Origin of the sequence: Neorhizobium sp. T25_13 (genome assembly GCF_002968675.1) — a bacterium.
In the GTDB taxonomy this organism is placed as follows: Bacteria; Pseudomonadota; Alphaproteobacteria; order Rhizobiales; family Rhizobiaceae; genus Neorhizobium; species Neorhizobium tomejilense.
In genome coordinates, this window is record NZ_PVBI01000008.1 from 57502 (window position 1) to 288187 (window position 230686).

200 protein-coding genes and 2 pseudogenes (2 of these 202 running past the window's edge) are annotated in these 230686 nt (G+C 62.3%); 84 read left to right on the forward strand and 118 right to left on the reverse strand.

From position 1 onward, the window contains the following. A protein-coding gene (locus C5J22_RS19430; RefSeq protein ID WP_105400062.1) for a response regulator crosses the window boundary here: on the reverse strand, positions 1 to 524 show its 5' portion. Its footprint begins 271 nt before the window's first position; only the first 524 of its 795 coding nucleotides appear in the window; the start codon lies at positions 522 to 524; its stop codon lies beyond the left edge, outside the window. Positions 525 to 695: 171 nt separating this feature from the next. Between C5J22_RS19430 and C5J22_RS19435 the strand changes: the two genes are divergently transcribed. Next, positions 696 to 878 carry a NepR family anti-sigma factor gene (locus C5J22_RS19435; RefSeq protein ID WP_105400872.1) on the forward strand — a complete coding sequence of 61 codons (183 nt, stop codon included), beginning with the start codon at positions 696 to 698 and terminating at the stop codon, positions 876 to 878. Beyond that, positions 875 to 1441, forward strand: coding sequence for an RNA polymerase sigma factor (locus tag C5J22_RS19440; protein WP_037077490.1), 567 nt, complete (start codon positions 875 to 877; stop codon positions 1439 to 1441). Before C5J22_RS19435 ends, C5J22_RS19440 begins: the two co-directional genes overlap by 4 nt. A gap of 25 nt (positions 1442 to 1466) precedes the next feature. Here the strand turns inward: C5J22_RS19440 and C5J22_RS19445 are convergent, their stop codons facing one another. The 22 genes from C5J22_RS19445 to C5J22_RS19545 all read right to left on the reverse strand — a co-directional run bounded on the left by C5J22_RS19445 (position 1467) and on the right by C5J22_RS19545 (position 23912). After that, on the reverse strand, positions 1467 to 1778 hold the full coding sequence (locus C5J22_RS19445; protein WP_172746711.1) for a hypothetical protein: 312 nt from the start codon (positions 1776 to 1778) through the stop codon (positions 1467 to 1469). A 256-nt stretch (positions 1779 to 2034) separates the two neighbouring features. After that, positions 2035 to 2466 carry a hypothetical protein gene (locus C5J22_RS19450; RefSeq protein ID WP_105439560.1) on the reverse strand — a complete coding sequence of 144 codons (432 nt, stop codon included), beginning with the start codon at positions 2464 to 2466 and terminating at the stop codon, positions 2035 to 2037. Between the two features lie 23 nt (positions 2467 to 2489). Then, positions 2490 to 2837, reverse strand: a complete 348-nt coding sequence (locus tag C5J22_RS19455) for a YqjD family protein (protein WP_105439561.1) — start codon at positions 2835 to 2837, stop codon at positions 2490 to 2492. Between the two features lie 222 nt (positions 2838 to 3059). Then, positions 3060 to 4454 (reverse strand): amidase, encoded by a 1395-nt coding sequence (locus C5J22_RS19460; RefSeq protein WP_105439562.1) that lies wholly within the window; start codon positions 4452 to 4454, stop codon positions 3060 to 3062. A 23-nt stretch (positions 4455 to 4477) separates the two neighbouring features. Continuing rightward, positions 4478 to 5296, reverse strand: a complete 819-nt coding sequence (locus C5J22_RS19465; protein ID WP_105439563.1) for an ABC transporter permease — start codon at positions 5294 to 5296, stop codon at positions 4478 to 4480. Continuing rightward, positions 5293 to 6243 carry an ABC transporter permease gene (locus tag C5J22_RS19470; protein ID WP_105439564.1) on the reverse strand — a complete coding sequence of 317 codons (951 nt, stop codon included), beginning with the start codon at positions 6241 to 6243 and terminating at the stop codon, positions 5293 to 5295. The genes C5J22_RS19465 and C5J22_RS19470 overlap by 4 nt, the downstream gene beginning before the upstream one ends. Before the next feature lie 232 nt (positions 6244 to 6475). Beyond that, positions 6476 to 8005, reverse strand: a complete 1530-nt coding sequence (locus C5J22_RS19475; RefSeq protein WP_105439565.1) for an ABC transporter substrate-binding protein — start codon at positions 8003 to 8005, stop codon at positions 6476 to 6478. Between the two features lie 145 nt (positions 8006 to 8150). After that, positions 8151 to 9080 (reverse strand): LysR family transcriptional regulator, encoded by a 930-nt coding sequence (locus tag C5J22_RS19480; RefSeq protein ID WP_105439566.1) that lies wholly within the window; start codon positions 9078 to 9080, stop codon positions 8151 to 8153. A gap of 81 nt (positions 9081 to 9161) precedes the next feature. Continuing rightward, on the reverse strand, positions 9162 to 9911 hold the full coding sequence (locus tag C5J22_RS19485; protein WP_105439567.1) for an ABC transporter ATP-binding protein: 750 nt from the start codon (positions 9909 to 9911) through the stop codon (positions 9162 to 9164). Then, positions 9908 to 10753 carry an ABC transporter ATP-binding protein gene (locus C5J22_RS19490; protein ID WP_105439568.1) on the reverse strand — a complete coding sequence of 282 codons (846 nt, stop codon included), beginning with the start codon at positions 10751 to 10753 and terminating at the stop codon, positions 9908 to 9910. The genes C5J22_RS19485 and C5J22_RS19490 overlap by 4 nt, the downstream gene beginning before the upstream one ends. Next, complete coding sequence (locus tag C5J22_RS19495; RefSeq protein ID WP_105439569.1) at positions 10750 to 11694, reverse strand: ABC transporter permease; 945 nt, start codon at positions 11692 to 11694, stop codon at positions 10750 to 10752. The genes C5J22_RS19490 and C5J22_RS19495 overlap by 4 nt, the downstream gene beginning before the upstream one ends. Beyond that, positions 11691 to 12695 (reverse strand): ABC transporter permease, encoded by a 1005-nt coding sequence (locus tag C5J22_RS19500; protein WP_371412645.1) that lies wholly within the window; start codon positions 12693 to 12695, stop codon positions 11691 to 11693. The genes C5J22_RS19495 and C5J22_RS19500 overlap by 4 nt, the downstream gene beginning before the upstream one ends. A gap of 80 nt (positions 12696 to 12775) precedes the next feature. Further along, positions 12776 to 14419: an ABC transporter substrate-binding protein gene (locus C5J22_RS19505; RefSeq protein ID WP_105439570.1), complete on the reverse strand. Its 1644-nt coding sequence runs from the start codon at positions 14417 to 14419 to the stop codon at positions 12776 to 12778. 46 nt (positions 14420 to 14465) lie between these two features. Beyond that, positions 14466 to 15515, reverse strand: coding sequence for a dipeptidase (locus C5J22_RS19510; RefSeq protein ID WP_105439761.1), 1050 nt, complete (start codon positions 15513 to 15515; stop codon positions 14466 to 14468). Positions 15516 to 15607: 92 nt separating this feature from the next. Further along, complete coding sequence (locus tag C5J22_RS31300; RefSeq protein ID WP_172746712.1) at positions 15608 to 16285, reverse strand: phosphoribosyltransferase; 678 nt, start codon at positions 16283 to 16285, stop codon at positions 15608 to 15610. A gap of 9 nt (positions 16286 to 16294) precedes the next feature. After that, positions 16295 to 18082 (reverse strand): adenine deaminase, encoded by a 1788-nt coding sequence (locus C5J22_RS19515; RefSeq protein ID WP_245440472.1) that lies wholly within the window; start codon positions 18080 to 18082, stop codon positions 16295 to 16297. Next, on the reverse strand, positions 18079 to 19020 hold the full coding sequence (locus C5J22_RS19520) for a nucleoside hydrolase (protein WP_105439571.1): 942 nt from the start codon (positions 19018 to 19020) through the stop codon (positions 18079 to 18081). The genes C5J22_RS19515 and C5J22_RS19520 overlap by 4 nt, the downstream gene beginning before the upstream one ends. 11 nt (positions 19021 to 19031) lie before the next feature. Next, positions 19032 to 20069 (reverse strand): ABC transporter ATP-binding protein, encoded by a 1038-nt coding sequence (locus C5J22_RS19525; RefSeq protein ID WP_105439572.1) that lies wholly within the window; start codon positions 20067 to 20069, stop codon positions 19032 to 19034. Further along, positions 20062 to 20844 (reverse strand): ABC transporter permease, encoded by a 783-nt coding sequence (locus C5J22_RS19530; RefSeq protein ID WP_105439573.1) that lies wholly within the window; start codon positions 20842 to 20844, stop codon positions 20062 to 20064. The genes C5J22_RS19525 and C5J22_RS19530 overlap by 8 nt, the downstream gene beginning before the upstream one ends. Beyond that, on the reverse strand, positions 20841 to 21683 hold the full coding sequence (locus C5J22_RS19535; RefSeq protein ID WP_105400045.1) for an ABC transporter permease: 843 nt from the start codon (positions 21681 to 21683) through the stop codon (positions 20841 to 20843). Before C5J22_RS19535 ends, C5J22_RS19530 begins: the two co-directional genes overlap by 4 nt. A gap of 100 nt (positions 21684 to 21783) precedes the next feature. After that, positions 21784 to 22818 carry a PotD/PotF family extracellular solute-binding protein gene (locus tag C5J22_RS19540; RefSeq protein WP_105439574.1) on the reverse strand — a complete coding sequence of 345 codons (1035 nt, stop codon included), beginning with the start codon at positions 22816 to 22818 and terminating at the stop codon, positions 21784 to 21786. Then, on the reverse strand, positions 22815 to 23912 hold the full coding sequence (locus tag C5J22_RS19545; protein ID WP_245440473.1) for a LacI family DNA-binding transcriptional regulator: 1098 nt from the start codon (positions 23910 to 23912) through the stop codon (positions 22815 to 22817). The genes C5J22_RS19540 and C5J22_RS19545 overlap by 4 nt, the downstream gene beginning before the upstream one ends. 152 nt (positions 23913 to 24064) lie before the next feature. On the opposite strand from C5J22_RS19545, the gene C5J22_RS19550 reads away from it, so the two are divergent. Next, a complete protein-coding gene (locus tag C5J22_RS19550) occupies positions 24065 to 25492 on the forward strand; it encodes an amidase (RefSeq protein ID WP_105439576.1) in 1428 nt (475 codons plus the stop codon). Between the two features lie 199 nt (positions 25493 to 25691). Here C5J22_RS19550 and C5J22_RS19555 read toward each other — a convergent pair whose 3' ends face one another. Continuing rightward, entirely contained in the window at positions 25692 to 26630 is a 939-nt protein-coding gene (locus C5J22_RS19555) for a LysR family transcriptional regulator (protein ID WP_105439577.1), read from the reverse strand. A gap of 114 nt (positions 26631 to 26744) precedes the next feature. Here C5J22_RS19555 and C5J22_RS19560 point away from each other — a divergent pair, with 114 nt between their 5' ends. Next, a complete protein-coding gene (locus tag C5J22_RS19560) occupies positions 26745 to 27920 on the forward strand; it encodes an acyl-CoA dehydrogenase (protein WP_105439578.1) in 1176 nt (391 codons plus the stop codon). A 93-nt stretch (positions 27921 to 28013) separates the two neighbouring features. Here C5J22_RS19560 and C5J22_RS19565 read toward each other — a convergent pair whose 3' ends face one another. Then, positions 28014 to 28508, reverse strand: coding sequence for an SRPBCC family protein (locus C5J22_RS19565; RefSeq protein ID WP_105439579.1), 495 nt, complete (start codon positions 28506 to 28508; stop codon positions 28014 to 28016). A 12-nt stretch (positions 28509 to 28520) separates the two neighbouring features. Next, positions 28521 to 28994 carry a VOC family protein gene (locus tag C5J22_RS19570; protein WP_105439580.1) on the reverse strand — a complete coding sequence of 158 codons (474 nt, stop codon included), beginning with the start codon at positions 28992 to 28994 and terminating at the stop codon, positions 28521 to 28523. A gap of 219 nt (positions 28995 to 29213) precedes the next feature. Here C5J22_RS19570 and C5J22_RS19575 point away from each other — a divergent pair, with 219 nt between their 5' ends. From C5J22_RS19575 to C5J22_RS19585, 3 genes are all read left to right on the forward strand, one after another. Then, complete coding sequence (locus C5J22_RS19575) at positions 29214 to 29795, forward strand: cupin domain-containing protein (protein WP_105439581.1); 582 nt, start codon at positions 29214 to 29216, stop codon at positions 29793 to 29795. A 114-nt stretch (positions 29796 to 29909) separates the two neighbouring features. Then, positions 29910 to 31346 (forward strand): NAD-dependent succinate-semialdehyde dehydrogenase, encoded by a 1437-nt coding sequence (locus tag C5J22_RS19580; protein WP_105439582.1) that lies wholly within the window; start codon positions 29910 to 29912, stop codon positions 31344 to 31346. Between the two features lie 132 nt (positions 31347 to 31478). After that, positions 31479 to 32579, forward strand: coding sequence for a DNA alkylation repair protein (locus C5J22_RS19585; RefSeq protein ID WP_105439583.1), 1101 nt, complete (start codon positions 31479 to 31481; stop codon positions 32577 to 32579). Between the two features lie 263 nt (positions 32580 to 32842). On the opposite strand, the gene C5J22_RS19590 is transcribed toward C5J22_RS19585, so the two are convergent. The 13 genes from C5J22_RS19590 to C5J22_RS19650 all read right to left on the reverse strand — a co-directional run bounded on the left by C5J22_RS19590 (position 32843) and on the right by C5J22_RS19650 (position 45416). Continuing rightward, entirely contained in the window at positions 32843 to 33862 is a 1020-nt protein-coding gene (locus tag C5J22_RS19590) for a sulfate/molybdate ABC transporter ATP-binding protein (RefSeq protein WP_105439584.1), read from the reverse strand. After that, complete coding sequence (cysW, locus tag C5J22_RS19595; protein ID WP_105439585.1) at positions 33859 to 34746, reverse strand: sulfate ABC transporter permease subunit CysW; 888 nt, start codon at positions 34744 to 34746, stop codon at positions 33859 to 33861. The genes C5J22_RS19590 and cysW overlap by 4 nt, the downstream gene beginning before the upstream one ends. Before the next feature lie 2 nt (positions 34747 to 34748). Next, positions 34749 to 35570 carry a sulfate ABC transporter permease subunit CysT gene (gene cysT, locus C5J22_RS19600; protein WP_105439586.1) on the reverse strand — a complete coding sequence of 274 codons (822 nt, stop codon included), beginning with the start codon at positions 35568 to 35570 and terminating at the stop codon, positions 34749 to 34751. An 80-nt stretch (positions 35571 to 35650) separates the two neighbouring features. Then, the gene (gene cysP / locus C5J22_RS19605; protein ID WP_105439587.1) at positions 35651 to 36649 is read right to left on the reverse strand and encodes a thiosulfate ABC transporter substrate-binding protein CysP; all 999 of its coding nucleotides are present in this window, start codon (positions 36647 to 36649) and stop codon (positions 35651 to 35653) included. 211 nt (positions 36650 to 36860) lie between these two features. Further along, on the reverse strand, positions 36861 to 37064 hold the full coding sequence (locus C5J22_RS19610) for a DUF1059 domain-containing protein (protein WP_105439588.1): 204 nt from the start codon (positions 37062 to 37064) through the stop codon (positions 36861 to 36863). A gap of 98 nt (positions 37065 to 37162) precedes the next feature. Beyond that, complete coding sequence (mmsB, locus tag C5J22_RS19615) at positions 37163 to 38056, reverse strand: 3-hydroxyisobutyrate dehydrogenase (protein ID WP_105439589.1); 894 nt, start codon at positions 38054 to 38056, stop codon at positions 37163 to 37165. A gap of 26 nt (positions 38057 to 38082) precedes the next feature. Beyond that, positions 38083 to 39162: an enoyl-CoA hydratase/isomerase family protein gene (locus C5J22_RS19620; protein ID WP_105439590.1), complete on the reverse strand. Its 1080-nt coding sequence runs from the start codon at positions 39160 to 39162 to the stop codon at positions 38083 to 38085. 13 nt (positions 39163 to 39175) lie between these two features. Then, positions 39176 to 40771 carry a GMC family oxidoreductase gene (locus C5J22_RS19625; RefSeq protein WP_105439591.1) on the reverse strand — a complete coding sequence of 532 codons (1596 nt, stop codon included), beginning with the start codon at positions 40769 to 40771 and terminating at the stop codon, positions 39176 to 39178. Positions 40772 to 40841: 70 nt separating this feature from the next. Continuing rightward, a complete protein-coding gene (locus C5J22_RS19630; protein ID WP_046666493.1) occupies positions 40842 to 41840 on the reverse strand; it encodes a branched-chain amino acid ABC transporter permease in 999 nt (332 codons plus the stop codon). A gap of 1 nt (position 41841) precedes the next feature. Continuing rightward, positions 41842 to 42729 (reverse strand): branched-chain amino acid ABC transporter permease, encoded by an 888-nt coding sequence (locus tag C5J22_RS19635; RefSeq protein ID WP_046666492.1) that lies wholly within the window; start codon positions 42727 to 42729, stop codon positions 41842 to 41844. 4 nt (positions 42730 to 42733) lie between these two features. Then, on the reverse strand, positions 42734 to 43435 hold the full coding sequence (locus tag C5J22_RS19640; RefSeq protein WP_105439592.1) for an ABC transporter ATP-binding protein: 702 nt from the start codon (positions 43433 to 43435) through the stop codon (positions 42734 to 42736). Then, positions 43435 to 44217: an ABC transporter ATP-binding protein gene (locus C5J22_RS19645; protein ID WP_105419802.1), complete on the reverse strand. Its 783-nt coding sequence runs from the start codon at positions 44215 to 44217 to the stop codon at positions 43435 to 43437. The genes C5J22_RS19640 and C5J22_RS19645 overlap by 1 nt, the downstream gene beginning before the upstream one ends. Continuing rightward, positions 44217 to 45416, reverse strand: coding sequence for an ABC transporter substrate-binding protein (locus tag C5J22_RS19650; protein WP_371412652.1), 1200 nt, complete (start codon positions 45414 to 45416; stop codon positions 44217 to 44219). Before C5J22_RS19650 ends, C5J22_RS19645 begins: the two co-directional genes overlap by 1 nt. 196 nt (positions 45417 to 45612) lie before the next feature. On the opposite strand from C5J22_RS19650, the gene C5J22_RS19655 reads away from it, so the two are divergent. Next, on the forward strand, positions 45613 to 46599 hold the full coding sequence (locus tag C5J22_RS19655; RefSeq protein ID WP_105400023.1) for a LysR family transcriptional regulator: 987 nt from the start codon (positions 45613 to 45615) through the stop codon (positions 46597 to 46599). On the opposite strand, the gene C5J22_RS19660 is transcribed toward C5J22_RS19655, so the two are convergent. The 3 genes from C5J22_RS19660 to C5J22_RS19670 all read right to left on the reverse strand — a co-directional run bounded on the left by C5J22_RS19660 (position 46548) and on the right by C5J22_RS19670 (position 51560). Beyond that, positions 46548 to 49703: an efflux RND transporter permease subunit gene (locus tag C5J22_RS19660; protein WP_105439594.1), complete on the reverse strand. Its 3156-nt coding sequence runs from the start codon at positions 49701 to 49703 to the stop codon at positions 46548 to 46550. The two genes, C5J22_RS19655 and C5J22_RS19660, sit on opposite strands and share 52 nt — an antisense overlap. Positions 49704 to 49729: 26 nt before the next feature. Then, positions 49730 to 50887: an efflux RND transporter periplasmic adaptor subunit gene (locus C5J22_RS19665; RefSeq protein WP_105439595.1), complete on the reverse strand. Its 1158-nt coding sequence runs from the start codon at positions 50885 to 50887 to the stop codon at positions 49730 to 49732. A 70-nt stretch (positions 50888 to 50957) separates the two neighbouring features. Then, positions 50958 to 51560 (reverse strand): TetR family transcriptional regulator, encoded by a 603-nt coding sequence (locus C5J22_RS19670; protein ID WP_105439596.1) that lies wholly within the window; start codon positions 51558 to 51560, stop codon positions 50958 to 50960. A 274-nt stretch (positions 51561 to 51834) separates the two neighbouring features. Here C5J22_RS19670 and C5J22_RS19675 point away from each other — a divergent pair, with 274 nt between their 5' ends. Both C5J22_RS19675 and C5J22_RS19680 read left to right on the forward strand, forming a co-directional pair. After that, entirely contained in the window at positions 51835 to 53778 is a 1944-nt protein-coding gene (locus C5J22_RS19675; protein ID WP_105439597.1) for a PAS domain-containing sensor histidine kinase, read from the forward strand. A 52-nt stretch (positions 53779 to 53830) separates the two neighbouring features. Beyond that, positions 53831 to 54106, forward strand: coding sequence for a BON domain-containing protein (locus C5J22_RS19680; protein WP_105439598.1), 276 nt, complete (start codon positions 53831 to 53833; stop codon positions 54104 to 54106). Between the two features lie 70 nt (positions 54107 to 54176). On the opposite strand, the gene C5J22_RS19685 is transcribed toward C5J22_RS19680, so the two are convergent. Next, positions 54177 to 56519 carry a glucose/quinate/shikimate family membrane-bound PQQ-dependent dehydrogenase gene (locus C5J22_RS19685; protein ID WP_105439599.1) on the reverse strand — a complete coding sequence of 781 codons (2343 nt, stop codon included), beginning with the start codon at positions 56517 to 56519 and terminating at the stop codon, positions 54177 to 54179. 173 nt (positions 56520 to 56692) lie between these two features. Here C5J22_RS19685 and C5J22_RS19690 point away from each other — a divergent pair, with 173 nt between their 5' ends. Next, positions 56693 to 57328, forward strand: coding sequence for a UdgX family uracil-DNA binding protein (locus C5J22_RS19690; RefSeq protein WP_105439600.1), 636 nt, complete (start codon positions 56693 to 56695; stop codon positions 57326 to 57328). Positions 57329 to 57330: 2 nt separating this feature from the next. Continuing rightward, entirely contained in the window at positions 57331 to 58056 is a 726-nt protein-coding gene (locus C5J22_RS19695; protein ID WP_105439601.1) for a glutathione S-transferase, read from the forward strand. Positions 58057 to 58167: 111 nt separating this feature from the next. On the opposite strand, the gene C5J22_RS19700 is transcribed toward C5J22_RS19695, so the two are convergent. Next, complete coding sequence (locus C5J22_RS19700; RefSeq protein ID WP_245440483.1) at positions 58168 to 58659, reverse strand: sigma-70 family RNA polymerase sigma factor; 492 nt, start codon at positions 58657 to 58659, stop codon at positions 58168 to 58170. 203 nt (positions 58660 to 58862) lie between these two features. Here C5J22_RS19700 and C5J22_RS19705 point away from each other — a divergent pair, with 203 nt between their 5' ends. Both C5J22_RS19705 and ligD read left to right on the forward strand, forming a co-directional pair. Further along, complete coding sequence (locus tag C5J22_RS19705) at positions 58863 to 59714, forward strand: Ku protein (RefSeq protein ID WP_105439602.1); 852 nt, start codon at positions 58863 to 58865, stop codon at positions 59712 to 59714. Positions 59715 to 59716: 2 nt separating this feature from the next. Then, positions 59717 to 62245 (forward strand): DNA ligase D, encoded by a 2529-nt coding sequence (gene ligD, locus C5J22_RS19710; protein WP_105439603.1) that lies wholly within the window; start codon positions 59717 to 59719, stop codon positions 62243 to 62245. Between the two features lie 15 nt (positions 62246 to 62260). Here ligD and C5J22_RS19715 read toward each other — a convergent pair whose 3' ends face one another. Then, positions 62261 to 63067, reverse strand: a complete 807-nt coding sequence (locus tag C5J22_RS19715; protein ID WP_105439604.1) for a Ku protein — start codon at positions 63065 to 63067, stop codon at positions 62261 to 62263. A 107-nt stretch (positions 63068 to 63174) separates the two neighbouring features. On the opposite strand from C5J22_RS19715, the gene C5J22_RS19720 reads away from it, so the two are divergent. After that, positions 63175 to 63375: a hypothetical protein gene (locus C5J22_RS19720; RefSeq protein WP_105439605.1), complete on the forward strand. Its 201-nt coding sequence runs from the start codon at positions 63175 to 63177 to the stop codon at positions 63373 to 63375. Between the two features lie 191 nt (positions 63376 to 63566). Beyond that, complete coding sequence (locus C5J22_RS31305) at positions 63567 to 63746, forward strand: hypothetical protein (RefSeq protein ID WP_172746709.1); 180 nt, start codon at positions 63567 to 63569, stop codon at positions 63744 to 63746. A gap of 34 nt (positions 63747 to 63780) precedes the next feature. On the opposite strand, the gene C5J22_RS19725 is transcribed toward C5J22_RS31305, so the two are convergent. Further along, positions 63781 to 64110: a hypothetical protein gene (locus C5J22_RS19725; protein WP_046666476.1), complete on the reverse strand. Its 330-nt coding sequence runs from the start codon at positions 64108 to 64110 to the stop codon at positions 63781 to 63783. A 144-nt stretch (positions 64111 to 64254) separates the two neighbouring features. Between C5J22_RS19725 and C5J22_RS19730 the strand changes: the two genes are divergently transcribed. Both C5J22_RS19730 and C5J22_RS19735 read left to right on the forward strand, forming a co-directional pair. Continuing rightward, positions 64255 to 64647 carry a BON domain-containing protein gene (locus C5J22_RS19730; protein ID WP_105439606.1) on the forward strand — a complete coding sequence of 131 codons (393 nt, stop codon included), beginning with the start codon at positions 64255 to 64257 and terminating at the stop codon, positions 64645 to 64647. Positions 64648 to 64732: 85 nt separating this feature from the next. After that, the gene (locus C5J22_RS19735; protein ID WP_105434709.1) at positions 64733 to 65230 is read left to right on the forward strand and encodes a ferritin-like domain-containing protein; all 498 of its coding nucleotides are present in this window, start codon (positions 64733 to 64735) and stop codon (positions 65228 to 65230) included. 108 nt (positions 65231 to 65338) lie between these two features. Here C5J22_RS19735 and C5J22_RS19740 read toward each other — a convergent pair whose 3' ends face one another. Beyond that, a complete protein-coding gene (locus C5J22_RS19740) occupies positions 65339 to 65587 on the reverse strand; it encodes a hypothetical protein (RefSeq protein ID WP_105419827.1) in 249 nt (82 codons plus the stop codon). Between the two features lie 176 nt (positions 65588 to 65763). Here C5J22_RS19740 and C5J22_RS19745 point away from each other — a divergent pair, with 176 nt between their 5' ends. Continuing rightward, a complete protein-coding gene (locus tag C5J22_RS19745) occupies positions 65764 to 66114 on the forward strand; it encodes a DUF2934 domain-containing protein (RefSeq protein ID WP_105439607.1) in 351 nt (116 codons plus the stop codon). A gap of 299 nt (positions 66115 to 66413) precedes the next feature. Beyond that, positions 66414 to 67898, forward strand: a complete 1485-nt coding sequence (glgA, locus tag C5J22_RS19750; RefSeq protein ID WP_172746714.1) for a glycogen synthase GlgA — start codon at positions 66414 to 66416, stop codon at positions 67896 to 67898. An 81-nt stretch (positions 67899 to 67979) separates the two neighbouring features. On the opposite strand, the gene glgX is transcribed toward glgA, so the two are convergent. From glgX to C5J22_RS19765, 3 genes are all read right to left on the reverse strand, one after another. Continuing rightward, positions 67980 to 70058: a glycogen debranching protein GlgX gene (glgX, locus tag C5J22_RS19755; protein ID WP_105439608.1), complete on the reverse strand. Its 2079-nt coding sequence runs from the start codon at positions 70056 to 70058 to the stop codon at positions 67980 to 67982. Between the two features lie 72 nt (positions 70059 to 70130). Further along, positions 70131 to 70373, reverse strand: a complete 243-nt coding sequence (locus C5J22_RS19760) for a hypothetical protein (protein ID WP_105425506.1) — start codon at positions 70371 to 70373, stop codon at positions 70131 to 70133. Further along, a complete protein-coding gene (locus C5J22_RS19765) occupies positions 70370 to 70657 on the reverse strand; it encodes a hypothetical protein (RefSeq protein WP_105439609.1) in 288 nt (95 codons plus the stop codon). The genes C5J22_RS19760 and C5J22_RS19765 overlap by 4 nt, the downstream gene beginning before the upstream one ends. A 114-nt stretch (positions 70658 to 70771) precedes the next feature. Here C5J22_RS19765 and C5J22_RS19770 point away from each other — a divergent pair, with 114 nt between their 5' ends. Further along, complete coding sequence (locus tag C5J22_RS19770) at positions 70772 to 71038, forward strand: hypothetical protein (protein WP_105400003.1); 267 nt, start codon at positions 70772 to 70774, stop codon at positions 71036 to 71038. 71 nt (positions 71039 to 71109) lie between these two features. Next, positions 71110 to 71232, forward strand: coding sequence for a hypothetical protein (locus C5J22_RS31935; protein WP_007751416.1), 123 nt, complete (start codon positions 71110 to 71112; stop codon positions 71230 to 71232). 34 nt (positions 71233 to 71266) lie between these two features. On the opposite strand, the gene C5J22_RS19775 is transcribed toward C5J22_RS31935, so the two are convergent. Beyond that, positions 71267 to 72331 (reverse strand): c-type cytochrome, encoded by a 1065-nt coding sequence (locus C5J22_RS19775; RefSeq protein WP_105439610.1) that lies wholly within the window; start codon positions 72329 to 72331, stop codon positions 71267 to 71269. Positions 72332 to 72671: 340 nt separating this feature from the next. On the opposite strand from C5J22_RS19775, the gene C5J22_RS19780 reads away from it, so the two are divergent. Continuing rightward, positions 72672 to 72869, forward strand: a complete 198-nt coding sequence (locus tag C5J22_RS19780; protein ID WP_105439611.1) for a hypothetical protein — start codon at positions 72672 to 72674, stop codon at positions 72867 to 72869. A gap of 51 nt (positions 72870 to 72920) precedes the next feature. After that, positions 72921 to 73481 (forward strand): type 1 glutamine amidotransferase domain-containing protein, encoded by a 561-nt coding sequence (locus tag C5J22_RS19785; protein WP_105439612.1) that lies wholly within the window; start codon positions 72921 to 72923, stop codon positions 73479 to 73481. A gap of 59 nt (positions 73482 to 73540) precedes the next feature. Here C5J22_RS19785 and C5J22_RS19790 read toward each other — a convergent pair whose 3' ends face one another. From C5J22_RS19790 to C5J22_RS19830, 8 genes are all read right to left on the reverse strand, one after another. Next, the gene (locus tag C5J22_RS19790; protein WP_172746729.1) at positions 73541 to 74557 is read right to left on the reverse strand and encodes a DNA topoisomerase IB; all 1017 of its coding nucleotides are present in this window, start codon (positions 74555 to 74557) and stop codon (positions 73541 to 73543) included. 82 nt (positions 74558 to 74639) lie between these two features. Next, a complete protein-coding gene (locus tag C5J22_RS19795) occupies positions 74640 to 76340 on the reverse strand; it encodes a sensor histidine kinase (protein ID WP_105439613.1) in 1701 nt (566 codons plus the stop codon). Between the two features lie 171 nt (positions 76341 to 76511). Then, a complete protein-coding gene (locus C5J22_RS19800) occupies positions 76512 to 76733 on the reverse strand; it encodes a hypothetical protein (RefSeq protein WP_105439614.1) in 222 nt (73 codons plus the stop codon). A gap of 63 nt (positions 76734 to 76796) precedes the next feature. Then, on the reverse strand, positions 76797 to 77597 hold the full coding sequence (locus C5J22_RS19805; RefSeq protein WP_245440474.1) for a BON domain-containing protein: 801 nt from the start codon (positions 77595 to 77597) through the stop codon (positions 76797 to 76799). A gap of 115 nt (positions 77598 to 77712) precedes the next feature. Beyond that, entirely contained in the window at positions 77713 to 78819 is a 1107-nt protein-coding gene (locus C5J22_RS19810; RefSeq protein WP_105419847.1) for an ABC transporter ATP-binding protein, read from the reverse strand. Between the two features lie 6 nt (positions 78820 to 78825). After that, positions 78826 to 79707 (reverse strand): carbohydrate ABC transporter permease, encoded by an 882-nt coding sequence (locus tag C5J22_RS19815; RefSeq protein WP_105439616.1) that lies wholly within the window; start codon positions 79705 to 79707, stop codon positions 78826 to 78828. Continuing rightward, positions 79704 to 80633 carry a carbohydrate ABC transporter permease gene (locus C5J22_RS19820; protein ID WP_371412647.1) on the reverse strand — a complete coding sequence of 310 codons (930 nt, stop codon included), beginning with the start codon at positions 80631 to 80633 and terminating at the stop codon, positions 79704 to 79706. Before C5J22_RS19820 ends, C5J22_RS19815 begins: the two co-directional genes overlap by 4 nt. Before the next feature lie 264 nt (positions 80634 to 80897). Continuing rightward, positions 80898 to 82148 carry an ABC transporter substrate-binding protein gene (locus C5J22_RS19830; protein ID WP_174479299.1) on the reverse strand — a complete coding sequence of 417 codons (1251 nt, stop codon included), beginning with the start codon at positions 82146 to 82148 and terminating at the stop codon, positions 80898 to 80900. Between the two features lie 266 nt (positions 82149 to 82414). Here C5J22_RS19830 and C5J22_RS19835 point away from each other — a divergent pair, with 266 nt between their 5' ends. Continuing rightward, positions 82415 to 83467, forward strand: a complete 1053-nt coding sequence (locus C5J22_RS19835; protein ID WP_105439617.1) for a LacI family transcriptional regulator — start codon at positions 82415 to 82417, stop codon at positions 83465 to 83467. 26 nt (positions 83468 to 83493) lie between these two features. Here C5J22_RS19835 and C5J22_RS19840 read toward each other — a convergent pair whose 3' ends face one another. From C5J22_RS19840 to C5J22_RS19860, 5 genes are all read right to left on the reverse strand, one after another. Continuing rightward, positions 83494 to 84999, reverse strand: a complete 1506-nt coding sequence (locus C5J22_RS19840; protein WP_046666458.1) for a tripartite tricarboxylate transporter permease — start codon at positions 84997 to 84999, stop codon at positions 83494 to 83496. 10 nt (positions 85000 to 85009) lie between these two features. Further along, entirely contained in the window at positions 85010 to 85471 is a 462-nt protein-coding gene (locus C5J22_RS19845) for a tripartite tricarboxylate transporter TctB family protein (protein ID WP_105439618.1), read from the reverse strand. A gap of 117 nt (positions 85472 to 85588) precedes the next feature. Then, positions 85589 to 86572: a tripartite tricarboxylate transporter substrate-binding protein gene (locus C5J22_RS19850; protein WP_105439619.1), complete on the reverse strand. Its 984-nt coding sequence runs from the start codon at positions 86570 to 86572 to the stop codon at positions 85589 to 85591. 209 nt (positions 86573 to 86781) lie between these two features. Beyond that, positions 86782 to 88152, reverse strand: coding sequence for a sigma-54 dependent transcriptional regulator (locus C5J22_RS19855; protein WP_105439620.1), 1371 nt, complete (start codon positions 88150 to 88152; stop codon positions 86782 to 86784). Next, the gene (locus C5J22_RS19860; RefSeq protein WP_245440475.1) at positions 88149 to 89975 is read right to left on the reverse strand and encodes a sensor histidine kinase; all 1827 of its coding nucleotides are present in this window, start codon (positions 89973 to 89975) and stop codon (positions 88149 to 88151) included. Before C5J22_RS19860 ends, C5J22_RS19855 begins: the two co-directional genes overlap by 4 nt. Positions 89976 to 90212: 237 nt before the next feature. Between C5J22_RS19860 and C5J22_RS19865 the strand changes: the two genes are divergently transcribed. The 4 genes from C5J22_RS19865 (at position 90213) to C5J22_RS19880 (ending at position 95876) form a co-directional block, all read left to right on the forward strand. Next, a complete protein-coding gene (locus C5J22_RS19865; protein ID WP_105439622.1) occupies positions 90213 to 90689 on the forward strand; it encodes a DUF4126 family protein in 477 nt (158 codons plus the stop codon). Next, a complete protein-coding gene (locus C5J22_RS19870; RefSeq protein WP_105439623.1) occupies positions 90686 to 92059 on the forward strand; it encodes an FAD-containing oxidoreductase in 1374 nt (457 codons plus the stop codon). The genes C5J22_RS19865 and C5J22_RS19870 overlap by 4 nt, the downstream gene beginning before the upstream one ends. Before the next feature lie 107 nt (positions 92060 to 92166). Then, a complete protein-coding gene (gene asnB / locus C5J22_RS19875; RefSeq protein ID WP_105439624.1) occupies positions 92167 to 94125 on the forward strand; it encodes an asparagine synthase (glutamine-hydrolyzing) in 1959 nt (652 codons plus the stop codon). 338 nt (positions 94126 to 94463) lie between these two features. Next, positions 94464 to 95876 (forward strand): GumC family protein, encoded by a 1413-nt coding sequence (locus C5J22_RS19880; protein WP_105439625.1) that lies wholly within the window; start codon positions 94464 to 94466, stop codon positions 95874 to 95876. Positions 95877 to 95881: 5 nt separating this feature from the next. Here C5J22_RS19880 and C5J22_RS19885 read toward each other — a convergent pair whose 3' ends face one another. Beyond that, positions 95882 to 96979 (reverse strand): glycoside hydrolase family 5 protein, encoded by a 1098-nt coding sequence (locus C5J22_RS19885; protein ID WP_105439626.1) that lies wholly within the window; start codon positions 96977 to 96979, stop codon positions 95882 to 95884. A 270-nt stretch (positions 96980 to 97249) separates the two neighbouring features. Here C5J22_RS19885 and C5J22_RS19890 point away from each other — a divergent pair, with 270 nt between their 5' ends. Together C5J22_RS19890 and C5J22_RS19895 are read left to right on the forward strand one after the other, a co-directional pair. Beyond that, complete coding sequence (locus C5J22_RS19890; RefSeq protein ID WP_105439627.1) at positions 97250 to 98557, forward strand: O-antigen ligase; 1308 nt, start codon at positions 97250 to 97252, stop codon at positions 98555 to 98557. 1 nt (position 98558) lies between these two features. Next, complete coding sequence (locus C5J22_RS19895) at positions 98559 to 99356, forward strand: WecB/TagA/CpsF family glycosyltransferase (RefSeq protein ID WP_205837205.1); 798 nt, start codon at positions 98559 to 98561, stop codon at positions 99354 to 99356. Here C5J22_RS19895 and C5J22_RS19900 read toward each other — a convergent pair. Together C5J22_RS19900 and C5J22_RS19905 are read right to left on the reverse strand one after the other, a co-directional pair. Next, positions 99353 to 100126: a polysaccharide deacetylase family protein gene (locus C5J22_RS19900; protein WP_046634313.1), complete on the reverse strand. Its 774-nt coding sequence runs from the start codon at positions 100124 to 100126 to the stop codon at positions 99353 to 99355. The two genes, C5J22_RS19895 and C5J22_RS19900, sit on opposite strands and share 4 nt — an antisense overlap. Positions 100127 to 100175: 49 nt before the next feature. After that, positions 100176 to 101363 (reverse strand): glycosyltransferase, encoded by a 1188-nt coding sequence (locus C5J22_RS19905; RefSeq protein WP_172746715.1) that lies wholly within the window; start codon positions 101361 to 101363, stop codon positions 100176 to 100178. A 131-nt stretch (positions 101364 to 101494) separates the two neighbouring features. Between C5J22_RS19905 and C5J22_RS19910 the strand changes: the two genes are divergently transcribed. Beyond that, the gene (locus tag C5J22_RS19910) at positions 101495 to 102919 is read left to right on the forward strand and encodes a lipopolysaccharide biosynthesis protein (RefSeq protein ID WP_105439630.1); all 1425 of its coding nucleotides are present in this window, start codon (positions 101495 to 101497) and stop codon (positions 102917 to 102919) included. Here the strand turns inward: C5J22_RS19910 and C5J22_RS19915 are convergent. Further along, positions 102916 to 103932: a glycosyltransferase family 4 protein gene (locus C5J22_RS19915; RefSeq protein ID WP_172746716.1), complete on the reverse strand. Its 1017-nt coding sequence runs from the start codon at positions 103930 to 103932 to the stop codon at positions 102916 to 102918. The genes C5J22_RS19910 and C5J22_RS19915 overlap by 4 nt on opposite strands. A gap of 242 nt (positions 103933 to 104174) precedes the next feature. Between C5J22_RS19915 and C5J22_RS19920 the strand changes: the two genes are divergently transcribed. After that, positions 104175 to 104390: a hypothetical protein gene (locus C5J22_RS19920; protein WP_105439632.1), complete on the forward strand. Its 216-nt coding sequence runs from the start codon at positions 104175 to 104177 to the stop codon at positions 104388 to 104390. Between the two features lie 188 nt (positions 104391 to 104578). Continuing rightward, complete coding sequence (locus C5J22_RS19925; RefSeq protein WP_105439633.1) at positions 104579 to 104794, forward strand: hypothetical protein; 216 nt, start codon at positions 104579 to 104581, stop codon at positions 104792 to 104794. Positions 104795 to 104849: 55 nt separating this feature from the next. Here C5J22_RS19925 and C5J22_RS19930 read toward each other — a convergent pair whose 3' ends face one another. Beyond that, complete coding sequence (locus C5J22_RS19930) at positions 104850 to 105362, reverse strand: ferritin-like domain-containing protein (RefSeq protein WP_105439634.1); 513 nt, start codon at positions 105360 to 105362, stop codon at positions 104850 to 104852. A 435-nt stretch (positions 105363 to 105797) separates the two neighbouring features. Here C5J22_RS19930 and C5J22_RS19935 point away from each other — a divergent pair, with 435 nt between their 5' ends. From C5J22_RS19935 to C5J22_RS19945, 3 genes are all read left to right on the forward strand, one after another. Continuing rightward, entirely contained in the window at positions 105798 to 105980 is a 183-nt protein-coding gene (locus C5J22_RS19935) for a hypothetical protein (RefSeq protein ID WP_371412648.1), read from the forward strand. 35 nt (positions 105981 to 106015) lie between these two features. Further along, the gene (locus tag C5J22_RS19940; protein WP_105439635.1) at positions 106016 to 106219 is read left to right on the forward strand and encodes a hypothetical protein; all 204 of its coding nucleotides are present in this window, start codon (positions 106016 to 106018) and stop codon (positions 106217 to 106219) included. A 115-nt stretch (positions 106220 to 106334) separates the two neighbouring features. Next, a complete protein-coding gene (locus tag C5J22_RS19945) occupies positions 106335 to 107840 on the forward strand; it encodes a phospholipase D-like domain-containing protein (RefSeq protein WP_105439636.1) in 1506 nt (501 codons plus the stop codon). Here C5J22_RS19945 and C5J22_RS19950 read toward each other — a convergent pair. Further along, a complete protein-coding gene (locus C5J22_RS19950) occupies positions 107820 to 108761 on the reverse strand; it encodes a lysylphosphatidylglycerol synthase domain-containing protein (RefSeq protein WP_105439637.1) in 942 nt (313 codons plus the stop codon). The genes C5J22_RS19945 and C5J22_RS19950 overlap by 21 nt on opposite strands. A gap of 65 nt (positions 108762 to 108826) precedes the next feature. Here C5J22_RS19950 and C5J22_RS19955 point away from each other — a divergent pair, with 65 nt between their 5' ends. Continuing rightward, positions 108827 to 109606 (forward strand): endonuclease/exonuclease/phosphatase family protein, encoded by a 780-nt coding sequence (locus C5J22_RS19955; RefSeq protein ID WP_105439638.1) that lies wholly within the window; start codon positions 108827 to 108829, stop codon positions 109604 to 109606. A gap of 3 nt (positions 109607 to 109609) precedes the next feature. On the opposite strand, the gene C5J22_RS19960 is transcribed toward C5J22_RS19955, so the two are convergent. From C5J22_RS19960 to C5J22_RS19975, 4 genes are all read right to left on the reverse strand, one after another. Continuing rightward, complete coding sequence (locus C5J22_RS19960; RefSeq protein WP_105403038.1) at positions 109610 to 110293, reverse strand: phosphoribosyltransferase; 684 nt, start codon at positions 110291 to 110293, stop codon at positions 109610 to 109612. A 134-nt stretch (positions 110294 to 110427) separates the two neighbouring features. Further along, positions 110428 to 110670 (reverse strand): hypothetical protein, encoded by a 243-nt coding sequence (locus C5J22_RS19965; protein ID WP_105403039.1) that lies wholly within the window; start codon positions 110668 to 110670, stop codon positions 110428 to 110430. 20 nt (positions 110671 to 110690) lie between these two features. Further along, entirely contained in the window at positions 110691 to 110897 is a 207-nt protein-coding gene (locus C5J22_RS19970) for a hypothetical protein (RefSeq protein WP_105403040.1), read from the reverse strand. A 42-nt stretch (positions 110898 to 110939) separates the two neighbouring features. Next, positions 110940 to 111209, reverse strand: coding sequence for a hypothetical protein (locus C5J22_RS19975; RefSeq protein WP_046634288.1), 270 nt, complete (start codon positions 111207 to 111209; stop codon positions 110940 to 110942). Between the two features lie 334 nt (positions 111210 to 111543). Here C5J22_RS19975 and C5J22_RS19980 point away from each other — a divergent pair, with 334 nt between their 5' ends. Next, positions 111544 to 112962, forward strand: coding sequence for a cytochrome ubiquinol oxidase subunit I (locus C5J22_RS19980; protein WP_105439639.1), 1419 nt, complete (start codon positions 111544 to 111546; stop codon positions 112960 to 112962). Next, positions 112952 to 113956: a cytochrome d ubiquinol oxidase subunit II gene (gene cydB / locus C5J22_RS19985; RefSeq protein WP_105439640.1), complete on the forward strand. Its 1005-nt coding sequence runs from the start codon at positions 112952 to 112954 to the stop codon at positions 113954 to 113956. The genes C5J22_RS19980 and cydB overlap by 11 nt, the downstream gene beginning before the upstream one ends. A gap of 109 nt (positions 113957 to 114065) precedes the next feature. Here the strand turns inward: cydB and C5J22_RS19990 are convergent, their stop codons facing one another. Further along, entirely contained in the window at positions 114066 to 114629 is a 564-nt protein-coding gene (locus C5J22_RS19990) for an XRE family transcriptional regulator (protein ID WP_105439641.1), read from the reverse strand. Between the two features lie 94 nt (positions 114630 to 114723). Between C5J22_RS19990 and C5J22_RS19995 the strand changes: the two genes are divergently transcribed. Next, positions 114724 to 116085: an LLM class flavin-dependent oxidoreductase gene (locus C5J22_RS19995; protein ID WP_105439642.1), complete on the forward strand. Its 1362-nt coding sequence runs from the start codon at positions 114724 to 114726 to the stop codon at positions 116083 to 116085. A gap of 4 nt (positions 116086 to 116089) precedes the next feature. Then, positions 116090 to 117325 (forward strand): nitrate/nitrite transporter, encoded by a 1236-nt coding sequence (locus C5J22_RS20000; protein ID WP_105439643.1) that lies wholly within the window; start codon positions 116090 to 116092, stop codon positions 117323 to 117325. On the opposite strand, the gene C5J22_RS20005 is transcribed toward C5J22_RS20000, so the two are convergent. Continuing rightward, positions 117326 to 118840, reverse strand: coding sequence for a globin-coupled sensor protein (locus tag C5J22_RS20005; protein WP_105439644.1), 1515 nt, complete (start codon positions 118838 to 118840; stop codon positions 117326 to 117328). It abuts the gene before it with no gap. Between the two features lie 257 nt (positions 118841 to 119097). On the opposite strand from C5J22_RS20005, the gene C5J22_RS20010 reads away from it, so the two are divergent. From C5J22_RS20010 to C5J22_RS20020, 3 genes are all read left to right on the forward strand, one after another. After that, positions 119098 to 119739, forward strand: coding sequence for a TetR family transcriptional regulator C-terminal domain-containing protein (locus C5J22_RS20010; protein ID WP_038545783.1), 642 nt, complete (start codon positions 119098 to 119100; stop codon positions 119737 to 119739). Between the two features lie 15 nt (positions 119740 to 119754). Further along, positions 119755 to 120963 carry a pyridoxal phosphate-dependent aminotransferase gene (locus C5J22_RS20015; RefSeq protein WP_105439645.1) on the forward strand — a complete coding sequence of 403 codons (1209 nt, stop codon included), beginning with the start codon at positions 119755 to 119757 and terminating at the stop codon, positions 120961 to 120963. Positions 120964 to 121048: 85 nt separating this feature from the next. Next, positions 121049 to 121282 carry a tautomerase family protein gene (locus tag C5J22_RS20020; protein WP_038590168.1) on the forward strand — a complete coding sequence of 78 codons (234 nt, stop codon included), beginning with the start codon at positions 121049 to 121051 and terminating at the stop codon, positions 121280 to 121282. On the opposite strand, the gene C5J22_RS20025 is transcribed toward C5J22_RS20020, so the two are convergent. After that, positions 121264 to 122544, reverse strand: a complete 1281-nt coding sequence (locus tag C5J22_RS20025) for a DUF763 domain-containing protein (protein WP_105439646.1) — start codon at positions 122542 to 122544, stop codon at positions 121264 to 121266. The genes C5J22_RS20020 and C5J22_RS20025 overlap by 19 nt on opposite strands. Positions 122545 to 122571: 27 nt before the next feature. Beyond that, entirely contained in the window at positions 122572 to 123744 is a 1173-nt protein-coding gene (locus tag C5J22_RS20030; protein WP_105439647.1) for an aminotransferase, read from the reverse strand. Positions 123745 to 123831: 87 nt separating this feature from the next. Here C5J22_RS20030 and C5J22_RS20035 point away from each other — a divergent pair, with 87 nt between their 5' ends. Beyond that, positions 123832 to 124494, forward strand: coding sequence for a sulfite oxidase-like oxidoreductase (locus C5J22_RS20035; protein ID WP_105403052.1), 663 nt, complete (start codon positions 123832 to 123834; stop codon positions 124492 to 124494). A gap of 1 nt (position 124495) precedes the next feature. Here C5J22_RS20035 and C5J22_RS20040 read toward each other — a convergent pair whose 3' ends face one another. Further along, entirely contained in the window at positions 124496 to 125095 is a 600-nt protein-coding gene (locus tag C5J22_RS20040) for an NADPH-dependent F420 reductase (RefSeq protein WP_105439648.1), read from the reverse strand. Between the two features lie 109 nt (positions 125096 to 125204). Between C5J22_RS20040 and C5J22_RS20045 the strand changes: the two genes are divergently transcribed. Further along, a complete protein-coding gene (locus C5J22_RS20045; RefSeq protein ID WP_105439649.1) occupies positions 125205 to 126158 on the forward strand; it encodes a LysR family transcriptional regulator in 954 nt (317 codons plus the stop codon). 34 nt (positions 126159 to 126192) lie between these two features. Here C5J22_RS20045 and C5J22_RS20050 read toward each other — a convergent pair whose 3' ends face one another. The 3 genes from C5J22_RS20050 to C5J22_RS20060 are packed head-to-tail and all read right to left on the reverse strand — an operon-like array spanning position 126193 to position 129934. Next, on the reverse strand, positions 126193 to 128481 hold the full coding sequence (locus C5J22_RS20050; protein ID WP_105439650.1) for a xanthine dehydrogenase family protein molybdopterin-binding subunit: 2289 nt from the start codon (positions 128479 to 128481) through the stop codon (positions 126193 to 126195). Continuing rightward, positions 128478 to 129461 (reverse strand): xanthine dehydrogenase family protein subunit M, encoded by a 984-nt coding sequence (locus C5J22_RS20055; RefSeq protein WP_105439651.1) that lies wholly within the window; start codon positions 129459 to 129461, stop codon positions 128478 to 128480. The genes C5J22_RS20050 and C5J22_RS20055 overlap by 4 nt, the downstream gene beginning before the upstream one ends. Next, positions 129461 to 129934 carry a (2Fe-2S)-binding protein gene (locus tag C5J22_RS20060; RefSeq protein WP_046634260.1) on the reverse strand — a complete coding sequence of 158 codons (474 nt, stop codon included), beginning with the start codon at positions 129932 to 129934 and terminating at the stop codon, positions 129461 to 129463. The genes C5J22_RS20055 and C5J22_RS20060 overlap by 1 nt, the downstream gene beginning before the upstream one ends. Positions 129935 to 130171: 237 nt before the next feature. Between C5J22_RS20060 and C5J22_RS20065 the strand changes: the two genes are divergently transcribed. Next, a complete protein-coding gene (locus tag C5J22_RS20065) occupies positions 130172 to 130765 on the forward strand; it encodes a TetR/AcrR family transcriptional regulator (protein WP_105428418.1) in 594 nt (197 codons plus the stop codon). Between the two features lie 384 nt (positions 130766 to 131149). Then, a complete protein-coding gene (locus C5J22_RS20070; protein WP_105439765.1) occupies positions 131150 to 133108 on the forward strand; it encodes a methyl-accepting chemotaxis protein in 1959 nt (652 codons plus the stop codon). 21 nt (positions 133109 to 133129) lie between these two features. On the opposite strand, the gene C5J22_RS20075 is transcribed toward C5J22_RS20070, so the two are convergent. The 3 genes from C5J22_RS20075 to C5J22_RS20085 all read right to left on the reverse strand — a co-directional run bounded on the left by C5J22_RS20075 (position 133130) and on the right by C5J22_RS20085 (position 135021). Then, a complete protein-coding gene (locus C5J22_RS20075) occupies positions 133130 to 133957 on the reverse strand; it encodes a helix-turn-helix domain-containing protein (protein WP_105439652.1) in 828 nt (275 codons plus the stop codon). Continuing rightward, positions 133954 to 134319 (reverse strand): nuclear transport factor 2 family protein, encoded by a 366-nt coding sequence (locus tag C5J22_RS20080; RefSeq protein WP_105439653.1) that lies wholly within the window; start codon positions 134317 to 134319, stop codon positions 133954 to 133956. The genes C5J22_RS20075 and C5J22_RS20080 overlap by 4 nt, the downstream gene beginning before the upstream one ends. Positions 134320 to 134409: 90 nt before the next feature. Then, positions 134410 to 135021 (reverse strand): LysE family translocator, encoded by a 612-nt coding sequence (locus C5J22_RS20085; RefSeq protein ID WP_105439654.1) that lies wholly within the window; start codon positions 135019 to 135021, stop codon positions 134410 to 134412. Positions 135022 to 135156: 135 nt separating this feature from the next. Between C5J22_RS20085 and C5J22_RS20090 the strand changes: the two genes are divergently transcribed. After that, positions 135157 to 136302 (forward strand): DSD1 family PLP-dependent enzyme, encoded by a 1146-nt coding sequence (locus tag C5J22_RS20090; protein WP_105439655.1) that lies wholly within the window; start codon positions 135157 to 135159, stop codon positions 136300 to 136302. 6 nt (positions 136303 to 136308) lie between these two features. On the opposite strand, the gene C5J22_RS20095 is transcribed toward C5J22_RS20090, so the two are convergent. From C5J22_RS20095 to C5J22_RS20115, 5 genes are all read right to left on the reverse strand, one after another. After that, entirely contained in the window at positions 136309 to 137091 is a 783-nt protein-coding gene (locus tag C5J22_RS20095; protein WP_038545831.1) for an ABC transporter permease, read from the reverse strand. Between the two features lie 4 nt (positions 137092 to 137095). Continuing rightward, positions 137096 to 137953, reverse strand: coding sequence for an ABC transporter permease (locus C5J22_RS20100; RefSeq protein ID WP_038545833.1), 858 nt, complete (start codon positions 137951 to 137953; stop codon positions 137096 to 137098). After that, positions 137950 to 138993 (reverse strand): ABC transporter ATP-binding protein, encoded by a 1044-nt coding sequence (locus C5J22_RS20105; protein ID WP_105439656.1) that lies wholly within the window; start codon positions 138991 to 138993, stop codon positions 137950 to 137952. Before C5J22_RS20105 ends, C5J22_RS20100 begins: the two co-directional genes overlap by 4 nt. A gap of 90 nt (positions 138994 to 139083) precedes the next feature. After that, positions 139084 to 140121: an ABC transporter substrate-binding protein gene (locus tag C5J22_RS20110; RefSeq protein WP_105439657.1), complete on the reverse strand. Its 1038-nt coding sequence runs from the start codon at positions 140119 to 140121 to the stop codon at positions 139084 to 139086. A gap of 81 nt (positions 140122 to 140202) precedes the next feature. After that, on the reverse strand, positions 140203 to 141177 hold the full coding sequence (locus C5J22_RS20115; protein ID WP_105439658.1) for an isopenicillin N synthase family oxygenase: 975 nt from the start codon (positions 141175 to 141177) through the stop codon (positions 140203 to 140205). Positions 141178 to 141292: 115 nt separating this feature from the next. On the opposite strand from C5J22_RS20115, the gene C5J22_RS20120 reads away from it, so the two are divergent. The 4 genes from C5J22_RS20120 to C5J22_RS20135 are packed head-to-tail and all read left to right on the forward strand — an operon-like array spanning position 141293 to position 146334. After that, positions 141293 to 142402, forward strand: coding sequence for a carbohydrate kinase (locus tag C5J22_RS20120; RefSeq protein WP_105439659.1), 1110 nt, complete (start codon positions 141293 to 141295; stop codon positions 142400 to 142402). Positions 142403 to 142440: 38 nt separating this feature from the next. After that, positions 142441 to 143370, forward strand: coding sequence for a pseudouridine-5'-phosphate glycosidase (locus C5J22_RS20125; RefSeq protein ID WP_105439660.1), 930 nt, complete (start codon positions 142441 to 142443; stop codon positions 143368 to 143370). A gap of 23 nt (positions 143371 to 143393) precedes the next feature. Further along, positions 143394 to 144218 carry an enoyl-CoA hydratase/isomerase family protein gene (locus C5J22_RS20130; protein WP_105439661.1) on the forward strand — a complete coding sequence of 275 codons (825 nt, stop codon included), beginning with the start codon at positions 143394 to 143396 and terminating at the stop codon, positions 144216 to 144218. Positions 144219 to 144228: 10 nt separating this feature from the next. Next, a complete protein-coding gene (locus tag C5J22_RS20135; protein WP_105439662.1) occupies positions 144229 to 146334 on the forward strand; it encodes an acetate--CoA ligase family protein in 2106 nt (701 codons plus the stop codon). A 166-nt stretch (positions 146335 to 146500) separates the two neighbouring features. Here the strand turns inward: C5J22_RS20135 and C5J22_RS20145 are convergent, their stop codons facing one another. From C5J22_RS20145 to C5J22_RS20155, 3 genes are read right to left on the reverse strand one after another with little or no spacing between them, the layout of a single operon-like run. Beyond that, positions 146501 to 147478, reverse strand: coding sequence for a nucleoside hydrolase (locus tag C5J22_RS20145; RefSeq protein ID WP_105439664.1), 978 nt, complete (start codon positions 147476 to 147478; stop codon positions 146501 to 146503). 27 nt (positions 147479 to 147505) lie between these two features. Continuing rightward, on the reverse strand, positions 147506 to 150982 hold the full coding sequence (locus C5J22_RS20150; RefSeq protein WP_105439665.1) for an indolepyruvate ferredoxin oxidoreductase family protein: 3477 nt from the start codon (positions 150980 to 150982) through the stop codon (positions 147506 to 147508). Then, complete coding sequence (locus tag C5J22_RS20155) at positions 150983 to 152395, reverse strand: FAD-binding oxidoreductase (RefSeq protein WP_105439666.1); 1413 nt, start codon at positions 152393 to 152395, stop codon at positions 150983 to 150985. Between the two features lie 203 nt (positions 152396 to 152598). Between C5J22_RS20155 and C5J22_RS20160 the strand changes: the two genes are divergently transcribed. The 4 genes from C5J22_RS20160 to C5J22_RS20175 all read left to right on the forward strand — a co-directional run bounded on the left by C5J22_RS20160 (position 152599) and on the right by C5J22_RS20175 (position 157516). After that, positions 152599 to 153357 (forward strand): FadR/GntR family transcriptional regulator, encoded by a 759-nt coding sequence (locus C5J22_RS20160; RefSeq protein WP_105439667.1) that lies wholly within the window; start codon positions 152599 to 152601, stop codon positions 153355 to 153357. A 33-nt stretch (positions 153358 to 153390) separates the two neighbouring features. Beyond that, entirely contained in the window at positions 153391 to 154386 is a 996-nt protein-coding gene (locus C5J22_RS20165; RefSeq protein ID WP_105439668.1) for an MDR family oxidoreductase, read from the forward strand. Positions 154387 to 154477: 91 nt separating this feature from the next. Next, positions 154478 to 156790 (forward strand): xanthine dehydrogenase family protein molybdopterin-binding subunit, encoded by a 2313-nt coding sequence (locus C5J22_RS20170; protein WP_172746717.1) that lies wholly within the window; start codon positions 154478 to 154480, stop codon positions 156788 to 156790. A 105-nt stretch (positions 156791 to 156895) separates the two neighbouring features. Continuing rightward, a complete protein-coding gene (locus C5J22_RS20175; RefSeq protein ID WP_105439670.1) occupies positions 156896 to 157516 on the forward strand; it encodes a nucleoside triphosphate hydrolase in 621 nt (206 codons plus the stop codon). Between the two features lie 22 nt (positions 157517 to 157538). On the opposite strand, the gene C5J22_RS20180 is transcribed toward C5J22_RS20175, so the two are convergent. From C5J22_RS20180 to C5J22_RS20195, 4 genes are all read right to left on the reverse strand, one after another. Further along, on the reverse strand, positions 157539 to 158609 hold the full coding sequence (locus C5J22_RS20180) for an ABC transporter ATP-binding protein (RefSeq protein ID WP_105439671.1): 1071 nt from the start codon (positions 158607 to 158609) through the stop codon (positions 157539 to 157541). 22 nt (positions 158610 to 158631) lie between these two features. Continuing rightward, complete coding sequence (locus C5J22_RS20185) at positions 158632 to 159516, reverse strand: carbohydrate ABC transporter permease (RefSeq protein ID WP_046666402.1); 885 nt, start codon at positions 159514 to 159516, stop codon at positions 158632 to 158634. Then, positions 159509 to 160435, reverse strand: coding sequence for a carbohydrate ABC transporter permease (locus C5J22_RS20190; RefSeq protein ID WP_172724052.1), 927 nt, complete (start codon positions 160433 to 160435; stop codon positions 159509 to 159511). The genes C5J22_RS20185 and C5J22_RS20190 overlap by 8 nt, the downstream gene beginning before the upstream one ends. 120 nt (positions 160436 to 160555) lie before the next feature. Then, positions 160556 to 161830, reverse strand: coding sequence for an ABC transporter substrate-binding protein (locus C5J22_RS20195; RefSeq protein ID WP_245440476.1), 1275 nt, complete (start codon positions 161828 to 161830; stop codon positions 160556 to 160558). Between the two features lie 253 nt (positions 161831 to 162083). Here C5J22_RS20195 and C5J22_RS20200 point away from each other — a divergent pair, with 253 nt between their 5' ends. The 3 genes from C5J22_RS20200 to C5J22_RS20210 are packed head-to-tail and all read left to right on the forward strand — an operon-like array spanning position 162084 to position 165081. Continuing rightward, a complete protein-coding gene (locus tag C5J22_RS20200) occupies positions 162084 to 163283 on the forward strand; it encodes an ROK family transcriptional regulator (RefSeq protein WP_105439673.1) in 1200 nt (399 codons plus the stop codon). A 34-nt stretch (positions 163284 to 163317) separates the two neighbouring features. Continuing rightward, positions 163318 to 164421, forward strand: coding sequence for a Gfo/Idh/MocA family protein (locus C5J22_RS20205; RefSeq protein WP_105439674.1), 1104 nt, complete (start codon positions 163318 to 163320; stop codon positions 164419 to 164421). A gap of 18 nt (positions 164422 to 164439) precedes the next feature. Beyond that, a complete protein-coding gene (locus tag C5J22_RS20210; RefSeq protein WP_105439675.1) occupies positions 164440 to 165081 on the forward strand; it encodes a ThuA domain-containing protein in 642 nt (213 codons plus the stop codon). A 309-nt stretch (positions 165082 to 165390) separates the two neighbouring features. Here the strand turns inward: C5J22_RS20210 and C5J22_RS20215 are convergent, their stop codons facing one another. Next, positions 165391 to 167382 (reverse strand): alpha-glucosidase, encoded by a 1992-nt coding sequence (locus tag C5J22_RS20215; RefSeq protein WP_105439676.1) that lies wholly within the window; start codon positions 167380 to 167382, stop codon positions 165391 to 165393. Positions 167383 to 167403: 21 nt separating this feature from the next. Beyond that, positions 167404 to 168108 carry a GntR family transcriptional regulator gene (locus tag C5J22_RS20220; protein WP_105439677.1) on the reverse strand — a complete coding sequence of 235 codons (705 nt, stop codon included), beginning with the start codon at positions 168106 to 168108 and terminating at the stop codon, positions 167404 to 167406. Positions 168109 to 168212: 104 nt separating this feature from the next. On the opposite strand from C5J22_RS20220, the gene C5J22_RS20225 reads away from it, so the two are divergent. The 5 genes from C5J22_RS20225 (at position 168213) to C5J22_RS31310 (ending at position 172256) form a co-directional block, all read left to right on the forward strand. Beyond that, complete coding sequence (locus C5J22_RS20225) at positions 168213 to 169370, forward strand: LLM class flavin-dependent oxidoreductase (RefSeq protein WP_105439678.1); 1158 nt, start codon at positions 168213 to 168215, stop codon at positions 169368 to 169370. Further along, complete coding sequence (locus tag C5J22_RS20230; protein ID WP_105439679.1) at positions 169370 to 170278, forward strand: aldo/keto reductase family oxidoreductase; 909 nt, start codon at positions 169370 to 169372, stop codon at positions 170276 to 170278. Before C5J22_RS20225 ends, C5J22_RS20230 begins: the two co-directional genes overlap by 1 nt. Continuing rightward, positions 170278 to 170811: a flavin reductase family protein gene (locus C5J22_RS20235; protein ID WP_371412653.1), complete on the forward strand. Its 534-nt coding sequence runs from the start codon at positions 170278 to 170280 to the stop codon at positions 170809 to 170811. The genes C5J22_RS20230 and C5J22_RS20235 overlap by 1 nt, the downstream gene beginning before the upstream one ends. A 93-nt stretch (positions 170812 to 170904) precedes the next feature. Further along, a complete protein-coding gene (locus C5J22_RS20240) occupies positions 170905 to 172074 on the forward strand; it encodes a pyridoxal phosphate-dependent aminotransferase (RefSeq protein WP_105439681.1) in 1170 nt (389 codons plus the stop codon). A 29-nt stretch (positions 172075 to 172103) separates the two neighbouring features. Beyond that, on the forward strand, positions 172104 to 172256 hold the full coding sequence (locus C5J22_RS31310; protein ID WP_172746718.1) for a hypothetical protein: 153 nt from the start codon (positions 172104 to 172106) through the stop codon (positions 172254 to 172256). A gap of 171 nt (positions 172257 to 172427) precedes the next feature. Here the strand turns inward: C5J22_RS31310 and C5J22_RS20245 are convergent, their stop codons facing one another. Next, positions 172428 to 174857 (reverse strand): DNA translocase FtsK, encoded by a 2430-nt coding sequence (locus C5J22_RS20245; RefSeq protein ID WP_105439682.1) that lies wholly within the window; start codon positions 174855 to 174857, stop codon positions 172428 to 172430. Between the two features lie 153 nt (positions 174858 to 175010). Between C5J22_RS20245 and C5J22_RS20250 the strand changes: the two genes are divergently transcribed. The 11 genes and pseudogenes from C5J22_RS20250 to cysG all read left to right on the forward strand — a co-directional run bounded on the left by C5J22_RS20250 (position 175011) and on the right by cysG (position 188332). Beyond that, positions 175011 to 175598, forward strand: coding sequence for an ANTAR domain-containing response regulator (locus C5J22_RS20250; protein ID WP_105439683.1), 588 nt, complete (start codon positions 175011 to 175013; stop codon positions 175596 to 175598). 37 nt (positions 175599 to 175635) lie between these two features. Next, positions 175636 to 176913 carry a CmpA/NrtA family ABC transporter substrate-binding protein gene (locus tag C5J22_RS20255; RefSeq protein WP_205837207.1) on the forward strand — a complete coding sequence of 426 codons (1278 nt, stop codon included), beginning with the start codon at positions 175636 to 175638 and terminating at the stop codon, positions 176911 to 176913. 345 nt (positions 176914 to 177258) lie between these two features. Further along, positions 177259 to 178557, forward strand: a complete 1299-nt coding sequence (locus tag C5J22_RS20260; protein ID WP_105439684.1) for a CmpA/NrtA family ABC transporter substrate-binding protein — start codon at positions 177259 to 177261, stop codon at positions 178555 to 178557. A gap of 62 nt (positions 178558 to 178619) precedes the next feature. Further along, positions 178620 to 179513 (forward strand): nitrate ABC transporter permease, encoded by an 894-nt coding sequence (ntrB, locus tag C5J22_RS20265; RefSeq protein WP_105439685.1) that lies wholly within the window; start codon positions 178620 to 178622, stop codon positions 179511 to 179513. Positions 179514 to 179523: 10 nt separating this feature from the next. Then, positions 179524 to 180321: an ABC transporter ATP-binding protein gene (locus tag C5J22_RS20270; protein ID WP_046666387.1), complete on the forward strand. Its 798-nt coding sequence runs from the start codon at positions 179524 to 179526 to the stop codon at positions 180319 to 180321. Between the two features lie 5 nt (positions 180322 to 180326). Next, positions 180327 to 182777: a nitrite reductase large subunit NirB gene (gene nirB / locus C5J22_RS20275; RefSeq protein WP_105439686.1), complete on the forward strand. Its 2451-nt coding sequence runs from the start codon at positions 180327 to 180329 to the stop codon at positions 182775 to 182777. A 4-nt stretch (positions 182778 to 182781) separates the two neighbouring features. Beyond that, on the forward strand, positions 182782 to 183117 hold the full coding sequence (gene nirD, locus C5J22_RS20280) for a nitrite reductase small subunit NirD (protein ID WP_105403091.1): 336 nt from the start codon (positions 182782 to 182784) through the stop codon (positions 183115 to 183117). A 47-nt stretch (positions 183118 to 183164) separates the two neighbouring features. Next, positions 183165 to 184016: a formate/nitrite transporter family protein gene (locus tag C5J22_RS20285; RefSeq protein ID WP_105439687.1), complete on the forward strand. Its 852-nt coding sequence runs from the start codon at positions 183165 to 183167 to the stop codon at positions 184014 to 184016. Positions 184017 to 184047: 31 nt separating this feature from the next. Then, a pseudogene (locus tag C5J22_RS32080) lies at positions 184048 to 185664 on the forward strand (molybdopterin-dependent oxidoreductase); the annotation flags it as partial. Between the two features lie 123 nt (positions 185665 to 185787). Beyond that, a pseudogene (locus C5J22_RS32085) lies at positions 185788 to 186879 on the forward strand (molybdopterin dinucleotide binding domain-containing protein); the annotation flags it as partial. Continuing rightward, complete coding sequence (gene cysG, locus C5J22_RS20305; protein ID WP_105439688.1) at positions 186851 to 188332, forward strand: siroheme synthase CysG; 1482 nt, start codon at positions 186851 to 186853, stop codon at positions 188330 to 188332. The pseudogene C5J22_RS32085 and the gene cysG, both read left to right, overlap by 29 nt. A gap of 56 nt (positions 188333 to 188388) precedes the next feature. Here cysG and C5J22_RS20310 read toward each other — a convergent pair whose 3' ends face one another. The 8 genes from C5J22_RS20310 to C5J22_RS20340 all read right to left on the reverse strand — a co-directional run bounded on the left by C5J22_RS20310 (position 188389) and on the right by C5J22_RS20340 (position 197844). Then, complete coding sequence (locus C5J22_RS20310) at positions 188389 to 190725, reverse strand: polysaccharide biosynthesis tyrosine autokinase (RefSeq protein WP_105439689.1); 2337 nt, start codon at positions 190723 to 190725, stop codon at positions 188389 to 188391. Between the two features lie 74 nt (positions 190726 to 190799). Next, positions 190800 to 191705 carry a UTP--glucose-1-phosphate uridylyltransferase gene (locus C5J22_RS20315; protein WP_105403095.1) on the reverse strand — a complete coding sequence of 302 codons (906 nt, stop codon included), beginning with the start codon at positions 191703 to 191705 and terminating at the stop codon, positions 190800 to 190802. Next, the gene (locus C5J22_RS20320) at positions 191696 to 192721 is read right to left on the reverse strand and encodes a glycosyltransferase family 2 protein (protein WP_105439690.1); all 1026 of its coding nucleotides are present in this window, start codon (positions 192719 to 192721) and stop codon (positions 191696 to 191698) included. Before C5J22_RS20320 ends, C5J22_RS20315 begins: the two co-directional genes overlap by 10 nt. Next, the gene (locus C5J22_RS20325) at positions 192718 to 193647 is read right to left on the reverse strand and encodes a glycosyltransferase family 2 protein (protein ID WP_105439691.1); all 930 of its coding nucleotides are present in this window, start codon (positions 193645 to 193647) and stop codon (positions 192718 to 192720) included. The genes C5J22_RS20320 and C5J22_RS20325 overlap by 4 nt, the downstream gene beginning before the upstream one ends. After that, positions 193647 to 194657, reverse strand: a complete 1011-nt coding sequence (locus C5J22_RS31315) for a glycosyltransferase family 2 protein (protein ID WP_172746719.1) — start codon at positions 194655 to 194657, stop codon at positions 193647 to 193649. Before C5J22_RS31315 ends, C5J22_RS20325 begins: the two co-directional genes overlap by 1 nt. Before the next feature lie 8 nt (positions 194658 to 194665). Then, a complete protein-coding gene (locus C5J22_RS31320; RefSeq protein ID WP_245440486.1) occupies positions 194666 to 195826 on the reverse strand; it encodes a glycosyltransferase in 1161 nt (386 codons plus the stop codon). Positions 195827 to 195894: 68 nt separating this feature from the next. Continuing rightward, on the reverse strand, positions 195895 to 196692 hold the full coding sequence (locus C5J22_RS20335; protein WP_105419971.1) for a glycoside hydrolase family 16 protein: 798 nt from the start codon (positions 196690 to 196692) through the stop codon (positions 195895 to 195897). 3 nt (positions 196693 to 196695) lie between these two features. Then, a complete protein-coding gene (locus C5J22_RS20340; protein ID WP_172746721.1) occupies positions 196696 to 197844 on the reverse strand; it encodes an acyltransferase in 1149 nt (382 codons plus the stop codon). A gap of 839 nt (positions 197845 to 198683) precedes the next feature. Here C5J22_RS20340 and C5J22_RS20345 point away from each other — a divergent pair. Together C5J22_RS20345 and C5J22_RS20350 are read left to right on the forward strand one after the other, a co-directional pair. Next, complete coding sequence (locus C5J22_RS20345; protein WP_105439692.1) at positions 198684 to 199652, forward strand: glycosyltransferase family 2 protein; 969 nt, start codon at positions 198684 to 198686, stop codon at positions 199650 to 199652. Positions 199653 to 199696: 44 nt separating this feature from the next. Continuing rightward, on the forward strand, positions 199697 to 200638 hold the full coding sequence (locus C5J22_RS20350; protein ID WP_105439693.1) for a polysaccharide pyruvyl transferase family protein: 942 nt from the start codon (positions 199697 to 199699) through the stop codon (positions 200636 to 200638). Here the strand turns inward: C5J22_RS20350 and C5J22_RS20355 are convergent. Beyond that, the gene (locus tag C5J22_RS20355) at positions 200629 to 201633 is read right to left on the reverse strand and encodes a glycosyltransferase family 2 protein (RefSeq protein ID WP_105439694.1); all 1005 of its coding nucleotides are present in this window, start codon (positions 201631 to 201633) and stop codon (positions 200629 to 200631) included. The genes C5J22_RS20350 and C5J22_RS20355 overlap by 10 nt on opposite strands. An 87-nt stretch (positions 201634 to 201720) precedes the next feature. After that, positions 201721 to 202017 carry an exopolysaccharide production repressor protein gene (locus C5J22_RS31985; RefSeq protein ID WP_105439695.1) on the reverse strand — a complete coding sequence of 99 codons (297 nt, stop codon included), beginning with the start codon at positions 202015 to 202017 and terminating at the stop codon, positions 201721 to 201723. Between the two features lie 729 nt (positions 202018 to 202746). On the opposite strand from C5J22_RS31985, the gene C5J22_RS20365 reads away from it, so the two are divergent. From C5J22_RS20365 to C5J22_RS20375, 3 genes are all read left to right on the forward strand, one after another. Next, positions 202747 to 203427 (forward strand): sugar transferase, encoded by a 681-nt coding sequence (locus tag C5J22_RS20365; protein ID WP_046634162.1) that lies wholly within the window; start codon positions 202747 to 202749, stop codon positions 203425 to 203427. Between the two features lie 102 nt (positions 203428 to 203529). Then, positions 203530 to 204786 carry a polysaccharide biosynthesis/export family protein gene (locus C5J22_RS20370; RefSeq protein WP_105439696.1) on the forward strand — a complete coding sequence of 419 codons (1257 nt, stop codon included), beginning with the start codon at positions 203530 to 203532 and terminating at the stop codon, positions 204784 to 204786. Between the two features lie 7 nt (positions 204787 to 204793). Beyond that, positions 204794 to 206053: an O-antigen ligase gene (locus tag C5J22_RS20375; RefSeq protein ID WP_105439697.1), complete on the forward strand. Its 1260-nt coding sequence runs from the start codon at positions 204794 to 204796 to the stop codon at positions 206051 to 206053. Here C5J22_RS20375 and C5J22_RS20380 read toward each other — a convergent pair. The 3 genes from C5J22_RS20380 to C5J22_RS20390 all read right to left on the reverse strand — a co-directional run bounded on the left by C5J22_RS20380 (position 206043) and on the right by C5J22_RS20390 (position 210222). Then, on the reverse strand, positions 206043 to 207653 hold the full coding sequence (locus C5J22_RS20380; protein ID WP_105439769.1) for a GMC family oxidoreductase: 1611 nt from the start codon (positions 207651 to 207653) through the stop codon (positions 206043 to 206045). The genes C5J22_RS20375 and C5J22_RS20380 overlap by 11 nt on opposite strands. 163 nt (positions 207654 to 207816) lie before the next feature. Beyond that, positions 207817 to 208878: an aldo/keto reductase gene (locus C5J22_RS20385; protein ID WP_105439770.1), complete on the reverse strand. Its 1062-nt coding sequence runs from the start codon at positions 208876 to 208878 to the stop codon at positions 207817 to 207819. Between the two features lie 189 nt (positions 208879 to 209067). Then, positions 209068 to 210222, reverse strand: a complete 1155-nt coding sequence (locus C5J22_RS20390) for an ABC transporter substrate-binding protein (protein WP_105439698.1) — start codon at positions 210220 to 210222, stop codon at positions 209068 to 209070. A gap of 442 nt (positions 210223 to 210664) precedes the next feature. On the opposite strand from C5J22_RS20390, the gene C5J22_RS20395 reads away from it, so the two are divergent. Further along, positions 210665 to 211462, forward strand: a complete 798-nt coding sequence (locus tag C5J22_RS20395; protein ID WP_105439771.1) for a transglutaminase-like cysteine peptidase — start codon at positions 210665 to 210667, stop codon at positions 211460 to 211462. Between the two features lie 41 nt (positions 211463 to 211503). On the opposite strand, the gene C5J22_RS20400 is transcribed toward C5J22_RS20395, so the two are convergent. The 5 genes from C5J22_RS20400 to C5J22_RS20420 form a co-directional block, all read right to left on the reverse strand. Next, a complete protein-coding gene (locus tag C5J22_RS20400) occupies positions 211504 to 212133 on the reverse strand; it encodes a ribbon-helix-helix domain-containing protein (RefSeq protein WP_233954151.1) in 630 nt (209 codons plus the stop codon). Between the two features lie 30 nt (positions 212134 to 212163). After that, entirely contained in the window at positions 212164 to 213414 is a 1251-nt protein-coding gene (locus C5J22_RS20405) for an HlyD family type I secretion periplasmic adaptor subunit (protein WP_105439772.1), read from the reverse strand. Between the two features lie 38 nt (positions 213415 to 213452). Continuing rightward, on the reverse strand, positions 213453 to 215609 hold the full coding sequence (locus tag C5J22_RS20410; protein WP_105439699.1) for a type I secretion system permease/ATPase: 2157 nt from the start codon (positions 215607 to 215609) through the stop codon (positions 213453 to 213455). A gap of 18 nt (positions 215610 to 215627) precedes the next feature. Next, positions 215628 to 217067 (reverse strand): TolC family outer membrane protein, encoded by a 1440-nt coding sequence (locus C5J22_RS20415; protein ID WP_205837208.1) that lies wholly within the window; start codon positions 217065 to 217067, stop codon positions 215628 to 215630. A 432-nt stretch (positions 217068 to 217499) separates the two neighbouring features. Beyond that, positions 217500 to 229037: a DUF5801 repeats-in-toxin domain-containing protein gene (locus C5J22_RS20420; protein ID WP_105439700.1), complete on the reverse strand. Its 11538-nt coding sequence runs from the start codon at positions 229035 to 229037 to the stop codon at positions 217500 to 217502. 735 nt (positions 229038 to 229772) lie between these two features. Between C5J22_RS20420 and C5J22_RS20430 the strand changes: the two genes are divergently transcribed. Further along, positions 229773 to 230686: the 5' portion of a hypothetical protein gene (locus C5J22_RS20430; protein ID WP_105439702.1), read on the forward strand. 199 nt of this gene lie beyond the right edge of the window; only the first 914 of its 1113 coding nucleotides appear in the window; the start codon lies at positions 229773 to 229775; its stop codon lies beyond the right edge, outside the window.

A 230686-nucleotide genomic window follows, 5' to 3' on the forward strand; every position in this document is an offset into this window, starting at 1 on the left:
TCCTTGTGGGTGCGCGCGATGCCCGTGACGCGGTGGCCGAGATCCTGCACCATCTGCTCGATATCGAGCGCGATCAGCGGCTCGTCCTCGATGATCATGATGTCGGTTGCCACCTGCCGCGAGATTTCGCGGGTCGCGTCTTCGAGCAGGCGGTTCACCTCGGCAGTGCTGACTTCGAGGACTTCGGCGGCTTCCTCGATGCTGAAACCTTCGACCGAGACCAGCAGAAAGGCATGCCGCGACTGAGAGGGAAGCATCGAGAGATTGGCTGCCGCGCGCTGCTCCCAGGCGAACGGCGATTCGATGGGGCGAATCTCAATGTTCGTGGAACCAAAAATTGTAACAAAGAGTTTATAGAGCGAGACACGGTCCTTGGACGTTTCGGGGAATATCGAAACGTCTGCGATCAACGCTTCCAGGACCGCGGCAACATAGGCGTCTCCTGAGGTCTGTGATCCGGTGACGGCGCGAGCATACCGACGCAGATATGGAAGGTGAGACGCAACGCGTGTGGTGAGTGACATACAAAATCTCCCTCGGTGCCCAGTGGGCAATTGACCTGTTATGAACGTGGGCCTGGAAAAAAAGTTCCGCAAGAGTGGAACTTTTTTTGCCGCCAGGAATTCTTCTGCCCGACGATATCGCAACAGGCTGCCCGCGTGATGAGTGACGACGACAATAGAAAAAAAGAAGAGATGACAGCAATCCAGCCCCATGAAGTCCGACCCGGAGCGGTGCCGCCGAATGCATCCATATCCCGCAAGTTACGGGACTTCTACGACGCAGTACAGGAAGAAGGTATTCCGGATCGTTTCCTCGATCTTCTCGAACGCCTGGAACAGGCAGAGAAGAACGCTAAGCCGGTGAACGCAAAATGAGTAAGGAAGACGAGATCGACGATCGCGGCTTCAAGCGCGACCTTCTCGCGTCGCTGCCCAATCTGCGTGCATTCGCCGTATCCCTGACGGGCCGTCACGACAAGGCCGACGACCTTGTGCAGGATACGATCATGAAAGCCTGGGCCAACCAGACCAGCTTCACTGCCGGCACCAACATGCGGGCCTGGCTGTTCACCATCCTGCGCAACGAATTCTACAGCCAGATGCGAAAGCGCGGACGCGAGGTGCAGGATAGCGATGGCCTGTTCAGCGAGCGGTTTTCTGTCCATCCGGAACAGTACGGCAGGCTCGACCTGCAGGATTTCCGCAAGGCCCTCGACAAGCTGCCCGACGATCAGCGCGAAGCGATCATCCTCGTGGGCGCTGCCGGTTTTGCCTATGAGGAAGCGGCTGCCATCTGCGGCTGCGCCGTCGGCACGATCAAGAGCCGCGTCAGCCGCGCCCGCACCCGCCTCCAGGAGCTGCTGGGCGTCTCCGGCGAGGGCGATTACGGCCCGGACGCAGGCGACGCGGCGATCACCTCCCGCGCCTTCGGCAGCTAATCTTCCAGACTTGCGAAGACGCCGCTCACATCCGGGCGGCGTTTTTGACGGCGTCGACGAGGTGGTGGTCGTCGAACGGTTTTGCGACGACGGTTATTCCGTCCCAGCCCTTCAGGCCATCCATATCCTCGACGCTGAGCGTGGTAAAAACCAGTCCGGCCCCGCAGGCTCTCAACCGAAGCGCCGCATCCTCACTCTCCCCACGGATCAGGGCAAAATCTATCACGACGACGTCGAACAGGCCTTGCTCCAGATCCATTGCATAAGTGCGCGGCGTGGCGACCTTAACCTCGCAGGCAAGCACCTCGGTGAGAACGGTTTCCACTTCCATGGCCACCAGGAACTCCCGATCGACAACGAGGATTCGCAACAATTAAGTCCGCCCGAGATTCGACAACGAAAATCGGCTAGACCACCGAAAGAACGCCCGGTCATTTACAAAAGACACAGGGCGGTCGCAAACCGCCTGCCATTGCCCACAAAGCCCCCTCTTTCGTCGAGAGCAGGCCCAGCACAGCGCGGAATATGGCCGCCCGCGCGAGGCAGGCGGCCATTGATCGGGTCGGGGATAGGTCGGGCGGCCGAAAAATCCGCTACTCGGCCGGCTCGGAATCTTGGCGGCTCGAAGCGCCCATGGTTTTGGTGGCGAGGAAGCCGAGACCGGCGACCGCCGCGACGAGCAGAAGAGGGCGGGATTTGACGAGCAACGGCAATGCCGTCAGAGCCGCCGTCATCATCAGCGCCTTGGAACTGTTGGAGGCTGCCGCTTCCCGTTTGCGGCGCTGTTCGGCACCGTTGGCGATCACGGCCCACAGATAGACGGCGAGTGCCAGCACAAGCGCGCCGCCGGCGACTGCCAGCAACGCCATCGACGCCCCCCATATGCCGGCGAGATAGACGGCGAGCGCCGCCACCAGCAGCCCGTAGGCGGTCAGCAGGAAAAGCAGCACCAGCGCGTAGAGGGCCGCGTTTCTTTTGAGCCTGCGCGTAAACGCCGCGACATCCATCGCGGCGAGCGAAGCCAACAGGGGACCAAGTCCTGCCATCATCAGCGGCGCGTCAGCAGCGCGAACAGGAAACCGACGCCGGCGGCGATGGCGACGGCCTGGATAGGGTTGGAGCGGATCTGACGCTCCAGGTCCCTTTCCATCGACAGTGCCTGATCGCGCGCAGCTTCCACCATCTGCATCGAGGCATCGGCGGCGTCGCCAGCGACGCGACGAGCCTTGCCCTTGTATTCGCTGGCCTTCTCGGTGCCGACCGCGGCAACGCTGCGTGTAAGCGCTGCGATATCGTCACGGAGTTGCTGGATCTGGGCTTCGACATCCTTGCTGGCTGACGAATTCTGGCCGGTGCCGTTGCGGGCGAAGTCGGTCGTGGGGTTGGCTGCGGGCATATCGGATCTCCTGTTTTGCGGACCTTAGAGGATGCGCGCCGCGGAAGGCTTTGCGCAGAATCAAACGGCGTCGGAAACGTGGAACGGGATCGGTCCCCCCAAGCGAGCGGCGCACGCCACTCACTTCACGGTTCTTGTCGCCGCCGTTGAACGCTGCAAAGGCGCGATTGTTCCCCGGCGCGGTTGCACCGAAGCGGAAATCTCCCGGAAGGTTTGGAAAACTTAAGGGGCCGGCGGCTCGGGCCAGGCGGAAACGCCCCCGGTCCATTGTTCGAAGGCCCTGGAGAGTTTCAGCACGAGCAGGTCGTCATAGCGCGGACCAACGATCTGCAGGCCGATCGGCATGCCGGATTTCGAAAAACCGCAGTTGATCGACGAGGCCGGTTGTTCCGACATGTTCCACGGTACGGTGAAGCCGATATGTTCGAAGGGCAAAGCCGGATCGTTGGTCGGCGAGGCCCACTCGGCCGGATAGGAAACAATCGGATTGGTCGGCGAAATCACTGCATCGACGGTCGTGAACAGCTTTCCGCAGGCTTTGCGCATCTCGATCGTCTGGTTGAAGCCGCGCACCGCCTCGACGCCGGAAATGTAAGTGCCGCCCTCCGCCCACTGGTAGATATAGGGGAGGATCAGCGCCCGACGCTCTTCCGGCATTTTCTCGATATCGCCCCAGAACCGCGAGCGCCAGAAACTGTCTAGCCCGTCGAGCATGATGCGGTTCATGACCGGTTCGACGGGGATGATGACCGCCCCCGCCTCCTCGAAGCGTTTGGCGGCGGCCACGACCGCATCGCGGACCTCGTCCTCCACGGCAAGGCCGATGCCGGCGTCGAGCATCAGGCCGATCTTCAAACCCTTGACGTCGATGTCGAAATCCAGCCAGTCGAAATCGTTGGGCGGCAGTGAGGTGCCGTCGCGCCAGTCGGGACGCGACAGCGTCGCCATGGAGAAGGCGGCATCTTCGACGGTGCGGGTCATCGGCCCCGCGCAACGGCCGACATAATAAGGATCGACCGGGATACGGCCCTGGCTCGGCTTGAAGCCGAACAGCCCTGTCCAGCCGGCCGGCAGGCGCACCGAGCCGCCGATATCCGTGCCGATATGCAGAGGGCCAAAACCAGCGGCACCTGCAGCCGACGCGCCGGCGCTCGATCCGCCCGGGTTCTGGGTGAGATCCCAAGGATTGCGGCTGAGCTGATGGAAGCTCGACAGGCCGGAGGAGAGCATGCCGTAGTCCGGGCAGGTGGTCTTGGCAAAGATCACCGCGCCGTCCTCCCTCATGCGCGCGGCGATGGGCGCGTCTTCCGTGGCCGGCACCAGTTCGACCGCGGCGGTCCCGAGCGGCACCGGCTGCCCCTTGGTGGCGATCAGTTCCTTCAGCGTCACCGGAATGCCGTCGAGGGGCCCAAGCCTCGCACCCTTCATCCAGCGATCGGTGGAGGCTGCGGCCTGCGCCCTGGCGCTGTCCGGATCGTAGAGATAGAGGGCCTGCACATGCGGCTCGAAGGCGGCGACACGATCCTCGACCGCCAGCCAGTATTCCGATGGCGAGAGCTTCCTCGCCGAATAGAGATCGAGCAGTTCGCGTATCGTCAGTTTCAAGAGGTCATTCATCGCAATATCTTCGTTTTTCGAAATCAGGAATTGTCTCGGGGATCGAGGAGGTCGCGCAGGCCGTCACCGAGCATGTTGAGGCCGAGCACGGCAAGCGCGATGGCAAGCCCCGGCATCAGCGCCAGCCACGGCGCCTGGCCGAGGAACGTCTGCGCGTCGGCCAGCATCCGCCCCCAGGTGGGCGTTGGCGGCGGCATGCCGAGACCGAGGAAGGAGAGGCCGGCTTCCGTCAGGATCGCAAGGCCGAGCTGGATCGTCACCTGCACGATGATCTGGTTGGAGATGTTCGGCAGCACGTGCACGAGCGTGATCTTGGCTTTCGGGCGGCCCATGCTGACGGCGGCGGTAACATAATCCCGCGTCCATATCTGCAGGGCAGCGCCGAGCGCGAGCCGCGCAAAGACCGGCACCATGAACACGCCGATGGCGATGATCGCCGTGAACCGGCCCGAGCCGATGAAGGCGCCGAGCATCATCGCCGAGAGGATTGGCGGAACCGCGAAGACGATGTCGCAGCCACGCATGACGACGAGTTCCAGCCAGCCCCGCCGCATCGCGACGACGACGCCGATGGCCGTGCCGACGCTCGCGCCGAGAAGCACCGCGAGAATGGAGGTCGACAGCGAATTCCAGGCTCCGACCATCAACATCGAGGCTACGTCGCGGCCGAACTGGTCAGTGCCGAGGAGGCCGAAATCGAGTGGTGCCTTGAGCTTGTGGACGATGTTCATTTTCGTCGGCGGGAACGGCGTCCAGACGAGCGACAGCAGCGCCACGGCAAACAGCGCCAGCGTGATGACGAGCCCGATGAGGAAGACAGGGCGGCGAAGCAGTTTCCTCATTGCGCACCGGCCCTAAGGCGCGGATCGACGACCAGGTAGGCGAGATCGACCAGGAAATTCATCAGGATCACCAGGGCCGAGAAGAACAGCACGACATCCTGCATGACGATGATGTCGCGCTGGGAGAGCGCCTGATAGGCAAGCCGCCCGAGGCCCGGCAGGTTGAAGACGTTCTCGACCAGCACCGCGCCGGCAATCAGGAAGGTGAATTGCAGGCCGAGCATGGTGAACACCGGCACCAGCGCGTTCGGGACGGCGTGCCGCCAGATGGCGATGCCCTCGCTCAGGCCCTTGGCGCGGGCGGTGCGCACGAAATCCTCGTTCATCACCTCCAGAACCGCGGCCCGCGCCACGCGCGTCAGCACGCCGGCCTGCGGCAGGGCGAGCGCCACGGCCGGCAGGAGGAGCGCCTTGAGGCCGGCAAGAAACCCTGCGTCCCAGCCGGGAAACCCGCCCGCCGGCATCCAGCCAAGCATGGTGGAGAACAGGATGATCAGCAGCAGTCCGACCCAGAAGGCCGGCACCGCGATGCTGATATAGGAGAACAATCCGGCGACGAAATCAAAAGGCCCGTTGTGCTTGCGCGCCGCCTGAACGCCGAGCGGGATGGCGATCGTCACCGAGAGCACGATGGCGATCAGCGCCAGCGGCAGGGTGACCGCAAGCCGTTCGCCGATCAGCCCCGCGACCGGCACGCCATAGGTATAGGACTGCCCGAGATCGCCCCGGAAGACGCCGGCTAGCCAGGCGAGGTAACGGACGGGGAGCGGCTGGTCGAGACCCAGCTGTTTCTGCAGCGCCGCGAGCGTTTCCGGGCTTGCCGAGGTACCGAGCATGATCGCCGCCGGATCGCCGGGCAGCAGGTCCATGACGGTGAAGATCAGCAACGAGACGATGAGCAGCGTGATGGCAAGGCTCAAGATTCGGCGGATGACGATGGAGATCATGGGTTCATCACCTCCCTCTTCTCCCCCACGGGGAGAAGTGCCGAGCGGACGCGAGGCGATGAGGGGGCCGGCGGAGCCGGGCCAATCGATCCAGCGGATCGATTGCAGCAACTACGGTGGAAGGCGAAGTGTTGGCTGCGCCCCCCTCATCCGACCCTTCGGGCCACCTTCTCCCCGCTGGGGAGAAGAGGGAGCTCGCGGTTACCACTCTATTCCAGCTCATAAGCCTGCTTCACTCTACCCAATGAACATCCGTCAGGACGTTCGAAGGGATCGGTTCGTTTTCCCACAGGCCCTTCACCTTGCCGTCCCATACACCGAGCTTCGGCATGACGAACAGGAAGAGCGCCGGCACGTCGTTGGCGAGGATGGTCTGAGCCTCCCCGTAGAGCTTTTCCTGTCCGGCGGCATCGGAGGTCATCTCGACCTTTTTCAGCACGTCGTTGAAGGCCGGGTTCTTGTAGTTGAAGTAGTAGGGATCGCGGGAATAGATATCGATGTCCATCGGCTCCGCATGGGCGACGATGGTCATGTCGTAATCGGCGGCCTTCAGCACGTCAGCCACCCATTTCGCCGGGAATTCGGTGGTCTCGATGTTCATCGTCACGCCGATTTCCGCAAACATCGCCTGCAGCACCTGCGACGTGCGCTGCGCATAGGCCATCTGCGGCGCCTTGATGGTGAAAGTGAAGCCGTTCGGGAAGCCGGCTTCGGCAAGCAGCGCCTTCGCCTTGGCGACATCATAGGGATAGACGCCGGTCAGGTCCTTGTAGCCGCGGTCGTTCGGCGTGTAGTGGCTGCCGATCGGCGTGCCGAAACCGGACCAGGCGCCTTCGACGACGGTGGCGCGGTCGACCGCCATCATCAGCGCCTGACGTACCTTCTTGTCGCTAAACGGCTTGCGGGTGTTGTTCATGCCGGCGACGACCTTGAGCTCGGTATTGCCAATGACGGTCGTCAGCCGCTTGTCGCCCTCGAAGGACTTGATCAGTTCGGGCGCCCCGAATTCCGGGAAGGCATCGACGTCGCCGGCCTTCAGCGCCGCGGCCTGGGCCTGCGGATCGCTGATGAAACGGAAGGCCGCGGTATCGAGCTTCAGGGAGACGGCCTTGTTCCAGTAGTCGGCATTCCTGGCGAGATCGACCTTGGAGCCCTTCGACCAACTGACGAACTTGAACGGGCCCGTACCGATCGGCGTCGTCTTGTTGTCGGCGGCCGATTTCGGTTCGACGATGGTCGAGGACGGCCAGCCGAGCCAGTAAAGCAGGCTGCCGGCCGGCTGCTTGAGTTTTAGAACGAGCGTCGAAGCATCCGGTGTTTCGACCGTGTCGATCGAGGCGAAATAACGCTTCTGCGGGTTGACCGAGTCTGCGCCGCGGGCGCGGTCGATCGAGAATTTGGCAACCGCGCTGTCGAAGGCGACGCCGTTGTGGAACTTGACGCCCTGGCGGAGCTTGAACGTGTAGGTCAGGCCATCCGGCGAGATTTGCCAGCTTTCGGCAAGCTGCGGCTTGATCTTGCCGTCCTTGTCGATGGTGGTCAGGCCTTCAAAGATGTTCTGCCAGGTCACCTGGCCGATCGCGACCGGTGCGGCGACCGTCGGATCGAGCCCGGCCGGCTCGATCGCCATGCCGACGGTGATCGCGGTCTTTGCTGCCGCCTCCGCGCCGGTTTGCCCTAAAAGCAGGCCCGCGCTGATCGCAAGGCCAAAAGCTGCACTCTTCAATATGGTCGCAGAGCCCAAAAGCGTCATCCTGCCCATCCGTCATCCCCTTTTTTTGGAACGAGACCCGCCTGATCGGCACCTGCGGGATCGTCGATTGCCAAAAGTGTGTCATTTCGCAAGTGCACACACAATGCAGAATTTTGTGTTCCCTGTGTAGCCGAAAACGCTACACGGAACGTAATTAGGCGCTTGCCCTTTTAGGCGCCGATTTGCGCGCATCCGCGCCGCGCATGAAGCGCTCGATGAAATCGACGAGCTTGCCCGCCGCGAAGGATAACTGGCGATCCGGTGCGACGCACAGATCGATCGGCGTGCGCACCGCCTTGCCGGCGGTGATCGGCACCGCCGCAAGCTGGCCGGCATCGATTTCCCGCTGCACCGCGAGCGCCGGCAGCAGCGTAACCGCCGCGCGGCGCAACACCAGTTCCTTCAGCATCTCCAGGGAACCGGTGACGAAAACCGGATCGAGCTCCAGCCCGTCCTTGGCGAATAGTTCCTCGAAGGCCTGTCGCGCGCCGAAATTCTTGTCGGGAAGAGCGAGCGGCATACGGACGAGATCGCGCAGTGTCAGTTCCCTGGCACCGGCGGACGGATGGTCGGCGGCCATGATGACGTCATAGGTGATCTCGGAGCGCAGCCGCACCTTCACCCCGGAAATCTTTGGTGCGAACAGCGTCACGACCAGATCGGCCTCGGCGCCGGCGAGCGCCTCGACCGCCTCGCGCGCACTGGTGATCGCCACCTCGAACCGGAGTTTCGGATAACGCAGGCTGAATTCAGCAAGCACCGGGGCGATCAGGTTGGCGACCGTCGCGCCGTTCGCATAGATCACCACCTTGCCGCGCTGCAGGCCCTGGAGGTCGTCGATCAGCTGGTGGACATGTTCGAGTTCGCGCAGCGTCCGCCCTGCCCGCGCCGCCAGCAGTTCGCCGGCGGCAGTCAGCTTGATGCCGCGATTGCTGCGCTCGACGAGCGGCGTGCCGAAATAGTGTTCCAGGTTCTCGATCTGGCGCGAGACGGCGGTGGCAGCGACGTTGAGATTCTCGGCCGCCGCCCGCATCGAATTGGTGCGGACCAGTTCGTCGAAATACATAAGCGCCCGAAGCTGCATGCGATCCTGCCGGCTGAAACATGTCGCCCGAAAACGCGGACCGGTTTCGGGATAGTGACATAGATAAAATCGAGACGCCCGTCAGCCGCGGCGAAAACCCTCGCTGGCGACGAGCAGCTGGCGGGTATAATCGGCGGAAAACTCGCGGTTTTCCAGCGCTTTCCGCGGCACCGTCTCGACCACCTTGCCGTTTTTCATCACGGCCAGCCTCTCGCACATGTGGCTGATGACGCCGAGATCGTGGCTGACCATCACGAATGTGAGGTTGCGGTCGCGGCGCGCCTGTTCGAGCAGATTGAGGATTTCCGCCTGGATCGAGGCATCCAGCGCCGAGGTCGGCTCGTCGAGCAGCAGGATCTTCGGCTCCAGGATCAGCGCCCGGGCAATCGCGATACGCTGCCGCTGGCCGCCCGAAAGCTGGTGCGAGTAGCGGAACCGGAAGCCCGACCCGAGGCCCACCTCTTCCAGCGCGCGGTTGATGCGCGTCTCGATATCGGTGAAACCGTGGATGACGAGCGGTTCCAGCAGCAAGCGGTCGACCGTCTGGCGCGGATGCAGCGAGCCATAGGGGTCCTGGAACACCATCTGGACGGTGCGGTAGAACTCCTTGTCGCGCCTGCGGCCGGAATAGGGACGGCCGTTGACGCTGAGCGTGCCCTGGTCGAAGGAGGCAAGGCCCGAGACGGCGCGCAGGAGTGTGGATTTGCCGGAACCCGATTCGCCGACGATACCGAAGGATTCGCCCGTGCCGATATCGAAATTCACATGATCGAGTGCTGCAAACTCGTCGTATGTGACAACCATATCGCGGATGGAGAGAGCCGATGTCATAACGCCCACTCCGGCTTGCGGTCGAGCACGGGCAGCGGATGCCGGTCGGAACCAATGGTCGGCAGGCAGTTCAAGAGCCCGCGCGTATAGGGATGCTGCGCCTCGGCGAGATTGGCAGCCGGCAGTTCCTCGACGATCCGGCCCGCATACATGACGATGACGCGGTCGCAGAAGGAAGAGACGAGCCTGAGATCGTGGGAGATGAAGATCAGCCCCATGCCCCGGTCGGCAACAAGCTTGTCGAGGATATCCAGCACTTCGAGCTGCACTGTGACGTCGAGCGCCGATGTCGGCTCGTCGGCGATCAGCAGTTCCGGGCCGCAGATCAGCATCATGGCAATCATCGCCCGCTGCCCCATGCCGCCAGAAACCTCGTGCGGATAGAGCGAGAAGACCCGTTCCGGATCGTTGATCTGCACCGCCTCCAGCATCGCGAGCGCCCGCGCCTTGGCCGCCGAGGTCGAGATTTTCTCGTGCGTCTTCAGCGTCTCGACGATCTGCCGGCCGATCGTCATCACCGGGTTCAGCGAATATTTTGGGTCCTGCAGGATCATCGCCACCTTCTTGCCGCGCAGGTCGCGCCGCTCGCGGGCCGGCATGACCAGGAGATCCCGGTCGCCGAAAGCCAGCTTTCGCGCGCTGATCCTGGCGTGGCCGGGGGTCAGGCCCATGATCGCGCGACCGGTCTGCGACTTGCCGGAGCCGGATTCACCAACGATGCCGAGCCGTTCGCGGCCGAGCGCGAAAGAGACGCCCCGCACCGCCTGCACGTCGCCGGTGCGGGTCGGGAAGGTGACGCGCAGATCCTCCACCGTCAGAAGCGGCTTGACCGGCACCGTCATTGGCCTGCCTCCTTCGGATCGAGCGCATCGCGCAGGCCGTCGCCGAGCAGGTTGAAGCCGAGGCTGACGATCAGGATCGCAAAACCCGGCATGGCGGCGACCCACCATTGATCGAGGATGAAGCGGCGGCCCGAGGCGATCATCGCGCCCCATTCGGGAAGCGGCGGCTGGGCGCCGAGCCCGAGGAAACCGAGGCCGGCCGCGGTGAGGATGATGCCTGCCATGTCGAGTGTGACGCGCACGATCAGCGACGAGAGACAGAGCGGCATGACATGGCGCAGCACGATGCGGAAGGGCGAAGCGCCCATCAGCTTCACTGCCGAGATGAATTCCGAATTGCGGAAGGTCATCGTCTCGGCCCGTGCGATACGGGCATAGGGCGGCCAGGAGGTGACGGCGATGGCGAGGATCGCGTTCTCGATGCCGGGCCCGAGGGCTGCGACCAGCGCCAGCGCCAGCACGAGTTTCGGGAAGGCGAGGAAAATGTCGGTGATCCGCATCAGCACCGCATCGATCCAGCCGCCGGCATAACCGGAGACCGTGCCGACGATCAGCCCTATCGGGGCTGCGATGATCGCCACCAGCACCACCACCAGCAGCGTCAGCCGCGAACCGTAGAGCAGCCGCGAGAGGATATCGCGGCCCTGGTCGTCGGTGCCGAGCAGGTAGCCTGGCGAGCCAAGCGGCAAGAGGCGGGAATTGCGCAGGTCGCCCTGCACCGGGTTATGCGGCGCCAACACGTCGGCGAACGCAGCCACCACCAGCAGCAGCACGATGATGGCGAGGCCCAGGAGCGCAAGCCGGTTCTCGGCGAACCGGCGCCAGATCACATAGGCGCGACCAAGTTGGGCCTGGCGGCGCGAGGCGGGCCGGTCGGACAGCAGCCATTCGCGGCTATAGGGCTTTGGGGTCTCGTCCAGGGCTATTGAGGGCCGGCTCATCGGTTTCGTGTCCTGGGATCAAGCGTCCGATACAGAAGATCGGAGAAGAGATTGATGCTGACGAAAACGACGCCGATGGCGATCGTTCCGCCGAGCACGGCATTCATATCGGCGTTCTGCAGCGAATTGGTGATATAGAGGCCGAGCCCGGGCCAGGAGAAGATGGTTTCCGTCAGCACCGAACCCTCGAGCAGACCCGCATAGGACAGCGCGATGACCGTCACCAGCGGCACCGCCGCATTGCGCAACGCGTGGAACCAGATGATCCGCGTCTCCGACAGCCCTTTGGCCCGCCCGGCGACCACATATTCCTGCGCCAGTTCGTTCAGCATGAAGGAACGAGTCATGCGGCTGATATAGGCGAGCGAGAAATAACCGAGCAGCGATCCCGGCAGGATGATGTGACGGAACAGGTCCCAGGCCACGTCCCACTGGCCCTGCCAGATGGCGTCCAGAAGATAAAAGCCGGTAATCGGCGTGAACGTGTATTCGTAGACGATGTCGATGCGGCCAGGATAGGCAACCCAGTTGAGGCGCGCATAAAAGAGCACGAGCGACAGAAGGCCCAGCCAGAAGATCGGCACGGAATAACCGATCAGGCCGATCACCCGAACGATCTGGTCGGCGATGCTGCCCCGCTTGACCGCCGCCAGCACCCCGAGCGGCACGCCGATGACCGCCCCGATGAGCGTGCCAATCGTGGCAAGCTCGATCGTCGCCGGGAACACCCGGGCAATATCCGCCATGACAGGATTGGTCGTCAGCACCGAGGTACCGAAATCACCCGTCACGGCCTGTTTGAGATAGATCCAGAACTGCTGGTAGAGCGGCAGGTTGAGGCCCAGCTCTTCGCGCACCCTCTCGACGACATGCGCCGGCGCCCGGTCGCCCACGATAGCGAGCGCCGGATCGATCGGCACGACGCGGCCGATAAAGAAGGTGACGGCAAGCAGGCCGAGGAATGTGGTGGCCGCGGTCACGATGAACCGCAGCACTGCCATTGTGGAAGAGGATGCACGGCGCCGTCTGCGCCGTGTCGCTACTGTGGTATCGATCAAGGTCAAGGAAGCGGCCTTTCAGGCTATTCCTTCGACACCGTATAGACGAAGTTCGTATCGAAGCTCGGGCCAAGCTTGAAGTTCTTGAGCTTGGGCGAATAGCCGGCCACTTCCGTCTGCTGGAAGATGAGGACGAACGGGCTCTGCGCCAGAACCTTCCGCTGCAGGTCTTCGTAGATGGCGGCGCGCTTGCCGGCATCCTTTTCGAGCAGCGCACCCTTGGCGGCGTCCGAGAGTTCCTTCGGAACCTCCCAGGCATTGCGCCAGGCAAGTGTCTTGGTCTTGCCCCCGTCCGAATTGTCGGGGTTAATCGTGAAGGTCTCTGCGTTCGAGTTCGGATCGAAATAATCCGAGCCCCACTGGCCGATATAGATGTCATGCGTGCGGGCGCGGAACTTGGTCAGCGTCTGCTTACCGTCGCCAGGGATGATCTCGAGCTTGATCCCGGCTTGCGCCAGCGTCTGCTGCACGCTTTCGGCAATGCCGGTCACCGGCTGCGTATTGCGCACATCCATGCTCACTGTGAAGCCGTCCTTGAAGCCTGCCTTTGCCAGCAACTCCTTGGCCTTGGCCACGTCCAGCTTGTAGGGATTTTCGTTGAGCGCGCCGAGCTGGCCCTTGGGAAGGAAGGTCTGGTGGACCTCGCCGATGCCCTTGATCAGCGTCGCACCGATTGCCTCGTAGTCGACGAGATATTTGAAGGCTTCAACCACTTCCGGCTTGGCGAGGTTCTTGTTCTTCTGGTTGAGGCTGAAGTAATAGACGGTGCCCTTGGGTGCCGACGTGAGCCGGATGCCGTTCTTCTTCTGAACCGCATCGAGATCGCCCGGCTCCAGGTTGCGGGCAACGTCGATATCGCCGTTTTCAAGCGCCAGGCGCTGGCCCGAGCTTTCCTTCATGTGACGGTAGATAACCCGCTTCAGCTTCGGCTTTTCGCCGTAGTAGTTGGGGTTGGCTTCCATGATGACGGCTTCGTTTGCGCGCCAGGCCATCGTCTTGTAGGGGCCGGAGCCGGCATAGCCGGTCTTCATCCATTCATTGCCGAAATCCGTATCGTATTTGTAGTCGGCGTTCGGCGTTACCTTCTTGGCATGTTCCGTCACGACCTTCTTGTCGACGACGGAAGCCACCGTGGCGGTCAGCACGTTCAGCACGAAGCTCGGGGCATAAGGCTTGTCCACCGTGAATACGAAGGTCGTATCGTCGGTGGCCTTCGCCTTTTCTGTGACATTGTCGCCCGTCAGGCCGAACTGCGTGAGCAGGAAGGCTGGCGACTTGTCGAGCTTGACCGCGCGCTCGAAGGAATAGGCAACATCGGCGGCAGTGATCGGGTTTCCGGATGCGAATTTCAGGCCCGATTTCAGCTTGAACGTGTAGGTGAGGCCGTCGCCGGAGGTAGTCCAGCTGTCGGCCAGGTCGCCGATCACCTTGGATGTATCGGCCGGGTCCAGCATGACGAGCTTGCTGTAGCAATTGGCGGTGATCTCGGCTGTCGACAGCTCGAACGCTTCGCCCGGGTCGATCGTGATGATGTCGTCGATCGCAAAGCCTTCGACGAGCGTATCGGCCGGCGTCGCGGCAAATGCCTGCGGTGCCGCCGACAGCAGCAGCCCGAGTGCGGCGCTGGTGGATAGCACTCGAAGGCTCTTGTTGAGCGAATGGATCATGGTCTGCGTACCCCTGTTTTTGTTCGTTGGACCTTTGGAAAGAAGCCTATTCGTGCCAGGCCTTCCCCAAAACTCTGAGCCAGTTTTCCCGGCATAGCTTTTTCAGCTCTGCGTCAGCGTAGCCCGCTCCCTTGAGCGCCGCAACCAGATTTTGATTGCCCGCAGCATCATGTATTTCTTCGGGAATCGAGGCGCCGTCGAAGTCCGATCCGAGCGCCACGTGATCGATCCCCATGCGTTGCACCATGTAGTCGACATGGCGCACCATGTCCGAAAGCGGCGTGGCGACATTGTCGCGCCCGTCGGGGCGCAGCATGGTCACCGCATAGTTGAGACCGACGAGACCGCCGCTTTCCTTGACCGCATCGAGCTGTTTGTCGGTGAGGTTGCGGGCAACCGGCGTCAGCGCATGCGCGTTCGAATGGCTGGCGATCAGCGGCTGGTTGGAAGTCCTGGCGACATCCCAGAACCCCTTCTCGGTGATGTGGGCGAGATCGATCAGGATGCCGAGCGTGTTGCAGGCCTTGACCAGTTCGAAGCCATGGTCTGTGAGGCCCGGTCCGGTGTCGGGCGACATCGGATAGGCGAAGGGCACGCCGTGGCCGAAGATGTTGTGGCGGCTCCAGACCGGCCCCAGCGAACGCAGGCCGGCGGCGTGGAAGACTTCGAGATTGTCGAGATCCGGATCGATCGCCTCGCAGCCTTCCATATGCATGACGGCGGCAAAAATGCCGTCGTCCATCGCCTTGCGGATGTCGGCGGTCGAACGGCAGAGCTGCCACGCGCCGGCGCGGTCGAGGCGGAGCGCAATCGACGCCATTTCGAGCGCGGTCGTCAGCGACGGCAGATGATCGAGCGGGACGGAGAGCGGCGTGACGTAATGGCCGTTCTGATCGGGTTCCTTCAGTACCAGTTCGCCGGACGGGATATAGATGGCGCAGAGACCGCCGGCGAGACCGCCGGCTTTGGCGCGCGGCCCGTCGATATGGCCGCCTGGCGTACCCTTGGCAAATTCCACAACCGGATCGCCGCCCGCCTTCATGTTCCGCCAGAGCCGCAGGAGCACGTCGTTATGGCCGTCGAACACCAGTTCCATGAAGTTCATTCCCAATTGTCTTGTGAAAGTTCCAAGGTGAGCAATGCGGCGATCCTAGCCCGCCGCTCCTCTTTCGCAAGCCGGAAAACGCGTCAGGCCGTCCAGCTCGCCTCGCCCGCCTTCTTCAGCATCGGGGTCCTGAAAACGCCTGTCACACGCGGCCGCCATTCGGGGCCGAACGCATCGAGCTTGTCGTGCCAGCGCTCCGATTGCAGCATGGCCGCCCCGATGACCACCGGCTCGATGCCGAGCGAGGCCATCAGCGTGAGGCCTGAAACGATCGAGGTGCCGCTGGAAATCACGTCATCGATAAGCGCCACGCGCCTGCCCTTTATCAGCGGCAGCATCCGTGGATCGGCATAGAGGCGCTTCTGCTGTTCGGGTGTGGTGATCGAGGAGAGCGGCACCGACAGGTTTTCGTCGTACCAGAATTTTCGCGAGGTCCCGAGCGGCACATAACGCAGGTGGCCGAGCGCGCGGGCGACGGCAGCGGCAAGCGTCAGGCCCAAAGTCGGCAGGCCGACGATGACTTCCGGGCGAAAGGCCGCGATCTTCGGCGCAAGGTCAGCGGCAAGCGCGTCCTGCACATCGAAGCTCGCCTGGTTGATGATCAGGGAGGCGAGCGCATGCTCCCCGTCCGCAAGCGGCCGGATCGGCAGCCTGATCTGGCTGCCGTCATCGAGCGTGGCCGGGAAGAAGCCGGAAAACGGCCCTGCCCGATCGAACGAACCTGCCGGATGGACGTCCTGCCAGAAATCATGCGGCTGCATTCGCTTTTCCTATTCGAGAATTTCGAGGATCGGCGATTCCAATAGCGTGCCGGTGGCGACGTCGGCAATGCCGCGATCGGTCTGGTGCGGGCCGGGATTGCAGGCAAGCGTCGCGCCGAAACAGGCCTTGAACACGAGATAGGGCGGCTGCCAATCGACGAGACCGTCCATGGCGGCGCGGATTTTCCGGAAACCTTCGGCCACTTCCGCCATTGGCGCCTCCGAGACGAGGCCGGAAAGCGGCAGCGGCAACAGGGCTTCGACCTTGCCGCCGGTTGCCACAGCCATGCCGCCGCCGGCCTCGATCACCGCATTTGCGGCGGCCGCCATATCGGCCGGGTCGGACCCGAAGACGGTGAGGTTGTGGCTGTCATGGGCAAGCGTGGTGGCGAATGCGCCCTTCCACGTGCCCCAGCCGGTCAAGAACCCAAGACGGGTGCGGCTGTCGGCCCGGCCGTGGCGGTGGGTCACGGCGATCAATGTCGTGCCCTCCGGGGGTACCACGTAACCATCGACGACATCCGCATCCGTCTGCCCCCAGTTCGTGAAGCGCGGACGATCGATCGTCGCGAGCCTGACTTTGCGGCCCTTTGCGGGCAGTTTGAAATCGTCCGCCTGAAGCGGCTTGAGCTTGACTGAATCCTGCAGAACGCAGGGATCGGTCGCATGGAGTTCGACCGCCATGACGCCGTCACGCGCGATCAGTGTGCCGCTGGCAAAGACATGGCGGGCGCGGAAATCCGTGAGATCCTCGAAGAGGACGATATCGCCTCGCCGACCGGCGGCGATCAGGCCCAGATCGGCGCGGCCGATGCGGACGGAAGCATTGAGCGTGGCCGCCTGCAGAGCCCATTCCGGTTTCATGCCATAACGCACCAGCCGGCGCACCACGTCATCCAGGCCGCCGCCCTCTACGAGGTCGTCCGGAAAGACGTCGTCGGTGCAGAGCGTCACCGTCTGCGGCAGGCGGCCAAGCGCGTTGAGCGCCTCGACGAATTCCGGCAGCAGATGATCGTGGGATCCGCGCATCTCGATCGTCAGGCCCGCACGCAGCTTGGCCATCAGGTCGGCGCCGGAGACGAGCTCGTGGTCGGAAGTAATGCCCGACGCCATGAAGGCGGCAAGATCGGGCCCGGCCAGACCGCGGGCATGGCCGCAGACCAGCTTTTCGGACACCAGCGCCGCCTGCACGATGCCGCTCATGCGCGGATCGCGGTCGATGACACCGCGCATGTTCATGACCTCGGCAAGCCCACCGATCTTCGGCCAGAACAGCATTTCCTCGATCGTCGCCGCGTCGAAATCGGCGCCGGCCATTTCGAGCCCGGGCGCCGACGGCACGCAGGACGGCGCCAGAACGACGGCACGCAGCGGCAGCGGCTTCACCGCTTCGAGCGCCCATGCCACACCTTCGGTCCCGTGGACATTGCCGAATTCATGCGGGTCCCAGACGACGGTCGTCACCCCGCGCGGCAGCACGGCGCCTGCATAGGTGGCCGGCGTCACCATCGAACTTTCGATATGCATATGCGTGTCGATGAGGCCGGGCGAGATGAACGTGCCCGTCGCGTTGATGATCTCCGCGGCATCCGAGCGGGAGCCGGTCTCATGGACGCTGGCGATTACCGGCCCGACGAGGCCGATATCGGCCGGACGCAGCTCGCCCGTCACCATGTCGACCAGCGTGCCGCCGGATATCAGGATGTCGAACGGCGCATCGCCACGTGCCGCGGTGACGGCGCGGTCACGCAAGCCCGGTTCGGTGAATTCCTGTACGCTCGAGATGATACTCTTCACCAGCTTGCCTCTGCCCGCAGTGTTTCAAGAATGATGGCTCTCGCCTTTTCGACGTCGATATCGACGCCATAGGCCGCGTTGAATTCGCCCCGGCCGGTTCGCGTTTCGACCACGGTGCGGCCGCGCGTCAGCGTGCCTGACAGTTCGACATCGATGCGCGCCTCGCGCCAGGTGACATGTTCCGGAAAGGCTAAGGCGACGGCGGCGACCGCATCGTAGAGCGCCATGGCCGGACGGCCGCGGCTGGTGGCGATCGCCACGAAACCGGCGAGAAGATCGGCAACCAGTTCCGCATTGCGCCCGCCGGCAGCCCGGATCGGCGCGACGTCTTCCGGTGCGCAGAGCACCTTGCGGCAGAGATCGAGATCGACCATCCGCAACGGGATCTTGTGAGCGAGGACGATCGCCAGCGCTTCCGGATCGGCGAAGGCGTTGAACTCCGCGGATGCGGTATGATTGCCGGTGGTGACCCCGCCGCCCATCCAGGTGAGACCGGTGATCCTGGCTGCAAGATCCGGCCGGGCGAGCGCCACCGCCGCGATATTGGTGAGCGGTCCAAGCGCCATGATGCGGCGTTCGCCCCCCTCTTCACCATCACCTTTGCCCTTTTCGAGCCAGGAACAGAGCGCCTCGAAGGCATCGTCATGAAACGCATCCGGCGCTTCGGGCAGAGCCCGGCCGGCGGTCGGGATGCCGGTCTGGCCCAGGATACCGGTCGCGGTCTCCATTTTTGCGAGCACCGGTGCCGCGCGTCCCGCATGGACCGGGAAGGGCCAGACGAAAGCGGAGGCCGCGCCGGCTGCATTGCGGCGGACATGCTCGATAGGCGCGTTGCCGAAGACCAGCGAAACGCCGTCGACGCCGAGCCCCGCATGCGCTGCGACCATGATCGCAGCGATGTCGTCGAAACCCATGTCCGTGTCGATCCAGATACCCATGTCGGCGGATCCTACACGAATCGCGAGAGCGGCGCGGCCTTTTCGGCCGGCAGGTCGAAGGCAAGAGCATCGCCCAGCGCATGCGCCGGCTGGCTTGCCTCCACCTCGGCCTTGATCGGACCGAAGGAGCTATCGAGCAGGTATTCCCGTGCATCGCCGGCAAAGGATGTACCGCGCACGGTGCCCTGGAAAGGACCTGTCCCCAGGGTCACCATACGCGGCCGCCAGGCAAGGCCCGCCGCTGAAGGGGCCTCGCTGGAAACATCGCCTGAAAGGTCGATGAGACCGGCACTGGTCTTCATCTTTCCGTTTTCGAGCGGGAAAATGTTTTCGAACCCGACGAAGTCCGCGACGAAGGACGATGTCGGGCGATTGTAGATGTCTTCGGGCGAACCGATCTGCTCTATCTTACCGCTCTTCATGACCACAATGCGGTCGGCGAGCGCCAAAGCTTCGGCCTGGTCGTGGGTAACGAAAATCATCGTCACGCCGGTCTCCTTCTGGACGCGCTGCAGCTCGGTGCGCATTTCCAGACGCAGGCGCGCGTCGAGGTTCGACAGCGGCTCGTCGAGCAGCAGCACCTTCGGCTCCATCACCATCGAACGAGCGAGCGCCACGCGCTGCTGCTGGCCGCCGGAAAGCTCGGCCGGCTTGCGGTTGGCGAAGGCCGACAGGCCGACGGACTTCAGGCCGGACTGGACCTTGGCATCGAGCTCGGTGCCGCGCATGCCCTTGAGCTTCAGCCCGAAGGCGACGTTCTCGTAGACCGAGAGATGCGGGAAGAGCGCGTAGGACTGGAACATCAGGCCGACGGCGCGTTTGTTGGCCGGCACCCGGGTGATGTCGACGCCGTCAAGGCGCACGTGGCCGCTCTTCACCGCCAGCAGGCCGGCAATCGCCCGCATCGTCGTGGTCTTGCCGCAGCCGGAGGGGCCGAGCAGCGCGATCAACTCGCCCTTGCGGATATCGAGATCGAGGTTGGCGACGGCAACGGAATCGCCATAGGCGAGCGTCAGCTTTTCGAGCGAGAGATAGGACGCATCAGACATAGCGGGAGAACCCCAGGAAACGTTCGGCAATAAAGACGATGCCGATGGAGAGGAAGGCGAGCAGCGACGAAAGCGCTGCGACGGAAGGATCGAAGACGATTTCCATATAGGCGATCATGTCGACCGGCAGGGTGCGCACGCCAGGACCCGAGAGGAACAGCGACACCGGCACCTGATTGAAGCTGGTGACGAAGCCGAGGATGAAGGCCGACATGATGCCGCCGCGGATGTTCGGCATCACCACCCGGAAGAAGGCGCCGAGCCGCGAAGAGCCGAGCAGCACCGCCGCTTCCTCGATGTCGGAGCGCAGGTTGTCGAGGCTGGCGGAGACGACCCGCACCGCATAGGGCAGGACCAGCGCCGTGTGGGCGAGGAACAGCGCCAGCGTGATCCCGACCTGGAACGGCACGACGATATAACGCAGCAGCGCCAGGCCGACGATGATGCCCGGCACGATGATCGGAGCCGAGACGACGGTGCGGACGACCTCCGCTCCCGGCAGCTTGTAGCGCGACAGCGCATAGGAGGCCGGGATGCCGAGGACGAGTGCTGTCGCCGTGCCGCCGATCGCCAGAAACAGCGACATGCCGAACGAGGCGCGGAAACTCTCGACCGTGAAGACCTTGGCGATCCAGCGCAGCGAAAATCCCTGCGGCGGGAAGGCAAGCGTTTCGCCGGCCGAGAAGGAGGCCGCGACGATGATCAGAAACGGCCCGATCAGGAAGGCGATCACCAGGAGGAGCGTGATCGGAATGAAGAGGCTGCGCAGCGTCATGCCTGGCTCCTCTGCTTGTTGCGTGCGGTCGCGACCCGCTTGAGAAGGATGTTGGCGGCAAAGCTCATGACGATCAGGATGAAGGCGATGACGCTCGCAGCGACGAAATTGTTGGAGACGGCAACCTGCTGGTAGAGCAGCGTTTCGAGCATCAGCACCTTTGAGCCGCCAAGGATCGCGGGAGTGATATAGGCGGTCAGCGATCCGGTGAAGACCAGCGTGCCGCCGACGACCAGGCCTTCCTTGGTGAGCGGCAACACGACCTTCCAGAACACCTGGAACCAGTTGGCGCCGAGTACGCGGGCCGCCGGAATGGCATCTTTCGGCATGTTTTCGAGCGCCGAGATCAGCGAGATGATCATCAGCGGCAGGAAGAGTTGTAAGAGGCCGATGAAAATCGCCGTCTCCGAGAACAGGATGCGCAGCGGTGCCTCGGTGATGCCGAGCGCCTGGAAAGCCTGGTTGACGATGCCGGTACGGCCGAGGATGACGATCCAGGCATAGGTGCGGGCGACCGGCGAGATCATCAGCGGCAGCACGACGAGGCCGGTCACCTTGCCCTTGGCGCCGGGTTCCAGGCTGACGATCGCGAACGCCGCCGCATAACCGATCACCGCCGAGGCGATGGTAACGAGGGCGCCGAGCCTGAGCGTGCGCAGGAAGACCGTCTGGTTCAGCGAGTTGGAGAAGAAGTCCGTATAGGCGGAAATCGTCCAGCCGCCGGTCGGCACGCGAAATCCATCCGATAGCAGGATCACGACAGGCACTAGAAACACCGCCGCCGCGAAGATCGCAGCCGGCAGCGCAAGTGCCAGCGCTTCAGCCCTGTTCTGGAACATGGTGGTTCGATCCTGTTCAATGAGTCGGGATGCGGGCAGGCATTCGCGCGCTGCCCGCATCCCTCAGCCTTGGGAGGCTATTCCGTGATTGCGTTGGCCTTTACTGGCCGACCTTCTCGTTCCAGGTCTTGATCCAGCCGGCACGGTTGTCGAGTGCGACAGCGGACGGGATCAGCTTCAGGCTCTTTGCCGTTTCCTCGCCATAGGTGAGGTTGTTGGCAATCACTTCGGGAAGCTTGACGTCCTTGTTGGACGGGCTGTCGATCAGCTTTTCGGCGAGCTTGGTCTGGACTTCGGTCGAGAGCCAGAAATCCATGAACTGCAGCGCGAGGTCGCGGTTCTTGGAACCCTTGGTGACCGTCATGACGTTCATGCCGCCCGTCTGGCCTTCCTTCGGCGTGGCCCAGGCGATCGGGAAACCGAGCTTGGTGAAGGGCGCCCAGGTGAAGCGGCCGATCGGCGCTGCCCAGATTTCTTCCTGCTGCATCAGCTGCACCAACTGCGACGACTTCTCATAGAAGGTGACGATCTCGCCCTTCTTGGCGCCGACCGCTTCGATCGGGGCCTTCAGGTCCGGGGTGTCCTTGGCTAGCGCCAGGCCCAGCATGTAGAGCGCCGGCGGGCCCTGGTTGGTGGTGACGTTCGGCCAAGCGACGTGGCTTGCATATTCCGGCTTCAGCAGATCGGCCCAGCTGTCGATCTTCATCTTGTCCGAACGGTAGGCGATCGAGGTGGCATAGAACGTGTAACCGACGCTCATGCCGTCGCCATTCGGATCCTTGGCAACGTCATAGAGCTTGCTGAAATTCGAGAGCTTGGAGGTATCGATCTTGTCGGTCAGGCCGGCGCGCGCGGCGGCGAGCGCATCCGCCATCGAGATGACGGCCATGTCGACGACCGGGTTGGCCTTGTTGGCTTCCATCTTGGCGAGGCGCTCGACACTGTTGCCGGTCTCGACGACCAGCTTGCACCCGCAGATCTTCTGGAAGGGATCGTAGACGATCTGCTTGTATTCGTCCTGAGCCAGCGCATAGACGGAAATCGTCAGCGTCTTTTCCTGGGCCAGGGCCGGGCTTTGCGCGGCACCGATGGCGAGCATCAGGGCGGTGCCCGACGCAAGAATGACCTTGTTCATGATGTGATTTCTCCTGCTGTCGGCTTGTTGGGGGTTTGGGCATGCAAATTCGAAATGCCACCGGCCTGCGGGGCGGCGGTCGACTGGCGCACGATGAGCTGCATCGGGACGCGGTCAGTCTCGGAGGTAACGTTGCCGGTCGAAACCTCCTCGGCTCCGTTCTCTGCTTCTCCCTCGGGCTCGATCGCACGGATCAGCGCGGCAATCGCCAGATCGGCGATGGTGGCCATGTCCATGCGTACCGTGGTGAGCGCCGGCGTGACCACCGCCGACCAGATGAGGTCGTCGAAACCGGTGACGCTGACCGTTTCCGGCACGCCGATGCCGGCGCGCTGCAGCTCCGTCAGCGCCCGAAGCGCCGAAAGATCGGAGACAGCCGCAAAGGCCGTAAAACCCGCCCTGGCCTTGTCCGCCAGACCGAGCGGGCAGCCGTCGCCCGAAACCGCCTCGACCTTCTCGATCCACATCGTATCGCATTCGACCTGCGCGCCGAGGCCCGCCTTTAGCCCGCCGATACGGTCGTTCTGCACGTTCGAGGAGGCGCTGGTGCCGATCAGCAGCACCTTGCGATGACCAAGTTCCGCAAGATGGCGGCCCATCTGGCTGCCGCCGTCCCAATGGTCGGCCGAAACGGTATTGCCGGGCGTCGAGGGCGTATCGATGACGGCAACGGGACAGCCGACATCGGCGATCCGCGTGCCGCGCCGGGGAACGATGACCATGCCGTCGACGCCGCGTTCCAGAAGCCGGCCGATCGCCTCGGTCTGCGCCGCGATATCGCCGCGGGAGTCGGCGATGAGCACGCCGTAGCCGGCATTCGAGGCTGCGTTCTCGATCGCCTGGGCAATCTGCGGGAAGAGCGGGTTGGCGATATCCGGGAGGACAAGCCCGAGCACGCCGGTGCGGCCGGTGCGCAGCGCCCGGGCGGTCAGGCTCGGCACATAACCGAGCTCGCTTGCCTTGGCCCGAACCTTCTCGATAAGCTCCGGCGACACCCGTCCCTTGCCGGAAAGCGCATTCGACACGGTCGCCGCCGACACGCCGAGGGCGGCAGCGATGGCGCTCATGTTCGGTCCGGGACGGGGTGAAGCCATATCATGCTCTGATTAAACGTTTAAGCACGAATACTTTGATCAACGGCCTTTGTCGAGTCGTTTGTAAATGCCAGTCCGGATATCCCCACATGCGGCCTTGACTTCCCCGCCCCGACCTGTGGAAATCCTCAGGGATTCATGAGGAAACAGTGATGCAGGACGACGAGATAACCGGCCTTTCCGCCACGGAACTTTCGGAAGCGATCCATGACGGCCGGGCCTCCTGCGCCGAAGTGATGACGGCCTATCTCGCGCGGATCGAGAGGCTCAATCCCGCAATCAATGCGATCGTCAGCCTGCGCAGCCGGGACGAGCTTCTGGCGGAAGCTACTGAATGTGACGTCGAGCTTGCTTCAGGCAAATCGCGCGGCTGGATGCATGGCATGCCGATTGCCATCAAGGATCTCTGCGAAGTGAAGGGCATCCGCTGCACCTACGGCTCGCCGATCTTTGCCGATTTCGTGCCTGAGAAGGACGAGGTGATGGTCGAGCGCATTCGCGCGGCCGGCGCGATCATCATCGGCAAGACCAACACGCCGGAACAGGGGCTCGGCTCGCAAAGCTACAATCCTGTGCACGGTGTCACCAGGAACCCCTACGACGTGACCAAGACGGTCGGCGGATCGAGCGGCGGCGCGGCAGCGGCCCTTTCGGCACATCTCCTGCCGGTCGCGGATGGCGGCGACATGATGGGCTCGCTGCGCAACCCCGCAGCCTTCAACAATGTCGTCGGTTTCCGCCCGAGTTTCGGTCGCGTCCCCTCCTCCCTGAAGCTCGAGAACTTCATGGGCCAGCTCTCCGTCCTTGGACCGATGGGCCGCACGGTGCGCGATGTCGCCGCCCTGCTTTCGACCCAGGCCGGTTACGATCCGCGCGATCCGCTATCCCTGCCGACCGAGGACCTGACGCCGCAGGACGGCCGCGACTTTTCAGGCGCCCGCATCGCCTGGCTCGGCGATCTCGGCGGTTACCTGCCGTTCGAACCCGGCGTGCTGGAACTCTGTCGGGCGACACTTCCGGTTTTCGAACGGATCGGCTGCACGGTGGACGAGTTCGTTCCGGGCTTCGACATGGACGACCTCTGGCGCTCCTGGACGACGCTGCGCAGCTGGCTGACCGCGAGCGGCATGCGCGACAACTACGACGATCCAGAAAAGCGAGCCAAGATGAAGCCCGAGATCATCTGGGAAATCGAGCGCGGTCTCGACATGACGGCGCGCGAGGTGCATTTCGCCTCGAAACGCCGCAGCGCCTGGTATCAATACCTGCTGACCGTGTTCGACCGGTACGACTACCTGATCCTGCCGTCCGCCCAGGTCTTCCCCTTCGATGCGGAGACCCATTGGCCGAAAGAGATCGGCGGCCGGACGATGGACACCTATCACCGCTGGATGGAAGTGGTGGTCCCGGCCTCGATGGCCGGCCTGCCGGTCGCCGCCATGCCCGCCGGCTTTGGCGCAAACGGCCTGCCCGCCGGCATCCAGATCATCGGCCGGCCGCGCGCCGACAAGGCGGTGCTGGAGATTGCGCTGGCTTATGAGGCTGCGACCGATTGGTTGGACATGCGGCCGAGGCTGTAGGCGAGCCGGTGCGGCCGGGTTATCTCTCCCTTTGCGAGAGAGAAAGCGATTTCAACACCTTAGCTTTAGCTAAGTGTTAGAAATCGCAAGTGAGGGGCCTTAGCCGATCCCCTCACCAACAAAATCTATGACTTAGCTGACGCTAAGATCATGATTTTGTAACCTCTCCCGCAAGGGGAGAGGTAAACCTGCGGCAAGGCTACCACCCGACGACGTCCACGTCTTCCCGATACCGCCCGACCTCCTCGATCAGCCACGCCCGAAATGCGACGACCGGCCGAAAATCCACCTTGCTGAGCGGCGCCACCGCATAATAGGCGCTGGGGCTAGTCACCTGATGCGGGTACGCTTCCACAAGCTGGCCGCTCGCCAGCTCCGAGTCGATCAGGAAAAGCGGCATCAGCGCAACGCCGAGGCCCGCGATACAGGCCTGGGCGACGTTGCCGAACTGTTCGAAGCGCATGCCCTGTGACGGCGTTCCGCTGATGCCGAGGCTTTCGAACCAGTGGTTCCAGGCGCCCGGCCGCGAGGCCATGTGCAGCAACGGCAGGCGCATCAGGTCCTCGGCCTTTTTAATCGGGTGCGAAGCGAGGAATGCCGGCGATGAGACCGGCGCCACCATTTCCTCCATCAGGAAGGTGCATTCCGCGCCCGGCCAGTCCGGCCCCTTTTCACCCCTGGGCCCTATGTGGATCGCCATGTCGATGCCGTCGCGATCGAAATCGAAGACCCCGATGCGGGTGGCGAAATTGAGCGTGATCTCCGGATGCCTTGCGACGAATTGCGGGATGCGCGGCATCAGCCAACGGGTACCGAAAGTCGGCAGGATCGCGAGGTTGAGCTGATCGCTATGCCGTTTGGTCATGACCTGCAATGAAGCGGAACGGATCTGCGACAGTGCGTTCGCCACGACCTTGGCGTATTCCGCCCCCGCCGACGTGAGGCTGACGCCGCGGCTGGTACGGTCGAAAAGCTGGATCCCCAACTGCTCCTCCAGACCGGAAACCTGCCGGCTGATCGCCCCTTGCGTCAACGACAGCTCTTCCGCCGCGCCTGAGAAGCTGCCGAGCCGGGCAACGGAATCGAAGGCCGCGAGCGCGGAGGTGGAGGGGAGCAATTTTCGCGAGAGGCTGACCATTGCCTATTACTATAGATCATGGCTTGATGAGTAAACGGTGCTTGCTCTCGGGCGCCGTGCTGGCGATAATTCTTTAAACTTCAATTTGCCAGATTTCAAACCGGAGGCAGACCCTTGGCTTTTTCCTGGAACGATCCCTTTCTTCTCGAAGAGCAGCTGAGCGACGAGGAGCGGATGATCCGTGACGCGGCTGCCGCCTTCGCCAAGGCCGAACTCCTGCCGCGCGTCCAGGAAGCTTATCTGGATGAAACCACCGACAAGGGCCTGTTCAAGCTGATGGGCCAGACAGGCCTGCTCGGTGTGACCCTGCCGGAAGAATATGGCGCAGCCAATGCCTCCTACGTCGCCTACGGCCTCGTCGCCCGCGAGATCGAGCGTATCGACAGCGGTTACCGCTCGATGATGAGCGTGCAGTCCTCGCTGGTCATCTACCCGATCTTCGCCTACGGCTCCGACGAGCAGAAAAAGAAGTACCTGCCGGGCCTCGTCTCCGGCGAACTGATCGGCTGTTTCGGCCTGACCGAACCGGATGCCGGCTCAGATCCGGGCGGCATGAAGACCCGCGCCGAAAAGATCGAAGGCGGTTACCGCCTGCGCGGTTCGAAGATGTGGATTTCCAACGCACCGATCGCCGACGTCTTCGTCGTCTGGGCAAAATCGGAAGCCCACAACAACGAGATCCGCGGCTTCGTGCTCGAAAAGGGCATGAAAGGTCTCTCGGCGCCGAAGATCGGCGGCAAGCTCTCGCTGCGTGCCTCGATCACCGGCGAGATCGTCATGGACAGCGTCGAAGTCGGCGAGGATGCGATCCTGCCGAACGTTTCGGGCCTCAAGGGTCCTTTCGGCTGCCTCAACCGCGCCCGCTACGGCATTTCCTGGGGCGTTATGGGTGCGGCCGAAGACTGCTGGTTCCGCGCCCGCCAGTACGGTCTCGACAGAAAACAGTTCGGCAAGCCGCTTGCCGGCATGCAACTCTACCAGAAGAAGCTCGCCGACATGCAGACCGAAATCACCCTCGGCCTACAGGCTTCGCTCCGCGTCGGCCAGCTGATGGACCAGCACAAGATGGCCCCTGAAATGATCTCCATCGTCAAGCGCAACAATTGCGGCAAGGCGCTCGATATCGCCCGCCAAGCCCGCGACATGCACGGCGGCAACGGCATCCAGATCGAGTATCACGTCATGCGCCATTCACAGAACCTCGAAACGGTCAACACCTACGAAGGCACGCACGACGTCCACGCGCTGATCCTGGGCCGCGCCCAGACGGGTATCCAGGCGTTTTTCTGAGTGGAAGCTTTACCGCTTCGACAATCAGCCCGGCCGCTTCCAGCGCGCCGGGCTTTTATATCTCGGCGTTTCAGCCAAATGGCGGTCGCGGGTTCACACGCGCGCGCCCAGGGTGATCAGAAGTTCATCCAACTGCCCGAACTGTTCGGGCATCGCACCTTCCATGCCGGCGCAGGATTCGTCGGCCGCTTCCTTGGAAGGATAAAGTTCATGCAGGACCAGCAGCGTCCTGCCGCCTTCCTCCTCCTCGAAGGTGACCGTGGTGACGGAGCCGTTTTCGCTTTCGTCATTGGTCCAGACGAGGCGCGAGGGCGGCGATACTTCGAGATATCTTCCGAAAAAGGTCATGGAGTTTGCGGCGTCATGTCCGAACGTGACGCTATAGCCCCTTCCGACACGGGCATCCATCTCGCAGGCGAGAAGCGGGACCCCGCTGGATTTGGGCGCCCACCACAGCTTGAACAATTCGGGCTTGGTCCATGCATCGAACACGAGGCGAACCGGGGCGTCGAAGCTGCGCGTCACGACGAGTTCCCGTTCGGACCGCCGTTTGACCGCCGTGCGGCCATTGCTCACGTCTTTGTCCATTGGTTGTCTCCCCTAGCCCCGCCGGGCAGCTTCGATTGCCGCGACGTCGATCTTCTTCATGGTCATCATCGCCTCGAAGGCACGTTTCGCCTCGCCGCCGCCGACAGCCAGGGCTTCAATGAGGACACGCGGCGTGATCTGCCAGGAGATACCCCATTTATCCTTGCACCAGCTGCATTCGCTTTCTTGACCGCCGTTACCGACGATGGCGTTCCAGTAGCGATCGGTCTCTTCCTGGTCCTCGGTCGAGATCTGGAAGGAAAACGCTTCGTTGTGCTTGAAGGTCGGGCCGCCGTTCAGGCCGATGCATGCCACTCCGGCAACGGTGAATTCCACCACCAGCACATCCCCCTGCTTGCCGTCCGGGTAATCGCCCGGCGCGCGCATTACGGCGCCGACCGCGCTGTCCGGAAAAGTCTCAGCATAGAAGTGGGCGGCCTCCTCGGCGTCCTTGTCGAACCATAGGCAGATCGTGTTCTTCGCCATTGCATTTCTCCCTTTTCAATCCTGGTTGCGCGGTCGTCGATGACGACCATATCTTAAAGACGCACGGGCTTTCGCTAATCCGACATCCCGCCGAAAAAATTTGCATCCACTCACCAACCGCGCCGTTTTTCGTCATTGGAGAAATTCCCGCCTTCGGTGTATCAGTGAAACGCTGCCATGATCGGCGGCGAGGAAATGAAACAAAGGTCGTTTTGAAGAATGCACGCCATGGAGAATTCGGCGGAAGGAGCCGGTGGCGGCTTCAATGTCGGCGAGCGTCTTTGTCTGGTGCGCAAGCAGCACGGCCTGTCGCAGCGGGCGCTGGCGGTCAAGGCGGGCGTCACCCATTCCCTGGTCTCGCTGATCGAGAAGAACAAGGTGAGCCCTTCGGTCGCCTCGCTGAAGAAGATCCTCGAAGCAATCAACTATCCGCTGACCGACTTTTTCGCGCTGACGCTGCCGCCGGTCGACCAGGTGTTCTACCGCGCCGATGAACTGACGCCGCTTTCGACCGGCGCGTTGACGCTGCTGCAGGTCGGCGACGCCAAATCCCACAGCGTCCAGATTTTCCACGAGTTCTACGAGCCCGGCGCCGATACCGGCGAGACAATGCTGCAGCATGAGGCGGAAGAAGGCGGGGTGGTCGTCGCCGGCGAACTGGAACTGACCGTCGGCAGCCAGACGCGTATCCTCAAAAAGGGCGACGCCTTCCTCTTCGACAGCCGTCAGCCGCACCGATATCGTAACGTCGGAACCGAGCGCTGCGAGGTGGTAAGTGCCTGCACGCCACCCTATCTTTAGGAAGAGCAACGTTGATTGTTGCTGTCAATTATTTTAGGTCAGAACCCGATATTCCCGCACCCTCTCCCAACGCCTTAAAACGGCGTATCCAGCCTTGAAATGAAAGTGGACACCATGCACAGCTATCCCGACGTCAAGCTTTTCATCAACGGCGAATGGCGCGATGCCATCGGCGGCGAAACCATCGATGTTTCCGATCCCGCGACGGAAGAAGTGATCGGGAAAATAGCCCATGCCCGCAAGGCGGACCTGGACCTGGCGCTGGAAGCCGCCGAAAAGGGTTTCAAGATCTGGCGCGACACCTCGCCCTTCGACCGCTCGAAGCTGATGCGCAAGGCTGCCGACCTGCTGCGCCAGCGCGTCGACCAGATCGCCTATTACATGACCCGCGAACAGGGCAAGCCGCTCGCCCAGTCGAAGATGGAAGTCATGGGCGCCGCCGACACGATCGACTGGTTCGCCGAAGAAGCCCGCCGCACCTATGGCCAGATCATCCCGGCCCGCATGAGTGGCGTCTCGCAGATGGCGATCAAGCTGCCAGTCGGCCCGGTCGCCGCCTTCACGCCCTGGAATTTCCCGCTCAACCAGGTGGTCCGCAAGCTCTCCGCAGCTCTTGCGACCGGTTGCTCGATCATCGTCAAGGCGCCTGAAGAAACGCCCGCTTCGCCGGCCGAACTGATCCGCGCCTTCATCGATGCCGGCGTGCCCGCAGGCGTCGTCAACCTCGTCTACGGCATTCCGGCCGAGATTTCCGAATACCTGATCCCGCATCCGGTCATCCGCAAGATTTCGTTCACCGGCTCCACCCTGATCGGCAAACATCTGGCCGCCCTTGCCGGCAAGCACATGAAGCGCGCCACCATGGAACTCGGCGGCCATGCGCCGGTGATGATCTTCGACGACGCCGACCTCGAAAAGGCGATCGAAGTCACTGCCATGTCGAAATTCCGCAACGCCGGCCAGGTCTGCGTCGCCCCGACCCGCTTCCTCGTGCAGGACGGTATCGCCGACAAGTTCACCGCCGGTTTCGTCAAGGCGGCACAGGCGATCAAGGTCGGCAACGGCCTGGAAGACGGCGTGACCATGGGACCGCTCGCCAACGAGCGCCGCATCCCGGCCATGGAGGCTTTGATTCAGGACGCCATCACCCATGGCGGCGAGTTGAAGACCGGCGGCCACCGCATCGGCAACAAGGGCCACTTCTTCGAGCCGACGGTGCTCTCCGAAGTGCCGACCTCGGCCAAGATCATGAACGACGAGCCCTTCGGCCCCATCGCGATCATCAACCGCTTCTCGCATTACGACGATGCGATCGCGGAAGCCAACCGCCTGCCCTTCGGCCTCGCCTCCTACGCCTTCACCGGCTCGGTGAAGACCGCCCATGCGCTCAGCCGCCAGGTGGAAGCCGGCATGCTGACCATCAACCACAACGGCCTTGCCCTGCCGGAAGTGCCGTTCGGCGGCATCAAGGACTCTGGCTACGGCACGGAAGGCGGCTCGGAAGCCACCGAAGCCTATCTCGAAACCCGCTTCGTCAGCCAGATGAGCTGATTTGACGGTTTTTTCGAACCGATTTCTCGACGCCGGTCGGTGCCCTTGCACCGGCCGGCGTTTTTCTTTTGCCCTTGCCCGCGTCCTTCGAGTCAAATACCAAAACAAACAGTGAACATCGGATGAAGCGCCATGGCCGAGACTGAAGCAGCACCGCTCCTGAAGGAAATCTTCAACCGCGATCGGCTCCGGCATTTTGCGGCGGAGACCAAGGCCATTCATCCCGGCTTCGATGGCGAACGCTTTCTGACGCTCACTTCCGCCGGTCTCGACGATCTGAGCATCATGCAGCGCCTGCGTCAGATCGCCATCGCCTACCACGCGGTCCTGCCGGGCGGGTTCGAAAAGAATATCGACATCCTGCTGGCACTGGCACCGCGCATCAACCACGGCTTCGCCTCCATCGTGCTGCCGGAATATGTGGCGCTCCACGGCCATGACCATTTCGATCTGTCGATGGATGCACTCGCCTTCTTCACCCGCTTCGGCTCGTCGGAATTCGCCGTCCGGCATTTCCTCCTGAAGGACCTCGCCCGGACACTGAAAGTGATGGAGCGCTGGTCGCGGGACGACAACGAGCACGTGCGCCGACTTTCGAGCGAAGGCTGCCGCCCGCGCCTGCCCTGGTCGTTCCAGCTGAAGGAACTGATTGCCGACCCCTCGCCTGTCGCGCCGATCCTCGAAAACCTAAAGAGCGACCCGAGCCTTTACGTGCGCAAATCCGTTGCCAACCATCTGAACGACATTACCAAGGACCACCCGGCCTGGGTGCTCGACAGGATCGCCGACTGGCCAAAGGACGACCCGCGCACCGTTTGGATCATCAAGCAGGCGCTGCGCACGCTGATCAAGAAGGGTGACGCGGAAGCGCTGCACCATCTCGGCGCCGGCGAGAAGGCGGAAGTAAAGGTCGACAGTTTTGCGGTGACGCCGTCGTCGCTGAAACTCGGTGGTGCGGTGAAGATATCGGCCGGGATGGTGTCGACCGCGTCGGCGCCGCAGAAGCTGGTCGTCGATTATGCCGTCCACTACGTGAAGAAGGCCGGCGGCACCTCAAAGAAGGTCTTCAAGTGGAAGGAGATCACGTTGGGTGCCGGCGAGAGCTGCGAACTCACGATCAACCGCGCCATCCGCGACTTTACCACCCGGGTGCACTATGCCGGCCGGCATCCGGTCGAGTTGATGGTCAACGGCGAGGTGTTGGCTGAGGATGCGTTCGAGCTTCTGGCTTGAGCTTTTTCGGCCAGGTTGGCGGGTGCGGCCCCCTCACCCCGCCTCCGCTTCGCTCGGCGTACCTCTCCCCGAGGGGAGAGGATAAGCGGGTGGCGTCGGCGCCTTTTCCCTCTTCCGTAGAGAGGGAGCAGGAGACAGTGCCGCATAACCTCTTCTCCCCAGCGGGAAGAAGGTGGCCCGAAGGGTCGGATGAGGGGGTGGCACTGGCGCAGTGCCTATAGTGTCAGGATCTCTTCTTGGCGAAGTCACCCAACGAGAACCGCCTAGACCGCAAACACCTTCGCCCGCCGCAGCGTCACAAAACCGCCCTCGCCCGCCTTGACTGCTCGTTCCGGCTCGACGTCGAATTCCAGCTGTTCGCCGGTCTCGGTGGTCGCCAGCACCCGCCGCCCATCCGGGCGGTCGAGCACGCGGGTGATGCTGGCCGGAATGCCCGGTCCTTGCGCGGACCAGTCGAGATCGGCGGGGCGGGCGTAGAGTTCCGCCTTGCCGTCCGCAATGCCGGAAACGTCGATCGCAGCACCGCTTGCGTAGGCCTTGCCGTCGCGCACTTCGGCGGCGAGCACGTTGGCGTCGCCGAGGAACTTCATCACGAAGGCGGACTGCGGATTGCGGCAGACCTCTTCCGCCGTGCCCTGCTGGATGATGTGGCCGTCTTTCAGGATGACGACGCGATCGGCGAGATCCAGCGCCTCCTCCTGGTCGTGAGTGACGAAGATCGTGGTGATGCCGAGCTCGCGGTGGATCTCGCGCAGCCAGCGGCGCAGGTCATGGCGCACATTGGCATCGAGTGCGCCGAACGGCTCGTCGAGCAGCAGCACCTTGGGATCGACCGACAGCGCCCGGGCCAGCGCCACGCGCTGCCGCTGCCCGCCGGAAATCTGCGCCGGGAACCGGTCGCCGAGACCTTCCAGGCGCACCAATCTCAGCAGCTCTACGACGCGCGCATCGATCGCCGCCTTCTCGCGCTTCACCTTCGAGACCTTCATGCCGAAGGCGATGTTTTCCGCCACCGTCATATGCGGAAACAGCGCGTACTGCTGGAAGACGAAACCAACCCCACGGTCGCGCACCGGAATGTCGGTGGCGTCCTGATCGCCGAAATAGATGTGGCCGCCATCGGCATATTCGAGGCCGGCGACCATGCGCAGGATGGTCGTCTTCCCGGAACCGGAGGGGCCGAGCAGCGCGACGAGTTCGCCGCTTTCGATCGTGAGCGAGACATCCCGCACGGCGCGAAAGGTCTCGAAGGTTTTGACGACGTTTTCGAGGCGGATTTTCATTGGGTTTTCTCCGCGGAATTGGCGACCAGAGCCGGGCGACGGACGCGGCCGGCTCCTTGGCGCTCCAGCGCCACCTTGGCGATGATGGTGAAGACGGCGATGAGCGCCAGGATGGAGGCCGCGGCAAAGGCGCCGGCCGCCTGGTAGTCGTGATAGAGCAGCTCGATATGCAGCGGCAGCGTATTGGTCTGCCCGCGGATATTGCCCGAGACGACGGAGACCGCGCCGAACTCGCCCATGACGCGGGCGTTGCAGAGTACGACGCCGTAAAGCAGCGCCCATTTGATGTTCGGCAACGTCACCGAGAAGAAGGTCCGCCAGCCGGACGCGCCGAGAGAGGTGGCTGCTTCCTCAAGATCGCGGCCCTGCGCCTGCATCAGCGGGATCAACTCGCGGGCGACGAAGGGGGCGGTGACGAACATCGAGGCGAGGATGATGCCCGGGATCGCAAACAGGATCTTGATCCCGTATTCGTCCAGCGTCGGACCGAAGACGCCCTGCAGGCCGTAGACGAAGAGATAAGCGACGCCCGCGACGATCGGCGAGACCGAAAACGGGATCTCGATGACGACCAGCAGGAAACGCCGGCCCCAGAAGTCGAACTTGGTGATCGACCAGGCGGCCGCGATACCGAAAGCGGTGTTGACCGGCACGGCGACGATTGCTGCAAACACCGTCAGCCCGATCGCATGCAGCGTATCCGGATGAATGATCGTGTCGCGATAGACAGCCCACCCCTTCGAAAAAGCCTCGACGCCGATGACCACCAGCGGCGCGACGATCAGCAGGGCGACGATCACCAGAACGATGCCGATCAGCATCCGGCGGAAGAGCGGCTGGTCGCCAACGCGCGGCGGCTTTCTGCCTGTACGGGTCGCACCCATGGTCATCCCCTCACCGTGTAGCGAAGCGCCCGCGACTGCATCCAGTTGGTGAGCGCGAGCATGACGAAGGCCGCAATCAGCAGCACCGAGGCGATGGCGGCTGCGGCCTGGTAATCGTATTCCTCCAGCCGGATGAAGACGAGAAGTGCGGTGATCTCCGTCGACATCGGCTGGTTGCCGGCGATGAAGATGATCGCACCAAACTCACCGAGCGAGCGGGCAAAGGACAGCGACACGCCGGCAAGCAGCGCCGGGGTCAGAAGCGGCAGGATGACTTTGCGGAAAATCTGCCAGTCCGAGCCGCCAAGCGACTGCGCCGCCTCTTCCAGCGCCGGATCGAGATCTTCCAGCACCGGCTGCACGGTGCGCACGATGAACGGCAGCGAGGTGAAGCACATCGCGATCATGATGCCGAGCGGCGTATAGGCGACCTTGATGCCGAGGTCGGCAAGGATGGAACCGAACCAGCCGTTGGTGGTGAAAAGCGCCGTCAGGGCAATGCCGGCCACCGCCGTCGGCAGCGCGAAGGGCAGATCGACCATGGCATCGACGATCCGCCAGCCCGGGAACCGATAGCGCGTCAGCACCCAGGCGAGCGCCAGGCCGAAGAACATGTTGAAGACGGTGGCGCCGAGCGCCGAAAGCACGGTGACGCGGTAGCTCGCGAGCGCGCGCGACGAGGAGACGATCCGCCAATAGTCCTCGGGGCCGAGGCTCGCGGCCTTGAAGACCAGAGCTGCCAGAGGCAGGACCACGATCAGCCCGACATAGAACAGCGTCACCCCCAGCGACAGGCGTAACCCGGGCAGGACATTGCGTCTCAAGCGGTCGTTTCCTCTTTGCACGGCAAAGCCCGGCGAACTTTCGTTCGCCGGGCGAGGCTTGGTTGAAGTTCAATCTGCGCTTAGCGGCTGCCGTACAGCTTGTCGAGAGTGCCGCCGGAGGCGAAGTGGTCCTTCTGGATCTTGTCCCAGCCGCCGAAGACGTCATCGACCTTGACGAGGCGGATTGCCGGGAACTGGTCCTTGACCTCGGCGGCGACCTTTTCGTTCTGGACGCGATGGCCGAACTGGGCAGCGATCCGCTGGCCTTCCTCCGAGTAGAGGAAGTCCAGATAGGCCTTGGAAAGCGCTTCCGTGCCGTGCTTCTTGGCGACCTTGTCGACCACCGCAACCGGGAACTCGGCGAGCAGGCTCACCGACGGGATGACGCTCTGCACCTTGTCGGCGCCGTACTGCTTGACGATGCCGCGGGTCTCCGCCTCGAAGGTGATCAGCACGTCGCCGGTTTCGCGCTCGACGAAGGTGGTGGTGGAGGCGCGGCCGCCGGTATCGAAGACCGGCACGTTGTCGAAGATCTTGGTGATATAGGCATCGATCTTCTCTTCGTCGCCCTTATAGGCTTCCTTGGCCCAGGCGTAGGCGGCGAGATAGGTGTAGCGGGCGTTGCCCGAGGTTTTCGGGTTCGGGAAAACGGCGTGCACGTCAGCGCGAGCCAGATCGGCCCAATCCTTGATGTTCTTCGGATTGCCGGCGCGCACCAGGAACGACGGGAAGGAATAGAAGGGCGAGGCATTGTTCGGGAATGCCTTGGTCCAGTCCTTGGCAACGAAGCCTTGTTTGGCGAGGAAATCGATGTCCGTCGACTGGTTGAAGGTCACGACGTCGGCTTCAAGGCCTTCGGCGATCGAACGGGCCTGCTTCGAGGTGCCGGCATGCGACTGGTCGATGGCGACGCCCGGATGGCTCTTGATGAAGGCCTCGTTCTCGGCGACGAACAGCTCCCGCGAAACGTCGTACGAGGCGTTGAGCAGCTTCGTCGGAGACTGGGCCAGCGCGGGGGTGATAAAAAGCGCGGCCAAGGGAGCAATAAGCGCGGTGCCGAGGATCAGGAGGCGGTTCATGCAAGTCTCCGGGTGTTGGATTGTGCCGGTGAAACTACCGATACGCCCAGCAAACGGCGAGGAACCGCGGACTTTCCTTTGTTACAGGGTTAGAAATTTTGTCCATTATTCGCCATAAACGGCGGAGCTTTTCGCGCGCCATCCAGACCGGCGCTGCTTCGTTGGAAGAGGCAGCACCGGGGAGTGTCGGCTAAGCCCTGTCGCGGCATCGTCAGGCGAGGACGTGCGGGACATCCATCTCGTGGATAGCCTTCCTGATCTCCGTGCGGAATTCCGGAGTATCGTGGTGACCATGCACGGAAATGGCATGCTGCACGGCTGCATTGACGAGTTCATCCGCGTTGTCCGCCGAGATCGCAACGGTGCATTTCATCTCGCTCGGAAATTCGCGGCAATCGATGTATTGGCGTCCCATGTCTGCCTCCATCACAAGCCCTGAACCGATTGCTCAGAGGACGGGAATTTACTCCCTTTGCGCAGAGGAAACAAACGCCGCCGGCCTGATCAATCGGCCTAGCTCGTCCGGCCCGCCTTCTCCCGCAGCATCTGGATGATGGCGGAGAAATCGTCCGCGCCGTGCCCCGTCCTTTCAAACTCGGCATAAAGCTCGGCCGCGTGGGCACCGAGCGGCGTGGCGGCACCAGACTGTCTTGCGGCCTCCTGCGACAGCGTCAGGTCCTTCAGCATCAGCGCCGCGGCAAAGCCCGGCCGGTAGTCGTTATTCGCCGGCGAGATGGGCACCGGACCCGGCACCGGACAATAGGTGGTGAGAGACCAGCACTGGCCTGATGAGGTGGAGGCGACGTCGAACAGCGCCTGATGCGAAAGGCCGAGCTTTTCCGCGAGGCCAAATGCTTCGCAGACGCCGATCATCGAGATGCCCAATATCATGTTGTTGCAGATTTTTGCCGCCTGGCCGGCGCCGGCGTCGCCACAATGGACGATCTTCTTTCCCATCGCCTCGAGGATCGGCTTGCCCAAGGCGAACGCCTTTTCCGAACCGCCGACCATGAAGGTGAGCGTGCCGGCCGCGGCCCCGCCGGTGCCACCGGAGACGGGTGCATCGAGCGAGATGCAGTTCATGACATCCGCCAGTTCATGTGCCTTGCGGGCGCTTTCCACGTCGATGGTCGAGCAGTCGATGACGAGAGTGCCCTCGGGGATGAGCGTGGTGAGATCGGTCCACACGGCCGTGACGTGCTGCCCCTTCGGCAACATGGTGATGATGCATTCCGCATCGCGCACCGCCTCCGCCAGCGCGCCGGCAGCCTTCACGCCCGTCTCGGCGGCCGCCTTCACCGACGCTTCCGACAGGTCGAAGCCGCGCACCTCATGACCGGCTTTCACAAGATTGGCGGCCATCGGCCCACCCATATTGCCAAGGCCCACGAAAGCGATCTTGGTCATGTCTTCCTCCCGTCGTCGTTGTTGTTTTAAAGCCTGTGATCCGGAAACAGAACCGGATGCCGCGCAGCGAAGTAGCGGTCGAGATCCGCATCCCCGACCTCCTCCAGCGTTGCCGGAGACCATTTCGGATTGCGGTCCTTGTCGATGATCGCGGCGCGCACGCCCTCGTAGAAATCGTGGTTGCGCAGGATTTCGGCGCCGGCGGTGAATTCCCGCTCCAGGCATTCGACAAGGCTCGAACTTTCGCGGCCTAGCCTGATGAGCCGAAGCGCGAGCTTGAGGCTGGTCGGCGAGCGCTTGGCGATGATGTCGCGCGTCCTGATGGAGAATTCATCATCCTCTCTATTCAGGGCTTCCACAACCTCCTCGACCGTATCGAAGCGGAAAACCCGGTCGATCAGGTCGCGATGGGCTTCGAGTGGGCTTTCGCCCGGCGTAACGGCGAAACGATCGATGACCGCCCGCACCTGCTCGTCGGACGCGCCGCCTTTCAATTCCCCCAGCGCCTCGACAAGCAGGCCGAGCCGTTCCGAGGGCACGTTCACATCGGCAAGATTGGTATAGATGGCATCCGCCGCGCCGATCACTTCCCCCGTCAGCCCCATCCAGGTGCCGGTCTCGCCGGGCGCGCGGGGAAGCAGCCAAGTGGCGCCGACATCGGGCACGTAGCCGATGCCGGTCTCGGGCATGGCGAGACGGGTGCGTTCCGTGACGATCCGGTGTTTTCCGTGCGAGGCGACGCCGACGCCGCCGCCCATGACGATGCCGTCCATCAGCACCACATACGGCTTCTCGTAGCGGGAGATCATGTAGTTGACCGGGAATTCCTCGCGCCAGAATCGCGTGACGTCAGGATCCTCCGACTTGCCGCTTTCGTAGATGACCCGGATATCTCCTCCGGCACAAAGACCGCGCTCTCCCTCGCCTTTCAGGATGACACAGGAGATTTCCGGATCGCGCGTAAACTGCTCCAGCGCCTGCTTCATCGCCCGCACCATGGCGAAGTTCAGGCTGTTCAGCGCCCTCGGCCGGTTGAGCCGGATGACGGCGGCCGAACCGATGCGGTCGATGAGGACTTCGTCGCTCTGGGCAGGTGTGTCGGACATGCGTTTCTCCGGTCTACCGATTGTCCGCCAGGATCATCTCGGCCGCCTTTTCGGCGATCATGATCGTCGGCGAATTGGTGTTGCCGGAGACTATATTGGGCATGATCGAGGCATCGGCGATACGCAGCCTTCCGACTGCGCGCATTTTCAGGCGGGGATCGACGACGCTGTCCGGATCGGATCCCATACGCGCAGTGCCGACCGGGTGGAAGATCGTCGTGCCGATGTCGCCGGCCGCCTTTTCGAGGTCCGCATCGGTCTCGTAGGAGGGACCGGGTCTGTATTCCTCAGGATGATAGCGCGCAAATGCCGGTTTCTTGACGATCTCGCGGGTGATCCGGATCGACTTGACGGCGACGTCGCGGTCGGCGGCGGTCGACAGGTAATTCGGATGGATGCCCGGTGCCGCGGCAAAATCCGGGCTTTTCAGATGCACCGACCCGCGGCTCTCGGGACGAAGATTGCACACGCTCGCGGTCATTGCCGGGAACGAGTGGACCGGTTCGCCGAACTTGTCGAGCGACACCGGCTGGACGTGATATTCAAGATCCGGCGTCTCCTTGTCGGGGCCGGATTTGGTGAAGATGCCGAGCTGGCTCGGCGCCATCGACATCGGCCCGGAGCGCTTCAGCGCATATTCCAGTCCGATCGAGGCCTTGCCGATCAGGCTCGACGCCTTTTCGTTGAGGGTCGGAACGCCGGTCACCTTGTAGACGAGGCGGAGTTGCAGGTGGTCCTGCAGGTTCTCGCCGACAGCCTTGACCTCCTTGACCACTTCGACACCCGCGTCTTGCAGGACATCGCCGCGGCCGATGCCGGAGAGTTCTAGAATATGCGGCGTGCCGATCGCGCCGGCGCTGAGCACGGTTTCGCGTTTAGCATAGGCCTTCTTCGCCACCCCATCGTGCTGGAATTCTACGCCCTTCACCTCGTCGTTTTCGATGATCAGCTTTCGCACATGCGCCTTGGTGAGCACGGTGAGGTTCGGCCGCTTCATCGCCGGGCGCAGGAAGGCCTTGGACGTGTTCCAGCGGATCCCGGAGCGCTGGTTGACGTCGAAATAGCTCGAGCCCTCGTTGCTGCCGCGATTGAAGTCGTCGACGATCGGGATCCCGGCCTCTTCCGCCGCCTTCTGGAAACTGTCGAGCACGGCCCAGCGAAGACGCTGCTTTTCGATGCGCCATTCGCCGCCGGCGCCGTGCATGTCATCGGCGCCTTTGTAGAAATCCTGGGATCTCTTGAAGATAGGCAGGACATCGTCCCAGCCCCAGCCGGTGCAGCCCATCTGGCGCCACATGTCGTAGTCGTAAGCCTGGCCGCGCATGTAGATCATGCCGTTGATCGACGAGCAGCCGCCGAGGATCTTTCCACGCGGATAGGAGAGCGAACGGCCGTTCAGCCCCTCTTCCTTCTCGGTGGTAAAACACCAATCCGTGCGCGGATTGTTGATGCAGTAGAGGTAGCCGACAGGAATATGCACCCAATGATAGTTGTCATTGCCGCCCGCTTCGAGGATCAGCACCCGGTTGCCCGGGTCCTTCGATAGCCGGCTGGCCAATACGCAGCCGGCGCTGCCCGCCCCGATGACGATGTAGTCGTAATTTTCCATGCTTATGCTCCAGGGAGAAGCGCCCCGCGAACCATGCCCGCAAGCCGCATCCCTGCGCCCTCCCTCTATCTTATCGTCTATGCTCGAAACCGAGCTTCCGGCCGAGCCGGGAGGCGTAGAATTCCCCGATAATGCCGCGTCGGAAAACGAGGACGCAGACCATGAAGATTACGCCGGTGACGATCGTCACCGGGAATTGAGACGTCGCCAGGTAGTTTTGCAGCGTGACCACCAGGCCCGCTCCGAAGATCGGCCCGATCAGCGTGCCGATACCGCCGAGAAGCGTCATCAGGATCACTTCGCCGGACATCTGCCAGGCGACATCCGTCAGCGTCGCGAACTGGAAGACCAGCGACTTCAGCCCGCCCGCAAGGCCCGCCAGGGCCGCCGACATCACGAAGGCCCCGAGCTTGTAGCGGGCAACGGAGTAGCCGAGCGAGATCGCCCGCGGCTCGTTCTCGCGGATCGACCGGAGGATCATGCCGAAGGGCGAGTTGATGAACCGCCAGATGATCACCATGCCGATCAGGAACACGGCCAGCACGAAATAATACATGTTGGTCGAGCTGTTGAGATCGATGAAACCGAACAGATGGCCGCGCGGCACCGACTGGATGCCGTCCTCGCCCTGGGTGAACTCCGCCTGCAGGCAGAAGAAGAAGAACATCTGCGACAGGGCGAGCGTGATCATCGCGAAATAGATGCCCTGCCGGCGGATCGCGAAGAACCCCATGACCAGGCCGAGCAATGCTGCGCCGACGACGCCGGTGAGGATACCGAGTTCCGGCGGAAAGCCCCATTCCTTGACCACATGGGCGGTGAAATAGGCCGCGCCGCCGAAGAAGGTCGCGTGGCCGAAGGAGAGCAGCCCGGTATAACCGAGCAGCAGGTTGAAGGCGCATGCAAACAGCGCGAAGCACAGGAGCTTCATCAGGAAGATCGGGTAGAAGAACATCGGCGCGAGGATCAGAGCCGCCAGGCCGATGATCACGAAGATCGTGTAGGTCCTGGAAGCGGTGGCCGAGCGCTCGATGCGCGGCTTGGCAGCGGTTTGGGTCATCTCGCTCATCTCACGCATCCCGTCCGAAAAGGCCGGCTGGCCGGAGTAGAAGCACGATTGCCATGATCACGAAGATCACGATGTTGGACGCTTCCGGATAGAACACCTTGGTGAGGCCCTCTGCAATACCGAGCATGTAGCCGGTGACGATGGCGCCCATGATCGAGCCCATGCCGCCGACCACGACCACCGCGAAAACGACGATGATGATGTTGGAACCCATCAGCGGCGAGACCTGGTAGATCGGCGCGGCCAGCACGCCCGCAAAGGCGGCGAGCGCCGCACCGAGCCCGTAGGTGAGCGTCAGAAGCACCGGCACGTTGACGCCGAAGGCTTGGACGAGCACCGGATTTTCGGTCGCGGCACGAAGATAGGCGCCGAGCTTGGTCTTCTCGATCAGCAGCCATGTACCGATGCAGGCAACCAGCGACACGACGACCACCCAGCCGCGATAAATCGGCAGGAACATGAAGCCGAGATTGGTGCCGCCGGCAAGCTGCGTCGGCACCGAATAGGGTTGGCCGGCCGCGCCGTAGAGATAGCGGAACGTGCCCTCGATGGTCAGCGCCAGGCCGAACGTGAAGAGCAGGCCGTAGAGCGGATCGAGATCGTAGAGCCGCGACAGCATCGTCCGTTCGATGATCGCTCCGAACAGGCCGACGACGATCGGCCCGAGGATCAGCGCGGCCCAGTAGTTGATGCCGAAATACTCCAGCATCAGCATCGCCGCGAAGGCGCCGAGCATGTATTGCGCGCCATGGGCAAAGTTGATGACGCGCAGAAGGCCGAAGATGACCGCCAGGCCGAGGCTCAGAAGCGCGTAGAAGGACCCGTTGATCAGGCCGATCAGGAGCTGCCCGAGAAAGGCCTGAAGCGGTATGCCGAAGATCATCGTCATAACGTCACACTCCCAGCACTTTATGCAGCATGTCCATCTTGCCCGGCAGCTCAGCCACCGGGAAATTCGCGACCATCCGCCCATGGTCCATCAGGTAGAACCGGTCGGCGACGCGGCTCGCGAAGCGGAAATTCTGCTCCACCAGGAGCACCGTCATGCCACGCTCCTTCAGCGTCTTCAGCACCTCGCCGATCCGCTGCACGATGACCGGCGCCAGGCCTTCGGTCGGTTCGTCCAATATCAAAAGCTTGACGCCGGTGCGCAGGATGCGGGCGATCGCCAGCATCTGCTGCTCGCCGCCGGAGAGTTTCGTGCCGGGGCTGGAGCGGCGCTCCTCAAGGTTGGGGAAGAGCTCGTAGATCTCCTCGAGCGACATCCCGCCTTCGGCCACGACCGGCGGCAGCATCAGGTTTTCCTCGACGGTCAGCGTCGAAAAGATGCCGCGCTCTTCCGGCACGAAGCCGATGCCGTTATGCGCCGTGCGATGCAGCGGCACGCCGAGCATATCCTTGCCCGCGAAACGGATTTCGCCTTTGCGCTCGCGGATGATGCCGACGATGGTCCTGAGCGTCGTCGTCTTGCCGACGCCGTTGCGGCCGAGAATGGTGATCGTCTCGCCCTCGCCGACCGTCATGTCGACGCCGTGCAGGACGTGGCTTTCGCCGTACCAGGCATTGAGGTTGGAAACTTGCAACAAGGGTGCCATCAAGCCTCCTCCGTGCCCATATAGGCGGTGCGGACGCGCGGGTCCTGGCTGACGGTGGCGTAGTCGCCCTCGGCGAGGATTTCGCCGCGCTGGAGCACCGTCACATGGTGGCAGATGTCGGCGACGACGGAGAGATTGTGCTCGACCATCAGCACCGCACGGGTCTTTGCCACCTCGCGAATGATGTTGGAAACGGTACCGATATCCTCCTGGCCCATGCCGGCCATCGGCTCGTCGAGCAGCAGCACCTTGGGATCGAGCGCCAGCGTCGTGGCGATCTCCAGCACGCGCTTGCGGCCATAGGAAAGGTCGGCGGCGAGCGCATTGCGCTCACGCTTCAGGCCGACCGACTCGATCAATTCGTCGGCCCGCGCATTCAGTCGATCGAGCGAGGAGACCGGCAGCCAGAACTGCGTCGAAAGCCCGTTCGTCCGCTGCAGTGCGACGCGAACATTGTCGAGCACCGTCAGATGCGGAAAGACCGCCGAAATCTGGAAGGAGCGGACCAGCCCCATGCGGGCGATCCTGTCCGGCGGAGTTTTGGTGATATCCGTGCCCAGAAGCGTGATCGAACCCGCCGTCGGCTGCAGAAACTTGGTGAGCAGGTTGAAGACGGTCGTCTTGCCTGCGCCGTTCGGGCCGATCAGCGCATGGACGCGCGCATGGTGGACGTCGAGATCGACGTTTTTCACCGCCATGAAGGCGCCGAAGCTTTTCGAGAGGCCGCGGGCGGATAATACCACCCGCGGCTCTTCTTGTTTTGCTGTCGCGGAAACCGCCATTACTTCACCAGTTCGCAGCCGCTCTTGGCGGGATCCATGTAGGCGTCCTTGCCAGGGATGGTGGCGAGTACGGTGAAATAATCCCAGGGCTCCTTGCTTTCGCCCGGCTTCTTGACCTGCAGCAGGTACATGTCGTGGATCATCCGGCCGTTCTTGGCGACCGTGCCGCCGCGGGCGTAGAAATCGTCGACCGGCATTTCGTGCAGCGCCTTGGAGACGGCATCCGCATCGTCGGTACCCGCCTTCTGGATTGCCTTCAGATACTGGGTGACCGCCGAATAGGTGCCGCTATGGACCATGTTCGGCATCTTTTTGGTGCGGGCGAAGAACTTTTTCGCGAATTCGCGGCTCTTGTCGTCGAGGTTCCAGTAATACCCCTCGGTCAGGGTCAGGCCCTGGGCTGCCTGCAGGCCGAGGCCGTGCACTTCGGCGAGCGTGAAGAGCAGTGCCGCAAGGCGCTGGCCGCCGGCGGTGATGCCGAACTCCGCCGCCTGCTTGATGGCGTTCGCCGTGTCGAGGCCGGCATTGGCAAGGCCGATCACCTTGGCGCCGGAGGACTGTGCCTGCAGCAGGAAGGACGAGAAATCGGTGGTGGCGAGCGGATGGCGGACAGCGCCGACGATCTTGCCGCCGGAGGACTTCACGAAGTCGCCGGTCTGCTGCTCGAGCGAATAACCGAAGGCATAGTCGGCGGTAAGGAAGAACCAGCTGTCGCCGCCCTGCTTGACGAGCGCGCCGCCGGTACCGACCGCGAGCGCATGCGTATCATAAGCCCAGTGGAAGCCGTAGGGGCTGCAGGCCTTGCCGGTCAGATCGGTGGTCGCCGCGCCCGTAACGATGTCGATCTTCTTCTTTTCCTTGCCGATCGCCTGCACGGCGAGCGCCACGGACGAGGTCGTCAGCTCCATGATCGCATCGACCTGCTGCGTGTCGTACCACTGGCGGGCGATGTTGGAGGCGATGTCCGCCTTGTTCTGGTGGTCGGCATCGACGATCTCGATCGAAGCCCCGAGAACCTTGCCGCCGAAATCCTCGACCGCCATCTTGGCCGCCTCGACCGACGACTTGCCGCCAAACTCGGAATAGACGCCCGACTGGTCGTTCAGGATGCCGATCTTGACCTTGTTGTCGGACGCACTCTGCGCGAATGCCGCGCTGCTTGCGAGAACGACGGCCAGGGACGTTACAAGTGACGTCATAATTGTCTTGCGCATAATTTCTCCTCCCAGAGAATAGGCCCAGAAAATTTGAAGGGTCTGTTCAAAATTGGTGAGCCGTTCTCCTCAAATCGGCTGCTCCGGATTGCATGGTTCAGGAAAACGGCCGTTGACGCAAGCAGGCCGCTGTAATTAATTGCAAACAGCATCTGTGCATTTTTGAACAGACGGGACCGCATTGAGCAACAATCAGAACTTCACCTGGGACGATCTGCAATATTTCCTGGCCGTGGCGCGCAGTGGACAGCTGTCCACCGCGGCACGTCAATTGCGCACCAGCCACGCGACCGTATCCCGGCGCATCGACCGGCTGGAATTCGCCCTGAAGGTCAAACTGTTCGAGCGCAATCCACGTGGGTATGTCCTGACCGGCATGGGCCAGCGCTTCATCGAGACCGCGGAGCGCATCGAGACCGAGGCCGACCGGCTGCAGGCGGATGTCGCCTCCGGCACCACGGCGCAGCGCGGCGTGGTTCGCTTAAGCACCCCGGAAGGGTTTGCGAATTTCTTCTTCGCCGACAAGATCCGCAGCTTCTGCGACAGCCATCCGAACATCTCGCTGGAACTGGTGACGATCCAGCAGATCATGTCGCTGTCGCGCAAGGAAGCGGATATCGCGGTCTCGCTCGATCCGCCGAAGGACGGGCCTTACCTGACGGAAAAGCTCACCGACTACAGTCTCAACGTCTACGGCGCGAAATCTTACCTCGCCAAGGCCGGTCCGATCCGCTGCCGGCAGGATCTGCTGTCGCATCCCTTCATCGGCTATATCGAGGATATGATCTTCGCGCCCGGGCTCGACTATCTTGGCGACGTCCATCCGGGTATCAAGGCGCGTTTCCAGAGCTCCAGCATCTTTGCGCAGCTGACCGCGACGCTGAACGGTCTCGGTCTTTGCGTGCTGCCGAACTTCATCACCCGCACGCGGCCGGATCTCGAAATCGTGCTGCCGGAAGAGGTGGAACTGAGACGCGGTTATTGGCTGATGTGCCATCGTGACCTGAGCCAGATCCCCCGGGTGCGGATGGTCAGGGACTATATCTTCCAGTCCGTCAAAGCCAATCAGGACGCCTTCCTCAGGAGTTACCAGGCTCCCGAGGAAGGCGCTCGCCGTTACTCCGCTGCCATCGGCAGGTCGTCACGGCTTTCGAAGAGGTCGCCCTGATTGGCGGGCGACCGGTCGTCCTTGTTCTTCTTGGGCTCGCGGCCGAAGAAGAGGGCGTAGGCGGCCGGCAGGACGAGGATCGTCAGCACCGTTGCGACCAGGATGCCGCCCATCATCGCATAGGCGAGCGGGCCCCAGAACACGCCGCGCGAGATCGGGTATAGCGCCAGCACGGCTGTCAGTGCCGTCAGCATGATCGGCCGGAAGCGGCGTACGGCTGCGCCGACGATCGCCTCCATCCGCTCCATGCCCGCCGCGATGTCCTGGTCGATCTGGTCGACCAGGATGATCGAGTTGCGGATGATAATGCCGAGCAACGCGATGACGCCGAGGATCGCCACGAAGCCGAACGGCGCGCCGGTCAGAAGCAGCGCCATGGCAGCGCCGATGATGCCGAGCGGGCCGGTTGCCAGCACCATCATCGCCTTGCCGAAATGCTGCAGCTGGATCATCAGCAGCACGAGGATGACCAGGAGCATGATCGGCGCCTTGGCAGCGATCGAGTTCTGGCTTTCGGCTGCATCTTCCGCACCGCCCTGGATCTCGACATAATAACCGGCAGGCAGGCTGGCACGCAGGTCGGCCATGCTGCTGTAGAGGTTCATCGACACCTGGGTCGGTTCGATGCCATCCGGCAGCGTTGCCTTGACGGTGATCGTCGGCAGGCGGTCACGGCGCCATTCGATACCCTGTTCGAGGACCGGCACGACCTTGGCAATCTGCGAGACCGGGACGAAGCCGCCGAAATCCGTCGGCACATAGACCGACTGGACCGCCGAGAGCAGGTTGCGGGTGGCATCCGGTTCACGGACGACGATCGAGACGGTTTCCTCGCCATCACGGAAGTCGCTGACCGGAGCGCCGGAGACTGCTGTCTGCAGCATCTGGCGGACACGCTGTGAGGTGACGCCCAGCGCCCGGGCACGATCCTGGTCGATGACCAGTTTCATGGCTGTCACCGGTTCCATCCAGTCGTCATGGATCGCGCCGAACAGCGGCTGCTGCTGGTAACGTTCCTTGACCTGGTCGGCGATGCGGCGCACTTCCGCCGGGTCCGGGCCGGTGACGCGCATCTGGACGGGCCAGCCGACCGGCGGGCCGAGGAACAGGCGGTCGACCTTGCCGCGCACGGTCGGGAAGTCCTGCGCAAGGATGGCGCGCAGCTTGACGATCAGACGCTCGCGGGCGTCGACGTCCTTCGACATGATCAGGAGCTGCGCGTAGTTGGGGTTGCGGAGCTGCTGGTCGAGCGGCAGGAAGAAGCGCGGCGCGCCCTCGCCGATATAGGTCGCAACGAAGGTCTTGTCCGCGTCGGGCAGGATCTTGTCTTCAAGGGCTTTCGCCTGGCGTTCGACTTCCTCGATCGCCGTGCCTTCCGGCAGCCACATGTCGACCAGGATTTCCGGCCGCGAGGACTGCGGGAAGAAGCTCTGCGGGATGAACTGGAACGACCACAGGCTGCCGACGAAGGCGCCGAGAGTGAGAAGCAGCACGATAGCCTTGTGACGCACGGACCAGCCGACCGCATGCCGGACGCCGCGATACATGCGGGTGTCGTAAGCATCGTGATGGGTGCCTGCGTGCGCCCGCTGCTTGAGGATCATGTAGCCGAGCCAGGGAGTGAAATAGACGGCCACGAACCACGACACGACGAGCGCGATGCCCACCACGTAGAACAGCGTGCGCACGTATTCGCCGGCGGTGGAATCGGCGAACCCGACCGGGATGAAGCCGGCAGTGGTGATCAATGTGCCGGTCAGCATTGGAAAGGCGGTGGATGAATAGGCGAAGGTGGCGGCATCGAGGCGTGCGAGCCCCTCCTCCAGCTTCCGTTCCATCATCTCGACGACGATCATCGCATCATCGACGAGCAGGCCGAGCGCGATAATCAGCGCGCCGAGCGAGATGCGCTGCAGCTCGATGCCCATGTAGAACATGATCGCGAACGTGGCTGACAGAACCAGCGGAATGGTGATGGCGATGACGATGCCCGAACGCCAGCCGATCGAGATCAGCGAGACGATGAGGACGATGACGAGAGCTTCCAGCAGGGCCTGGGTGAACTCGCCGACCGCTTCGGTAACGACTTCCGGCTGGTTGGAAACCTGCTCGACGGAAACGCCGACCGGCAGCGTCTGTTCGAAGCGCTCATAGGTGGCTTCGACCTCGTGCCCGACGTCGGTGACCTTGAAGCCCTTCGCCATGACGACGCCAAGCTGGACACTGTCGTGGCCATTGAAGCGGAACTTGCGCTGATAGGGGTTTTCGAGACCGGCGGTGACGGTGGCGATATCGCCGAGCCGGATCACCTGGCTGCCGGCCTTGAGGCGTAGTTCGCGGATGTCTTCCGGCGTGGTGACGCCGCCTTCGACCGCGATCCGCACCGACCGATCGGCGGTCTGAACGTTCCCGGCGGGATCGATATTGTTCTGGCCGGACAACGCATCGCGGATGTTGAGGACGGTGAGGCCGCGCTCGGCGAGCGCCTTCGACGAGACGTCGATGAAGATCTTCTGCGGCTGGTCGCCGAGGATGACCGCCTTTTCGACGCCGGGCGTGGCGAGCAGCATGTCGCGGGCCTGGATCGCGAACTGCTTCAGTTCAGGATAGCTGTAGCCTTCGCCGCTGATCGAATTGAGGGTGATGTAGGTATCGCCGAACTCGTCGTTGAAATAAGGACCGAGCAGGCCGGCCGGCAGATCCTGGGTGATATCCCCGATCTTCTTGCGGACCTGGTAGAAGGCGTCGTTGACCTGGGCGGTATTGGTGTCGCCCTTGATCTGCACCGTGGTGATCGCCACGCCGGCGCGGGTATAGGACTTGACCCAGTCGAGATGCGGGGTTTCCTGCAGCTTGCGCTCGACCTTGTTGACCACCTGATCCTGCATTTCCTGGATGGAGGCGCCGGGCCAGACGGTCTGCACGACCATGACGCGGAAGGTGAAGTCGGGATCTTCCTTCTGGCCCATGTTCATGACGCCAAGCGCGCCCATGACGATGATGAGGCCGAAGAGGAAGCGGGCGATGCTCGGATGGGCGATCGCCCAGCGGGACAGGTTGAACCCGCCCTTTTTCGGGGGATTGGCCTGATGAGAGGAGCTCATGGTCTTGGGTCCTTTAAGCCTGGCGATCAGGGCGCGAGCGATGCGGTGGTAAGGCTGCTGACGCTGCCGAAGCGGGAGGCGATCGCTTCCGGCAGCTTGACCTTCATGTCTTCTTTCATGAACTGGGTGCCGGCCGAGACGACGAGGTCGCCCTTGGCAATGCCCTCGGCGACGCGGACGCCGTCGTCGGAGAAGTCGGCGACCTTGACGGCGCGCGAACTGACGGTCCCCTTGCCGCGGTCGACGATCCAGACGACGGACTGGCCGTCCTTCTTGGAAAGCGCCGCAAGCGGAACGGCATAGGTGGCGACGGCATTGTCTTCATCCGCCTCGATCGTCGCGGTCATGCCAAGCAGGACCCGCGGGTCGTCCGGCAGGCTGACGCGAACTGCAAAAGTGCGCGATTGCGCATCGGCGCTGCCGGCCACTTCGCGGACCTTGCCGTCAAGGACGAGATCGGTAGCCGACCAGAAACGAGCCTTCACCGTCTTGCCCGGCTTGAACTGAGCGACGTCCATTTCCGGAACTGCGATCTGCACTTCCTTGCTGCCCTCGACGGCGACGGAGAGGACCGGAGTGCCGGACGCGACCACCTGGCCGATATCGGCGCTGACCGTGGTGACGATGCCGTTCTGGTCCGACTTCAACTCCGTATAGGCGACCTGGTTGCGGGCCTGGTCGAGCGCCGACTGGGCCGATTCCCTTTGCGAGATGGCCTGGTCGTTGGCAAGTTGCGCCTGTTCGAACTGCGATTGGGAGGAAATGCTCTTCTCGGCAAGCGTCTCGGCCCGACGACGGGCGAGGCCGGAGATTTCCACCTGCTTCTGGGCGGAGGAGAGATCGGCCTCGGCGCGGCGTACCGCGAGCTGGTAATCGACCGCGTCGAGCTTTGCGAGAACATCGCCGGGGCGAACACGTTCGCCGACGTCGACGAGCCGCTCTGTGATCTTGCCGGCAACGCGGAAGCCAAGGTTCATCTCGGTGCGCGCCTTGACGGAGCCGGAATATTGAAGTTTGCGGCCGTTATCGGCGGCGGCAACCTCGGTCACCTTCACCGGGCGAACAACTTCCGGGGCTTCGGCTTTTTTCTCTTCCGAGCAGGCCGTCAGTGCGCCGAGCGCGGCTGCCACGACAAGGCCTTTGAAGACAAATGAAACATTGCGTCTGGTCTTTACGAAAGACATGGCTCCGCACTCCTGATGGCGGGTTTTCGATCAAGACGCCCCTTGGCGCCCCGGAACTATTTCAAGCGAATTATCTGAGGGCCCTGAGGCCGAATTCCACCAGATCCTCGGGTTTGCCGATCCTGGTCTCCAGAAGGCAATCCGCAATGAGCTGCGGATGACAAAGCATGACCACGGACGACATGAAGCATTCGGCTGCGAGCTGGTGATCCTGCTCGCGGAACTCGCCGGCTTCGATGCCGTCCTTGATAAGGTCTGCAATAACGAGGCGGATACGTTCGAGATGCTGCTCGATGACCGGCCATTGTTGCTCGATGGCGATCACCACCATCTCATGCACCTTCTTCTCGTCGAGCATGGTCTCGAGCGTGAAGCGGTGCTGCTGCAGGACGTGATTGCGCAGCCGTTCAGCGGCGCTCACCGGCCGCTTCGCGTTGGCGAGTGCCGCCTGATAGCTGCCGTCGAGCATACGGTGCGCCAGAGCCTGATGGATGTCGGCCTTGGACGAGAAGAAACGGTAGATATTGGCAGGCGACATGCCGAGATCGCGCGCGATATCCGCCACGTTCGTCTTGGTGTAGCCGTAATGCTTGAACAGCCGCTCCGCCGCATCGAGGATGCGGCCGACATTGTCCTGCCGCGAGGTGTCCAGGGTATTTTCGTTGGTATCCATACCGCTGAAGTCTTTCGTTTTACGTGTGACGATTTTCATCTTTCGTCAGTCGTAAAGAAAAACTCGTCATCCGTCAACCCGTCTCGGCTCGTCGCCGTTGGGCACTCAAGATAAAAAGTTTGGGAAACAGGGAACCAAAATGGGACTTGGACATTATGTCGCGTTAGACCACGGGCTTCGTGGGCCGGGGAAGAGTAATGATCCTGTTGCATAGTCACAACTATTCGTTGCTACAGAGCATTAGACCACTAACTTCGTGGGCTGGGGACTATTGATGAGTGCGCCGCAAAGTTACGACGTTTCGTTGCTTGACGAGGAACGTTATCGTCTTCTCGTAGACGCCATCACCGACTATGCGATCTACATGATTGACCCTGAGGGCAAGATCGTCAGCTGGAATCCCGGCGCCCAGCGCTTCAAGGGATACGAGGCATGGGAAATCCTCGGCGAGCACTTTTCCCGCTTCTATACCCCGGAGGACCGGTTGGCGCGTGCGCCCGAGCACGCTTTGCGGACTGCTGCGACCGAAGGCCGCTTCGAAAAGGAAGGCTGGCGGGTCCGCAAGGACGGCGGCCGCTTCTGGGCTCATGTCATCATCGACCCTATCTGGGGCCGTTCCGGCGAGCTTCTCGGCTTCGCCAAGGTGACCCGCGATCTGACCGAACGGAAAAAAGCCGAGACGGAACTCCGATTGAGCGAGGAGAAATTCCAGCTCCTCGTCGAGGGGGTCACCGACTATGCTCTCTACATGCTCGACCCGGACGGTTGCGTCAGCAACTGGAATGCGGGTGCCGCGCGCATCAAGGGCTATACGGCGGACGAAATCGTCGGCCAGCATTTTTCAAAATTCTACACGCCGGAGGATCGCGAGCGCGGCGAACCCAACCGTAGCCTGGAGACCGCACGGCGCGAGGGGCGCTTCGAGAAGGAAACCTGGCGGCAGCGCAAGGATGGCACGCGCTTCTGGGCACATGTGATCATCGACGCGATCCGCAACGAGGAAGGCACGCTTCTCGGTTTCGCCAAGATCACGCGCGACATCACTGAAAAAGTCGAGGCGCAGAAGGCCCTCACCCAGGCGCGCGAGGAACTTTTCCAATCCCAGAAGATGGAGGCGATCGGCCAGCTGACCGGTGGCGTCGCCCACGATTTCAACAATCTGCTGATGGCCGTGCTGGGCAGCCTGGAAATCCTGAAGAAACGGCTGCCCGACGATCCGGCGCTGATGCCGCTGCTGGACAATGCCATTCAGGGTGCCGAGCGGGGTGCTGCCCTCACCCAGCGCATGCTGGCATTCTCCCGGCGACAGGAATTGAACATGCAGGCCATCGACGTGGCGGCACTTGTCGGCGGTATGATGGATTTCGTCCAGCGCTCGCTCAGCGCCTCCGCTTCCGTGGAAACCCGGTTTGCCAAGAACCTGCCGCATGTCGCGAGCGACCCGGTTCAGCTCGAGACCGCGCTTCTGAACCTTGTCGTCAACGCCCGCGACGCGATGGCCGGCGGCGGCACGATCGTCATCAGCGCCGAGGAATATTCGGCCGACGAGACGACCGGTAGGCTGAAGCCCGGCCGATATGTTCGGCTCTCGGTCGCCGATAGCGGCGAAGGCATGGACGAGGAGACATTGGTCCGCGCGACGACACCTTTCTTCACGACCAAGGGTGTCGGCAAGGGGACGGGGCTCGGACTTTCCATGGTGCAGGGCCTGACCGAACAGTCGGGCGGCAAACTCGATATCGAAAGCCAAAAGGGCAAGGGCACCACTGTTTCGCTCTACCTGCCTGCGGCAGATGCAAACGATTGTCCGCAGTCTTCGGAGAAAAACATGCCTTCACCAGTTGCAACTCCCCGAGGACGCCTGACCATTCTCGCCGTCGATGACGACGCGCTGGTCCTGATGAACACCACGCTGATGCTGGAGGATCTCGGCCACACCGTGATCGAAGCCTATAGTGGTACCGACGCCCTGAAGGAGCTGAGAAGCGGCGCCCATGATATCGATCTCGTCATCACCGATCATTCGATGCCGCGCATGACCGGCTCGGAACTTGCCGCCGTCATCCGCGAAGAAAGACCGGGCCTTCCCGTGGTGCTGGCAACCGGTTACGCCGAACTGCCTACCGGTGGCGACGATCGCCTGCCGCGACTGCCGAAGCCCTTCTCGCAAAACCAGCTTGAGGAGATCATCGCCACGGTTCTCGCCGGCGGGCGCTGAACCAATCGCCCTCGCCGCGCGTTGTCGTGCCGTGTCAGAACGGAGTACGATAATGGTCTTCAAGCATCAGCATTTTCACGAGACGCCTCCTGAGGTTGAGGCGGAATTCCCGCCAAGCGCGACGCTCGAAGGGGCGGTCTCCGATGCGCTGGCGTCTGCCGGCGGTATCGATGCAAGCGACGTCGCCGTCATCGCCCGCGGCTCCGAGGTCACGTTGAGCGGCACGGTCCAGCTGGAAAGCGAGATTGCACGAGCCGAGGAGGTGGCGCTCGGCGTCGCCGGAGTGGCAACCGTGCGCAACGAACTCCGTTTTACCCGCTCGGGGTGACCTCCTGACACCAATGATGAACGAGAAAGGCCCGGGCGTCGGACGCCCGGGCCTTTTTGTTCGGGCCTGCCTATCGCGGTAGCGCATAGGCGATCACGTAATCGCCGGGCTTGGTGCCGACCGAGCCGTGTCCGCCGGCCACCATCACCACGAACTGCCGCCCGTCGTCGACCGCATAGGTCATCGGCGTCGCCTGCCCGCCGGCCGGCAGCCGCGCCTTCCAGAGTTCACGGCCGTTGGTGAGGTTGTAGGCGCGCAGGTAGTTGTCGACCGCAGCGCCGAGGAACGCCACGCCGCCCTTGGTGATCATCGGCCCGCCTATGCCGGGCACCCCGACCTTGAAGGGCAGCGGCAGCGGCGTCATGTCGTAGACCGTGCCGTTGCGATGCTTGTAGGCGATCTGGCCGGTCCTGAGGTCGACGCCCGAGACATAGCCCCATGGCGGCGCCTGGCAGGGGATCTGCAGCGGCCCGAGGAACGGCCCCATGAAGACGCCATAGGGCGCCCCTTCGTTGCGGTTGAGACCCTGCTCGCTGCCCTTCTCGCCTTGGCCTTTTGGCGGGATGTCCGCACGCGGCACCAGCCTTGAGGTGAAGGCGAGATAGGTCGGCATGCCGAACATCACCTGCCGTTCCGGATCGACCGCGACGCTGCCCCAATTGAACGTGCCGAAATTGCCCGGATAGATGATCGAGCCCTTCAGCGACGGCGGAGTGTATCGGCCGAGATAATTGTACTGGTGGTACCAGATGCGGCAAACCATCTGGTCGAACATCGTGATGCCCCACATGTCCCGTTCCTCGAGCGGCCTTGGCTTGAACGACAAGGCCGATGTCGGCTGCGTCGGCGCGGTACGATCTTCCGGGATCGCACCTCCGGGCGCCGGTTCCTCGGTGATCGGGATGATCGGTTCTCCGGTGCGCCGGTCGAGCACGTAGATGTCGCCCTGCTTGGTCGGGCCGACCAGAGCCGGCGCCACCGTATTATCCGCCTTGGTGATGTTGAGGAGAACCGGCTGGGCGGGGACGTCCATGTCCCATAGATCGTGATGCACCGTCTGGCGCACCCATCGATCGGCGCCGGTATTGAGATCGAGCGCGACAATCGAGGAGGAATATTTCTCGACATTCTCGCTGCGACCAATGCCGAGCTGGTCCGGCACCTGGTTGCCGAGCGGTATATAAACGAGGCCCAGTTCCTCGTCGACGCTGAACACCGACCAGCTGTTCGGGGAGTTCGTCGTGTAGGTCTGGCCGGGCTGCAGCGGCTGCGTCTGGGACGGGTTCCCCGAATCCCAGTTCCAGATCAGCTGCCCCGTATTCACGTCGAAGGCGCGGATGACGCCGGATTGCGACTGGGTGGAATAGTTGTCGTTGACCGCCCCGCCGATGATGATCTTGTTGCCGACGATCGCCGGTGGCGAGGTCGAGTAGTAGTAACCGGCCGGATTGTACCGCATGCCGCTGGTGAGCTGCAGCGTTCCGTTGTCGGCAAAGGAGGTGCAGACCTGACCGTTCGCGGCATCGAGTGCAATCAACCGCGCATCCGACGTCGGCAAATAGACCCGTTCCGCACACGGACTGCCGGCTGCGGCTGCAGCGTCCTTGTAATAGCTGACGCCGCGGCAGGTCTGGTGCTGGCGATCCGGGTTCATTCCGGAATTCGGGTCGTATTTCCATTTCTCCTTGCCGGTCGTCGCATCGAGCGCGATCGCAAGGTTGTGCGGCGTGCAGAGATAGAGGGAATTGCCCACCTTGAGCGGCGTCACCTGATAGGTCGTCTCGCCCACGTCGTCAGGCCGCTTCACGTCCCCGGTCTGGTAGCGCCACACTTCCGTGAGGTTGGCGACGTTGTCGACCTTGATCTGGTCGAGCGGCGAATAACGCTGCCCATAAGGCGTCCCTCCATACTGGTGCCATTCACCGGCCGGCACGTTGCCGCCCATCGACGGAGCGGCGGCGACGGATTGTTCGGGAAGCTCGCCGCTCTGGTCCAGCGGATCAAGGAACATCGAGACGACGGCGACGACGACCGCGATCATCAGCGCAATTCCGAGCGGCAGGGCACTGGCGCCGTAGCGCATGCCGGTCGGGCTTGAAAAGCCGAGCGGGGTGCGGACCCAAGGGGTCAGAAGCCAGAGGCCCAGCACGATGATCAAGCCGCCGCGCGGGCCGAGCTGCCACCAGTCGAGCCCGACTTCCCAGATCGCCCAGGCGAGCGAAGCCAGCACGATCACGGCATAGACCCTGAGTGCCATGGCGCTCCTCAGGAAAAGCAGGATGCCGGTCGCCGCGAAGCCAAGACCGCAGATGATGTAATAGGCGCTGCCTCCAAGCAGCAGCAGTTGCCCGCCGCCAACGGCCAGAGCCAAGCCGATCAAAATAAAAACGACCGCCGTAATCCTGATAGCCATAATCAAAACCCTATCCGAACTGGAAAATCCCCGGGCGCGAAAAACCTCGCGGTACCCCGAGCCATCAACACAAGCTCTGTGCAAAAGTTCCAGCTCGTGTTCCCGCGATGCAAATTTAAAGGAACTCTCCCGCGACCAAGCAGGTTCTGGCATCGCTACAAGGAGTTGGAAGGATGCTGACATCGCCCAAAGGACCAGCCTTCGAGACGCCCGGCGCGGAGGGCAGCGCGGTGCCGGACGTCAGGCAGGATGCGGAAAACTGCACCCGTTGCGACCTCTACAAGAACGCCACGCATCTCGTGTTCGGCGAAGGGCCACCGAAGGCGAAAGTGCTGTTTGTCGGTGAGCAGCCGGGAGACAAGGAGGATCAGGCGGGCAAGCCATTCGTCGGGCCGGCGGGAAAGCTCCTCGATCGTTGTCTGGAGGAGGCCGGTATCGAGCGCGACATCTGCTACGTTACCAATGCGGTGAAGCATTTCAAGTTCACCCCGCGCGGCAAGCGCCGCATCCACGCCAAGCCCAATGCCGGCGAAGTCCGGGCCTGTGCCTGGTGGCTGGCGGCGGAGCTGCGCCTTGTCCACCCGAAACTCGCTGTAGCGCTCGGCGCGACGGCGCTTTATGCCTTGCTGGGAAAGCAGGCGAAAGTGACACGCGACCGCGGTACGGTCCTGAGATCGCCGGATGGCTTGCCGGTGCTGGTGACCATCCACCCTTCGGCACTGCTGAGGACGCTGGATCAGCCGGATGCGGAGCTCAACCGGGCCCGTTTCGTCGAAGATTTGAAAAAGATCGCAGAATTTCTGGAGTGACGATGACCTACGAACTTTATTATTGGGACGGCCTTCAGGGCCGCGGCGAATTTGTGCGGCTGGCGCTGGAAGAGGCCGGAGCCGACTATGTGGATGTCGCCCGTACCGATCGCGGCACGGGAAAGATGATGGACTATATCCACGGCAAGCACGGCTACGATATGCCCTTCGCACCACCCTTCCTTAAAGATGGCGACCTGATCGTCTCGCATGTCGCCAACATTCTCCACTATCTCGGGCCGAAGCTGGATCTGGTGCCGGAAGACGAAAAATCCCGCCTCTTCGCCCACGGGCTGCAGCTGACGATCACCGATTTCATCACGGAAGTGCACGACACGCACCACCCGATCAGCACCGCCGACTATTACGAGGATCAGCGGCAGGAGGCCAAGGCTCGTTCCAGGGCCTTTCTGAAACACCGCGTGCCGAAATTTATCGGTTATTTCGATCGCATCATCACCACAAACCCCACAGAGAGCGGCCATGCGGTGGGTGACGCCCTGAGCTATGTCGACCTGTCGCTCTTCCAGCTCGCCGAGGGCCTCCACTACGCCTTCCCGCGCGCCATGAAAAACTTCGACAGCGATTATCCAAACATCGCCAAGCTGCGCGACGCGGTCGCCAGACGTCCGAATATCGAAGCCTATCTCAAGTCGAAGCGCCGCCTCGCCTTCAACGAGTCGGGCATTTTCCGGCATTACCCGGACCTCGACCAGGATCCGGTCTGACCGGCTAGATAAACGCGAAAACCGGGGCGATCGTCACCAGGACGATCGCCACCGCGATCAATATGAACTTCATGACGACCTCCAAAGAAAAAGCTGTCGCGATGCGGCAGCTCAGTTGGTTTCTTCTCCCAGTTCCTGCAGAATTTGATGCCGCGCCCGGTTGAGGCGGCTTTTCACCGTGCCCACCGCGCAATCGCAGATCTCCGCCGTCGCCTCGTAACTTTCCCCAAGGATCGCGACCAGCGTCAGCACTTCACGATAATGCGGCGGCAGTTTCTGGAGCGCACGCTGGACCTCCTGGGCTCTTGCCGCCATCTCCTGGCTCGCCGCTACCGGCGTATCCCCGGAGATGTTCTCCTCGATCCCCGGCGCCTCGCGGCCAAGCACCTTGGCCCGCGTGTAAAAGGTGTTGCGCATGATGGTGAAAAGCCAGCTTTTCAGCTTGGTGCCCGGCTCGAACTTATCGAGATTGGCGAGCGCCTTCATCAGCGTCTCCTGCACCAGGTCGTCTGCATCGCTGGGATTGCGGCAGAAAGTACGGGCAAATGCGCGGAGAGCCGGAATAAGCCTCACTATGTCTGCACGTGCAGGATCACCATTCAACTGTGATTCAGACACCGTTGCCTACCTCTCCGAAGTCTTCATGGCTGGAATGACGGGGGCAAACGCACGCCTTGCGTATTTGGTTCCCCCAAGATGAATGCCCTGTTCATCTTCGTGACGGAAACCGCGCGCCGCTCGAGGGAACAAACAGGTCGGCAGGCCTGTTGATAGGACTTTCACAGAGTTCGGCCGGGAGTTCGGATATGGCACCGCGTGCAAACTGGAAAGGATATCTGAAGGTCGGAGAGCTGAGCTGTCCGGTTGCGCTTTATACGGCTGCATCGACATCCGACCGCGTCAGCTTTCACATCATCAATCGCGAGACCGGCAACCGCGTCCACCGCCAGATGGCCGACGCCGACACCGGCAGGCAGGTCGAAAGCGAAGACATCGTCAAAGGCTACGAAGTTTCAAGCGGCCAATATGTCTTCCTTGAGCCCGACGAGGTGAAGGCCGCCGTACCCGAGAGCGACAAGACGCTGGAGCTCGAAACCTTCATTCCCTGCGACGGCGTCGACACCATCTTCATTGACCGCCCCTATTATCTAGCACCTGCCGACAAACCCTCCGCAGAGGTCTTCGAGCTGATCCGAAAAGGGCTGAAGGAGAAGAATGTCGTCGCACTCGCCCGCACCGTGCTCTTCCGGCGGCTGCGCACGCTGCTAATCCGACCGAGCGAGAAAGGGCTGATCGCCAACACGCTGAACTACGACTACGAGGTCCGGTCGGCGAAGGAGATCTTCTCCGACATCAAGAGCTTCAAGATCGAGGGCGAGATGCTCGATCTCGCGGAGCACATCATCGACACCAAACGCGGCGAATTCGACCCGAGCGAGTTCGACGACCGTTACGAGGCAGCCCTTGCGGAGCTGATCAAGGCGAAGATCGAAGGCCGCAAGCTGAGGAAGCAGCCGAAGCCGGAACCGAAGAAGGTCTCCAGCCTGCTCGACGCACTGCGTCAGAGCGCCGGCGGCAGCAAGAAGACCGCGCCGAAGAAATCCGCCAAGAAAACCGTATCTCGTAAGACTGCCGCCCCGCAGAGAAAGGCGAGCTGATCATGGCGCTCGAAACTTACAATCAGAAGCGGAACTTCAAGGCTTCCCCGGAGCCTCAGGGAAAAGTCTCCGGCCGCAAGGCCAAGGCATCCGGCAACAGTTTCGTGATCCAGAAACACGACGCCACCCGGCTGCACTACGATTTCCGGCTGGAAATGGACGGCGTGCTGAAAAGCTGGGCCGTCACCCGCGGCCCGAGCTTCGTGCCCGGCGAAAAGCGGCTTGCTGTGCATGTGGAGGACCATCCGCTCGACTATGGCGGTTTCGAAGGCATGATCCCCAAAGGCAATTACGGCGCCGGCGCCGTGCTGCTCTGGGATCGCGGCAGCTGGGAACCCATCGGCGATCCCCACAAGGCCTACAGGAAAGGCCATCTGGAATTCGAGCTGAAGGGCGAGAAGCTGGAAGGCCGCTGGCACCTGATCCGCATGGCCCCGAGGCCGGGAGAAAAGCGAGAGAACTGGCTGCTGGTCAAGGGCGAGGACGAATTCGCCCGCGCCGAGGGCGACAAGGACATTCTCGACGAAATGCCGCTTTCGGTGAAATCAGGCAGGACGCTGGATGAAATCTGGGGCCGCAAGCCACCGGCAGCAAAGAACACGGCCAAACCGAAAGCAAAGGCGAAATCCGATCCCGAACCGGAAAAATCCGACATCGCAGCGTCGAAGATCAAGGGCGCCCGGAAAGCAAAACTCCCGGATTTCGTCGAGCCGCAGCTTGCGACGCTGGTAAAGAGCGCCCCTTCCGGCAAACGCTGGGTCCACGAGATCAAACTCGACGGCTATCGCCTGCAGGCCCGTGTCGAAAATGGCAAGATAAAGCTGTTGACGCGCACCGGGCTCGATTGGACGCACAAGTTCGGAGACGAGATCCTCGCGGAATTCGGAAAGCTTAGCGCGGCCGATGCGATCATCGACGGGGAAGTGGCGGTCGAGGCCGGTTCCGGCGCCACGGATTTCTCGCTGCTTCAGCAGGACCTCAGCGAAGGCCGGGACGACCGCTTTACCTTCTACGCTTTCGACATTCTTCACCTCGACGGTTACGACCTGACCGGCGCGACGCTGCTGAAGCGCAAGGAGGCGCTGGAAACCCTGCTGGCCGGCAGCGGCCCGGCCCTGCGCTACAGCGAGCATTTCGGCGACGAAGGCGGTCTGGTTCTGAAACATGCCTGCCGGCTGAGCCTCGAAGGTATCATCTCCAAGATCTCGGACGCGCCCTACCGTCCGGGCCGAGGCCGCGACTGGGTGAAGTCGAAATGTTCGGCACGGCAGGAATTCGTGGTCGCCGGGTTTGTCCCCTCCTCCGTTTCGAGGACGGCGATCGGATCGCTGGTCATGGGATATTACGACAAGGGGAAGCTGCGGCATGCCGGCCGCGTCGGCACGGGTTATTCGAACGCCGTGGCGCAATCGCTCTTCAAGAGCCTCCAGGAGATTCAGACGGGCGAAAGCCCGTTTGACGAAAAGCTCGCGGCGGTGGAAAAGAAGGATGTCGTTTTCGTGCGGCCCGAGCTGGTGGCGGAAGTGGAATTTCGCGGCTGGACGGCGGATGCGCATATCCGCCATGCGGCCTTCCGGGGCTTGCGCGAAGACAAGGACCCGAAGGATATCGTCCGGGAGGGCGGGCCTGTGAACGCAGCGGAAGAACCGAAGCCGCCGAAACGGACGGTCAATCTCACCCATCCCGACCGGGTCTACTGGCCGGATGCCGGGGTGACCAAGGCCGGGCTTGCCGACTATTACACCGAAGTCTGGCGGCTGATGGCGCCCTTCGTCGTCAACCGCCCGCTGGCGCTGGTGCGTGGACCCGACGGCATCGGCAAACAGCTTTTCTTCCAGAAACACGGCTGGAAGGGCATGACCAAGAATGCCGTACTCGTGAAGGACCCGACCGATCCGGCGGAAGAGGACATCACCATCCGCGACCTCGACGGGCTGCTCGGCCTGGTTCAGGGCGCGACCCTCGAAATCCACCCCTGGGGCTCCAACCTCGAGGATTGGGAAAAGCCGGACATGGTCAATATCGACCTCGACCCCGGCGAAGGCGTGTCGTGGACCGAGATCATCGCCGCAGCACACGAGGTGAAGCGTCGTTTCGAGGACATGGGACTGGTGGCCTTCGTCAAGACCTCGGGCGGCAAGGGCCTGCATGTGGTCGCCCCCGTCAAGCAGAAGGCGGAATGGCCGGAGGTGAAGGCGGCGATGAAGGCGCTGGCCGACGGCATGGCCGGCGACGATCCCGACAAATATGTCTCGACGATCACCAAGTCGAAGCGAAGCGGCAAGATCCTCATCGACTACCTGCGCAACGGGCGCGGCAATACCGCCGTGGCCCCCTACTCCACCCGTGCCCGCGCCGGCGCCCCGGTCTCCATGCCGATCACCTGGGACGAGCTCGGGGGCGCGATCGGCCCCAACTACTTCACCGTCAACAACGCCCCGGCCCGCATCGCCCAGCAGACGAACGATCCCTGGGGAGATTTTCGCAAGGCAGAAGCCCCGATCGAGTTCAAGGGAAAGAAGAAACGATAGAAGTCAGGGAAAGGCTCACTTCCTCGGCGCCTTTCGTTCCGCCTCCAAGCTCTTCTTCAGCGCGGCGGTGATGTCGATCACGTTGCTGCTGCGCTCGGGGGCCTTCTCCTCGACCTTCTTCCTGGTCTTCCGGCTCTTCTTGCGCTCGGCGATGATTTCGAGCAGCCGGTCCTGGACCGGATCGTCCGCCATCGAAGGCTTCCAGGCTTCGGTGCGCTCGTCGATGATCTTCTTCATCATCGACAGATGCTCGGCATCGGCCTTCTCCTTCGGTTTTTCGACGGCGTATTCGTCTGCGTCGCGGACCTCGTCGCCGTAACGCAAGGTCCAGACCACGATCCCCTTGTCCTTGGGCAGCAGCAGAACCGCGCGCTCTCGACGATACATGACGAGCCCGGCAATGCCGCCGGTACCGGTCTTTGCCATGGCCTCCCGGATCACCGCAAACGCCTCGGCGCTCACCTCGTCGTCCGGCGCCAGGTAGTGCGGCCGGTCGTACCAGATCCAGCCGATCGAGCCCGCCGGCACGAAAGTCTCGATATCGATCGTACGGGTGCTTTCGAGCCCGACATCCTCGATCTCTTCGTCTTCGAGAAGAACGTAGTCGTCCTCGCCCTTCGGATAACCCTTGACCTGATCGTCGTCCTCGACCGCCTCACCGGTCTCGGCATCGACATACTGGCTGAGGACGCGATTGTTGGTCTTGCGGTTGATATTGTGGAACCGCACCTTGGCTCCTTCGGAGATGGCCGGCGTCATCGTCACGCGGCAGGTGACCAGCGAGAGCTTCAAATAACCTTTCCAGAATACGCGCGGCGCCACGACAAAACTCCTTCGTTTGCCCGATAACCCGCGCCGCCTCCGCTTGGTTCCGGAACAAACGTTCGATCCAAACCGTTTTCGTGATGAAACAGGCCAGGAGAAATCAGATGAGCACCAACAGCATTCCCAACTCCGTGCAGAAGGGTTCGCCCAAAAAAGCCGAGCAGTCAGCTCGCGAGCGCGGCGAAAAGAAGGAGCTGGACGAGCAGCTCAACGAGGGGCTGGAAGATACCTTTCCAGCGAGCGATCCCGTCTCGAGCACGGTGACATCCATCCCATCGGGCACGCCGAAACCGCCCAGGCACTGAGTTTCCAAAAAACCTCTGGAACAAATGCAGCGGCTCCCGGATAGGGAGTCGCTTTATTCATTTGTCCTCTGTGACTTTTTCGGGATATCCGAAGTTAGCCGTAATGATGTATGGAAAGCTAATGTAGGGTTATGGCGGGCGGACATTGTTCGGCGACAGATGTGCCGGCGGTGATTACGTCAGAGGTCGGGATGACGAAACAAGACACTCCGGTTGCGGAACAGGACGTCAGAATGGGACGGCGGGTTAACCGCAAGGTCTCGGTCCTTCTGACCGAAATCGAGAAGGAAGAGGTTCCTGATCGGCTGCTCGACCTGGCGCGCGAGCTGCAGAGGGCACTCAACGAAAAGACCGACGGCCAAACCGACTGATGCTGCCTGTCCTGGATAGGTCCGCCTCAAGCCGTCAGAGCTGGGTCGAAATCAGGTTGTCGACGCGCACACGCCCGCCGATCACGCACCGCGGCCCGTTCGGTGCGAACCGGCCGCTACTGTCCTCGATCACCGTATAGAGCTTGTCGCTGCGGAAGGCGCTCGCCATCTCGGTCGAATTGCCCTCGCAGGGCGAAGCATCGATTTCCATGAAATCCAGTTCCGCCTGGCTCGCCACGAGCCGCGCATCGCCGGCGGTCTTTGCCCGGACCACCACTTCGCCATGCGGTGGCGAGTTCTGCCAGTTCGGATCCTTTGGCGCAGCTGTCGGCACCAGCCGATAGATCTTCAGCCTGTCCTGCATGTCTCTCTCCCGTCGTAAGCATTTTTCTAGTTGACGATCAAACGCCGTCCGGGCGTTCCGGTTCCATCAAGTCGCATGGAACTTTTCCGGCAACCATGGGTTCCTCCGCTGCGGGCGATCATGCCCCTGAGAAGGAGAAAGCCGATGAAGAATGAGCAGCCGAAAGCTGGCCGTCCCGGCGAGACCTCGCAATGGCCTCGATGGGAGGGCCCGGCGGAAAGCCGCCCAAGCGGTTATCTTCAGGGCGAAGCCAATATCTTTGCCGAGGGACCGGAGCAGGAAAAGCAGATCGGCAAGGGACCGGACGGTTACGAACGCCCCGACGATCTGATCGCACAGGACGTGAATGAACAACTGACGCAGGACGCCTTTCTCGACCCGACCAACATGACGGTCTCGGTGGAGAACGGCGAAGTGATACTGGAGGGGTACGTGGCCCACCTTGCGGACAAGGAGCGCGCCCAGGACGTCGTCCTCGGCATCCAGGGTGTCACCGCCTGCCGCAACAATCTTCGAATAGCCCCCGAAAGGCACTGATCTGCCTGGAACCTGTGAGGCGGTCAGTCGTTAGATGCCTCGCAATCCCTGCCTCAAGAATACTCATCAACAAGGAGAGACACCCATGGCCAGTAAGACCCTCGACGACCTTTTCCATGAAACCCTGAAGGACATCTATTACGCCGAGCGCCAGATCGTGAAGGCGCTGCCGAAGATGGCGCGGGGCGCCCAGGATCCGAAGCTGAAGGCGGCATTCGAAAAGCACAGGGAAGAAACCGAAGGCCAGATCGATCGCCTGAAGCAGGTCTTCGAGATCATCGGCAAACGGGCCCAGGGCAAGACTTGCCCGGCCATCGACGGCATCATCGAAGAAGGCGAGGAAATCCTTGACGAGTTCAAGGGCACTCCGGCTCTCGACGCCGGCCTGCTCGCCGCGGCGCAGGCGGTCGAACACTACGAGATCAGCCGTTATGGCACCCTGCGCGCCTGGGCCCAGCAGCTCGGCCACCGGGATGCGGTAACGCTCCTCGAACAGACGCTCGCCGAGGAAAGCAAGACCGACGAGGCTCTGACGGCCCTTGCCAAGACTGCCGTCAACACGGCGGCCCAGAAGGCTGCGTGACATTTCGAGCGATCGGAAGAAAGGCGCGGCCTCGGCCGCGCCTTTTTCGCGACCCGAACATACAAAAAAACCCGGCTTCCGCCGGGTTTTTCCTCCCTTCCGGCCTCCTCAAGCCGGGAAAGATCGCCTCAGAACCGAAGCATCGGGGTGTCCGTGCATGGTCGGAATCGGCAACATCTCGCCGTTCGGCGCCTGTCGCCGGAAAATCTCCACCCGACCACTTCGGTCGCGCGCCACATGGGCCTTGGCGGCCTCCATGGCGAGTTCATAGGTGTGGTAATAAGACGCAGACTGCACGCCGTCTATGACATAGACCCAGCCGGTTGCGTGTGGAACGATATCGCAGTACTTTCCCATTGGATGTGTCTCCTTCCCGGCGGCCATAAGTACATTCGACAGCCAAAAGTTCCGCCTCCGGGGAAGTTTTTTTTCGAGTGTTGGCCGCGTCTCGGCCGGGTTGCGATTTTTCGTTTTGACCAGGGAACTTTTCCGCGCCGCACACGTTTGGGGCGCTTGGGCGAATGGAGACAAGAATGGCGGAATCCGAAGAAATCTGGATCAGAAAGCGGGCCTACACGTTGTGGGAAGAAGAAGGCTATCCCTCGGGCAAGGATAGGGAGCATTGGGAAAGAGCGAAGCTCGAATATGCAACGCTCGGGCCGACCGCTTCAAAAAGGCCTGCGGCAGGATCGGGCGGCAAATCCGCCACCGCCGTGAAGCCGCCAAAGGCGGCGTCGAAGGCTGCAACTCCCAAACCGGCAGCGAAAACCGCTGCAGCCAAGGCTTCTCCGGCGAAGACAACTTCCAAGGCACCGGCCGCTGCCATGCCGGAAGCCGTCGAGCCGGCCAAGAAGCGTTCCAAGAAGGTTCCAGCTGGCGCCTGACGCCGCCTGCCACCCAGCTTCATCACTATCGTTACTGGTCGCGGCGACTGACATCATCGCGGCCTCGGGTTCGTTTATCCTGGAAAATCGAAATGGCTTTTGCGTCTGAACTTGGTCTCGTTTCCGCCCTGACGGAGGAACGTTGGCTAGGGCGAAAACGTTCTGGAGGGTGAGACTGGCAGATGGCGGAGGCACGCATGATGAACGCTTACGTCCCGATCGGCGAACCCCGTCGAGATGAGCGGAGCGCGGGCGGACAGGGGATCAATACTGGTTATGGAAAGCGGGGGCTTCCCGGCATGAGAATTCTTTCGGTCACCTCCGAAATCTTCCCCCTTGTGAAGACGGGTGGCCTTGCAGACGTGACCGGGTCTCTGCCCAAGGCGCTCAGCCCCCTCGGCATCGAGACCACCTCCCTGATCCCCGGTTATCCCCAGGTCATGCAGCAGCTGAAGAGCGCCATGCCACTGGTCACTTTCGAAAACCTGCTCGGCGAAAAAGCAGCACTCCTCCATACCCGCGTCGAAGGCCTCAGCCTTTTCATCCTCGACGCACCCGCCCTCTACGACCGGCCCGGCGGCCCTTATGTCGACGAAGAGGGCATGGATCATCCCGACAACTGGAGACGGTTCGCCGCACTTTCCCTCGCTGCGGCAGAAATCGCCGATGGATTGCTGCCGGGCTGGGTTCCGGACCTTGTTCACACCCATGACTGGCAGTCTGCCCTGACCTCGGTCTACATGCGCGAACGCGGCTGCAAGACGCCGGTGGTGCTGACCATCCACAACCTCGCCTTCCAGGGCCAATATCCGGCCGGCGTACTGATGAGCATCGGTCTGCCGCCGGAGGCCTATTCCATGAACCGCATGGAATATTTCGGCGATATCAGTTTTCTGAAGGGCGGCCTGCAGACGGTCGATGCGATCACCACCGTCAGCCCGACCTATGCTCGCGAAATCCTCACCCCGCGCTTCGGCATGGGCATGGACGGGGTCCTGAATGCTCGCGTCTCCGTCCTGCGCGGCATCGTCAACGGCATCGATCTCGATATCTGGGATCCGTCGACGGATCCGCACCTGCCACGCAACTACGACGTCGGCACGCTACGCCGCAAGCGCGAAAACCGCGCCGTGCTGCTTCGAAAATTCGGGCTGAACCCGGCAAACGAAGGTCCGGTGTTTTCCGCCGTCAGCCGGCTGACCTGGCAGAAGGGTTTCGACATGTTCGCCGATACGGCGGACGAAATCATCCGCCACGGCGGCCAGGTGATCGTCTTCGGGCAGGGCGACCGCGAGATCGAGCGGGCGCTTGCGGATACCGCCGCGCGTTTTCCGGGCCGGATGGCGGTGCATTACGGCTACGACGAACCGACGGCGCATCTGGTCCACGGCGGGTCTGACGCCATCGTGCAGCCCTCCCGCTTCGAACCCTGCGGGCTGACCCAGCTCTACGCGCTGCGCTATGGCTGCGTCCCCGTCGTCTCTCGCACCGGCGGACTTTCGGAAACGATCATCGATGCCAATGATGCAGCCATGTCGGCGCGCGTCGCAACCGGTTTTCAGTTCCATCCCGTGACCACGGACGGACTGAGGCTCGCGCTTCGCCGCGCACTGCACGCCTATGCCGACCCGAAAATGTGGGCGCGGCTGCAGAACCAGGGCATGAAGGCGAAATTCTCCTGGGAACGCAGTGCCCAGCAATATGCCGCCGTTTATGCCAATCTGGTACTGAAGTCCGGTCATGTCGTCTCGACAAGCTCGGATATCCGTCGCGCGACGCTATAGCCTTCCCGTCGGGGGGGGGTAAAAAGAAACCGGCTCGAAGGCCGGTTTTTTTATGGAGTAAAGGGAAGAGGTTCGAAGGCCTTACGGCCTCCGGAAGAGTGCCAGACTGCGCCCCTCAAGCTCGAAATCCTTTTCCTTGGTAATCACCAGGCCGCGCTTGGAAAGGTCGGAGGTGGTAAGCTCAAGCACCCAGCCACCCTCGCCGAACTGCGGGATGCGGAACGGCACATTGCCCTCGAACGGGTTGAACAGCAGCAGCACGTCGTGCCAGATGCCCTCCTCTTCCCGAAGATCGGTCCGTCCGATATGGAGGCCGAGCGTGGAGCCTTCGTCCCACTGCTCCGGCGTCTGAAACCCGCCGCCGGCGTTGAACCATTTGATCTCCAGGCCGTCGCGCCAGTTCTCGCGACGCAGCAGGGGCTGCTCGCGTCGCAGCTTGATGATCTGGCGGGTAAACTCGCGCAGCTCCTCGCAGGTCTCCGGCAGGTCCTCCCAATGAACCCAGGAAATGTCGCTGTCCTGGCAATAGCCATTGTTGTTGCCCATCTGGCTGCGGCCGAACTCGTCGCCGGCAAGCAGCATCGGCGTGCCGTGCGAAAAGAACAGGGTGGCGAGGAAATTTCGCTTCTGGCGATCGCGCACCGCATTGATGCCCTCGTCCTCGGTTGGCCCTTCGGCGCCGTAATTGTAGCTGCGATTGTCGTTGTGGCCGTCGTTATTGTCCTCGCCATTCGCCTCGTTGTGTTTGTCGTTGTAGGAAACGAGATCGTTCAGGGTGAAGCCGTCATGGGCGGCGATGAAGTTGACGCTCGCCCACGGCCGCCGGCCGCGCTGATCATAGAGATCTCCGGAGCCGAGCAGGCGGGCGGCGAAGTCCGTCGAGACATTGGTGCCCTTCCAGTATTCGCGCACGGTGTCGCGATATTTGTCGTTCCACTCCGCCCAACCGGGAGGAAAGCCGCCGACCTGATAACCGCCGGGACCGATGTCCCACGGCTCGCCGATCAGCTTTACCCTCGAAAGCACCGGATCCTGGCTGATTGCGTCGAAGAACCCGCCGCGCTGGTCGAAACCCTCCGGCTCACGGCCAAGGATGGTGCCGAGGTCGAAACGGAACCCGTCGACATGCATGCTCTCGGTCCAGTAGCGCAGCGAATCCATGATCAGCTGCAGCACGCGCGGATGCGACGTGTTGACGGTGTTCCCGGTACCCGTGTCGTTGATGTAGTAGCGGTGCTGGTCGGGCATGGTCCGGTAGTAGGAAAAGTTGTCGATGCCCTTGAACGACAGCGTCGGCCCGAGCTCGTTGCCCTCCGCCGTGTGGTTGTAGACCACGTCGAGAATGACCTCGATCCCCGCATCGTGGAACGACCGCACCATGTCGCGAAAGCCCTGGATCCCTCGCGGTCCATAGTAGCGGGAGGCAGGCGCGAAGAAACCGAGCGTGTTGTAACCCCAGAAATTATGCAGGCCCTTGTCGAGCAGGTGCTGATCGTCTGGGAAATAATGGACCGGCATCAGCTCGACGGAGGTGATGCCAAGGCTCTTGACGTATTCCACCGACGCCTTGTGGCCCATACCGTCGAATGTGCCGCGCAGGCCCTTCGGAATGCCCGGATTGAGCTGGGTGAAGCCCTTCACATGGGTCTCGTAGATGATCGTCGCCGGCCAGGGAATATTCGGCCGGTTCTGGTCCTGCCAGTCGAATTCGTTCGGATCGATGACCCGGCATTTCGGCATGAACGGCGCACTGTCGCGCTCGTCGAAGGTGAGATCCTTGTCCTCGTGCTGAAGATCGTAGGCGAAATGTGCCTCGTTCCAGTCGACTTCGCCGAAAAATTCCCGGGCGTATGGGTCAATCAGCAGCTTGTTCGGGTTGAAGCGATGACCGTTTTCCGGATCGTAGGGACCGTGTACCCGATAGCCGTAGAGGGCGCCCGGCTTCAATCCCGGCACATAGCCATGCCAGATTTCATGGGTGTATTCCGGAAGCTCGAGCCGGGCGATCTCTATCTTGCCGCTCGGGTCGTAGAGGCAAAGCTCCATCCGTTCCGCATGGGCCGAGAAAATCGCGAAATTGACACCCTCGCCGTCAAAATTGGCTCCAAGCTGAAGCCAGGAGCCGGGCTCGATGACAAAGTGGTTTGATTTCGTATCCATGCGGCACCCAATTGAAAGACTGGCGTCATAATGGTGCGGCACAACATTTCGTTCCCTGCGCCTCGAGGAAAACTATGGATTGCCTGATCCGCTCGCCGGCGGCGGGGTACCCGGCGTCGTATTGGTGGTTCCGGACGGCGATGTCGCCGGGCTCTGGCCACCCGTTCCCGTCTGCGGCGACGGGTTGCGATCCGCAGGCGCCGTATTGCCGGACTGCTGCGGCGTGTTGTTGATCGGATCGCTCTGTTTTTCGCCGCTGTCGCTACAGGCGCTCAGAAGCACGACGGTCGACAGCGCAACAACGAAACTCTTCATGTCTCATCTTCTCCGTGGGACTTGCGAAACGTGGCTTGCCGGCGATGCGCGTCGAGCGCGATCACCTTCTCCACCGCGGCGACATCCTCGGCGGTGGCGGCCGGGATCGGGTCGCTGGCGATGGCTTCCAGCACTTCAGGCGCCAGCGCGCCGTTGCGAATGACGTATTCCAGCGCCTCGCGGGTCTGCCGTTCGGCCTTCAACTGGGCGTAAAGAGCGAGGATCAGCCGGTCACGCGCATCGCGCTGACCCTGACGGCCTTTCGATCTGGCGAACTCTGCCATGGTCTTCCTCCATGTTCCTGCTGAAGGGTCAACTTTCGGTCACGGCGATTGTTCCCTCCGCCAGAACCTCCGCTATCTCCTTGAAGAGGCGAAGCACGGGACAAGGAGGAAACCATGTCGACGCTGACATCACATGAACTGGAGGGGCGCCTGAATGCCCACCGAGAACTGCTGATCGAGCTCTTGTCCGCGATGATCGGGGGCGAAGTGACCATCACGTCACTCCTCAGACGGCTGCGCGACGACGCGACGTTCAAGGACAACGAGGAGGATCCGGGCGTGTTGCCGGAGGGCGCATTCGCAATCGAGAATTCCGCGGCGCGCGAGGTGCGGTCGATCCTCGACGCGGCACGTGCCAGGGCTGCGGCCGACGAGAATTGAGGTGCCGTTAACCGTGCCAAGTCACATTTAAGGCGATCCCGCCACGTTTATGGCCATTTCGTGGAACTACAATGCGACTTTCTCGTTCATTCACGACCGAAGCGATGGAGGCGACGATGGTCAGAGAATGGGTAGAAGCAGCAGGCTTTGTTCTGGTGATCGCCGCCTGCTACATGATGGTCATCCCCGTCTGAGTTTCAAGCTCCTGGGGAGGAGAGTGGCCTTGATCTAAGGCCCACTGCTCTCGCGGCCGGCAAAGAAGGCCGCGAGAGCGGCAAAATCTTCTTCATTCAATTTTTTTGCCACCTCGGTCATCAGGTGGCTGAAGGAAGACCCGCCTCGCACACCTGCATGGAGGAGGCGGAGCTGGCGCTCCAGATAAGGGGCGTTTTGACCCGAGATGCGCGGATAGGCAGGATTGCCGCCGGGCTTTTCGTGGCAACTGAGGCAGGCGGGAATTTTGTCTGCCGCTCTTCCCCTTTCCGCGATCTCGCGGCCCCTTTCCACGAGCTGTAGATCAGCCGGCGCCGAAGGCCTTTGCGGTCTCGCCTGCTTGGCATAATAGGCCGCCAGCTCCGGCAGGCTTTCCTCCGCCAAAGTTCCGACCGCAACCTTCATGATGCCGCTCGCCCGGTCGCCATGCGCATAGGCGCGCAGGCTGTTGAGTAGATAGGCTTCCGACTGCCCGGCGAGCCGCGGGATGACGCTGTTGCCGTTGAGGCGCTTTTCCGCATGGCAGCTTTCGCAGGTGATCGGCAGCGGCGACACTTCGCCCGCGGTGCCAATACCATGCAGGCCGGACGCCTGCAGATAGGCATTGCCGTCCATGCCCGGCAGCTTTCGCAGGAACGCCACCATGTCCCAGACCTCGTCGTCGCGCACCTGCGCCGGCCAGGCCGGCATGCCGGTGAAGCGCACCCCGTGCTTGACGATCTCGAAGAGTTGCGCATCGCTCCAGCTGGGAACCACCGTCTTCAGATCCGGCGGCGGCGGCAGCATGGCGAGCACGGCGCCTGAAGCCTTTTGCGCCGGCGAGCCATGACAGATGGCGCAGCCGGTCTCGAAATGCCCGGCCGCCGGCGGCAGCAGCGCCGGGTTGTCGAGCGGCGGCACGTCGATGGAAAGAGCCGCAGTCCGGATCGAACTACGCATCACCCAGTGCAGGAACCAGTCGGTCATTCCCCAATGACCGGTGCTCGCCTTGACGCTCATCAGTCCGGACCAGGCGAACCCGAGCCCCAGCAGCGGCGCCACGACCACCAGGATCGCGAGATATTTCCAGCGGATCGTCATCCGGCTACTCCTCCCAAAGCCCCGGCCTGGCGCGCTGTGCAAGCAACGCCACCCTGCCCGCAGTCCCCAACGCCGGAGCGTCGCTGCGACGGCAGGTGTCTCGGCTCTTCACCGTAAAGCGGATGGAGAGAAAGGGAAAGCAGCACGCCAAAGGCCGAAGGTCGGGGCTTCAGCAAGAGAGCCAGGAAAATTCGACACCGAACGTGCCATCGGAAATTTTGTTCCAGCCGGCGGATAACTTTATGTAACCGGCTGTGAAAAAGTTGGAACCAATCCTTCGACGACGGGTTTGCTCCCCTGTGAACGGGCAATCGCCCAGCATTCGCGACGGGAGAAAACCATGAGACACTTTCTAAAAATACTCAGAAACAGGCTCACCGGCACTCACCAGAAGAAAACTTTCGCCGTGGCCCATCCGGAAGAACTGCAGGTCGTCGTACCTGATGCCGTGGTCCTTCCATTGCCCAAGTCGCCCCGTGAGGAAATCAGCGTCCCCGCCTCCATCAACGGCCGGGACCTCTCTACCGGCCGGCTGTGAGGCCGGCCGAGACTTCGCGAACCACGGAACTGCCAACAAAAGGAGACCAGCATGACCACCATCGAGTCCGCCAACATCCTGATCCTCGCGGCCGACGGCTATGAGAGATCGGAACTGCGCGCCCCGCTGGAGGAACTGAAAAATCGTGGAGCCGGCGTCAAGATCGCGTCCATCAAGCCAGGCGAGATCAAAAGCTGGGACAAGAAGAACTGGGGCGATACCGTCCCGGTGGACGTGGAGGCCAGGAACGTCAACGCGGAGGACTTCGATGCCCTCGTGTTGCCGGGTGGCCAGATCAACCCCGACATCCTGCGTGACAACGAAGATGCCATGAAGGTCGTGCGGGACTTCGTGAAAAGCGGCAAGCCGGTCGCCGCGATCTGCCATGGCCCATGGTTGCTGGTGGAGGCCGATGCGCTTCGCGGTCGCAAGGCGACCTCCTATCATTCGATCCGCACCGACATCCGCAATGCCGGCGCATCCTGGAAGGATGAAGCCGTAGTGGTCGACAACGGCATCATCACCTCACGCTCGCCCGAGGATCTGCCCCAATTCGTGGCGAAGATCGTCGAGGAAGTCCAGGAAGGGCGCCACAACCGCCGGGCAGCGTAACTTGACGTAGCTCGGCTCCGGCCGTCCGCAACCTCCTCGCGGGCGGCCGACACGGACGTCTAGACCTGCTTCAGAAAGGCCAGAAGCCGCCGTTCGTTGGCACGCAACTCCTTCGGCCGCGTCAGCGCCACCTTGTCCTGCATCACCTTTTCCAGCGGCGAGACATCCTCCGAAAGTGCCAGGATGCTCGGGTGGATATAGCTCGAGCGGCAGACCGCCGGCGTGTTGTGCAGGGCTTCCGCCGCCGCCTTGCACATCGCCTTGACCTTCGGGCGCCGGCCCTCCTCCTCCACCACCTCCCAGGCCGCCATCAGCGCGGCGAGACTGCCGCCCCAGGTGCGGAACGTCTTGGCCGAGACCGCGAACCCCGCGGCGTTGGCCAGATAGGCGTTGAGCCGGCCCGAATCGATCGGACGCGGCACACCCTGCTCGTCCGGCCAGGAAAACAGCTGCCGGCCCGGCAGGTCGGCGATTTCTTCCAGGATGCGCTGCAGACGGGGATGTTTCAGCGTGTGCTGCACGCGCCGGCCACCCTTGGCGACGAAGCGCAACGTGACCGCCTCCCCGGACAGGGTCATGTGGCGCTTCAGCAGCGTCGTCGCGCCGTAAGTCTTGTTCTCCTTGGCGTAGAGACGGTTGCCGACCCGCAAATGCGTCGCGTCCATCAGGGCCACCAATGCGGCGATCACCGCATCGGACGTGTCGAGGCCAAGCTCCAGGTCGCGTTTCGCCTTGCGGCGGATTCGCGGCAGCGCCTCGCCGAACCGGACGAGCTGATCGAACTTGCGTTCGCTGCGAAAGTTCTGCCAGTCGGGATGATAACGATACTGCTTGCGGCCGCGTGAATCGTAACCGGTCGCCTGCAGATGCCCGCGCGGATCGAGGCAGATCCAGACGTTCTCATAGGCGGGCGGCAGGCCGAGCGACGCGATTCTAAGGCGATGCTCCGGATCGGAGAGCAAGGTGCCATCCGGCAGGCGGTAGGTAAAACCCTTGCCGCGCCTGAGCCGACGGATGCCGGGCTCCGTATCGCTCACATAGGTAAGGCCGATGGTCTTAAGGGAATCCTGATCGATGTCGATCGTGGTGAGCATGGCGTCCATGGCCGACCAAACGGCGAGAACCGCACCTTCGTTCCGGCACTCACGGAGATAACGGCTAGATGGCTATGTCCTTGAGAGTTTCGGCACCCTCGCCTCGTTCGAAGGCCAGGCGCGGCGCATTCAACGACCAGCGAAGCCCTTCGGTGCGGAAATCGACCTCGACCTGGCCGGCGAAGGCAGCTGCCGCATGGCGCCTGATGATCGTCGTGCCGAACCCGGTGCGGGAAGGCTCGTGGACCGCGGGGCCGCCCCTCTCTTCCCAGACGAGCTCCAGCCGGTTTTCTCCGTCATCTTCGTCGACCCTATCCTTCCAGACTATGCGCACTCTGCCCTGCGGCACGGAGAGTGCGCCGTATTTCACCGAGTTCGTCGCAAGCTCGTGAAGGATGAGGCCAAGGTTCTGGACCGCTTCGGCCTTGAGGATAAAATCCGTGCCCTGCAGCTCGACCCGGTCGGCCGCGTCCGCGAACGTGCTCATGTGGATTTCGATGACGCGGCGGATCGACACCCCGGCCCACTGCTCCTTCGCCAGCGCCTCGATGGATTTGCCGAGGCCCTGCAGGCGGGTGCTGATCGCCTTCTGGAACTCCTCCATCGTGGTGTCCTGGCGTGCCAGCTGGCGCATCATCGCCTGGATCAGCGTCAGGATGTTTTTGGTCCGGTGAACCAGCTCATGCAGGATGAGGTGAATGCGATCTTCCGCCTCGCTGCGGTCAAAGGAGGCATTCGAGAGGGCGATCGCGACCTGGTTGGCCTCGCGAATCTTCGTCTCCACGGGAGAGACGATCTCGCCCTTGCCGATCCGCTCGGCCATTTCGGCGATCTGCCGGATCGGGATGCGAAGCTGACGGCCGACGAGCCAGGCGATCAGCATGCCGAGAGCGAGGAAGATCGCACCGCCGGCGATCAACTGCCGCCATGTGGTCAGGATGCTCGCCTGCGCCGCATCGATCGGCCCCCAGACGACGGCCTTCCACGTCCAGCCGGTGATCTGGGCGTAGCCATACATCTGCCGGCGGCTACCGTCGACATCCTCGATCGTGCCTTTGAAGCCAGTCATCAGCTTGAGCATGTCGGAGGGAAACGCCGCACCGGAACCGAGCGCATGGGCGCCGAGGGAGGTCACTATCTTTCCGGCGCCATCGACGACTGCGACCGACCAGCCGGCAGGAAGCCCCTCCGTCGAGATCAGCGTCTGCAGGTCCTCGGCATTCTGCGTCATGATCATCGCGGCGCCGGAATGGGAAATCTCCTTGGGCAGCGGCATCGTGACGTTGAAGACATGCTTGCCGCTGGTGGCGCCGAAAAACACGTTGGAGACTTCGGTCACGCCGTTGTTCAGAACCGATTGGAGCGCCGGCATGCTGGAAATCTTGCCAAGCGGCGCGTCGAACGGCACGCGGGTGTTGAGCCGCTGCTGCCCATCCGCATTGACGACGAGAACATAGAGCGAATTGGACCGCAGGCTGTTCTGGGTTCGGTTGTGGAAGGCGCGCAAGTCGCCGGCCTCAAGCTCCGGCGAGGTGACAAGCAGCCGAAGCGTCGTCGCCATGTCCTGCAGCTCGCGGTCGATCGAGCGAGCGATCAGCTGGGCGTCTTCGGCTGTCTCGGCGGCAAGAATCTCCCGCTCGTTCGCCTCCAGCTCTATCATCAGGTAACCGACGAAAATCAGCAAAGGCAACGCCACGCCAGCCGCCAGAGCGACCAGATAGGCACCGATCGGCGCCGTGGGAAAAAACCGCGAAACTCTAAACATTCCGCGTCTTTACCCTATGGAAAAAAGCTGCAGGTGCCTGTGCCACCTGCCGGCATTATTCATTTCCGTGTCCCGCCATCCGCTAATATTCCAGCGGGTCTTATCTAACTGGTTTTAGAGGCCGGGCCAAGGATTGATTGCCGGCGATATGGTTTTCCGGAACGGGACGGGTTAGGTATGCCGAGGCCGCTCCGTCACGTCGAAGTTCACATCCCAGTCCTTTTCCGGCCCCTTTTTGCCAGGCGGGTTACGGTGTTTCGTCGCGTCGTCGGAGCCGGTGATCACAGTCGGCTTGGCGCTCGCGACGCCGTTTGCCTTGCGGTCCGCCCGGGACTTGGCGTACTGCCCCTCGGCGTCCTTGTGGATTTTGGCGCTCTCACTCTTTTCGGTCATGATGTCTCCTTCCCGAATGAAGTCAGGCCACCGCCAGCGGCCTGACGCGTGGAACAGGCCGGTTCAGACCGTGGTGGAGCCTGCCAGTGTATCGGTCGAACTATTGTTGACGCGCAGGTTGTTCTGGACGTGCCGGACACCGGAAACCTCGTCCACAAGATCCTCGGCCCGGCGCTTGTCCCAGCGGCTCGACACGAAACCATCGAGCGTCACTTCGGCACCCTGGACCGTCACGGTGATGTTCGATGCGTCGAGCACCGGATCGTCGCTGAGGCGATCATTGACGTCCTCCTCGATACGGGAGTCGGAGCGCTGATAGCCCTTCGGACCCTTGCCGCGATGTTCATCCATCTTCCGGCGATGTTCGGCACCTTCGTCACCGAACCAGGAGGCGACTTCATCACCGGCGCGCTCCATGAAGCCGCGCCTGCGGCCATAGTCGTCCGCGCCGCGGAAGCGGCTGTCAGAACCGGAACGGTCTTCACCCACGAAACGGTAGTCCGAGCCGTATCGGTCGCCATAGGCCTGGTTGACGCGGTTGCGGCCCGGCTCGTAGCTGAAAGACGAAGGTCGGCCGCGATAGGACTCGCGGGCCCAAGCCTGCGACCGCTCCGAATCGCCATAACCGGCCTCGAACCCGCCATCGTCGGAGGCCCATTGTTCGCTGCGGCCGTAGCGGGGAAACCGTGAAGGATCGCCGTCCTCCCGGTTTGCATCACGGCTGCGCGGATCGTCGCTGGAACCGCGCACATAACCCGTATCGCCCGGGCGGTATTCGCTGGACGACTCGCGCGCGAAATCACGCTCGTCGCGCATCCGGTCGTTTCGATACCCACCCGATTGGGAATGATTTCCACTAGCCATTGTCTGTCTCCTCGGTCTGGTTTGGTCCCGTTCGCATGGGACACAGACTCAACCCCGCCTCCTCGGGATTGTTCCCCCTTCGGGAGGAATGCTGGAGGTCAAACGCCTCTGCCGCTTATTCGATGCGGCTGGTCGTTTGCGGATCGAAGACCACGGCCTTGTCGAGATTGAAGGCGAACGGGAACTTCTGGCCGAGTTCGACATGCACGTCGGAACGGGTACGGGCGGTGAAGGTCGCACCGTCCAGCTTGCCGGTGACGAAGGTATCGGAGCCGGTCGGCTCGATCATCGTCACTTCCGCCTCGATCCGGGCGGTGGCGCGCGCCTGCGGATCGACGAGGCCAGCATCGGTGATCGTTTCGGGACGCAGGCCCAGAATGACGTCCTTGCCATCCGGAAGGCTGGTGGTCACGGAAGGCGGCATGGCGACCCTGACGCCGTCATTTCCGAACAGTGCGATGCCCTGCTGGCCATCGGCGCCGGATACCTTGCCCTTCAGCATGTTCATCGCCGGCGAACCCATGAAATCGGCAACGAAGAGATTGGCCGGACGGCCATAGATTTCCGCCGGCGTGCCGACCTGCTGCACCATGCCTTCTTTCAGCACGACGATCTTGGTGGCCAGCGTCATCGCCTCGATCTGGTCATGGGTGACGTAGACGATCGTGGCGTGGGTATTCTGGTGCAGCGCCTTGATTTCGGCGCGCACTTCGACGCGCAGCTTGGCGTCGAGGTTGGAGAGCGGCTCGTCGAACAGGAAGACGCGCGGCTGGCGCACCAGCGCCCGGCCCATGGCGACGCGCTGCCGCTGGCCGCCGGAAAGCTGGCTCGGACGGCGCTTCAGGAGATGCTCGATCTGCAACGTCTTGGCGACCTGCTTGACCGCCGCCTCGCGCTGCGCCTTCTCGACGCCCCGCATTTCCAGCGCGAACGCGATGTTCTGTTCGACCGTCATGTTCGGATAGAGCGCGTAGGACTGGAAGACCATGGCGATGTCGCGCCGCGACGGATGCAGGTCGTTGACCACCTGCCCGTCGATGACGATGTCGCCCGACGACGGCGGCAGCAGGCCGGCGATCGCGTTGAGCAGAGTAGACTTGCCGCAGCCCGACGGGCCGACGAGAACCAGGAAGCCGCCCTTTTCGAGCTCGATATTGATGCCCTTCAGAATCTCGTTATTGCCGATCTTCTTGCGAATATCCTTGATTTCAAGAAAGCTCATGTGCGGTTATCCCTTGACTGCGCCGGCCATCAGGCCACGCACGAAATAGCGTCCGGCGACGACATAGACGAACAGCGTCGGAAGCGCTGCGAACACCGCAGCCGCCATGTCGACATTGTATTCCTTGACGCCGGTAGAGGAGGCAACGAGGTTGTTGAGCGCCACCGTCATCGGCGAGGATGTGCCGGACGAGAAGGACACGCCGAACAGGAAGTCGTTCCAGATGTTGGTGAACTGGTAGATGATCGTCACGACGATGATCGGTCCGGAACTCGGCAGCAGGATGCGCCAGAAGATCCGGAAGAACCCGGCGCCGTCGATCATCGCGGCCTTCACGAGTTCATCCGGAAAGGCTTCGTAATAGTTGCGGAAGAACAGCGTGGTGAAGCCGAGGCCGTAGATCACGTGGACGATGACGAGACCGGCGGTGGAGTTCGACAGGCCGAACGTGCCGAGCACGCGTGCCATCGGGATCAGGACCGCCTGGAACGGAATGAAGCAGGCAAACAGCATCATGCCGAAGACCAGCCTGTGGCCCGGGAAACGCCACTTGGTCAGCACATAGCCGTTGAGCGCACCGAGCAGGGTCGAGATCAGAACGGCCGGAACCACCATCTTGATGGAATTCCAGAAGTAGCCCTTGATGCCGACGCAGCTGACCCCGATGCAGGCCTCGCCCCAGGCACGAACCCAGGCGGAGACCGAGGGATCGCGCGGCAACGCCAGCATGTCGCCGCCGCGGATTTCGTCGAGCGACTTCAGCGACGTCGACAGCATGACGTAGAGCGGCAGAAGATAGACGAGTGCCAGGATGATCAGTGCGGCATAGATGAAATAACGGGCGGTGCGGGCTCCGCCGGCGCTGACGGTTTCTTGTGTCGCGCTCATTGCTTTCTCTCCCGCAGTTCCGAATAGAGGTACGGTACGATGATCGCGGTAATGCCCATCAGCATCATCACGGCGCTCGCCGATCCGACATTCATCTGGTTACGGGTAAACGTGTAGGAATACATGAAGGTCGAGGGCAGCTCGGTCGCATTGCCCGGTCCGCCGCCGGTCAGCGCGATGACCAGGTCGTAGGATTTGATCGCCATATGCGCGAGCACGATGAAGGCGGAGAGGAAGACGGGACGCAGCAGCGGAATGATGATGCGGCGGTAGATCGAGACAGTCGAGGCGCCGTCGATCTGGGCCGCCTTGATGATCTCGCCGTCGATGCCGCGCAGACCGGCCAGGAACATCGCCATGACGAAGCCTGACGCCTGCCAGACGCCGGCAATGACGACGGTATAGATCGCCATCTTGGGATTGACCAGCCAGTCGAACTTGAAGCTCGTCCAGCCGAGATTGTGCATGGTGTTCTCAAGCCCGAGACCCGGATTGAGGAACCATTTCCACGCGGTACCCGTGACGACGAAGGAGAGCGCCATCGGATAGAGGAAGATCGGCCTGAGCAGGCCTTCGGCGCGGATCCGCTGGTCCATGAGGATCGCGATGCCGAGCCCGAGTATGATGCAGATGCCGATATAGAGGACCCCGAAGATCGCCAGGTTCTGCATCGCCACATACCAGTTCGGCTGCGACCAGAGGCGGAAATAGGCGTCGAAACCGCCCCATTTGTAGACCGGCAGGATGCGTGAGGTCGTGAACGAAAGGTAGACCGTCCAGAGGATGAAGCCGTAGACGAAGACGAGGATCACGGCGAACGACGGCGCCAGCACGATCTTCGGCAGCGCGTTGCGCAATCCGTCCGCAAACGAGCGGCGCTCTCGCTGCGGCTCAAGCACGGGAACCGGTTCGATTGTCGTCATCATGACCTCCGGGTGGGGAGCATAAGAGAAAACTTGAAAGCCGGGAAACTTTCCCGGCCATCTCGCGCAAGGGTATGATTATGGCTGGAGGTCGCCTCCACCTCCCTCATCCCTGTGCTCGTCACAGGGATCCAGCAGCGTCGCGTCTGCGACGCGGAAGACTCTTTCCAGCCCAAGGACTTGGGCTGGCTGGATTCCTGTGACAAGCACAGGAATGAGGATGGAGTGTGCGGCTCGCAATCGAGCAAACCGCACACTCATAATCACTTACTTGGCGGCCTTCACCGCTTCCGGCAGGCGCTTCAGCGCTGCTTCGGTGGTGAGCTGGCCGTTGAGGTGCTGGGTGATGACGTCCAGCATGGCTTCCTTGATGGCAGCCGGTTGAGCGTAACCGTGGGCGAGCGAGCCCATCAGCGTGCCCTTGGAAGAGGCTTCCGTGAGATCCGCCATGCCCTTCTTGCCGCAATCGTCGAACTTTTCGTTCGAGACGTCGGTACGGGCAGGAACGGAACCCTTGACGGTGTTGAAGGCGATCTGGAAGGCCGGGTCTTCGACGGCGGACGCCATCTTGAACTGAGCCTTTTCGGCGTCGCCGCCAACGTTGAACATCATGAACTGGTCGGCGTTGAAGAGGACCGAGCCCTGCGTGCCGGGGAAGCGGATGCAGACGAAGTCCGTGCCCGGCTTCTTGTTGGCGCGCAGCCACTCGCCCTTGGACCAGTCGCCCATTTCCTGAGCGCCGGCCTTGCCTTCGATAACGAGGGCCGTCGACAGGTTCCATTCGCGGCCCGAGAAGTTCGGGTCGAAATAGGTGCGCAGCTTCGACATCGTGTCGAAGACCTTCTTCATCGTGTCACCAGAAAGTGCCGCCGGATCGAGATCGAGAACGGCCTTCTTGTAGAAGTCCGGACCGCCGGTCGAAAGCACGACGGCTTCCCAGAGCGTGCCGTCCTGCCACGGAACGCCGCCGTGAGCGAGGGCGGTGAGGCCCTGGCCCTTGAAGGCGTCGAGCAGCGTGATGAGTTCGGCGATATTGGTCGGAACCTTGCCGCCGGCCTTGTCGAGCGCCGCCTTGTTGATCCACAGCCAGTTGGTGGAGTGGATGTTCACCGGCGCAGCGATCCAGTGGCCGTCATACTTCGAGAAGTTCTGCAGAGCGGCGGGGATAACCTTGTCCCAGCCTTCCTTCTTGGCGAGGTCGTCAAGGTTTGCGGCGACGCCCATTTCGGCCCAGTCCTTCAGGTCGAAGCCGAGAAGCTGGACGGCGGTCGGCGGGTCGCCGGCCGTGACGCGGGCGCGAAGCGCGGTCATGGCGGCGGAGCCTGCACCACCGGCAACAGGCATGTCCTTCCAGGCAACGCCCTGCTTCTGGAGGTTTTCCTTCAGCACGTTAAGCGCTGCGGCTTCACCACCCGAAGTCCACCAATGCAGGACTTCGACCTGTTCTGCGGCCTTGGCGGCACCGGCGGTCATGGCGATAAGTGCCGCACCGGCGGCGAGTTTGGCAATCATTCGAATATTCATTGAGAAATCTCCCTTTGTATCCGGGCTCCTCTCCGGATATGGCGATTTATAACGATATAATTGCAGTCAGTGTCAACCCGCTCAGGGGATTTTTTAGATCATAGGCCAACCTGCATAACATGAGGAAAAAACTGGCAAAATTGACAATCGGCGAATTTTTACTCAGGAATCGAGAAAATTCCTGGCGACTTTCGAAAAATTTGTAACGATATAGATGAGGCTCGCTCCGGTTCCGGGGCGGGAGCGGAGGAGAAGAGGATATGTCGCTGGAAGACCTGGGGGACAAGGGTCGGCGGACGAAGTCGGAGCGGGCAGCCGCAAAATCCGGCATTGGCGCGAAGCCCACCCTTAAGACGATCGCCGAACTGACCGGGCTTGCGGTCACGACCGTATCGCACGCGCTTGCCGATGCGCCGCAGATCGCGCTCGAAACCCGGCAGCGTGTCCGCAAGGTCGCAGCCGATATCGGCTACCTGCCGGACCGGGCAGCGCAGCGCCTGCGCACCGGCCGCACCAACGTCATCAGCCTCGTTCTCGATCCGCACGAGGAAATCCTCGGCTATGCCACCTCGATGATCAACGGCCTGACCGAAGCGTTGCGAGGCACGGCTTATCATCTGGTCATAACGCCGCATTTTTCCGATACGCCGCAGATCGAACCGGTGCGCCATATCATGCGCAACCGCATGGCCGACGGCATTGTCTTCACCCGTACCGAGCCGGCGGACGAGCGCGTCAAGCTATTGATGGAGAACAATTTTCCGTTCATCTGTCACGGTCGGACCGAGCTTGCCACCGCCCATCCCTATGTCGACTACGACAATTACAGTTTCGCGTATCAGGCCGCCAAAAAGCTGATCGCCGCAGGCGCCAGCAAGCTCTCGATCATCCTGCCGCCGGAGCGCTTCACCTTCGCCCATCACCTCAGGCACGGCTTCATGACGGCGGTGCGCGAGGAGGGCATCGGCTTCGAAATCGCCAGGGGCGTCACGCTCGACAGCAAGTCGGACGACATCCGCGACTATCTGTTCCAGAGAATGGGCGAGCCGGAGCGCCCGGACGGATATATCTGCGGCGGCGAGGTATCGGCGCTCGCGGTCATGGCATCCGCCTACGACCATCGGCTCGAACTCGGCAGGGATATAAGGCTGGTGGCCAAGCAGACGTCGGGCCTGTTCGACCAGATCCGCCCCCGCGTGGAGACGATCTACGAAGACCTGACGGAAGCAGGTTTTCTGATGGGCAAGCTGCTGTTGAAGCGGATCGCCGGTCCCGCCCCTATCCAGGAATTGCAGGCGCTCCAGACGGTTTGACCGCCCGGAGCGCCATCCGCGGCTTCTCAGTCCTCTTCGACGAAGACCTGCTCGCGCTTCTTCTTCACACTCGGCAAGAAGACGATGACGAGGACGAGGGCCGCGAGGAAGAGAAGGGCCGCGCTGATCGGACGCGTGACGAATGTCGCAGGGTCGCCCCGCGAAAGGATCATCGCCCGTCTGAGATTCTCTTCCAGCAGCGGACCGAGCACGAAGCCGAGCAGCAGTGGCGCCGGTTCGCAGCGCAGCTTCAACAGCGCATAGCCGATGAGGCCGAAGAAGGCGACGGCATAGAGGTCGTAGACGTTCGAGTTGACGCTGTAGACCCCGATCGAGCAGAAAGCCATGATGATCGGGAACAGCACGTAGTAGGGGATGGTGAGCAGCTTCACCCACAGCCCGATGAGCGGCAGGTTGAGGATGACGAGCATCAGGTTGCCGATCCACATCGAGGCGATGATGCCCCAGAAAAGGGCCGGCTGTTCGGTCGCCACGTTCGGGCCCGGAACGATGCCCTGGATGATCATCGCGCCGATCATCAGCGCCATGACCGGGTTCGCCGGAATGCCGAGGGTGAGCAGCGGGATGAACGAGGTCTGCGCACCGGCATTGTTGGCCGATTCCGGACCGGCAACCCCGGCAACCGCGCCGTGGCCGAATTCTTCCGGATGTTTCGAAACCTTCTTCTCAACCGTGTAGGACGCAAACGCCGCAAGGATGGCGCCGCCGCCCGGCAGGATGCCGAGGATCGAACCGATGGCAGTGCCGCGCAGGACCGGGCCGACCATTGCCTTGAAATCCTCCCGCGACGGCATCAACTCGCTGACTTTCGCCATCAGCACGGAGCGGGTTTTTTCGTTTTCGAGATTGCGCAGGATTTCCGCGATGCCGAAGACGCCGACCGCGACTGCCACGAAGTTCAGCCCGTCCGCATATTCGCGGATCCCGAGCGTGAAGCGCGGCGTGCCGGTGTAGATATCGGTGCCGACGAGACCCAGCAGCAGGCCGAGCGCCACCATCGCGAGCGCCTTGACGATCGAGCCGTGGGCGAGCGCGATCGAGGAGACGAGGCCCACCACCATCAGCGAGAAATATTCGGCCGCGCCGAACTGCAGCGCGATCTGGGTAAGCGGCGGCGCAAAGATTGCGACGAGGAAGGTCGACACGGTGCCTGCAAAGAACGAGCCGATCGCGGCGATCGCCAGAGCAGCACCCGCCCGGCCCTTGCGGGCCATCTGGTAGCCGTCGATGGCGGTGACGGCAGACGAGGACTCGCCCGGCATGTTGATCAGGATCGCCGTGGTCGAACCGCCGTATTGCGCGCCATAATAGATGCCGGCGAGCATGATCAGCGACGAGACCGGTTCGAGCTGGAAGGTGATCGGCAGAAGCATGGCGATCGTCGCCGTGGCCCCGATGCCGGGCAGCACGCCGATCAGCGTGCCGAGCAGCACCCCGATCAGGCAGAAGAACAGGTTTTCCAGCGATGTCGCCGTCGCGAAACCAAGCGCGAGATTATTGAAAAGATCCATCACTCAAACCTCAATAGCCGAGCCAGGGCCCGAAACGGCGGAACGGAAGGCCGAGGCCATAGCTGAAGACGGCGACCGAGAAGACCGTCAGCGCCGCCGACAGGACGAGTGCGGTGAGCGGTTTCATGCGGCCCGAGGCGAAGGAGGCGATCAGTGCGGTGACGAAGATCGACGGCACGAAGCCCAGCCCGCGAACGGTGAGGCCGAAGAAGATCGGCGCCGGCAGGATGAATACCATGCCCCGCAATGCGAGCGCCCCGATCGGCCCTCCGTCCACCCGCATCGACTGGATGAGGATGATCGCGCCGAACAGGATGAGCGCGCAGGCGAGGATGAACGGAAAATAGCCAGGTCCCATGCGAAACGCCGTACCGAGCTCCAGTTCGAACGACTGGTAGGCAAAGAACAGGCCCGTTGCGACCAGCAGCAGCCCGCAGATCAGATTGGCAGTGTCGAATTTCAGCGAATTCATGGTGTCTCCGTGAAGTGGGAGATGTTTTGCCGGACGTGCCCTTCATCCGCTTGCCAGGCATCCCCTCCCCGCAAGCGGGAAGGGGATCGGAGTTAGGGCAGACTGACCGCGGAAACCTTAGTCCGCGTACTGGCCGGCCGCATGGATGACCGGCTTCCAGCGGGCGATTTCGCTTTCGAGCTTGGCCTTCAGGGCTGCCGGGGTGGCGTCGCTGTCCGGCGACGGCTCGGTGCCGAGTTCGGCGAAGCGAGCGGTCACGCTCGGGTTCTTCAAGGCAGACTTGAGGGCCTTGGTGAGCTTGTCGATCGCGTCCTTCGGCGTGCCTTTCGGCGCGTAGAGACCATGCCAGATGCCGACCTGCATGTCCGGCAGACCGGCTTCCTTGACGGTCGGGATGTCCTTCAGGACGCCGAGACGTGCCGGGGACGTGACCGCATAGGCCTTTACCGTGCCGCCCTGGATCTGCTTGGTGGTGTTGGTGGTCTGGTCGCACATGATATCGACCTGGCCGCCGAGAAGTTCGGTCATCGCAGGACCGGTGCCCTTGTAGGGAACCGTGACGAGCGACGTCTTGATCGAGTTCATGAACAGCATGCCGCACAGATGCGAAGCGGCGCCGATGCCGGCGTTTGCAACCGTTACCTTGTCGCTGTTGGCCTTGGCATATTCGATGAGACCCTTGAGGTCGGTCGCCGGCATGTCTTTGCGGGCGAGAAGCGTCATCGGAACGTCGGTGACGAGGCCCACATATTCGAAGGCGTTCAAGGTGTCGTAGGGCAGCTTGCGATAGAGCGAAGCGCTGGTCGCCATGCCGATATGGTGCAGGAGAACGGTGTAACCGTCCGCTTCGGCATTCGCGACGCGGGCAGCGCCGAGGGTGCCGCCGGCGCCGCCGACGTTTTCAACGACGATCTGCTTGCCGAGATCCTTCGACATGGATTCAGCGACGAGGCGTGCGACGGTGTCGGTCGGGCCGCCGGCCGAAAACGGCACGATCATGGTGATCTGGCGCTCGGGATATCCCTGCGCATTCGCCGAAGCGGAGAAAAGGGAAAGCGCCGCAAGAGCGGTCGCGCCGATAAGGGCGTTCAGAATTTTCATCGGGGCTCCTCCAGGATGAAATGTGGCACAGCCGGCGCGCAAATTTCCTCCCGCGCCAACCTGAGGACCATCTGCGGCAGGGCGCGCAGCACGCGCAATCGTTGCTGAGACCTTAAAACAGCATTTCCGTAAATACCGCGGCGCAACATGGGTGGATTCGGGAACAATCGGCAAAAAGCATGGGTGGAAATCCACACATGCCTCCGTTATCAACCGTCCCGGTCATCCTGCAGCATGTGCTCCGGACCGAGCAGCTTCTTGTCGAGCCCGTATTTCTGCATCTTTTCGTACAGTGTCTTGCGGGAGATGCCGAGGGATTCGTAGACCGGTCTCAGCGCGCCGCCATGCGCTGCGATCTCGCCGGCGATCAGGTTGCGCTCGAAGGCTGCAACCTTGTCTGCAAGCCGCCCTGCCCCATCCTTTGCGACGCCGGTTTCACCCGGCTTCGGATCGAGACCGAGCACCAGCCGGTCGGCGGCGTTGCGCAGTTCCCGGACATTGCCCGGCCAGTCGCGCTGGGCTATCGCCGAAATCACCTCGGCCGGCACTTCCATGTCATCGCGGCCATAGCGCGCCGCTGCCTCCCGCACCAGCTGGAGGAAGAGAAGCGGAATATCCGATCGTCTCTGCGCCAGCGACGGCACATGGATGGTGGCAACGTTGAGCCGGTAAAGGAGGTCGGCGCGGAACCGGCCCGCCGCCACTTCCGCTTCCAGATCCACCTTGCTGGTGGCGATGAAGCGCACGTCGAGCGGCACGGTTTCGTTGGAACCTAGCCGGGTGATGACCCGCTCCTGCAGCACGCGCAGGAACTTCGCCTGCAGATCGACCGGCATCGAGCCGATCTCGTCAAGCAGGATCGTGCCGCCGCGGCCATGTTCGAACTTGCCGTAACGGGGCCTGAGCGCGCCTGGAAAGGCGCCGGCCTCATGGCCGAAAAGCTCGCTTTCGATCAGGTTGTCGGGAAGAGCTGCGCAATTGATGGCGATGAAGGGCCGGTTGGCCCGCGAACTGATGTCGTGGAGCCCCCGCGCCACCACTTCCTTGCCGGCGCCGGTTTCGCCGATGATCAGCGTATCGGCATCCGTGGCGCCGATGGCGCGGATCCGGTAGCGCAGATCGACCATGACCTGGGTACGGCCGGGAAGCCGGGCTTCGACATCGTCACGCTTGCCGGCAACGGCCCTCAGGCGGCGGTTTTCCAGCACCAGGCTGCGCCGGTCGAGCGCGCGCCGGATGATGCCTGCGAGATGCTGCGGCGTGAACGGCTTTTCGAGAAAATCGTAGGCGCCTTCCCGCATGGCCTTGACCGCCAGCTGCACGTCGCCATGACCGGTGACCAGGATAACCGGGATTTCCGCATCGAGCTCGCGGATCTTCTGGAGCAGCGTCATGCCGTCGGTTCCCGGCATGCGGATATCGCTGACGACGACGCCGTCGAACCCGAAGCCCGTCAGTTCCAGCACATGATCGGCATTGGAAAAGGTCAAGACCGCCAGGCCGAAGAGCTCCAGCGCCTGCGCCGTCGAACGGCGCAGTTCCTCCTCGTCGTCGACCAGCAGAACCCTTTGCTCGCTCACTCGGCTGCCTCCAGGAGATTGCCGTCGGCAACTTCGAGTTCGATCCGGAAGACGGCGCCGCCTTCCGGATGATCGGCAACGCTCAGGCTGCCGCCGAAATCCTTGATGATGTTGTAGGAGATCGACAGACCCAACCCCAGGCCCCTGCCGACACCCTTGGTCGTGAAGAAAGGATCGAAGATGCGTTCGTGGATGGCCGCCGCGACGCCGGGCCCGCGATCGCGCACCGACACCATGACCCTGTTGCCCGCCTGCTCGGCGGAAACCGTGATCCGCCGGTCGTCGAGGCCTTCGACGGCATCGGCGGCATTGGTGATGATGTTGACGAGCACCTGTTGAAGCCGCACCGCGCCTGCCTTGACCGCGGGAATAGCGGGATCGATCTCGATGTCCAGTTCCGCATCCGCCGCCTTCAGACGCGCTGCAACGATCTCCAGCGTGTCGCGCATCACGTCGTCGAGGGCGACGGGCCCGAGCTTCTCGTTCGGCTTGCGGGCAAAGTTGCGCAGATGCCTGCTGATCGAGGCCATGCGGTCGATCAGCGCCGAAATGCGCCGGACATTGTCCCGCGCGTCGTCGGTGCGTCCGAGATCGATCAGCACGCCGGCCGTTTCCGCATAGGTCTTGGCGGCGGCGAGAGGCTGGTTGAGTTCGTGTGACAGGGCGGCCGACATCTGGCCGAGGCCTGCGAGCTTGCCCGCCTGGATGAGGTCCGCTTGGGTCTGGCGCAGCCGCTGTTCGGTGAGCCGCCGTTCGGCGATTTCCTCCTCGATGCGGCTGTTGACGCGGGCGAGATCTGCGGTGCGCTCGGCAACGCGGTGCTCGAGCTCGTTGCGCGCCTCGGCCTGCAGCATCAGGCGTTCGTTGAGCCGCGCACGGCGCTGAAGAACGATGGCGAGCCCGAGGCCGGCAAGGCAGAGCGTCAAAAGTGCTGCAACCGTCGCGGTCTTCGCCTGGGTATGCACCGAACCGGTGTCCATCAGCACGTTGACGGTCCAGCCCGCGTCCGGCATCGGTTGCGATACGACGAGATATTCCTTCTCGACCCCGCCATCCCGGATGGTCATGACATCGCGTCCTGCGAAGCTGCCGCGCTCGACCGGCAATTCGCGGAGCTTGGCGTCCGCATATCGCCGCGACGCCTCGGTGCGGGCGATCCGGTCGGGCGTCAGCGGCAGGATGCTCGCATAAAGCCATTCCGGGCTGCCGGTCATGAAGATGATGCCTTCGGGATCCGACACAAAAATCCGGTCGTCGCCGCCACCCCAGGAGCCTTCGAGGGTGTCGATATCCACCTTGAAGACGATCACGCCGCGGACGGCGCCGCCGATCTCGATCGGCGAGCCGAAATAGTAGCCGCGCTTCAAAGACGTCGTGCCGAGCGCGTAGAAGCGGGACTGGCGGCCCTCGGCCGCATCCTGGAAATAGGGCCGATAGGTGAAATTCTCGCCGACAAAGCTGACCGGGCTGTCATAGTTGCTGGCGGCGATCGTCTCGCCGTCCATGGTCATCACATAAATGTCGGAGGACTTTAAAAGCCCATTGATCTCCTTGAGATAGGCGTTCGCCGCCGCCCGCGGCGTCTCGTTCTTCGGATCGAGGATCACCGCCTCGATATTCTGCTGATCGGCGATCAGAGCCGGCAGCGCCTCGTAGCGCTTCAGATGGCCGTCGAGCGCCGACACCGCCAGGCGCAGCGTCGTACCCGCCTGGACCTCGGCCTCCTCGATATAGCCCCGCGCGAGGATATCGCTGCCCTTGAAGACCAGCGCAAGACCGATCGCCGCAAGCAGGGCCAAAGGCAGAAGAATGCGATATCTCAACAGGCCCGGGTTCCTCCCATCTTTCCGCCGGTTTCCGGCGAATGGCCCCATTCTAACCGCTGGGCCGCGGATTTCCATCAGCACTACCGCATGAATCGTCAGGCCGAAGCAGAGATACGCAAAGAAAGGCGAGCATGTGGGCGTTATACAAGTTTTACTTGACCCGAAGTTTCCTGCGGAACAGTCTTGCGGGCTCGGGGTCAAGTCAACGCCAGGGCAGCATCAAGGGGGAATTCAATGATCTATATACTCGCACTTTTGATCGGTGTCGTCGCCGGCCTGCGCGCCATGACCGCACCTGCAGCAATTGCCTGGGCCGCCTATCTCGGCTGGCTCAATCTCTCCAGTTCCTGGCTCTCCTTCATGGGCACGATCTGGGCCGTCGGCATCTTCACCATCCTTGCCGTGGTCGAGCTCGTCACGGACCAGCTCCCCTCGACGCCGAGCCGCAAGGTGCCGCAGCAGTTCGGCGCCCGCCTGATCATGGGCGCGCTCACGGGTGCCGCGATCGGCACACCCTATGGCGGCTGGATCGTCGGCCTCGTCGCCGGTATCATCGGCGCCGCAATCGGCACCTATGGCGGCGCCGCCGTCCGCGCCAAGCTGGCGGCCAGCTTCGGCAAGGACCCGCCGGCCGCCTTCATCGAGGACGCCGTCGCGATCGTCGCGGCCTACCTCATCATCGCGTCCCTGCCTGTCGCGGCCGCGGTATGAAGACCTTCGACGCGATCATCATAGGGGCCGGCCAGGCCGGCCCCTCGCTCGCAGGGCGCTTCAACGACGCCGGCAAGACGGTTGCGATCATCGAGCGCAAACATGTCGGCGGCACCTGCGTCAATACCGGCTGCAAGCCGACCAAGACGCTCGTCGCCAGCGCCTATGCCGCCCATGTCGCCCGCCGCGGCAGTGATTATGGCGTGGTGCTCGACAGCCCGGTGAAGATCGATATGCCGGCCGTCATGCGACGTTCGCACAAGGTGACGCTCGACTCGCGCCATGGCAACGAGAGCTGGCTCGAAGGCATGCCCAACTGCACTCTGATCCGCGGCCACGCCCGGTTCGAGGATAAGAACACGATCCGCGTCGGCGACGAACTTCTGACCGCGCCGCAGATCTTCCTGAATGTCGGCGGCCGTGCCGCAATCCCGGATTTCCCGGGCGTCGGCGACGTGCCCTACATGACCAACAGCGATATCGTGATGCTCGATCGGGTGCCGAAACATCTGGTCATCGTCGGCGGCAGCTATATCGGGCTGGAATTCGCGCAGATCTACCGCCGCTTCGGGGCCGAAGTGACCGTCGTCGAAAAAGGCCCACGTCTGGTCGGGCGCGAAGACGAGGAGATTTCGCAGGCAATCCGCGAAATCCTCGAAGCCGAAGGCATCCATATCCGCACCGGCGCCGAATGCATCCGTTTCAGCAAGCACGAAGACGGCGTCGCCGTCGGCGTCGACTGCACCCAAGGCGCTCCGGAAGTGATCGGCTCCGACGTTTTGCTCGCGGTCGGCCGCCGGCCGAACACCGACGATCTCGGCCTCGACAAGGCCGGCGTCGAACTGGACGCCAAGGGCTACATCAAGGTCGGCGACGATCTCTCGACCAATGTCGAGGGCATCTGGGCGATGGGCGACTGCAACGGCCGCGGCGCCTTTACCCACACCGCCTATAACGACTTCGAGATCATCGCCGCCAACCTCTTCGACGGCGAGAGCCGCAAGGTCTCCGACCGGTTGGTCGGTTACGCCCTTTATATCGACCCGCCGCTCGGCCGGATCGGCATGACCGAGGCGGAGGCCCGCAAATCCGGCCGCAAGGTTCTGGTTGGCGGCCAGTCCATGGCAAGGGTCGGCCGCGCGGTCGAAAAGGGCGAAACGCAGGGCCTGATGAAATTTGTCGCCGATGCGGACACGCACGAGATCCTCGGCGCCGCCATCCTCGGCACCGGCGGCGACGAATCGATCCACGGCGTGCTCGACATGATGAATGCCCGCGCCACCTACGATACGCTGCGCTGGGCAGTGCCGATCCATCCGACGGTCTCGGAATTCTGGCCGACCGTGGTGCTCGGAATGAAGCCGGCCTGAAACCCTATTTGGGACACGACTACAATTTTATCGATCGCCTGAAGCGGCCGGCAAGCATTTCCGGCTATGACCGTGAGCATCAGTGTCCCTGTTGATGATGGAAACAGATGTGCGGTTTTGCGGGCTTCGTCGGTGAGGCATTCGGCTCCGGAAATCCGGAGGCCCTGCTGTCTTCCATGGCACAGGCGATCGCCCATCGCGGACCGGACGGGCAAGGCGTGTTCACCTCGCCCGGCATTGGCCTCGCGCATGTCCGACTGTCGATCGTCGGGCTTTCCGACGGCCAGCAGCCGATGACGGATGCCGAAAACCGCTTTACCATCGTCTTCAACGGCGAGATCTTCAACTATGTCGAACTGCGCGACGAACTGAAGGCGCGCGGCGTCGCCTTCCGCACCGGTAGCGACACCGAAGTCCTCCTGCAGCTCTACGCGACCTATGGCGAAGCCTGCCTATCGCGCCTCAACGGCGATTATGCCTTCGCGATCTGGGATCACCGCGAGCGCCGGCTGATGCTCGCCCGCGACCGGATGGGGGTCAGGCCACTCTTTTATACGGAGCACAAGGGCTCGCTGTATTTCGCCTCGGAGATCAAGGCGCTGCTGGAAGTGCCGGGCATCGAGGCCGAACTCGATCCCGTGGCGCTCGACCAGATCTTCACGCTCTGGACGCCGATCGCGCCGCGCACCGCCTTCAAGGGCGTTCTCGAGCTCGAACCCGGCCACCTGATGGTCGCCAGGAACGGCCGGACTGAAACACGGCCCTATTGGGCGCTCGATTTCCCGGATGCGGGCGATCATTCCGAGATTGACCAGTCGGTCCGGGAGGAGGAATTGCGGGCGCTGCTGACCGATGCGACGCGGCTGCGCATGCGCGCCGACGTGCCGGTCGGCGCCTACCTCTCCGGCGGACTGGACTCCTCGCTGATCGCAGCGCTCGCCGCACCCATGGCTCCGAATGGCCTCGACACCTTCTCGGTGACCTTCGACGATGCCGAGCACGACGAAAGCGCCTTCCAGCGGCAAGTCGCAGAAGCGCTCGGCACCCGTCACCACGCCGTCGCCAGCGGCTCGGCCGATATTGCCGCAAGTTTCCCGGATGTGATCCGTTTCACCGAGCGGCCGGTCCTGCGCACCGCCCCCGCGCCGCTCTACCGCCTCTCGGGCCTTGTCCGCGATGCGGGCATGAAGGTGGTGCTGACCGGCGAAGGCGCCGACGAGGTATTCGCCGGCTACGACATCTTTCGCGAGGCGCGCGTCCGCCGTTTCTGCGCCCGCCAGCCGGATTCGAAGATGCGGCCGCATCTTTTCCGCAAGCTCTATCCCTATTTGCCCGGGCTGAAGCAGCAGTCGTCAGAATATCTTGCCGCCTTCTTTGGCGCCGGCAACGATCCGGCGGGCGATCCGCTATTCTCCCATCGCCCGCGCTTCCGCTCGACGACCGCCGCCAAGATCTTCTATTCCGACGAACTCCGCGCCACGCTCGGCGGCTACGATGCGGCCGAAGAACTTGCCTCCCGATTGCCGGCGAATTTCGGACGCTGGCACCCGCTGCATCAGGCTCAATATCTCGAAAGCCGGTTCCTGCTGCCCGGCTACATCCTGTCGAGCCAGGGCGACCGCATGGCGATGGCGCACGGCATCGAAGGCCGTTTCCCCTTCCTGGACCACCGGCTCGTGGAGTTCGCGAGCCGGCTCGCTCCCGGCATGAAGCTCAAGGGCCTGGACGAGAAGCACATCCTGCGCCGTGTCGCCAGGGACCTGTTGCCGGATGTCATCAGCAAGCGCCCGAAACAGCCCTACCGCGCACCGGACAGCCGTTCCTTCACCGGCAATAACGCACAGGCCTATGTCGGCGAGATGCTCGGCGAACAGGCGATCGCCGACTCAGGCCTCTTCAATCCGAAGGCCGTTGCAAAACTCCATCAGAAATGCCGCCTGGCCCCGGTCTCCGGATTCCGCGACAACGCCGCTTTCGTCGGCATATTGTCCACCCAGCTCTGGCTGAAGGGTTTTACCCAATCCGCTGCGGACGAGGCGCATCCCGTTCGCAAGGCTGCTTATTAGCTGTTGAAAATCTTCAATTAACTTAAAATTCACGTCAATTCGGCATGATCGCCAGAGTGTGTCCAATTGTAGGTTCTTTCGCTGTGGCGAAAGGGCGGAGGTAGTCCATGTACGAGCCGAAGGAGCCACATACTCGGCGGTCGGCATCGGCCCGGGCGTTGCGTCGTCGCAGCGAATACCAGAGCTCCCTCCTGGACCATCCGATCCAAGAAGAACAAGAGCCCGAAGAACGCCCCTCGCCGCGCCATCGGCCTCGTCCTTCTTCGGTACCTGACTATCGATCCCATTCGGACTATGATCGTCAACCGCCCGCCTATGAACGGGAAGATGACGACCGGATGCGATACGAGGACATTCCGTTTGAAAAACGGATCGAGGCACAGCTTCACAGCCTGACCGATATCCATTTCACCGATATCATCCGGTGGCTGCGCAGGGGCTTTCTGCGTATCATCGCCGCGGCGATCCTCGGCGCCCTCCTTGCACTGTTCTACGCCGCCATTGCCTCACCGCGCTATACCGTCAGTACGGAGATCATCATCGATCCCTCCAACCTGAACCTCGTTTCCGACGACGTCTTCTCCGCCAACCCCCAGCGGGATTCCCAGCTTCTGGAAGTCGAGAGCAAGTTGCGGGTCCTGACGTCGCGCAACGTGCTGACCAAGGTCATCGACGATCTCAACCTCACCGAAGACCCGGAATTCAACCGTCCCGGACGGCTCGACGGATTGCGCCGCCTCATCTCGTTGCCGACCGCGCCCGAGAACAAGCAATTGAGCGTCCTGCGCCAGTTCGAAAAGCAGATTACCGCGACCCGCGACGACGGCTCGTTCGTCGTCGTCCTTTCGGTCTGGACGGGCGACGCCGACAAGTCGATCAAGCTGTCGAACGCGATCGTCTCGGCCTTCGAGGGCGAATTGTTCAAATCCTCATCGAATAGCGTCGGTCAGCTTGCGATCGGGCTCAACAGCCGGCTTGACGAACTGCGCCGCTCCGTGACGCAAGCCGAAGAGAAGGTCGAGCAATTCAAGCGCCAGAACGACCTGCAATCGACCGCCGGCGAACTCACCAGCACCCGCATTTCCGGCGCTCTCGATACCCAGGTTCTCGACGCTCAGCAGCGGCTGATCCAGGCCGATACCCGCTACAAGCAGCTCCAGGCGGCCTATGCCGACAGGCGGGTTGCGAATTCGGCGGTGTTCGATTCTGCCAGCATGGTCACCCTGCGCGCCAGCTATAGCGCGTTGCAGCAGCAGATCAGCTCGATGACGCTCGTCTACGGCAGCCGGCACCCGCGCCTCGTCGCTCTGCAGTCGGAGCTTGCTTCCGTCGACCGCGCGATCTCCGAGGAAGCCGCCCGTCTTCTCCAGTCCGCCAAGACCGATGTCGACCAGGCAAACAGCGCCCTTCAGGAACTGCGCCGCAAGTCCGACGCTTCGCGATCGACCGTGTTTACCGAAAACGACGCGCAGGTGCGCCTGCGCGAACTGGAGCGGGATGCCCGATCCAAGGCCGCCGTTTACGAAACCTATCTGTCGCGGACGCACCAGATCAGCGAGCGTCAACAGATCGACACCAGCAATGTCCGGGTGATCTCGCCGCCGGTGCCGCCGCAGTCGAAGAGCTGGCCGCCGAGCTCGGTGCTGCTGCTGATCGGTGGGGCTTTCGCCGGCGCCATGTTCGGCGTGCTGATGGCACTCACACTCGGCCTGTTCGGCCATATGCGCGAAGCCGGCCGCGAGTTCGCCTGAACCTTCTACTTCTTCGGAACGAGCGCCTCGTACAATTCCGGCAGCCATGACTTGGAGGTTGGGTCCCAGGGGCCGAATTCGTGGGACGCGAAATCCCAATAGGCCCAGCTCATGCCGCGTCTCTCGATCTCTTCCCGCACGATCCGCGTGTAGGTCACCCGGTCGGGATAGTAGGCGAGCGAATTGGAGCCGAATTCCCCGACGAAGATCGGCCGTTCGTTCTTTTTCCCCCATTCGACCGCCATGTCGAGCGGCGTCCTGATCTCCTCGATCTGCACCTTCTCGCAGCAGGATGTTCCAAGCCAGGGCCTGGATCCTTCGATCCAGCTGGCGCCCTGCATCGTGAACTTGAACGGTGCATAATTGTGTATGGTAACGATCAGGCGGCGGTCGTCTGGAGGCAGCGCCAGCTTCTCGAGCCCCCAGGCCGTGCTCCATTCCGCCGGGTCGACAATCAGGAAGCGGTGAGGATTAGTCTTGCGGATCACCGCAAGCGCCTTGGCGAGCAGATCGTTCCAGACCTCCTCCGTCTTGCCATGCGGTTCGTTGTAGATCTCGAACAGCACCTTGTCGTTGGGCAGGCTCTGATATCGCCGTGCGAGCTGTTCCCAGATCGCCAGGAAACGCTCGCGGCTCTTCTCCACGCCGATCGCGACCTCCTCCGCCTCCAGGGGATCGCCATCCATCTCGTGATAATGGTGGAAGTCGATGATGATGTTGAGGCCCCGGGACAACGCGTTGTTGACCGCAAAGTCGACCCGCTTCATGAAAGCCTCGTCGAGCTTGTAGGGTTCCGAAAGGGCCGCATGGCTGCTGAAACGGACCGGCAGCCGGATGGTCTGGAACCCGCCTTGCCTGACGGCCTCGAACAGCTCGGTGGAAAGCCGGCCTCCCCAGGCACCTTCGCTCGGCGCCTCCAGCGTCCCCCCGAAATTGACCCCTCGCCCCAGCGCCTTGCTTTGCTCGGCCGCCGTCAACCCGGCAAGTTCAGGCGCGCGAGCTTCCGAAAACGGCTTCAGCACGAAATTCTGCGCCTGCGCACCGGCAATTCCGATCGCCATCAGCATGAGAGATCCGGCAAGCCGACAAAATATTCCCAGCATTCGAAATCTCCACTGGCGCCTGCAAGCCTGCCAAGGATTGCAGGATGAGCGCCAAGTTCTGGTTCGATACCGTCAAGGTCAAGCAACCCGCCTAAATTTATGCAGTTATGATGAATGGCCTAAATCTCGCAACGTCGCAGTCACGGGCTTCGAAGCCGGGCTTCGGCCACTCCGACGAACGTCGCAGCAGTGGCCGCCGGATATGGATGCTGGCGAGATTCGGCGGTTTCTGTTACGATTCGCGCGCGAAGAGAACGCGGCGGCGGGTGGATGACGAGAGACACGGACGAAGTTGCGTCTTCTGGAAATTTCGGCGCAAAGCTGCTGTTCTGCTGTGTCGGGTGCTTCTACTGGATCACCCTGACGCCTTTCGTCGACACCAGCCTCAATCCTGCCCTGGCGAAGCCTGCTCTCTGGAGCCAGCTGCTCGCCTATATGCTGTTCCTGATCGTGGTTATCTATGCGATGACCCCGAGGGTGCGGAGCGTCATCTTCCAGCCCCGCCTGCTGCTTGCGTTGGTGTTCGGGTGGCTGTTTCTGACGGCGGCACTTTCGGTCGATCCGCTCGGTGCCGTCAGGCGCGTCCTGATTGCCCTCACCGTCTGCATCAGCGCCAGCGCTTTTCTGATGCTGCCGAAGGGCGAGGGCCAGTTTGCGCGGCTTGCCGGCGGCGGTGTGATGCTGATTGTCGGCCTTTGTTATTTCGGCGTGTTGTTTCTCCCGAGGCTTGCCGTCCATCAGCTGACCGACTTTCTGGAGCCGCAGCATGCGGGGCTCTGGAAGGGAATTTACGTCCAGAAGAACGAGACCGGCGTCGTCATGGCGCTCTCCTGCTTTGTCGGCATCTACCTGATGTCGGCATGGTCCCGGATCATCGGACTGCTGGTCATTGCTGCGAGCAGCCTGTTCCTGCTGAAAACCGGCGCCAAGACCTCGACCGCAATGCTGCCCGGCATCTTCATCCTCAGCATTTTCTTCGAGCGCTGGCGCTGGATCCGCATTCCCGTCGTCTTCGGCGGGGTCGGCCTGCTCAACCTGGCGACCGTCGGCGTGTCCACGATCGCGCCGCTGAGGGAGATCGTCGCGGCAACCGGGATCGATACCACCTATACGGCACGCGCCGACATCTGGCGGCTGGCGCTCGACGCTATTGCACAGAGTCCGATCACCGGTTATGGCTTCGGCTCTTTCTGGGGGGCGGAGAGCCTCGTCAACAGCGACATGCGCACCCTGAACTGGGCTGTGCGCGCGGTGGATGCCCACAATGCCTATGTCGATGCCGCCATGAACGCCGGCATACCGGGATTGATATTGATGGTGATATGGGTCTTGGCTACTCCCCTTAAAAATCTGGCGGCAATCGACGCCGCAAAAAACTTCACGCCGCTCACGAGGCTTTTCTTGAGGATCTGGCTTTTCTCGATCTTCCTCGCCTGCCTTGAAAGCGTGTTCCTTGCCCGGTCGGGGCCTATCTGGTTCACGATGATGGTTGCCATGTTCGGCCTTGGTTACCAGGCCCGCTACCGCATCATAGCCTCGAGGAAGGCCGAGCCCGCCTATGGACCAGCGTACGCCTGAAATGTCCGAGCAAACACCGGTGAAACAGCGGCAGCGGACGTCCGCCTTCGGCATCGAGTTTTCCACCTGGGACGCAGGCAGGATCGTCGATACGATCGTCTCCGAACCGGTGCCGGCCGGCGAAGGCCTGCGGCTGCTGGTGACCGCCAATCTCGATCACATCGTGCAGCTGAACAGGAACCCCGCCTTCAGGGCCGCCTATGACAAGGCCTGGCTGACCACCGTCGACGGTGCCCCCGTCCTCCTCTATGCGCGGTTGCGCGGGCTGGCCGTTCCCGGCCGCATCACCGGCGCCGACCTGTTTCCCGAGATCATCGAGCGCCTCAAGCCGGGCACACACCGGCCCCTGCTCCTATGCTCGAGCGAAACTACGGCAGCGATTCTCGACGACAAGCTGAAGGCGCTCGGTTTTTCCGAGCACGTCATCGTCACCGCCCCTCCGGCTTTCGAGCAGAATGAGACCTTCGGACGCGAATTGGTGGCGATGCTTCGGGAAAGACGCGTCACGCATATCTTCTTCGGCATCGGCGCCCCGAAATCCGAGATCTGGATGGACAAGCACCGCGCCGACCTTCCCGATTGCTACGGCTTCGGTTTTGGCGCCGGGCTGGATTTCTATGCTGGCGTCAAATCGCGTGCTCCGGTCTTCCTGCGGAAAGCCGGGTTGGAATTCCTCTGGCGCGTTGCGACCGAGCCGCGCCGCCTGGCACGGCGCTATTTCGTTACGTCCTGGGCATTCTGCTGGGCCGTTTACAAGGATCTGACGGCCGACCGCCCCGACACGGACAAGACCCGTTAGGCGACCCCGATCCGCTTCAGCGTATCGATCACCGTCTCGACCTTGATGCCGCGCCGGCGCACCTTGTCGACCACTTGCGAGAAGAAAGCCGGCGAACAGCCGATATTCGTCGGGTCCTCGCGCACGTCGTGGGTATAGAAGATCAGCCAGCCGCAGCGCCGCTCGACATCGTCCAGCATCCTGTCGATCGAAGCGGAATCGTTGCTGCAGTCATAGAGTTCCTGCGCTTTCAGATGGGCAAGGTCGATGAGGCCGGAATTGGTGCCGACCTTGATGCCGCGCAGGCCCGGATAGTGATGCATCAGCGCCAGCTTGGATGGAACCGAAATCATCCCGAAGGGATATGCGAAGGAAACCGGCTTTGCGGAGCCGACGATCCGGGCGATTTCCTCGTCGTTTCGCCTGACATCGGCCATCAGGTCGCGACGGGGCGTTTTCTGGACATTGATATGGCCATGGGTGTGGCCGCCGATCTCGTGTCCCCTGTCCGAAAGCGTCGCGACCATCTCCTCATCGACGATCAGCTGGCCGTTTTCGACGCGCTGCATCAGTCCGCTTGCAAGATAGAACGTGCCGAGCATGCCGGCATCCTCGAGAGCGGGCGCCGCATTTTCGAAGACCGAGACAGGAAAGTCGTCGAACGTGAAAGCAACGACAGGCGCGTCCAGCTTCAACAGGTGTGGGCGAAAATATACGTGCCGCCCGATCTTGCGGGATACTCCCGCCAGTATCTCGGAACCGGACATCTCCCAGAGTTTCGGCTTTTTCATCTACCCCCATCCATTGCAGTCGGATCTCCCAGAGCGTCAGAACATAATGTCAAATACTTACGGTTGTCTCAATCTCCGGCGCCGCGGAAACGGCATTTCCCGCGATCCCCGCCGCCTGAAGAAGATGGATGAACCTTTCGGCCGATTTCTCGACGCTGAACTCCCCGGCGCGGGCCTGGAGAACTGCGCTTTCGGGCGGCTGTTCGAGTGTCATCGCCATGGCCTGCGCAAGCGCGGTCGCATCACCGACCGGCACCAGCCGTCCAAGCCTGCCGTCTTGCAGGATTTCGCGCGGGCCGTAAGGGGCATCCGTCGCGACGACGGGCACCCCGCAGGCCATGGCCTCGATCAGTGCGTTTCCCAACCCCTCATGCGAGGAGGACGATACGAAAAGCGAAGCTTGCGACACGATCGACAACGGGTCTGGATTGTGTCCCGGCAAGCTGACGTCCTGCGATAGATTTAGCGCTTCGACCAAGGCCTCCAGATTGCCGCGCTCATCGCCTTCCCCGACGATCGTCAGCCGAGCCTCGCGCATCCGCCGGAGCTGCGCGAAGGCCTCGATCAGCGTCGCATATCCCTTTTCCGGCGAGAGCCTTCCGACCGAGACGATGTGGCCCGGTTCCGGGGCGCGGCCCAGCTGCTCGATCCGCCGCCGCATCTGTGGCGTCAGCACGGCATTGGTACCGAGATTGACGACTTTCGCGGCCGGCACGCCAAAACGGTCGATGAGGTCGTTTCGCGCACCGGCCGTCAACGTCAGGACCAGATCGGCGCGCGGATAGGCAAACCGGATCAGCCTGTAGGCCAGCCGGTTCTGCCAGTAGGGATCGCCGGTTCGCGCCTGCAGGGGGCTTGCCACCTCGCGCAGGACGATCGACGGCCGCGTTTCCCTCGCAAGCCCTCGCGAGGCCAGGACCACCAGGACATTCGCCGCCGCCTCGGAAGACACCAGCGCCCTCGGACGCCCCGTGACCAGCAACCTTCGCAATGCGGCGGGCGCAAAGGCGAGGCGCAGTTTGCGGCCGTTGCCGAGATCGATAACGGGTACGTCGGCGCGGATCAGGTCCCGCAACGGACCCGAACTCTGAAGTGTAACGATTGCGCTCGGAAATCCCTGGCCCTGCAGTTCGTTTGCCAGCAGGATGGCGTCGCGTTGGGCACCGCCGCCATCGAAACCACGCACGAGAAAGCAGATTCGGGCTGCGACCGGATCAACAATCCGAGAGCTATTCATAATCATCACATGCCCTATGATTATTGCGTTTGTTCCTGCTAAGGAAGGATCTACGTCACTCCCGGCGATCGGGCCTACCCTAGAGGGTTAGCGGTTAATTCTGACCAAATGCATATTATTGGGCGACGAAATTGAGCGATAGACATGCCTCGGTGTATTTAGCCTCGCGGGCGACCTCGGCCATCATCAATCTCGTGTCGGTTTCCGTCTTCACGCGCATGACCAGCGCCGAAGTGTACGGCCAGTATATCGTCGGTTTTTCGATATGCATGATGGTCTACAGCCTGGGCGTCCAGTGGATCGTATTCGCCCATTTCGGACGATACGACCCCAAGGAAGCCGATCGGCTCGCAGGGGCGCTGCTGCTGGTTTCAGGGGTAGTGATGCTGCCGGCGATCGGCTTCATATACCTGTTCTACCTGTTTGGAACATTGCATGCCGATGTTGCGGTCAGCAGCAGCCTGCTGGTCGTGTGCTTCACCTTGTATTTCGTCGCCGTCGAAATCAGCCGCGCCCACCTTCTTGTCCGGCTCGTTGCAATCGCGACCATCGCCCGCGCCGTCTTCTCGCTGCTGTTCGGTTACATCGCCGTCCTCGAATTCGACACGCCCGGCGCATTGCTGGCAGGCGTGGGGCTCGGTTATGCGCTGGGCTCCGTGCCGGTTTTCCGGCATTTCAGCCGCACCATATGGGCGTCCGGCTTTGTCTGGCCTAGGGCCAGCGACGTGCGGCGGATGTGGCGCTATGGCTGGCCGCTTGCCATCGCCTTCGGCGCCTCGGCTGCCGCCATGAACGTCGATCGGCTGCTGCTGGCGGGCCTCTACAATACCAGCACCGTCGCCCCTTACGGGACCGTACTCGACCTCATGAAGCAGACGTTCCTGGTCTTGGCCGAGGCGATCAGCGCTGGATATATTTCGAGCGCCAAGAACTTCCATACGGAGGGGAAAGGGACCGAAGCGCGGCATACCCTCAAGCGCGCCTTCATTACGCATTGCTATATCGTCATTTTTGGCACCGCATCCTTCATCCTGCTCGGCGATGTCATCTTCGGGATCCTGCTCGCCCCGAGCTATCTGCCGGTCGTCACGCAGATCATGCCGATCCTGCTCGTCGCGAATGCCATTCTCGTCATGCGCGCCCACTATTTCGGCCAGATCATTTATTTCAGCGGGACAACAAACCTGGAACTGGTCGCTTCCGTCGCGATGCTCGCGGTCACCGGAACGCTGAGCTACCTGCTGATCCCTTCATACGCGGCAATGGGCGCCGCCATCGCCTTTACGCTCGGGCAGGCGGCGGCTCTGTTGATCTGCCTGGTCTACGCGTCGGGAAACCTGCGCATGCCTCTCGACCTGCCCCGAGGGGGCCTGCTGCTGGCTCTCGGCATAGCTGTCGTCGCTGTCGGCAAAGGTGTCCAGCTCCTGACGGAAGAGCCGGCTGCAAGCGCCATCAACTTCGTCCTGATCGGCATCACCAGCGCCTATATCGCGCTGCGCTGGAACCTGTTCGACACCCGCTCGCTGCTTCAGCGTTTTTATCCGCGACGCGGCTAGACGCCGCTCTCGGAATGCAGGAAATTCGTATAGCGTTCCAGCATGAGCTCCCGGCTGTGATGCTCTCGATGCAATCGCGCAAAATCATTCCGAAGCTGCGCGTCCGGATAATTCGCAGCGAGATCTTTGACCGCATCGGCAAGGCTGGCCGCATCGCAGGGCGGATGAAACCGCGTCATGGCTGCGTTCTCATGCCCGTCGCCGATGCACAGCACCTCCCGCAGGACCGGGAGATCGGACGCGACGACCGGCAGGCCGGCCATCGAAGCCTCCACCCCGGCAAGGCCGAAAGTTTCCCAGATCGACGGGAACACATAGATATTGCCGGCCGTCAGGATGTCGCCGAGCGCATCCCGCTCGATCGAGCCGACCAGATGGACGCGCTCCGCCACACCCAGCGTGCGAGCTTTGCCCTCCAGAGCCTCCCGGTTCGGGCCGTCGCCGGCGATGATCAGATGCATGCCCGGCAGCGTCCCGAGCGCATCCACCAGGACTGCGTGATCCTTCTGATCCACCAGCCTTCCCGTCGCGACCAGCACGAAAGCATCCGGCGCAATGGAAAGGCGCTGCCGCCAGTCGACCGCTGCGCGAGCCGGCGGAATGGGATCGACACCATGCGGGATCAGAATGAACCGCCGCCGGTAGGCAGCTGGCCATTTACCGAACGACGCGCTGGTGGAAACGGAATTCGATACGAAATGGGTGAATATCCCGGCCGAACCGAACAGCCAGTCAAGTGCCTTCCAATGCCGGCGAATACCCTCCGGCGCTGCGGTATGATGGGCGGCGCGCACCGGCACGCGGCCCAGAAAGCCTAAAAAGCCGCCGAAGACGGAGGCTGCAGCCTGGTAGGTGAAGATCGCGTCGTATTTTCCCGACAGGATGGTCCAGCCAAGGCGTGCGAGATTGCGAAGCGTGGCGATCGTTCCACGACCGGTGTCGAGAGGCAGCGTCTGCACCTCGAAACCGCGGGCATGCAAGCCGGTCTCCACCATCTGCACAAGGGTACGCACGCCCCCCATCTTGTCATGGGTTACGAGTTGGAGAATCCGCTTCCCCGAAGGAATTAGGGTATCGGCAGCTTTTGGAAAAGCTGAGCTGAATTCGTGCCTCATGCGCCGGACCCTAGGGCTGAAATCTTAAAATCTGTGCAGGGAGATCGTTCAGATTTCTCCTATCCGACTTTTAGCGGATCAAAAACCTGCCTGCGCGGTTCTACCCTTTGAGTGAAAACAAGAACCAGGAGACAGACATCATGGCCAAGGCGAGTTCGAAGCGGATGGGCGCGGGAGCGCAGGGGAAAAACAGCGGAAACGGGGCCATGACAGATGTCGACAAGGCGATCCTTCCCGAAAACAAAGTGCTGTCGAACCGGGACAAGGCGCAGCATTCGAGGGAACGCGGACTGGATGGCAAAACGGTGCAGACCGAACAGTTTCACGATCACGAGGCGAACCATCTTAACGACTGAAAAACCACTTACATTCACGACTGCTTGAGAAAGGATTTCGAGCAATCCGCTGCTGCGCCCACCCGGCTTTCCTCCTTGCAAAGTGGAAGAGAAGTAGTAGTCTTTGGCTATCGTCGGCTGAAGACAAGAGCGTACCGGCGACTGGAAGACAGGAAGCGCTTTCGCCACCATTTGGGGAGGCTGAAAAGATGAATGCAGCAGTCCTGACCAACACTTTCGAACCGACGGAACTGGCATTTCTCCAACGCTTGTTCGACGAGATCTGCGCAGAGCGTGGACTTGCCGGCGGCAGCCTCGCCGCAAACAATCTCGCAGCGCAGATCATTCAGCTTTATCAACAGGGCGTACGCGATCCACGAGATCTGCAGATCCATCTGGATCCGAATGCACCCTTGAGGACCTGACGTCCCGTGCCAGCCGCCATCGCAGCGGCTGGCCGCCCTCCTTAGCGCTCGCCACTTATCTCTTTGCCATCAGGTCACGTTCGTCACGCATCAGGAATATGCGGGTGATGGCGTCGAGATTGGCTTCCAGCCAGTTGGCCATGGCGATCTCCTCGCCAAGGATGCGTTCGAAAACCGTCTTCGCCTCCATTTCATCCAGCTCGTCGGCCGCCGCAATCAGGACCCGGTAACTGGCGATTTCCATGTGCTCGAAGGCATAGCTTGCCATCGCTCCCTTGACGACCTCGTCACTGGTCAACATGCCGCTGACGCCCTGCGCCTTGGCCGCCAGTTTGGCCGCCATGTCCTTGAGCGCCAAAGCGCTGCCGGTTGCCGAAAAATGATCGAGGAGCGTCTTCAGCGCTTGGGCGTGTTCCTCGGTCTCGTGCAGGTGCTGTACGATACGGGCCTTGAGGTCGGGATAACTTTCGATCCGCCGGGATTGCGCGGTAAGCGTCGTGATCGCCTGTTCCTCCATGGCGTGAGCGGCACGCAGCCACGCGAGGAAATTGTCTCGGGCATGGGTCATTCGCTTCTCCTCGCAAATTGGTCGCCCAGATCGATTGCTTTTGGGAACGCAGGACAGCCGGATTCAACCCCTGAAAGCATGCGAAGTTCCTTTTCACCTCGATGCCTGGAACATTGCCGCCCTTTGTGAATTGTCCAGTAGTAAATTCACGAGCCATAAAGGCGAAGATCATGTCACGCGAGATGAGGGCAAATTCCATCATCGGAGGGATTACCATAGTACTCCTCCTGATGGCCGTTGGTTACTATTTCACCGGCGGGTCGGATGATACGGCGCAGGCTCCGGCACCTCCTGCGACCAGCGATAGGGCGCAGACGCCAGCGCCGGCTCCGGGAACAGACCCGACCAGCACCGGCTCCACGAACCCTTAGGGTCAATTTGCGAGGAACAATCGCCATGCCGGGCGGTTGTGAGATGAGTAACAGGGAGTTTTCCATGATACCCGATCCTCGCGAACCAAGTGAACGCCCGCCCATGCCGGCGCCCATCTGGAAGCCGGACCCACCGATCGACGAACCGGAACCGGATCGGCTGCCGGATGAGACGCCGTTGCCCAATCCCGACGAAAATCCCAATCCGCCAGTCTATATGCCGCCCGGCAATCCGGCATCCATTTGAAGAGGTACCGGCGCGAAAGCGCCGGTAGATCGATCATGAACATCCATGGCCATCCACGTGCAGAGCACAGGCAAGCGCATGACGAAAGTCGACAGAAACCCACGACCGGCGGGCTGTGGAAGCTGATGGGTGCGGCAGCTCTCATCCTTCTCGGGCTCATTGTTGCAATGGAAGCCTTCAGAGATGGCAACAGCAATTTCATTGCGCCCAACCCGGCTCAGCAAACGGTTATCGAGTAACGCCCTCACCTTCCACTCTATCCAGCCAATCCATCCGGCTATGTGCGGGAATACAGCCTTGGAACAAAGGACAAAATCCGCGCGTTCATCTGCCATTCCATGATGAGGTGGCCAGGTGGATGTAGCGACGCAATCGATCCTGACGCGGGATACAGGATTCTCATTCGAACCCATCATCCGGCCCGGCCGGAACGTCTGGCGCAGAGCGAAGGCGGAAAAGCTCGCCTTCTTGATCGATGGCGACGACTATTTTCGCCGACTCGATCAGGTCTTGAGGCTGGCGGAACGTTCGATCTTCATCATCGGCTGGGATTTCGATCCGGACATCGTCCTTCGTCCGCGCGACCCCGACGGCGAAACACTCGGTGCTCTGCTGCGCAAGATGGTCGAGGAGAAGCCCTCGCTTGAAATCCGCATCCTGGTCTGGGGCATGGGGCCTGTTTATTCCGGCAAGAGCCTCAAGATGTTCGGCAAGATGGATTGGAAAGACCATCCGCGCATCTCCCTGCATTTCGATTTCGACCATCCGCTGCGCGCCAGCCATCATCAGAAGATCGTCGCGATCGACGACCGGACCGCCTTCCTCGGTGGCATCGACTTGACCGCCCGCCGCTGGGACGACCGGAGCCACGCGATCGACAACCCGCTGCGCCGGGCGCCCGACGGAACCACCTACGGCCCCGTCCACGACATACAGACGATCGTGACCGGCGATACGGCAAAGCTGATCGGCGACGTCGCACGCCGCCGGTGGAAAAAGGCGACACGCCAGGTCCTTTCACCGCTCGATGTGCCGGGCATAAATCCCTGGCCGGCAGATCTGGAACCGGCGCTGACCGACTGCAACACCGGCCTGGCGCTCACCGAGGCGTGGAAATGGAAGGGCCATCGCGGCCACCGCGAGGCGATCCGGCTGACCCACGACGCGCTGAAGGCGGCCAGACGCCATCTCTATATCGAGACGCAGTATCTCGCCTCCTTCGGCGTGGCGCGAACTCTCGCCAGGCGGTTGAGGAAAGCCGACGGCCCGGAAATCCTCGTGATTGTCACGCGCGAATCCCATGGCTTCCTGGAAAAGCTGATGATGGGCCACAACCGCAACCGGCTGATCCGTCGCCTCAAGCGCGCAGATCGTTATGGACGCCTGCGGGTTTTCTTTGCTGCGGTTTCCGACGGCAATGGTGGCGAGCAGGAGATCATCGTTCATTCCAAGCTGATCATCGTCGACGACCAGTTCGTGCGGGTCGGCTCTTCCAATCTCAACAACCGCTCCGAAGGGCTGGACACCGAGGCGGACCTTGCGATCGAAACCTCGGACCCAACCGGCAGGCAGGCGATCGCCGCGCTCCGCAACGAGCTGATCGCCGAACATCTCGACGCCCAACCGGCGGAAGTTGCGCGGATCATCGCGGAAACCGGCTCCGTTCTGGCGGCTGTCGACCGGCTGAACGTCAAGCCGCGCGGCCTGCGGAGCTATGACGTCGATACGGACAAAGGCGAGACGGAATCTCTGGTCGGCACGGGGATCATCGACCCGAAACAGCCTTTCTGGCCGATTCCGGAAATCAAGGCCGGTCTCAAGCGGCTTTTCGCCCGCCTGTCACATCACCGTCTGCTCTAGGAACTTGCCGCCCCGATGACGATAATAAGCCTCGGTGACGAGAAAGGTCGGCACGCCGATCGTGAGCGGCACGAAAAAATAGAGCACGCGAAAGGCGATCAGCGCGCCGATCGACGCGGATGTCGGCAGGATCCCGATCATGGTCGCCTCCAGCACGCCGAGCCCGCCCGGCACATGGCTGAGCAGCGCGGCTATGTTGGCGGTCACATAGGCGCTGGCCACAGCCAGGTACCCGGCATCGGTGAAGCTTGCGAGAAGCTGCTGGATGGAAGCCGTGACGCAGGCGAAGTTCAGCGTGCCGATGACGATCTGGCCGAGGGCAAGCTGTATCGCCGGCGGTTCGAAACGCCAGCTGCGCACAACAAGAGGACGGCGCACGAAGGCGCAGATCAGCAGATAGGCGGCAGGGCCGGCCAGACAGAGAAGCCCGGCCGCCAGCCGTGCCGGTCGGTCGAGGCCCAGCAGGTCCGCCGCGTCGCCGGGCTGGAGCAGCAGCGCCAGCCCGGCCAGCGTTCCAAGGCCGAGGCCGACGGTCACTCCGCAGAAGACGATGACCTTGGCGATATCCTCGCCGGTCAGACCCCAGCGCGTGTAGAACCTGTAGCGCACGGCGCCGCTGCTCAGCGCAGAAAGCCCGACATTGTGACCGATCGACAGCGCCGTGAAGGACGCGAGCGAAGTCTGCCGCAAAAGAAGCGGCTTGCCCACATACCGCACGGCAAGCGCATCGAAGCCGCCGAGGCAGAGATAGGAAAGGATGACGAAGAAAAATGCGGTCGCGAGCCGGAAAGCGGCGATCGACCGGACCGATTCCTCGATCTCGTCGACCGTGTAGCGACCGAGGCTGCGATAGACGAGGAAGGCCGCCAGGCAGATCGCAACGCCGATCAGAAACTTGAGCAGATGGCGTCTGGCGATCATGGTCCCTCTCGTAAACGGCTGTATAACAATGGGAACGAAACCGGGACCAAGGTGTTCCCCGCTCCATGACTGATCAGACATCGCCAGCCAAGGCCGGCCCCGCCCCGGCTCAGCCTTCGAAGACAAGGCATCGCCTGAAAATCCTGAGTTACAATGTGCATAGCTGCATCGGTACCGATCGCCGGCTCGACCCCGCCCGGGTAGCCGAGGTCATCGCGGCCCTGGAACCGGATATCATCGGATTGCAGGAATTGGACGTCGGCCGCAGCCGCACCGGCGGGATAGACCAGGCGCATGTGATCGCCTCTCTTCTGCAGATGGAATTCCATTTCCACGCAGCACTCAACGTTGCCGAAGAGCGTTACGGCGATGCGATCCTGACGGCCCTGCCGGCAAGAATGGTAAAGGGTGCCGGCCTGTCCTCGCATGGGGAGCAGCGCGGCGCCGTCTGGGTGGAAATAGAGGTCGGCGAGCACAAGCTGCAGGTCTTCAATACCCATCTCGGCCTGCTGGGCGGGGACCGGATGCGCCAGATCGCCGAAATCCTCGGGCCGTCTTGGATGGGGGCGCCGGATTGCCAGGGCAAGCCGAGGATCCTGATCGGCGATTTCAACGCAACTCCCGTGACCGCGACCTACAAGGCCGTCGCACGCCAGATGGCGGACGTACCGCTTCTGAGTGGGGGAAAGCCCAAAGCCACCTTCCCATCGCGTCTGCCGCTTTTGAGGATCGACCACGTGTTCGCCTCCAGCGAAATCACGCCGGTCGCGACGCAGGTCGTATCGACCCCGCTTTCCCGCCGGGCCTCCGATCATCTGCCGCTTCTGGTCACTGTCGAGCTCTGATCCTCAATGGCTCAGGGTGCGGCTGAGCCGGTGAGCCTCCTTCAGAAGGCGCACCACGTCCTGGTCGGTCGTCTCCCTGAAGTCGCCGTAGTGCAGGCTGACCGCTTCCAGGCGGTCCGGAGCCGACAGGCAGACGATGTCGTCCACCTCTTCCTGCAGGGATTCCAGCAGTTGACGCGGCGCGACCGGCACCGCGATCCGGATCGATGCGACACCCATGTCCTTCAGCGCATGGATGCCGGCGCGGATCGAAACGCCGTTCGCAATCCCGTCATCGACAAGAATGACGTCGCGTCCCGTGTGATCATGCTCGCTCGGCTCGTCCTCGCCGAAATACATTCGGTGGCGCCGTTCGATTTCGGCAAGCTGATGTTCGCGCTCGGCCGCGAGATAGCCTGGCGGCACATGGAAACGACGAGCGGCGTCCTCGTCGACGATCACGTGCGGCTCCCGCCCATCGACGACAGCGCCAATGCCGTATTCGGGATGACCGGGCGCGCCGATCTTGCGGACGATGAGGAGATCGAGCGGCAGGCCGAGCCGCTGGGCGACTTCGAAGGCCACGGGCACGCCGCCACGCGGCAGCGCCATCAGGATCGGATCGGGCGGCAGCGTCGCCTGCATGGCTTCCGCCAATTGCCTTCCGGCATCCTCTCGATCGACAAAGGTTGGGCTTAGACCGAACATGTCATCCTCCCAGGATGGTGCGGTGACATCTGCCACCGCACTTGGTTCTTCTGCCAGCCCGACCGTAACATATCACCGGGCAGGCGTCCGACAACCGCGAGGATGGGGTTTGGGTTCCGTGCTCTCCAAAAGAGTCAGGAGCGCTTGCCTTTGTGGTGCTCGCTTTCCTGGTTGCGGCCGCGAATGATCGATGGGTCGTCATGGAGCGAAACTTCCGCGGCCCGCATGTCCAGGTTATCGCCGCGACGGAATGCCTCCTTGGCCGCTTCGCTGCGTCGCAGGTCGGGGCCGGGATCGAAATCCTTGGGCGCATTGGCGGTATTTTCCCGTTTTTCGATGACGTTGCGCTGTTGCTGATGGGTTTTGTTGCCTTGCATGGTCTATCCTCCTTGAGAGGTCATTTGTTCGAGCGGCCGCGTTGGTTGGGATCGACGCCGCCGAAACGGGTCGTGTCGTTGCCGACATCACCTTCCTCGGTATTGTCGCCGGCGATCTCGTCGGCGCCGGTGAATCGGTTCAACCCTTTCGACTGGCCGATACCGGGATCCTCCTTGAGATCGGCATCGCTGGGCTTGCGGGTCTTGAAATGTTTGGATGTGGACATGACCGTCCTCCTTGGCTCAGGGACCGCGATCTGGCCGCGGCCTCAGTGTTTCGTGCTGGACACGAATTTGTTGAACCGGCTGGTTTTGCCGGCTTCCGTTTCTTCCTGGAAAAGGAAGACGAGCTTGTTTTCATCGAAGATCGAGAAGAAGTCGTCCCATTCGATTTCCTCCAGGGATTCTTCCGGCTTCCCGAAATCGACCCGCAGAATGCCGCCTTCCCTGGCGCCCTTCACCCGGGCCGGATGGCCGCCGCGTTCCTCGATCCATTGCCGGATTTCCTTGTGATCGGTGGTTTCTACGGCTTTGCTCATGGTGCGTTTCTCCTTTCCGTACCTGCTTGCCCAACCGGGACCGCCACCGAAGGTTCCGCGCCAAAACAAGCGAAGGGGGAACAAAACTGATGATCATGGGTTCAACGCGGGTCGGACGCATGACCTCCACGCGGCCGACATTGTCATAAGTACCCTCCCCAACTTGGCGCTTCCCCTCACCGGGAAGCGCTTTTTCGTTCACTGCGGCGGTTCAACGCAGGGCCGCGGCATCCGGGCGCGCGGCATTGATGCGCATTGATCTCTTGACGCCCTCCGCCGATTGTCATCCGATGAGATGGATGGGCTTCTGGCCCCGCCGGAAAGGGATGACGCCATGTTCGAGACCTTCGACGCGACGCTGCTGGCGCGCATGCAGTTCGCCTTCACGGTCTCGTTCCACATCATTTTTCCCGCGTTTTCGATCGGGCTGGCGAGTTATCTCGCCGTGCTGGAAGGTCTTTGGCTGTGGAAGAAACAGGTCGTCTACCTGGAGCTGTTCGACTTCTGGAAGACGATTTTTGCGCTCGCCTTCGGCATGGGCGTCGTCTCCGGTATCGTCATGTCCTATCAGTTCGGCACGAACTGGAGCGTGTTCTCCGACAAGGTCGGCCCGGTCATCGGCCCGCTGATGGGTTACGAAGTGCTCTCGGCATTTTTCCTGGAGGCGGGCTTCCTCGGCATCATGCTGTTCGGCCGCAATCGCGTCGGCCCCGGCCTGCATTTCTTCGCGACCCTGATGGTCGCGGTCGGCACCTTGATCTCGGCGACCTGGATCCTTTCCGCCAACTCCTGGATGCAGACGCCGCAGGGTTTTGCGATGAACGACAAGGGCCAGTTCATCCCGGCCGACTGGTGGGCGGTCATCTTCAACCCGTCCTTCCCCTATCGCCTCGTCCACATGGTGCTTGCCGCCTATCTGACGACCGCCCTGGTGGTCGGCGCCGTCGGCGGCCTGCATCTCCTGCGCCGCACCGCCCCCTTGCGCGCCGGCACGATGTTCTCGATGGCGATGTGGATGTTGACGATTGTCGCCCCGATCCAGATCTTTGCCGGCGACCAGCACGGCCTCAACACGCTGGAACACCAGCCGGTCAAGGTCATGGCGATGGAAGGCCACTACCAGAGCCATCCGGACGGCGCGCCACTGATCCTCTTCGGCCTGCCGAACCACGCCGAACAACGGATCGACTACGCAATCGAGATCCCGAAGCTTTCGAGCCTCATCCTGAAACACAGCCTCGATGCGCCGCTCAAGGGCCTCGACACCGTGCCGCGCGAATTGCAGCCGCCGGTGCCAATCGTGTTCTGGTCCTTCCGCATCATGGTCGGCCTCGGCTTTGCCATGCTGGGCCTCGGCCTCTGGAGCCTGTACTGTCGATGGAGAGGCCGCCTCTACACCTCCGAATGGCTGCACCGGGCCGCGATGGTCATGGGGCCTGCCGGCTTCGTCGCCGTCCTCGCCGGCTGGGTGACCACCGAGGTCGGCCGCCAGCCCTATACCGTCTACGGCCACCTGTTGACCGCAAATTCCGTCTCGCCGATCGCGGCAGCGGCCGTGGGCTCCTCGCTGGTCGCCTTCATCATCGTCTATTTCCTCGTCTTCGGCGCCGGCACCTTCTATATCCTGCGGCTGATGTCCCGCCTGCCGCGCGATCCGAGCGGCGATCTCGGCGAAGGCCCGATCCGAACCGCTGGCATCACGCCGGCCCCGCATACCGCAACGCTCCCTGCAGGAGGCCGACATGGTCATTGACCTCCCCTTCATCTGGGCGGCCATCATCGCCTTTGCGGTGCTTGCCTATGTCATCCTCGACGGGTTCGATCTCGGCGTCGGCATCCTCTTCCCGCTGTTTCCGGAAAAGCGCCATCGCGACGTGATGATGAACAGCGTCGCCCCCGTCTGGGACGGCAACGAGACCTGGCTGGTCCTTGGCGGCGGCGGGCTGATGGCGGTTTTTCCGCTCGCCTATGCGACGATCCTGCCGGCACTCTATGCCCCTATCATCGCCATGCTGCTCGGGCTGATCTTTCGAGGCGTCGCCTTCGAATACCGCTGGCGCACCGGCCGGGCGCAATATCTCTGGAACTGGGCCTTTGCCGGCGGCTCGTTCATGGCGGCACTGGCTCAAGGGATCGCGCTCGGCGCGCTGGTGCAGGGCATTCCGGTTGCAAACCGCGCCTATTCCGGCAGCTGGTGGGACTGGCTGACCCCGTTTTCGATCGCCACCGGCCTTGCAGTCGTGATCGGCTACGCACTGCTCGGCTCGACCTGGCTGGTGATGAAAACGACGGGGGACCTTCGCGACAAGGCCCGCAGCCTCTCCTATATCGCCGCCCTCGCGACGCTCGCCGCCATGGGCGTCTTCAGCCTCTGGACGCCGTTCCTCGAGCCGCTCTATCTGAACCGCTGGTTCTCCTGGCCGACCGCGATCTTCAGCGTCATCGTACCCCTGCTGGTTCTCGGCTGTTTCTGGCTTCTGCTCACGGGCCTGAAAAACAACCGCGACAGCCGCCCATTCCTTGCGGCGCTCGGCCTTTTCATACTGGGTTACGCAGGCATCGGCATCAGCTTCTACCCTTATATCGTGCCTACATCCGTGACGATCTGGGATGCGGCGGCGCCCGACGAAAGCCTCGGCTTCCTGCTGGTCGGCGCGCTGATCCTGGTGCCGCTGATCCTTGCCTATACGAGCTATGCCTATTGGGTCTTCCGCGGCAAGGTTGATCCGGAAGAGGGTTATCACTGATGGCCGGCGGCGAAACCTTCAGGCGGCTCGCCTGGTTCGTCGGCCTCTGGGTGGCCGGAGTGGTAACGGTCGGCACCATCGGCCTGATCATCAAATTCTGGCTCGGCGCCTAACGCCGGGTCAGCGCCACCACATAACGCGCTGGTTCCGTGCCCGGATTGAAGAAGACGCAATCGGCAGGCGGGCCGAGCAGAAGGCAATCGCCTTCGGTGAGATGATGCATCACCGTCCCCTCCTGAAAATCGAGCCTGCCCGAAAGCACCCAGATCTGCTGGTGCTGGAAGGCGAAGGCGGATGCCGGATAGGGCACGCGCACGCCTGATGGCAGCGAAACATCCAGAAGCTCCAACGGGGAATTCGCCGGAGAGACAGCGCGGCGGGTATAGCCCGTCTCCGGATCGGTCCAGACCGGCTGTTCCGCCTGCAGCGCGACGCGCTCCTGCGCCCGCTCGGCAAGCGCCAGCAGTACCGAAAGCGGCAGGCCGAAGGCGCCAGAGAGCCGGCCGAGCACGGTCGCCGTCGGGCTCGCCTCGCTACGCTCGATCTTGCTGATCATCGCCTTGGAGACGCCCGAGCGTTCGGCAAGCTCGGCGAGTGACCAGCCCCGCGCCTCCCGCTCGATCTTCAGCCGCGTGGAGATCGCCTGGACCGGGTCATTTTCAGCCTGTTGCAAGCGGCTTGCCTTTCAACAATCGTCTTCTATAGTGGACGATAGCACCCTATAAGAGACAGCCCTTATCGGCAATGGGGAATTCAGAGGGAAGATCGTGACTCGCGAAATCCGTTTCAACGCCTTCGACATGAACTGCGTCGGCCATATCCAGCAGGGGCTCTGGGCACATCCGCGCGACCAGTCGCACCGCTATGCACAGCTGCGATACTGGACGGACTACGCGAAAAGGCTGGAAGCGGGCCTGTTCGACGGCATATTCCTCGCCGATGTTCTCGGCGTCAACGACGTCTTCGGCGGCAGCAATGCGGCGGCGCTGAGGGGTGCGGTACAGGTGCCGGTCAACGATCCGCTGCTGCTGGTGCCGGCCATGGCAGCCGTCACCGAACATCTCTCATTTGGCGTTACCGCCAACCTGACCCATGAACCGCCTTTCGTCTTCGCCCGCCGCATGTCGACGCTCGATCACCTGACGGGCGGCCGGATCGGCTGGAACATCGTCACCGGTTACCTCGACAGCGCCGCGAAGGCGATCGGGCTGGAGGGCGTCGCCGCCCATGACGACCGCTACGACCTCGCCGACGAGTATATGGAGATCATGTACCGGCTCTGGGAAGGAAGCTGGGAGGAGGATGCCGTGGTCTTCGACCGGGCAAACCATGTCTATGCTGACCCGGCCAAGGTCCACAAGGTCCACCACCGCGGCAAGCAATACGGCATCGAGGCGATCCATCTCTGCGAACCCTCGCCGCAGCGTACCCCGGTTCTCTACCAGGCAGGCTCCTCGACCCGCGGCCGGCAGTTCGCCGCCACCCACGCCGAGTGCGTCTTCGTCAACGGCCAGAAGACCGAAGGCGTCAAGGGCATCGTCGACGACATCAGGGCTCGCGCCGTCGAATATGGCCGCAACGCGGAGGACGTCAAAGTCTTCGTCGGCGCCACGATCGTCACCGCGCGAACCGAAAAGGAAGCCCGCGAAAAGTTCGAGGACTATCGCGCCTATGCGAGCTCCGAAGGTGCTCTCGTGCATGCCGCCGGCTCGCTCGGCATCGACTTTGCAAAATACGATCTGGACGAGCCGATCGAGACCGGCAAGAGTTCTGCGATCGTCTCGAACGTCGAGGCGATGACCCGCACCGCCGGACCGCAATGGACCAAGCGCAAGCTGCTCGAACAGATGGTGCTCGGCAGCCGCCAGGCGCCGATGATCGGCTCCGCAGAACAGATCGCCGACAACCTCGTCGCCTGGATGGATCAGGCCGGCGTCGACGGCTTCAACCTGTCGCGCACCATCGTTCCGGAGTGTTTTGATGATATCATCGAACTGGTGATCCCGATCCTGCAGGAACGCGGCCTCTACAAGATCGGCTATCGCGAAGGGCCGTTCCGTGAAAAGCTGTTCGGGATGCCGCGCCTGCCCGACAGGCATATCGCCGCCAAATACCGCGTAACGGGATAGATTGATGAGCACCGCGACGACCTTGGAAACACCAGCCGCAGGCCGCTGGTCCATGCTGGCTTTGCTCTGCTTCGCGGTCGTGCTCTCCTTCTCCTGCTGGTTTTCCGCCAATGCGATCGCGCCGGAGCTGAAACGCGCCTGGTCGCTGTCGGAAAATGCCGCTGCCTGGCTTACCAACGGCGTTCAGATCGGCTTCGTGATCGGCGCTCTGGCCGCAAGCCTCTTCAACCTGCCGGACCTCATCCGCATGAACCGGCTGATGGCGGCCTCCGCCCTGCTTGCCGCGCTCTCCAACGCCGCTCTGGCTCTGGAGCCCGGCCCGGCCGGCGCCATCCTCTGCCGCATGGTCACCGGCTTCGCGCTCGCCGGCGTCTATCCGCCGGCGCTGAAACTCGTCTCCACCTGGTTCATTTCCGGCCGCGGCCTCGCGCTGGCCGGCGTCATCGGTGCGATCACCGCCGGCTCGTCGCTGCCACATCTTTTTCGGGGCATGTCGTCGGCGGTCGACTGGCACAATATCGTCCTCTCATCGAGCTGTGCGACGCTGGTCGGTGCCGTCGTTTTCCTCCTCTTCACCCGCGAAGGCCCCTATCCGTTCGGAAAGGCGCTGTTCGACCCGCGCCAGATCGGCCGGGTACTGAAGGATCGTAACCTGCTGCTCGTCAACGGCGGTTATCTCGGCCACATGTGGGAACTTTATGCCATGTGGGCCTGGCTGCTCGCCTATCTGACCGCCGCCCTCGACAAGGGTGGAACCGGCATCAGCAGCGAAGCCTCGCTGCTCACCTTCATCGCGGTCGCCTCAGGCGTGTTCGGCTGTTTCGCCGGCGGCGTGCTCTCGGACCGTTTTGGGCGCACCGCCACCACCGCCGGCCTGATGATCGTCTCCGGCGCCTGCGCCCTGTCCATCGGCTTCGTCTTCGACGGGCCATTCTCGCTGCTGGCGCTGGTGGTAGTCGTTTGGGGGATTTCGATCATCGGAGATTCGGCGCAGTTCTCCGCCGCCGTCACCGAGCTTGCCGACCGCAATTACATCGGCACGGCGCTGTCGCTGCAGATGGGCATGGGTTTCGCGCTGACCATCTTCATGATCTGGCTGATGCCGCATCTGGCCGCACTGCTTGGCGGCTGGCGCTGGACGTTCGTGCTGCTCGCGGTCGGGCCGATCTTCGGCGCCGCCTCGATGCTGATCCTGCGCCGTAGACCGGAAGCCGTCCGGCTGGCCGGCGGGAGGCGCTGATCAGGCGACGAGGCGCCGGCCGGGCATCTCTTCCCGCTTCTGGCGGTCGCGGGCGAGCCGTTCCGCGCTGCGGGTCTTGAAGCCGCGCAGCGCCGTGACCAATCGTTCAACAGCATCGCGCAGGTCCGACGTCTGCTTCGACGTCTCCAGCACCATGGCCGAATTTTCCTGGGTGAGCGAATCCATCCGGCTCAGAGCCCCGTTGACCTCATGCAGGCCGATCGACTGATGCGCCGCCTCGGTCGCGATCGTCCTGACGATCGTGTTGATGTCGTCGATGCGCGTGGTGATCTGGCTGAGCGCCGCACCGGCATTGTTGACGAGATCGACACCCGCCTGTACCTGCCGTGAACTGTCGGAGATCAGATCCTTGATTTCCTTGGCGGCATCGGCGCAGCGCTGCGCCAGCGCCCGCACTTCCTGCGCCACGACAGCGAAACCGCGACCGGCTTCGCCTGCACGCGCCGCCTCGACGCCCGCGTTGAGCGCCAGAAGATTGGTCTGGAAAGCGATCTCGTCGATGACGCCGATGATCTTTGAAATCTCGTCGGACGAGCGCTCGATCTCGCCCATGGCAGCGACGGCCTGTTTGACGACCGGTCCCGAGGCACGCGCCTCCGAAAGCGCCACGTCGACTGCGCCGGCCGCCTTGCTGGCGCCTTCGGCGGTGCCGGAAACGCTGTGGGTGAGCTGGTGCAGCGTCGCGGAACTCTCCTCCAGGCCCTGGGCCTGTTCCTCCGTCCGCCGGGCAAGAGCCTTCGAGGCCTGGGAGATACCGTTGGTGCTGACGAGGATTTCCTCGCCGGCATGGCGCACGGTCGCCAATGTGCCGCGCAGCCTCTCGGCACTGCCGTTGTAGCCTTCCGCCATCTTGACGAAGTTTTCAGGAAGAGCGGTGGAAAGCCGGCTCTCCAGATCGCCCGCGGCAAGCCCCTTCAGCACGTCATCCAGAGCCTCGAGCGCAACTTCCTGCTCCTCATCGGCGGCGAGCTTCGCCTCCTCGGCGTGGCGGCGCTGTTCTGCCTGTATCTCCAGATAGGCGGAGATCGAATAGTCAAGGTCAAGCATCGCCGCCTTGACCAGCGTCGCAACGTCCTTGGCAAGCTTTTCGGATTTGCCGCGACCGAAACGGGAGGGCCAGTTCTCGGCCATCACCTTGTGGATGAGGCTTTCCACGACCAGCGCCTGGCCGCCGATATGCCAGCGCGGGTCGAGACCGGCATGCGCCTCGGCGGCGCGAGCTGCTTCCAGGTAACGCTCGTCGTATTTGGCCTCGCCGACAACGTTCCAATGGCTCATCTGGCGCTTCTTGGCACCCTCGACGTGAGCCTGGTTGGTGAAGAACTTGGCGGTGTCGGGTGTCGACTGGATCTTCTTGTAAAGCGCGCCGAGAGCCGTCGAAAGGCCGGCATTGATGGTCGGCGCGAGACGACGAAGCGTCGAGCGTGCCTCCTGGTCCAGACCGATAAAATCCAGACGCTTTTGCAGTTCGCGTTTTTCTTCAGCCGACGACATTATGATCCCCCAATCCGCCGCGGTCACCGCCCTTTGGGAGGTGTATCGGTTCCATATTGTGAAGGTTAAGGTGTAGGATCCCTTAATACGCACCCCTCAAAACTGATAGGAAGTTACATTTTGCGATGAATTTTCGCCGCCCGAACGATGCTGATGCGGCGGAAGTTCGAGGAATTCTCTTGCGCGAATTATTCGAGCGTATAATAAGCCGTGACGCCGTGCCAAGAACGGCCTGCCCGTTCCTCAGGAGATGACCCGTGAACCGCCGCACCTACCATAGGGCAAGCGAGGCCGAGCGGCGCGAGGACCTGATTGCCGCGACGCTCGATTGCATCGCCGAGTTCGGCATCCAGGGCGCGACGGTCCGCCAGATCGCCATGCGCGCCGGCGTCACCGGCGGGCTGATCCGGCACTATTTCAGCAGCAAGGACCAGATGCTGCAGGCAGCCTACCGCAAGGTGATGGCCGGCATGACCGAGGCGGCGGTTGCTGCCGCGATCGAGGGCGAGACGGCGCGCTCGCGCCTGCGCCGCTTCATCGTCGCCAATGTGACGCCGCCGGTGACCGACCCACGCACGCTGTCGCTCTGGGCCGCCTTCATCAGCCATATCCAGATCGACCAGAGCTTCGCCGCCATCCACCGCGAAAACTACCTCTCATTCCTGGAGGCGCTGGAGACGCTGCTGTCCGCCTTCTTCGTCGAGGAGAAGCGAGCTCTCAGCCCCGCCCAATGCCGCACCTATGCGATCGGGGTCAACGCGCTCGTCGACGGCCTCTGGCTGGAGGGAACGCTTGCGGCCGATACCTTTGCGGAACACGAACTCGCAGAAAATGCCCTGATCTCCGTGGAAGCGCTGCTGCGCCTGCAGCCCGGCGAGCTTTCGGCCGAACAACGATAAGAAAAGGAACCACCGATGCGTTATGCCTCGATCACCGACCGCCTCGCCCATCTCGGCTCCGGCCGCTGGGCACTCCACCTGACCGCCCGCCGCATGCAGGCATCGGGCGAGGACATCATCGAACTCACCATCGGCGAGCCGGACGTCAAGCCGGACAAGGCCCTGCTCGATGAGGCGGCGCGCGCCATGTATGCCGGCCGCACCCGTTATTCCAACGGCCGCGGCGAACCGCCGGTGCTGAAGGCCCTGGTCGAGAAATATTCGAAACGCCGGCCAGGTGTCACGGAGCGCAATTTTCTCTGTTTCCCCGGCACCCAGACCGCTCTCTATGCCGTCATGACCGGTCTCGTCGAAGCCGGCGACGGCGTGCTCGTCGGCGATCCGCTCTATGCCACCTATGAAGGCGTCATCCAGTCCACCGGCGCGCACATGATCCCCGTGCCGCTGCGTCCGGAAAAGAAATTCCACCTGCAGGCCGAGGACCTCGAACGGGCGATCACGCCGGAGGCCCGCGTGCTTCTCCTCAACACGCCGCACAACCCGACCGGCGCGGTGCTGACCGCCGCCGAGATCGCCGCGATCGGGGAGGTCTGCCGCAAGCATGATCTTTGGATCGTGTCGGACGAGGTCTATGAGCAACTGATCTTCGAAGGCACGCCCTTCGCCTCCCCCTTCGATATTCCGGCACTGGCCGAACGTACCATCGCGGTCTCGTCGATCTCGAAATCCCACGCTGCCCCCGGCTTCCGCAGCGGCTGGGCCGCCGGCCCCGAAGAGTTCTGTGAAAGACTGCTGCCGGTGTCCGAAACCATGCTGTTCGGCGTGCAGCCCTTCATCTCCGACATGACCGCCATGGCGCTGTCGCAGCATTTCGACACCGCCGACGTGATGCGGGAAAATTATCGCCGCCGCGCCACGATCGTCGAGAAGGCCTTTGCCGGCAGCAATCTCGTCAAGCCGATGCCGCCGGAAGGGGGCATGTTTGTCCTGCTCGACGTGACCGCCACCGGCCTCAACGGCGAGGAATTCGCCTGGGAACTGCTGCGCGAGGAGAAGGTCGCCGTCATGCCCGGCACCTCCTTCGGAGACCAGGCCGCAGGCTTCCTGCGCATCTCGCTGACGGTCCCGGACGATGCAGTTGCAACCGCAATGGACCGTATCGCCGATCTCGCCGGCCGCATCGCATCCACTGGCAGAGGCCGCGCGACAACCCCGATGGCATGAGCGAAGTTCCCAATTGATCTCCCGGAGCAAGACGGGCTATGCTCGCTTCGGTTGATTTGAAAACTGCCCATCGGAGGAGCGCAATATGCCCCATGTTATCGTCAAAATGATCGAGGGCCGCTCCGAAGAGCAGAAGCAGGCGCTGACGGCTGAGGTGACGAAGGCGGTCATGACCGCTCTCGGCTCCGCCGAGAGTTCCGTGTCGGTCGCAATCCAGGACTTTCCGAGGGACGCCTGGACCGACAAGGTCTACGTGCCGGATATCCAGGGGCAGCCGGAGCTTGTCTACAAAAAGCCCGGTTACGATCCCTTCAAGTAATCGGCTGATCCTGGAAAATTGGCGGTCTCCTCCGTCGGCGGCTCCCAGCCGAAGACGCTGCGGCCGCCCCATTCGTGCGACTGGCGGAATTCGCCGGCGACGATCTCCTTGAGGTCCGGGCCTGTCACATACCGTTCCATCTGGCGGGCCTGGTCATCGAGCCGCCTCAGCGCCTGCAACTCTTCCTCGCGACCAAGCCGGGCCTTGCCGACCGCCGACTTCATCACCTTGATCGTCTCGTCATAAACCTTCAGCGGCACCGGAAACGGATGCCGGTCCTTGCCGCCATGAGCGAGCGAGAAACGCGCCGGATCGGAAAAACGGCAGGGCGCGCCATGCACCACCTCGGCGACCATGGCCAAAGCCTTGACCGTCCGCGCGCCGACGCCCGGCATCAACAGCAGGTTCTCGAAATCCTCCGGGCCTCGATCTGCAGCGGCCGCCAGCGTGCCATGCAGCCGCCTCATGTTGACGTCCTCCTCGCGGACATCGTGATGCGCCGGCATGATCAGATGCGGCAGCATCGGCTGCGCCAGTTCCTTCGTTTTTCGGGCCGGCTCGATGGCGATCACCTCGCGGACGATCCGGTCCGGCCCGAGCGTCGCGAGCAGATCGAGCTGACCTTTTCGGGAGGCTTCGGCACGGTGGTCGGCGAGATTGACGATCTCGCCCTGCCCGCGGCCTTCGATCGCCGCATGCGGAGAATCGACGAAGCTTTTCAAGCCCTCCGAAATCCAGTGGTAGCGCCGCGCCTGGCGCTTGTCGCCGTTCATGCCCTGTTGCACCACCACCCATTTGCCATCGTCGGTGACGATGAACCCGTGCAGGTAAAGATCGAACCCGTCCTGAACCGCCGCGCTGTCCACCTTGGCGACCAGCCGGCTGGTCGTCGCAAGGCCGCTGCCGTCGATGCCGACACGGTTGCCGACGGCGATCAACTCGTCCGGCGTCTTGCGGGAGCTCTGACCGCGGCCACCGCAGACATGGATGCCGAGTTCGCCGGCCATCGGGGTCAGCCCGCGCTTGAGTGCGCCGAGGACGCTGGTGGTAATGCCGGAAGAATGCCAGTCCATGCCCATGACGCAACCGAAGGACTGGAACCAGAAGGGATGCGCCAGCCGCCGCAGAAGTTCGTCGCGGCCGTATTCGATGACGATCGCCTCGGTGATCACGGTACCGAGCTTGGTCATGCGCTCGCCGAGCCACCGGGGAACCCGGCCGCCGTGAAGCGGGAGATCAGCGCTGCCTGCTCTTTGAACCATGCCCCGCTTATATACGGAGGCTCAGGCTCACGATAGCGAAAAGTTCTGCAAACGTTCTCGCAACAGTCCGATCGTCGGCACGTCCGCATTGGCGAAGGCGAAGCGCAGATAATTCTGCTGGCTCTCGCCGAAATAGGCGCCGGGAATGCAGATCACACCCGCCTGCCTGGCGAGTTTTTCCGCCACTTCCGCTGAACTCCTGCCCGGGAAGGGATGCCGCACGAAGGCGAAATAGGCGCCGATCGCATCGAGCTTCCAGTCGTTGACGGAGCGCATCACCGCCTTCAAGGCATCGGCACGGCGGCCGATCTCCTGGCGGTTCTCCTCCCGCCAGTCGGCGAGAAGCGGGAGCGCCTTGGCGACGGCGGCCTGGGCCGCCCGCGGCGCGCAGATCTGCAGGTTGTCCATGATCTTGGCGATCTGTTCGACCGCGACCGGACCGGCGGTGATCGCCCCGAGCCGGTGGCCGGGGATGCAGAAGGATTTCGAAAAGCTGTAGAGGCTGATCAGCGTATCTTCCCAGCCGTCGAGGCTGAACAGCGTATGCGGCGTCTGGTCGGCGACGGCTAAAAAGTCGCGATAGGTCTCGTCGAGGATCAGCCAGATGCCCTTGTTCCGGCAGAGCCTGAAGATCGTTTCGAGCAGCGACGGCGGATAGATCGCTCCGGTCGGATTGTTGGGTGAAACGAGCGCCAGCGCCCGCACCTCGCCGGTGATCGCAGCTTCGAGCCCGACGAGATCCGGCAGGAAACCGTTCGCCGCGTCGCAGGCGACGAAAGCGGTCTTGACGCCCATCATCGCCAGCGTCGTTTCGTGGTTGAAATAGAAGGGCTCGGTCATCAGCACCGTATTGCCGGGACCGGCCACCGTCATCGCCGCGCAGACGAAAGCCTGGTTGCAGCCGGACGTGATGTGAATGTTTCTGAGGCCGATGCCTGCGCCATAAACCTCCGAGACATGCGCCGCATAGGCGGTCCGAAGTTCCGCCTCGCCCTCGATCGGCCCGTAGCCGGTAAAGGCTTTTGAAGAGCCGGTCTCGCCGAGCAGCTTCAGCATGTCCGGATGGGCCGGATAGCCGGGCACGGCCTGAGAGAGGTCGATCAGCGGACCTTTGGACCCGTCATAGGCACGCCCCCAGGCGGCGACGGAGGGAACGGGTGGAGGGCTGAGCTTTTCGATAAGCGGATTGAAGGCAGGCATGATCTTCCGAGAACAGGATTTTCCGAACAGGCAATTGATTGCCTTTCTTGTTTATCAGATTATCGGGCGACGCAAGGAGAACCGGATATGGCCGACGAGATTGAGCCCGAGGATTCGAAGCTCACCATCACCAAGCGGAAATGGGCGGAACAAGGCAAGTTCCTGACAGGCCGGATCACCAGGCCGGAAACCGACCGCCTGCCGCCGGGCCAGCACCTGGTCAAGAACTGGCCGGTCCTCGATCTCGGCCAGCAGCCGCAGGTCTCGACCGAGCGCTGGAAACTCGACGTGCGCGGGTTCGTCAACAACCGCAGGACCTTGGACTGGGCGGCCTTCCAGGCTCTGCCGCAGACAGAGATGCGCTCCGACATCCATTGCGTGACCACCTGGTCGCGCTACGACAACAACTGGAAAGGCGTTTCGACACACGACTTTCTCGATCTCGTCGATCCGCAAGAGGAGGCGGTTGCCGTCATGCTGACCAGCTATGACGGCTATACCACCAACCTGCTGCTCTCGGATTTCGCCTCGCCGGACGCGATCATCGTCACCGAGTGGGAAGGCAAGCCGCTCACCGAGGAGCATGGCGGGCCGGTGCGGCTGGTGGTGCCGCACCTCTATTTCTGGAAGAGCGCCAAATGGCTCAACCGCATCGAGTTCCTCGACCGGGACCAGGCCGGCTTCTGGGAGAAGAACGGCTATCACATGCGCGGCGACCCCTGGTCCGAGGAGCGTTATTCGGACGACTGAGTCAGCCGAAATTGACGAGGTTCAGTCCCGGCAGCGGGCCTCCCGGGAACTGCGCCAGCTTGGCCCCGACAGCAAGCGGCCCGAGATCAATGCCGAAGAAACCGAGCTTCTCGGTCAAGGCGGCGACTTCCGTCTTTGCCGCCGCATCGTCGCCGGAATAGAACAGCACGCGCTTGCCGCCCTCGGAAGAAGGGTCGGCCTCGAGCAGCTTCGCGAACAGATGATTGAAGGCCTTCACCACCCAGGCGCCCGGCACGAGGTCGGCGACGATCTCGCTGGAAAGACGGCCGTTGAGTTCGGCCGGTTTGTAGAGCGGCGACTCGATCGGATTGTTCGCATCGATGACGATCCGGCCGTTCCAGTCCGGCAGACCGGCAAGGGCAGCCGGCAGCTTCGTCCATGGAACCGCGATCAGCACCATGTCCGCACTTGCGGCCTCTTCGATCGTGCCGGCGGAAATCCAGGGTGACAGCTCAGCCGTCAGTGTTTCGAGCGAGGCCGGGCCGCGGCTGTTGGCGATGGTGGCGCGCACGCCGTTTCTTGCAAGAGAACGGGCGAAGGCTGCGCCGATATTGCCGGCGCCGATGATACCGATGGTCATGATTGCGATACTCCAGTGGTGTCGATAACAGGAATATCGCCTCTGGATTGGCTTGATTAGCCGGTAATAATGCCAATCATCTTCAAGCAACCGTTGAGAATGACCCGCCGTGGAAAGTCTCGCCAATCTCGAATCCTTCATGCGCAGCGCGGAACTTGGCGGTTTCTCGGCTGCAGCCAGGCGGTTGGCACTGACGCCCGCGGCCGTCAGCCGCAATGTCGCGATGCTCGAGAGGAACCTCGGCATCCGCCTCTTCCAGCGCAGCACGCGTAGGCTAACGCTGACGGAAGCGGGCGAACGTTTTCTGTCGGAGATCCGCGACCACGTTGAGGCGCTGCAGACTGCGATAGCCGAGGTCTCTTCGGATGGAGCGGAGCCGGCCGGTGTGCTGAAAGTCAGCATGAGCCCGCATTTCGGAACGGACTATATCCTGCCGCTGCTGCCCGAGTTCATGGCGCGCTACCCGCTGATCCGTCCGGACTGGTCCTTCGAAAATCTGCAGGTCGATCTGATCGCCGAGGGATATGACGCAGCGATCGGCGGCGGGTTTGAGCTGACGCCCGGCGCGGTCACCCGGGTGCTGGCGCCGGCTCATATCGTTCTGGTCGCTTCACCGGCCTACATGAAGGACAGGCCCATGCCGGCCCATCCGGCGAACCTTTCGAACCTCGACGGCATCCATATGCGTTCTTCCAATACCGGCCGTATCCGCCAATGGGTGATGCGAAATGCCGGCGGCGACGAAGTGCCGGTGGCACTGAGGGAAAAGATGGTGCTCAACGACCCGGCCGCCATTGCCCACGCAGCAAGTCTCGGCCTCGGCGTTGCGATGATCGCGATGCCGGATGCCTTGTCGTATATGGAAAGTGGTACGCTCGTCCGCCTGCTGCCCGACTGGTATGCCGATATCGGGCCGATCTCGATCTACTATGCCAGCAAGACACTGCTGCCGGCAAAGACCCGCGTTTTTATCGACTTCGTGGTCGAGCATTTCCGGAAGGAAGGTCTGGCTGAACGTTTTGCCGGCAGCCTCGGGGCATCGAACATGCCGAAGCGAAGATAGGCGCACCCGACTGACGCCGGATGCGCGGGATCGATCAGATCAGCTTTTCGAGCGTGATCGGCAGGTCGCGGACGCGTTTGCCGGTCGCGTGGAAGACCGCGTTGGCGATTGCCGGCGCAACGCCGACGATGCCGACTTCGCCGACGCCCTTGCCACCCAGCGCCGAGGCGCCGTAGTCGGGAATGCCGACCGAGATCACCTCGATATGCGGCACGTCCGCATTGGTCGGCACGAGATAGTCGCCCATGTTGCTGTTGACGGTGCGGCCGTTGCGCTGGTCGACGAGACCTTCTTCCAGGAGCGCCTGACCGATGCCCATGATGATGCCGCCCCGCCACTGGCTTTCCACCAGCCGCGGATTGTAGAGCCGGCCGCAATCGAAGGCCGAGACGATGCGGGACACCCGCACCGTTCCAAAATCCTCATCCACCCGCACTTCGGCGAAATGGGCGCACCAGCTGTGCATGGAATATTCGCCCATGGTCGGCCCCTGGATCTTGGCCATGCTCGTCCAGGCCTGATGTTGCTCCTGGGCGGTAGCACCGTCCGGCAGCGTATTCCTCAGGATTTCGATCTCGTCGCGACCGAGCGCCGCCATCAGTTCCGAAAGCGTGAGCGACGGACCCTGGTCGCGGGGAGCGGCAATTCGGCCGCCGTTGAAAGTCAGCGTATTGGCCCCGGTATCGCGCAGCGGCGACTTCTCGTCGTTGAGCGCCAGTCCGATCAGTTCGTCGCGGGCCGCCGTCGCCGCCTTGTGCACGGCGCCGAGGATCGAGCCCGCCAGCATCGAGCCGCCGGCGATCGCCGAACCCGGCAACCGGGAATCGCCAAGATGCACCTCAACCTGGTCGACGGGAATGCCGAACACTTCGGCTGCCGTCTGGGCAAGGATCGTATAGGTCCCCTGCCCCATGTCGATCGCACCGCTGACGACCTCGACACGGCCATTGCGCAGGATGCGGATCATCGCCTCGCTCGGTGCCTGAAGGACCGGGAACGTGCCGCAGCCGATGCCCCAGCCGATCAGGGTTTTGCCGTCGCGCATGGAGCGCGGTTCATGGCTGCGCCTCGACCAGCCGAAGGCCTCGGCACCTTCGGTCAGCGCTTCGCGCAGCCGGCGGGTCGACCAGGGTTTTCCCGACTGGTAGTCGTGGTCGGCATAATTTTTCAGCCGCAGTTCGAGCGGGTCGATGCCGAGCTTGTAGGCGAGTTCCTCCATCGCACTTTCGATGCCGAACGCGCTGGGGTTCTTGCCCGGGCCGCGCAACGCACCCGGTGTAACCGTGTTGACCGGCACGACCCGATGCTGTGACGAAAAATTCTCTATCTTGTAGAGGATCGGCGTCGCGGCACCCGTCTGTTCGGGCCAGTCCGCATAGGTGGAGGTCTCGCTGGCGCCGCGATGGACGATCGCCTGCAGGATGCCGTCTTCCGTCGCGCCGATCTTGATCCGCTGGCGCGTCGCGGCGCGACCGCCATAGTTCGTGAAATTCTGCGGTCTCGTGAGTGCAAGCTTGACCGGCCGGCCGAGCTTTCTGGAAGCGAAAGCCGCCACCGCGCCATGGGCGAGCGCCGCCCCCTTTGAGCCGAACCCGCCGCCGATGAACGGCGAGACCAGACGGACGTTTTCGTAAGGAATGCCGAACCATTCGGAATAGCTGCGCGCCATGCCATGCGACCACTGGCTCGGCTCCCAGACGGTGATCCGGTCGCCATCCCAATTCACGGTCAGGCCATGCGGCTCCATGGCAACGTGATATTCACGCGGCGTCGAATATTCGCCTTCGATCTGAACCGGCGCGGCCGCAAGTGCGGCCTCGGCATCGCCCCATCCGGCGGTGAGATTGTCCATCACCTTGCCTTCGCCGGCCGCCGCATCGTCGAAGCTTGCGACATGCGGTGCCTTCTCATAGGTGATGCAGATCAGCTTTGCCGCCTCGACCGCCTGTTCGCGGCTTTCCGCGACGACGGCGGCGATCGACTGGCCATTGTACTGCACCTGCCGCGGCAGCGGATAATACGGCTGGTTTTCCGGGCGATTGCCACCCCAGTCGGAGGCGACCAGGAGACCCATATCGTCATCCGGCGTCAGCACCATCAGTACGCCTGGGGCCGCAAGCGCCTTTTCCGCATCGACCGAAATGACGCGACCGGCCGGAATCGTGCTCTGCACGAGAATGGCGTAGGCAAGGTCTTCGAGCGGATATTCCAGCGCATAGGTCGCGCCACCGGTGACCTTCAGATTGCCTTCGAAGCGTGTTTGACGGCCGCCGACGGTGCCGTCGGAGGCATCGCCGTGTTTGCGGGGTTCCATGATGGTCATGCGAGACCTCCAACTTTCAGGATGGCGCGGGCGACGACGCGCGGCGCAAGTTCGATCTTGTAGTGATTGGCGCCGTGCGAAACGGCACCTTCCACAGCGAGCCGGCTCGCCGCCTCGACGGTTTCGGGGCTGAGCACCTTGCCGACCAGCGCCTGTTCGACGTTGCGAGCCCGCCACGGCTTGGTGGCGACGCCGCCGAGAGCGACGCGGATATCGCGCACCGTCTTGCCGTCCGCTTCGAATTCCAGCCCGACTGCGGCACTCGCTGCGGCGAATTCATAGGACTGACGGTCGCGGACTTTGAGATAGGTCGAATTCTTTGCCGCCGCCGTGGCCGGAATGATGATCGCGGTGATCATCTCGCCGCGTTCCAGCACGGTTTCCCGCTCCGGCGTATTGCCCGGCATCAGGAAAAAGTCGTCGACCGACGCCGTCCGCCCCCCGAGATCGACCATGGCGTCGAAGGCAACCAGTGCCACGGCGAGATCACCAGGGTAACTGGCGATGCAGGCATCGCTGGTGCCGAGAACGGCATGGTTGCGGGTCACGCCGCCGAGCGCCGAACAGCCGGAGCCGGGATTGCGCTTGTGGCAGGCCGGAAACACGTCCGGCTCGCGGAAATACGAACAGCGTGTCCGCTGCATGAGGTTGCCGCCGATCGTCGCCATGTTGCGGAGCTGGGCGGAGGCCGCCAGCGACAGCGATTCCGAAACCGCCGGGAAAGCGGCGCGGATGCCGGGGTGATCGGCAACCTCCCCCATCTTGGCAAGTGCACCGATGGTGGCGCCGCCGGCATCGACGGTGATCCCGCCGAGCCCGGAAAGGTGGGTGATGTCGATGACTGTTTCCGGCTCCATCACGCCGCATTTTGCAAGATCGAGCAGCGTCGTGCCGCCGGCAAGCAGCACTGAACCGGCCTGGAGCGCCGCCTGCCGGGCTTCATCGGCAGACGAGGCGCGGAGATAGGAAAAGTCTCTCATCACGCCATCTCCGCCGCTTCGCGCACCGCCGCGACGATGCTGTTATAGGCTCCGCACCGACAGAGATTGCCGGACATGTATTCGCGGATTTCCTCGTCGGATCCCGCATGGCCCTCACGGATGCAGGCGACTGCCGACATGATCTGGCCCGGCGTGCAATAGCCGCATTGGAACGCATCATGCTCGACGAAAGCCGCCTGGACGGGGTGCAGCTCGCCGTTCTCAGTGGCGATCCCCTCGATCGTCGTGATCTGTCGGCCTTCGACCTGGGCTGCGAGCGTCAGACAGGAAAGCACACGGCTGCCGTCGACATGACAGGTGCAGGCGCCGCACTGGCCCTGGTCGCAACCCTTCTTGGTACCGGTCAGCGCCAGATGTTCGCGCAGGGCATCGAGCAGGGTGACGCGCGGTTCGACGTCGAGGTCGTACCGCCTCCCGTTGATATCGAGCGAAAGATGGATGGTTCGTGTCATGGATCAAGCTCCTGCCATTGTCACGATAATGAGAACTTTAAAGCCCGGGGCGGACTGGCCAACTGGCTGTGATGCCCTAGATGATGTTCGGCGAGACAAGCACCGGCACATTTCGGCATGACATCCGTCCCCCTCTGGAATAAGAAGTGGAAGGCACCCCGGATAATCGGAGGCGCCTCCGTTTAAACTAGTGGCTTACGGATTTTCGTCAAGCCCCCATTTGCCTGGAGCAGTATTTTGGCCTCGGCCGAGCCGAAGACGACATCGCCCGCATCGACCAGGCTTCGCGCCGATGCCCGCCGCAACCGCGAAAAGCTGGTCGAGGTGGCGGCCGCAGCCTTTGCGGAAAAGGGCGTCGAAACTTCGCTGGAAGATATAGCACGGCAGGCCGGCGTCGGCATCGGCACGCTTTACCGCCATTTTCCAAGCCGTGAGCATCTCGTCGAGGTGGTCTATCGCCGCGAGCTCGAAGGCCTGGCGAGCGCCGCCACCGAGCTTGCCAGGCTCCATTCGCCGGACATGGCGCTCGAGGAATGGATGCGGCGCTTCGTCGGCTATATCGCCACCAAGCGCGGCATGGCCAACAGCCTGCGCATCCTCATGACCTCCAACTCCTCCCTTTTTTCCGAGGGCTCCGGCCTCATTCGTGGCGCGCTGGAAAGCCTTTTGAAGACTGCAGGCGATGGAGGATATATCCGCCGCGACATCGAAACGACCGATCTCCTGCACGCGCTGTCGAGCATCTATTCCATGCCGGAATCGCCCGAATGGCGCGAGCGGTCGCATCGCCTGATCGGCCTGCTGATGGACGGCCTGCGGACCCGCAGATAACGCCTCGTATCCGGCCCCTATCGGCCGGCCGGATAGGCTAGATTTCGCATCTCGCTTGAACGGAAAATCAAGCAATCTTAGATTGACAGGCAACCTTCTACCAAGATGAGCAGATTTCAATATTATTGTTATAAAATAGACGGATAGCCTGGACGAAATTTCGAATTTTTCGCTCCGAAAATCGTCAAAAGACGTTGCACATTATCAAAATTCAATCTGTCGTTAAAGAGTTTGACCCTAAGCTCCGGCTACCGCGCGACCGCCATCAGGTGTAGCGCAAGAGCTGGTATGAGACCGGTTCTTTTCCCACACCGCCAGATATCAGATCTGCGCGTGAAAACGCGTTGCCTCTTTCGAGGCTTCACCAATCCGGAGCCGAACCTCATGTCCCGTCTCTCCATTCGCAGTTCGCTTATCGCCGTCTTTGGCGCGATTGCGGCGCTCGTCGCCGTTCTCGCCTGGGCGGCCATTTCCTCGCTCTCCAATGTCGCTGGAAATCTCACCACGATTTCGCAAAACTCGATGCCGAGCGTTCAGGCCTCGAAGAATATAGAGACGGCCATCCTCGGAATGACGGTCGCCTATATGGGGCATCTGACGACGACGTCGGACTTCGGCATGGAGACTGCGGAAAAGCTGATCGCCCAGCAGTCCGACGCGCTCAAGGCTGCTCTCCAGACCTACAGGCCGCTGATCTCCAGCGATCAGGAAAAGCAGATCATCGAGCAGATCCAGACCGGCATCGACAAATACGTCCTCAACGGGCAGAAGATGCTGGACTTCTCCCGCAAGGCCTCCGACGCCCGCGCCCGCGTCGAGATGGAAAAGATGCGGATCACCATCCAGCCGGTCATGGAAGCCGTGACCAAGCTGGTCAAGTCGAACACGGATGAGGCGGCCCTCGAAACCGCCAAGGCGCAGACGACCTATTCCACCGCGCTCACCACGATGGAAATCATCCTCGGCGTCGTCTTTCTGCTGATCGTCGGTGCCGCGGTCTACGTGCTGTCCGGCATCGCCCGACCCATCCAACGCATCACGGCGTCGATGAGCGGCCTTGCCGCAGGCGACACCGCTACCGAAATCCCCTTTGCAGGACGCAAGGATGAAGTCGGGGCGATGGCCGGTGCCGTGGAAGTCTTCCGTCAGGCCGCGATCTCCAACAGGCAGCTTCAGGAACAGGCCGAAGAAGCCCGCGCCCAAGCCGAAGCCGACCGTATCCGCGTGCAGGAAGAGGCGGAAGCCTCCGCTCAGGCCCGCCTCCAGCAAGCGACCTCCGGCCTCGCCGCCGGCCTGCGCCGCCTTGCCTCCGGCGATCTCGCTTTCCAGCTCAACGAACCCTTCGCTCCGGATTTCGAAGCTCTGCGCGAAGACCTGAACTCCGCCGTGTCCGGCCTCGGCGCGGCACTCTCGGAAGTCGCCGGCTCGGCCCATTCGATCGACAGCGGTTCGCGTGAAGTCAGCCAGAGCGCCGACGACCTTTCCAAGCGGACCGAACAGCAGGCCGCTTCACTCGAAGAGACCGCCGCGGCCCTCGACGAAATCACCACCAACGTCTCGAACTCTTCCAAGCGCGCGGACGAGGCAAAGACGATCGCCCTGCAGGCAAATTCCAGCGCCGCACAGTCGGGCGCCGTCGTCGCCAACGCCGTCGATGCCATGCAGCGCATCGAGCAGTCGTCCAGCCAGATCTCCAACATCATCGGCGTGATCGACGAGATCGCCTTCCAGACCAACCTTCTCGCACTGAATGCCGGCGTCGAAGCGGCCCGCGCCGGTGAGGCCGGCAAGGGTTTTGCGGTCGTCGCACAGGAAGTCCGCGAACTCGCCCAGCGTTCCGCGAATGCGGCCAAGGAGATCAAGGATCTCATCCGCAAGTCGGGTGCCGAGGTCCAGAACGGCGTGAAGCTCGTCCGCGAGACCGGCGATGCGCTGAAGACGATCGAAAGCCACGTCGTCACCATCAACGAGCATATCAATGCGATCGCTATCGCAGCCCGCGAACAGTCGCTCGGTCTCGCCGAAGTCAATACCGCCGTCAACCAGATGGACCAGGTGACCCAGCAGAACGCCGCGATGGTTGAGGAAACCAACGCCGCCGGCGCCAATCTCGCATCGGAAAGCACGAAGCTGCGTGATCTCCTCACCCGCTTCAAGCTCTCCGACGGCGGCCAGCGTTCCGGAATGCAGCAGCGGCCGGCCTACGGCTCCGGCCCGGCCCCGGCCGGCCGCAATGCGGCTCCGCAGGAATCGCCGGCCCGTCGCCTTGCGCAGCGCGTCAGCAAGTCCTTCGGCGGTGCCGCGGCTGCCGCAACGGCGGAATCGCAGTGGACCGAATTCTGATCCGCCCGCGATCCTAACTCTCTAACTGTCGCTCTTCGACGGCCCGGCCTCTGCCATCTGGCGCAGAAGCCGGGCCGTTTCGTCATTGGCGGGAAAGAAGGATTCGACCGCCAGTTCCGACAGCGTCACATCCACCGGGGTTCCGAAGACCGTCGTCGTCGAGATGAAGGACAAAAGCCCCGCCTCCGTCCGCAATTCCATCGGCACGGCGATGCCCGCATAATCATGTTTCGGCGCCGACTTCGACGCCCCTTCCGGCATCGGATAGCCCGAGAGTTCTTCCAGCAGTTTCTGAAGAATACGGTCGCCTGTCGCCGCGATCTGCTGGTGCAGCCGTTCGAGCAGGTGATTGCGCCATTCGACCAGATTGGCGATGTGAGGCGCAAGGCCCTGCGGATGCAGGCTGAGCCGCAGCACATTCACCGGCCCCTCGATCAGCGACCGGTCGCCGACATCCGCAAGCAGCGGCGCCACTGCGGCATTGGCGGCCACCAGGGTCCAGTGCCGGTCGACCGCGAGTGCCGGGAACGGCTCGTGGCCCTTCAGCACCATATCGATCGCGCGGCGCGCCGGCTGAAGTGCCGGATCGTCCAGTTTGCGCTCGGCAAACACCGGCGCGAAACCGGCGGCGAGCAGCATCGGATTGCGCTCGCGAAGCGGCACTTCAAGCCGCTCCGCGAGATGCAGCAGCATGTCCCGGCTAGGGGCCGCCCGTCCGCTTTCGATGAAGCTCAGATGACGCTGCGAGATATCGGCCTCCAACGCCAGGTCGAGCTGGCTCATGCGCCGGCGACGGCGCCATTCGCGCAGGAAATCACCGAGAGGGCGGGCGGGTGCGAGGGTCGTCATGCGGCGGCCGGGACCTGATCGAGGAAACCGCAGACCGACTTCAGCCGGCCGTTTTCCAGGACGGCGAAATCCGTGCCCTTGATCAGCGCCTCGCCATCCACCGGGCCGAGTCCCCAGGAAAAGCGCAGATTGTCGTCGTAGCCGTCGGGCGTGCCGATCAGCGTGAAGCGGAAACCCGGAAACCGCGCCTGGACGCCTTCAACCAGGCGATCGACGCCCTCATGGCCTTCGCCGCGCATCAGCGGATCGACGTAAAGCCCGTCTTCCGCCCAGGCCTCGGCGATCATCGCCTTGCGGCGAATGGCATCCGTTTCGTTCCAGATGGCGAGATAACGTTCGGCATTGGTGTTCGCGTCGGTCATGTCTTTTCTCCTTGAGATCGCCCTGCTCGTTGCAGGCAGGGCGAACATGCCGGAGCGGCTGCACCGTCTCAATTACGCGGCAGGTAATAACTATCGCGCCGAAAGCGCAAGTCTCGCGCCGAGCACCATGAAGGCGCCGGCGAAGATACGGCGCATCCAGGCAAGAATATTCGGCCGCGAGATCACGTGGTTCCGCACCGAGGCGGCAAACAGGCCGTAGACGACGAAGACGCCGAAGGTCATCAGCATGAAGACGAGGCTGAGCTCGGTCATGCGCAGAACCGGCGCAGCCTCGTCCTGGCGGACGAACTGCGGCAGGAAGGCGAAGAAGAAGATCGACAGTTTCGGATTGAGCAGATTGGCAAGGATAGCCGAGACGATGACTTGGCCAACGGATTTCGGTGTCTTGTCCGCCTCCACGGTCAGCGCGCCCTTTTCCCTCAGGACCTGCCAGGCCATGAACAGCAGATAGGCGACGCCGAGATATTTGATGATCTCGAAGGCCAAGGCGCTGGCATGCAGCAACGCTGCAAGGCCCGAGACCGCCGCGATCATGTGCGGCAGGATGCCGAGCGTGCAGCCGAGCGCGGCAACGAGGCTTGCTCGCGCGCCTCGCGACAGGCCGGCGGCGAGCGTGATCAGCACGCCGGTACCGGGCGAAGCGACGACGATGAAGGAGGTGACCAGGAATTCCGGGCTCATGGGGGATCCTTTCGAGGTGTTTTCCCACAGCTATCGCAGAGCGCCACATCGATCTTGAACGAAATTGCAGGCGGACGATTGCCTGGATGCGGCGGCGAACCTATCGTCCAGCCATCTCAGTGCGGACCCGACCTCATGACCTCCTCTTCCGACGACATCGGCTACGACGTGCCGGCCGCCATCGGCGATAATATCGCCGACATCCAGACGCCGGCACTGATTATCGATCTCGATGCCTTCGAGCGGAACGTCGCGCGGATGAAGGATCACGCCGAGGCGATGAGCGTCCGGCTTCGCCCGCATGCCAAGACCCACAAGTCCGCGGATGTCGCGCTCTACCAGATGGCGAACGGCGGCGCCGTCGGCATCTGCTGCCAGAAAGTATCCGAGGCGGAAGCGCTGGTGCGTGGCGGTGTCACCGACGTGCTCGTCGCCAACGAGGTGGCCGACCGCAAGAAGATCGACCGGCTGGCGCGGCTTGCAAAGAGCGCCCGTGTCTCCGTCTGCGTCGACGATCCCGCTGTCGTTGCCACACTTTCGGAAGCGGCCACCCGGCATGGCGTCACGCTCGACGTGCTGGTGGAAATCGATTGCGGCGCCCGCCGCTGCGGCGTGCTGCCCGGCGCACCGGCCGTCGAACTCGCAAAGACGGTCGTTGCCGCGCCGAACCTCGCCTTCGCCGGCATCCAAGCCTATCACGGCAACGCCCAGCATATCTATGATCCGGCAGAGCGCTGCGCCGCGATCGACAAGGCGATCGGCATGGCGCGGGAGACGGCGGAACTGCTGCGCGACGCAGGGCTGGATCCGAAAATCGTCACCGGCGCGGGCACCGGCACCCACAATCTCGAAGGCGCCTCCGGCGTCTACAACGAGATCCAGCCCGGTTCCTACATCTTCATGGATGCGGATTACGCCCGTGTCCGCTCGATCGAAGGCAACGGCACGGTCGGCGGTTTCGAACATGCGCTGTTCGTGCTGACCTCGATCATGAGCAAGCCTGCCTCCGGCCGCGCCATCTGCGATGCGGGCCTCAAGGCGCACTCGATCGACAGCGGCCTGCCGACGGCATTCGAACGCCCGGACCTCAAGTTCGTCAGCGCCTCGGACGAGCACGGCAAGATCGAGGACCCGCAGGATACGCTGAAACTCAACGACCGACTGCGCCTCGTGCCCGGCCATTGCGACCCGACCTGCAATCTCTACGACTGGTATGTCTGCGTCCGGAACGGCCGCGTCGAGGCGCTCTGGCCTGTCACTGCCCGAGGCAAGCTCTACTAGAACCGCCTAGAACCGGTGGATGCGCAGGCCCAGCACCTTTTCCGAGATGACCACCACCGCCATCGTCAGCACGATCGAGCAGGTCGAGACGGCCGCCGCTTCCGGCGTGAAATTGGTGCGCAGGTAGTCGAACAGCTGGATCGGCAGCGTCGACATGCCCACACCCTTCAGCATGAAGGAAATGGTGAAGACGTCGAACGAGATGATGAAAGCGAACAGGCAGCCGCCGATGACGCCCGGCTTGATTAGCGGCAGCATGATCCGCCGAAAGCGGGTGAACCGCCCTGCCCCGAGGCTCTGCGCCGCAAGGCTCCAGGCCGGATCGTAGCTTTCCATCGAGGCCGAGACGTTGATGAAAACGAAGGGCAGCGTGATCAGCACGTGGCCGACGATCATGCCGACCAGGTTCTGCGTGCCGAGCCCGACCGAATAGACAAAGAACAGCAGTGAGATCGCCGTCAGCACTTCCGGCAGCAAGAGCGGCGCCAGCATGGCGACCCGCACCGTTTCCTTCAGCTTGCCTGCATGGGTCACGTAGAACATCGCCGCCATCGTGCCGATGATGCCGGAGATCACCATGGTCAGCGTCGCGATCCACAGCGAGGTGCGGATCGCCCGCATGAACACCTCGTTGTTGAAGAACACGAGATACCAGCGGAAGGAGAGCCCCTGCGGCGGGAAGGTAAGGAAGGCCCCGGCATTGAAGGAAGCGATTACCACGACCGCGATCGGCGCCAGCAGGAAAGCGTAGATGATCAGGCAATAGACGGTGAAGAACGGTTTCGACATGTCTCTATGCCTTCCATTTCATGACGGTCAGCCGCCCGAAGATGACGACGAAGATCGCACCGGTGACCGACAGCATCAGCGCCAGCGCCGATCCGAACGGCCACTGGAACGTATCGATCAGCGCATCCACCACCGTCACCGCCATGGTTTTTACGCGCAAGCCACCGATCAGGGATGGCGTCACATAAGCGCTGAGCGACAGGACGAAGACGAGGATGCAGCCGGCCTGGATGCCCGGCAGCGACAGCGGCAGGGTGATGCGCCGGAAGGAGGTGACCTTCGACGCGCCCAGCGACCGAGCCGCCGCTTCGAGCGACGGATCGATGCCCTGGATGGCGCTCATGATCGGCAGGATCATGAAGGGCAGGAAGACATGCACCAGCGCGATGATGATGCCGAGCGCATTGTACATCAGCGGCAGCGGCCCATCGATCAGCCCCCAGCCGGTCAGGGTGCGGTTGATGATGCCGTTATTGCCGAGCAGGATCGTCCAGCCATAACTGCGGATGACGATGCCGACGAGCAGCGGCGAGAGCACCAGCGCATAACCCAGCGCGCGGAAGGTCGAGGCCCCGCGCGCGAGCTGCCAGGCGACGGGATACCCGAGAACCAGGCAGATGAAGGTCGTCAGGAAGCCGATCCACAGCGTGTTGATGACCTGTTGGACATAGAAGAAGTCCGAGAAGAACTTGCCGTAATTGCCAAGCGTGAAGCCCGGCCCATAAGGCGTGCCCTGTCCCGGCATACGAAAGCTCATGACGACGATATTGAGATAGGGCAGCACGAGGAACACGCCGAGCAGGATCGCGGCAGGCGCGATCAGCAGCAGCGGTCCGAACCTTTTTCTGGGCGGGACAATCATGCCACGGTCCCTAGCGGCCAGAAGCGATCGGACGGCGCATGCACCAGCACCTGGTCGCCATCGGCAAACCGCGTGCGTGGAAACGTCTGGACGTTGACGACGGCGCCGGTCGCAAGCTCCAGCCGGTAGTCAACGAGACTGCCGGAATAATAGCTCGACAGAACCTTGGCCGGCGCCCCTGCAGAACCTGAGCTGATCGGCAGCAGCTCGACCGCTTCCGGACGCAGAGCCAGCATCAGTTCGGCACCATCGGCGAAATCTCCGCTGACCGGCACGTCGCCGAAGGCAGTCGAAACGACCCTATTGCCGACCTTGCCGCGGATGATGTTCACCTGTCCGACGAACTCGGCGACTTCCAGATTGGCGGGACGCTCGTAAATGTCGGAGGGCGTGCCGATCTGGGCGATACGGCCGCCGAACATCACCACCACCCGGTCGGACATGGTCATCGCCTCGGCCTGGTCGTGGGTGACGTAGACCGTGGTAATGCCGACGCGGCGTTGCAGGTCGCGGATGAAGACACGCATCTCCTCGCGCAGCTTGGCATCGAGATTGGCGAGCGGTTCGTCGAGCAGCAGGATCTTCGGCTCGATGACCAGAGCGCGGGCAAGCGCCACGCGCTGCTGCTGGCCGCCCGAAAGCTGGCGCGGATAACGCTCCGAATAACCGGTGAGCTGCACCATATCCAGCACCTTGGCGATGCGGGTGCGGATCTCGTCCTTTGGGAGCTTCCGCATCTCGAGCCCGAAGGCGAGGTTCTTTTCGACCGTCATATGCGGAAACAGCGCATAGTTCTGGAAGACCATGCCGATATCGCGCTTTTCGACCGGCACATGCACCACGTCCCGGCCGTCGAAGCGGATCGCCCCTGCGGTCGCGTCCTCGAAACCGGCGATCATCTTTAGCGTCGTCGTCTTGCCGCAACCGGACGGCCCGAGCAGCGAGATGAACTCGCCCTCGGCGATCCTGATCGAAATGCTGTTGACCGCAGGACCCTGCCCGTAGTCCTTGGTCAGCTTTTCGATGCTAACCTCTGTCATGAAATTTCACTTTCCAATTGAAGAACCTGACCCGAAAAAAGCCGATCATGGCCTGCTTTCGAAGGCAGACCATGATCGCAGCGGGGGAAATCACTTGATGGTCTTCGCCCAGCGTTCGGCGAGCTCGCCCTGCTTCTCGTTGACGAAGCCCCAGTCCCAGGTGAGGATCTTGTCCATGTCGGCACCGGAAACCGGCACGTCGACCTTGAGCTCGGCCGGCACGATCACCTTGGAATTGGTCGGCGAGATGAAGAATTCCTTCATCATCATCCCCTGCACTTCCGGCGACAGCAGGAAGTTGGCGTACTGGTAGGCCAGCTCCTTTTCCGGCGCGTTGGTGAGGATGTTGATGGTCTGGTCGAACATGAACATCCCTTCCTCCGGGATGATACAGTCGACCGGCAGGCCCTGGCGACGCAGGCGAGCGATTTCGCCGAAGTCGAAGGGTGCGACGACGATTTCGCCGGAGGCAAGGCCGGTCGACATGTTGAAGTCCACCTGGATCACCGATCCCAGCTTCTGGAGTGCTGCAAAACCGGCATCGACGTCATACTGGTCCTTGCCGAAGATCTTCGAAAACAGCAGCAGTTCCATCTTGCCGGCGCTGTTGGCGAAGTTGTAGAGGCCGATCTTGCCCTTGAATTCCGGGTTGTTCCAGAGATCCTTCCAGGACTTCGGCTTGGTCTTCACGAGGTCGGTGCGGTAGCCGATGCCGATCGGCGAAACGGCGCCGATCGCGCCCCAGCCGTCTGTTTTCTTGGCGAGCGGATAAAGATCGTTGTAGTTCGAGAGCTTGGTGAGATCGAGCTTTTCGAAAAAACCCTCCTTGCGCAGGCCTGAGGCGAAAACCTCGTTGGTCATCACGATCGAATAGGGTGGCTTGGCGGCGCCCGCCGCACGCAGGTTGGCGCCCCAGACGCGGCCGTTGCCAACGTCGAGCGTCACGGCGGCGCCGGTCTGCTTGGTGAAGGCGGGACCGACGGTCGAACGCCAGTATTGTTCCCACACCCCGCCGAGCGTCGGCACGACCAGCGCCTTCCCTTGAGCCCGCGCCGGAAGACCGAAAAGGCTGGCCGCGGCGAGTGCACCCATTCCGGCAAGCGTTTGCCGCTTTGTCAAATCCATCATGTTCAGTTCCCCTTGTTGCGGTCTTTCGAGACCTTGCTGTGCCGGCGGTTCTCCGCTTCTGCGCACGAATGTGGTCGGTGATCAGCCTTTCGAAAAGGCCTGCTTCGTCTTCAGATCGATATAGTCGCCATAGGTGATCGGCTCATACTTGGCACCGCCCTTTACGAACGGGGCCAGGCATTCGATCACCGTATCCTTCGACGGGTTGAGGAAGAACGGGATCGATTGACGGCGCGCCGTACCCTTGAAACCGGTCGGTGGATTGGCAACGCGGTGCGGCGTCGAGACCCATTCGTCATTCGTCCAGCGCATGAAGGCATCGGCGATGTTGATCACATAGGCGCCCTCGATCGACGGCGCGTCCAGCCAGTCGCCGTTGCGGTTGCGCACCTGCAGCCCGCCGGCCGAAGCCTCCGAGCGCAGGATCGTCATGAAGCCATAGTCGGTATGCACGCCGGCACGCATCTGGCCCGGCAGCGGCGATTCGTCCTGTTCCGGATAGTTGATGACGCGCAACGCCGAGAGATGGTTTTCGAAGGAAGGTTCGAAATAGTCCTGATCGAGCCCGATCGCCTGGCAGAAGATGCGGCGCATGTGCTTGGCGAGGGTTTCCATTTCCTTGAAATAATCGCGGAACGCCTGTTCCAGGCCATCCGGCCTGTCCGGCCAGGTGTCGCCGGGCAGGTTCTCGCCGAAGTTCAGGCTTTCCTTGTAGTCGCCGGGCGTCTTGATGCCGAGCGTGGCGGCGAGCGCCTCCTCGGCGATCGGCGAAAAGGCGACGCCGCCCAAAACGCCGGCGCCGCGGCCCTGGGTTTTCTTCCAGTCCTGCGGATAATCGAAGAAGGCGCGGGCGAGATTGTAGAGCCTCGACGTCACTTCAGGCGAAACACCGTGGCCGGTCACGAGAAAGAAACCAGTGTCGCGGCAGGCGGTTTCGATCGTCTTCACGACGGCGGCAGCGCCTGCCTCGTTGCGGATGAAGGGGCCGACATCGACCACTGGAATACCGGAAACGGCATCATTGGATGACGCAGGATTGGCGCTCGTTAAGGACATGCCTTCCTCCAATTCACATCTGACAAACAGATGTTGACAAAAACATCTGTTGTTGTCCATATCAAAATGAACGAAGTTGCAATGCGGTTTTCGACCCAAGGACGATCGACGAAACATGGATGACCTTGCGCCACAGGAAGCGGCCGTCCTGGCAATCATCAAGGACAACCCGTTCGCGGGCCAGCAGGAGATCGCCACCGTGCTCGGGCTGGCCCGTTCGACGGTCGCCGCCCATATCGTGCAGCTGATGCAGAAGGGTTACATCCTCGGCCGCGGTTACGTGATGCCCGCGGAGACCCGCGCCGTCTGCATCGGCGGCGCCGTGCTCGACCGCAAATACCGCGCCAAGCAGGAGTTCGTCTTCGAGACTTCGAACCCGGTCGACGGCGTGCGCAGCCTCGGCGGCGTTGCCCGCAATGTCGCGGAAAACCTCGCCCTTCTCGGCACCACGACCAGTTTCGTGTCGATCGTCGGCGACGACGAAGGCGGACGGGCCGTCGTCAAGCACATGCGCGACCGCGGCATCGATGTCAGCCAGATCATCACCACGACCGAGCGCCCGACGGCGGAATATGCCGCTATCCTCGACACCAAGGGCGACCTCGTGCTCGGCATTGCCGACATGAGCATTTTCGACCTGCTGCTGCCGAGCCATATCGAGCGCATCTGGCCGCATCTCGCCGCCGCAAGCTGGGTGTTTTCCGACTGCAACCTGCCGGCCGAAACGCTTTCGGCTCTGATCGCCAAGCGTCAGGGTGCCCGTTTCCGGCTGGCGATCGACGCGGTCTCGACACCCAAGGCAGCCCGCCTGCCGAAAGATCTCACCGGCGTCGACCTGCTGTTCATGAACATCGATGAGGCGAACGCGGTCCTCGGGCGCAATGCGCACGAGACGATCGACGACGCCAAGGAGGCGGCGCTTGCATTGCAGGCCGCCGGCGCCCGTGAGGCGGTCGTCACCATGGGTCCGCGCGGCATTGCGGTCGCCGGCACCGAGGGCGCCCGCACCTTCCCGGCAGTCCATGCCCGGCCCGTCGATATCACTGGCGCAGGTGATGCGATGATCGCGGGCACGCTGCACCGGATCCTGCACGGCGAGGACACCTACAATGCGGCCCGCACCGGCGCGCTGCTCGGCACGCTGACCACCGAAAGCACCGCAAGCGTCCATACGGACCTGTCCGAACGCTTCCTGGAAGCCAATATGCACCGATTGGCCGGCTGACCCATCGGCTGGTCGAAAACGATTTAAGGAATACCGAAATGGCCCTCATCAAACCGAAGCTGAGCCGCGAAGTGGCCGAAACGATCGCAGCCGGCGGCCCGGTCGTGGCGCTGGAATCGACGATCATCACCCATGGCATGCCCTACCCGGCCAATCTCGAAACCGCACTCGGCGTCGAGGCGGTGATCCGCGACAACGGCGCGATCCCGGCGACCATAGCCGTCGTCAACGGCGAGCTGCGCGTCGGCCTCGAACACAGCGAACTGGAAGAACTGGCTCAGGCCAAGGGCGTCGTGAAGGCATCCGGCCGCGACCTCGCCGTCGCCATGGTCCGCGGCCAGTCGGCCGGCACCACGGTTTCCGCCACCATGCTGATGGCCGATCTCGCCGGCATCGACATCTTTGCGACTGGCGGCGTCGGCGGCGTGCATCGCGGCGCCGAGCAGACGTTCGACATTTCCGCCGACCTGACCGAACTCGGCCGCACCAGGACCGCCGTCGTCTGCGCCGGGGTGAAATCGATCCTCGATATCGCCAAGACGCTGGAATATCTCGAAACCCAGCGCGTTCCGGTCATCGCTTACGGCACCGACGATTTCCCGGCCTTCTTCACCCGCAAGAGCGGTTTCAAGGCCGACCACCGGCTCGATACGGCCGAAGAGATCGCCGAGGCCATGTATCTGCACCGCCAACTCGGCACCGGCACCGGCCTCTTGATCGCCAACCCGATCCCGGAAGCCGCAGCCCTGACGCCGGAATTCATCGACGACACGATCTCGGATGCCGTGCGCGAAGCGGAAGAGCGCGGCATCGGCCGCAAGGAACTGACGCCCTTCCTGCTCGCTCGTATCAACGAGCTTTCCAAGGGCGAGAGCCTCAAGGCCAATATCGAACTGGTGAAGAACAACGCGCGTCTCGCCGCGAAGATGGCCGTCGCCTACGCGGCGCTGAAGAAGGCCGGCAAATAGTTCAAGAACAAGGGGAACTGCCCATGAACCCGCAAATGAACAGCTACGAGACGATCCTTTACGAGAAGGATTTGACCGACAAGTTCGCGACGATCACCATCAATCGCCCCGACAAGATGAACGCGATGAACAAGACGGTGATCCGCGAGATCGACGCGGCGGTTGCCGCAGCCGTCGCCGATCCGGACGTCAATGCGCTCGTCATCACCGGCACCGGGCGTGCCTTCTCCTCCGGCTACGACCTGCAGGGCGACGATTTCGACGTCGATATCGATTTCTGGCGCGAAGACATGACGGAAAATGCCGAAGCTCTGCTCAACATCTGGCGCGCCCCGATCCCCGTCATCGCCTCGGTCAACGGTTACGCGCTTGCCGGCGCACTTGAGCTGATGATGTGCTGCGATCTGGCGATCGCCGCCGACAACGCCAAGTTCGGCGAACCGGAAGTGCGCCACAATTCCGGCCCGCCGGCGCTGATGATGCCCTGGCTGCTCGCCACCCGCGACGTGCGCTGGCTGATGTTCACCGGAGATATGGTGGATGCGCAAGAAGCGCTGCGCATGCACCTGATCAACAAGGTCGTGCCGGCCGACCAGCTCAAGGAAAAGACCGAGAACCTCGCCCGCAAGCTTGCCCGCATGCCGGTGCCGGCGCTGAGATATACGAAGGCCTCGATCAACAACCAGCAGATGGTTGCCGGGCTGATGCCGTCGTTCCAGTACAATATCGAGGCGATTGCCGCCCTCCACGTCACCCGCCAGGGCCGCGAGTGGATGGCAAACCTCGCCAAGATGTCGCTGAAGGAATATCTCGCCTTCCGCGACGACCCCTTTAAGGGCCTCGACTGAGGTTTTGGTCATGAGGGCCAATACCGCGGAAGTGATGCGAGCCCTGATGGCACCGCGCTCCGTCGCGGTCGTCGGCGCCACCGAGCGCGCCGACGCCTCCTCCAGCTATGTGATGAAGAACCTGATACGCTTCGGCTATCAGGGACAGATCATTCCGGTGCATCCGAAGGCCGGGACAATCTTCGGACTTCCCGCCTCGCCCTCCCTCTCGGCACTTGATACGCCTCCGGATGTCGCGGTGATCGGCATTGCCGCCGACAAGGTGATCGCGGCCCTCGAAGAGGCCGGAAGCACCGGCGTCAAGGCGGCGGTCGTGCTGGCCTCCGGGTTCGCCGAACTGGACGAGGCCGGCCGCGAGCGGCAGCAGCAACTGATCGAGATCGCCGAGCGTTACGGCATGGCGATCTGCGGCCCGAACTGCCTCGGCCTCTTCAACCTGAGCTCCGGTGCCGCACTCTATTCCTCCAGCCTCTCGACCAATCTCGAAAAGGGCCGTTTCGCGATTCTTTCCCATTCCGGCGCCAGCGCCATCGCGCTCGGCAATACCGGCCGATTTGGCTTCAGCCACATCGTCTCCTCCGGCAACAGCGCCGCGACCGATATTCCCGACTACCTCGAATTCCTCGCGGCGGATGATCAGACCAGCGCCGTCGGCATCGTCATCGAGGCTATTCGCGAGCCGGAAAGACTGGCGGCCGCGATGGAGAGGATGCATGCGGCCAACAAGCCGGTGATCGCCCTTCGCGCCGGCCGCTCGGAACGCGGTGCCCAGGCGACCGCCGCTCACACCGGCTCCCTCGCCGGCAGCAATGACGCCTACCGCGCCTTCTTCCGCCGGACCGGCATCATCGAAGTGCCGGACATGGACGGCTTCATGGAAACGGCGACCCTCTGCCTGGACCTGAAGGACCGGCCCGCCAAGCCGGGCGTCGCCATCGTCGGCGTCTCGGGTGGCGGCGTGGCCCATGTTTCCGATATCGCCGATGAGGTCGGCCTCTCGCTGCCCGATCTGCAGCCCGAAACGGTCGCACGGTTGGAGGCGTTGCTGCCGCCCTTTGCCACACCCCAGAACCCGCTCGATACGACCGGCGTCGTCTTCGCGGACGGCAAGATCTACCGCGATCTCCTGCACGCGCTCGCCGACGATACTTCGGTCGGCCTGATCGTCGCGACCCAGGACGCACCCGTTGGCCTCGACGATTTCTGCGCCTCCGAATATCTCGGCATCGCCGAGGCGGTTTCCGACTATGCCGAGACGGGCAAGGTGCCGGTCGTGTTCATGAGCAACCTCTCCTCCGGCCATCATCCGGATGTCGAGGCCAAGCTTTCGAATGTGCCGGTGCTGCGCGGCACGAAAAGCGCGCTGACAGCCGTCCGCAGCCTGATCACTCAAAGCCGCCTCGTCTCCTGGCCCGACAAAACAACCGCGACAAAGAAAAACCTCCCCGCCGGTGCTTTGACCGAACGCGAGGCCAAGCAACTGCTCGCCGCCGAGGGCCTGCCGGTCCCGAGCGAACAACTCGTGACCAGCGCCGATGCCGCCGCGGAAGCAGCTCGGAAACTTGGCTTCCCGGTCGTCATAAAGATCGAGTCGCCGGATATTCTGCACAAATCCGAAGCGGGCGGCGTGAAGCTCGGCATCGGCTCGGAAACGGAAGCTCGCGCCGCCTTCGACGCCATTATCGCCAGCGCCCGCGCCTACGTCCCGAATGGGGATCTGCGCGGCGTCTCGGTACAGGAAATGGTGACGGGCGGCGTCGAGGCATTGGTCGGCCTCGTGCGTCACGAACCCTTCGGTTTCGGCCTCGTCGTCGGCATCGGCGGGGTGCTGGTGGAACTGGTGAAGGACAGCGCCTTCGACCTCCTGCCGATCGACCTAACCCGCGCCGAGGCGATGATCGGCGAGACCAAACTGGCATCGCTGCTGGAAGGCTATCGTGGCGCGCCGAAGGCGGATCGCAGGGCACTCGCCGAACTTCTGGTCAAGATATCGGAGTTCGCCGCGCAATATGGCGACGATATCGAGGCTATCGATCTCAATCCGGTAGCGGTCTTGCCCGAGGGCAAAGGCGTGCGCATCCTCGACGCGCTGATCATCCCGCGGAAGAGGTCGTGACGGTGAACTGGCGCTCATTATTGGCAACGACGCTCTACACACCCTCATTCCTGTGCTTGTCACAGGAATCCAGCCAGCCCAAGTCCTTGGGCTGAAAAGGCTCTTCCGCGCCGCAGACGCAGCGCTGCTGGATCCCTGTGACAAGCACAGGGATGAGGGTTGAGAGTTACACCAGCCGCAGCTTCGGTGGAGCCGCATTCTCCGCGCGGCCGAACCATGACAACCGCTCGGTCAGCAGCGCATAAAAACCGTCGGCATCGACGTCGCGCATGAACATCGCGTTCTTCGGTCGGCCGGAAACGCCCCACCAGTCGGCGACTGTCATGCCCTTGGTGAGTTCCGACTCCGTCTCGATCTCCACGTTGCAGAGCCGGCCGGAATAAAGCTCCGGCTTTACGAGGTAGGCGATCACGTTCGGATCGTGCAGCGGCCCGCCGTCGCTGCCGTATTTCGCCACGTCGAAGCGCTCGAAGTAATCCAGCCAGCCGACCACGGCGTCGGAAAGCGGCGTGCCGATTGCCTGGATGGCGGCAACGCGAGCGCGGGTCGTCAGCGTCTGGTGGGTGACGTCGAGCGGCATCATCACGATCGGCACGCCCGAACCGAACACGACGGCCGCGGCCTGCGGATCGACATAGATGTTGAATTCCGCCGCCGGCGTGATGTTGCCGCCTTCGAACAGCCCACCGCCCATCAGCACGATCTGTTTGATACGGGCGGCGATTTCGGGCGCCCGGGTCAAAGCCTTGCCGAGATTGGTGAGCGGCCCGAGCGTGCAGACGGTGACGGTACCGGCCGGTTCGCTTGTGAGCGTCTCGACGATGAAATCGACCCCCTGCTGTTCCTGAAGCGGCATGGTCGGCTCGGGAAGATCGGCGCCGTCGAGACCCGTCGCGCCATGGACATGTTCGGCGGTGACGAGCGGCCCGGTCATCGGCTGGCTGCAGCCGGCAAACACCTTGATGTCCGAACGGCCGGCGAGTTCGCAGATCTTGCGGATATTCTTGGTCGTCAGCGACAACGGGACGTTGCCTGCGGCAGCAACGATCCCCAGCACGTCGATTTCCGGGCTGGCGAGCGCCAGCAGGATGGCCAGCGCGTCGTCCTGGCCGGGGTCGGTATCGATGATGATCTTCTCTGCCATGCGGGTCACTCTCGGATACGGGAACGGTTACGCGACACGGGTGAGCGGCTCCCTCGCCCGCCATTTCGCAAGGAGATCGGTTTTACGCTTTTCGAAACGCTCGACGGATGCGAGCTTCACATGGCCGAAGCCGCGAACCATGTCCGGCAGGCCGGCGAGCTCGGCGGCAAGCGCATGATTGCCGGCATCCAGCCCGGCCGAAAGCTCGGCCACGAGATCGAAATAGTCATCGATCAACTGCCGCTCCATCCGCCGCTCGGCCGTGCGGCCAAAGGGATCGAAGGCCGTGCCGCGCAGGAATTTCAGTTTTTCGAGCGCCGCAAAAGCGGGTCGGATCCATGCGCCAAAGGCGATCTTCGCTGGATGGCCGGTCCGCCGGTCGATCCTGGCGATCATCGGCGGTGCCAGGTGATGCCTGATCTTGAAGTCGCCTTCGAACTGCTCGGCGAGCTTCTTCTCAAAGCTCCGGTCCCGATGCAGGCGGGCGACCTCGTATTCGTCCTTGTAAGCCATCAGTTTGAAAGCGTTCTTCGCCACCGCCTCGGCAAAACCGCTTATGCCGCGCAGCTGCGCCTCGGCTGATTTCGCGACATCCACCAGACCCTCGTAGCGCTTGGCATAGGCGGCATTCTGGTAATCGATCAGGAAGGCGACGCGCTTGGCGACCATCTCCTCCAGCGTCTCGGCCTTCGGCTCCGGCTTCACGAGGCCCGCCGCACGCGCAACGGCTTCCACATCCACCGCAGCCCGGCGGCCCCAACCGAAGGCGGCGCGGTTCATGGCGATGCCGGTGCCGTTGAGCTCGATCGCCTTGTCGATAGCGGCGAGGCTGATGGGGATCAGCCCGCGCTGCCAGGCATGGCCGAGCAGGAACATGTTCGCAGCAATCGCGTCACCCAGCAGCGCGGTTGCCATGTCGGTCGCGGCAACCGTCTCGACGGCTTCATCTCCGGCGGCACGACGCAGCGATTTCAGCGTCGCCTCCTGCCGGAAATCGATCGTCGTGTCCTTCACGAAGGACGCGGTGGGGGCGAAATGGTCGTCGATGACGGCGCGCGTCTTGTTCTTCGCAAACGAAGCCAGCGAATTCTTCTGCGCGGCGACGACGATATCGAAGCCGAGCACGAGATCGCTTTCGCCGGGGCCGACCCGCACCGCATTGATCTGCGCCGGATCCTTCGCCAGCCGTATATGCGAAACGACGGAGCCGTTCTTCTGGGCAAGCCCGGTCTGGTCGAGCGTCACCAAGGCCAGCCCATCGAGAAGCGCCGCCTGGGCTAGTATGGCGCTGACCGTGATGACGCCGGTGCCGCCGATCCCGGCGAGCAGCATGCTGTAGGGCGTCTCGAAAGTCGCCGTGAACGCGGGCAGCGGCAGGTCATCTGTTTTCACCGATTTCGACTTCGCCGCCGGCTTGCGGATGCTGCCGCCCTCGACGGTGACGAAGCTCGGACAGAAACCCTTGATGCAGGAAAGATCGGTATTGCAGCTCGACTGGTTGATGCGGCGCTTGCGGCCGAACTCGGTTTCCTGCGGCTCGATGGAGATGCAGTTGGAGACGGCGGAGCAGTCACCGCAGCCTTCGCAGACCAGTTCGTTGATGAAGGCGCGCTTGTCCGAGACCGGATAGGCGCCCCGCTTGCGGCGGCGGCGCTTTTCCGCTGCGCAGACCTGATCGTAGACCAGCACCGTGACGCCTGGGATGTCGCGCAGCTCGCGCTGCACCGCGTCGAGTTCGTCGCGGTGATGGATGGAAACCTCACGCGGCAGCTTGCCTTGCCAGACCTCCGGCCGCTCGGCGACCACCACGACGCGCGCAGCACCTTCCGCCAGCATCTGCCCGACAATCCCCGGCACGGTAACGTCGCCGTCATGTTTCTGGCCGCCGGTCATCGCGACCGCGTCATTATAGAGGATCTTGTAGGTGGCGTTGACGCGTGCCGCGATCCCGGCACGGATGGCGAGCAGGCCGGAATGGAAGTAGGTGCCGTCGCCCATGTTGACGAAGATGTGCTTCTCGTCGGTGAAGGGCGACAGGCCGATCCACGAACCGCCCTCGCCGCCCATCTGGGTGAACGTCGAGGTGTTGCGGTCCTCGTTACCGATGATCATCATGTGGCAGCCGATGCCGGTCGAAGCCCGGCTTCCTTCCGGCAGGCGGGTCGAGACGCTGTGCGGACAGCCGGAGCAGAAATAGGCCTCGCGCTTGAGCGCGGTCGCCTCGACGCCCATGGCGATCGACATTTCTTCGATGAACCGCGCCTTGGCCTGCAGCGCCTCGTCGAGATAACCGAGTCGGGAAAGGATGGCCTTGGCGACCGACAGCGTACCGATCTCTCCGATCGCCTGCAGCAGCGTTGAACCATTTTCGCCGGCCTTGCCGAAGACGCGCGGACGCCGTTCCGTGGGAAGATTGAAAAGCTGCGCCTTGATCTGGTCCTCAAGGATCGACCGCTTTTCCTCGACCACGAGCAGTTCGTCGACACGGGAAGCGAACTCCGCGATCCCCTGCGGCTCCAGCGGCCAGACCAACCCGACCTTGTAGAGCGCGATGCCGAGTTCAGCGGCGCGCGCCTCGTCGATGCCGAGCAGCGCTAAGGCGCCTAAAAGGTCGAGCCAGGATTTGCCGGTCGAGACGATGCCGAGACGGGCACGGCCCGTGGCCCCCCAGATGGCACGGTCCAGCCTGTTGGCGCGGGCAAAAGCCTGAACGGCGAGCATCTTGCGCTCGAGCCGCAGCTCCATCGCATGCGGCCCGTCCGGCCAGCGCAGCGACAAGCCGTCCGGCGCAAAGGTCTCGTCGGGGAAAACAATCTCCGGCTTATCCGGATCGAGATCGACCGTCGCCGAGCATTCGACTATCTCGGTCTGGCACTTGAAACCGACCCAGGCGCCGGAATAGCGGCTCATCGCGATGCCGAGCAGGCCGTATTCGATATATTCGCCGACGCCGGCCGGCGACAGCAGCGGCACCATGGCCGAGATCAGGTTGTGCTCGCTCTGGTGCGGCAGGGTGGAGGAAACGGCGCCGTGATCGTCGCCGACCAGCAGCAGAACGCCGCCGTTCGGGTTGGTGCCGATCGCATTGGCGTGGCGGATGACATCCATGCTGCGGTCGACGCCCGGGCCCTTGCCGTACCACATGCCGAACACGCCGTCGTAACGCGAGCCCTGGAACATGCCGGTCTGCTGGGTGCCCCAGACGGCGGTCGCCGCCATGTCCTCGTTGAGGCCCGGATGAAATTTTACATGGCTCGCATCGAGAAACTTTTTCGCACGCGCCATCTCACGGTCGAAACCGGCGAGCGGCGAGCCCCGATAGCCGGACACGTAACCGGCTGTATTGAGCCCGTGAGCCAAATCCCGCTGGCGCTGGATCATCGGCAGGCGCACCAGAGCCTGCGTGCCCGACACCAGGATGCGGCCTTTTTCCAGCGTGTAGCGGTCGTCGAGGCTGACCTTGCTGTCCGAGGGGCTTTTTTCCGGCGCGGCATGGATCGACATCTAGACCCGCTCCGCCTGCTGCACGGACACCGGCGCCTCGAAGACCCGGCCGCGATTGAGAATGTAGTTCGGATCGAATGCGGCTTTCAGCCGGCGCATCGTGGCGATCTCGGCTTCGCTGCGGGCATATTTCAGGTATTTCACCTTGTCGGTGCCAATGCCGTGCTCGGCGGAAACACCGCCGCCGACCGCCTCGATGCCCGAGAAGATCGCCTCGGCGACCTTTTTCTCATGATGGCTGAACATGCAATAATGCAGGTTGCCGTCGCCCAGGTGGCCGAAAATATAGGTGCGCGCATCCGGATCGATCTCGTCGACGGCGAGCGCGGCCCTGTCGAGAAATTCCCGCATGCGGGACAGCGGCACGGAAATATCGAAGCCGATCGTCACCCCATTGCCGAACAGATAGTCGTTGATGCCGTCGCGAATGCCCCACAGCCCGTTGAACTCGCGCAGTGAGTTGGAGAGCACCACGTCGGTGGCAAGCCCGTCCTCCAGCGCGGCAGCAAGGGCCGCCTCGAAGCGCTCGTTATCCTGATCCGGCGCCTGGCCCTGGATCTCGACCATCGCATACATGCCGGCCCCTTTCTCGACCGGCGGGCGGATCCCCATATGGTCGACCGTGCCTTCGTAGACATTCGGAAAGATCGCCTCGAACGCGGAGATGAGGCCGGAGAGTTCCACCCGCAGCCGCGCCAGCAGATCCTGCGCCGCCTTCAGCGATGGCAGGGCGATGAAGGCGTTGCGCTCGATCTGCGGTTTCGGATGCAGTTTCAGGCAGGCGCGTGTCACGACCCCGATCGTGCCTTCGGTGCCGATGAACAGCGGATTGAGGTCGTAGCCGGAATTGTCCTTGGTCAGGCCCTTCAGCGAGGAGAGGATCGTCCCGTCCGGCAGCACCGCTTCCAGCCCCATGACCTGCGCCCGGTACATGCCGTAGCGCAGAACCCGGATGCCACCGGCATTGGTGCCGATATTGCCGCCGACCGTGGCGGTACCGCGCGCCCCGATATCGACGCCGAAGAACAGGCCCACGTCGCTCGCCGCCTGCTGAACGACCTGCAGCGGGGTGCCTGCCTTGACGATCATTGTCTGAGCCGCGACGTCGATCGACTCGATGCCGCTCATCCGTTCGAGCGAGATGGAAATTTCGCCCTCGACGGGCCTTGAAGAACCGGAAAGCCCGGTTCGGCCGCCCTGCACGACGATCGGCTGGCGGAGTTCGTTGGCGGCGGAAAGAATGGCGGAAACGTCTTCGGTGTTGCGCGGACGCAGGACGGCAGCTGGTCGGCTGCCTCGAGCGGTCGCATCCGCAGCATAGCCATCCGAAATCGCATCGCCGGTGAGGATCGCAGCGGCATCCAGCCTGCTTTCGAGGCTGGAGACAAGACGGTTCACGCGGTCAGAGGACAAAGCCCGCCTCCCCCGCAAAACCCTGCGTCGCAGCCCTGCGCTCCGGCTCGGCCGAATGCGATTGCGCCCATTCTCTCGTTCCCCTTGTTTCTTGGGGGCGAGGTTATTCCCATTCCCCTATTTGTCAAACCTATATTTAAAAAGCAGTAGCGTTTTTAGCCCGACCATGGCATCACTATGGCAGGAACCATGGGAAGGGTGACATGATCCTCAAATACGACGAGGTCGTCCGCACGGGCATTGCGAGACAGGTATCGGACAATATCCGTTCCGCGATCATGGACGGCCGGCTGAAGATCGATGAGCGCCTGCCGACCGAGGAAGAACTTGCCCGAAGCTTCGGAATTTCCCGCCCGACGGTGCGCGAGGCCCTGAAGCGCCTCGCCGCCCAGAACCTCATCCATTCCAAACGCGGCCCGACCGGCGGTAATTTCGTCAAGCGGCCGGATCCGGAAGGTCTTTCGAAGGCAATCACGGGCGCCGCCACCCTACTGGTCGGCATCGGTGCCTTCGACATCGAAGAGATCATCACCGCCAGGCTGGAGACGGAAGCCGTCTGCTGCCGGCTGGCCGCCGCAAATCGCAGCGAGACCGATCTCGCTGCGATGGAAGCGGAGATCGCGGTGCAGCTCGACGAGGCTGTTAGCGACGAGGATTTCTGCGCTTCGGACGTGCGTTTCCACAGAGCGCTGGTGGAATCGACCGGCAACGGCCCGTTGAAGCTGATGATGTACACCGTCATCGAGGCTTTCATTCCGATCACCAACATGATCGTCTTCCGGGTTCGCGAACGCCACCACGTCGCTTCGCTGCACCAGGAAATCGTCGATGCTGTGCGCAGCCGCGAGGATGCCAAGGCCGCCGATGCGCTGGCCCGGCTGCTCGCCTATGTGCGCGAAAGTTATTCTGCCGTGCTCGACGCGCGCGCCAGGCGCGATGCCGCCACACAGGCCTCCGCTTAAAAACCAACATCGCCACCATATCGGGAGAGAGACATGACCGAGACCTTCACCGCCATGGTCATCGACGCCATCGACGGCAAGCCGAAAGGCGCCTTCAGGGAGATCTCGATCGCCGATCTGCCCGACAATGACGTGCTGGTCGAGATCGCCTATTCGACGCTCAACTACAAGGACGGCTTGGCGATATCAGGCAAGGGCCGGATCGCCAGGCGCATGCCGATGATCGGCGGCATCGACCTCTCCGGCACCGTCGTCGAATCTCGCTCGCCGGAATGGAAGGCCGGCGACAAGGTCGTGCTGAACGGCTGGGGCCTTTCCGAAACCGAATGGGGCGCCTTCGGCCGCTACCAGCGCGTCAAGCCGGAATGGCTGATCCGCCTGCCCGATGCCTTTTCGATGGAACAGGCGATGGCAATCGGCACCGCAGGTTATACCGCGGCACTCTGTGTCGATGCGCTGGAGAAATGGGGTTCGATCAAGCCCGGTGAGGGCGAAGTGCTGGTCACCGGCGCAGCCGGCGGCGTCGGCTCGGTGGCAATCGCGCTCCTGGCAGCCCGCGGCTACAATGTCACCGCGTCCACCGGCCGTCCGGAAACCCATGACTATCTCGCCTCGCTCGGCGCCACCAATTTCATCGACCGCGCCGTGCTTGCCGAAAAAGGCGGTCCGCTGCAGAAGGAACGCTGGACCGGAGGCGTCGACAGCGTCGGTTCGACGACGCTCGTCAACGCGCTCTCCCAGACAATGCGGGGCTGTGCCATCGCCGCCTGTGGCCTTGCCGGCGGCGCCGACCTTCCGGGCACCGTGCTGCCGCATATCCTGCGCGCCGTGACGCTGATCGGGGTCGACAGCGTCATCGCCACCCGCGAACAGCGGCTGTCGGCATGGGCGCGGCTCGCCCGCGATCTCGATCCCGCCAAGCTTTCGGAAATCACCACGACGGAGCCGATGTCCAACCTGCCGCAACTCGCCGAGGATATTATTGCGGGGAAAATCCGCGGGCGTGTGGTGATCGATGTGACGAAGTAGAAAAAGGTATGCCAGAGGCGGCTTTCCATTCGCTGCTCAGAGGCGGTAGAGATATCTCCGGCAGAAAATTGCATGGCGTGGGAGAGTGGTTTTGAGCAGTGATCACGAGGTCTTCACCGGTCGCCGGGAAGACATAAGACTTGTTACCGGCCAAGGCGCCTATACCGCAGACAAGGTGCTGGATAACCAGCTCCACGCCGCATTCTTGAGAGCCGACCAGCCGCATGCGCGCATCGTTTCGATCGATGTCGAGGCCGCGCTCGCCGCACCGGGCGTCCATATCGTGCTGACGGGCAGGGATGCGCTCGAAGCAAACCTGATCGCCCCCGGCCCGCTGGTCTCCTTCCCCGGCGTCGATGGCATGAAGATCAAGGCACCACACCGCTATGCGCTGTCGACCGACCGCGTCCGTTTCGTCGGCGAACCGGTTGCCATGGTCGTGGCCGACAGTGCCGAGGCGGCTGCCTATGCGGTCGAGCTGATCGCGGTCGATTACGAGGACCTGCCGGCTATCATCGATCCGGAGGCAGCGCTGGAAGACGGCGCGCCGCAGCTTTTCGACGAGGTGCCGGGCAACCTGGTTTTCCTGCACAGTTTCGGCGACAGGGCGACGGCCGATGAAGCCTTCGCCAAGGCCGCGCATATCTCGACGCTGACGGTCGAGTCGCAACGCGTCGCCGCCAACCCGCTCGAACTCAAATCCTTCATGGCGGCATACGACGCCGAGACGGAGGTCTTCGACGTCTATTCCGCCAGCCAGGGCACGGGCCTCGCCGATGGCCTTGCCCGTTTCACCGGCCACCCGCCGGAAAAGGTGCGGCACCACATGGGCGATGTCGGCGGCAGCTTCGGCATCCGTGGCGCGGCCTATCCGGAATATGCGGCGATCATGCTCGCAGCCAGGAAACTCTGTCGGCCGGTGCGCTGGACGGCCAGCCGCACCGAAAGCTTCCTTGCCGATTATCACGGCCGCGCTGTCAGGTTCGCCGGCGAGCTTGCTCTCAGCGAAACCGGCGACTTCCTCGCCATCCGGATGAATATCGTTTGCGATCTCGGCGCTTATCATTCGCCGCCCGGCGCGCTGATCAATGTGCTCAACCCGATGCTGACCGGCACCGGCTGTTACCGCATCCCAGCGGTATTCGGCCTCAACCGCCTCGCCTTCACCAATACCTCGCCGATCGCCGCCTATCGCGGCGCGGGCCGTCCGGACATCAATTATTTCGTCGAGCGGCTGGTGGATCAGGCCGCAACCGATCTCGGCATGGACCGGATCGAAATCCGCCGGAAGAACCTGATCCCAGACGACGCCTATCCCTACACGACACCGACCACGGTCTACGACAGCGGCGGCTATGTCGCGATGCTGGAAGAGGTGGTATCGATCTCCGATTGGAGAGGTTTCGAAGCCCGCCGGAAAGCCTCCGAGGAACGCGGCCATCTGCGCGGCATCGGCATGGGCGTCTTCATCGAGCCGTCCGGCGGCGGCCATATGCCGGAAGAAACCGAGATCCGCTTCGAGGCGGACGGCACGCTGACGCTCTACACGCTGTCCGGATCCGCCGGTCAGGGCCACGAGACGGTGCTGCCGCGGCTGGTTGCAAAGGAACTCGGCATCGACGAGAACCTGATCAACCTGCGCGCCAACAGCGTTCATGCGCCTCACAAGCTCAAGGGTGCCGGCACGATGGGGTCGCGGACCATGGCTTCGCACGGCGCCTCCCTGACCATCACCTCCCGCGAGGTGGTGAAAAAGGGCCTGAAGCTCGCCGCCGAGGCGCTGGAAGCCTCGGAAACCGACATCGAATTCGATGACGGCCACTACAAGGTGGCCGGAACCAACATGTCGGTCTCGCTTCTGGAACTGGCTGCCCGCAACGCCACGCCGGATGGCAACGCGCTGGATGCGCTCGCCTCGATCCAGCCGGAGCGAAATTTCCCCGGCGGCGTGCATGTGGCCGAAGTGGAGATCGACCCGAATACCGGCGAGACCAAAGTCACCTCCTACATCGGCGTCGATGATGCCGGGCACGTCATCAATCACACGCTTCTCGAAGGCCAGATGCATGGCGGCCTTGCCCAGGGCGCCGGCCAGGTGTTCGGCGAGCATATCGTTTATGACCGCGACAGCGGCCAGATGCTGACTGCCAGCTTCATGGATTATTTCATGCCGCGGGCCGACTTCATGCCGACGCCGCGTTTCTTCGACCTGCCGACGCCCTCGCCCACCAATGTGCTCGGCGTCAAGGGCGGCGGTGAGGCCGGCACGACCGGGGCGCTGCCGACGCTGATGAACGCCGTCCTGGATGCGCTTCGCTCGGCTGGCGTCGAAGATTTCGATATGCCCGCGACGCCTTACAGGGTTTGGGACGCCCTGAAGGCGGCCAGGGAGAGTGCTCGATAAGACCTCATCCGCGCGCGCCGCATCCATGCCTTCGTGGATTGCCTGAACGTATTGCGGGACGCTAGAAGTTCATTTCGATAAAATGAAACGCAAGGCGTCGGCGCAATGACACTGGACGACATCACCAACACCGTCATCGAGCGGGCGAGCGACAGGCGACGTTTCATCGTTGCGGTCGCCGGCCCGCCGGGCGGCGGAAAATCCACTCTCGCCGACGCCCTGCACGAAGCCCTGCTGGCGCGAGGGGAATTGGCCGAAGTTCTACCGATGGACGGCTTCCATATGGACAACGGTATCCTGGAGGCCCGCGGCCTGTTGTCCCGCAAGGGCGCGCCGCAGACTTTCGACGTGCGCGGTTTTGCTGATATCCTGAGAGCGGTGCGGCAGGGAGACGAGGAAGTGCTGGTGCCGGTCTTCGATCGATCGCGCGAGATCGCCATCGCCTCGGCCCGCCCCATCTCCCCCGACACCCATATCGTTCTGGTGGAAGGCAACTACCTGCTGATCGACGAAGCGCCGTGGTCGCGGCTCGCCGAGATGTTCGACTTCACGATCTTCGTCGGCCCTTCGGAAGAGGTGCTGCGCGAGCGGCTCAAGGCGCGCTGGGTGCATTACGGGCTCGACGAGGCGCAGATCGCGCGGAAACTCGACGGCAACGACCTGCCGAACGGCCGCTACATCCTCACCCACTCGCGGCCGGCCGACATCAGGCTCGAAAGCTTCTGATGCCTGTTGCGGCAATGCCGAGCTAGAGGGCCACACCGGTTTCGCGGTCGAAGACATGTACCTGTTCGGCCGGGATGTTGGCTTCGAACCGCGCGCCGTAGCGGGCCGGATATTCGCCGTCGACGATCGCGACCACCGGATGGCCGGCGAGATCGAAGACGATGTGGGTCTGCGCGCCGGTCGGCTCGACCAGCAGTGTCTGGCCGGCAAGCGCCGTTCCGCCCGCACCGGGGCTTAGGTGTTCCGGACGCAGGCCCACCTTGATCGCCTGACCGCGCTTCACCTTGCGCTCCGGCGCGATGCGGATCGAGGTGCCGTCGCCGAGACGCGCGGCAGCCTCGCCGCCATCGCCATCGACAGTACCGTCGAGAAGGTTCATTGCCGGCGAACCGATGAAGGCGGCGACGAAGAGGTTGGCCGGCTTGCGATAAAGCTCCATCGGCGTGCCCTCCTGTTCCACCCTACCCTGGTTGAGGACGACGATCCGGTCGGCGAGCGTCATCGCCTCGATCTGGTCATGGGTGACGTAGATCGAGGTCGTCCCGACCTTCTGATGCAGCTGCTTGATCTCCGAGCGCATCTGCACGCGAAGTTTCGCGTCGAGGTTGGAAAGCGGCTCGTCGAACAGGAAGACGGCCGGGTTGCGGACGATCGCCCGGCCCATGGCGACGCGCTGGCGCTGGCCGCCGGAAAGCTGCGCCGGCTTGCGGTCGAGAAGCGGCATCAGGTCCAGCATGCGCGCCGCTTCGGCGACGCGTTCGGCAATCACCGGCTTCGGGGTTCCGGAAAGGCGCAGGTTGAAGCCCATGTTCTCGGCGACCGTCATGTGCGGATAAAGCGCATAGGACTGGAACACCATGGCGATGTTGCGCTCGCGCGGCGTAAGTTCGTTGACCACCGCGTTGTCGATGATGACCTCGCCGGCGGTGATTTCCTCAAGCCCGGCAATCATCCGCAGCAGCGTCGATTTTCCGCAGCCGGACGGACCAACCAGCGCGACGAACTCGCCGTCTTCGATCGCCAGTGACACTCCATGGATGACCGGGAGCGCCCCATAGGCCTTGCGGACTTGTCTGAGTTCGACGGATGCCATGCGAATTACTCCGGGTCGGGGCTCAGGACTTCACCGCACCGGCGGTCAGGCCGGCGATGATGTGCTTCTGGGCCAGGAAGAAGGCGATGATGGTTGGCAGGATGGTGAGTGTGATGAAGGCGAGCACCAACTGCCATTCGGTGCTGAATTCGCCCCGATAGATCATGATGCCGAGCGGCCAGGGATAACGGCTCTCGGAATTCAGCATGATCAGCGGCACGATATAACTGTTCCAGCTGCCGACGAAGGAGATGATGCCGACGGTGGCGATGATCGGCCGCGACAGCGGCAGCGTGATGTGCCAGAAGAAGCGCATGTAGCCGCAGCCGTCCACGAAGGCCGCGTCGAAGAGTTCGGACGGCAAATTGCGGAAGTAGTTGCGGAACAGCATAATGCTCATGCCCATGCCGAACGCCACCTGCGGCAGCACCACGCCCCAGTATGTATCGATCAATCCCAGATCGCGGATGCGGATGTAGAGCGGCAGGATGGCCGTCGCGGCCGGGAACATCAGCCCGATCAGGAAATAGTTGACCAGGTAGTCGGCGCCGAAAAAGCGGATATGCGCGAAGCAGAAGGCGGCCATGGCGCCGAAGGTCAACGTCAGGAACACCGTCAGCAGGGCGATGATCAGCGAATTGCTCATCTGCAGCCAGTAGCGCTTGCTGACGATGATATCCGTGTAGTTCGACCACTGCCATTCCATCGGCAGGCCGAAGGGATTGCCGCGCAGTTCGCCAAGGGTCTTGAAGCCGCCGAGCGCGGTGCTGATCAGCGGCACCACCACGATTGCCGCCACGATGATCAGCGACACGTACATATAGACCTGCGTGCCGGCGCGGATCCGCTGGCCGGACGTCGGCGCGCTGGCGGCATCGATGGGCTGTGCTGTCGAAATATCAGTCATTGCGCATGAACACCCGCTTGTAGCTGAAGGCGAGCGTCACGCAGATCACGAACAGCACCACGCCGACGGCGCTGCCGAACCCGACCTGCATGCGGGTCACCCCGAAATTGTACAGGAACGTCACCATCGTCTGCGTCGAGTTCGACGGTCCCCCGCCGGTCAGCGGCATGATCATGTCGAAAAGCTGCAGCGAGCCCACGACTGCAAAGAAGACGGAGAGACGCACGGTGGAGCCGAGCAGCGGCAGCGTCACAAGCCGGAATTTCTGGAAACCGGTCGCACCGTCGATGTCAGCCGCTTCCAGCACGCTCTTGTCGATTGCCTGCAGGCCGGCGATGAAGAGCATCATGTGAAAGCCGAAATACTTCCAGACCACGACGCCCAATATCGCGTAGATCGCCAGGTCCCGATCGGCCAGCCAGAACGGCGGCTCGACGCCGAGCATCTGCGAGATACCGGCAACGAGACCGAAATCCCCATCGTAGACGAAACGCCAGATCATGCCGGCCGCGACATCCGCGAGCACGTAGGGCAGGAAGAAGATCAGCCGGAAGAACAGCGCGCCCTTGATCCGGCTGGAGATCATCGTCGCCAGCCAGAGCGCCAGCGGAACCTGCACGCAAAGCGAGGCAAGCACGATCAGACCGTTGTTGATCAAAGCCTGGGTGAAGGCGCTGTTGCGGAAAATGAGTTGGTAGTTGCGCCAGCCGACCCATTGCGTCGGACTGCCATAGCCGTTCCAGTTGTAGAAGGAATACCATGCGGCCTCGCCCATGGGCAGAATGACCAGCACCGTGAACAGAAGAAGCGCCGGCGGCAGGAACAGGATCAGTACCGGCCACTTGCTGTTGGCAAGGGACCGCTTGCGGCGCCGTGATACCGCAAGTGTATTCCCGGACGGGACGGCATTGGCAGACATCAGCATATCGCTCATCGATTTTCGAGCCTTTCGGGCTGCGAGACGCCGTCAGGCGAGGACGGGAACCGGCGCTCCCAGGGTTGCTGGAACCTTAGGGGAGCGGGAGCGCCGGCGCTGCGCTTACTTTCGCTCGAGGGAATAGGCGTCCTCGATCTGCTGCGCCGCGGCAGCCGGTTTCATGCTGCCGGAGACCACTTCTACGCTGATGTCGTTGACGATCGCACCGACATTGGGACCGAGGTCCTGGTCGAGGAAGTTCTGGTGCCAGGTTTCCTTGGCAAGAGCTTCGGCAACTTCCTTCAGCAGCGGCTTGGAGATCGCTTCGCTCGCACCCTTGGCGACGGGCATGATCTGCGTATCTCTGGCGAGAAGCTTCTGCACGTCGGCGCTTGCCATGTAGCGGAGGAATTCCTCCGTTTCAGGCGGTGCGTTCTTGGTGACCGCCCATCCGTTGAGACCGCCGAAACTGTCGGTGGTCACACCGGCCCCTCCGCTGACGACGGGGAACGGGAAGCGGCCGATATTGTCGTCCGCAAGGCCCTTGCGGCTGGTCGAATTCGACGCCTGGGTCGAGGGCGTATTCTCGAAACTCAGGATGATCGCGGCACGGCCATCGCCGAACGTGGCAAGCGCATCGTTCCAGGTCGCACCCAGATAGCCATTCTGGAACGGCTCAAGCTTGCCGAGCTCGGCCATGCGCTCGCCGGCCTTGACGAAAGGCTTGCCGGCGAAGCCGTCGTTCTTGCCGGCCTTGGCGTCGGCAAAGCCCTTTTGCCCCGCCTCGCGCATCGAGAGATAGCTCCAGTAGAAATGCAGGGGCCACTTGTCCCGCCCGCCGCCGGCAATCGGCGTGACGCCGGCCTGTTTCAGCGTTTTGACGGCACCGAGGAAATCATCCCAGGTCGCGATCTTCGAGGCATCGACCCCAGCCTTCTTGAACATTTCCTTGTTGTAATAGAAGGAAACGAGGCCGGTCCTGACGGCCGACGCCCAGACCTTGCCATCGAAGGTCAGGCCATCGACGGCGGAGGCGTTGATCGACTTGCGCCATTCCCCTCCGTTCGCGTCGATCGCAGCATTGATCGGCCGCAACGTGCCGGTCTCGGACTGCGCCTTGAGGACGCCGCCGCCCCAGGTATAAAAGATGCTTGGCGCGTCTTTCGATTGCAGAAGCGTCGGCAGCTTCGCCTTGAAGGCCTGGTTTTCCAGAAACTGCATCTCGACCTTGACGCCCGGGCGCTTGGCCTCGAAATCCCTGGCGATCTGGTTCCAGACCGCGACGTTCCCCGGCACCTGCTCAACATGCATCCAGCGAATGACGCTGTCCGCTGCAGCAGCGCCGGCCGTGAACATGCCACCCGCTAGGGCAACAGCGGTCGCTGAAATCAAACGCATCCTGTAGTATCTGTTGGACATTGAAGGTGCTCCTCCCAAAGCTTTATTCCTGTATCCGAATTAAATAATCGGCAAGGCCAACGCATCTGTCAATAGCCATGCGCGACATTGCCGGATTTTGGCAAAAATTGCGGCATTTGCTGCTTTTATCTATTGCATGCCGCATAAATTCAGATCTAGAACAAACCGAATTTAATTTGCACCTCGTATTAAATAGCGGTTTGGTGCAGAAGCCGACGAGTGCGCAGAAGAGATGAAAACCGCCGATCCAGAACTCATGCGTGCGATGAATCGTCTGAGCGTGCTGGACACGATCCGGCGGCGGGGCCCTATCTCCCGCGTGGAGATTTCCGAGCGCACCGAACTTTCGACGACCACCGTTTCGGCAATCACCGCCTCGCTGCTCGACGACGGGCTGATCCTGACCCGCCACGAAGGCGACATCCGCAACGAGGCCGTGCGCGGCCGGCCGCGCGTCATGCTCGAGGTCAATCCGGATGCCGCCCGCGTCGTCGGCGCCAAGATCGCCGCAAGCCGCATGGTCTTCGTCGTCACCAATTTCCGCGGCGACGTGCTCTCCCAGCTCACCCTGCCGATCCGTATCGACCGCCAGCCGATCGCGGTCATCGCCGATCTCGTCGAAGATGGCGTGCGCCGCTGCGTCGTCGATGCCGGCCTGTCGCTGGAGGATGTCGACAGCGTCTGCCTCGGACTTCCGGGCGTCATCGAACACCGCACCGGACACATCCGCTCGAGCCCGATCTTTCGCGAGATCAACATTGATTTTGCTTCGGAAATGTCGGCGCGGCTGTCGACTCCGACGATCATCGAGAGCGACGCTCATGCCATCACGCTCGGCCATCACTGGTTCGGCAAGGCTCGCGATCTGCAGGATATGGTCCTGATCTCGCTCGAACAGACGCTCGGCCTCGGCGTGCTGCATGGCAACCGGCTTTTCCGCGGTGCCGGCGGGCTCAGCCACAATCTCGGCGATCTCGTGCTCGGCACCGGTCCGCAGGGCATCGTGCGGCTTTCGAGCCAGGCGGGTGAGAGCGCCATCCTCGGCGAACAGCAGGCGGACGGGCGTTTTGCCGAAGCAGTAAGGCTCGGCCGCGGCATGACCCATGTCCAGGCACTCATCCAGGCCGACGACGACCGGCTGATCGGCGCGGCCGTTCGCGCCGGCGAGGCCGTCGGGCTGACCATCGCCAACATCGTCACGCTGTTCGCGCCGCCGCGCGTCATCCTCGTCGGCTCCTCGCTGGCGCTCGGCGAGCCGTTCCTGAACAGCCTGCGCGATGCCTATGCGCTCGCCATTCCACCGTCTCTGAAGGGTGTCAGCGAGCTCGTCTTCGACGATTCGACCGACGATTTCTGGGCGCAGGGAGCGGCGGCCGTCGCACTTTACGAACTTTACGAATCGCCCTGGAGCACCACGGGGCCGGCGCTCTGACGCGCCAAACATCAGCATTTATCGGGAGGAAAGTATGGATAAAGTCGGTATCGGCATCATCGGATGCGGCAATATTTCGGGCGCCTATCTGAAGGCGATGACATCCGCTTTTCCGATTCTCGATATCCGCGGGCTGGGCGATCTCAACCGCGATCTGGCCGAGGCGAAGGCTTCCGAATTCAATCTCCAGGCCCGTACCGTCGATGAACTGCTCGCCGATCCGAAGATCGAGATCATCGTCAACCTGACGATCCCCAAGGCGCATGTCGCGGTCGGGTTGCAGGCGCTCGATGCGGGCAAGCACACCTATTCGGAAAAACCTCTCGGGATTAATTTCGCGGAAGGGAAAAAATTGGCGGAGGCTGCAAAGGCCAAGGGCCTGCGCATCGGTGCCGCCCCCGACACCTTCCTCGGCGGCGGCCACCAGACTGCCCGCGAACTGATCGACCGGGGCGTCATCGGGATTCCGGTCGGCGGCACCGCCACCTTCATGTGCCCCGGCCACGAGCGCTGGCACCCGAACCCCGCCTTCTATTACGAGGTCGGCGGCGGCCCGATGCTCGATATGGGTCCCTATTACATCACCGATCTCGTCAACCTGCTCGGCCCGGTGTCGCAGGTGGCGGGATTTGCGATCACCCCCCGCAAGGAGCGCATCATCACCAGCGAGCCGCGCAACGGCGAGCGCATTCCGGTGCATGTTCCGACCCATGTGGCGGGTGTCATGGCCTTTGCCAACGGCGCTGTCGTGCAGATCGGCATGAGCTTCGACGTCGCCGGCCACAAGCATGTGCCGCTCGAAGTCTACGGCACCGAGGGCACTCTGATCGTGCCGGACCCGAACCGTTTTGAGGGGCCTGTCGGTTATCTGAAGAAGGGCGGCCAATTCGAGGACCAGCCCACGACGTTGCCCTATGCGGACGGCAACTACCGCTCGATCGGCGTCGCGGACCTGGCTCACGCGATCCGTTCCAACCGCCCGCACCGGGCGAACGGCGATCTGGCGCTGCATGTGCTGGAGGTCATGGAAGCCTTTCACACGGCCTCCGCCGAAGGGCGCACGGTCAAGATCACCACGGCGACGGAGCGGCCCGCTCCGCTGTCGGAATCGCTTGTTGACGGCCAGCTGGCGAAATAATTCTGGAGGAAGACTGAAATGCGTGAAGCACTCATCGTATGGGGCGGCTGGAGCGGCCACGAACCGCAGGAATGCGCCGAGATCATCAAGGACATGCTGGAGGAAGACGGTTTCAAGGTCTATCTCGAGCATTCGACCGAGGCCTTCGCCGACCCTTCGATCCATGATCTGAGCCTCATCGTGCCGATCATGACCATGTCGAAAATCGAGAAGGAAGAGGTGAAGAACCTCGCAGCAGCCGTTCAGAGCGGTGTCGGCATTGCCGGTTATCACGGCGGTGCGGGCGATGCCTTTCGTGAGTCGGTCGACTACCAGTTCATCATCGGCGGCCAGTGGGTCGCCCATCCCGGCAATATCATCGACTACACGGTCAACATCACGAAGCCGGATGATCCGCTGATGGAGGGGATCGCCGATTTCCCCTACACGTCCGAGCAATATTACATGCATGTCGACCCCTCTAACGAGGTGCTGGCGACGACGACGTTTACCGGCGACCACGCCTACTGGATCGACGGCGTCGTCATGCCGGTTGTCTGGAAGCGGAAATACGGAGAGGGCCGCGTCTTCTATTCCTCGCTCGGCCACCAGGCCAAGGAATTCGACGTGCCGCAAATGAAGACGATCTTCCGCCGCGGTGCCAACTGGGCGGCACGGTGAGGCGGGATTGACGACGGTGCGGCACACCAATCTCCCCCCTTGTGGGGGAGATGTCCGGCAGGACAGAGGGGGGTGCTGCGGCATACTCTTCGCCAGTCGAGTTCGCGGCGCCGCCGCGGGTTACCTCTCCCTTAGCGGGAGAGGTTACAAAATCATGATCTTAGCTTCAGCTAAGTCATAGATTTTGTTGGTGAGGGGGTCTGTCTTGCCAGAAACATCCCCTCACTTGCGATTTCCAACACTTAGCTGAAGCTAAGATGTTGAAATCGCTTTCTCTCCCGCAAGGGGAGAGATAGAGATGCCGCACCCTCAAATACCCTTCAACGCCGCAAACATTTCAGCAAAAGCCGCATCCGCCCGATAAAACACCGGCGGGCTACCGATCGGCGAGGCCACCGTCACCTCTTCCCCGCCTGCATATTCGACGCCGCTCCACACATGCACCCACCTCGCCCCTTCCGGCAGGTAGACGGTGCGCACATCCTGCGCCGCATGCCAGACCGGTGCCACCAGTAATTCCGGGCCGTAAAGATAGGCATCCTGAATGGCATAGGTCTTCGGATCATGCTCGTGATGCAGGAAGAGCGGCCGCTGCACCGGCAAGCCGCGGGCCGCCGCTTCCGCCGACAGCGTCTTCAAATACGGCGCCAGATGCACGTAGATCCGCGTCATCCGGGCGAAATGCTCCAGCACTTCCGGGTCCTGGTCGATCTGGATATTGTCACGCGGACGGTTGCCCTCGTGGCTGCGCATGACCGGTGTGAAGGCCGCCATCTCGGCCCAGCGCATCAGCAGTTCCGGCGTGCGGACATTGCCGAACAGGCTTGTATAACCGCCGATATCGGAATGGTGATAGGCGTTCCCGAGCAGGCCAGACGAGAGGGCGGCGCACATCACGGTGACCAGCCCGTCATGGCGCGAGAAGTCCACCGACTGGTCGCCGCCCCACAGCAGCGGGCAATGTTTCTGCACGCCGGTAAAGCCGGCTCGCATGAAGAACAGCGCCTCGCCCGTCTTGCCGCGGCTGGCGATCGCCTTGGCGTTGACTTCGGCCCAGAGGGTCGGCCAGGCATTGTGCATCAGCTTGGCATCGATGCCGTTCGCAAGTTCCACATCGATCGGCAGGTATTCACCGAAATCGGCCATCCAGCCGGTCAGTCCGAAATCGAGCATGCGGCGGCCGATGACTTCCTCGGCAAACCAATCGGCCGCTTGCCGGTTGGTGAAATCGACGACGCCGCAATCGAATTCGCCGAAATCGACGATCGCCGTGCGGCCAAGCTGGTCCTTGGCGAAATAGCCCGCCGCTTCCGCTTCCGGAAACAGCGAACCGTCGACGCAGAGATAGGGATTGACGTAGCCGAGGAAGCGGATGCCCTCGCCGTTCAGCTCGGCGATGCGCTGGCGCAGGTCCGGATAACGCTCGTCATTCGCCTGCCAGTCCCAGAAGAGGCGCGATCCGAACGAGGTCTGGCGAAGGCCGACCCAATCCTCGCACCAGAGGCCGGAGACCTGCACGCCGGCATTGCGCATCTTTTCCAGCCGCGCGAAGGAATTGACGCCGTCCTTGAGACCGATGATCGCGCCCTTGTAGACCCAGTCCGGCAGTTCCGGCTGCCGCCCGAACCGCAGCGACAGGGCCTCGACCAGTTCGACGAAATTCGGTGCGGCAAACAGCTCGATCCGCTCCGGCACGGCCCAGGCTTCGATCTCGTGAAACGTCTTGCGGCGGAAATCGAAGACGGAATAGGCGGTTGTCTCCACATGCAGGGCATAACGCGCCGAGGAAATGTAGGTCGGCTGCGGGTAGTTTGTGTTGTAATAGTCGCCGCCTGCCTTGTCCTTCAGGTCGGACTTGAAGGTGATCTCGCTCGTCTTGTCGCGGCCGACGCCGGGCTCCGAGGTCCAGAGCGGAAAGCGGCGGCCCCGCATGTCGAAATAGGACATCTGCTCGCCGCCGCCCCAGACATGCTCGTCATTGTCCGCATGGACGCGTATCCAGAAGCGGTTGATCGTCTCGTCCAATGAGCGGAAATGCACGGCGGTTTCGGAGATCGTCAGCTCCAGCCGCGGCGCCCGGCCCTCCGCCTCCGACAGGCTGACCACATTGCCGGCAACCTCCGCATGGCGCAGAGCGCTGCGCTCGACGATGTAATCCTCGACCTCGAAATTGCCGCGGTACATGTCCATCCGCTCCTGCCCCTGGCCGACAAATATGCAGGGCGAGGCAGCGCTGTGCCGCAGGATGCTGCGGCCGTTCAGCGAGATGGAAAAACCGTCTTGTGTCGTCTCGAATTTCATCTTGTCGGTACTCGATTGTTTCTACCGCAGCCGCGATACGTATCGCGCCACGGAATGGTCGAACCATGTGCGGGAAACCTCGGCCAGGGCGCCGTCCTGCGCCTGGCTCATGCGCAGCACATGGGGGATTGGCGCGCCCGGCTTCTGGCCGAAGGCCGGCGGCGCCCAGTCGGGCACGGTGTCGAGGTCGATCTTGTCTTCCGCCCGGACGATCCAGAGACCGAGCCGCGTGCGGTAGTAGAGATAAAGCGATTCCGACAGGTCTTCCGGCGTGATCGCGGCCACATAGGAGCCGTCGAGCCAGATCTCCTCGATCGCCGCGACCTTGCCCGACAGCCGACGGATGCGGCGGATGCGATGCCCTTCCGGCGAAAAACCGAACCTCGGCAGGTCCTTGGGTTTGTCGAGCCGCATCACGTCGAGCAATTCCGCGGTCGGCAGGCCGCCGCCCTGGATCAGCTCCAGCCGGAACATCGCATAAACGCTCTTCGGATCGCTGATCGCCCGGACGTAATTGCCAGACCCCTGCACCCGTTCCAGCAGCCCGCGGTTCTGCAGTTCCGCCAGCGCCTTGCGCAGCGTGCCGACCGCAATGCCGAGCTGCACCGCCATGTCGCGCTCCGGCGCCAGCTTCTCGCCGTCGACCAGACGGCCGGCCGCGATGTCGCGAACCAGCAGTTCGGCGATTTGCAGATAGATCGGCAGACTGCCGGGATAACTGTCCATAAGCCGTTTCCCCCTCCCCAGGGAATGACCCACTCAAATTGATACACTATTGATTTACACGAACGCGGATGATATTCAAGTCCCAGGAGTCGAGGAGAATTTTGATGACCGTCGTGCCCATAACATCCCCGGATCTCGATGCCGCCGAGGTATCCTGGTTCGCCGCCCTGTGCTCGGACGACTACGCCTATCTCGGCGTCCCGGATGACGCGTTGAAGTCTAGCTGGGAGCATTGCTCCGACATCGTCAGGCGCGCCGAGACGCTCGGCTTCCGCAACATTCTCTGCCCCTCGTCCTATCAGGTCGGCCAGGACACGCTGAGCTTCGCCGCAGCCGCCTCGCAAATTACGAACAGGATCAATCTCCTGGCCGCGATCCGCTGTGGCGAAATGCAGCCGATCATGCTCGCCCGCACGGTCGCCACGCTCGACCACATGCTGAAGGGCCGGCTGACACTCAACGTCATCAGCTCCGATTTCCCCGGCGAAGTCGCCGACAGCGCCTTCCGTTATCGCCGCAGCCACGAGGTCGTGCAGATTCTCCGCCAGGCCTGGACCCGCGACACGATCGACCACGAGGGCGAGGTCTACAATTTCAAGGGCGTCACCACCGAACCGGCGAGGCCCTACCAGCAGAACGGCGGCCCGCTTCTCTATTTCGGCGGTTATTCGCCGGATGCGCTGGAGCTCTGCGGCGCCCAATGCGACGTCTACCTGATGTGGCCGGAAACCCGGGACCAGCTGGCCGAGCGCATGAAGGCGGTCCATGCCCGCGCCGCCGCCCATGGCCGGACGCTCGATTACGGCCTGCGTGTCCACATGATCGTCCGCGACACAGAGAAAGAGGCCCGTGAATATGCGGAGCATCTGGTCTCGAAACTGGACGACGAATATGGCCGGCTGATCCGCAGCCGCGCCCATGACAGCACCTCGCTCGGCGTCTCGCACCAGGCGAAGGCCCGCGAACTCGCCGACAAGTTCGGCTATGTCGAACCTCACCTCTGGACCGGCATCGGCCGGGCTCGCTCCGGCTGCGGCGCGGCACTTGTCGGCTCCGCCGACCAAGTGCTTTCGGAAATCGAAGCCTACAAGAAGATGGGGATCCGGGCCTTCATCTTTTCGGGCTACCCGCATCTCGACGAAGCGGAACATTTCGGCCAGAAGGTGCTGCCCGAGCTCAAGACCTGTTCGCTGCCGCATGCCTATGGCCGCGTGCCGGCCGAGACACCCGCAACGCCGCTCGGCAACGGGAGACGACACTGATGGCCCCTCATCACCTAGATCGCATTCAACTTTCGCCCGATCTCCAGCTCAGCCGCCTCGTTTACGGCATGTGGCGGATCGGCGACGATGCCGATACCTCGCCGAAACATGTCCAGGCGAAGATCGAAGCCTGCCTGGCGCAGGGCATCACCACCATGGACCAGGCCGACATCTATGGCGGCTATACGGCGGAAGCGATTTTCGGGGGGGCGCTGAAGGCCTCGCCTTCGCTACGTGACAAAATCGAGATCGTCACCAAATGCGGCATCGTCGCGCCGGCCGGCCGCCATTCCGCTGTCCGCGGCAAGCACTACGATACCAGTGCGGCCCACATCACTGCGTCGGTCGAGGCCTCGCTGCGCGACATGGCGACGGACCGTATCGATCTGCTGCTGATCCACAGGCCCGATCCGTTGATGGATCCGGACGAAACCGGCCCGGCGCTCGATGCCCTGGTCGCATCCGGCAAGGTTGGCGCCGTCGGCGTCTCGAACTTCCGCCCCTGGGATTTCTCGCTGCTGCAATCCTCCATGGAGGCCGAACTCGTCACCAACCAGATCGAGATCAGCCTCCTCGCCTCCGAGGCATTCACCAATGGCGATCTCGCCTATCTGCAGGAGCGCAACATCGCGCCGATGGCCTGGTCACCGCTCGCCCGCGGCGGCATCTTCCAACCAGAACACCAGCCTCTGATGGCCGTGCTTGAACGGGTAGCGGAAGAACAAGGCGTCAACGCGTCGGCTGTGGCGCTGGCCTGGCTGCTGCACCACCCGGCAAACATTCTTCCGATCATCGGCACCAACAATATCGCCCGTATCGCCACGAGCGCGGACGCCGCCAAGGTGACGATCGATCGCCAGACCTGGTTCGAACTCTACACGGCCGCAATCGGAAAGCAGGTGCCATGATGATCACTGCCGACACCGCAAGCATAACCAGCGAACAGATCTTCGTTCCGGATGCATCGACCGCGCGGCATTATCGCAATGCGCTCGGCGCGTTCACGACCGGTGTGACTGTGGTGACGGCAACAACTCCGGATGGCCCGATCGGCATGACGGTCAACAGCTTCACCTCGGTGTCGCTCGATCCGCCGCTGGTCCTCTGGTCGCCGGCCAAGAGCTCGTCACGCCATGCCGCCTTCACGGCAGCAGGCCACTTCGCCATCCATGTGCTGAGCGCCGACCAGGACCTGTTGAGTGCCCGGTTCACGCGCGGCGGCCTGGGGTTCGAAGAGCTGTTCTGGAACCACAACAACGAAGGCGTGCCGGTCATACCCGGCACGCTCGCTCGCTTCGAATGCGAGCTCTCCTCGATGCACGACGCCGGCGATCACACGCTGATCCTCGGTCGTGTGCTGCGCGCAGCCCACCGCGAGGGCGATCCGCTGTGTTTCTCCCGCGGCACTTTCGGCCGTTTCGCGAGCACCACCAGCCAGTAAAGACCAAAATCCGCCGCGGAAAATATTGACCCGCGGGCGCGGTTGGGCCAAGTCAGTTTTGCGACAAACCAGCCAGGACCGACAGGGCAATCCATGACAATCATCAGACCGGAGATCAGCGCCCGCGCCGCGGCAGCGCCCCGCAGCGGCATTGGCGAGATCGTCACCTATGCCCGAGGCCGCGAAAACCTGATGCCGCTCTGGATCGGCGAAGGCGACCTGCCGACACCCGATTTCATCACCCGCGTCGCCAGCGAGGCGCTGCTTGCCGGCGAGACCTTCTACACCTGGACCCAAGGCATCCCGGCGCTCCGAGAGTCGATCGTCCGTTATTACCAGCGGCACTACGGGCGGGATCTGTCGGTCGACAATATCTACGTCACCGGCTCCGGCATGCAGTCGATCGTGCTCGCCATCCAGACCGTCGCCTCCGCCGGTGACGAGATCGTTTATCTCTCTCCCGCCTGGCCGAACGTCGTCAATGCCATCGGCGTTTCGGAAGCCAAGCCGGTTACCGTCGAGCTCGGCTTTACCGACGGCCGCTGGGTGCTCGACATCGACCGGCTGAAGGCGGCGATCACCCCGAAGACCAGCGCGCTCTTCATCAACTCGCCCTCCAACCCGACCGGCTGGACCGCGACCCATGACGATCTCAAGGCCGTCCTCGAACTCGCCCGCAAGCACGGCCTGTGGATCGTCGCCGACGAGATCTACGGTCTCTATTATTTCGAAGGCGCCCGCGCGCCGTCTTTCATGGACGTCATGGAGCCGGAAGACCGGATCATCTTCGCCAATTCCTTCTCGAAGAACTGGTGCATGACCGGCTGGCGCGTCGGCTGGATGGTCGCACCGGCGGAAATCGGCCAGACGCTGACCAACCTCATCCAGTATTCGACCTCGGGCGTCGCTCAGTTCATGCAGAAGGGCGCGATTGCCGCCCTCGAACAGGGCGACGACTTCGTCCGCACCAATATCGAACGGGCGCGAAAGTCACGCGACATCCTCTGCGACGCGCTGATCGCTACCAACCGTGTGGAAACCCTAAAACCCGCCGGCGCCCTCTATGCCTTCTTGAAGATCGACGGCGTCACCGACAGCCGCGAGGAAGCCTTCAGGATCGTCGACAAGACCGGTGTCGGCCTTGCTCCGGGAACCGCCTTCGGCCCAGGCGGACAAGGCTTCATGCGCGCCTGTTTCCTGCGCGATCCGCTGCAGGTCGAGGATGCCGCCAACCGGCTCAGCGACTATATCCGCAGCCGGTGATCCGCCGGAGCCCTCGATCCGGGTGCCGCATGACCAGAATTCTGTTGATCCTTGTCCTCACTCTGGCGAGCTTCGGTCCCGCCCGTGCCGAGGACGCCAGAGTCGAAGCCTGGGCCAAGGAGGCGTCGATGAAAGTCGGTACCGCAAGCAGTTTCCTGCCCTTCATCTGCCGGAAGCGGTAAGAACGTGACGATTTGGGCGGAACTTTCCACCCATCAACCCTCATTCCTGTGCTTGTCACAGGAATCCAGCAACCGCGCGTCGGCGCGGTGGAAGACTCCTCTCAGCCCAAAGACTTGGGCTGGCTGGATCCCTGTGACAAGCACAGGGATGAGGAGCCGGAGGGGCACGCCTTAGTCCCCAAAATCCTCGCCTGCGGCGGAACGTCCGCCGGCAATGATCTCGCGTTTGCCGACATGGTTGGCGGGGCCGACCAGGCCTTCCTGCTCCATACGTTCGACCAGAGAGGCGGCGCGGTTGTAACCGACCGAGAGGCGGCGCTGGATATAGGAGGTCGAGCACTTGCGGTCCTTCATGACCACCTTGACGGCCTTGTCGTAAAGTTCGTCGCTGTCGTCTCCGCCCATCGCGCTCTTGTCGAACACGGCTTCCTGGCCCGACACGTCCTCGTCTTCCTCGTCGTCTTCGTCCTCGGTGACCGTGCCGAGATAATCCGGCCGGCCTTGCGTCTTCAGGTGGCGGACCACCAGTTCGACTTCGGCGTCCGAAACGAACGGGCCGTGGACGCGGGAAATCCGCCCGCCGCCGGCCATATGCAGCATGTCGCCCTGGCCGAGCAGGTGCTCCGCACCCTGCTCGCCGAGAATGGTACGGCTGTCGATCTTCGATGTCACCTGGAAGGAGATGCGGGTCGGGAAGTTGGCCTTGATCGTGCCGGTGATGACGTCGACCGACGGGCGCTGGGTCGCCATGATCACATGGATGCCGGCGGCACGCGCCATCTGCGCCAGGCGCTGCACGGCGCCTTCGATATCCTTGCCGGCGACCATCATCAGGTCGGCCATCTCGTCGATGATGACGACGATATAAGGCATCGGCGAGAGATCCATCTCCTGCTCTTCGTAGAGGATTTCGCCCGTCTGCCGGTCGAAGCCCGCCTGGACGCTGACGGTGATGACCTCGCCCTTTTCGCGGGCACCCGCGGCGCGCTGATTGTAGCCGTCGATATTGCGCACGCCGAGGCGCGACATCTTCTTGTAGCGATCCTCCATCTCGCGGACCGCCCATTTCAGCGCCAGGACGGCCTTCTTGGGATCGGTCACGACCGGCGTCAGCAGGTGCGGAATACCGTCATAGACGGAAAGCTCCAGCATCTTCGGATCGATCATGATCAGCCGGCATTCCTCCGGCCGAAGCCGGTAGAGAAGCGACAGGATCATCGTATTGATGGCGACCGATTTGCCCGAGCCGGTGGTGCCGGCGACGAGTAGATGCGGCATTTTTGCGAGTTCGGCGATGACCGGTTCGCCGCCGATCGTCTTGCCGAGGCAGAGAGCCAGCCGGTGCTTGGTCTCCCAATAGTCCTCGCACTCGATCAGTTCGCGGAAATACACGGTCTCGCGCGTCGCGTTCGGCAGTTCGATGCCGATCACGTTGCGGCCGGGCACCACGGCGACGCGGGCCGAGAGCGCCGACATCGAACGGGCGATATCGTCCGCAAGGCCGATGACCCGCGAGGATTTGACGCCCGGCGCCGGCTCGAATTCATAAAGCGTCACGACCGGGCCCGGCCGCACATCGATAATCTCGCCGCGGATGCCGAAATCCTCGAGAATGCTTTCGAGCAGGCCGGCGCTCTGTTGTAGCGCATCCGGCTGCATCGCCTGGCCGCGCTCACCCTGCGGTTCCTGCAGCAGCGAGATCGGCGGGAATTCGTATTCCGCCTCTGCCGGCCGGACGGTCCGCGGGCGGAGGATTTCGGGTTGAGCGACGATCGGGGCCGCCGTGACCAAGGCGGGTGCGGGTGCCGGTGCCGGCACCTGTGCGACAGGGGCAGGCGCCGGTTCGACCACCGGTGCCCTAGCCTTCACCACGCGCTGCGGAGCGACCCGGACAGGTGCAACGGGCTCCGGCGCCTTCACTGGCTCCGGTCTCGGAGACGGCGCAACGACCACGGTTCTGGCCACGCTTCTGCGCGGTACTTCACGATAAAGCGCCGTCACCGGTTCGCCCGGCTGCACCACGGCAACCGCGATTGGCGGTTCGGCCGGCTGAACGCCGGTTTCCACAACCACCGGACCCTCGAGTTCGAAGGGCATGGCGTCCCAGAAGGCGAAATCGGAGATCGCGATATCTTGGCGCGGCACCGCGATTGGCGCTGCCTCCTCAAGCCGCTCGGGCTGTACGACGGTAGGCGTTTCCGGCACATGATAACGCATCGTCGCCGCAAGCTGCTGCAGGCCCGCGATCTGTTCGATCGGGGCGGCGAGCGCCTCGCCGGCGACCTGCGAATCATCCGCGGCCGGGGTCAGGAACGCTTCGGACGGGATGATTTCGATCTGCTCGGCAACCGGCGCTTCGGCCTGCTCCGCAGGAGCCTGTCCGACATTCGCCTTGCGGGCCAGAGCGCTTTCGGGCGTGCGGGTGAACCGCACGTTCGGGGCCAGCCGGAACGCCGCCTGCCATGGCGCCTGCTCGATCGCCGACTGGTTGAGATCAGCCAGATTCTGGCGGCGAAGACCCGGCTGCGCCGGGTCGACAGCGTCGTCTTCGGCGTTGGAAAGGTCAGAACTCTGAGGATGATTATTGCGTGAGAACTGCATGACAACCAGACGAGATACGGGAAGGGCACATTCTCATAGGAAGTAGAAAATAAAGGTTAACTGGTTCTTTCCAAGCGGCGAATGATGTCATGAAATCGGTCGGAGTGCCGGTAACCCTTGCCAAGATTGTTGCACTGCGTCATCACTATAAGAATGCCGGCACCCGATCTCACCATTCTGGTCATCGATGAAAATGCCATCCGCGCTTCCATCATCGAGGAAGGGCTGCGGGAGGCTGGGCATAGCAAAGTCACCGTCATCCACGAGGTCCAGGGCGTCGCGCGCATCATCGAAACGTTGAAGCCGGACGTTATCGTCATCGATATCGAGAACCCCAACCGCGACATGATGGAGCATCTGTTCCAGCTGACCCGCACCGTCAGCCGCCCGATCGCCATGTTCGTCGACCGTTCCGATACGGCCCTGATCGAGGCCGCGATGGATGCGGGCGTCTCGGCCTATGTGGTCGACGGGCTGAAGAAGGAGCGCGTCAAGGCGATCCTCGACATGGCGGTCAGCCGCTTCAACGCCTTCAGCCGGCTTCAGCGGGAGCTCGCCGAGGCGAAATCGGCGCTCGAGGAGCGCAAGGTGATCGAGCGGGCCAAGGGCATTCTGATGAAGATGCGCGGCCTGTCGGAAGAAGACGCGTTTGCGCTGCTACGCCAGACGGCGATGAACGAAAAGAAAAAGATGTCGGAGATCGCGCAAAGCGTGGTCACGGCAGCGGGCCTGTTGATGTGATGGTTCCGAGCACCGAAATGTCCGGGAGAAAGCCGGAGTGAACATGATGATGAATACCGACCGATCCGGAAGCAACCTCTCCGCCCCTACCCGTTCGAACGGCGAGGGGCCGAAGGTCCTGCGCGCCGGGTTCATCCCGCTGGTCGACGCTTCCGTGCTGATCGCCGCCGCCGAATTCGGCTTTGCCGCAAAGGAGGGGCTGACCCTCGATCTGGTCAAGGACGTGTCCTGGGCCAATGTCCGCGACCGCCTCGCCTTCCGCCAGTTCGACATTGCCCACATGCTGTCGCCGATGCCGGTCGCCTCCATGCTGGGGCTCGGCTCCAACCCCTCACCCACCATCACGCCGTTTTCGCTTGGCCGCGGCGGCAATGCGATCACGCTTTCGACGCGGCTTTTCGAGCGCATGCGCGAGGTCGGCGGGATATCGGAAACCGCAGGCGCCCTGGAGAACGCAAAGGCGCTCGCCAGCGTGCTCGAAACGATGAGGGAACGCGGCGAAGCACTGCCGATGTTCGGCGTGACCTATCCCTTCTCCTCCCATAATTACGAATTCCGCTACTGGCTCGCCGCTGGCGGAATAGACCCGGACAGGGATGTGAAACTCGTCGTCGTGCCCCCGCCGATGACCTCCGATGCACTGGCAGCCGGCGCCATCGACGGCTTCTGTGTCGGCGCGCCATGGAACATGGTCGCATCCGAACGCGGGGTCGGCCGGATTGTCGCCGCCAAGCACGATATCTGGCCCTCGGCACCGGAAAAAGTGATCGCCATGCGGCCGGAATGGGCGGAAAGCCATCCCGAAACCGTCTCCCGTCTCATCGTCGCGCTCGATGCCGCGGCCCGCTGGTGCGACAAGGCCGAAAACCACGACGCGCTCGCCGAAGTGCTTGCGGCCCCCCGTTTCATCGCCGCGCCGGTCGATATCATCCGTCACGTATTGTCCGGCGAATTCAGCCTTGATGCCAAGGGCAACCGCCGCGTCATTGCCGACTATTTCACCTTCCACCGCGGATTTGCCAACTATCCGCGGCCGAGCCATGCACTGTGGCTCTACAGCCAGATGATCCGCTGGGGTCAGATCGAATTCAGCGAACAAGGCCTGCGGGCAGCGGCGGCTGCCTATCGCCCCGATCTCTACCGCGCCGCCCTTGGCATCGGCCCAGCGGAACCGGACGTCGGCATCGAAGGAGACCGAAGCGGTGACCGCTTCATGGACGGCCATGTGTTCGACCCCTCGAACATGATGGATTACGTCCGGGATTTCGCCGTCCGAAGCTCTCTCCCTGCCCATTCTGACCGTCAGGACGTCTGAAATTCCGGCAAGTGCTGCACAGCATTTGGCGCCCTTAGTTTGGCAAACGCACAAAAATATTGCAGCGCGATAAGCTGCCGACAATTTAAGCCAAATCTTTCAGAACCGAAATTTTGTTGTTTTTCAGCGACCTAGCAGGCCGCTCGAAAACTGGCACGGCCTTTGCTTATTAGAAATTGCTCCGGTCAATGGCGACTGGAGCAGTTAGGCGCGTGATAAGCGCTTTCAAAGACATCGACGTCGCAAGGTTTTTGCTGCCCGGAACTCCTCCCAGTTCCCAGGCGCGATCTCCAAGCGGCGTTTTTTTGTGCCTAATTCCTAAGAACCAGCAGAGGGAACCTGCGCATGACCAAGATTTTGATGAGCGGCATCACCCGTCGCAGCCTGATCAAGACGACAGCTACCGCCGCCCTCATCGGCGCCGTCAAGACCGCATTCCCATCCGGCGCCTTCGCAGCCGGGGCCGGCCCCGAGGTGAAGGGCATCAAGCTCGGCTACATCGCGCTCACCGACGCCGCCCCTTTGATTATCGCCAAGGAAAAGGGTCTTTTCGAAAAGTACGGCCTGCCGGACGTCGATGTCGCCAAGCAGGCTTCCTGGGGTGCGACCCGCGACAACCTCGTGCTCGGCGGCGCTTCGAACGGCATCGACGGAGCCCATATTCTGACCCCGATGCCCTACCTCATGCACACCGGCAAGGTGACCCAGAACAACAAGCCCGTGCCGATGGCGATCCTTGCCCGCCTCAACCTCGACAGCCAGGGCATCTCGGCCGCCAAGGAATATGCCGACACCGGCGTGCAGCTCGACGCCTCCAAGCTGAAGGCGGCGTTTGAGAAAAAGAAGGCCGAAGGCAAGGAGATCAAGGCCGCCATGACCTTCCCGGGCGGCACCCATGACCTCTGGCTCCGCTACTGGCTCGCCGCCGGTGGCATCGACCCCAACAAGGACGTCTCGACCATCGTCGTGCCGCCGCCGCAGATGGTGGCGAACATGAAGGTCGGCAACATGGACGTCTTCTGTGTCGGCGAACCCTGGAACGAACAGCTCGTCAACCAGGGCATCGGCTTCACGGCGGCCACCACCGGCGAACTCTGGAAGGGCCATCCGGAAAAGGCGCTCGGCGTACGCGCCGACTGGATCGAGAAGAACCCGAACGCCGCCAAGGCCCTGCTGATGGCTGTGATGGAAGCCCAGCAATGGTGCGAAAGCATGGACAACAAGGTGGAGATGGCCGAAATCCTCGGGCGCCGTCAGTGGTTCAACGTGCCGCCGAAGGACGTCCTCGGTCGCCTGAAGGGCGACATCAACTACGGCAACGGCCGTGTCGCCAATGGCACCGATCTCTACATGAAGTTCTGGAAGGACGGCGCGTCCTACCCGTTCAAGAGCCACGATAGCTGGTTCATGGCCGAGAACATCCGCTGGGGTTACCTGCCTGCCAATACCGACATCAAGGCGCTGGTCAACCAGGTGAACCGCGAGGACATCTGGCGCGCCGCCGCCAAGGATCTCGGGGTCGCGGCAGCCGACATCCCGGCCTCCTCTTCGCGCGGCAAGGAGACCTTCTTCGACGGCAAGGTCTTCGATCCGGAAAACCCCTCGGCCTATCTCGACAGCCTTTCGATCAAGGCGGCGTCCTGATTTCCCCACCTCCGGCGCGTGGACGCACGCGCCGGCCTTTTCCCTTTCTAAGGAGCGCGCAGATGTCCGCCCTGGCAAAAAAAGAAAATGTTTCCGCAGTCGCTACCGCAAAGCCGGCAGCAACTATCGTCCCCTTTTCCGGCAAGCCCGTATCGAGGATCGATTTCAAGCAGATCGGCATGACGACGCTGCGCAACGTCGTGCCGCCGGTTATCGTGCTGGCGCTGATCCTGCTCGTCTGGCAAGTCCTCTGTTCGGCGCCGAATGCCTCGCTCCCCTCGCCGCATGTGGTCTGGACGGAAGCCTATGACCTGATCGCCTATCCGTTCTTCGTCCACGGTTCGCAGGATATCGGGCTCGGCTGGCGGGTACTGGTCTCGCTGCAGCGCGTCGCCTACGGGTTTGGCCTCGCCGCCGTGACCGGCGTCATCGTCGGTGCGATCATCGGACAATCGATCTGGGCGATGCGCGGCCTCGACCCGATCTTCCAGGTGCTGCGCACCGTGCCGCCGCTCGCCTGGCTGCCGCTGTCGCTCGCCGCCTTCCAGGATTCGAGCCCCTCCGCGATCTTCGTGATCTTCATCACCTCGATCTGGCCGGTGATCATCAACACCGCCGTCGGGGTGCGCAACATCCCGCAGGACTATCGCAATGTCGCGCAGGTGCTGCGGCTGAACCAGATCGAATTCTTCTTCAAGATCATGCTGCCGTCGGCCGCCCCGTACATCTTCACGGGCCTCAGGATCGGCGTCGGCCTCTCCTGGCTCGCCATCGTCGCAGCCGAGATGCTCACCGGCGGCGTCGGCATCGGCTTCTTCATCTGGGATGCGTGGAACTCGTCGCGCCTGCCCGACATCATCGTCGCGCTCGCTTATATCGGCATTGTCGGCTTCGCCCTCGACAAGTTGGTTTCCGCGCTCGGCAAGATCATCACCCGCGGCGCTTCGGCAAACTGAGGAGCGGACCATGAACGCCTACCTGAAGCTCGATCATATCGACAAGCATTTCGACCGCGGCGGCAATCGCGCCGAGGTTCTGAAGGACATCAACCTGACGATCTCCAAGGGGGAATTCGTCTCGATCATCGGCCATTCCGGCTGCGGCAAGTCCACGCTGCTCAACCTCATTGCCGGGCTGACGCCCGTCTCGGCGGGCGCTGTGCTGCTCGAAAATCGTGAGGTCAACGCACCGGGTCCGGAACGCGCCGTCGTTTTCCAGAACCACTCGCTGCTGCCCTGGCTGACGGTCTACGAAAACGTCAACCTGGCCGTCTCGAAAGTCTTCGGCCGCACCAAGACCAAGGCGCAGCGGCATGACTGGGTCATGGAAAACTTGGACCTCGTGCAGATGGCTCACGCCAAGGACAAGCGCCCGGCGGAAATATCCGGCGGCATGAAGCAGCGCGTCGGCATTGCCCGGGCCCTGTCCATGGAACCGAAGATCCTGCTGCTCGACGAACCCTTCGGCGCCCTCGACGCCCTGACGCGTGCCCATCTGCAGGACGCGGTCATGGAGATCCACAGCCGTCTCGGCAACACCATGGTGATGATCACCCACGATGTCGATGAAGCGGTACTGCTTTCCGACCGCATCGTGATGATGACCAACGGTCCCGCCGCCCATATCGGCGAAGTGCTCGACGTGCCGATCGCACGCCCGCGCAACCGCATCGAGCTTGCTTCCGACCGCACATATCTCAAGTGCCGCGAGGCAGTCCTGAAATTCCTCTACGAACGCCACCGCTTCGTCGAAGCCGCGGAGTAAGAACCATGACAGAAAAACTCATCATCATCGGCAATGGCATGGCGCCGGGACGCATGCTGGAGCATCTCTTCGAACAGGCGCCCGGCCGCTACGAAGTCACGATCTTCAACGCTGAGCCGCGCGTCAACTACGACCGCATCATGCTTTCGCCGGTGCTTTCCGGCGAAAAGAGCTTCGAGCAGATCGTCATCCATGGCGACGGCTGGTACATCGACCACGGCATCACGCTCTACAAGGGCCACAAGATCGTCGCGATCGACCGGGCGGCGAAGACCGTTACCTCCGATCACGGCGTCACCGAAAGCTACGACAAGCTGGTGATCGCCACCGGCTCTGTGCCGTTCATCATCCCCGTACCGGGCAAGGACCTGCCGGGCGTCATCACCTATCGCGACCTCGACGATGTCCAGGCCATGCTTCTCGCCGCCCAGTCTCGCGAAAAGGCGATCGTCATCGGCGGTGGCCTGCTCGGCCTCGAAGCAGCCGCCGGCCTCGCCCAGCGCGGGATGGACGTGACCGTGCTGCACGTGATGCCGACGCTGATGGAGCGCCAGCTCGATCCGGCCGCCGGTTACCTGCTGCAGAAGGCCGTCGAAGAACGCGGCATCAAGGTGATCTGCAAGGCCAATACCAAACAGATCATCGGCAATGGCAAGGTCGAGGGCGTCGAACTCGATAACGGCACGATCATTCCGGCGACGCTGGTGGTCATGGCCGTCGGCATCCGTCCGAGCGCCGGCCTCGCCAAGGAAGCAGGCCTCGCGGTCAATCGCGGCATCGTCGTTGATGCGGGAATGCAGACGTCTGACGGCGACATCTATTCCATCGGCGAATGCGCCGAAGTGGGCGGCATGGTCTACGGCCTCGTCGCACCGCTCTACGAAATGGCCCGCATCGCGGCGTCGCATCTGGCAGGCGACACCAAGCCGGCCTTCGTGCATTCCGACACGCCGACAAAGCTCAAGGTCACCGGCATCGACCTCTATTCGCTCGGCGACTTCGCCGATGGCGACGACCGCCAGGAAATCGTGCTGCGCGATGCCACCGCCGGCATCTACAAGCGCCTCGTTCTGAAGGACAACCGCATTATCGGCACGGTCCTTTACGGCGAGACCTCCGATGGCGCCTGGTTCAACGACCTGAAGAAGAAGGCGACCGATATTACGGAGATGCGCGACACGCTGATCTTCGGCCAGGCCTACCAGGGAGGGTCCCCGCTGGACCCTATGGCGGCCGTTGCAGCCTTGCCGGATGATGCAGAAATCTGCGGCTGCAACGGCGTCTGCAAGGGCAAGATCACCTCGACGATCACCGCGAAGGGCCTGACATCGCTCGACGACGTGCGTGCCCACACCAAGGCCTCCGCCTCCTGCGGCACCTGCACCGGCCTCGTCGAACAGCTGATGGCGATCACGCTTGGCGATGCCTACAATCCGAAGGCCGTGCAGCCGATGTGCACCTGCACCGAACTCGGCCATGACGACGTGCGCCGCCTGATCAAGGCGAAGGGCCTGAAGACCATCCCGGCGGTCATGCAGGAACTGGAATGGAAGACATCCTGCGGCTGCGCCAAATGCCGCCCGGCGCTCAACTACTACCTCGTCTGCGACTGGCCGGATGAATATGCCGACGATTACCAGTCGCGCTACATCAACGAACGCGTCCACGCCAACATTCAGAAGGACGGTACCTATTCCGTCGTGCCGCGGATGTGGGGCGGCGTCACCAATTCGCAGGAATTGAGGGCGATCGCCGACGTCGTCGACAAGTTCGAGATCCCGATGGTGAAGGTCACCGGCGGCCAGCGCATCGACCTTCTCGGCATCGAGAAGGAAGACCTACCTGCCGTCTGGGCCGATCTCGGCAAGGCCGGCTTCATCTCCGGCCAGGCCTATGCCAAGGGCCTACGCACGGTAAAGACCTGCGTCGGCTCCGATTGGTGCCGCTTCGGAACGCAGGATTCCACCGGCCTCGGCATCCGCATCGAGAAATTCATGTGGGGCTCCTGGACACCGGCCAAGTTGAAGATGGCCGTCTCGGGGTGTCCGCGCAACTGTGCGGAAGCAACCTGCAAGGACATCGGCGTCATCTGCGTGGACTCGGGCTTCGAGATCCATTTCGCCGGCGCCGCGGGCCTCGACATCAAGGGTACCGAAGTGCTCGGCCTGGTGAAGACCGAGGACGAAGCGCTCGAATACATCGTCGCACTCACGCAGATGTACCGCGAACAGGGTCGTTATCTCGAGCGCATCTACAAATGGGCGAAGCGCATCGGCCTCGACGAAATCCGCCGGCAGATCATGACCGATACGGAGAAGCGCGAGGCCTATTACGAGCGTTTCGTCTTCTCCCAGAAGTTCGCCCAGGTCGACCCGTGGTCGGAGCGTGTCTCCGGCAAGGACAAACACGAGTTCCGGCCGATGGCGACGGTCGGCTACCCGCATGCAGCCGAGTGAGGAGATGAGCATGAACTGGATCGCGATCGGCAAGCTGACCGACATTCCGCTCCGCGGCGCGCGCTGCGTGAAAACGCCCCAAGGCAAGATCGGCGTGTTCCGCACCGCCGAAAACCAGGTCTTCGCCATCGAAGATCACTGCCCTCACAAGGGTGGACCGCTCAGCCAGGGCATCGTGCACGGCACCTCGGTGACGTGTCCGCTGCACAACTGGGTGATTTCGCTCGAAACCGGCAAGGCGCTCGGCGCCGACGAAGGCTCGGTCCGGACCATCCGGCTCGAACTGCGCGGCGAAGACATCTTCATGGCACTCGAAGAACAGTTGGCCGCGGCCGAATAATCGGCGCGGCCCTTACCAACGATCTACTCTAGGGAGACAAGAAAAAAATGTCCTATGTGCATCCCACTGAATTCGTGACGAAGATGATCGATGCTGGCGAGGCAAAGATCTTGATGTCCACGCGCGACACCCTGATCCGGGCTTTCATGGCGGGCGCCATTCTTGCGCTTTCCGCAGCCTTCGCCGTCACCATCACGGTGCAGACCGGCAACGCTCTCGCCGGCGGCATCCTCTTCCCGGTCGGCTTCTGCCTTCTCTACCTCATGGGCTTCGATCTCCTGACGGGCGTCTTCACGCTTACACCGCTCGCCCTGATCGACAAGCGGCCGGGTGTGACCGCCGGCGGCGTGATGCGCAACTGGACGCTCGTCTTCGTCGGCAATTTCGCCGGCGCCTTCCTTGTTGCGGTGATGATGGCGATCATCTTCACCTTCGGCTTCAGCGAGGCACCAAACGAAGTCGGCCAGAGGATCGGTCATATCGGCGAAGGCCGCACGCTCGGTTATGCGGCACACGGCGCGGCGGGCATGCTGACGCTCTTCGTCCGCGGCGTTCTCTGCAACTGGATGGTTTCGACCGGCGTCGTCGCCGCGATGATGTCGACCTCCGTGTCCGGCAAGGTCATCGGCATGTGGATGCCGATCATGCTGTTCTTCTACATGGGCTTCGAACATTCCATCGTGAACATGTTCCTGTTCCCCTCCGGCCTGCTGCTGGGCGGCAAGTTCTCGATCATGGATTACCTGATCTGGAACGAAATCCCGACCGTCATCGGCAATCTTGTCGGCGGCCTCACCTTCGTCGGCCTCACCCTCTATTCGACCCATGGCCGCAAGAAGGGCAAACAGAGCGTTCCGGCCAGCCATATCGGCAATCCTGCCGGCGTTCCGGCGGAGTGAACCGATGGGGGCGGGTCTTCTGGAAACGGAAATGCAGGCGGGTGGAAACACCACCAGGACGACCTGCCCCTATTGCGGCGTCGGCTGCGGCGTCATCGCCACAGTGGCGGACTCCGGCGCTGTGACGGTCAAAGGCGATCCCGAGCATCCGGCCAATTTCGGCCGGCTCTGTTCCAAGGGATCGGCACTGGCTGAAACCATCGATCTCGATGGGCGTGTCCTCGTCCCCGAAATCCTTGGCCGGCAGGCGGATTGGAACGAGGCGCTCGATCTCGTCGCCGAAAAATTCTCGAAAACCATCGCCGAACACGGACCGGATTCGGTTGCCTTCTACGTTTCCGGCCAATTGCTGACCGAAGACTATTATGTCGCCAACAAGCTGATGAAGGGCTTTATCGGCTCGGCAAATATCGACACCAATTCCAGGCTTTGCATGTCTTCGTCCGTCGCCGGCCACCGCCGCGCTTTCGGATCCGATACCGTTCCCGGCACCTACGAGGATATCGAACTCGCCGATCTGGTCATCCTCACCGGCTCCAACCTCGCCTGGTGTCACCCGGTGATCTATCAGCGGCTCGCAGCAGCCAAGACCGCGCGGCCGGGCATGAAGATCGTCGTCATCGATCCGCGCCGGACGATGACCTGCGATATCGCCGACCTGCATCTGGGCATTCGGCCGGATGGCGACGTGGCGCTGTTCATGGGCCTGCTCGCCCACCTCGCGCAAAGCCCGGCAATCGACCAGAACTATATCGCCGCGCATACGCAAGGGTTTGGCGAAGCCTTTGCCGCCGCTTCCGCGCTTTCCTTTACAGAACTGATGGAGCGGACGGGCCTGCCGGCGATGCAGCTTCGCGAGTTCTTTCACCTGTTCGAGACGACGGAGAAGGTCGTCACCTGCTACAGCCAGGGCGTCAACCAATCGGCGTCGGGTACGGACAAGGTCAATGCCATCATCAACTGCCATCTGGCGACCGGCCGCATCGGCCAGCCGGGCACCGGTCCCTTTTCGCTGACCGGCCAGCCGAACGCCATGGGCGGCCGCGAGGTCGGCGGTCTCGCCAACATGCTCGCCGCCCATATGGCGATCGAAAGCGCGGACGATCGCGACCGCGTGCAGCGTTTCTGGGCCTCGCCGCGGATCGCCGAAAAGCCGGGCCTGAAGGCCGTCGATATGTTCCGCGCGGTTGCCGATGGGCGGATCAAGGCGCTGTGGATCATGGCCACCAATCCGGTGGTGTCGATGCCGGATGCCGATGCGGTCGAGGCTGCCATCAAGGCCTGTCCTTTCGTGGTGGTCTCCGACATTCTCCGGGACACCGATACGGCCCGCCACGCGCATGTCCTGCTGCCCTCGGTCGGCTGGGGCGAGAAGGACGGTACCGTCACCAATTCGGAACGTCGCATCTCCCGCCAGCGCTGGTTTCTGTCCGCACCCGGTGAAGCCAAAGCCGATTGGTGGCAGATGGCGGAGGTCGGCCGGCGCATGGGTTTTGACGGCTTCGATTATCGGTCTGCGGCTGAGATTTTCGCCGAGCATGCAGCACTTTCGGCCTTCGAGAACGAGGGCAGCCGGGATTTCGATATCGGAGCGTGTGTCGAAATCGGCAAAGAGGGATACGATGCACTGACGCCGTTCCAATGGCCTGCTCCGCTGGAAGATACCCCCCTCTGGCCTGCCGGCCATCTCCCCCTCAAGGGGGGAGATCACAAGCGGCAGGATCGTCGCTTCCAAAGAAACGAGACGGCCTGCTCGACGGATGGTTTTGGACAAAGAGTTGGCGCCCAGCCGATCTCCCCCCTTGAGGGGGAGATGTCCGGCAGGACAGAGGGGGGTAGCGACAAGCGCTTCTTCGCCGATGGCGGCTTCTACCACCCCGATCGCAAGGCACGTTTCGTCGCCGTCCAAGCTCCAGCGACCGACCGCACGAACGAAGAATACCCGCTGACGCTGAACACTGGCCGCATCCGCGACCATTGGCACACAATGACGCGGACGGCGAAAAGTGCCCGGCTTTCCGGCCATATCGCCGAGCCCTTTGCGGAACTCCATCCGCGCGATGCGATGGAACTCGGCATTCGCGGCGCCGGCCTGGTCGAACTCGAAAGCCCCCACGGCAAGGCAATCGTCCGGGCGCTGGTCACCGAACGCCAGGCCCGTGGAAACGTCTTCGTGCCGATGCACTGGAACGACCAGTTCGCCGCAAAGGCGCGCATCGATGCACTGGTCGCACCCGTCACCGACCCGTTTTCCGGCCAACCGGCGTCGAAGAACATAGCGATCGCCGCCCGACCGTTCGCCGCTTGCCTCTACGGCTTTGCCGTTTCCGCCTCGAAACCCCTGAACCCACAGGCGGATTACTGGGCGCTCGCCAAGGCCGATGGCGGCTGGCGGATCGAACTCGCGTTCGCGGACCCGGTCGAGGACTGGGTGGCGTGGTGCCGGGGAGCATTCGGCATTCCGGCCGAGATCGAGCCGCTCGGTTATGCCGACCATCAGTCCGGCGATCTGCGCCTCGCCTTTTTCGACGGCGGAAAGCTGCTCGCAGCTCTTTTCCTGGCGAACGAGCCGGTCGCCGTCGCGCGCAACTGGGCAATCGGCCAACTTGCCGCCGAACATACCGACCTGCGCAAGCGCTTTGCGATCGTTGCCGGACGCCCCGGAGCCGACCAGCCGGATCCCGGCGCCACCGTCTGCTCCTGCTTTTCGGTCGGCGTCAATCGGATCATCGGCGCGGTCAGGACCGGCTGCCACAGCGTCGAGACGGTCGGCAAGGAAACCAATGCCGGCACCAATTGCGGCTCCTGCCGCGCTGAAATCAGGGGGATCATCGATGGATGTCTTGCAGCTGCTGCGGAATGAAGCATCTCCTGATCGTGGCGCCCGCATGGCGCCGCTTGCGAAGCTCCCGGTCTTCTGGGCGCTCGAAGGCAGGCTCGTCATCGTTGCCGGCGGGTCGGATGCGGCCGCGTGGAAAGCCGAGCTGCTCGCTGCCTGCGGCGCCAATGTGCATGTCTATGCGGACAGGTTGTCCGAGACATTCGAAAAGCTGATCGAACGCGGGGCGGAACATCCGCAGGGTCGCTTTATTCATCATCTAAACGTGTGGGACGCTTCGATTTTCGCGGGCGCAGCGATCGCGATTGCGGATTGCGACGATGAGGACGAGGCGCAGGCGTTTTTCGACGCTGCCCGCGCGGCCGGCGTACCGGTCAATGTCATCGACAAACCCGCCTTCTGCCAGTTCCAGTTCGGTTCGATCGTCAACCGCTCGCCGGTCGTCGTATCCATTTCAACCGATGGTGCGGCGCCGATCCTGGCGCAGGCGATCCGCCGTCGTATCGAGACCCTGTTGCCGGCCTCGTTGAAAACTTGGGCGGAACTAGCGCAGTCGCTCAGGGAAAAGATCAACGACCGCCTGGCGCCCGGCCCGCAGCGAAGAGCCTTCTGGGAACGTTTCGTGGACCGCGCCTTCGGCAGCGAACCGGGCTCGGGCAGCGAAGCTGCGATCCTCGCCGATGCCGGCCGCGTCGCATCCTCGGCCCAGAAGGGCCGTGTCACCCTTGTCGGCGCAGGCCCCGGCGATGCCGAACTTCTGACGCTGAAGGCGGTGCGTGCCCTGCAGGCGGCCGACGTCATCCTGTTCGACGATCTCGTCTCCGACGAGGTGCTGGAGCTCGCACGCCGCGAGGCGAAACGAATGCTGGTGGGAAAACGCGGTGGCCGGGTAAGCTGCCGCCAGGAAGACATCAACGACATGCTGGTAAAGTTCGCCAAGGCGGGCAAGCGCGTCGTCCGCCTGAAATCCGGCGACCCGATGGTCTTTGGCCGTGCCGGCGAAGAGATCGCCTGCCTGGAACGAGAAGGCATCCCCGTCGACGTCGTGCCGGGCATCACTTCGGCAAGCGCCATGGCCTCGCGGCTCGGCGTGTCGCTGACCCACCGCGACCATGCGCAGGGCGTTCGTTTCGTCACCGGCCATTCGCGCAAGGGCGTGCTGCCGGACAATCTGGACTGGAAAAGCCTCGCCGACCCGCGAACCACGACCATCTATTACATGGCGGGACGCACGGCGGGCGAGATCGTCAGCAAACTGACGGACGCCGGCATGACGCACGACATGCCGGTGGCGATCGTCAGCGCGGTGACCCGGCCGAACGAGCGGCGCTGGGCCGGGCGACTGAGCGACATGGCTGCGGCCATGGCAGAGATCGGTATCGATGAACCCGTGCTGATCGGCATCGGCCACGTATTTCGCAAGGTCGATTTCGCCGATTGCACGCAGTGGAGCGACCAGGCCGCGGCAAGCGCCTGACAAAAAAGGGGCGGTAAAAACCGCCCCTTTAATCACATGTCAGCTGAATCACAGGTTCAGCGAGGCGCCGAGGCCGAACCTTCCTTGTAATATGAGACATAGCTGCTGTGCAGCCGCTCCGGCGAGCCCGGATCGGCATAGCGGTGCAATTCCGACATCTCCGTCTTGTTGAGGATCACGCCCACCGTTTTCGAGGCGATCTGCGGTTCGGACCGGATGATGGACTGCACCGCCTTCGCAGGGGTGACGCCCCATTCGGTGACGAAGACGAAACCGTCGACATAGGGCTCGAAGGCCTTGGCATCGATGACCGGCAGGAGCGGCGCCAGATCGACGACGATGACGTCGAACGTATCCTTGATGCTTTCGAGGAAATGGCTCATGCCGGAAGAAGCGAGAAGCTCGCTCGTATGGGCGAGCTGCTTGCTGCGCGTCGTCATCGGCAGGATCGTCAGGCGCGACCGGCGGTCGACACGTGCCGCATTGGTCCATGGCGTCTGCTGGAGCACCACTTCGACCAGTCCGACTTCCGGCTCCGAGGCCAGCATGCGGCTGAGACCCGGATTGCGCAGGTCGGCGTCGATCACCAGCGTGCGAACGCCCGTCGAGGCGATCAGCCCGGCGAAATTGGCGGCGACCATGGATTTCCCTTCGCCCGGCAGGCAGGAGACCACACCGATCACCCGGCACTTCCGCTCCTGCAGCATGATATCACATGCGAGCTTGGCATTGCGCAGCGTCTCGGCGAACTGAGACCGCGGCGCCTCGACCGCGACCCGCATCAACCGACGGAACGAGATCGGGTTTCCGGGAGGTGCTCCCGCCGCTTCGGCGTCGGTCGGTGCCGGCGGTGGCGTTTCCTCCGCACTGGCGCCGCTCACTTTCGGCAGGTAGCCGAGGAAGCGAAGGCCCAGTTTCTCCTGCACGTCGTCGCCGGTTCGGAAGAACCGCTCGCGGAATTCCAGGAGCGTTGCCGCGGCTCCGCCGATCAGCAGGCCGAGCACGATCGAGAGCGCCATGGTCAGCGTCTTGCGCGGGCTGGACGGGGCCGTCGGCAGACCGGCATCGGAGATCACGCGCGCCTTCGCGATCGGGAAGGATTGCCGTTGCGTCGCTTCTTCGAAGCGTCCGAGATAGGATTCATAGAGCGTCTTCAGCGCCGCCGCCCTCTGCTCCAGTTCACGCAGCTGGACCATCGAGACATTCGCTTCCGAATTGCGGCCCGCGACCCGGTCGATACTTTCACGTAGCGATTTTTCGCGCGAACTCGCCACTTCGAATACGTTGCGGAAGCTGCCGGTCAATTGCTGCAACTCGCGGTAAATCTGCTGCGCGAGTTCGCTCTTTTCCGTCTTGAGCGCGACCGCCTGCGGATGGTTGGCGCCGAACTGCTGGATGATGCCCTGCTCGCGGTCGGAAATGTTGATGTAACGCTTGCGGAGGTCCTGAATGACCGTGTTGTCGGTATCGCGAGCCGAAATGACGGCATTCTGAACGGCTGCGTCAGGCCCCTTGTCGATGATCGCCTGATATTGATTATAGCGCGCCGAAGCGGTCGCTGCATCGGCCTGCGCCACGATCAACTGGCTGTTGAGATCCGAAAGCTGCTGTGTCGACAGGAGTTCGCCGCGCGGCGAAACCAGGCCGTGCTGGGTCTTGAATTGCTCGACGGCGAGCGAGGCCTGCTGCGAACGGCTGTTGAGATCATTCAGGCGCTCCTGCAGCCAGAGCGAAGCCCGCTCCGTCGCATCGAAATTGGCGTTGAGCTGTTCGGTGAGGTAGGACTCCGCGTAGGTCCGCGTGATCATCGCGGCAAGCTGCGGATCCGGCGAACGAACGGACAGCGCGATTACCGAGCTGCGGCCGACACGCTCCACGGTCAGCGATTGCTGCAGGACAGCCGCCGCCTTTTCGCGCCGGCCCATCCGGATATCCTCCTCGGAAGCCGGCGGACTGCCGGGGGTCAGAAGCGCGACGACGCTGCGGATGGCGCCCTTGGCAAGATCGACCGGCGACTGCGGCGGATTGACCACCGTCTCGTTCTGATCGAGCTTGGCCTTGTCTACCACCCTCACCGCCAATGCCTTGGATTTGAGGATCTCGACTGCGCTCGACATGCGGTTGTCGATCTGTTGGGCCGACTGGCTGTCCTGCGCGTCGTCAGCATAACGGGAAAGGTTCTCGTCGATGAGGATCTGCGTCAGGGCGGTGTAGATCGGCTGCGCCATCACCAGGTAGAGCCCGGCAAGGGCAACGGTGGCGATGAGGCAGACGACGACGATCCCCGAACGACGGATCGCAGCCGCCCAGAGCTTATCGAGATCGATGAACGTATCGTTATCCCGCGTTTCGCTCGGGAATATCGTTCTCGGTCGGAAGTTTACCTGATCCATAGGGCCCGCTTTCTGGAGCTTTGGGGGACAGATGGCGGATTGCCGCCATCCGTCTCGTATGACTTGAATGCGCGTCAGGCGGCTTTGACCCGCGTTTCGTGCGACATCATCAGTTCCTTGATGGAGGCGTAAATCTCGGCCCCCATATCCTGGCGAAGCATGGCGAAGGCGACATTCGCTTCGATAAAGCCGCGCTTGCTGCCGCAGTCGAATGTGCGTCCCTGATAGGGATGCGCATGGAACGGCTGGACCTGCGCAAGCTTGTGCATGCTGTCCGTCAGCTGAATTTCGTTGCCGGCGCCGCGTTCCTGCCGGGCAAGCAATTCGAAGATTTCCGGCTGCAGGATATAACGCCCATTCAGGTAATAATTGGATGGTGCCTCGGCAGGCTTTGGTTTTTCGACCATCTCCGTCACCTCGAAACCATGCGATACGCTATGGCCGACACCCACAATACCATAGCTCGACGTCTCTTCCGGTGCACATTCCTCGACCGCAAAGACATTGCCGCCGACTTCTTCATAGAGATCCATCAGCCCGGCCATGCAGCCCTGCGGACCGTAGGAAACCATGTCGGGCAGGAGCAGCGCGAAGGGCTCGTTGCCGACCAGTTCGCGGGCGCACCAGACCGCATGGCCAAGCCCGAGCGGCACCTGCTGGCGCGTATAGCTGACGGTGCCTGCGACCGGCAGCATCTTTTCGAGCTGGGTAACCTGGACCGTCTTGCCCGCGCGGGTCAGCGTCGCGACGAGCTCCGGCGCGCTGTCGAAATAGTCTTCGATCGCGGTTTTGTTGCGGCTGGTCACGAAAATGATGTGCTCGATTCCCGCCTGCATGGCTTCGTCGACCGCATATTGCACGACGGGCCGATCGACGATCGTCAACATTTCCTTCGGCATGGCCTTGGTGGCCGGCAGGAACCGAGTGCCGTTGCCTGCGACGGGTATCACCGCCTTTCGAACTGGTCTTTTCATGTCCATTCCTTCGTCCTTTCTGAGGGCGCCCCCGCCCTATTGATCGGATTTTCAGTTGACGTCGGCCGTTTCACCAGCCGACGCATGCGAACGGCAATCGGCATGCGCAGAAGTCGGAGCGCACGTGGGTTTTCGATTGCCGTTTTCAGGAAGCCGCCGACGGAACCCTTCTTGATTTCGTCGACGAGCGTGAGAAATGAACCCGCTTCGAGGATGCTGCGGGTGCGCCTGCGTTGGGCAGCCGAGGCCTTTGCATCCAACTTGTAGCGGGCGAGAAAAGCGCGATCGGAGGCCAGCATCGCATCCAGATGACTCTGCTCCAGGACGCGCGAAATCGAGTCCTGGCGCAGGTGGTAGACATATCCGATCTCCGGCGCGATCGCGCATCGCGCACCGCTCGCCAGGGCAGAAGCAAGCAGCAGATAGTCCTCGCCGATCCGCAGCGCCTCGTCGAAGCGCAGCCCGTGCTCGAGGAGAAATGCGCGTTCGAAGATCGGCTTCATGTAGCCGAAGTTGAAGGTCGACTGGAAAATTACGTTCGAGCCGATAAAATCGGCAAGCGTCAGCATCGACCGCTGCCTCAGCGCCTCCTTGGAAAACATCGCATGGGGCTCGCCATGGTCGAACGGGATGACGTCGAGATTGTCGACGACGATCTGCGCTCGCGCATCCTCGGCCCGCTCCAGCATGGTCAACAGCCTGACGGGATAGACCGTATCGTCGGAATCGAGAATGGCGACCCAACGGCCCTTGGCCGCCGCGAGTCCGGCGTTTCGAGCCGCAGCCGGCCCGCCGTTCACCGCCTGGGCAATCAGCCTGACCCGCTGATCGGAATAACCTTCCGCGATTGCCCGCGTCCCGTCCGTCGAGCAATCGTCGACGACGATCACTTCGAGCGTCACGCCGATCTGGGCGAGCGCACTGTCGATCGCGCGCGCGAGCGTGTCCTCGGCATTGTAAGCCGCAACCACAAAGCTCACGTCGGGCTGGAAATCCGGGGCCTGCGTATCCTGCATCGTCATGTGGCTTCGGCGGCTCCGTATTGGCGGATCTCGCGGATGCCGAGCGTGCCCGTGACCGCGCCGGCATGGAGTGCCGCACGAAGAGCGTAGCGAGTACGAATGACCGGCGAGGCAATGGTTGCCGCCGTCACCGCCAGGCAATAACCGAGTTTCAGCGCAGCAAGTGCGGTCTGCTTGATCCGGCCGAAGCCGGAATTCTTTGTCGCAAGGATGCGCCCATGCGTCTGCCCGGAACGGAACCTGCGCTTGGCGAGCCAGGAGAAGCTTGCCCGCTTTTCGGGCACCAGTTCCTCGACCACCGCATCCGGCGCAAACGCGATCCGGCCGCCGGCATCGGTCAGTGCGGTGAAGAAATGCGTATCCTCGCCGCCGCTTTGGCCGAGCGAAAGCGCGAACCTGCGGCCCGCGACGACCGGTGAGCGCATATGGAGGAGAACGTTCGAAGTATAACCGGTCCTGATCTGTCCATCGACCCAGACCGGCATCGTCGAATGGAAGTCGCCCTTGCGCATCCAGTCGGCGCTTTGCGTTCCGTAGACAGCCCGGACCGGCCCGAGAACGGCATCCGCCCCCGTGCTCCTCGCCATCGCCATCAGTCCAGCCAGCCATTCCGGCTCCGCCGTCTCGTCGTCGTCGATAAAGGCAAGGTAGTCCGCATCGCTTTCGGCGAGGCAGGCATTGCGGGCGATCGAGATATTCGACTTCGGGCAATGCACATAGCGGATCGGGAACGGCGAACGCGCCCGCAAACCGTCCACCAGCCCGCTTGCGCTCGGGCTCGCATCGTTATCGGCAACGATCAGGCGCAGTTCCGCGCCCGCCGGCACGGCAATCTCGAAGAGCGAGATCAGCGTTTCGGCAAGTTCGGGACGCCGGTAGGTGCAGATACCGATATCGATGCGGAATGGCCTTTCCTCTGCCGCCATCAAGCGATCCTCCGTGGGCGGATGCCGATCAGTTCCAGCCAGAAGCCGGCCGACCAGGCGAAATGCATGATCATCGCGGAGAGCGAGGCGAGCGGCCCGTAAGGGTTCTTCTGCCCGACCGCGAGCCAGAAGCCGTAACCGATGCAGGCCGCGGCCCAGATGACCACCGGCACGGCCGCCCACCAATAGAGAAGCGCAAGCACCGCGCCGAGGACGACCGGCGCGACTGCCAGCGGGATTGCCTGCCGGAGCTTCGGAATGGACCGATGCTTGACGAGGTTTTTCGCCCGTCCCCGGCCGTAGGCCAGATATTGCCGGAACAGCGCCGAGGCGGTCGAGCGCGGATAATAGGTCATGTAGGTCTTGCCGGTCATCCAGATCCGGAAAGCGTTTGCGCGCAGCCGGAAGTCCAGTTCGGCATCCTCATTGTGGCTGAAACTCTCGTCATAGCCGCCGACGGCCCGGAACGCCGAAATCCGCATCAGCGCGTGGTGGCCATGATCGACCCACTCGCCGCCGCCGACGGCGCGATGTTTCGAACCACCGTTTCCGAGCTTGGAATTCTGCGCCACCGCGGTCGCCTTCTGGAAAGTCCCGAAACCGATCGTCTCCATGCCGACCACGACAGAATCGGCATCCATCTCGACTGCCTCCTGCAGCAGGGTCTGACAGTAATCGTCCGGATAGTCCCCATGCGCGTCAATGCGGATGAGAAAGTCGCGATCCTCGCCGAAACGGTCGACGGCGAGATTGATGGCAGCGCTCTGGATGCGCTTGCGGTTACCGATAAGCACCAGGTCACGGATTTCCGGAACAAGTCCCTGGACGATGTCCGGCGTGCCGTCCTGGCTGCCGCCGTCGGCGACGACGATCAGCATGTCCATGTCGCCGCGCTGGCCATTCAGCTTGTGCAACAGCGGCGCAATCGTCGCCGCTTCGTTGAGGCACGGGATCACCAGAAGCGTCCGGATCTCGGACATCTGGGCATTGGAGTGAGAACGCAAAACCATACTCCACCTCACGATTGCAGGGTTGAAACAGCCGGCATTTCGGCCGGCGACGGGACGTTGGGATGTAGGGCGGCGAGCCGCGAAACAAGAGCGCGACATTCCGCCGGTCCGGTCACCCACTGGCAGCGCTCGACGGCCGCAAGCCGGGAAAAGAGGTCGACGTAGCGCGCTTCCGTCATCTCGTTGAACAGCGTTTCAAGCGTCTGCGGCGTCACGTGATTGCGCACCAGGCCGATACCTCGCTTGCCGATGAAGCGGCCGGTCTCTGTGCCTGCAAGCGCGATCGGAACCGCGCCGTACAACCCGCCTTCATAGAGCCGGTTCGGCAGCAGCCAGCTGGAGTTCAGCCCTTCCTCGAAGAAATCGATCGCCCAGGTGAACTGCACGTCGCCGTAGATCGCGGAAAGGTCCTCGGGATTGCGGTAGGCGCCGTGGAACTCGACATGCGGGGCGGCGGCGACCTTCGCATCGAAATCGTCGAACTCGCTGTAGGCCGGACGGCCGCGCAACACGATCTCGACCTTCCCGTCCATGCGGGCCGCGAAGTCGATCAGCATATCGAGCGACTTGCGGCAGCGGATCGCCCCGAACCAGCCGATCCGCCAGGGCTTTCCCGGCTCCGGTGGACGGGGCTGGAGCGGCCCGGAAACCGGTTCCGGCTCGAGGGCAAGCACCTTGTTTTCCAGAAGCAGAACCGGCAGGTCGAGGCCGGAACGCGGCTTGAAGAAATTTTCCACGAAAGCCGGGGAGCTGGTGATCAGCAGGCTGGCCCGGCGGCCGAAAAACAGCTGCGCCTGGCGCATCAGGCGGCCCTTCATTCCCTCGTCGAGAAGCAGGCGGTGAATATCGAGGCATTCGTAGACGACAGGAACCCGGCGGCTGAACATGGACGCGGCACGTCCGGCAAGCGCCAGCGTCTCCAGATTGCGGGCGATGATGACGTCGGGCGCGGCGATATCGGCCAGCGTCCGTTTCAGCCTCATGCGAGCGGCAAGAACCGCTCCGATGCGCTGCGCAAAACGCCCGTCCGCCGTCTGCCCGAGTGAAACGGTCGTCACATCCCGCTCGTCGGCAAGCACGTTCGAGCCGCGCTCGAAGCCCGCGACGGTGACGCTCGCACCGCCGGCCTTCAAGGTCAGCACGCGCCGCCGGATGGCCGCGTCGGCCATGTCATGCGCGAGATAGAGAACGTTCAAAGTCAAATCGTCCAACTCCATTGTCGAGCCGCCAAGGCGGCTCAGCCGAGCGTGCAGAGCACGGATTCAGGAAAGCGGCATTTCTCGCCGATCGCGGTAAAGGAGATCCGGTCGACGGTCATCGAGGTCGGCTGGGTGTAGGAGAATGCGCCCATCCACTGTTTGAGCGTGTCGGTTCCCCAGAGGCTGACAAAGATCTTCTGGGGGTTTTGCGGAATCTTCGTCTTGTCCGTTACTTCATGAACGAGCTTGCCGTTCACGAAGTAACGGAGACGGTTCTCCTCCCAGATAAAGGCATAGTCGTTGAAACCCTTGTCCGCACCGCCGGCGACCGGCACGAGCTTTTCGTTGTTGCCCTTGGCGGAAACATACTGATTGAGCTGGACCTGGCCGGTATTCTTGCCGAGCACTTCGAAATCGATCTCGTCATGCGGCTTCTTGTCGGTCGGGCCGATATAGGTGAAGAACGCCGAATTGAGCCCCGAGCCCGTCGCGGATTTCATGCGCACCTCGTAGGTGCCGTAGCCGAAGCGCGCCTTGGTCTGGATCTCGCCGCAGGCGAAGTCGCGGTCGCCGGTCTTGTCTCCGGTAAAGCCGAGCTGCAGGGCCCCGCCTTCGACCTTCACCTGCTTCTTCGACCAGGTGCAGTTCTGGTGCTTGCCGTTGTTCCAGCCGTCCGAGACGTACCAGACGGAACGATCGAGGCTGTCGAAGTTCTCCACGAAGGACTGACCCGCAGCACCCTGTTGGGCGTGTGCTGCGGGGGAGAGAAGTCCAGACACCGCGGCAGCGATGATAACCTGGCAGGTTAGTTGAATCTGTCTGGCCTTGGCCGTCATGTTTCACCTATGCTGTTGCGTCATTACGGGTTCGCCGGGATGGTTGGCCCCGGCGGGTGAGTGGGAGCTGGCGGCGGCCGAAAGCTTGGCCTTGCGGCCGCGGCTGCCCGTCAACACCTCGTAGAGACCGCGCATTCTGCGCGAGACGAGACGGTTGCTGACAAAAAGAATGAGGAAGCTTCCGACGGCTGCGGCCGCGTAGAAGACGGGATAAAGGGCATCGCCTGCCACCCGGTTCCACACCATCCACATCAGGACGAGCAGCGGGTAATGGGCGCAGAACATCCAGAAGCTCAGGCTTCCGGTGGCCGCAAGCCGCTGGCCGGCCCAGGAACGGATGACGATCGCTGACATCAGCCAGAATCCGCCGGCGCCGACAATCGAAAGCGCGCTGCGCGCCATGTCGAGAGGCCAGGGGAAATCCGGGCCGGTCCAGTAGAGGCCGATGGACAGCAGCACTGCGGCGGCGAGCATCGCTGCCGTACCCAACCCCGCATATCGGTCCGCAACCTTGAGATCCACCCGATGGAGCGCCAGGAAGATGCCGAGGGTGAAGCTGAACAGGATCGATTTCTTCAGGACGATGCCGAGCATCAATGCGGGAGTGATCGCCAGCAGGAACAGCACGCCAAGCGTGGCTGCCGGAAAGCGCCGCACCGACATGGCAAGGATCGGCGACAGGATGATGCAGACGATCAGGTCGCGCAGAAAGTAGAGAGGAACATTGATCGGCAGCCCTTCCGTGGCCAATGCGTTGTTCAGGAATTCCCGCGTCGAGAGGTTCCAGAGATCAGGGAAATACCCAACCCCGATGTCCATGGGCTGGACGACGAGCACGGCCCCAAGCAGACCGAGGTTCCACAACAGGAAAGGCACCAGGACCGTCCTCGCCTTGGAGCGAAGCGTCTTGGCATAGTCGAACGTCTCCCAGCCACGCTGGAACAGCAGGTAACCAGAAATCGCGCTGAGGCACGGCACGCCGATACGGAACAGGCTATCCCCGAGGAAAACCCTGAGCCAATCGAACAAACCATTCAGCCCTAGGAAGGGGCTGGTCCCGGGATCGTGCGGCACATGGACGAAGAGTATGCCGGAGATCAGCAGGATACGCATCAGATTGATACGGGAGGATATGTTTGGATCGACAGTCAAACGAGTCACCCTTTTTGGGCAGTGCCTCCCGTCACCACCGTTTCAATCAGAGCAGACTTGAGCCCGCAGTCACGCAAAAAGGATCGGGCCGAGTTTGGCGCAAAATGTGGCGGCGCAGCAAAAAAGCAACCCGCGCGGAAATACTGGGGCTCGAAGAGGCTCCCGTCCCGGCGTCCGATACGGCTTCGGGGACTTATGATTTTCAAGGGTTCAGGGCCCACTTCGGGGCTCGGAATGCTGCACCGCAACAGCACAAAAAAATCTTTTTGCAATAGGCCGAAACGGCTAGCACTTTCGTATCCATGTACCTCCTCGCCCTGAAACGGGCGCGGAATGTGGCGTAATCTGGGCAAATCTGGGACACAATCGGGCAAAGCTGACCCCGGCTGCGCCACCGGGATCCGCGGCGGCGGACGACGTCCTGAATTTTCTGCAAAACCAGGCCGCAGCCACCAAAAGGGTGCCAATTGATGGGGTCTCCTCCGGCTGCACCGCCGCTTGCCGCCTCCAGATAAGACTTCGTTAACTGCGCTGCGAGGATGCGCAGGACGACCGGCAGATCATCGCCGAAAACAGCACCGGGTGGGTGCCTCGGGGGACCGATCCGAGATCTTCCAAGGCCCGCGGTCTTGCCAGATTGGAGCCCGTGACAAATTTCAGCCCGAATGTAACGGTCTTTGATAACGCGCTCGGCCGAGGCCAGTGTGATCGTCTTGGCGGGAGCCATAGGGTCAGATCCTGTTACGGGAGGTCATTCGATACGGCAGCGCACTGCCGTCAACCCGGAGCCCGACAAACGTCAGAGGCTTGTAATTCTTTGAAAAGGCAGGGGCAAAAACATGGCGACGTTCACGGTTGTGATCCCATTTTTCCAAAAGGAAGCCGGCATTCTCCGCCGCGCACTGAAATCGATTTTCGATCAGAGCTATCAGGACTTCGATATCGTCATCGTCGACGACGAGTCGCCCCTTTCCGCAGATATGGAGCTTCAAGGCATTGAAGATGCTTGGAGATCCCGCATCCGCGTAATCCGCCAGCAGAACGGCGGGCCGGGTGCGGCACGCAATACCGGCCTCGACAACATACCCGCTGCCACCCGTTACGCGGCACTTCTCGATTCGGACGACGTCTGGCTGCCGGATCATCTGAAGAATGCGTTTGAGAGCATGACCCGCTTCGATGCCGAGTGCTACTGGGCCTCGATGCAGGCGAGCGACGAGTTCTACTACCACTTCGGCATGGCCGAACTCGAACAGACGGAAGGCGGTACGCGGCTTTCTGAAAGCCCGCTCCTGATCGAAATGCCGGATCTCGCGAGCGTCATGCTGAAGAACTGGAGCTTCCTGCATCTCTCCTGCATGGTCATCGCTCGGCCGGTCTTCGAGACGGTCCGTTTCGAGCCCTCGCTGCGGCTGGCGGCCGAAGACGTGCTGTTCTTCGTCGACTGCATCCTGAAATCGAAGCGAACCCTGCTCTGCGACGAAGAGGGCGCGGCCCGTGGCATGGGTCTCAACATCTTCCACAGCATCGACAATCGCTCGCCGCAGTTCCTGCGACAGCAGTTCAACACCTGGGTGGCGCTCGATACGCTGGAGGAGCGTTTCCGCTCCCGCCCCAGCGACGTCGCCTCGATCGCATCCTACAAGAACACTGCTCGGCGGCAGGCCCTCTGGAGCCAGGCCGGACGGGTGAAACGCCGCCAGGCGCCGGACCTCGGCCTGCTCGCCCGCTGGGTGATGCGCGATCCCGCGCTGATCCGGGCGGCATTCGAACTCGGGGCCGGGAAACTCGGCCGCAACGCACGCTAAATGCCTGTGTTTCCTTTTAATTTCATTATCCCACGGAGGCCCGCATGAAAGCGTACTACTGGGAATCGCATCACGGCAATTTCGGCGACGACCTCAATCTCTGGCTCTGGGATGCGCTGCTTCCCGGTTTTCGGGACGTCCACCCCGAGCTCCTGCTGGTCGGCGTCGGCACTGTCCTCAATCCGGTCCTGCTGCCTGCAGGCCAGAAGAAACTGGTGATCGGCAGCGGCTACGGTTATGGCACGCCGCCTGATGTCGCCGACGCGGCGGAATGGGACGTGCGGGCGGTCCGCGGCCCGATGACGGCCGCCAAGCTCGGCATTTCGACCGACAAGGCAATCACAGACCCGGCGGCGATGATCGCCGACATGCCGGAATTCCAGAATCTGCCGAAAATCCACAAGAAGACCTTCATTCCCCATTGGGAATCGGCGGAATTCGGCATGTGGAACGCGGTCTGCGAGCCCGTCGGCCTCACCTATCTCGATCCGCGCGGCGAGGCGAAATCGGTCATCCGCCATATCGCCCAGTCGGAGCTGATCATCGCCGAATCCATGCACGGCGCGATCCTGGCGGATGCCTTCCGGGTGCCGTGGGTGGCCGTCAGCAGCTCCCGTTCCATCAACAATTTCAAGTGGAACGACTGGGCCGCATCGGTGGGGACGGTTTATGAGCCTCGCTACGTGCCAGTCTCCACCCGCGCAGAAGCGGTGGCCAAGCGCTCGCGCTTCTGGGGCTTCAGCTTCGACGGCCAGCAACCCGCGCATGAGGCAGCAGCGGAGCCGCACAGCGGCGAGGTCATTACCCGGACGCCCTCGCGGACCGGCCTTCGCGGCATGGCGAAGCAGTTGCTTGCCGCTCCGTCGGTGCTGGCGCTCTGGCAGGCAAGCCGCGCGGAGCCGCGGCTCAGCCCCGTCGAGGTTCTGGACGAGCGCAAGGAGAGGTTCCGGACGATGCTGGAAGGGATACGCCGCGACTATTTCTGAACGGCGGGTATGCCGGGCAGAAGATAGCGCATGCCGGCCGGCTGCGCCTGCGGCTTGGACGACCTGGCCCGCAGGAGATCGAGCTTGTCGAGGAAGATGCCTGTCGCGACCGCCGGCAGGACTTGTGGGCGGGAGAGCAGGTGCCGGATGGCCGCGCCGTTCCCCGCCTGCGACTTGATGTCGAGGAAGGCGCGCAGCTCGTAGCGGTCGCGCGTATGGTCGCGATGCCGGACGATCACTGCCCTTTCCTCTTCGCCAAGCGCCGGATCTGCAAGCAGCGCGTCGTCCGCCTGGTAGAATTTGCGCAGGTCGTCGGTGTGATGCCGGCTGCTCAGCGAATCCTGGCGCACGATGGCACCGTAGCCGCAATGCTCGATCACCTTGTAGCGCGCGCCCTTGGCGAGCGCCCGGGCGTAGAAGTCGTAGTCCTCGCCGAAACGCATGTTCTCGTCGTAGCGGAGGCCATGCGCGTCGAGGAAAGCCCGGCTCATCACCGGCTTCAGGAACCCGGTCTCGCCGCGTTTGACACCGCGCTTGGAGATGTTTCCTTCCACGAATTCGACGAGCGACATGGTCCGCGCCCGGGTCTCGAACCGTTCCGGACGGACGGGGCCGCTCGGTTCGTAGATGAAGGCGATATTGTCGGCGATGAGGTCCCAGCCCTCCTCCTCCAGCATCGGCGCGAACCGGCCGGGGAAGAAGAAGTCGTCGGCGTCGAGGATGCCGATCAGCGGCGCGCTCGATATGGCAATCGCATGATTGCGGGCGGCTGAGGGGCCGCGATTCTTTTCGAACGAAACAACGGTCAGCCGTCCGGACTTGTCGTCGGCTTTGCGGGCGACATCGGCAGTGCCGTCGGTCGAGCCGTCATCGACCACCACGACCTCGCTGACACGAGCCTCGTTCAAGGCGGATTGGATTGCTACTCCAATCGTTTCCGCGGCATTCTTGACCGCGATGATGACGCAGATCGTCTGAGAAGCGTTTTCCGCCATAGCCCACTCCATGTTGCATCGCAACGCAACTATGGGCCCAGGAAAATGGCCCTCGTGTGGAACTGGCGGAAAAAAGCGCGATTTCGTTCAGGTATCGCCGGCCGGAAGGTGCGGAGCGGGATCGGCACGCAGCCCGTCACGCCGGCTGCCGTCCTTTGAGCTCTTGGCCGCCGCAGCGGCGTCCGAAGTTACTCCTGCATCCCGCAACTGCTTTTCACGACGGACCAGATAGAGGATGGCGACGAAATATCCTGCCTGGATCAGGACTGCACAGATCAGGGTCTGTATAAATGCCGTATAGACTGACCCGGTGATAAGGTACGCAGCCACCGCGAACACGATCAGAGTCCCTGTCATGCTGATAAAGACGCGCGGCGCGTACATGGTCCTTCCTCCCGAACATAAATGTTCCGCTCTAGGCTTTTCAGGCTCCTCTCCCGATAAAACAACCATATGAGTCTGGCGGAGAGGATTCAAGTTTTCCGATCCCGATAGTGCCAGCTATTGGTGAAACTTTCGTAAGGTCCTCGAGGTTCCCGATAAATACTGCACGCAATGGATCGATCTTTATCTCAGTACCACAAGCCCTCAGGCCTCGGTTTTGCCACATTTTCGCCCGGATTCGACCCGGTTGGAACGAAATCCGCGGCCAGTTCTCTCAACTCCCGTCAAACCCAATCAACTTTTGTTACAAAGCTCACGCGAACCCGCCAACCATTGTTGCGTTGCAGCATTGTATTGCGACGCAACAGGGATGGGCCTTTGGTCCCAGACGAAAGCTACTTTGGTCCCCATCGCCAAGAAGCTGCGCGTTTTATGACTAGACGACCGACAGGAGAGAACGCGGGGATAAGTTTGGCCCAAGCTGCTAATATTGGCTACATGGCCAATTTTACACGCCTTCTACAGTATTGACTGTACTTTTGGCGTATATCTCCCAAGTTGTTCCCGCCCAATCGCGGGTTGGGGATCACCCCCCACCCCCTGCCCGAGGCGGTTGACGGAAAAGTTTGATCTTCATCAAATTGCGAACACAGACTTATTATCACATTAACGCTCAATGACGCGCCGTAATGGCACCGACTATCGCAAAACCTAAGTGGAGTTCACTCTATGAAGTCAGCGACACGTTCGGCAGGTTCGCCGTTCTCAACGTCAGACCAAGCCCGCATGACTCTCCCAACCGGGGGCTTGGCAAAACGAAGTTTCGATATCACTGCCGCCGCCCTAGCCCTCATCCTGTTCAGTCCCATCTTCCTGATGATCGCGGCGTTGGTGAAGTTTACCGACCATGGCCCTATTCTCTATGGCCATCCTCGGATCGGTCATAACGGCCGCATCTTCAAATGCCTCAAGTTCCGCACGATGGCCGTAAATGGCGACGAAGTCCTGCGAAACCACCTGAAAGCCAACCCGCAAGCCGCGGAGGAATGGCGAGCGACGCGCAAACTCAAGGTCGATCCCCGCGTGACGGTTGTCGGCACCGTGCTGCGCAAGCTCAGCCTCGACGAGCTTCCGCAGCTTCTCAACATTCTGCGGGGTGAGATGAGCGTCGTCGGCCCTCGCCCTGTGGTCGACGAGGAACTGAACCTCTACGACAGCTTTGCAGCCTACTACCTGAGCACGCGCCCGGGCCTCACCGGGCTTTGGCAGATCAGCGGCCGCAATGACGTTTCCTATGACACCCGTATCGCGTTCGACACCCAATACGTCCAGAACTGGTCGCTCATCGGTGATGTCGCCATCATCGTGAAAACGATCCCCGCCGTCTGCATGGCGCGCGGCAGTTACTGATCATCCATTCCCTCTGCTGAGGCGTCGGCCCCTTGACGGGATCGGCGATTTTGGCGGGCTTCGAGCGCGGACCTGAATCCGCGCCTTTTGAAGGAAAAATCCATGCAGACACAAACCGCCTCCGCGTGGGGCCTGCGTGCTTTATGTTTTCTGGCCGGTGCGATCACAGTCGCTCTGGCCGGTAGCGCGACTGCGGACGAGGCCGGCTATCGCCTCGGCGTGATGGACAAGCTTCGCGTCCGCGTCGCCGAGTGGCAGCCGGCCGACGGCACGATCCGCAACTGGGATGCGGTGAGCGGCGACTATACCATCGGGCCGACCGGGTCGCTCTCGCTTCCCTTCATCGGCGACCTCCCGGCGGCCGGCAAGACGGCGGGCGAGGTGGCGAAAACCATCGGCGAGGAGTTGCGCGGCAAATTCGCATTGCGCAACCTGCCGTCGGCCTCCGTGGAAATCGCCCAGTTCCGGCCGGTTTTCCTGGCCGGCGACGTGCATACGCCGGGCGAATATCCCTTTACACCCAACCTCACCGTGCTGAAGGCCATCAGTCTCGCCGGCGGCCTTCTCCGGTCCGATTCGGGCCAGCGTTTCGCCCGGGATTTCATCAATGCCCGCGGCGACGCCTCCGTCTACGATTCCGAGCGCGCCCGGCTTCTCGCCCGCCGGGCCCGGCTCCTGGCGGAAGTCGCCGGCGCCACCGACCTGAAAGTCCCTCCGGAACTCAAGGACATCGGCAATGCCGAAAAACTGATCGCCAGCGAAGCGTCGCTGATGAAATCGCGCCGCGACCGTTACGAACTTCAGCTGAAGGCGCTGACCGACCTGCGCTCGCTGCTCGAAAACGAGGTCCAGTCGCTCAGCCAGAAGACCGAGACCCAGAAGCGGCAGCTGCAGCTCGTCAGCGAGGATCGCGAAAAGATGGCGAAGCTGACCGAACAGGGGCTGGCGACATCCAGCCGCCGCATCACCGCCGAGGAAAGAGCAGCGACCATCGAGGGCAACCTCCTCGATATCGACACCTCCACCCTTCGCGCCAAGCAGGATATCAACAAGGCGAACCAGGACGAGATCAACCTGCGCAACGACTGGGAGGCCCAGCGCGCCCAGGAGCTGCAGAACACCGATGCAGAACTCGAAAAACTCGGCCTGCAGCTCGGCACCAGCCGCGAACTGATGTCGGAAGCCGTGGCTCAGTCGGCCGAGGCGCTGAAATTCGACCCTTCGGGCAAGTCTGCCACCATCAAATACACCGTGGTGCGGGACGAAGGTCAGGGGCCGAAAGAGGTTGTCGTCGGCGAAAACGACAAGCTTATGCCCGGCGACGTCGTCAAGGTCACCGCCGAGCTCCTGATGCAATGAGGATCGCATGAGGATTGCCAAATCTGCGCTGATCGATCCGGCCCGCAATGAAGTCTACGGCGTGGCTGCGGTCGCGCTGTCCTTCTTCGTGTTCGCCTATTCGAGCCGGTTCGGGCAGATTTCGATCCTCGCTTATTACGGCGTCTGGTTCCTGCTGCTGCTCGCCGATTATCGGCGGGCTCTCGGCAACTACCTCAAATATCTCTGGATATTCGGGTTTGCGCTGTTCTGTTTCATTTCCGCCTTCTGGTCGCCGGCCTTCGGCATCTCGCTGCGTACCGCGATACAATACCTGACCCATGTGGTCTGCGCGCTGATCGCCATGCGCACGATCAGCGTGCTGACATTGACCCGCGGCGCGATCGTCGGCACGGCGATCGTGCTTGTGTTTTCCATGCTGTTCGGAACCTACCTTTACGACGCGATCGACGGCAGCTACAGTTTCGTCGGCGCCTTCTCCTCGAAGAACCAACTCGGCTTCTATGCCTCGCTCGGCCTTTTCTTCGCGGCATCCTATCTGCTCATCTGGCGGCAGAAAGGTCTCTGGTTGATCGCCTCGGGCGGCGTCGGCCTGCTGAGCGCCTATTGCCTTCTCGCCTCTCAATCGGCGACCTCTGCCATCACCACCGCCGGCGTTCTGGCGCTTTGCGTCGGTTATATGCCGGTCGCCCATCTTTCCCCCAATCACCGCAAGCTGCTGGTCGCCGCACTGGTGGTGATTGGAGTGGTCGCGATAGTCGGGGCGCTCCAGATCGGTGCCATCGACGCGGTCCTCGGCATATTCGGCAAGGATTCGACGCTGACGGGACGGACCTATCTCTGGCAGCAGGGAATCGAGGCTATACGCGAAAACCCGATTCTGGGCACCGGTTATCAGGGTTACTGGGTTCCTGGCTTCGCCGACGCCGAGAGACTGTGGGACGACTTCTTCATCACCGCCCGCAGCGGGTTCCATTTCCACAACACGTTCATCGAAGTCGCCGTCGAGACCGGCCTCGTGGGGCTCGCCCTGCTCTGCATGATCATGCTGACAAACGTCTTCGGCCATCTGAGCGCGATGCTGAGCCGCAACCGCGATTCCGGATCGACGCTGTTATGTGCGCTGAGCGTTCTGTTGTTGATCCGGGCCTTCGTGGAGGTCGACGTGCTTTTCCCCTACCAGATCGGCTCGTTCCTGATGTTCTACGCCGCCGGCAGGCTGACCCTTCGCCAGAAGTCCGCCGCATTGACCTACCCCTCCAGGCCCCGGCGGACCATCATCGCCTGAGCTTTTCGAAAAGGTGTTCGGCGAGCCGGAGCGCCAGCGCCACGGCCGGCAATGTCGGGTTGGCATGACCTCCCGTCGGGAACAGGCCGCTGCCGGCGAGATAAAGATTGCCGATGCCATGGACGCGGCAATCGGCATCCGTCACGCCATCGTCAGGGTTGCCGGACATGCGGCTGAGGCCGATCTGGTGATAGCCGTCGAATGCCTGGCTCAACACCGCCTGCCGCCGCTGGTGAGCGTCATGCAGATATTCCAATCGGCCAAGCCCCGTTCGGCGTAACCACATATCGAGAATCTCGTGCGATTTCAGGACCGAACTCAAGTCCTGTTCGGTCACTTGATAGTCGACGACGAGACCAGCCTGGGTGCCCACTCCGCCCTGAGGCTGCAGGTAGACCCGGCTTTCCGGATTGGGCACCTGTTCGGCATGGTAGCGAAGCAGATAGCGGCCTTTCGGATTGATGAGCGTGCGCCACGGTTCGATGCGTCGCTCCAGCATGTTGAGAACCGATCCGAATAGATCGAATGCCGCCCGGCGATCGGTGCGGATATTCCGCCAATGCTGTTGGCGGTCGATATTCTCAGGTCCCCTGGCCGTCGGCGCCAAGCCGTTCGAGAGGCGGCGGTAGAGACCGAACATCTTCAGGAACAGATAGATGAGCGATAGCGCACCCGAGCCATGCGCGGGATCGGCAACCGAAATCGCGTCGATCCAGAAGACGCAGTTGAGAAGCTTTTCCTCCGCCTGGACCGCCGGCGTGATCTGCAGCCTGCGACGGAAGATATAGTTTTCGTCGTCGATATTGAAGGCGAAGTGGCTCGCGAGCCTGGGCTTGTCGAATTGCAGCACGGCAACGTAGCCGGTGAGGTGCCCCTGGTAGAAGCGGCCAAGCGGACCGTCGGGACCACCCAGTGCCTCCGGCCGCCTCTCCCGCAGGGCGAGCAGCAGGCGAGCATTTTCCAGCCCTCCTCCCGCGAGGACGAAAGTTCTTGCCGTGATCTGGCTTTCCTGCCCGGCGCTGTAGGCCGTGAGACTTTCGACATGCGCGCCGGCAGCATCGAGCGTGATGCCGGCGACGGTCGCGTTCACGAGACGGATACGCCTGGAAGCCTTGAGCCTCTCTCCATAAATCGGCCCGAGATCCGGAGACCGGCTCCACCGCTCCAGCGCGTTTGTATCGATCCTATTGTCCGAGACGCCGACCGCCTCTAAGGGAGACTCATCGGCATTGCAGTTGAGGAATGTCAGCGCCTCCGCATAGTGGCGGCGAAGCTCCTCGTGGGAAATCGGCCAACCGGAAAACCGCACATGTTCCCTCACCTCGAAATCCAGTTCGTCGAAAGCGACGCACCGGCCGCCCCAGAGCGCCGACGCACCACCGATGCCCGGACGGGACATCGCCATCGAAGGAGCATGATGGCCGTTGGTGAATTCGATTTCGCCGGCACCGGCGTCTTCCGCCGCTCCGCCCGCGCCCATTTCGAGCAGAGTTACGGTGAGCCCGAGTTTCTCCAGCTTCAGAGCGAGCGCCAACCCGACGGGGCCTGCGCCGACGATGCAGACATCCGTCGTTTCCGTCTCAAAATCTGCTGAAGTCATGTATGCCTTTGAGAGAGAACCCCGGATCACCAGCAGATAGAGCAGGCCTGCAGAAATGGAACTGCCCATTCGGATGAGGCCGGGGAATTCTCGGCTTCCGATATCGAGCGCTGATGCTTGAGTTATGGAGCGCTAAACCCAGGTTCCTGATCGCCCGTATCGGCTAGGCGACGCTTTGCGAGCGCGTCAGCGGAGCAATCGACGCCGATCTACCTGCCGAACGGGCAACGCGGCCCTCGACCGGGTGAGCCGGATCGGTGAAGCCGGGCGTCGACGGATGGCCGGTTGCGACCAGACGATCGACCAGCGCCTCGTCCTCTGCGTCCAGCTTGACCTCGAGCGCGCGGACATAACCGTCCCAATGCTCCTCGGTGCGCGGACCGGCGATCGCCGATGTGACGAGCTGGTTGTTGAGCACCCAGGCGAGCGCGAAATCCGCAGCCGCAATTCCCTTCGCCTGCGCATGCGCGGCAATCTGCCTGGCGATCGCGATTGATTCCTCGCGGAACTCCACGTCGTGCATGCGCTTGTCGCCGCGCCCGGCGCGCGTATCGGCGGCCGGCGCCTCCCCGACATTGTACTTGCCGGTTAGGATGCCGCGCGCGAGCGGGCTGTAGGAAACTACGCCGAGACCATAAGCGGCGGCGGCCGGCAACTGCTCGGCTTCCGCCGTGCGGTTGACGATGTTGTAGAGCGGTTGGCTGGCGATCGGCCTGTCGATTCCCAGTTGGTCGGCGAGGTGGGATACCTCGGCGATACGCCAGCCGCGGAAATTCGAAACGCCGAAGTAACGCAGCTTGCCGGCCTTGATCAGATCGGCGATGGCCCGCATCGGCTCATCCAGAGGCGCATCGAAAACGGAACGGTGGAAATAGAGGATGTCGATATAATCGGTGCCCAGGTTGCGCAACGAGTTCTCGACCGTCTGGAAGACCCATTTGCGCGAATGGCCGCCCTGGTTGGGTTTGTTATTGTGGAAATTGACGAACTTCGTCGCCACAACCCAGTCGTCGCGATGAGCCTTGATGCCCCGCCCGACGACCTCCTCCGACTTGCCATCGTGGTAGACGTCGGCGGTATCGATAAAATTGATCCCCTGGTCTCGCGCCTTGTCGATGATGCGCAAGGCCACGTCGTCCGGCGTCTGGTTGCCGAACATCATGGCACCCAGTGTCAGCGGCGAAACCTTAAGGGCGCTGCGGCCCAGATAGCGATACTCAACCATGTAAAATCTCCCGGTCTTTCCGTTGGATAATATTCGGCCCGCAGTGTCCGGGAAATAGCCCACGCCCGAAAGGTCGCCGCTCACCAAAAGACAGGAGAAGCCGAACTCCTTTTTCGTCTCGACCGGCAGATTGAGGATTTGCTCCCGGATGGGCGAGAGCCGGCGTCGATACCGGTGCATCAAAACCGGTCAGAAGCTGACCGCCTTCGGCTCGATGGCCACCAGCCGGCCGCCGTCGATCTTGTAAAGGCCGATCTTGCGCTCCGCCATTCCGCTCGGCGTGAAACGGAACAGGCCCGTAACGCCTCGAAACCCCGTCTTCGTCGTCAGCGCTTCCGGCGTCAGCGCCGTCGCACCTTTGCCTCTGACAATGCCGGCAGCGACCGCGATACTGTCGTAACCCTCCGCGGCATAGACCGAGAGCGAACGCTTGTTAAAGCGGCGATATCGCTCTCCGATCAACATCGAGGCGTCCGGATCAGCCGCTGCGATGATGACATTGGCGGCAGCCGGATCGGCATAAAGCTCTATTGGCCAGTGGCTGGTTCCGACCACGGCCAGTTTGCCGAAAGACGCCCTGACACCCTTGAGGATGGTTCCGACCGCCGGCGAGTCCCCCATCAGCACCACGGCACCCGCATCATCGAGCAGGGCCTTGTTGCGGGTAAGCAGGTCGCCAAGCGGCGCGGCTGGATCATAACGGACCACGCCGATCAGCGCGCCGCCGGCCTGGCCGACCGCGGATCTCAGACGTTCCTCGTCGACCCCGGCTATGCTGCCGGGCGTCAGAACGACAACTCTCTTGTGGCCGGCGGCGATGACCGGGCGCACGCCCCGTGCAACACTCGCCACCTCGTCGAACCCGAAATTGAAGACGTTCGCGCCGGCCACGGGGCTTGAAAGATTGATCAGCGGCGGACGCTGATCGGCCGGAATGGCGGCAATCGCCGCTGTCGTCGCCTGCGGCGCGTAGCTGATCAGCAGACCGGAATTGCGCGCCCTGGCAGCGGCGAGCGCCGGAGCCACGGCAGCCGGCCCCTCCGCCACGTCGATCACCTTGATCTTCATGACGCCGGCATCGTCAAGTTCGCCGATGGCAAGTGCCGCACCGTCACGTATGTCACGCGCAGCACCCTCATAGGTGCCGTTCGGCGCCTTGGTGAGAAGCACGGTGACTTCCGTCGAGCCGCGCCCGAATGTTTCCTCGACCACGGATGGCGGCGGCTTCAGCGCCTTGTCGTCGAGAACCTTGTCGGCAACCGACGAGGACTCGCATCCGGACAGGATGGCGACGGCCAACAGACCCAGCAGCGACATGCGTATCGGACGCAGGCGCGTCGTCATTCGGAAGGCCTTATGAGCAATGTCGGCGATATCTGAAGGGTAAAAAAACGAACGTCCTTGGGGCATTTCCTGGACCACTCTGCGGCCTTCTTGGTTGTGGCAACGCCATGCTATCCCAGACAAAAATCATTAACAAGCACCCTCGCGTAAATATAAAATTTTATACGTTTTATCTCAAATAACTTATTTATAGATTATCTATCTTCAAAAACCAGAAATTCAGCAGCGTTTGTTAGCATCTCTCTATCAAGGGAGATAAAAAATGGCGAATAAGAAGAATACCCTGAAAGTCGTAATCGCTACAGCTCTCGCATTACCATTCATTGCTTCCACTGCCATCTCTGCTCCAATCGCAAACCAACAGTTTTCGGCCAATACTGGAGCCGGTGTAGCGGTTGTCGGAACTCATATCCTGGAATATCTTCCGACGCCGTTCTCCATCATGGCTTCGCTTGCGTTCCGGAACGTACAGGTTGCCGCAGCATTTCAGACATTCAGCCAGCTCGGCTCGACGATCGCTCTGCCCGCGGCGAGACCTGCGAATGTAATCGAGGTCGCAATCAAGCCGACCGACCTGTCTCCATCCAAGCGCGTAGAGCCGACAGCGCCCAACGGCGCGGTGTTCGATACGGTCGCCATCCCCTTCAAGCGCCTTGCCGCCTTGAAGAAGCTCGCGCCCGCCCTCGAAGAAATGGAAAGCGGCACCGCGGTGAAATGCAACGGCAAGGGCTGCAGCCCGGCCTTCGCCGCCATCCAGCTCGTCGGTCTCAACACGTCGCAATCGTCGATCCGCGACAAGCTCAACGCCGTCAATGCCGCGGTGAACCAGTCCATTCGCTACCGCACCGACCAGGACGCCTACAAGGTTACCGACCGTTGGAGCACGCCCCGGGAAACGCTGAGCCAGCAGCAGGGCGACTGCGAAGATTTCGCGATCCTCAAAATGGCGGCACTTCGCGCGGAAGGCATCGACCCCGACCAGATGTCGATCGTCGTCCTGTTCGACCAGAAGCGGCACTTCTACCACGCCGTTCTTTCGGTCGAAGCCGGCGGCAAGTTCTTCATCCTCGACAACATGCGCAACCAGGTTCTCCTGGATACGCAGCTTCCCGACTACATGCCGCTCTATTCGATCAAGGGCGGCAAGGGCTTCCTGCACGGTTCTCGCCGCAAGGACCAGAAGGTCGCGATGGCAACGCCGCTGGAAAAAATTGCGCCAGGCGAAGGTGTAAATTTCTAAGCTTTTCTGGGCCGGGATGCGATGCGCTCCGGCCCTGGACGTCAATAACGGGAAATATATCCGATCAGCATCGGCTTCTCGTGTGCCGGGGCAAGGGCCAGATTGATCTGCCCCTTGATGACCTGTCTGGCGCAGGAAATGGTGAAACCGGTATTCAGGGTCTTGCCGCGATTCATCTGCAGCGTATCCATTGCGTCTTCGATCTGCGTGTCGATCGAGAACTTCAGGGTCTTCATCAGCTGCGACGTATCCTCCCCCACCAACCGCTGCCGAAGCATGACAAGAAACGGTTCGTTGAAGAACTGCAGCCGCTTCTCACGCGTCAACACGACGGTCGGGGACGGCGATGCCTGAACCAGCGCACCGAGATTTTCGAGCGACGAGACTTCCTCGACCGTCGCCAGCCGTCCAAGCGCCCATTTGAGGCTGAGGACACGCAGCAGCGAGGTGAGATTGCCTCCCTCCGGCATCTGCGCCGCGGTATACTGAACCAGATCGCCGGTGGTTATCTTGCCTGCCGCCGACATGCGGCTGAGGCCTTCCCAATAGATTTTCTCGAGCCTGATACCACGGCGCTCGCCATTGCGCGCCACGACCGCGCGAAAACGCGGCTCGACTTCTTCCTTGTCGATGATCGGCAGCGGATCGCCCGCAGGTTCGATGCCGGACATTGAAAGCGCACCTGATTTCATTGGAGGGCTCTACCGTTCGGTAAGCGCATCGGAACGCGCCCGATTGATAGGCTTCATGAGATAGCTGAGGACTGTCTTGCGACCCGTCATGATTTCGGCGGACGCAATCATGCCAGGAATGATCGGATAGAGCTTGCCGTTGCGTTCCAGCTCGGACTTGTTGGTCTTGACCTGGACGAGGTAGTAGGTCTCGCCCTTTTCCTTCTCAACGATACTGTCGGCTGAAACGTTGGTCACTTCGCCGTCGAGCCCGCCGAAGATCGCGAAATCATAGGCCGTGATCTTAACGATGGCCGGCTGTCCGCGGCGGACGAACGCCACATCGCGCGGTGATATGCGGGCTTCGATCAGCAGCGTGTCGGCCGTCGGAACGATGCCGGCAACCACACGGCCCGGATCCACATAGGCGCCGATCGTATTGACTTCCAAGGTGTTGACGATGCCGTCGACCGGCGAGCGAATATCAGTGCGCTTGACGCGGTCCGAAGCGCCGCGGATCGTTTCATCGATGACGGAGAGCTCCGCGAGGGCCTGCGCCTTGTCGGTCAGGGCCTGCTGGCGGATAGCCAGCGAAATTTCCCCCACCTGGAGCTTTGCTTCTTCGACCGCACCACGAAGGCGTATCAGGCTTTCCTGATAGACCTTGAGCTGGCCTTGCTGGTCCGTAAGCTGGCTTTCGATCGTCAGAAGCTGTGTCTGCGAGACCAGTCCTTTTTTGGCCAGGGGGCCGTAAAGATCGCGCTGCCGCGTCGAGGCGGCGATATTCTGTTCAAGCCGATCGATGTTGGCATTGGCTTCGCTGAGTTCGTTCTGCCGCTGCTTCATGCGCTCCTGAAGCACATCGAACTTGTTCTTGTAACTGGCCTTGTTGGCCTGGAACAGCCGATCTTCGTTGTCGCAGACGGTCTTGGCGACCGCCAGGACATCGGCCGGACATACGAATGGCTGGTCGTATTCGCCTTTTTCTTCCATCTGCAGGCGCGCGATCTTGGCGCCGAGCGCCCTCGCCTTGGCAACGGATTCGCCGAGCGTGGATTCGGTTGTCGTATTGTTCAGCTGGACGATCAAATCCCCCTTGCGGACAACCTGGCCGACCTGAACAGCTATGTCCTGGACGACACCGGCTTCGGAAGACTGGATGATCTGCGTCTTGGAAACAGGAATGACCTTGCCTTCGCCGCGGGCGATCTCGTCGATCTCCGCAAGCGCTGCCCAGGCGAGGAACGTCGCCATGCAGGCCGCCACCAGGCCGACCAGCATGCGGGCGAAGAACGGGGGATTGTCGTGAACGCCTCTGCTCACGCCTTTGCTCCCTTGCGCTGCATCGCCTCGAGCACGGCCGCCTTCGGCCCGTCGGCAACGATGCGGCCCTTGTCGATCACCACCAGCCGGTCGCACAGTTCCAGCATGCTGAAACGATGGGTGGCGATCAGCAGCGTCGTCTCGCGGCTGAATGCGGTCGAGAGCTTGGCGAGGAGATGGCGCTCGCTTGCAAGGTCCATGGCGCCTGACGGTTCGTCGAGGAAAACGATCTTGGGCTTGGTCAGGAGCAGGCGAGCAATCGCCAGAGCCTGTTTCTGGCCGCTGGAAAGGTTGCTGCCGCGTTCGCCGACCGGCATGTCGAAACCACGCGGATGGTTGGAAACGAACTCGTCGACGCCGGTCATGCGCGACACATGCAGCAATTCCTCGTCCGTCGCATCGGCGCGGCCGATCAGCAGGTTTTCCTTTACCGTCCCCGAGAACAGATCGGACGATTGTCCGGCGACCGCGACCGCCGAGCGGACTTCCGACATGTGATACTGGCGGATATCGACGCCGTCGATCAGCAGGCGACCATCGGACGGCAGGAAAAGGCCGTCGAGCAGGCGGCCGAGCGTCGTCTTGCCCGAGCCGATGCGGCCGATGATCCCGACCCGCTCGCCAGGAGCGACGGTCAGCGAAAGCTGGTTGATGACCTTGTAGTCAGATCCAGGATACTGAAAGGAGACGTTCTGGAAGCTGAAGCCGCCCCGCTTGATCTCGCGGTTCACGAAACCCACCGTGGAGGGACGGTCCTCCGGCTGTTCCATGATCTTGTCGAGGATCTTGAGCGACGTCATCGCCTGCCGGAAACGGGCAAGCGCCATGGCGATCTGGCCAAGCGGCGCCCCCGCGCGGCCTGCCAGCATGACGGTCGCGATGATCGCGCCCATTGCCAGATGGCCTTCGGAAAACTCGTAAGTGCCGGCAATCACGATCAGGACGCTGACCATCTGCTGGACAAGATTGGTGAGGTTTACGGCATTCGAGGAAACATGCTTGATTTCCTCGCTGGTGCGGCTCGAGAGCTTCATCAGTTCCTGCCAGCGACGCAGCATGCCTGCTTCGGCGCGGAGGCTCTTCACCGTCTCGATGGTCGAGATCGTCTCGACCAGCAGCGCCTGACGACGCGATGCTTCGTTGGTGGCGGCCGCCATGCGGTGGCCGATCTTGGCCTGGGCATGCAGGCCGATCAGCACGGACAGCACCAGCGCCACGGCCGGGATCACCACAAGCCAGCCTGAAAGCATGTAGATCACGATCAGGAAGATGAACACGAACGCGGTGTCGATCAGCAGGCCGACCGTGTTGGACGTGAAGAACTCACGGACGAATTCGTATTGCGTGACGCGGTTGGCATATTCGCCCGTCGACAGCGGGCGAGACGCCAGCGTCGAATTCAGCACTTTGTCGAAGATCATCTGGGAAAGACGCAGATCCGCGTTACGCCCGGCATGATCGATGAGCGCGGCGCGGGCGGTCTTCAAGAGGAAATCGAACGTGTAGGCAAGCGTGATGCCGATCGCGAGCACCCAGAGCGTCGGAAACGCCTTGTTGGGAAGCACGCGGTCATAGACGTTCATCGTAAACAGCGGCGAGCCGAGCGCGATCAGGTTGATGAACAGCGCGGCCATGATGACGCGCATATAGGTGCGCCAATAGGGAACCAGCGCCCGCAACAACCAGTGCCGGCGCTCGATTTCTCCGGCCGCGCCGACCGAGGCAGTGTCGGACGCGTTCTGATAATAGAGCGTGAAGGCAAAACCGAAGCTCGGCTTCAGCGCCACGAGCTCCTGACGCGTCAGCTTGACCGGATTTCCCGACGCCGGGACCAGATCCGTGATGTAGTTTCCATCGGCATCGGTCTCCAGCAGCGGCAGGACGCCGCCGTTCTCGAAGACGACGATGGCGGGGCAATCGAAATTGCCCTCGCGACACTCGCGCTCGCCGTGACGGATGACTTCCAGCCCGATGCGCTGCGCCAGATGTTCGACATCGTCCAGTTCAAGAGATTCGGAAATCTCATCCGGCAATCCGGAAAACAGGACGATGTCTGACGTCGGGCGCCCGTAAAAGCTCGCAACAGACCTGAATGCAGTTTTAAATGTCCGAAACGGCGTCGTGTCTGCGTGGTCGAGCTTTACGTTGAGCATTTGGTCCTTGCCAATCCGTTACTGTCGGATCGGCGCCAGGAGATCCATGGGCATGCCAGCCTTTTGACGGGAGTCAACTTCGACATAGCCAGGATTCGTGACGCCACCCGGGACAGCAAACTCATTCCGGGCATACGCCTCAGCCTGACCGACGGGCTTCAGCTTCATCGACTGAAGCAGGCTGCCCGATGCGGCCAGGATCTTGTATTCGGCGAAAAGCGAAGCAAATCGTGCGGTTTCCGCAAGAATGCTGGTGTTGAAACGGGTGTTCTGGGCATCCAGCACGTCGAGAAGCGAACGCTGATTGACCTTGAACTGCTCGCGATACGAGGAAACGAGGCTGCCGTTCGTCGAGGACTGGCGCGCCAGGATCGTCGACAACTCGCCGCGGCCGCTGCGCTCGTTCCATGCGGAGCGGATGGATTCTTCAACTTCGCGATGGGCCTGCGCCAGACCGTAACGCTGCTCGCTGGCGCGACGGATCTGCTCCTGCTCGCGCGCCTGGTCGATACCGCCGCGATAGAGGTTCCAGCGGGCGGTGACGCCGACCTGGACATCGTTGGTATTGCCCTGGTTGCCATCGATGTCGTTGCCGACACGTGCGCTACCCTGAAGATCGACCTTCGGGAGATAATTGGCGCGCGAACCGCGCACACCGGCATCAGCCGCATCGACATCGGCATCGGCCGCGTGAATCTGCGGGCTGTTCTTCTTGGCGATGAAGATCGTATCGTTGAGCGTCTTCGGGATGAACTTTGCGAGCGATACCGGGACCTTGACCGGACCGATCGGCTCCCCGACCGTCTTCAGGAAGCGGATCTTCGTCAGTTCCAGCTCTTCCTGGGCTTCGCGCAACCGGGCCCGCGCCGCCTCGAGGCGCTCACGGCCCTGCAGACGGTCGGCGTCGGTCAAGGCACCGCCCTGGATGCTGGCGCCGATATCGCCGAGAATCTGGTTGTGGGCCGCGACGTTCTGCTGGGCGATGCCGACGATCTTGGACTGCAGGATATACTCAAGATAATCTTGAGTGACCTGAAGAGCCAGCGACTCGGACCGCTCAACAACACGGAAGGAAGCGCCATCAACGCGCGATGCCTGCTGCTCCACCTGGGAGCGGCGGCTGCCGCCGTCAAACAACGTTTGAGTAATAGTCAGGCTCGTATCTGAACCTTTGAAGTTTTCGTAGTCGCGGGTCAGCGTTCCGGTACTGCTGTTGGACAGTCTACGGCGGCTTACACCTGCCTGCAAATCTATGGAGGGAAGATAAAGACCCCGCGCCTGCCGCAGCTCGAACTCGACCGCCTCACGGTTTTCTACCGCCTGCATGATTTGCGGATTGGTTTTGAGAGTCTTTGCTACCGCCTCATCGAGCGTCATCGCGTTGGCAGGTGCGTTAAACACAACTCCCAAGGCTACAGTCGCCAACAGCGTTGCTAAAATTCTTGTGCTCTTAAACAATCGGAAGCCCCTCGCCGATTAAAATCCCATCTCGGCATTCATATACTGCGGCGATTTCGTTGGGAAGTATTATCATTTCTAATTCAGCGGCCCAAGCCTGCTTCCGATATTCATCGTTCTAGGGTTAATTACCAAATGGAAACCATCCATCCATTTGTTTTTTAACAAAAAATTCACAAAGCCAACTGATTGGACGCAAAAGTAGATAATTTCGCCTGTCTCCCCAGGCGTATACATTTACCTCTTGTGTAGCCGCCGAGACACATGGAGAACCGCTCTTCCCGGTGTGGGGATACACGCGTTCCACGCCTGCCAATTGTATAAATTCAGAACAGTCCTTGATTGTTCAAATTCTTTTTCAAGACTTTACTTAAACAAGAAAAGGCGCTTGCGCGCCTTTTCTCTGGTTTCTGACCTGCAACACGCTTCACTTTATACGTGCGAGATGTTGGCCGAGTGCTTGTCGTCGTCGAAGAGGATCTTGACGGCTTCCGTGTGGTTCTGAAGCACGGCGACATCCTTCCAGCTGTCGGTCGCCACCTGGACGCTGACGGTCGTGTCGTTGCCGGCAATCGTGGTGCGAACATTCGCGGCAGCCTCTTCACCCGTTGCCTGATGACCAAGCAGGGTGTCGAGAAGCTTCGAAACATCGACCGCATCGCCTTCGTTCGACTTGTAGTCGGTGATGATGTCGGCCATGTCGAGTTCGTGCAGGGCCGAAGGATCGAGCACGAACGTATCCGCGCCGGCACCGCCGGTCATCTGCGTCAGGCCCGGCATGGCGGCGAGGATGTTGTCGCCATCCGTTCCGACCAGCACGTGGTCGGGCGCATCGCTGAACAGAGTGTCGAACCCGACCTCGACGAAGGAGCCGGTCGAACCGTCTGCGTAGGTGAACGAACCTTCTGCGAACAGAGCCTGGCCGTCGAGATAACCTTCCGCGCTCTCGGCATCGAGCGAGATGCCGGTGATGCCGTAGTCGTTCAGGCCCTTCAGCTCGCCCTCGTCGCTGACACCATTACCGTTGGCATCCTGCCAGACCAGCAGCTTGTCGAAGCCTGTGTCGGAGGCATCGATCTTGCCGTCATGGTTGACGTCAAGCGTCGAAAGCGCCGCCATACCGCCGGCATGCGCGCCACCGGCAAAGTTCGGGGTGAAGATTTCCGAACCGTTGTCGATCTTGCCATTGCCGTCGACATCATAGGCAAGGATGCCGTCGGTCTTGGTCCAGGCCACCTGATCGAGTTTGCCGTCGGCATTGATATCGAACTTCACGCCGTCTTCGAGGTATGTGAAGGCGAAGCCGTTATGGTCGAGGTCGAGGATGATGGGGTCGGTCACGCTTGAGAAATTGGTGCCGCTTAGTTTGCCATAGCCAACCCCGCTTAGGGTCATCACGTGTTCAATACTGAATTTGTTATCAGTAAGGTTAGAGTTTCCGCCCGAATTTCCGCTCTGCGTTGTCGAAACCAACATCGTATATATGCCAGCATCTGCGGTTGTTGTGTTCGTCGAGGAATAGACAATCACCGTGTACGTTCCTGCCGGAATATCATCGATTGCATTGGCGATCACATCCTCGATAGCATCGCCATCACTATCTTTGGTCAAGTCGAGCACAGAGCCATGATCAACGACGATTTCGATTACCTCTTTGTTAGAGTTAAACAGAACGTCGTTCGTCGATACATTGATTTCCTGAAACCCACCATTGGAAATCTGCACCGGGCTGCTGCCGGAACCGAGCGTTATGGCGATCTTGTCATTGCCAGTTTCAAAATTCGAGACGGTAGCGACAGTATTGTTATTAATACCCAATGCATCGTGATTGAAAATTATCTCATCCTTCGCCGAGTTGCTCGCCAGCGTAACATTCCACGATTGGTTCGCGGTATTTCCAGCATCCATTGAGACACTGAAGCCCTCGGTTTGGTTAGAGAGATTCAATGACACTGGGGCAGCAAGTTCGATCTTCTCGATACCCACAATCTGACCGTCGCTCGCGCTGATGAAGGTCGCACCAATCCGCAGGGTGTCTGTACCATCTCCCCCATTGAGAAGCTTATCATTGTCGGCGCCGACGATTGTATCGTCACCCGCTCCCGCGATGATAATTTCCGCCGCTGTCGTGCCTGTTATCGTCGACCCGGCGACCCCCTTTACCGTCACGTGCCCCGAATCGGATGCCTGACCGTCCGTGGCTGTGTAATCGAACGCTCCGGACGTGAACGATGGAGCTACAGCAGAGGTCAGAGAAACCTGCACGTTATCGACGAGAATAGGGCCATCGACGTTGAAGACAGCATCGTTCGTGTCCTCATTGAACAGAACCAGCGAGATGTGACCGCCGTTGACATAGTTTGCGAGATTTGCCGTCAGCGTGGCTGAAATCGTGCCAATCGTATTATTGTCGGCATCAGTCGAACCAATTGCCACCCATTTGTTGTTCACGTAATCCCATGCGCCCAGGATGAGATCATCGCCGCTGGCACTTTCGTCCGGCCTGCCCGTATGCACACTGATAGCAATCTGCGTCAGGGTGCTTGGATCCTCAGTGACATTGAACTGGAACCACGTCGCCTGGTTTCTGTTAAAGTTGGGTTGATCTGTATTCCAATAACTCGAGTCGTCGGCGGCAATAGCGTTATAATCTGTATTTGACGCTTCCTGAGACGAAGATCCGACGTAGTCCGAATTAGAGGACGGATTGAGAGCATCGAGATCGTTGAAGTTCGCCGTGCGGAGCTGGAACTCATAGGCGAGCGCATTGTTGTTGGCCTGCGTCACCCCACTGAAGCTGTAGATATTCGTAGCGACGATCGGCACGAGAGTCGGCGTGAATGTTACGCTGCCCGTATTATGGGTTACGATACCGCCCAAAGCACCGTCGGCACTAGATATATTCAACGGATTGTTGTCAGCATCCGTGTCGTTCGCCAACAATACGTTATCGCGGATAACGATTGCAGATCCATCGATAATGTTGGTTAGAACTATGTCATCGACGGCAACCGGCGCATGGTTGTTGGTGATTACGGCTGCGGTTGCACCGCTGGTGACCGTCTCGCTGAAGTTCTGACCGTCAACATAGGTGGTCTGAACCGATATCTGGTGCCCGACATCGTCGGCCGTAAGGGTGTAATCCGCCGTGGTTACGCCAGTGTCGTTGCCGTCACGCAGCCAGGTGTGGACGACGTTGGTCGCCGTGCCGTCAGGGTCGGAACCCAGCGTGGCTCGCAGAACATCGCCGACGGTCGGATCTGTTGCCGTCTGGGTGAGATCGGTGACCGAAATCGTTGCTTGGCCATCGTTGACCGGCGTGATGCTGACGCCAATCGAACCCGTCGACACCTTGGTATCCGTGTGGACCGCAAGGTCGGACAGCGTGGCGCTGTCGAGAACGGTTGCCGAAACGCTGAGATTGAAGTTTCCGGCATAATTGGCCGGAGGCGTCATCGTCAGGCCGGTGGTGTTGACTCCGGCGGTATTGGTGATGACCCAGACATCGCCTTCCAGCGCGCCCTGGTTGAAAGTCGCGCCCAGCGGGAAGCCCGACAGTTCGACCCGCGTCACCTTTTCCGAGCCGTCGGTGTCACCAAGGGCAATGGTGAGGCTCAGAGCGGCCGTGGCGTCCTCATTGCCCAGGCCGGAACCGGAAATCGTCGCGGTGTCGGCAATCGGACGGACGTCGATGGTAACGGTGCCCGTGCTGGTCAGGTTTCCATCGGAAACGCTGTATTGCAGGACCGCATATCCGCTCTCGTTGGGCCGCGGCTTGTAGTACAAGGTACCATTCGGCTCAAGCGAGATGGATCCGCCCAGCTGGCCTCCAACGGTAATGCCGTTAGCGGTAAGAGGATTGCCCTCGATGTCGCTATCATTGGCGAAGAGTGGCATTCCCGAGCGTGCGGTATCTTCGTTTGTAAAGAAGTAGTCATTGACGGCAATCGGCGCGTCGTTGACCGGCGTCACCGTGAGGGTGAACGTGTCAGACGCCGACAGCGAACCGTCCGACGCGGTTACCTTCACGCCGATCGCGCCATTCCAATTCAGATCTGGCGTGCCGCTGAACGTCCCCGTCCCGGCATCGAAGTGCAACCAGGTCGGCAGTGCCGAACCATCGCCGAGGGTGGCCGAATAGGTCAGGACCGAGTCGACGTCCGAGAACGTGCCCCCCGGAACCTGGAAGGAAATCGTGCCCTCCTCTGCAATGCTCTGGTCGGCAATCGGCTGGGCCAGAACGGGCGCTTCGTTGACATTGGTCAGCTGCACATTGACGTTTTCGGAATAGCTGCCGTTCTTGCTGTCTGTCACGCGCACCGAGAGATCGATTGACGGGGTCGTTTCATAGTCAAGAACCGCACCCGCTGCGACGCTGATCTCACCGGTCGAGGCGTTGATCACGAACCTGCCGTCCGCCGACGTCAGTGACGTCGAGCTATCGGCGAGGACGAAGGCATAGCTCAGCGGGTCGATCGAACCGTTGACATCGACGCCCTGAACACTTCCGATAATCGTGCCTGCAGCCGAGTTCTCCGCAACGGTAAGACCCGAAGTCGTCAGATCCGTCGGCGCCTGCTCGATCAACTGGGCAGCAGAGACCGTGCCGTCGAAAAACTGGAAACTCTCGACGCCGGTCGCCTTGAGGACAGGCCCGCCGTTAGGCAGCTCGATCGTGAACTCGCCACTGTCGGGATCCCGCGTGACGATCACGTCCTTCCAGATGCTTTCGCCGGCCTCGTCACCGATGACAAGCACGTCGGTTCCACCGGCACCCTTGACGACCACGCTGTGGCCGGAGGTCAGCTCCGAGACGTCGAAGGTTTCATCGCCCTCGCCGCCTTCGTAAGTGATGGTGGAGGTTAGCAGCGAAGTACCTGCGAAACTGCCGATGACGGCAATAGTATCAGTACCGCCGCCGCCCTGGATGACGATATCTTCAATCTCCTTGACCTCGGCGGCCAGCGCTCCGTTCACGGTCAGCAGAATTTCCGCCGAGCCACCATATGGAGCCCCGGCGTGAGCGGCGTTATAGGCCGCCACGCTCCAGATGGCATACTGCTCGCTTGCCGATGAACCGACTACGCGCAGTAGGTCACGACCGCCTGCGAGTTCGGTACCGCCATCGACGACATCCAGACCGTCGCCGACGGACCACTGGATCGTATCGTCGCCACCATTACCGTTGAGAATGTCGTTGCCGTCACCACCTTCGAGGATGTTGGCGCCGTCGTTGCCGTTGATCGTGTTGCTGAGGCCGTCGCCGATAACCTTGATCGGAGCTTCGCCCTGCAGCGTGATGTTCTGAACCCCGTCCAGCGTCAGCACGATGCCGATATCCTCGGCGCCGCCGACGACCGTCAGGTTCTGCTTGGTGATCGTCGCGGACTGGTTGGTAACCGTGCCGACCAGTTCGATGCGGAAGCCGGCAGACGCTGCGGTGTTCGCGTCACTAATCGTCGTGAACGTGCCCACGAGGTTGTTGCCGTTGAACAGCTGCACCGGAGCAGTCAGATCCAGCTCGATCGCACCACCGTTGAAATTGATGCTTTCGACGCCGTACAGCTTGTCGATCTCACCATTGGCGGTATTCAGCACCTGCCAGCCGCCATCGAGCATCCTGGTGATCGCGAAGTTCGACTGATTGCCGTAATAGACGACCATATCGTTCTCGCCGGCAGTGGCCGCGATATCCGCCTCGCCGTTGCCGTGGATCGTGTCCGTGCCGCCGGTCGCGAAGAACTGATCGTTGCCTGTGCCGCCGACCATCTTGTTGATGCCGGTGCCGCCGCTGAAGCGGTCATTGCCCGCGCCGCCAAACAGGCTGTCGTCGCCGCCATTGCCGTTGAGAACGTCGTTGCCGTCACCGCCTTCGAGGATGTTGGCGCCGTCGTTGCCGTTGATCGTGTTGCTGAGGCCGTCGCCGATAACCTTGATCGGAGCTTCGCCCTGCAGCGTGATGTTCTGAACCCCGTCCAGCGTCAGCACGATGCCGATATCCTCGGCGCCGCCGACGACCGTCAGGTTCTGCTTGGTGATCGTCGCGGACTGGTTGGTAACCGTGCCGACCAGTTCGATGCGGAAGCCGGCAGACGCTGCGGTGTTCGCGTCACTAATCGTCGTGAACGTGCCCACGAGGTTGTTGCCGTTGAACAGCTGCACCGGAGCAGTCAGATCCAGCTCGATCGCACCACCGTTGAAATTGATGCTTTCGACGCCGTACAGCTTGTCGATCTCACCATTGGCGGTATTCAGCACCTGCCAGCCGCCATCGAGCATCCTGGTGATCGCGAAGTTCGACTGATTGCCGTAATAGACGACCATATCGTTCTCGCCGGCAGTGGCCGCGATATCCGCCTCGCCGTTGCCGTGGATCGTGTCCGTGCCGCCGGTCGCGAAGAACTGATCGTTGCCTGTGCCGCCGACCATCTTGTTGATGCCGGTGCCGCCGCTGAAGCGGTCATTGCCCGCGCCGCCAAACAGGCTGTCGTCGCCGCCATTGCCGTTGAGATTGTTGGCTTCGTCGCCACCGATCAACACATCGTTGCCGGAACCACCCAGGGCATCGACGATGCCAGAGACGCTGTCGATACCGATGACCTTGTCGATCACGGCGACACCATCGGTGTCGGTGGCAGTGTCGGCAGCCACCGTCTGGCCGCCGATCATATGGGCGGCATCGTCAAGGTTGACGAAGACGCTGGTGGAGAGGTTGGAATAGTTGATCGAGCCGATCGTTCCGGCGGCATCGACGCGAACAGTGACCGTCGAAGTGGCGGCGTCGCCGTCCGCGTCGGTTGCGGTGAAGCTGAGCGCCAGGTCGAGATACTGGCTCGTCGCATTCGGCGCCGTATGGTCGAGCGGCTGAAGCAGCGAGAAGCTGTAGGCGCCGGTGGCCACATTGAGCGATGCCGTAAAGACAATATCGCCTGGCGCCGGCGGGTTGGCAGAGCCGACGAACCCGGTCAGCACGCCATTGATGACGTCGATCGTCACCGGTCGGCCGCTCGAGCTGAGCCCCGCAACCGAAGCACCGTTTTGATCCGTTGTCGCGACATTTCCTGTGAAGGAAAGCGTGCGCGCGCTGCCGGCATCCGCACCCCAGGCAAGGCCCGTCAGGGCGGCGGTGATGGTTTCCGTGCCGCCTTCCTCAACCGTTCCGGAGGCATTGGGGCCGGCCGTCGGCACGCCATCGGTGACCGTCACGATCAGCTGACCGTTGAGCGCCACGCTGTCACCGTCGCCGTCAGTCACCGTGACTGCGGAGGAAAGGTCGAGCGCCAGCGAACCGTCGCCGTCGGTGAAGGTAATCGGGTGGCCATTGTTGACGGTTGTAGAGCCATTCGGCGAACCTACGCCGTCAAGATCGAATTTCGTCTGATTGCCGACATTGCCGACATTCACATACCAGGTGGTGTGGGCCGGGATTTGCAGAACAGAATCCGCTCCGCCTGCGTCATTATGGAGCGTCCAGCTAACCGCGCTGTCGCCATCATTGCTGACGCGGATGATCACGTCGCCGTCCGGCATGCGTCCCACGAAAGCGAGGTCGTTGTGGCCGACATCGGGCACCTCTGCATGGCTGCCGGCAGTGTCGAGAGCAGCAGCCGGGATCGATACATCATCGATAACCACGTTGTCGCTGTGGTCGAGCGGGCCGGTCTGCGTAAAGGTGTAATGGCCGGTGGCCGGATCGACGGCGAAGGTGAAGATTGACACGTCACCGGCTTTCGCCACCAGGGCGTTGCCAACCACGGAATAGGTAAGCGCGACACCGCCGGACGTCAGCGAAGTCAGGCTGGAGGACAGACCAGCGGTTTCAACCGAGTAGCGGCCAAGACCGTCAGCGCCCGGCGATACCAAGCCGGAAAGCTCGCCTGCAATCGAACCGCCTGCGGCGCTTTCGGTGATCCCGATACCGATTGCACCGGTGGAGATCGGCGTGTCGTCATTGACATTGATGTTGAGAGTACCGGTCGCGGTGTCGCCGTCACCATCGGTGACGGTGACGCCGATCGACAGGGTCGTGTTCTCTTCCGCAGTGCCGGCGGTCGAATGGACGACCGGAGCTTCGGCGGTGAAGCTGTAGGAACCGTCGGCGTTGACGACCAGAACCGCGGCGGTCTGGCCGGAGACATGGCCGGTCGCCGTGAACGTCGTCGAGCCGTTCGCGCCCTTGACGCCAGCGCTCCAGTCGACGGATTCCGTCTTGGCAAGGCCGCCTTCTTCATAGATCACGCTGAAGGCCGGATTGTTGATGGCCACTGACTTGACGCCATCGGCGCCCGCCGTGAACAGCGAACCGGCAAGCCCGGTCGCGACATGCTCGTTGGCGATGCCATCCGCAGGCGTGTTGTTACCCGAGCCTTGTGCCTCGTCGTCCAAAACTGTCGTCGACGTCACCACATTGGCCGTCGGCGTGTCGTCGTCGACGCTGACGGACAGAACGCCGCCGGCCTGGTCGCCGTCGCCGTCGGTCACCCCGTAGGTGAAGTTCAGCGTCTTGTTGTCTTCCGTGGTACTGGAGCTCGAATGGGCAACCGGTGCTTCCAGGGTGAAGCTGTAGGAGCCGTCCGCCCGGATCACCAGGACCGCAGCCGTGTCGTGGCTCGCCACGCCGGTCGCTGTATAGGTGGTCGTGCCGTTGGCGCTGCGAACGCCCTCGCTCCAGGAGACGGATTCCGTCTTGGCAAAGCCGCCGTCTTCGTAGACCACGCTGAAGCCCGGGAGGCCGACCGAAAGGCTGCCGAGGCCATCGGCGCCGATCTTGAACAGCGAACCCGGTCCGCCGGAAACCGTATCGGTGTCCACGGTCACGTCGCCGGCGCCGCCGGTGTTGACCGGCGTGAACAAGCTCTGCGCCTCGTCGTCCATCGCCTGCGAAGCCAGCACGACCGAGGCCACCGGCGTCGGCGTATCGTCGTTGACCCGTACGTTCAGCTTACCGCCGGCCTGGTCGCCGTCGCCGTCGGTGACCGTGAAGTCGAACGACAGCGTCCTGTTCTCCTCGACCGCCGGCAGCGCCACGTCATGGGCGACCGGGGCTTCGAGCGTCAGCGTGTAGGAACCGTCGGCATTGATCGTCAGCACCGCGGCAGTCTGATCGGACACGCTGCCCGTTGCCGTGAACGTCGTCGAGCCGTCCGGACCGACCACGCCGGTCGGGCCCCAGGCAATCGCTTCCTTATGGGCAAAGCCGTCGCCGTCCGTGTAGATCACGTTGAAGGCTGGGCCCTGCACCGCAATCGACTTGACGCCGTCGGCACCTGCCGTGAACAGCGCACCGGCCGGCCCGGAAACCGACGCGACGTTCGGGTTCACATCGCCAAGCCAGCTCGTGCCCGAATTGCCGTTGCCTTGCGCCTCGTCATCCAAAACCGCAGACGCCGCAACCACACCCTTCGAAACCGGCGTGTCGTCATTGACATTGATGTTGAGAGTACCGGTCGCGGTGTCGCCGTCACCATCGGTGACGGTGACGCCGATCGACAGGGTCGTGTTCTCTTCCGCAGTGCCGGCGGTCGAATGGACGACCGGAGCTTCGGCGGTGAAGCTGTAGGAACCGTCGGCGTTGACGACCAGAACCGCGGCGGTCTGGCCGGAGACATGGCCGGTCGCCGTGAACGTCGTCGAGCCGTTCGCGCCCTTGACGCCAGCGCTCCAGTCGACGGATTCCGTCTTGGCAAGGCCGCCTTCTTCATAGATCACGCTGAAGGCCGGATTGTTGATGGCCACTGACTTGACGCCATCGGCGCCCGCCGTGAACAGCGAACCGGCAAGCCCGGTCGCGACATGCTCGTTGGCGATGCCATCCGCAGGCGTGTTGTTACCCGAGCCTTGTGCCTCGTCGTCCAAAACTGTCGTCGACGTCACCACATTGGCCGTCGGCGTGTCGTCGTCGACGCTGACGGACAGAACGCCGCCGGCCTGGTCGCCGTCGCCGTCGGTCACCCCGTAGGTGAAGTTCAGCGTCTTGTTGTCTTCCGTGGTACTGGAGCTCGAATGGGCAACCGGTGCTTCCAGGGTGAAGCTGTAGGAGCCGTCCGCCCGGATCACCAGGACCGCAGCCGTGTCGTGGCTCGCCACGCCGGTCGCTGTATAGGTGGTCGTGCCGTTGGCGCTGCGAACGCCCTCGCTCCAGGAGACGGATTCCGTCTTGGCAAAGCCGCCGTCTTCGTAGACCACGCTGAAGCCCGGGAGGCCGACCGAAAGGCTGCCGAGGCCATCGGCGCCGATCTTGAACAGCGAACCCGGTCCGCCGGAAACCGTATCGGTGTCCACGGTCACGTCGCCGGCGCCGCCGGTGTTGACCGGCGTGAACAAGCTCTGCGCCTCGTCGTCCATCGCCTGCGAAGCCAGCACGACCGAGGCCACCGGCGTCGGCGTATCGTCGTTGACCCGTACGTTCAGCTTACCGCCGGCCTGGTCGCCGTCGCCGTCGGTGACCGTGAAGTCGAACGACAGCGTCCTGTTCTCCTCGACCGCCGGCAGCGCCACGTCATGGGCGACCGGGGCTTCGAGCGTCAGCGTGTAGGAACCGTCGGCATTGATCGTCAGCACCGCGGCAGTCTGATCGGACACGCTGCCCGTTGCCGTGAACGTCGTCGAGCCGTCCGGACCGACCACGCCGGTCGGGCCCCAGGCAATCGCTTCCTTATGGGCAAAGCCGTCGCCGTCCGTGTAGATCACGTTGAAGGCTGGGCCCTGCACCGCAATCGACTTGACGCCGTCGGCACCTGCCGTGAACAGCGCACCGGCCGGCCCGGAAACCGACGCGACGTTCGGGTTCACATCGCCAAGCCAGCTCGTGCCCGAATTGCCGTTGCCTTGCGCCTCGTCATCCAAAACCGCAGACGCCGCAACCACATTAGCCTTCGGCCCGTCATCACCGATCTCGATCGAGAACGAACCGGTATCGGAATCGCCATCCTTGTCTGTGACCGTGAACGTAAAGTTCAGTCGCAGGGCGTCGTCGGCACCGATCTCACCGAGATCCGGATGATCGAGAGGCTGCGACTGCGTGTAGGTGAAGGCGCCGGTGGTCGGGTTGGTGACCGTCAGCGTGAAAACGGTGACCGTGGTCTCGCCGACGGTGATCGTGCCGGTGACCGTCAGGCCGTCAGCCGAGGTCGACACCGTGACGGCCTGACCGCCGGACGTGAGCGGCGCGGCAACACCGCTGCCGGTCCCTTCCGCCATGTCGAAAGTGCTCTGGTAATTCACCGAGGAGACAATGCCGAAATCGTCACCGCCGTCGAAACCGAGCGTGCCCGTGATCGTCTCGTTGCCGATAACGTCATCGGCCAGAACCGATTCGGCGAAGATGAACGGCGAACCCATGTCGAAGGCGTCCGGCTGGTCGTCCGCCGCCGTCCGGTCGTCAAGCCCTCCGCCATCGCCAAATTCCGTATCGCCGAGCAGCGAAGCGAGCTGAATGGGGTCGTTCTGGCTCGCCTGGATCGAGTCGTCGAATTCCGCACCGGAACTGTCCGGGCGTCCGCTGGCGCTAAAGGATCCGTCCGGGCCGGCTGCGACGTTAATGCCGCTGTCTTCCAGGGCGGCGAAGAGCACCTGCTGGGGCACCTCCACCTCGCCGATCAGCATCGTCGGGATCTTGGCCGCGCCGTTGACGATGACGATCTCGGTTCCGTCCGCCTGCACCAGGATCAGGTTTGCGCCGTCGACCCGGATATCGTCGATCGACACACTCGTCGCCAGGTGAACGATGTTGTTGACGTCCGGGGTCACTTCCGCAGCCGGGGCTGCTGGAGCAGCGGCCGGCACGTTCGGATCCGTCGGGACGCGGCCCGTCGTCGGGGTGCGGCCATCACCGGCCTGCGCCACCTGGATCTCGTGCTCGATCGGAGAAGGCGTAGAAGAGGCTGCGATCTCTTCCTGGATTTCCGACGAGAAATTCTCAGTCAGATTTTCTTCCGAGATGTTCGACAGGCGCGGATCTTCAACGGACATGACTCTAACCCCCAATAAAAACTGTGCCGCAATCAACTCCGCCCCCAAATATAAAGCAAGACTTCCTTAACCTTCGCGATATAGCCGGTTATGTGTCGGGAACGGATTTATTGACAGAAGGTTAACTGGGGCGGCGGAAGACGTACTAAAGCCACACATCTTGCCCCAATCGGCCGCAAAACATGGTTTCCAAAGAGTTATCCGGGGCGGTTGTTACGACAAGAGACGCGCCTTGGCCGAATGACCTTGCGCCTTGGGCGATCGATTCGTCTGTGACGGGGAACCTGATTCGGTTCTCAAGCCTGCCCTCGGCCATGACGGCGGCACACTCGGCATGGACGTCAAATAGGCCGGTCAAGCTATAGCCGGAGTTTCAACGGAGCCAGAAAGCTTTGAGTTGCTTTTCAAAAGGCCTGCAAAGCGGCCGAAGGAATTGCGAATAGCTTTCGGCACAAGGAATTATTGCAGCAACAGAGAAGCGCCACCCAAATATACTGTACAAATTTAATAAATTTTTCGCGACTTGCCACAGAACACGGTGATGGCGAGCTGGTCGGGCAGGTGCCGCCCCAGGTCTCCACATGAGAATATTCAGTCAGACAGCCCGGCATCGCAGATACGGGAAGGCCTACGCCTTTTGTGCATGATGCTGGACAGGATCCCCGGCGTTTATGCTCCCAGGCCGTATTTCCGTCCGCCAAAGTTGTTCTCGCGCTCATTCAAGGTGGAACTCTTATGACAGCGATGCGCACCGTCATCTTGTCCTTGGCATGGTTATTGTCCGGCGTGGCGTCTTCGCAGGAAATCACACCGGGCGATGCCCCACAGAACTCCGCGCAGGTTCTTTTCACCGGACATAGCTTGATCGATAATCCCCTGGCCAACTGGGTCGAGATGATTGCCAAAAGCCGCGGCAAAAATATTGCCTGGGAGCAGCAGATCGTCATTGGATCCCCGCTGAGGTATCGGACACGAGGTGAGTACGACCAGGATTTCAGCTGGGCCGGATATAGGTACGGGAAGAACCGCAACGGCGACCAGATGGATGTCATCGAGGAACTGCTTCGCCCGCGGCGCATCACCACGGGGCGCCCTTACGACACTGTTGTCGCAGCGGAAAACCACAATTTGCTAAACATGATCGTATGGGAAAACGCGATTGCCTATCTGCGCCATTTTCACGACCGCCTTCTCGACGGCAACCCGAAAGGCCGAACCCTTTATGTCCACACCTGGCTTGGCGTCGACAAGGACAATCCGCAGCCCTGGTTGGAACACGAGACAAACGCTTCCGTCGTATGGCAATGCGTAGCGGAGAAAGTGAAGCTGACACTGCGAGCTGAAAAGCGCCCGGCCAATCTTTCCGTCGTGCCTGCCGGAACGGCTCTCGTGGAATTGGTGAAAAGGACACTTGACGGGAAGATTATCGGTTTTACCGGAAGCACCAGGGAAAAACTCGATCGGATATTCCGCGACGAGGTCCATCTGACCGATATAGGCGTCTATTTTGTAGCTGCGGTCCACTACGCCTCAATCTATCGCCAGTCGCCCGAGGGCGCCGCGGCGCCGCCGACCGTGCCCCGGGACCTTGCGAAGGAGTTGCAGAAGATTGCATGGGCGGTCACCCGAGATTTTCTGCAGCAGGAAAG

Coding starts and splice junctions, on each gene's coding strand:
- nirD (WP_105403091.1), top strand. CDS start 182,782: ATGAGCATGAACTGGATCGCGATCGGCAAGCTGACCGACATTCCGCTC.
- C5J22_RS19500 (WP_371412645.1), bottom strand. CDS start 12,695: ATGGCAGTGCTGCGGTTCATCGTGACCGCGGCCACCACATTCCTCGGC.
- C5J22_RS19680 (WP_105439598.1), top strand. CDS start 53,831: ATGGTCTTCAAGCATCAGCATTTTCACGAGACGCCTCCTGAGGTTGAG.
- C5J22_RS19570 (WP_105439580.1), bottom strand. CDS start 28,994: ATGGCGAAGAACACGATCTGCCTATGGTTCGACAAGGACGCCGAGGAG.
- C5J22_RS19475 (WP_105439565.1), bottom strand. CDS start 8,005: ATGGGCAGGATGACGCTTTTGGGCTCTGCGACCATATTGAAGAGTGCA.
- C5J22_RS20220 (WP_105439677.1), bottom strand. CDS start 168,108: ATGGACAGTTATCCCGGCAGTCTGCCGATCTATCTGCAAATCGCCGAA.
- nirB (WP_105439686.1), top strand. CDS start 180,327: ATGACAGAAAAACTCATCATCATCGGCAATGGCATGGCGCCGGGACGC.
- C5J22_RS19705 (WP_105439602.1), top strand. CDS start 58,863: ATGGCACCGCGTGCAAACTGGAAAGGATATCTGAAGGTCGGAGAGCTG.
- C5J22_RS20270 (WP_046666387.1), top strand. CDS start 179,524: ATGAACGCCTACCTGAAGCTCGATCATATCGACAAGCATTTCGACCGC.
- C5J22_RS19720 (WP_105439605.1), top strand. CDS start 63,175: ATGAGCACCAACAGCATTCCCAACTCCGTGCAGAAGGGTTCGCCCAAA.
- C5J22_RS19460 (WP_105439562.1), bottom strand. CDS start 4,454: ATGAATGACCTCTTGAAACTGACGATACGCGAACTGCTCGATCTCTAT.
- C5J22_RS19485 (WP_105439567.1), bottom strand. CDS start 9,911: ATGACATCGGCTCTCTCCATCCGCGATATGGTTGTCACATACGACGAG.
- C5J22_RS20025 (WP_105439646.1), bottom strand. CDS start 122,544: ATGGTTCAAAGAGCAGGCAGCGCTGATCTCCCGCTTCACGGCGGCCGG.
- C5J22_RS19810 (WP_105419847.1), bottom strand. CDS start 78,819: ATGAGCTTTCTTGAAATCAAGGATATTCGCAAGAAGATCGGCAATAAC.
- C5J22_RS19490 (WP_105439568.1), bottom strand. CDS start 10,753: ATGACGGTGCCGGTCAAGCCGCTTCTGACGGTGGAGGATCTGCGCGTC.
- C5J22_RS31310 (WP_172746718.1), top strand. CDS start 172,104: ATGACCAGAATTCTGTTGATCCTTGTCCTCACTCTGGCGAGCTTCGGT.
- C5J22_RS19435 (WP_105400872.1), top strand. CDS start 696: ATGACAGCAATCCAGCCCCATGAAGTCCGACCCGGAGCGGTGCCGCCG.
- C5J22_RS19935 (WP_371412648.1), top strand. CDS start 105,798: ATGATACCCGATCCTCGCGAACCAAGTGAACGCCCGCCCATGCCGGCG.
- C5J22_RS20215 (WP_105439676.1), bottom strand. CDS start 167,382: ATGAAATTCGAGACGACACAAGACGGTTTTTCCATCTCGCTGAACGGC.
- C5J22_RS20005 (WP_105439644.1), bottom strand. CDS start 118,840: ATGTCGTCGGCTGAAGAAAAACGCGAACTGCAAAAGCGTCTGGATTTT.
- C5J22_RS19455 (WP_105439561.1), bottom strand. CDS start 2,837: ATGCCCGCAGCCAACCCCACGACCGACTTCGCCCGCAACGGCACCGGC.
- C5J22_RS19905 (WP_172746715.1), bottom strand. CDS start 101,363: ATGAATAGCTCTCGGATTGTTGATCCGGTCGCAGCCCGAATCTGCTTT.
- C5J22_RS19970 (WP_105403040.1), bottom strand. CDS start 110,897: ATGTCCACATCCAAACATTTCAAGACCCGCAAGCCCAGCGATGCCGAT.
- C5J22_RS20115 (WP_105439658.1), bottom strand. CDS start 141,177: ATGTCCTTAACGAGCGCCAATCCTGCGTCATCCAATGATGCCGTTTCC.
- C5J22_RS19930 (WP_105439634.1), bottom strand. CDS start 105,362: ATGACCCATGCCCGAGACAATTTCCTCGCGTGGCTGCGTGCCGCTCAC.
- C5J22_RS19770 (WP_105400003.1), top strand. CDS start 70,772: ATGTCGACGCTGACATCACATGAACTGGAGGGGCGCCTGAATGCCCAC.
- C5J22_RS20400 (WP_233954151.1), bottom strand. CDS start 212,133: ATGTCCGGCATCGAACCTGCGGGCGATCCGCTGCCGATCATCGACAAG.
- C5J22_RS20050 (WP_105439650.1), bottom strand. CDS start 128,481: ATGACCATCATGGAACCCCGCAAACACGGCGATGCCTCCGACGGCACC.
- C5J22_RS19840 (WP_046666458.1), bottom strand. CDS start 84,999: ATGGATCTTTTCAATAATCTCGCGCTTGGTTTCGCGACGGCGACATCG.
- C5J22_RS20165 (WP_105439668.1), top strand. CDS start 153,391: ATGACCGAGACCTTCACCGCCATGGTCATCGACGCCATCGACGGCAAG.
- C5J22_RS19550 (WP_105439576.1), top strand. CDS start 24,065: ATGCAGGACGACGAGATAACCGGCCTTTCCGCCACGGAACTTTCGGAA.
- C5J22_RS20150 (WP_105439665.1), bottom strand. CDS start 150,982: ATGTCGATCCATGCCGCGCCGGAAAAAAGCCCCTCGGACAGCAAGGTC.
- C5J22_RS19940 (WP_105439635.1), top strand. CDS start 106,016: ATGAACATCCATGGCCATCCACGTGCAGAGCACAGGCAAGCGCATGAC.
- C5J22_RS19670 (WP_105439596.1), bottom strand. CDS start 51,560: ATGGATACCAACGAAAATACCCTGGACACCTCGCGGCAGGACAATGTC.
- C5J22_RS20090 (WP_105439655.1), top strand. CDS start 135,157: ATGACCTCCTCTTCCGACGACATCGGCTACGACGTGCCGGCCGCCATC.
- C5J22_RS20210 (WP_105439675.1), top strand. CDS start 164,440: ATGCGTGAAGCACTCATCGTATGGGGCGGCTGGAGCGGCCACGAACCG.
- C5J22_RS19775 (WP_105439610.1), bottom strand. CDS start 72,331: ATGACGATCCGCTGGAAATATCTCGCGATCCTGGTGGTCGTGGCGCCG.
- C5J22_RS20190 (WP_172724052.1), bottom strand. CDS start 160,435: ATGTCTGCCAATGCCGTCCCGTCCGGGAATACACTTGCGGTATCACGG.
- C5J22_RS20250 (WP_105439683.1), top strand. CDS start 175,011: ATGCCGGCACCCGATCTCACCATTCTGGTCATCGATGAAAATGCCATC.
- C5J22_RS19555 (WP_105439577.1), bottom strand. CDS start 26,630: ATGGTCAGCCTCTCGCGAAAATTGCTCCCCTCCACCTCCGCGCTCGCG.
- C5J22_RS19835 (WP_105439617.1), top strand. CDS start 82,415: ATGTCGCTGGAAGACCTGGGGGACAAGGGTCGGCGGACGAAGTCGGAG.
- mmsB (WP_105439589.1), bottom strand. CDS start 38,056: ATGACCAAGATCGCTTTCGTGGGCCTTGGCAATATGGGTGGGCCGATG.
- C5J22_RS19730 (WP_105439606.1), top strand. CDS start 64,255: ATGAAGAATGAGCAGCCGAAAGCTGGCCGTCCCGGCGAGACCTCGCAA.
- C5J22_RS19960 (WP_105403038.1), bottom strand. CDS start 110,293: ATGTTCGGTCTAAGCCCAACCTTTGTCGATCGAGAGGATGCCGGAAGG.
- C5J22_RS20285 (WP_105439687.1), top strand. CDS start 183,165: ATGTCCTATGTGCATCCCACTGAATTCGTGACGAAGATGATCGATGCT.
- C5J22_RS19610 (WP_105439588.1), bottom strand. CDS start 37,064: ATGGGACGCCAATACATCGATTGCCGCGAATTTCCGAGCGAGATGAAA.
- C5J22_RS20100 (WP_038545833.1), bottom strand. CDS start 137,953: ATGATTGTCCCGCCCAGAAAAAGGTTCGGACCGCTGCTGCTGATCGCG.
- C5J22_RS20410 (WP_105439699.1), bottom strand. CDS start 215,609: ATGCTCAACGTAAAGCTCGACCACGCAGACACGACGCCGTTTCGGACA.
- C5J22_RS20260 (WP_105439684.1), top strand. CDS start 177,259: ATGACCAAGATTTTGATGAGCGGCATCACCCGTCGCAGCCTGATCAAG.
- C5J22_RS19480 (WP_105439566.1), bottom strand. CDS start 9,080: ATGCAGCTTCGGGCGCTTATGTATTTCGACGAACTGGTCCGCACCAAT.
- C5J22_RS19575 (WP_105439581.1), top strand. CDS start 29,214: ATGCACGCCATGGAGAATTCGGCGGAAGGAGCCGGTGGCGGCTTCAAT.
- C5J22_RS31320 (WP_245440486.1), bottom strand. CDS start 195,826: ATGGCCGACGCGGCCATCCGGCGGCGCGTGCTGACCTTGAAGGCCGGC.
- C5J22_RS19925 (WP_105439633.1), top strand. CDS start 104,579: ATGAATGCAGCAGTCCTGACCAACACTTTCGAACCGACGGAACTGGCA.
- C5J22_RS20350 (WP_105439693.1), top strand. CDS start 199,697: ATGAAAGCGTACTACTGGGAATCGCATCACGGCAATTTCGGCGACGAC.
- C5J22_RS19920 (WP_105439632.1), top strand. CDS start 104,175: ATGGCCAAGGCGAGTTCGAAGCGGATGGGCGCGGGAGCGCAGGGGAAA.
- C5J22_RS20240 (WP_105439681.1), top strand. CDS start 170,905: ATGACAATCATCAGACCGGAGATCAGCGCCCGCGCCGCGGCAGCGCCC.
- C5J22_RS19815 (WP_105439616.1), bottom strand. CDS start 79,707: ATGAGCGCGACACAAGAAACCGTCAGCGCCGGCGGAGCCCGCACCGCC.
- C5J22_RS19880 (WP_105439625.1), top strand. CDS start 94,464: ATGCGATACGAGGACATTCCGTTTGAAAAACGGATCGAGGCACAGCTT.
- C5J22_RS20040 (WP_105439648.1), bottom strand. CDS start 125,095: ATGACCATCGGTATCATCGGCGCCGGCAATATCGGCGCAGCCTTCGCC.
- C5J22_RS20145 (WP_105439664.1), bottom strand. CDS start 147,478: ATGGCAGAGAAGATCATCATCGATACCGACCCCGGCCAGGACGACGCG.
- C5J22_RS20380 (WP_105439769.1), bottom strand. CDS start 207,653: ATGACTTCAGCAGATTTTGAGACGGAAACGACGGATGTCTGCATCGTC.
- C5J22_RS19780 (WP_105439611.1), top strand. CDS start 72,672: ATGAGACACTTTCTAAAAATACTCAGAAACAGGCTCACCGGCACTCAC.
- C5J22_RS19505 (WP_105439570.1), bottom strand. CDS start 14,419: ATGATCCATTCGCTCAACAAGAGCCTTCGAGTGCTATCCACCAGCGCC.
- C5J22_RS19440 (WP_037077490.1), top strand. CDS start 875: ATGAGTAAGGAAGACGAGATCGACGATCGCGGCTTCAAGCGCGACCTT.
- C5J22_RS19865 (WP_105439622.1), top strand. CDS start 90,213: ATGATCTATATACTCGCACTTTTGATCGGTGTCGTCGCCGGCCTGCGC.
- C5J22_RS20130 (WP_105439661.1), top strand. CDS start 143,394: ATGAACCCGCAAATGAACAGCTACGAGACGATCCTTTACGAGAAGGAT.
- C5J22_RS19590 (WP_105439584.1), bottom strand. CDS start 33,862: ATGAAAATCCGCCTCGAAAACGTCGTCAAAACCTTCGAGACCTTTCGC.
- C5J22_RS19495 (WP_105439569.1), bottom strand. CDS start 11,694: ATGAGCCGGCCCTCAATAGCCCTGGACGAGACCCCAAAGCCCTATAGC.
- C5J22_RS20245 (WP_105439682.1), bottom strand. CDS start 174,857: ATGCAGTTCTCACGCAATAATCATCCTCAGAGTTCTGACCTTTCCAAC.
- C5J22_RS20160 (WP_105439667.1), top strand. CDS start 152,599: ATGATCCTCAAATACGACGAGGTCGTCCGCACGGGCATTGCGAGACAG.
- C5J22_RS20325 (WP_105439691.1), bottom strand. CDS start 193,647: ATGGCGGCAGAGGAAAGGCCATTCCGCATCGATATCGGTATCTGCACC.
- C5J22_RS19685 (WP_105439599.1), bottom strand. CDS start 56,519: ATGGCTATCAGGATTACGGCGGTCGTTTTTATTTTGATCGGCTTGGCT.
- C5J22_RS19535 (WP_105400045.1), bottom strand. CDS start 21,683: ATGTTCCAGAACAGGGCTGAAGCGCTGGCACTTGCGCTGCCGGCTGCG.
- C5J22_RS19735 (WP_105434709.1), top strand. CDS start 64,733: ATGGCCAGTAAGACCCTCGACGACCTTTTCCATGAAACCCTGAAGGAC.
- C5J22_RS19725 (WP_046666476.1), bottom strand. CDS start 64,110: ATGCAGGACAGGCTGAAGATCTATCGGCTGGTGCCGACAGCTGCGCCA.
- C5J22_RS20310 (WP_105439689.1), bottom strand. CDS start 190,725: ATGGATCAGGTAAACTTCCGACCGAGAACGATATTCCCGAGCGAAACG.
- C5J22_RS19800 (WP_105439614.1), bottom strand. CDS start 76,733: ATGACCGAAAAGAGTGAGAGCGCCAAAATCCACAAGGACGCCGAGGGG.
- C5J22_RS19870 (WP_105439623.1), top strand. CDS start 90,686: ATGAAGACCTTCGACGCGATCATCATAGGGGCCGGCCAGGCCGGCCCC.
- C5J22_RS19635 (WP_046666492.1), bottom strand. CDS start 42,729: ATGACGATGATCTTCGGCATACCGCTTCAGGCCTTTCTCGGGCAGCTC.
- cydB (WP_105439640.1), top strand. CDS start 112,952: ATGGTCATTGACCTCCCCTTCATCTGGGCGGCCATCATCGCCTTTGCG.
- C5J22_RS20355 (WP_105439694.1), bottom strand. CDS start 201,633: ATGGCGGAAAACGCTTCTCAGACGATCTGCGTCATCATCGCGGTCAAG.
- C5J22_RS19740 (WP_105419827.1), bottom strand. CDS start 65,587: ATGGGAAAGTACTGCGATATCGTTCCACACGCAACCGGCTGGGTCTAT.
- C5J22_RS19675 (WP_105439597.1), top strand. CDS start 51,835: ATGAGTGCGCCGCAAAGTTACGACGTTTCGTTGCTTGACGAGGAACGT.
- C5J22_RS19805 (WP_245440474.1), bottom strand. CDS start 77,597: ATGGCTAGTGGAAATCATTCCCAATCGGGTGGGTATCGAAACGACCGG.
- C5J22_RS19520 (WP_105439571.1), bottom strand. CDS start 19,020: ATGGGTATCTGGATCGACACGGACATGGGTTTCGACGACATCGCTGCG.
- C5J22_RS20120 (WP_105439659.1), top strand. CDS start 141,293: ATGGATGACCTTGCGCCACAGGAAGCGGCCGTCCTGGCAATCATCAAG.
- C5J22_RS19650 (WP_371412652.1), bottom strand. CDS start 45,416: ATGACGTCACTTGTAACGTCCCTGGCCGTCGTTCTCGCAAGCAGCGCG.
- C5J22_RS19510 (WP_105439761.1), bottom strand. CDS start 15,515: ATGGAACTGGTGTTCGACGGCCATAACGACGTGCTCCTGCGGCTCTGG.
- C5J22_RS20385 (WP_105439770.1), bottom strand. CDS start 208,878: ATGGTTGAGTATCGCTATCTGGGCCGCAGCGCCCTTAAGGTTTCGCCG.
- C5J22_RS20365 (WP_046634162.1), top strand. CDS start 202,747: ATGAAGTCAGCGACACGTTCGGCAGGTTCGCCGTTCTCAACGTCAGAC.
- C5J22_RS20370 (WP_105439696.1), top strand. CDS start 203,530: ATGCAGACACAAACCGCCTCCGCGTGGGGCCTGCGTGCTTTATGTTTT.
- C5J22_RS19540 (WP_105439574.1), bottom strand. CDS start 22,818: ATGAACAAGGTCATTCTTGCGTCGGGCACCGCCCTGATGCTCGCCATC.
- C5J22_RS19565 (WP_105439579.1), bottom strand. CDS start 28,508: ATGGACAAAGACGTGAGCAATGGCCGCACGGCGGTCAAACGGCGGTCC.
- C5J22_RS20180 (WP_105439671.1), bottom strand. CDS start 158,609: ATGGCATCCGTCGAACTCAGACAAGTCCGCAAGGCCTATGGGGCGCTC.
- C5J22_RS19900 (WP_046634313.1), bottom strand. CDS start 100,126: ATGAAAAAGCCGAAACTCTGGGAGATGTCCGGTTCCGAGATACTGGCG.
- C5J22_RS20390 (WP_105439698.1), bottom strand. CDS start 210,222: ATGACGACGCGCCTGCGTCCGATACGCATGTCGCTGCTGGGTCTGTTG.
- cysG (WP_105439688.1), top strand. CDS start 186,851: ATGGATGTCTTGCAGCTGCTGCGGAATGAAGCATCTCCTGATCGTGGC.
- C5J22_RS19580 (WP_105439582.1), top strand. CDS start 29,910: ATGCACAGCTATCCCGACGTCAAGCTTTTCATCAACGGCGAATGGCGC.
- C5J22_RS19465 (WP_105439563.1), bottom strand. CDS start 5,296: ATGAGGAAACTGCTTCGCCGCCCTGTCTTCCTCATCGGGCTCGTCATC.
- C5J22_RS19895 (WP_205837205.1), top strand. CDS start 98,559: ATGTCCGAGCAAACACCGGTGAAACAGCGGCAGCGGACGTCCGCCTTC.
- C5J22_RS20235 (WP_371412653.1), top strand. CDS start 170,278: ATGATCACTGCCGACACCGCAAGCATAACCAGCGAACAGATCTTCGTT.
- ligD (WP_105439603.1), top strand. CDS start 59,717: ATGGCGCTCGAAACTTACAATCAGAAGCGGAACTTCAAGGCTTCCCCG.
- C5J22_RS20205 (WP_105439674.1), top strand. CDS start 163,318: ATGGATAAAGTCGGTATCGGCATCATCGGATGCGGCAATATTTCGGGC.
- C5J22_RS20195 (WP_245440476.1), bottom strand. CDS start 161,830: ATGCGTTTGATTTCAGCGACCGCTGTTGCCCTAGCGGGTGGCATGTTC.
- C5J22_RS19625 (WP_105439591.1), bottom strand. CDS start 40,771: ATGGAAAATTACGACTACATCGTCATCGGGGCGGGCAGCGCCGGCTGC.
- glgX (WP_105439608.1), bottom strand. CDS start 70,058: ATGGATACGAAATCAAACCACTTTGTCATCGAGCCCGGCTCCTGGCTT.
- C5J22_RS20000 (WP_105439643.1), top strand. CDS start 116,090: ATGAGCACCGCGACGACCTTGGAAACACCAGCCGCAGGCCGCTGGTCC.
- C5J22_RS20135 (WP_105439662.1), top strand. CDS start 144,229: ATGAGGGCCAATACCGCGGAAGTGATGCGAGCCCTGATGGCACCGCGC.
- C5J22_RS19760 (WP_105425506.1), bottom strand. CDS start 70,373: ATGAAGAGTTTCGTTGTTGCGCTGTCGACCGTCGTGCTTCTGAGCGCC.
- C5J22_RS19690 (WP_105439600.1), top strand. CDS start 56,693: ATGCTGACATCGCCCAAAGGACCAGCCTTCGAGACGCCCGGCGCGGAG.
- C5J22_RS19620 (WP_105439590.1), bottom strand. CDS start 39,162: ATGTCCGACACACCTGCCCAGAGCGACGAAGTCCTCATCGACCGCATC.
- C5J22_RS19640 (WP_105439592.1), bottom strand. CDS start 43,435: ATGGCACCCTTGTTGCAAGTTTCCAACCTCAATGCCTGGTACGGCGAA.
- C5J22_RS19695 (WP_105439601.1), top strand. CDS start 57,331: ATGACCTACGAACTTTATTATTGGGACGGCCTTCAGGGCCGCGGCGAA.
- C5J22_RS19965 (WP_105403039.1), bottom strand. CDS start 110,670: ATGCAAGGCAACAAAACCCATCAGCAACAGCGCAACGTCATCGAAAAA.
- C5J22_RS20095 (WP_038545831.1), bottom strand. CDS start 137,091: ATGTCGAAACCGTTCTTCACCGTCTATTGCCTGATCATCTACGCTTTC.
- C5J22_RS31935 (WP_007751416.1), top strand. CDS start 71,110: ATGCGACTTTCTCGTTCATTCACGACCGAAGCGATGGAGGCGACGATG.
- C5J22_RS20105 (WP_105439656.1), bottom strand. CDS start 138,993: ATGACAGAGGTTAGCATCGAAAAGCTGACCAAGGACTACGGGCAGGGT.
- C5J22_RS19850 (WP_105439619.1), bottom strand. CDS start 86,572: ATGAAAATTCTGAACGCCCTTATCGGCGCGACCGCTCTTGCGGCGCTT.
- C5J22_RS20175 (WP_105439670.1), top strand. CDS start 156,896: ATGACACTGGACGACATCACCAACACCGTCATCGAGCGGGCGAGCGAC.
- C5J22_RS19980 (WP_105439639.1), top strand. CDS start 111,544: ATGTTCGAGACCTTCGACGCGACGCTGCTGGCGCGCATGCAGTTCGCC.
- C5J22_RS20085 (WP_105439654.1), bottom strand. CDS start 135,021: ATGAGCCCGGAATTCCTGGTCACCTCCTTCATCGTCGTCGCTTCGCCC.
- C5J22_RS20335 (WP_105419971.1), bottom strand. CDS start 196,692: ATGACGGCCAAGGCCAGACAGATTCAACTAACCTGCCAGGTTATCATC.
- C5J22_RS20070 (WP_105439765.1), top strand. CDS start 131,150: ATGTCCCGTCTCTCCATTCGCAGTTCGCTTATCGCCGTCTTTGGCGCG.
- C5J22_RS20395 (WP_105439771.1), top strand. CDS start 210,665: ATGGCTTCGCTTGCGTTCCGGAACGTACAGGTTGCCGCAGCATTTCAG.
- C5J22_RS19630 (WP_046666493.1), bottom strand. CDS start 41,840: ATGAGCGAGATGACCCAAACCGCTGCCAAGCCGCGCATCGAGCGCTCG.
- C5J22_RS19665 (WP_105439595.1), bottom strand. CDS start 50,887: ATGTCTTTCGTAAAGACCAGACGCAATGTTTCATTTGTCTTCAAAGGC.
- cysW (WP_105439585.1), bottom strand. CDS start 34,746: ATGGGTGCGACCCGTACAGGCAGAAAGCCGCCGCGCGTTGGCGACCAG.
- C5J22_RS20020 (WP_038590168.1), top strand. CDS start 121,049: ATGCCCCATGTTATCGTCAAAATGATCGAGGGCCGCTCCGAAGAGCAG.
- C5J22_RS20185 (WP_046666402.1), bottom strand. CDS start 159,516: ATGACTGATATTTCGACAGCACAGCCCATCGATGCCGCCAGCGCGCCG.
- C5J22_RS19955 (WP_105439638.1), top strand. CDS start 108,827: ATGACTGATCAGACATCGCCAGCCAAGGCCGGCCCCGCCCCGGCTCAG.
- C5J22_RS20035 (WP_105403052.1), top strand. CDS start 123,832: ATGGCCGACGAGATTGAGCCCGAGGATTCGAAGCTCACCATCACCAAG.
- cysP (WP_105439587.1), bottom strand. CDS start 36,649: ATGAACCGCCTCCTGATCCTCGGCACCGCGCTTATTGCTCCCTTGGCC.
- C5J22_RS20075 (WP_105439652.1), bottom strand. CDS start 133,957: ATGACGACCCTCGCACCCGCCCGCCCTCTCGGTGATTTCCTGCGCGAA.
- ntrB (WP_105439685.1), top strand. CDS start 178,620: ATGTCCGCCCTGGCAAAAAAAGAAAATGTTTCCGCAGTCGCTACCGCA.
- C5J22_RS19645 (WP_105419802.1), bottom strand. CDS start 44,217: ATGGCGGTTTCCGCGACAGCAAAACAAGAAGAGCCGCGGGTGGTATTA.
- C5J22_RS20055 (WP_105439651.1), bottom strand. CDS start 129,461: ATGAGAGACTTTTCCTATCTCCGCGCCTCGTCTGCCGATGAAGCCCGG.
- C5J22_RS19820 (WP_371412647.1), bottom strand. CDS start 80,633: ATGATGACGACAATCGAACCGGTTCCCGTGCTTGAGCCGCAGCGAGAG.
- C5J22_RS20420 (WP_105439700.1), bottom strand. CDS start 229,037: ATGTCCGTTGAAGATCCGCGCCTGTCGAACATCTCGGAAGAAAATCTG.
- C5J22_RS19585 (WP_105439583.1), top strand. CDS start 31,479: ATGGCCGAGACTGAAGCAGCACCGCTCCTGAAGGAAATCTTCAACCGC.
- C5J22_RS19845 (WP_105439618.1), bottom strand. CDS start 85,471: ATGAATTCGCTGAAATTCGACACTGCCAATCTGATCTGCGGGCTGCTG.
- C5J22_RS20060 (WP_046634260.1), bottom strand. CDS start 129,934: ATGACACGAACCATCCATCTTTCGCTCGATATCAACGGGAGGCGGTAC.
- C5J22_RS19545 (WP_245440473.1), bottom strand. CDS start 23,912: ATGGCTTCACCCCGTCCCGGACCGAACATGAGCGCCATCGCTGCCGCC.
- C5J22_RS19785 (WP_105439612.1), top strand. CDS start 72,921: ATGACCACCATCGAGTCCGCCAACATCCTGATCCTCGCGGCCGACGGC.
- C5J22_RS19950 (WP_105439637.1), bottom strand. CDS start 108,761: ATGATCGCCAGACGCCATCTGCTCAAGTTTCTGATCGGCGTTGCGATC.
- C5J22_RS31300 (WP_172746712.1), bottom strand. CDS start 16,285: ATGCAGCCGCATGATTTCTGGCAGGACGTCCATCCGGCAGGTTCGTTC.
- C5J22_RS19470 (WP_105439564.1), bottom strand. CDS start 6,243: ATGATCTCCATCGTCATCCGCCGAATCTTGAGCCTTGCCATCACGCTG.
- C5J22_RS19765 (WP_105439609.1), bottom strand. CDS start 70,657: ATGGCAGAGTTCGCCAGATCGAAAGGCCGTCAGGGTCAGCGCGATGCG.
- C5J22_RS19525 (WP_105439572.1), bottom strand. CDS start 20,069: ATGTCTGATGCGTCCTATCTCTCGCTCGAAAAGCTGACGCTCGCCTAT.
- C5J22_RS20080 (WP_105439653.1), bottom strand. CDS start 134,319: ATGACCGACGCGAACACCAATGCCGAACGTTATCTCGCCATCTGGAAC.
- C5J22_RS20030 (WP_105439647.1), bottom strand. CDS start 123,744: ATGCCTGCCTTCAATCCGCTTATCGAAAAGCTCAGCCCTCCACCCGTT.
- C5J22_RS19745 (WP_105439607.1), top strand. CDS start 65,764: ATGGCGGAATCCGAAGAAATCTGGATCAGAAAGCGGGCCTACACGTTG.
- C5J22_RS19530 (WP_105439573.1), bottom strand. CDS start 20,844: ATGACGCTGCGCAGCCTCTTCATTCCGATCACGCTCCTCCTGGTGATC.
- C5J22_RS31315 (WP_172746719.1), bottom strand. CDS start 194,657: ATGGTTTTGCGTTCTCACTCCAATGCCCAGATGTCCGAGATCCGGACG.
- C5J22_RS20110 (WP_105439657.1), bottom strand. CDS start 140,121: ATGATGGATTTGACAAAGCGGCAAACGCTTGCCGGAATGGGTGCACTC.
- glgA (WP_172746714.1), top strand. CDS start 66,414: ATGAGAATTCTTTCGGTCACCTCCGAAATCTTCCCCCTTGTGAAGACG.
- C5J22_RS19885 (WP_105439626.1), bottom strand. CDS start 96,979: ATGCTGGGAATATTTTGTCGGCTTGCCGGATCTCTCATGCTGATGGCG.
- C5J22_RS19660 (WP_105439594.1), bottom strand. CDS start 49,703: ATGAGCTCCTCTCATCAGGCCAATCCCCCGAAAAAGGGCGGGTTCAAC.
- C5J22_RS20320 (WP_105439690.1), bottom strand. CDS start 192,721: ATGACGATGCAGGATACGCAGGCCCCGGATTTCCAGCCCGACGTGAGC.
- C5J22_RS20125 (WP_105439660.1), top strand. CDS start 142,441: ATGGCCCTCATCAAACCGAAGCTGAGCCGCGAAGTGGCCGAAACGATC.
- C5J22_RS20230 (WP_105439679.1), top strand. CDS start 169,370: ATGGCCCCTCATCACCTAGATCGCATTCAACTTTCGCCCGATCTCCAG.
- C5J22_RS19890 (WP_105439627.1), top strand. CDS start 97,250: ATGACGAGAGACACGGACGAAGTTGCGTCTTCTGGAAATTTCGGCGCA.
- C5J22_RS20375 (WP_105439697.1), top strand. CDS start 204,794: ATGAGGATTGCCAAATCTGCGCTGATCGATCCGGCCCGCAATGAAGTC.
- C5J22_RS19795 (WP_105439613.1), bottom strand. CDS start 76,340: ATGTTTAGAGTTTCGCGGTTTTTTCCCACGGCGCCGATCGGTGCCTAT.
- C5J22_RS20405 (WP_105439772.1), bottom strand. CDS start 213,414: ATGCTGGTCGGCCTGGTGGCGGCCTGCATGGCGACGTTCCTCGCCTGG.
- C5J22_RS31985 (WP_105439695.1), bottom strand. CDS start 202,017: ATGTACGCGCCGCGCGTCTTTATCAGCATGACAGGGACTCTGATCGTG.
- C5J22_RS20315 (WP_105403095.1), bottom strand. CDS start 191,705: ATGGACATGAAAAGACCAGTTCGAAAGGCGGTGATACCCGTCGCAGGC.
- C5J22_RS20225 (WP_105439678.1), top strand. CDS start 168,213: ATGACCGTCGTGCCCATAACATCCCCGGATCTCGATGCCGCCGAGGTA.
- C5J22_RS20015 (WP_105439645.1), top strand. CDS start 119,755: ATGCGTTATGCCTCGATCACCGACCGCCTCGCCCATCTCGGCTCCGGC.
- C5J22_RS20200 (WP_105439673.1), top strand. CDS start 162,084: ATGAAAACCGCCGATCCAGAACTCATGCGTGCGATGAATCGTCTGAGC.
- asnB (WP_105439624.1), top strand. CDS start 92,167: ATGTGCGGTTTTGCGGGCTTCGTCGGTGAGGCATTCGGCTCCGGAAAT.
- C5J22_RS19975 (WP_046634288.1), bottom strand. CDS start 111,209: ATGAGCAAAGCCGTAGAAACCACCGATCACAAGGAAATCCGGCAATGG.
- C5J22_RS31305 (WP_172746709.1), top strand. CDS start 63,567: ATGACGAAACAAGACACTCCGGTTGCGGAACAGGACGTCAGAATGGGA.
- C5J22_RS20345 (WP_105439692.1), top strand. CDS start 198,684: ATGGCGACGTTCACGGTTGTGATCCCATTTTTCCAAAAGGAAGCCGGC.